Origin of the sequence: Actinomadura monticuli (assembly GCF_041463655.1) — a bacterium.
Lineage (GTDB): Bacteria > Actinomycetota > Actinomycetes > Streptosporangiales > Streptosporangiaceae > Spirillospora > Spirillospora monticuli.
Genome location: NZ_JAXCEI010000012.1, coordinates 1 through 227,982, shown reverse-complemented (window position 1 = coordinate 227,982; position 227,982 = coordinate 1). Strand labels below are relative to the sequence as shown.

217 protein-coding genes, 1 tRNA gene, 1 pseudogene and 1 riboswitch are annotated in these 227,982 nt (G+C 71.6%); of the genes and pseudogenes, 141 read left to right on the top strand and 78 right to left on the bottom strand.

The window, feature by feature from the left end; translation table 11 throughout:
* Positions 1-123: 123 nt before the first annotated feature.
* The 3 genes from SM611_RS26475 to SM611_RS26465 form a co-directional block, all read right to left on the bottom strand.
* Complete coding sequence (locus SM611_RS26475) at positions 124-1,026, bottom strand: coiled-coil domain-containing protein (protein WP_371952714.1); 903 nt, start codon at positions 1,024-1,026, stop codon at positions 124-126.
* A gap of 245 nt (positions 1,027-1,271) precedes the next feature.
* The gene (locus SM611_RS26470; RefSeq protein ID WP_371952713.1) at positions 1,272-2,435 is read right to left on the bottom strand and encodes a S8 family peptidase; all 1,164 of its coding nucleotides are present in this window, start codon (positions 2,433-2,435) and stop codon (positions 1,272-1,274) included.
* Between the two features lie 167 nt (positions 2,436-2,602).
* Positions 2,603-4,468: a serine/threonine protein kinase gene (locus tag SM611_RS26465; protein ID WP_371952712.1), complete on the bottom strand. Its 1,866-nt coding sequence runs from the start codon at positions 4,466-4,468 to the stop codon at positions 2,603-2,605.
* A 139-nt stretch (positions 4,469-4,607) separates the two neighbouring features.
* Between SM611_RS26465 and SM611_RS26460 the strand changes: the two genes are divergently transcribed.
* Complete coding sequence (locus SM611_RS26460; RefSeq protein WP_371952730.1) at positions 4,608-5,048, top strand: sterol carrier family protein; 441 nt, start codon at positions 4,608-4,610, stop codon at positions 5,046-5,048.
* 43 nt (positions 5,049-5,091) lie between these two features.
* On the top strand, positions 5,092-5,718 hold the full coding sequence (locus tag SM611_RS26455; RefSeq protein ID WP_371952711.1) for a LamG domain-containing protein: 627 nt from the start codon (positions 5,092-5,094) through the stop codon (positions 5,716-5,718).
* Here SM611_RS26455 and SM611_RS26450 read toward each other — a convergent pair.
* Positions 5,670-6,119: a hypothetical protein gene (locus SM611_RS26450; protein WP_371952709.1), complete on the bottom strand. Its 450-nt coding sequence runs from the start codon at positions 6,117-6,119 to the stop codon at positions 5,670-5,672. The genes SM611_RS26455 and SM611_RS26450 overlap by 49 nt on opposite strands.
* A 127-nt stretch (positions 6,120-6,246) precedes the next feature.
* Between SM611_RS26450 and purF the strand changes: the two genes are divergently transcribed.
* Together purF and purM are read left to right on the top strand one after the other, a co-directional pair.
* Entirely contained in the window at positions 6,247-7,701 is a 1,455-nt protein-coding gene (gene purF, locus SM611_RS26445; protein WP_371952707.1) for an amidophosphoribosyltransferase, read from the top strand.
* Positions 7,698-8,723, top strand: a complete 1,026-nt coding sequence (gene purM / locus SM611_RS26440; protein ID WP_371952705.1) for a phosphoribosylformylglycinamidine cyclo-ligase — start codon at positions 7,698-7,700, stop codon at positions 8,721-8,723. The genes purF and purM overlap by 4 nt, the downstream gene beginning before the upstream one ends.
* A gap of 236 nt (positions 8,724-8,959) precedes the next feature.
* Here purM and SM611_RS26435 read toward each other — a convergent pair whose 3' ends face one another.
* Positions 8,960-9,166 carry a DUF3073 domain-containing protein gene (locus SM611_RS26435; RefSeq protein ID WP_176404772.1) on the bottom strand — a complete coding sequence of 69 codons (207 nt, stop codon included), beginning with the start codon at positions 9,164-9,166 and terminating at the stop codon, positions 8,960-8,962.
* A 323-nt stretch (positions 9,167-9,489) separates the two neighbouring features.
* The gene (locus SM611_RS26430) at positions 9,490-10,572 is read right to left on the bottom strand and encodes a Leu/Phe/Val dehydrogenase (protein ID WP_371952704.1); all 1,083 of its coding nucleotides are present in this window, start codon (positions 10,570-10,572) and stop codon (positions 9,490-9,492) included.
* A gap of 81 nt (positions 10,573-10,653) precedes the next feature.
* On the opposite strand from SM611_RS26430, the gene SM611_RS26425 reads away from it, so the two are divergent.
* A complete protein-coding gene (locus tag SM611_RS26425; protein ID WP_504230285.1) occupies positions 10,654-11,574 on the top strand; it encodes a DUF8083 family protein in 921 nt (306 codons plus the stop codon).
* Positions 11,575-11,848: 274 nt separating this feature from the next.
* Positions 11,849-12,052, top strand: coding sequence for a developmental transcriptional regulator BldC (bldC, locus tag SM611_RS26420; RefSeq protein WP_012850682.1), 204 nt, complete (start codon positions 11,849-11,851; stop codon positions 12,050-12,052).
* A gap of 248 nt (positions 12,053-12,300) precedes the next feature.
* Here bldC and SM611_RS26415 read toward each other — a convergent pair whose 3' ends face one another.
* The gene (locus tag SM611_RS26415) at positions 12,301-12,990 is read right to left on the bottom strand and encodes a TetR/AcrR family transcriptional regulator (protein ID WP_371952701.1); all 690 of its coding nucleotides are present in this window, start codon (positions 12,988-12,990) and stop codon (positions 12,301-12,303) included.
* Positions 12,991-13,369: 379 nt separating this feature from the next.
* Between SM611_RS26415 and SM611_RS26410 the strand changes: the two genes are divergently transcribed.
* From SM611_RS26410 to SM611_RS26395, 4 genes are all read left to right on the top strand, one after another.
* Positions 13,370-14,371: a LacI family DNA-binding transcriptional regulator gene (locus SM611_RS26410; protein WP_371952699.1), complete on the top strand. Its 1,002-nt coding sequence runs from the start codon at positions 13,370-13,372 to the stop codon at positions 14,369-14,371.
* A 327-nt stretch (positions 14,372-14,698) separates the two neighbouring features.
* Positions 14,699-14,935, top strand: coding sequence for a hypothetical protein (locus SM611_RS26405; RefSeq protein WP_371952697.1), 237 nt, complete (start codon positions 14,699-14,701; stop codon positions 14,933-14,935).
* 101 nt (positions 14,936-15,036) lie between these two features.
* The gene (locus SM611_RS26400; protein ID WP_371952695.1) at positions 15,037-15,861 is read left to right on the top strand and encodes an N-acetylmuramoyl-L-alanine amidase; all 825 of its coding nucleotides are present in this window, start codon (positions 15,037-15,039) and stop codon (positions 15,859-15,861) included.
* 40 nt (positions 15,862-15,901) lie between these two features.
* Positions 15,902-17,350: a DUF7059 domain-containing protein gene (locus SM611_RS26395; RefSeq protein WP_371952694.1), complete on the top strand. Its 1,449-nt coding sequence runs from the start codon at positions 15,902-15,904 to the stop codon at positions 17,348-17,350.
* Here SM611_RS26395 and SM611_RS26390 read toward each other — a convergent pair.
* On the bottom strand, positions 17,347-18,453 hold the full coding sequence (locus SM611_RS26390) for a quinone-dependent dihydroorotate dehydrogenase (protein WP_371952693.1): 1,107 nt from the start codon (positions 18,451-18,453) through the stop codon (positions 17,347-17,349). The two genes, SM611_RS26395 and SM611_RS26390, sit on opposite strands and share 4 nt — an antisense overlap.
* 247 nt (positions 18,454-18,700) lie before the next feature.
* Between SM611_RS26390 and SM611_RS26385 the strand changes: the two genes are divergently transcribed.
* Positions 18,701-18,892, top strand: a complete 192-nt coding sequence (locus SM611_RS26385) for a DUF6243 family protein (RefSeq protein ID WP_371952692.1) — start codon at positions 18,701-18,703, stop codon at positions 18,890-18,892.
* A 42-nt stretch (positions 18,893-18,934) separates the two neighbouring features.
* On the opposite strand, the gene SM611_RS26380 is transcribed toward SM611_RS26385, so the two are convergent.
* Entirely contained in the window at positions 18,935-19,975 is a 1,041-nt protein-coding gene (locus SM611_RS26380; protein WP_371952690.1) for a hypothetical protein, read from the bottom strand.
* Between the two features lie 204 nt (positions 19,976-20,179).
* Between SM611_RS26380 and SM611_RS26375 the strand changes: the two genes are divergently transcribed.
* The 3 genes from SM611_RS26375 (at position 20,180) to SM611_RS26365 (ending at position 22,938) form a co-directional block, all read left to right on the top strand.
* Positions 20,180-21,142 (top strand): hypothetical protein, encoded by a 963-nt coding sequence (locus SM611_RS26375; RefSeq protein WP_371952688.1) that lies wholly within the window; start codon positions 20,180-20,182, stop codon positions 21,140-21,142.
* A 380-nt stretch (positions 21,143-21,522) separates the two neighbouring features.
* Complete coding sequence (locus SM611_RS26370) at positions 21,523-22,152, top strand: nucleotidyl cyclase domain-containing protein (RefSeq protein WP_371952686.1); 630 nt, start codon at positions 21,523-21,525, stop codon at positions 22,150-22,152.
* 93 nt (positions 22,153-22,245) lie between these two features.
* Positions 22,246-22,938, top strand: a complete 693-nt coding sequence (locus tag SM611_RS26365) for a class I SAM-dependent methyltransferase (RefSeq protein ID WP_371952684.1) — start codon at positions 22,246-22,248, stop codon at positions 22,936-22,938.
* Between the two features lie 202 nt (positions 22,939-23,140).
* Here the strand turns inward: SM611_RS26365 and SM611_RS26360 are convergent, their stop codons facing one another.
* Positions 23,141-23,332, bottom strand: coding sequence for a hypothetical protein (locus SM611_RS26360; protein WP_371952682.1), 192 nt, complete (start codon positions 23,330-23,332; stop codon positions 23,141-23,143).
* A gap of 180 nt (positions 23,333-23,512) precedes the next feature.
* Here SM611_RS26360 and SM611_RS26355 point away from each other — a divergent pair, with 180 nt between their 5' ends.
* Complete coding sequence (locus tag SM611_RS26355; protein ID WP_371952680.1) at positions 23,513-24,037, top strand: DinB family protein; 525 nt, start codon at positions 23,513-23,515, stop codon at positions 24,035-24,037.
* 15 nt (positions 24,038-24,052) lie between these two features.
* Here the strand turns inward: SM611_RS26355 and SM611_RS26350 are convergent, their stop codons facing one another.
* Positions 24,053-24,580 carry a GNAT family N-acetyltransferase gene (locus SM611_RS26350; protein WP_371952729.1) on the bottom strand — a complete coding sequence of 176 codons (528 nt, stop codon included), beginning with the start codon at positions 24,578-24,580 and terminating at the stop codon, positions 24,053-24,055.
* A 98-nt stretch (positions 24,581-24,678) separates the two neighbouring features.
* On the opposite strand from SM611_RS26350, the gene SM611_RS26345 reads away from it, so the two are divergent.
* On the top strand, positions 24,679-25,158 hold the full coding sequence (locus SM611_RS26345; protein WP_371952679.1) for an RrF2 family transcriptional regulator: 480 nt from the start codon (positions 24,679-24,681) through the stop codon (positions 25,156-25,158).
* Positions 25,159-25,237: 79 nt separating this feature from the next.
* Entirely contained in the window at positions 25,238-25,681 is a 444-nt protein-coding gene (locus tag SM611_RS26340) for a carboxymuconolactone decarboxylase family protein (protein ID WP_371952677.1), read from the top strand.
* A 4-nt stretch (positions 25,682-25,685) separates the two neighbouring features.
* Here SM611_RS26340 and SM611_RS26335 read toward each other — a convergent pair whose 3' ends face one another.
* Entirely contained in the window at positions 25,686-26,198 is a 513-nt protein-coding gene (locus SM611_RS26335; RefSeq protein ID WP_371952675.1) for a nuclear transport factor 2 family protein, read from the bottom strand.
* A gap of 101 nt (positions 26,199-26,299) precedes the next feature.
* Between SM611_RS26335 and SM611_RS26330 the strand changes: the two genes are divergently transcribed.
* Both SM611_RS26330 and SM611_RS26325 read left to right on the top strand, forming a co-directional pair.
* Positions 26,300-27,283 (top strand): alpha/beta fold hydrolase, encoded by a 984-nt coding sequence (locus SM611_RS26330; RefSeq protein ID WP_371952673.1) that lies wholly within the window; start codon positions 26,300-26,302, stop codon positions 27,281-27,283.
* A gap of 87 nt (positions 27,284-27,370) precedes the next feature.
* Positions 27,371-27,571 carry a hypothetical protein gene (locus tag SM611_RS26325; protein WP_371952672.1) on the top strand — a complete coding sequence of 67 codons (201 nt, stop codon included), beginning with the start codon at positions 27,371-27,373 and terminating at the stop codon, positions 27,569-27,571.
* A 34-nt stretch (positions 27,572-27,605) separates the two neighbouring features.
* Here the strand turns inward: SM611_RS26325 and SM611_RS26320 are convergent, their stop codons facing one another.
* Together SM611_RS26320 and SM611_RS26315 are read right to left on the bottom strand one after the other, a co-directional pair.
* Positions 27,606-28,148 (bottom strand): TetR/AcrR family transcriptional regulator, encoded by a 543-nt coding sequence (locus tag SM611_RS26320; protein WP_371952670.1) that lies wholly within the window; start codon positions 28,146-28,148, stop codon positions 27,606-27,608.
* A gap of 27 nt (positions 28,149-28,175) precedes the next feature.
* The gene (locus SM611_RS26315) at positions 28,176-29,342 is read right to left on the bottom strand and encodes an acyl-CoA dehydrogenase family protein (protein WP_371952668.1); all 1,167 of its coding nucleotides are present in this window, start codon (positions 29,340-29,342) and stop codon (positions 28,176-28,178) included.
* A 77-nt stretch (positions 29,343-29,419) separates the two neighbouring features.
* On the opposite strand from SM611_RS26315, the gene SM611_RS26310 reads away from it, so the two are divergent.
* On the top strand, positions 29,420-30,004 hold the full coding sequence (locus SM611_RS26310; RefSeq protein WP_371952666.1) for a TIGR03086 family metal-binding protein: 585 nt from the start codon (positions 29,420-29,422) through the stop codon (positions 30,002-30,004).
* Positions 30,005-30,008: 4 nt separating this feature from the next.
* Here the strand turns inward: SM611_RS26310 and SM611_RS26305 are convergent, their stop codons facing one another.
* The gene (locus SM611_RS26305; protein ID WP_371952664.1) at positions 30,009-30,386 is read right to left on the bottom strand and encodes a VOC family protein; all 378 of its coding nucleotides are present in this window, start codon (positions 30,384-30,386) and stop codon (positions 30,009-30,011) included.
* Positions 30,379-31,131 carry an arsenate reductase/protein-tyrosine-phosphatase family protein gene (locus SM611_RS26300; RefSeq protein ID WP_371952662.1) on the bottom strand — a complete coding sequence of 251 codons (753 nt, stop codon included), beginning with the start codon at positions 31,129-31,131 and terminating at the stop codon, positions 30,379-30,381. The genes SM611_RS26305 and SM611_RS26300 overlap by 8 nt, the downstream gene beginning before the upstream one ends.
* A 189-nt stretch (positions 31,132-31,320) precedes the next feature.
* Between SM611_RS26300 and SM611_RS26295 the strand changes: the two genes are divergently transcribed.
* The 3 genes from SM611_RS26295 to SM611_RS26285 all read left to right on the top strand — a co-directional run bounded on the left by SM611_RS26295 (position 31,321) and on the right by SM611_RS26285 (position 33,562).
* Positions 31,321-31,605: a hypothetical protein gene (locus tag SM611_RS26295; RefSeq protein WP_371952660.1), complete on the top strand. Its 285-nt coding sequence runs from the start codon at positions 31,321-31,323 to the stop codon at positions 31,603-31,605.
* Between the two features lie 232 nt (positions 31,606-31,837).
* The gene (locus SM611_RS26290) at positions 31,838-33,265 is read left to right on the top strand and encodes a hypothetical protein (RefSeq protein WP_371952659.1); all 1,428 of its coding nucleotides are present in this window, start codon (positions 31,838-31,840) and stop codon (positions 33,263-33,265) included.
* A gap of 75 nt (positions 33,266-33,340) precedes the next feature.
* The gene (locus tag SM611_RS26285; RefSeq protein WP_371952657.1) at positions 33,341-33,562 is read left to right on the top strand and encodes a hypothetical protein; all 222 of its coding nucleotides are present in this window, start codon (positions 33,341-33,343) and stop codon (positions 33,560-33,562) included.
* Between the two features lie 172 nt (positions 33,563-33,734).
* Here SM611_RS26285 and fahA read toward each other — a convergent pair whose 3' ends face one another.
* The 4 genes from fahA to SM611_RS26265 form a co-directional block, all read right to left on the bottom strand.
* Positions 33,735-34,901, bottom strand: a complete 1,167-nt coding sequence (gene fahA, locus SM611_RS26280; RefSeq protein WP_371952656.1) for a fumarylacetoacetase — start codon at positions 34,899-34,901, stop codon at positions 33,735-33,737.
* Positions 34,898-35,737: a hypothetical protein gene (locus SM611_RS26275; RefSeq protein ID WP_371952654.1), complete on the bottom strand. Its 840-nt coding sequence runs from the start codon at positions 35,735-35,737 to the stop codon at positions 34,898-34,900. Before SM611_RS26275 ends, fahA begins: the two co-directional genes overlap by 4 nt.
* Positions 35,734-36,942: a homogentisate 1,2-dioxygenase gene (locus SM611_RS26270; protein WP_371952652.1), complete on the bottom strand. Its 1,209-nt coding sequence runs from the start codon at positions 36,940-36,942 to the stop codon at positions 35,734-35,736. The genes SM611_RS26275 and SM611_RS26270 overlap by 4 nt, the downstream gene beginning before the upstream one ends.
* A gap of 78 nt (positions 36,943-37,020) precedes the next feature.
* Entirely contained in the window at positions 37,021-37,581 is a 561-nt protein-coding gene (locus SM611_RS26265) for a MarR family winged helix-turn-helix transcriptional regulator (protein ID WP_371952650.1), read from the bottom strand.
* Positions 37,582-37,695: 114 nt separating this feature from the next.
* On the opposite strand from SM611_RS26265, the pseudogene SM611_RS26260 reads away from it, so the two are divergent.
* Together SM611_RS26260 and SM611_RS26255 are read left to right on the top strand one after the other, a co-directional pair.
* Positions 37,696-37,974, top strand: a pseudogene (locus SM611_RS26260) (thiamine pyrophosphate-binding protein); the annotation flags it as partial.
* Between the two features lie 319 nt (positions 37,975-38,293).
* Positions 38,294-39,418, top strand: coding sequence for a thiamine pyrophosphate-dependent enzyme (locus SM611_RS26255; protein ID WP_371952649.1), 1,125 nt, complete (start codon positions 38,294-38,296; stop codon positions 39,416-39,418).
* 12 nt (positions 39,419-39,430) lie between these two features.
* Here SM611_RS26255 and SM611_RS26250 read toward each other — a convergent pair whose 3' ends face one another.
* Positions 39,431-40,102, bottom strand: coding sequence for a TetR/AcrR family transcriptional regulator (locus tag SM611_RS26250; protein WP_371952647.1), 672 nt, complete (start codon positions 40,100-40,102; stop codon positions 39,431-39,433).
* A gap of 151 nt (positions 40,103-40,253) precedes the next feature.
* On the opposite strand from SM611_RS26250, the gene SM611_RS26245 reads away from it, so the two are divergent.
* Positions 40,254-41,813, top strand: coding sequence for an MDR family MFS transporter (locus SM611_RS26245; protein WP_371952645.1), 1,560 nt, complete (start codon positions 40,254-40,256; stop codon positions 41,811-41,813).
* Between the two features lie 94 nt (positions 41,814-41,907).
* Complete coding sequence (locus SM611_RS26240; protein WP_371952644.1) at positions 41,908-43,509, top strand: AMP-binding protein; 1,602 nt, start codon at positions 41,908-41,910, stop codon at positions 43,507-43,509.
* Positions 43,510-43,543: 34 nt separating this feature from the next.
* Here the strand turns inward: SM611_RS26240 and SM611_RS26235 are convergent, their stop codons facing one another.
* Positions 43,544-43,945: an ATP-binding protein gene (locus tag SM611_RS26235; RefSeq protein ID WP_371952642.1), complete on the bottom strand. Its 402-nt coding sequence runs from the start codon at positions 43,943-43,945 to the stop codon at positions 43,544-43,546.
* A 260-nt stretch (positions 43,946-44,205) separates the two neighbouring features.
* Here SM611_RS26235 and SM611_RS26230 point away from each other — a divergent pair, with 260 nt between their 5' ends.
* Together SM611_RS26230 and SM611_RS26225 are read left to right on the top strand one after the other, a co-directional pair.
* Entirely contained in the window at positions 44,206-45,345 is a 1,140-nt protein-coding gene (locus SM611_RS26230) for a hypothetical protein (RefSeq protein WP_371952641.1), read from the top strand.
* 58 nt (positions 45,346-45,403) lie between these two features.
* Complete coding sequence (locus tag SM611_RS26225) at positions 45,404-46,285, top strand: SCO6745 family protein (protein WP_371952639.1); 882 nt, start codon at positions 45,404-45,406, stop codon at positions 46,283-46,285.
* Between the two features lies 1 nt (position 46,286).
* On the opposite strand, the gene SM611_RS26220 is transcribed toward SM611_RS26225, so the two are convergent.
* From SM611_RS26220 to SM611_RS26210, 3 genes are all read right to left on the bottom strand, one after another.
* Positions 46,287-46,877 carry a DUF4232 domain-containing protein gene (locus SM611_RS26220; RefSeq protein ID WP_371952638.1) on the bottom strand — a complete coding sequence of 197 codons (591 nt, stop codon included), beginning with the start codon at positions 46,875-46,877 and terminating at the stop codon, positions 46,287-46,289.
* Positions 46,874-48,127: a PucR family transcriptional regulator gene (locus tag SM611_RS26215; RefSeq protein ID WP_371952637.1), complete on the bottom strand. Its 1,254-nt coding sequence runs from the start codon at positions 48,125-48,127 to the stop codon at positions 46,874-46,876. Before SM611_RS26215 ends, SM611_RS26220 begins: the two co-directional genes overlap by 4 nt.
* Positions 48,128-48,537: 410 nt before the next feature.
* Entirely contained in the window at positions 48,538-48,891 is a 354-nt protein-coding gene (locus SM611_RS26210; RefSeq protein WP_371952635.1) for a hypothetical protein, read from the bottom strand.
* A 364-nt stretch (positions 48,892-49,255) separates the two neighbouring features.
* Here SM611_RS26210 and SM611_RS26205 point away from each other — a divergent pair, with 364 nt between their 5' ends.
* A complete protein-coding gene (locus tag SM611_RS26205) occupies positions 49,256-50,962 on the top strand; it encodes an FAD-dependent oxidoreductase (protein ID WP_371952633.1) in 1,707 nt (568 codons plus the stop codon).
* Between the two features lie 18 nt (positions 50,963-50,980).
* Here the strand turns inward: SM611_RS26205 and SM611_RS26200 are convergent, their stop codons facing one another.
* Positions 50,981-51,697, bottom strand: coding sequence for a TetR/AcrR family transcriptional regulator (locus SM611_RS26200; RefSeq protein ID WP_371952631.1), 717 nt, complete (start codon positions 51,695-51,697; stop codon positions 50,981-50,983).
* A gap of 86 nt (positions 51,698-51,783) precedes the next feature.
* Between SM611_RS26200 and SM611_RS26195 the strand changes: the two genes are divergently transcribed.
* Positions 51,784-52,281, top strand: a complete 498-nt coding sequence (locus tag SM611_RS26195) for an SRPBCC family protein (RefSeq protein ID WP_371952630.1) — start codon at positions 51,784-51,786, stop codon at positions 52,279-52,281.
* Between the two features lie 42 nt (positions 52,282-52,323).
* Here the strand turns inward: SM611_RS26195 and SM611_RS26190 are convergent, their stop codons facing one another.
* Positions 52,324-53,565 carry a coiled-coil domain-containing protein gene (locus SM611_RS26190; RefSeq protein ID WP_371952628.1) on the bottom strand — a complete coding sequence of 414 codons (1,242 nt, stop codon included), beginning with the start codon at positions 53,563-53,565 and terminating at the stop codon, positions 52,324-52,326.
* Positions 53,566-54,002: 437 nt separating this feature from the next.
* Between SM611_RS26190 and SM611_RS26185 the strand changes: the two genes are divergently transcribed.
* Both SM611_RS26185 and katG read left to right on the top strand, forming a co-directional pair.
* Positions 54,003-54,395 carry a Fur family transcriptional regulator gene (locus SM611_RS26185; protein WP_371952728.1) on the top strand — a complete coding sequence of 131 codons (393 nt, stop codon included), beginning with the start codon at positions 54,003-54,005 and terminating at the stop codon, positions 54,393-54,395.
* A 30-nt stretch (positions 54,396-54,425) separates the two neighbouring features.
* On the top strand, positions 54,426-56,654 hold the full coding sequence (gene katG / locus SM611_RS26180; protein ID WP_371952627.1) for a catalase/peroxidase HPI: 2,229 nt from the start codon (positions 54,426-54,428) through the stop codon (positions 56,652-56,654).
* A gap of 58 nt (positions 56,655-56,712) precedes the next feature.
* On the opposite strand, the gene SM611_RS26175 is transcribed toward katG, so the two are convergent.
* Complete coding sequence (locus tag SM611_RS26175) at positions 56,713-57,132, bottom strand: Fur family transcriptional regulator (protein WP_371952626.1); 420 nt, start codon at positions 57,130-57,132, stop codon at positions 56,713-56,715.
* Between the two features lie 494 nt (positions 57,133-57,626).
* Positions 57,627-57,998 (bottom strand): MarR family winged helix-turn-helix transcriptional regulator, encoded by a 372-nt coding sequence (locus SM611_RS26170; protein WP_371952624.1) that lies wholly within the window; start codon positions 57,996-57,998, stop codon positions 57,627-57,629.
* A gap of 75 nt (positions 57,999-58,073) precedes the next feature.
* Here SM611_RS26170 and SM611_RS26165 point away from each other — a divergent pair, with 75 nt between their 5' ends.
* Complete coding sequence (locus SM611_RS26165) at positions 58,074-59,585, top strand: MFS transporter (RefSeq protein ID WP_371952623.1); 1,512 nt, start codon at positions 58,074-58,076, stop codon at positions 59,583-59,585.
* 259 nt (positions 59,586-59,844) lie between these two features.
* Here SM611_RS26165 and SM611_RS26160 read toward each other — a convergent pair whose 3' ends face one another.
* Together SM611_RS26160 and SM611_RS26155 are read right to left on the bottom strand one after the other, a co-directional pair.
* A complete protein-coding gene (locus SM611_RS26160) occupies positions 59,845-62,268 on the bottom strand; it encodes a VIT domain-containing protein (RefSeq protein ID WP_371952621.1) in 2,424 nt (807 codons plus the stop codon).
* On the bottom strand, positions 62,265-63,041 hold the full coding sequence (locus SM611_RS26155) for a MerR family transcriptional regulator (RefSeq protein ID WP_371952619.1): 777 nt from the start codon (positions 63,039-63,041) through the stop codon (positions 62,265-62,267). Before SM611_RS26155 ends, SM611_RS26160 begins: the two co-directional genes overlap by 4 nt.
* 449 nt (positions 63,042-63,490) lie before the next feature.
* On the opposite strand from SM611_RS26155, the gene SM611_RS26150 reads away from it, so the two are divergent.
* Positions 63,491-65,251 carry an RNA polymerase sigma factor gene (locus SM611_RS26150; protein WP_371952618.1) on the top strand — a complete coding sequence of 587 codons (1,761 nt, stop codon included), beginning with the start codon at positions 63,491-63,493 and terminating at the stop codon, positions 65,249-65,251.
* 190 nt (positions 65,252-65,441) lie between these two features.
* A complete protein-coding gene (locus SM611_RS26145) occupies positions 65,442-66,665 on the top strand; it encodes an NlpC/P60 family protein (RefSeq protein WP_371952617.1) in 1,224 nt (407 codons plus the stop codon).
* Positions 66,666-66,859: 194 nt separating this feature from the next.
* Here the strand turns inward: SM611_RS26145 and SM611_RS26140 are convergent, their stop codons facing one another.
* Positions 66,860-67,351 (bottom strand): inorganic diphosphatase, encoded by a 492-nt coding sequence (locus SM611_RS26140; RefSeq protein ID WP_371952616.1) that lies wholly within the window; start codon positions 67,349-67,351, stop codon positions 66,860-66,862.
* Between the two features lie 216 nt (positions 67,352-67,567).
* Here SM611_RS26140 and dacB point away from each other — a divergent pair, with 216 nt between their 5' ends.
* From dacB to SM611_RS26085, 11 genes are all read left to right on the top strand, one after another.
* Positions 67,568-68,890, top strand: a complete 1,323-nt coding sequence (gene dacB, locus SM611_RS26135) for a D-alanyl-D-alanine carboxypeptidase/D-alanyl-D-alanine endopeptidase (RefSeq protein WP_371952615.1) — start codon at positions 67,568-67,570, stop codon at positions 68,888-68,890.
* 115 nt (positions 68,891-69,005) lie between these two features.
* Positions 69,006-70,115, top strand: a complete 1,110-nt coding sequence (locus tag SM611_RS26130) for an Rv3626c family coenzyme F420 biosynthesis-associated protein (protein ID WP_371952726.1) — start codon at positions 69,006-69,008, stop codon at positions 70,113-70,115.
* Between the two features lie 65 nt (positions 70,116-70,180).
* Complete coding sequence (tilS, locus tag SM611_RS26125) at positions 70,181-71,176, top strand: tRNA lysidine(34) synthetase TilS (RefSeq protein WP_371952614.1); 996 nt, start codon at positions 70,181-70,183, stop codon at positions 71,174-71,176.
* Between the two features lie 128 nt (positions 71,177-71,304).
* Positions 71,305-71,868 (top strand): hypoxanthine phosphoribosyltransferase, encoded by a 564-nt coding sequence (gene hpt, locus SM611_RS26120; RefSeq protein WP_371952612.1) that lies wholly within the window; start codon positions 71,305-71,307, stop codon positions 71,866-71,868.
* 404 nt (positions 71,869-72,272) lie between these two features.
* Positions 72,273-74,276 carry an ATP-dependent zinc metalloprotease FtsH gene (ftsH, locus tag SM611_RS26115; RefSeq protein WP_371952611.1) on the top strand — a complete coding sequence of 668 codons (2,004 nt, stop codon included), beginning with the start codon at positions 72,273-72,275 and terminating at the stop codon, positions 74,274-74,276.
* 32 nt (positions 74,277-74,308) lie between these two features.
* Positions 74,309-74,914 carry a GTP cyclohydrolase I FolE gene (gene folE, locus SM611_RS26110; protein ID WP_371952610.1) on the top strand — a complete coding sequence of 202 codons (606 nt, stop codon included), beginning with the start codon at positions 74,309-74,311 and terminating at the stop codon, positions 74,912-74,914.
* Between the two features lie 158 nt (positions 74,915-75,072).
* Positions 75,073-75,996, top strand: coding sequence for a dihydropteroate synthase (folP, locus tag SM611_RS26105; RefSeq protein WP_443112142.1), 924 nt, complete (start codon positions 75,073-75,075; stop codon positions 75,994-75,996).
* Entirely contained in the window at positions 75,993-76,430 is a 438-nt protein-coding gene (locus tag SM611_RS26100) for a nuclear transport factor 2 family protein (protein WP_371952609.1), read from the top strand. Before folP ends, SM611_RS26100 begins: the two co-directional genes overlap by 4 nt.
* Entirely contained in the window at positions 76,427-76,792 is a 366-nt protein-coding gene (gene folB / locus SM611_RS26095; RefSeq protein WP_371952607.1) for a dihydroneopterin aldolase, read from the top strand. Before SM611_RS26100 ends, folB begins: the two co-directional genes overlap by 4 nt.
* Positions 76,789-77,376: a 2-amino-4-hydroxy-6-hydroxymethyldihydropteridine diphosphokinase gene (folK, locus tag SM611_RS26090; RefSeq protein WP_371952606.1), complete on the top strand. Its 588-nt coding sequence runs from the start codon at positions 76,789-76,791 to the stop codon at positions 77,374-77,376. The genes folB and folK overlap by 4 nt, the downstream gene beginning before the upstream one ends.
* The gene (locus tag SM611_RS26085) at positions 77,373-77,879 is read left to right on the top strand and encodes a DUF3180 domain-containing protein (protein ID WP_371952604.1); all 507 of its coding nucleotides are present in this window, start codon (positions 77,373-77,375) and stop codon (positions 77,877-77,879) included. The genes folK and SM611_RS26085 overlap by 4 nt, the downstream gene beginning before the upstream one ends.
* A gap of 36 nt (positions 77,880-77,915) precedes the next feature.
* Here SM611_RS26085 and SM611_RS26080 read toward each other — a convergent pair whose 3' ends face one another.
* Complete coding sequence (locus SM611_RS26080) at positions 77,916-79,064, bottom strand: NADH-quinone oxidoreductase subunit D (protein ID WP_371952602.1); 1,149 nt, start codon at positions 79,062-79,064, stop codon at positions 77,916-77,918.
* Between the two features lie 79 nt (positions 79,065-79,143).
* On the opposite strand from SM611_RS26080, the gene SM611_RS26075 reads away from it, so the two are divergent.
* The 3 genes from SM611_RS26075 to SM611_RS26065 all read left to right on the top strand — a co-directional run bounded on the left by SM611_RS26075 (position 79,144) and on the right by SM611_RS26065 (position 82,976).
* Positions 79,144-79,809, top strand: a complete 666-nt coding sequence (locus SM611_RS26075) for a PH domain-containing protein (RefSeq protein WP_371952600.1) — start codon at positions 79,144-79,146, stop codon at positions 79,807-79,809.
* 326 nt (positions 79,810-80,135) lie between these two features.
* Positions 80,136-81,368 carry a PH domain-containing protein gene (locus SM611_RS26070; RefSeq protein WP_371952599.1) on the top strand — a complete coding sequence of 411 codons (1,233 nt, stop codon included), beginning with the start codon at positions 80,136-80,138 and terminating at the stop codon, positions 81,366-81,368.
* Between the two features lie 399 nt (positions 81,369-81,767).
* On the top strand, positions 81,768-82,976 hold the full coding sequence (locus SM611_RS26065) for a cytochrome P450 (protein WP_371952597.1): 1,209 nt from the start codon (positions 81,768-81,770) through the stop codon (positions 82,974-82,976).
* A 25-nt stretch (positions 82,977-83,001) separates the two neighbouring features.
* On the opposite strand, the gene SM611_RS26060 is transcribed toward SM611_RS26065, so the two are convergent.
* Positions 83,002-84,015, bottom strand: coding sequence for an SAM-dependent methyltransferase (locus SM611_RS26060; protein ID WP_371952595.1), 1,014 nt, complete (start codon positions 84,013-84,015; stop codon positions 83,002-83,004).
* 171 nt (positions 84,016-84,186) lie between these two features.
* Here SM611_RS26060 and SM611_RS26055 point away from each other — a divergent pair, with 171 nt between their 5' ends.
* From SM611_RS26055 to lysX, 12 genes are all read left to right on the top strand, one after another.
* Entirely contained in the window at positions 84,187-85,356 is a 1,170-nt protein-coding gene (locus SM611_RS26055) for a sensor histidine kinase (RefSeq protein ID WP_371952594.1), read from the top strand.
* Between the two features lie 107 nt (positions 85,357-85,463).
* A complete protein-coding gene (locus tag SM611_RS26050; RefSeq protein ID WP_371952722.1) occupies positions 85,464-86,081 on the top strand; it encodes a response regulator in 618 nt (205 codons plus the stop codon).
* Positions 86,082-86,240: 159 nt separating this feature from the next.
* A complete protein-coding gene (locus SM611_RS26045) occupies positions 86,241-86,558 on the top strand; it encodes a hypothetical protein (protein WP_371952593.1) in 318 nt (105 codons plus the stop codon).
* A 295-nt stretch (positions 86,559-86,853) separates the two neighbouring features.
* Positions 86,854-87,627, top strand: coding sequence for an ABC transporter ATP-binding protein (locus SM611_RS26040; RefSeq protein ID WP_371952591.1), 774 nt, complete (start codon positions 86,854-86,856; stop codon positions 87,625-87,627).
* Positions 87,627-90,122 (top strand): ABC transporter permease, encoded by a 2,496-nt coding sequence (locus SM611_RS26035; protein ID WP_371952590.1) that lies wholly within the window; start codon positions 87,627-87,629, stop codon positions 90,120-90,122. Before SM611_RS26040 ends, SM611_RS26035 begins: the two co-directional genes overlap by 1 nt.
* Before the next feature lie 111 nt (positions 90,123-90,233).
* Positions 90,234-91,145 (top strand): Rossmann-like and DUF2520 domain-containing protein, encoded by a 912-nt coding sequence (locus SM611_RS26030; protein WP_371952589.1) that lies wholly within the window; start codon positions 90,234-90,236, stop codon positions 91,143-91,145.
* A gap of 373 nt (positions 91,146-91,518) precedes the next feature.
* Positions 91,519-92,373 (top strand): pantoate--beta-alanine ligase, encoded by an 855-nt coding sequence (gene panC / locus SM611_RS26025; protein WP_371952588.1) that lies wholly within the window; start codon positions 91,519-91,521, stop codon positions 92,371-92,373.
* Positions 92,373-92,789 (top strand): aspartate 1-decarboxylase, encoded by a 417-nt coding sequence (panD, locus tag SM611_RS26020; protein WP_371952586.1) that lies wholly within the window; start codon positions 92,373-92,375, stop codon positions 92,787-92,789. The genes panC and panD overlap by 1 nt, the downstream gene beginning before the upstream one ends.
* Positions 92,790-92,902: 113 nt before the next feature.
* Entirely contained in the window at positions 92,903-94,765 is a 1,863-nt protein-coding gene (locus tag SM611_RS26015; protein WP_443112141.1) for an L-aspartate oxidase, read from the top strand.
* Positions 94,762-95,619: a carboxylating nicotinate-nucleotide diphosphorylase gene (nadC, locus tag SM611_RS26010; RefSeq protein ID WP_371952583.1), complete on the top strand. Its 858-nt coding sequence runs from the start codon at positions 94,762-94,764 to the stop codon at positions 95,617-95,619. The genes SM611_RS26015 and nadC overlap by 4 nt, the downstream gene beginning before the upstream one ends.
* A 14-nt stretch (positions 95,620-95,633) precedes the next feature.
* Positions 95,634-96,416 (top strand): type III pantothenate kinase, encoded by a 783-nt coding sequence (locus SM611_RS26005; RefSeq protein WP_371952582.1) that lies wholly within the window; start codon positions 95,634-95,636, stop codon positions 96,414-96,416.
* A gap of 114 nt (positions 96,417-96,530) precedes the next feature.
* Positions 96,531-97,985 (top strand): bifunctional lysylphosphatidylglycerol synthetase/lysine--tRNA ligase LysX, encoded by a 1,455-nt coding sequence (lysX, locus tag SM611_RS26000; RefSeq protein ID WP_371952720.1) that lies wholly within the window; start codon positions 96,531-96,533, stop codon positions 97,983-97,985.
* Here lysX and SM611_RS25995 read toward each other — a convergent pair.
* A complete protein-coding gene (locus tag SM611_RS25995) occupies positions 97,972-99,207 on the bottom strand; it encodes a cytochrome P450 (RefSeq protein WP_371952581.1) in 1,236 nt (411 codons plus the stop codon). The genes lysX and SM611_RS25995 overlap by 14 nt on opposite strands.
* A gap of 75 nt (positions 99,208-99,282) precedes the next feature.
* Positions 99,283-100,377, bottom strand: a complete 1,095-nt coding sequence (locus SM611_RS25990; RefSeq protein WP_371952579.1) for a LacI family DNA-binding transcriptional regulator — start codon at positions 100,375-100,377, stop codon at positions 99,283-99,285.
* A 419-nt stretch (positions 100,378-100,796) separates the two neighbouring features.
* Here SM611_RS25990 and SM611_RS25985 point away from each other — a divergent pair, with 419 nt between their 5' ends.
* The gene (locus SM611_RS25985; protein ID WP_371952577.1) at positions 100,797-101,027 is read left to right on the top strand and encodes a transcriptional regulator; all 231 of its coding nucleotides are present in this window, start codon (positions 100,797-100,799) and stop codon (positions 101,025-101,027) included.
* Between the two features lie 264 nt (positions 101,028-101,291).
* Here SM611_RS25985 and SM611_RS25980 read toward each other — a convergent pair whose 3' ends face one another.
* A complete protein-coding gene (locus SM611_RS25980; RefSeq protein ID WP_371952575.1) occupies positions 101,292-102,233 on the bottom strand; it encodes a C40 family peptidase in 942 nt (313 codons plus the stop codon).
* 57 nt (positions 102,234-102,290) lie between these two features.
* Positions 102,291-102,497, bottom strand: a riboswitch (cyclic di-AMP (ydaO/yuaA leader).
* Between the two features lie 234 nt (positions 102,498-102,731).
* Here SM611_RS25980 and SM611_RS25975 point away from each other — a divergent pair.
* The 5 genes from SM611_RS25975 (at position 102,732) to SM611_RS25955 (ending at position 109,393) form a co-directional block, all read left to right on the top strand.
* Positions 102,732-103,253, top strand: coding sequence for an amino-acid N-acetyltransferase (locus tag SM611_RS25975; RefSeq protein WP_371952573.1), 522 nt, complete (start codon positions 102,732-102,734; stop codon positions 103,251-103,253).
* Between the two features lie 5 nt (positions 103,254-103,258).
* Positions 103,259-104,077: an RDD family protein gene (locus tag SM611_RS25970; RefSeq protein WP_371952571.1), complete on the top strand. Its 819-nt coding sequence runs from the start codon at positions 103,259-103,261 to the stop codon at positions 104,075-104,077.
* Positions 104,078-104,084: 7 nt separating this feature from the next.
* On the top strand, positions 104,085-104,717 hold the full coding sequence (locus SM611_RS25965; protein WP_371952570.1) for an RDD family protein: 633 nt from the start codon (positions 104,085-104,087) through the stop codon (positions 104,715-104,717).
* Between the two features lie 1,170 nt (positions 104,718-105,887).
* Positions 105,888-106,211 carry a histone-like nucleoid-structuring protein Lsr2 gene (locus SM611_RS25960; protein ID WP_371952568.1) on the top strand — a complete coding sequence of 108 codons (324 nt, stop codon included), beginning with the start codon at positions 105,888-105,890 and terminating at the stop codon, positions 106,209-106,211.
* Positions 106,212-106,858: 647 nt separating this feature from the next.
* Positions 106,859-109,393, top strand: coding sequence for an ATP-dependent Clp protease ATP-binding subunit (locus SM611_RS25955; protein ID WP_371952566.1), 2,535 nt, complete (start codon positions 106,859-106,861; stop codon positions 109,391-109,393).
* Positions 109,394-109,946: 553 nt separating this feature from the next.
* Here the strand turns inward: SM611_RS25955 and SM611_RS25950 are convergent.
* A complete protein-coding gene (locus tag SM611_RS25950; protein WP_371952564.1) occupies positions 109,947-110,852 on the bottom strand; it encodes an LLM class F420-dependent oxidoreductase in 906 nt (301 codons plus the stop codon).
* A 73-nt stretch (positions 110,853-110,925) separates the two neighbouring features.
* Here SM611_RS25950 and SM611_RS25945 point away from each other — a divergent pair, with 73 nt between their 5' ends.
* The gene (locus SM611_RS25945; RefSeq protein WP_371952562.1) at positions 110,926-111,447 is read left to right on the top strand and encodes a TetR/AcrR family transcriptional regulator; all 522 of its coding nucleotides are present in this window, start codon (positions 110,926-110,928) and stop codon (positions 111,445-111,447) included.
* On the opposite strand, the gene add is transcribed toward SM611_RS25945, so the two are convergent.
* Both add and SM611_RS25935 read right to left on the bottom strand, forming a co-directional pair.
* On the bottom strand, positions 111,444-112,421 hold the full coding sequence (gene add / locus SM611_RS25940) for an adenosine deaminase (RefSeq protein ID WP_371952561.1): 978 nt from the start codon (positions 112,419-112,421) through the stop codon (positions 111,444-111,446). The two genes, SM611_RS25945 and add, sit on opposite strands and share 4 nt — an antisense overlap.
* Positions 112,422-112,826: 405 nt before the next feature.
* Positions 112,827-113,705 carry an HhH-GPD family protein gene (locus SM611_RS25935; RefSeq protein WP_371952560.1) on the bottom strand — a complete coding sequence of 293 codons (879 nt, stop codon included), beginning with the start codon at positions 113,703-113,705 and terminating at the stop codon, positions 112,827-112,829.
* Positions 113,706-113,774: 69 nt separating this feature from the next.
* Here SM611_RS25935 and SM611_RS25930 point away from each other — a divergent pair, with 69 nt between their 5' ends.
* A complete protein-coding gene (locus SM611_RS25930) occupies positions 113,775-114,389 on the top strand; it encodes a hypothetical protein (protein WP_371952559.1) in 615 nt (204 codons plus the stop codon).
* 97 nt (positions 114,390-114,486) lie between these two features.
* Here the strand turns inward: SM611_RS25930 and disA are convergent, their stop codons facing one another.
* The 4 genes from disA to SM611_RS25910 all read right to left on the bottom strand — a co-directional run bounded on the left by disA (position 114,487) and on the right by SM611_RS25910 (position 118,931).
* Complete coding sequence (gene disA, locus SM611_RS25925) at positions 114,487-115,569, bottom strand: DNA integrity scanning diadenylate cyclase DisA (protein WP_371952557.1); 1,083 nt, start codon at positions 115,567-115,569, stop codon at positions 114,487-114,489.
* Between the two features lie 113 nt (positions 115,570-115,682).
* Entirely contained in the window at positions 115,683-117,107 is a 1,425-nt protein-coding gene (gene radA / locus SM611_RS25920; protein ID WP_371952555.1) for a DNA repair protein RadA, read from the bottom strand.
* Positions 117,108-117,137: 30 nt separating this feature from the next.
* Positions 117,138-118,196, bottom strand: coding sequence for an alpha/beta fold hydrolase (locus SM611_RS25915; protein WP_371952553.1), 1,059 nt, complete (start codon positions 118,194-118,196; stop codon positions 117,138-117,140).
* 36 nt (positions 118,197-118,232) lie between these two features.
* A complete protein-coding gene (locus tag SM611_RS25910; protein WP_371952551.1) occupies positions 118,233-118,931 on the bottom strand; it encodes a class I SAM-dependent methyltransferase in 699 nt (232 codons plus the stop codon).
* Between the two features lie 139 nt (positions 118,932-119,070).
* On the opposite strand from SM611_RS25910, the gene SM611_RS25905 reads away from it, so the two are divergent.
* The 8 genes from SM611_RS25905 to SM611_RS25870 all read left to right on the top strand — a co-directional run bounded on the left by SM611_RS25905 (position 119,071) and on the right by SM611_RS25870 (position 125,836).
* On the top strand, positions 119,071-119,955 hold the full coding sequence (locus SM611_RS25905; protein WP_371952549.1) for a sugar phosphate isomerase/epimerase family protein: 885 nt from the start codon (positions 119,071-119,073) through the stop codon (positions 119,953-119,955).
* Positions 119,952-120,584 carry a TetR/AcrR family transcriptional regulator gene (locus SM611_RS25900; RefSeq protein ID WP_371952547.1) on the top strand — a complete coding sequence of 211 codons (633 nt, stop codon included), beginning with the start codon at positions 119,952-119,954 and terminating at the stop codon, positions 120,582-120,584. The genes SM611_RS25905 and SM611_RS25900 overlap by 4 nt, the downstream gene beginning before the upstream one ends.
* Positions 120,585-120,634: 50 nt before the next feature.
* Complete coding sequence (locus SM611_RS25895; protein ID WP_371952545.1) at positions 120,635-121,384, top strand: ABC transporter ATP-binding protein; 750 nt, start codon at positions 120,635-120,637, stop codon at positions 121,382-121,384.
* A complete protein-coding gene (locus SM611_RS25890) occupies positions 121,381-122,115 on the top strand; it encodes an ABC transporter permease (RefSeq protein WP_371952543.1) in 735 nt (244 codons plus the stop codon). Before SM611_RS25895 ends, SM611_RS25890 begins: the two co-directional genes overlap by 4 nt.
* 121 nt (positions 122,116-122,236) lie before the next feature.
* Positions 122,237-123,442, top strand: coding sequence for an LCP family protein (locus SM611_RS25885; RefSeq protein ID WP_371952542.1), 1,206 nt, complete (start codon positions 122,237-122,239; stop codon positions 123,440-123,442).
* A gap of 62 nt (positions 123,443-123,504) precedes the next feature.
* Positions 123,505-124,425 carry a proline dehydrogenase family protein gene (locus SM611_RS25880; RefSeq protein ID WP_371952540.1) on the top strand — a complete coding sequence of 307 codons (921 nt, stop codon included), beginning with the start codon at positions 123,505-123,507 and terminating at the stop codon, positions 124,423-124,425.
* A 99-nt stretch (positions 124,426-124,524) separates the two neighbouring features.
* Positions 124,525-125,319 (top strand): pyrroline-5-carboxylate reductase, encoded by a 795-nt coding sequence (gene proC, locus SM611_RS25875; RefSeq protein ID WP_371952539.1) that lies wholly within the window; start codon positions 124,525-124,527, stop codon positions 125,317-125,319.
* A 79-nt stretch (positions 125,320-125,398) separates the two neighbouring features.
* Positions 125,399-125,836, top strand: coding sequence for a hypothetical protein (locus tag SM611_RS25870; protein ID WP_371952538.1), 438 nt, complete (start codon positions 125,399-125,401; stop codon positions 125,834-125,836).
* Between the two features lie 26 nt (positions 125,837-125,862).
* Here SM611_RS25870 and SM611_RS25865 read toward each other — a convergent pair whose 3' ends face one another.
* A complete protein-coding gene (locus SM611_RS25865; RefSeq protein WP_371952536.1) occupies positions 125,863-126,843 on the bottom strand; it encodes an alpha/beta hydrolase in 981 nt (326 codons plus the stop codon).
* Positions 126,844-127,008: 165 nt separating this feature from the next.
* On the opposite strand from SM611_RS25865, the gene SM611_RS25860 reads away from it, so the two are divergent.
* The 8 genes from SM611_RS25860 (at position 127,009) to SM611_RS25825 (ending at position 134,069) form a co-directional block, all read left to right on the top strand.
* A complete protein-coding gene (locus tag SM611_RS25860) occupies positions 127,009-128,223 on the top strand; it encodes an acetoin utilization protein AcuC (RefSeq protein WP_371952534.1) in 1,215 nt (404 codons plus the stop codon).
* A gap of 19 nt (positions 128,224-128,242) precedes the next feature.
* Entirely contained in the window at positions 128,243-129,088 is an 846-nt protein-coding gene (locus SM611_RS25855; protein ID WP_371952532.1) for a phosphatase, read from the top strand.
* A gap of 352 nt (positions 129,089-129,440) precedes the next feature.
* Complete coding sequence (locus SM611_RS25850; protein WP_021591693.1) at positions 129,441-129,644, top strand: helix-turn-helix domain-containing protein; 204 nt, start codon at positions 129,441-129,443, stop codon at positions 129,642-129,644.
* Between the two features lie 482 nt (positions 129,645-130,126).
* On the top strand, positions 130,127-130,225 hold the full coding sequence (locus SM611_RS25845; protein WP_018654693.1) for a 30S ribosomal protein bS22: 99 nt from the start codon (positions 130,127-130,129) through the stop codon (positions 130,223-130,225).
* 47 nt (positions 130,226-130,272) lie between these two features.
* Complete coding sequence (locus SM611_RS25840) at positions 130,273-131,268, top strand: NAD-dependent epimerase/dehydratase family protein (RefSeq protein WP_371952531.1); 996 nt, start codon at positions 130,273-130,275, stop codon at positions 131,266-131,268.
* A 32-nt stretch (positions 131,269-131,300) separates the two neighbouring features.
* Positions 131,301-132,248 carry a lysophospholipid acyltransferase family protein gene (locus tag SM611_RS25835; RefSeq protein WP_371952529.1) on the top strand — a complete coding sequence of 316 codons (948 nt, stop codon included), beginning with the start codon at positions 131,301-131,303 and terminating at the stop codon, positions 132,246-132,248.
* Between the two features lie 82 nt (positions 132,249-132,330).
* A complete protein-coding gene (locus SM611_RS25830; RefSeq protein WP_371952528.1) occupies positions 132,331-133,287 on the top strand; it encodes an ATP-binding cassette domain-containing protein in 957 nt (318 codons plus the stop codon).
* Positions 133,284-134,069: an ABC transporter permease gene (locus tag SM611_RS25825; RefSeq protein ID WP_371952526.1), complete on the top strand. Its 786-nt coding sequence runs from the start codon at positions 133,284-133,286 to the stop codon at positions 134,067-134,069. Before SM611_RS25830 ends, SM611_RS25825 begins: the two co-directional genes overlap by 4 nt.
* On the opposite strand, the gene SM611_RS25820 is transcribed toward SM611_RS25825, so the two are convergent.
* From SM611_RS25820 to SM611_RS25810, 3 genes are all read right to left on the bottom strand, one after another.
* Complete coding sequence (locus SM611_RS25820; protein ID WP_371952525.1) at positions 134,029-137,253, bottom strand: ATP-binding protein; 3,225 nt, start codon at positions 137,251-137,253, stop codon at positions 134,029-134,031. The genes SM611_RS25825 and SM611_RS25820 overlap by 41 nt on opposite strands.
* 65 nt (positions 137,254-137,318) lie before the next feature.
* A complete protein-coding gene (locus SM611_RS25815) occupies positions 137,319-138,188 on the bottom strand; it encodes an HAD family hydrolase (protein WP_371952524.1) in 870 nt (289 codons plus the stop codon).
* A 337-nt stretch (positions 138,189-138,525) separates the two neighbouring features.
* Positions 138,526-139,176 (bottom strand): sigma-70 family RNA polymerase sigma factor, encoded by a 651-nt coding sequence (locus tag SM611_RS25810; RefSeq protein ID WP_371952522.1) that lies wholly within the window; start codon positions 139,174-139,176, stop codon positions 138,526-138,528.
* A 143-nt stretch (positions 139,177-139,319) separates the two neighbouring features.
* Here SM611_RS25810 and SM611_RS25805 point away from each other — a divergent pair, with 143 nt between their 5' ends.
* The 8 genes from SM611_RS25805 to SM611_RS25770 all read left to right on the top strand — a co-directional run bounded on the left by SM611_RS25805 (position 139,320) and on the right by SM611_RS25770 (position 147,820).
* A complete protein-coding gene (locus tag SM611_RS25805; RefSeq protein ID WP_371952521.1) occupies positions 139,320-140,627 on the top strand; it encodes a putative quinol monooxygenase in 1,308 nt (435 codons plus the stop codon).
* A 1-nt stretch (position 140,628) separates the two neighbouring features.
* Entirely contained in the window at positions 140,629-140,880 is a 252-nt protein-coding gene (locus SM611_RS25800; protein ID WP_371952520.1) for a glutaredoxin family protein, read from the top strand.
* 284 nt (positions 140,881-141,164) lie between these two features.
* The gene (locus tag SM611_RS25795) at positions 141,165-141,905 is read left to right on the top strand and encodes a redox-sensing transcriptional repressor Rex (RefSeq protein WP_371952518.1); all 741 of its coding nucleotides are present in this window, start codon (positions 141,165-141,167) and stop codon (positions 141,903-141,905) included.
* A 40-nt stretch (positions 141,906-141,945) separates the two neighbouring features.
* The gene (locus SM611_RS25790; protein WP_371952516.1) at positions 141,946-143,448 is read left to right on the top strand and encodes a glutamyl-tRNA reductase; all 1,503 of its coding nucleotides are present in this window, start codon (positions 141,946-141,948) and stop codon (positions 143,446-143,448) included.
* 44 nt (positions 143,449-143,492) lie between these two features.
* Positions 143,493-144,362, top strand: coding sequence for a hydroxymethylbilane synthase (hemC, locus tag SM611_RS25785; protein WP_371952718.1), 870 nt, complete (start codon positions 143,493-143,495; stop codon positions 144,360-144,362).
* 113 nt (positions 144,363-144,475) lie between these two features.
* Positions 144,476-146,005, top strand: coding sequence for a bifunctional uroporphyrinogen-III C-methyltransferase/uroporphyrinogen-III synthase (locus tag SM611_RS25780; RefSeq protein WP_371952716.1), 1,530 nt, complete (start codon positions 144,476-144,478; stop codon positions 146,003-146,005).
* Between the two features lie 20 nt (positions 146,006-146,025).
* Positions 146,026-147,006: a porphobilinogen synthase gene (hemB, locus tag SM611_RS25775; RefSeq protein ID WP_371952514.1), complete on the top strand. Its 981-nt coding sequence runs from the start codon at positions 146,026-146,028 to the stop codon at positions 147,004-147,006.
* A gap of 178 nt (positions 147,007-147,184) precedes the next feature.
* On the top strand, positions 147,185-147,820 hold the full coding sequence (locus SM611_RS25770; protein ID WP_371952512.1) for a bifunctional DNA primase/polymerase: 636 nt from the start codon (positions 147,185-147,187) through the stop codon (positions 147,818-147,820).
* Here the strand turns inward: SM611_RS25770 and SM611_RS25765 are convergent.
* A complete protein-coding gene (locus tag SM611_RS25765; protein ID WP_371952510.1) occupies positions 147,817-149,496 on the bottom strand; it encodes a serine/threonine-protein kinase in 1,680 nt (559 codons plus the stop codon). The genes SM611_RS25770 and SM611_RS25765 overlap by 4 nt on opposite strands.
* Positions 149,497-149,596: 100 nt before the next feature.
* On the opposite strand from SM611_RS25765, the gene hemL reads away from it, so the two are divergent.
* On the top strand, positions 149,597-150,889 hold the full coding sequence (hemL, locus tag SM611_RS25760) for a glutamate-1-semialdehyde 2,1-aminomutase (RefSeq protein WP_371952508.1): 1,293 nt from the start codon (positions 149,597-149,599) through the stop codon (positions 150,887-150,889).
* Between the two features lie 6 nt (positions 150,890-150,895).
* On the opposite strand, the gene SM611_RS25755 is transcribed toward hemL, so the two are convergent.
* Complete coding sequence (locus SM611_RS25755) at positions 150,896-151,780, bottom strand: dihydrodipicolinate synthase family protein (protein ID WP_371952507.1); 885 nt, start codon at positions 151,778-151,780, stop codon at positions 150,896-150,898.
* 1 nt (position 151,781) lies between these two features.
* A complete protein-coding gene (locus tag SM611_RS25750; protein WP_371952505.1) occupies positions 151,782-152,711 on the bottom strand; it encodes an EamA family transporter in 930 nt (309 codons plus the stop codon).
* Between the two features lie 73 nt (positions 152,712-152,784).
* Here SM611_RS25750 and SM611_RS25745 point away from each other — a divergent pair, with 73 nt between their 5' ends.
* The 9 genes from SM611_RS25745 (at position 152,785) to SM611_RS25705 (ending at position 161,860) form a co-directional block, all read left to right on the top strand.
* On the top strand, positions 152,785-153,711 hold the full coding sequence (locus SM611_RS25745; RefSeq protein ID WP_371952503.1) for a LysR family transcriptional regulator: 927 nt from the start codon (positions 152,785-152,787) through the stop codon (positions 153,709-153,711).
* A 132-nt stretch (positions 153,712-153,843) separates the two neighbouring features.
* Positions 153,844-155,631 (top strand): serine/threonine-protein kinase, encoded by a 1,788-nt coding sequence (locus SM611_RS25740; RefSeq protein WP_371952501.1) that lies wholly within the window; start codon positions 153,844-153,846, stop codon positions 155,629-155,631.
* 63 nt (positions 155,632-155,694) lie between these two features.
* Positions 155,695-156,333, top strand: coding sequence for a histidine phosphatase family protein (locus SM611_RS25735; protein WP_371952499.1), 639 nt, complete (start codon positions 155,695-155,697; stop codon positions 156,331-156,333).
* Positions 156,334-156,382: 49 nt separating this feature from the next.
* Positions 156,383-156,973, top strand: coding sequence for a TlpA family protein disulfide reductase (locus SM611_RS25730; RefSeq protein ID WP_371952498.1), 591 nt, complete (start codon positions 156,383-156,385; stop codon positions 156,971-156,973).
* A gap of 30 nt (positions 156,974-157,003) precedes the next feature.
* Complete coding sequence (locus tag SM611_RS25725) at positions 157,004-157,747, top strand: cytochrome c biogenesis CcdA family protein (RefSeq protein WP_371952496.1); 744 nt, start codon at positions 157,004-157,006, stop codon at positions 157,745-157,747.
* A 1-nt stretch (position 157,748) separates the two neighbouring features.
* Positions 157,749-159,395 carry a cytochrome c biogenesis protein ResB gene (gene resB, locus SM611_RS25720; protein WP_371952494.1) on the top strand — a complete coding sequence of 549 codons (1,647 nt, stop codon included), beginning with the start codon at positions 157,749-157,751 and terminating at the stop codon, positions 159,393-159,395.
* 4 nt (positions 159,396-159,399) lie between these two features.
* The gene (gene ccsB / locus SM611_RS25715; RefSeq protein ID WP_371952492.1) at positions 159,400-160,389 is read left to right on the top strand and encodes a c-type cytochrome biogenesis protein CcsB; all 990 of its coding nucleotides are present in this window, start codon (positions 159,400-159,402) and stop codon (positions 160,387-160,389) included.
* Positions 160,390-160,556: 167 nt separating this feature from the next.
* Entirely contained in the window at positions 160,557-161,543 is a 987-nt protein-coding gene (locus tag SM611_RS25710) for a hypothetical protein (RefSeq protein WP_371952490.1), read from the top strand.
* Positions 161,544-161,587: 44 nt separating this feature from the next.
* Positions 161,588-161,860 carry a hypothetical protein gene (locus SM611_RS25705; RefSeq protein ID WP_371952488.1) on the top strand — a complete coding sequence of 91 codons (273 nt, stop codon included), beginning with the start codon at positions 161,588-161,590 and terminating at the stop codon, positions 161,858-161,860.
* Positions 161,861-161,978: 118 nt separating this feature from the next.
* Here SM611_RS25705 and SM611_RS25700 read toward each other — a convergent pair whose 3' ends face one another.
* Positions 161,979-162,182 (bottom strand): BldC family transcriptional regulator, encoded by a 204-nt coding sequence (locus SM611_RS25700; RefSeq protein WP_021593176.1) that lies wholly within the window; start codon positions 162,180-162,182, stop codon positions 161,979-161,981.
* A 247-nt stretch (positions 162,183-162,429) separates the two neighbouring features.
* On the opposite strand from SM611_RS25700, the gene SM611_RS25695 reads away from it, so the two are divergent.
* From SM611_RS25695 to SM611_RS25605, 19 genes are all read left to right on the top strand, one after another.
* A complete protein-coding gene (locus SM611_RS25695) occupies positions 162,430-163,410 on the top strand; it encodes a threonine ammonia-lyase (RefSeq protein ID WP_371952487.1) in 981 nt (326 codons plus the stop codon).
* 45 nt (positions 163,411-163,455) lie between these two features.
* Positions 163,456-163,713 carry a DUF4229 domain-containing protein gene (locus tag SM611_RS25690; RefSeq protein ID WP_371952486.1) on the top strand — a complete coding sequence of 86 codons (258 nt, stop codon included), beginning with the start codon at positions 163,456-163,458 and terminating at the stop codon, positions 163,711-163,713.
* Positions 163,714-163,766: 53 nt separating this feature from the next.
* Positions 163,767-164,468, top strand: coding sequence for a demethylmenaquinone methyltransferase (locus tag SM611_RS25685; protein ID WP_371952485.1), 702 nt, complete (start codon positions 163,767-163,769; stop codon positions 164,466-164,468).
* Positions 164,469-164,604: 136 nt separating this feature from the next.
* A complete protein-coding gene (locus SM611_RS25680) occupies positions 164,605-165,861 on the top strand; it encodes a geranylgeranyl reductase family protein (RefSeq protein WP_371952484.1) in 1,257 nt (418 codons plus the stop codon).
* A gap of 157 nt (positions 165,862-166,018) precedes the next feature.
* Positions 166,019-166,378: an NADH-quinone oxidoreductase subunit A gene (locus SM611_RS25675; protein ID WP_067629213.1), complete on the top strand. Its 360-nt coding sequence runs from the start codon at positions 166,019-166,021 to the stop codon at positions 166,376-166,378.
* 99 nt (positions 166,379-166,477) lie between these two features.
* On the top strand, positions 166,478-167,023 hold the full coding sequence (locus SM611_RS25670) for a NuoB/complex I 20 kDa subunit family protein (protein WP_371952482.1): 546 nt from the start codon (positions 166,478-166,480) through the stop codon (positions 167,021-167,023).
* Entirely contained in the window at positions 167,024-167,803 is a 780-nt protein-coding gene (locus tag SM611_RS25665; RefSeq protein WP_371952481.1) for an NADH-quinone oxidoreductase subunit C, read from the top strand. It begins immediately after the preceding gene.
* Positions 167,800-169,146, top strand: a complete 1,347-nt coding sequence (locus tag SM611_RS25660; RefSeq protein WP_371952479.1) for an NADH-quinone oxidoreductase subunit D — start codon at positions 167,800-167,802, stop codon at positions 169,144-169,146. The genes SM611_RS25665 and SM611_RS25660 overlap by 4 nt, the downstream gene beginning before the upstream one ends.
* The gene (gene nuoE / locus SM611_RS25655; protein ID WP_371952478.1) at positions 169,143-169,922 is read left to right on the top strand and encodes an NADH-quinone oxidoreductase subunit NuoE; all 780 of its coding nucleotides are present in this window, start codon (positions 169,143-169,145) and stop codon (positions 169,920-169,922) included. The genes SM611_RS25660 and nuoE overlap by 4 nt, the downstream gene beginning before the upstream one ends.
* Positions 169,919-171,217: an NADH-quinone oxidoreductase subunit NuoF gene (gene nuoF / locus SM611_RS25650; RefSeq protein WP_371952476.1), complete on the top strand. Its 1,299-nt coding sequence runs from the start codon at positions 169,919-169,921 to the stop codon at positions 171,215-171,217. Before nuoE ends, nuoF begins: the two co-directional genes overlap by 4 nt.
* Positions 171,214-173,676: an NADH-quinone oxidoreductase subunit G gene (locus SM611_RS25645; protein WP_371952475.1), complete on the top strand. Its 2,463-nt coding sequence runs from the start codon at positions 171,214-171,216 to the stop codon at positions 173,674-173,676. The genes nuoF and SM611_RS25645 overlap by 4 nt, the downstream gene beginning before the upstream one ends.
* Positions 173,673-175,010: an NADH-quinone oxidoreductase subunit NuoH gene (gene nuoH, locus SM611_RS25640; RefSeq protein WP_371952474.1), complete on the top strand. Its 1,338-nt coding sequence runs from the start codon at positions 173,673-173,675 to the stop codon at positions 175,008-175,010. The genes SM611_RS25645 and nuoH overlap by 4 nt, the downstream gene beginning before the upstream one ends.
* Positions 174,997-175,530 (top strand): NADH-quinone oxidoreductase subunit NuoI, encoded by a 534-nt coding sequence (gene nuoI / locus SM611_RS25635; RefSeq protein ID WP_443112140.1) that lies wholly within the window; start codon positions 174,997-174,999, stop codon positions 175,528-175,530. The genes nuoH and nuoI overlap by 14 nt, the downstream gene beginning before the upstream one ends.
* Positions 175,527-176,447: an NADH-quinone oxidoreductase subunit J gene (locus tag SM611_RS25630; RefSeq protein ID WP_371952473.1), complete on the top strand. Its 921-nt coding sequence runs from the start codon at positions 175,527-175,529 to the stop codon at positions 176,445-176,447. Before nuoI ends, SM611_RS25630 begins: the two co-directional genes overlap by 4 nt.
* Entirely contained in the window at positions 176,444-176,743 is a 300-nt protein-coding gene (nuoK, locus tag SM611_RS25625) for an NADH-quinone oxidoreductase subunit NuoK (protein ID WP_371952472.1), read from the top strand. The genes SM611_RS25630 and nuoK (SM611_RS25625) overlap by 4 nt, the downstream gene beginning before the upstream one ends.
* Before the next feature lie 10 nt (positions 176,744-176,753).
* Entirely contained in the window at positions 176,754-178,670 is a 1,917-nt protein-coding gene (nuoL, locus tag SM611_RS25620; RefSeq protein WP_371952471.1) for an NADH-quinone oxidoreductase subunit L, read from the top strand.
* Positions 178,667-180,247, top strand: a complete 1,581-nt coding sequence (locus SM611_RS25615) for an NADH-quinone oxidoreductase subunit M (protein ID WP_371952470.1) — start codon at positions 178,667-178,669, stop codon at positions 180,245-180,247. The genes nuoL and SM611_RS25615 overlap by 4 nt, the downstream gene beginning before the upstream one ends.
* On the top strand, positions 180,244-181,833 hold the full coding sequence (gene nuoN / locus SM611_RS25610; protein WP_371952469.1) for an NADH-quinone oxidoreductase subunit NuoN: 1,590 nt from the start codon (positions 180,244-180,246) through the stop codon (positions 181,831-181,833). The genes SM611_RS25615 and nuoN overlap by 4 nt, the downstream gene beginning before the upstream one ends.
* A gap of 10 nt (positions 181,834-181,843) precedes the next feature.
* Entirely contained in the window at positions 181,844-182,884 is a 1,041-nt protein-coding gene (locus tag SM611_RS25605; RefSeq protein ID WP_371952468.1) for a polyprenyl synthetase family protein, read from the top strand.
* 53 nt (positions 182,885-182,937) lie between these two features.
* Here SM611_RS25605 and SM611_RS25600 read toward each other — a convergent pair whose 3' ends face one another.
* From SM611_RS25600 to SM611_RS25560, 9 genes are all read right to left on the bottom strand, one after another.
* Entirely contained in the window at positions 182,938-183,549 is a 612-nt protein-coding gene (locus SM611_RS25600) for a GTP-binding protein (RefSeq protein WP_371952467.1), read from the bottom strand.
* Positions 183,530-183,955, bottom strand: a complete 426-nt coding sequence (locus SM611_RS25595; RefSeq protein WP_371952466.1) for a DUF742 domain-containing protein — start codon at positions 183,953-183,955, stop codon at positions 183,530-183,532. The genes SM611_RS25600 and SM611_RS25595 overlap by 20 nt, the downstream gene beginning before the upstream one ends.
* Positions 183,952-184,377 (bottom strand): roadblock/LC7 domain-containing protein, encoded by a 426-nt coding sequence (locus SM611_RS25590; protein ID WP_371952465.1) that lies wholly within the window; start codon positions 184,375-184,377, stop codon positions 183,952-183,954. The genes SM611_RS25595 and SM611_RS25590 overlap by 4 nt, the downstream gene beginning before the upstream one ends.
* Positions 184,374-186,854, bottom strand: a complete 2,481-nt coding sequence (locus SM611_RS25585; protein WP_371952464.1) for a sensor histidine kinase — start codon at positions 186,852-186,854, stop codon at positions 184,374-184,376. The genes SM611_RS25590 and SM611_RS25585 overlap by 4 nt, the downstream gene beginning before the upstream one ends.
* Positions 186,855-187,127: 273 nt before the next feature.
* Positions 187,128-188,846: a prenyltransferase/squalene oxidase repeat-containing protein gene (locus SM611_RS25580; RefSeq protein ID WP_371952463.1), complete on the bottom strand. Its 1,719-nt coding sequence runs from the start codon at positions 188,844-188,846 to the stop codon at positions 187,128-187,130.
* Positions 188,843-189,796: a terpene synthase family protein gene (locus tag SM611_RS25575; protein WP_371952462.1), complete on the bottom strand. Its 954-nt coding sequence runs from the start codon at positions 189,794-189,796 to the stop codon at positions 188,843-188,845. Before SM611_RS25575 ends, SM611_RS25580 begins: the two co-directional genes overlap by 4 nt.
* On the bottom strand, positions 189,793-191,166 hold the full coding sequence (locus tag SM611_RS25570) for a cytochrome P450 (protein ID WP_371952461.1): 1,374 nt from the start codon (positions 191,164-191,166) through the stop codon (positions 189,793-189,795). Before SM611_RS25570 ends, SM611_RS25575 begins: the two co-directional genes overlap by 4 nt.
* A 372-nt stretch (positions 191,167-191,538) precedes the next feature.
* Positions 191,539-191,886 carry a hypothetical protein gene (locus SM611_RS25565; RefSeq protein ID WP_371952460.1) on the bottom strand — a complete coding sequence of 116 codons (348 nt, stop codon included), beginning with the start codon at positions 191,884-191,886 and terminating at the stop codon, positions 191,539-191,541.
* Positions 191,887-192,024: 138 nt separating this feature from the next.
* Positions 192,025-192,609, bottom strand: a complete 585-nt coding sequence (locus SM611_RS25560; protein WP_371952459.1) for a hypothetical protein — start codon at positions 192,607-192,609, stop codon at positions 192,025-192,027.
* A gap of 371 nt (positions 192,610-192,980) precedes the next feature.
* Here SM611_RS25560 and SM611_RS25555 point away from each other — a divergent pair, with 371 nt between their 5' ends.
* A complete protein-coding gene (locus tag SM611_RS25555) occupies positions 192,981-193,832 on the top strand; it encodes a helix-turn-helix domain-containing protein (protein ID WP_371952458.1) in 852 nt (283 codons plus the stop codon).
* Positions 193,833-193,930: 98 nt separating this feature from the next.
* Entirely contained in the window at positions 193,931-194,212 is a 282-nt protein-coding gene (locus tag SM611_RS25550; RefSeq protein ID WP_371952457.1) for a DUF397 domain-containing protein, read from the top strand.
* A 3-nt stretch (positions 194,213-194,215) separates the two neighbouring features.
* On the opposite strand, the gene SM611_RS25545 is transcribed toward SM611_RS25550, so the two are convergent.
* Positions 194,216-194,791 (bottom strand): nucleotidyl cyclase domain-containing protein, encoded by a 576-nt coding sequence (locus SM611_RS25545; RefSeq protein WP_371952456.1) that lies wholly within the window; start codon positions 194,789-194,791, stop codon positions 194,216-194,218.
* 346 nt (positions 194,792-195,137) lie between these two features.
* Here SM611_RS25545 and SM611_RS25540 point away from each other — a divergent pair, with 346 nt between their 5' ends.
* The gene (locus tag SM611_RS25540; protein WP_371952455.1) at positions 195,138-195,908 is read left to right on the top strand and encodes a methylenetetrahydrofolate reductase; all 771 of its coding nucleotides are present in this window, start codon (positions 195,138-195,140) and stop codon (positions 195,906-195,908) included.
* The gene (locus SM611_RS25535; RefSeq protein ID WP_371952454.1) at positions 195,905-196,279 is read left to right on the top strand and encodes a thioesterase family protein; all 375 of its coding nucleotides are present in this window, start codon (positions 195,905-195,907) and stop codon (positions 196,277-196,279) included. The genes SM611_RS25540 and SM611_RS25535 overlap by 4 nt, the downstream gene beginning before the upstream one ends.
* Positions 196,280-196,539: 260 nt before the next feature.
* Here SM611_RS25535 and SM611_RS25530 read toward each other — a convergent pair whose 3' ends face one another.
* From SM611_RS25530 to SM611_RS25520, 3 genes are all read right to left on the bottom strand, one after another.
* Positions 196,540-197,370, bottom strand: coding sequence for an ABC transporter permease (locus tag SM611_RS25530; protein WP_371952453.1), 831 nt, complete (start codon positions 197,368-197,370; stop codon positions 196,540-196,542).
* A complete protein-coding gene (locus SM611_RS25525; protein ID WP_371952452.1) occupies positions 197,367-199,850 on the bottom strand; it encodes an alpha/beta fold hydrolase in 2,484 nt (827 codons plus the stop codon). The genes SM611_RS25530 and SM611_RS25525 overlap by 4 nt, the downstream gene beginning before the upstream one ends.
* A gap of 67 nt (positions 199,851-199,917) precedes the next feature.
* The gene (locus SM611_RS25520) at positions 199,918-200,571 is read right to left on the bottom strand and encodes a TetR/AcrR family transcriptional regulator (RefSeq protein ID WP_371952451.1); all 654 of its coding nucleotides are present in this window, start codon (positions 200,569-200,571) and stop codon (positions 199,918-199,920) included.
* A gap of 127 nt (positions 200,572-200,698) precedes the next feature.
* On the opposite strand from SM611_RS25520, the gene SM611_RS25515 reads away from it, so the two are divergent.
* Positions 200,699-202,393, top strand: a complete 1,695-nt coding sequence (locus SM611_RS25515) for an MDR family MFS transporter (protein WP_371952450.1) — start codon at positions 200,699-200,701, stop codon at positions 202,391-202,393.
* Positions 202,394-202,415: 22 nt separating this feature from the next.
* Here the strand turns inward: SM611_RS25515 and SM611_RS25510 are convergent, their stop codons facing one another.
* The 5 genes from SM611_RS25510 to SM611_RS25490 all read right to left on the bottom strand — a co-directional run bounded on the left by SM611_RS25510 (position 202,416) and on the right by SM611_RS25490 (position 209,596).
* Positions 202,416-203,414, bottom strand: a complete 999-nt coding sequence (locus tag SM611_RS25510) for a SecDF P1 head subdomain-containing protein (protein ID WP_371952449.1) — start codon at positions 203,412-203,414, stop codon at positions 202,416-202,418.
* Between the two features lie 206 nt (positions 203,415-203,620).
* Positions 203,621-204,721 (bottom strand): 2-oxoacid:ferredoxin oxidoreductase subunit beta, encoded by a 1,101-nt coding sequence (locus SM611_RS25505; protein WP_371952448.1) that lies wholly within the window; start codon positions 204,719-204,721, stop codon positions 203,621-203,623.
* Complete coding sequence (locus SM611_RS25500) at positions 204,714-206,555, bottom strand: 2-oxoacid:acceptor oxidoreductase subunit alpha (protein ID WP_371952447.1); 1,842 nt, start codon at positions 206,553-206,555, stop codon at positions 204,714-204,716. The genes SM611_RS25505 and SM611_RS25500 overlap by 8 nt, the downstream gene beginning before the upstream one ends.
* Positions 206,556-206,881: 326 nt before the next feature.
* A complete protein-coding gene (locus tag SM611_RS25495) occupies positions 206,882-208,255 on the bottom strand; it encodes a hypothetical protein (protein WP_371952446.1) in 1,374 nt (457 codons plus the stop codon).
* Between the two features lie 273 nt (positions 208,256-208,528).
* Positions 208,529-209,596 (bottom strand): hypothetical protein, encoded by a 1,068-nt coding sequence (locus tag SM611_RS25490; protein ID WP_371952445.1) that lies wholly within the window; start codon positions 209,594-209,596, stop codon positions 208,529-208,531.
* Between the two features lie 377 nt (positions 209,597-209,973).
* Here SM611_RS25490 and SM611_RS25485 point away from each other — a divergent pair, with 377 nt between their 5' ends.
* Genes SM611_RS25485 through SM611_RS25470 form a run of 4 tightly spaced genes read left to right on the top strand, consistent with a single transcriptional unit; the run spans position 209,974 to position 213,069 of the window.
* Positions 209,974-210,345, top strand: a complete 372-nt coding sequence (locus tag SM611_RS25485; RefSeq protein ID WP_371952444.1) for an NADH-quinone oxidoreductase subunit A — start codon at positions 209,974-209,976, stop codon at positions 210,343-210,345.
* A 27-nt stretch (positions 210,346-210,372) separates the two neighbouring features.
* Complete coding sequence (locus SM611_RS25480) at positions 210,373-211,503, top strand: NADH-quinone oxidoreductase subunit B (protein WP_371952443.1); 1,131 nt, start codon at positions 210,373-210,375, stop codon at positions 211,501-211,503.
* Positions 211,500-212,123, top strand: a complete 624-nt coding sequence (locus SM611_RS25475) for an NADH-quinone oxidoreductase subunit C (RefSeq protein ID WP_371952442.1) — start codon at positions 211,500-211,502, stop codon at positions 212,121-212,123. Before SM611_RS25480 ends, SM611_RS25475 begins: the two co-directional genes overlap by 4 nt.
* Positions 212,116-213,069, top strand: coding sequence for a complex I subunit 1/NuoH family protein (locus SM611_RS25470; RefSeq protein WP_371952441.1), 954 nt, complete (start codon positions 212,116-212,118; stop codon positions 213,067-213,069). Before SM611_RS25475 ends, SM611_RS25470 begins: the two co-directional genes overlap by 8 nt.
* A gap of 6 nt (positions 213,070-213,075) precedes the next feature.
* Here the strand turns inward: SM611_RS25470 and SM611_RS25465 are convergent, their stop codons facing one another.
* Positions 213,076-213,747 (bottom strand): helix-hairpin-helix domain-containing protein, encoded by a 672-nt coding sequence (locus SM611_RS25465; protein WP_371952440.1) that lies wholly within the window; start codon positions 213,745-213,747, stop codon positions 213,076-213,078.
* 520 nt (positions 213,748-214,267) lie between these two features.
* On the opposite strand from SM611_RS25465, the gene SM611_RS25460 reads away from it, so the two are divergent.
* The 7 genes from SM611_RS25460 to htpX all read left to right on the top strand — a co-directional run bounded on the left by SM611_RS25460 (position 214,268) and on the right by htpX (position 221,587).
* Positions 214,268-214,804, top strand: a complete 537-nt coding sequence (locus SM611_RS25460; RefSeq protein ID WP_371952439.1) for a NuoI/complex I 23 kDa subunit family protein — start codon at positions 214,268-214,270, stop codon at positions 214,802-214,804.
* The gene (locus SM611_RS25455; RefSeq protein WP_371952438.1) at positions 214,801-215,331 is read left to right on the top strand and encodes an NADH-quinone oxidoreductase subunit J family protein; all 531 of its coding nucleotides are present in this window, start codon (positions 214,801-214,803) and stop codon (positions 215,329-215,331) included. Before SM611_RS25460 ends, SM611_RS25455 begins: the two co-directional genes overlap by 4 nt.
* Positions 215,331-215,708, top strand: coding sequence for an NADH-quinone oxidoreductase subunit NuoK (gene nuoK, locus SM611_RS25450; RefSeq protein WP_371952437.1), 378 nt, complete (start codon positions 215,331-215,333; stop codon positions 215,706-215,708). The genes SM611_RS25455 and nuoK (SM611_RS25450) overlap by 1 nt, the downstream gene beginning before the upstream one ends.
* Positions 215,705-217,708 (top strand): NADH-quinone oxidoreductase subunit 5 family protein, encoded by a 2,004-nt coding sequence (locus tag SM611_RS25445; protein ID WP_371952436.1) that lies wholly within the window; start codon positions 215,705-215,707, stop codon positions 217,706-217,708. The genes nuoK (SM611_RS25450) and SM611_RS25445 overlap by 4 nt, the downstream gene beginning before the upstream one ends.
* Positions 217,705-219,204, top strand: a complete 1,500-nt coding sequence (locus tag SM611_RS25440) for a complex I subunit 4 family protein (protein WP_371952435.1) — start codon at positions 217,705-217,707, stop codon at positions 219,202-219,204. The genes SM611_RS25445 and SM611_RS25440 overlap by 4 nt, the downstream gene beginning before the upstream one ends.
* Positions 219,204-220,667, top strand: a complete 1,464-nt coding sequence (locus SM611_RS25435) for an NADH-quinone oxidoreductase subunit N (protein ID WP_371952434.1) — start codon at positions 219,204-219,206, stop codon at positions 220,665-220,667. The genes SM611_RS25440 and SM611_RS25435 overlap by 1 nt, the downstream gene beginning before the upstream one ends.
* 65 nt (positions 220,668-220,732) lie before the next feature.
* Positions 220,733-221,587: a zinc metalloprotease HtpX gene (htpX, locus tag SM611_RS25430; RefSeq protein ID WP_371952433.1), complete on the top strand. Its 855-nt coding sequence runs from the start codon at positions 220,733-220,735 to the stop codon at positions 221,585-221,587.
* A gap of 106 nt (positions 221,588-221,693) precedes the next feature.
* On the opposite strand, the gene SM611_RS25425 is transcribed toward htpX, so the two are convergent.
* Positions 221,694-222,182, bottom strand: coding sequence for a YajQ family cyclic di-GMP-binding protein (locus tag SM611_RS25425; RefSeq protein ID WP_371952432.1), 489 nt, complete (start codon positions 222,180-222,182; stop codon positions 221,694-221,696).
* A gap of 150 nt (positions 222,183-222,332) precedes the next feature.
* On the opposite strand from SM611_RS25425, the gene SM611_RS25420 reads away from it, so the two are divergent.
* Positions 222,333-222,417, top strand: a tRNA-Tyr gene (locus tag SM611_RS25420).
* Positions 222,418-223,007: 590 nt separating this feature from the next.
* Here SM611_RS25420 and SM611_RS25415 read toward each other — a convergent pair.
* The 4 genes from SM611_RS25415 to SM611_RS25400 form a co-directional block, all read right to left on the bottom strand.
* Positions 223,008-223,277 (bottom strand): site-specific integrase, encoded by a 270-nt coding sequence (locus SM611_RS25415; protein WP_371952431.1) that lies wholly within the window; start codon positions 223,275-223,277, stop codon positions 223,008-223,010.
* Between the two features lie 253 nt (positions 223,278-223,530).
* The gene (locus SM611_RS25410) at positions 223,531-223,845 is read right to left on the bottom strand and encodes a hypothetical protein (RefSeq protein WP_371952430.1); all 315 of its coding nucleotides are present in this window, start codon (positions 223,843-223,845) and stop codon (positions 223,531-223,533) included.
* Between the two features lie 248 nt (positions 223,846-224,093).
* Complete coding sequence (locus tag SM611_RS25405) at positions 224,094-224,639, bottom strand: SMI1/KNR4 family protein (RefSeq protein ID WP_371952429.1); 546 nt, start codon at positions 224,637-224,639, stop codon at positions 224,094-224,096.
* A gap of 416 nt (positions 224,640-225,055) precedes the next feature.
* On the bottom strand, positions 225,056-225,337 hold the full coding sequence (locus SM611_RS25400) for a hypothetical protein (protein ID WP_371952428.1): 282 nt from the start codon (positions 225,335-225,337) through the stop codon (positions 225,056-225,058).
* Positions 225,338-225,581: 244 nt separating this feature from the next.
* Here SM611_RS25400 and SM611_RS25395 point away from each other — a divergent pair, with 244 nt between their 5' ends.
* Positions 225,582-226,025 (top strand): hypothetical protein, encoded by a 444-nt coding sequence (locus SM611_RS25395; RefSeq protein WP_371952427.1) that lies wholly within the window; start codon positions 225,582-225,584, stop codon positions 226,023-226,025.
* Positions 226,026-226,814: 789 nt separating this feature from the next.
* Here SM611_RS25395 and SM611_RS25390 read toward each other — a convergent pair.
* Together SM611_RS25390 and SM611_RS25385 are read right to left on the bottom strand one after the other, a co-directional pair.
* Positions 226,815-227,120, bottom strand: coding sequence for a hypothetical protein (locus SM611_RS25390; RefSeq protein WP_371952426.1), 306 nt, complete (start codon positions 227,118-227,120; stop codon positions 226,815-226,817).
* Positions 227,121-227,303: 183 nt separating this feature from the next.
* On the bottom strand, positions 227,304-227,831 hold the full coding sequence (locus tag SM611_RS25385; RefSeq protein ID WP_371952425.1) for a hypothetical protein: 528 nt from the start codon (positions 227,829-227,831) through the stop codon (positions 227,304-227,306).
* Between the last annotated feature and the right edge of the window lie 151 nt (positions 227,832-227,982).

The window sequence follows — 227,982 nt, the reverse complement described above, 5'->3', positions numbered from 1 at the left end:
GTAGACAGCCACCTGCAGCCGCATACGACGAACTCGGCGTACGTCGCCCCTACAAGTGAACGACCAGCTCAAACGCCTTCTTCAAGCGTGCGAATAGCTCATCAGATGCTATTCGTCCCCTTACTAGAAGACCGAGACGTGGACGTGGTCGTAGTGGTTGGCGGTGACGCCGCCGCGGTTCTCCATGGTGCGCCAGCCGGGGCTGCGCATGTCGTAGATGCGCTGGCGCCAGATGACGTACTTGATGCCGAGGGCACTGGCGTGCGAGATGGCGTACTGGGCGGTGCGGTCGCCCAGGGCTTGCGCGCTGCCGCTCGCCATCACGCCGCCGGTCGTGACCATGAAGTCGCAGGCGTGGCCGGTGCCGTGGTCCTGCGGGTCGCCGGTGTGCCGGACGCAGCCGATCGTGGGGAAGGGGCCCGTCTCCAGGTCGAGGGTGTTCTTCACCTTGAGCATGCGGGGCGTGACGCCGCCCATGCCGATGCTGGGCGACTCGGGCTTGTACTTCTTGACGAGCTGCTGGATCTGGGCCTTGCGGCCCTTCAGGTCCGTGATCTCCTTCTTCAGCTCCGCCATCTTCTGCTGGGCCTTCTTGCGGGCCGCGAGCTGGTCGTTGACGAGCTTCTGGATCTGCGCGACCTTCGCGGCCTTGTTCTGCGCGAGGTGGCTGACCAGGGTGGCGTTGCTGAGCAGCTCGCTCGGGTTCGCGTCGGCCATGAACGTGACGGTGGGGTCCTCCCCGCCGGTCATGTACTGGGTCGCGGCGAGCTGCGCGACGAGGTTGCGGGCCTCGACGAGGTCCCTCTGGAGCTCGTTGGACTTGCTCAGCGCCTTCTGCGCGGCGTACTGGGCGTCCCGCAGCTTGGCGAGGTCGCCGCCGTACTCCTTGTCGAGCCTCGCGATCTGGCGGTTCAGCTTGGCGAACTTGGCGCTGTCGCCCGGGTCCATGGGGGCGGAGACGGGTGGCGCCGCGCTGGCGGACGGGGTCGCCGTGCCGATCAGGGGCAGCGCCGCGGCGATGGCCACGAGAGCCGCGGCGGCACGTCGTCCACCTCGCCGGCGCGCGCTAGGCCGACAAGTGGAGGCGGGGGTCTCCACGAGTTCTCCTCTCGTCATGGCCGTAGGTACGGACGTCCGGTGGCCCGTAGGTCAATGGGTGCTAAAGAACCGTCAGCCTCGCCAAGGGTAGACCCATGGATCAGGTGGGACGGCGTGGTACGCGAGAAGCCCGGCTCCCTTGCTGGGAGCCGGGCCATCTTACGTGACAGGTCTCACAGCGTGCCCTTGTAGACGAGCCGGTTGGCCTGCGAGCGCAGCCGCTTGAGGCTGTGCGTGGAGTTGTCGTTCAGCCACTTCTGCACCGTCGGGAAGGTGGCCGTCTTGTGGGTGGACAGGTAGAGCGCCGCGACGCCGCTCACGTACGGGGCGGCCATGGACGTCCCGCTGAGCTTCTGGGCGCCGCCTCCGGGCCAGGTGGACCAGATGCCGTAGCCGGGGGCGTTGATGTCGACGCACTTGCCCCAGTTGGAGAACGTCGCGCGGTTGTCGTACGCGGTGGTCGCGCCGACCGTCATGACCCAGCTCGCGCCGGAGGGCGAGAACTTGCAGGCGTCCTTGTTGTCGTTGCCCGCGGCCACGGAGACGAACACACCGGACTTGGACAGGTTCATCACCGCGGTGTTCACCGCCGAGGACGCCGGCCCGCCGACCGACAGGTTCGCGACGGCCGGCTTGACGGCGTTGGTGCGCAGCCAGTTGGCGGCGTCGACGATGTCCGACATGTAGCCGGAGCCCTCGCAGTCGAGGACGCGGAGCGCCCGCAGGTTCACGGACTTGGCGGCGCCGTAGGTCTTGGAGCCGATGATGCCCGCGACGTGAGTTCCGTGGCCGTTGCAGTCACGGCCGTCGCCGCCGAAGCGGCTCGCCGCCCAGGCGATGGAGGCGCGGCCCCCGAAGTCGTCGTGCGTGACGTCGAGGCCGGTGTCGATGACGTAGGCGTTGACGCCGCTTCCGGACGAGTTGTAGTAGTACGTCTTCGAGAGCTTCGCGGACCGCTGGTCGATCCGGTCCAGGCCCCAGGGGAGCGGGTACTTCTGGGTCGTGGTCGTCTTGACGATCTGGTCCTGCTCGATCGCGGCGACGCGGTCGTCGTGGCGCAGCTTCTCCAGCTGGTCGCCGGTCAGCTTGGCGGCGAAGCCGTTCAGCACCCCGTCGAAGCGCTTGACCCCGGTCGCGCCGGCCTTCCTGGCGGCGGCGTCGGTGGACGCTCCGGTCTTCAGCGTGACGATGTACTGGCCGGGCACGGGGGTGCCCTGCGCCGCCGTCACCCGCACCAGGGACGAGGAGTCGTCGGCGAGCACGGGGAGCGTCGCGGCGGCGCCGAGGCAGGTCGCGACCGCGCCGGCGAGCAGCAGCCTTCGGTGGACAGCCCGCAAGGCCTCTCCTTCTGCCGGGGGGACCGCGCGCGGCGGGCCCCGTCACAAGATCGATGATTTCGATCGAGGGAACCTTAGCGGAACTGTCCTGATTTGAGGTGACAAATTGGACTTGGTGCCACATGTGGCTACCTGGAGGCCGCGTTTCGCGGCGTTTCGGGTGCGGGTCAGGCGCGGTTGAGGCGGCCCCCGTAGCCGAGGCTCGTTCCCGGGCGGGTCCACGTGTACTGCAGCGTCCCGTCCGGCTGGCGCGTGATCTCGACGGTCCCGCTCGTGCACGGCTTGCCAATGGCCAGGTTCATCTTCAGGGCGCTTTCGGTGCCCCTGGTCAACGTCAGGGTGCCGGTGCACTTCTCGCGCGGATATACCGCCTGCGCAGTGGTGCCGCCCGCATCGAACGTGACCTCCGCGGGGAAGGACACATTGCGGTTGGTGTTGACCAGAGTTCCCTTCCACGTCCCCGCAAAGGAGGCCGGGATCGTCGTCACCGGACGGTTGTTGGACGCCTGGGTGCTGTCCGGTGGCGCTCCGTCGTCGCCCTTGAGTTGGGGCCACAGCACCAGCGCGATGATGGCGATGCCGACGCCGACGCCGATGAACAGTGAAAGCGCGACGCCGAGCACGTGGTTGCCGGGGCGCCGCATCCGCGCGATGGACGACCGGGGCGAGGAACCGCGCCCGCCGTCGTCCCGCCCGTGGCCGAGCCCCGGGATGAGGTGGGGTTCGGTCATGTTCGGGTGGTCGTGCAAGCCGACCGCGTCGAACGTGGCCGTCGGGTCGGGGCCGACGGCGTCGAACCTCGCGGTCTGATCCGGTTCGGCGGGCTGTTCCTCGCGGCCGTAGCCGGGCGGGAGGTCCGGGGCGACCGCGTCGAACGTCGCGGTCGCCTCGAAGGCCGCCGGATCCAGGTCGGCAAGCGGCTCCGGCGCGGGCTCGGGGTCGTTCCGGCGGGTCCGGCGGGTCCGCGAGAGCTTCCCGAGGAGGGGGGCGGACGGCGACGCGTCCCCCTGCGGCGGCCCCGGCGGGCCGGACGGCGGCGGAGCGGGCGGCATGGCGGAGACGGGGCCCGGCATCGGCACGTCCCCCATGGGACGCGGCGGGGCCCCCATGGGAGAACGCACCAGGGGCACCGCCGGCGGGACGCCCGGCTGGGCGGCACGGCCCGAAGCCAGCGCGAGCCCCTCCTCCACCATCGACGGCGGCATGCGGCCGGGCAGCGGGCTGCCGGGGCTCAGCAGCCGTTCGAGAACCTGCGGAGCCGTAGGACGCTGCGCGGGCTTCTTGGCCAAAGCGCTCGCGAGCACCTCGCGCAGCGCGTCGGGCACTCCCGAGAGGTCCGCCTCGTCGTAGACGATGCGCTGCATCACCTCGTGCGGCGTTCCCTCGCCGAACGGCCGCCTGCCCGTCGCGGCGAACAGGAGGGTCGACGCCCAGGCGAACACGTCGGCGGCGGGGCCGATGCCCATGCCGCTCAGCTGCTCCGGGGCCTTGTACGACGGATCCTCGGTGATGTGGCCCGTGAAGGCCACGTTCACGGCCTCCAAGGCCCGCGCGATGCCGAAGTCGCTCATCCTGGGCCCGTCCCGGCCCAGCAGGACGTTCCCGGGCTTCAGATTGTGATGAAGCGCACCCGCGCGATGGACGGCCGCGAGGGCGACGGCCATACCGACGGCGAGGCGCTCGACGACGGCGCCGCCGCGCGGGCCCTCCTCGTCCACGAGCCGCTGGAGGGACGGCCCGTCCACCCACTCGCTCACCACGTAGGGACGGTCGCCGTCCACGTCGGCGGCGAGGATCGCGGCCGTCCCGAACCCGGAGACCTTCCGGGCGGCGGCGAACGCGCCGGTGAACCGCGACCTGGCGATGGGCTCGCCGCTGAGCCGCACGTGCAGGACCTTCACGGCGACGCTGCCGCCGGACGGGTCGCGGCCGAGGAAGACGGCGCCCTGCTCACCGACGCCGAGCCGGCCCGTGATCTCGAACGAGCCGAGTCTTCGCGGGTCACCCGGCTGCAGGGGCAGCGCCTCGGGCATCTGACGAACCTCCGTGTCCTCCGGGGACCGCGTCCCCGGCTCCCCGTCCAACTCACTCCCCCATGCCTGGCACCGGGGTCCTTTGTACCGCCTGCGCGGGCAGGCGGTGGACGTGACCGACCGGGTAGCGTCGTCCGCGATGCCGCGAACTCCGCTTTCTCTCGCCGTCCTGAACGAGCAGCGCGCCGTGCTCGGCCTGCCGCCCCACACCGGTGCGGACGAGCCCGCCGCGCTCCGTCGCGCGGCCCTGGACACCGTCCTCGGCGCCTCGGCCGAAGGGGCCGAGCCGTCTCGTCCGGTGGTCAAGGGGGCGGTGCGGTTCCTGCTCGACCGGCTCGCCGAACTGGCTCCCGGTCGTTCGGTGGAGGTCCGGGTCCCTCCGCACGCCGCCGTTCAGTGCATCGACGGCCCGCACCATACCCGTGGAACGCCACCGAATGTGGTCGAGATGGACGCCCCGACCTGGATCGCGCTGGCCACGGGCCGGTTGGCCTGGGCCGACGCGGTCGCCGACGGGCGGGTCCGCGCCAGCGGCGCGCGGGCGGATCTGTCGGCCCATCTTCCCCTGCCCATCGACTGAGACGCCGCCGTGCGGGAGTATCCGCCTTGCTGGAGGTGATCCCGTGCTGATCGCGCATTGGACGTTCGACGTCGACACCGTGGACGGCCGCCGGGTCGCGGACGCGACCGGTGCCGGTCCCGCGGCCGAACTGGACGAGACCGCCGGGATCGTCCCCGGCCGGGACGGGGAGGCGCTGTCGCTCAGCGGGCACGACCGCGCCGTGATACCCGCCGTCCCCCAACTCGTCCTGAGCCAGGTGTTCGGGTTCAGCCTGGCGTTCTTCGTCCAGGTGGCGGAGCCGCCGACGGGCGAGTGGCGCAGCCTCGTCTACAAGCCGGTCGGCGAGAACGACGCGCGCGGCCTCGGGCTATGGCTGTATCCGGACGCGATGAGGCTGCGCGTGCAGTTGTTCACGGTCAAGGGCCCCGACTACGTCGACAGCCGCACCAGACTGGAGTTGGGGGCGTGGGTCCATGTCGCCTTCGTCGTGAACACCCAGGGGATGTCCCTCTACATCGACGGCAAGCGGGATGTGACCGTCCCGCTCGAACACCCCGTCGTCACACCGGCCGGACCCATCTACCTGGGCAGCGAACCCACCAAGCCGGGGTTCGGCGGCCTGATGGACGACTTCCGCGTCTACGCGTCGGCGCTCAACGAGGACGCCGTCAGCGCCCTGGCCGAGTGAACGCCGGCCGCGCTGACCGGCACGAGAGCGGCCGGATGGGTGTTCGCCTGCGCGAAGGGGAACTCGCGCTCGACGCAGCCCCTGCGCGACGCCTCGTCGGGGTACCGCGCCTCGTCCCCGCACCGCGCGGCCTTGCTCAGCAGCCAGAAGAGCAGGCCCGCGCCGATGAGGAGCGCCAGGGCGGAACATGTGACCCCCACCACGGCGGGACGCCGATCGGGGTCGCGGCGAACGAGGGAGACCGCGCCCAGGACGAGGCCCACCAGAGCGGGGACCATGCCCGCAAGGCAGAGCACGAGACCCGCCAGTCCGGCCACTCCGAGCACCTGCGAGGCCCTCGCCAGACCGCTCCGCCGGGGCGGTGCGGGCGGCGCGTAGGTCTGGTATCCCGGCAGTGTCATGCGTCCCCTCCACGTGTCGTCCCCAGATTCCTGCGCACCGCGTGATGCCCGTGGTTCGGGGGAGTAAAGGTCCGTTAAGACATGCCGCCGATCGGAGCAGGTGAACCCGGCATCTAGACTGATTGGCGTGCCTCTCCGTGACGGACGTCTGAGCCACGACATCGATCCCACCGACCGCGCTCCGCAGGACGCCTGCGGGGTCTTCGGCGTCTGGGTCCCAGCCGACCAGGCGTCGCGAGCCGAAGTGAGCAAGCTCACCTACTACGGCCTCTACGCTCTCCAGCACCGCGGCCAGGAGTCGGCGGGCATCGCCGTCAGCGACGGCTCCCGCATCGTCGTGTTCAAGGACATGGGCCTCGTCGCCCAGGTCTTCGACGAGTCGGTCCTGAACACGCTGCGCGGCCACATCGCCGTCGGCCACTGCCGCTACTCCACGACCGGATCGCCTACGTGGGAGAACGCCCAGCCCACGTTCCGGTCGACCGACGCGGGCGGGCTCGCGCTCGTCCACAACGGCAACCTGATCAACACTCCCGAGCTCGCCGCCCTGCTGGACCCCGCCGTGCTGACCGCCACGACCGACACCGAGGTCCTGACGGCGCTGCTCGCCCACCACGGCGAGGGCGGCCCCATGGCCGCGGCACGCGAGATCCTCCCGGTCACGCGCGGCGCGTACTCACTCGTCTTCATGGACGAGGACACCCTGTACGCCGCCCGCGACCCCGAAGGCGTCCGGCCGCTCGTGCTCGGCGCCCTGGAGGCCGGCGGCTGGGTGGTCGCGTCCGAGACGGCCGGGCTCGACATCGTCGGCGCCCGCTTCGTCCGGGAGATCGAGCCCGGCGAGATGGTCGCGATCGACGGCGAGGGCGTCCGGTCCGAGCGGTTCGCCGAGGCGCGCCCCAAGGGCTGCCTGTTCGAGTACGTGTACCTGGCGCGGCCCGACACGACGATCGCCGGGCGCAGCGTCCAGGCCACCCGCGTCGAGGTCGGGCGCCGGCTGGCACGCGAGCACCCCGTCGAGGCCGACATGGTCATCCCGACGCCCGAGTCGGGCACCCCGGCCGCGATCGGCTACGCGGAGGCGTCCGGCATCCCCTACGGCCAGGGCCTGGTGAAGAACTCCTACGTCGGGCGGACGTTCATCCAGCCGACCCAGACGATCCGGCAGCTCGGCATCCGCCTGAAGCTGAACCCCCTGCGCGAGGCGATCGAGGGCAAGCGGCTCGTCGTGGTGGACGACTCCATCGTGCGCGGCAACACCCAGCGCGCGATCGTGGGCATGCTGCGGGACGCGGGCGCCGCCGAGGTGCACGTGCGCATCTCCAGCCCGCCCGTCGCGTGGCCCTGCTTCTACGGCATCGACTTCGCGACCCGCGCCGAGCTGATCGCCGGGAACCTGTCGGTGGAGGAGATCCGCGACTCCATCGGCGCCGACTCGCTCGGCTTCATCTCCCTGGACGAGCTCATCTCCGCCTCGCACATCGCCAAGGACAACCTGTGCCGGGCGTGCTTCGACGGCGTCTACCCCATCCCGGTGGACCAGGACGCCCGCGGCAAGCACCTGCTGGAGGTCGGCCGGTGACGTCCTATGAGGCCGCCGGTGTCGACATCGCGGCGGGCGAGCGCGCCGTGGAGTTGATGAAGTCCCGGGTGGCCCGTTCGCGGCGCCCCGAGGTCGTCGACGACGTCAGCGGGTTCGCGGGCCTTTTCGACGCCTCCGCGTTCCTGAAGTACAGGCGTCCCCTGCTCGCGACGTCCACGGACGGCGTCGGCACCAAGGTCGACCTGGCGCGGCGTCTCGGCGTCTACGACACGGTCGGGCACGACCTGGTCGGCATGGTCATCGACGACCTCGCCGTGTGCGGGGCCGAGCCGCTGTTCATGACCGACTACATCGCCTGCGGGAAGGTCGTCCCGGAGCGGATCGCCGACATCGTCGGCGGCATCGCGGACGCCTGCGCCCTGGCCGGATGCGCCCTCGTCGGCGGCGAGACCGCCGAGCACCCCGGCCTCCTGGAGGCGGACGAGTTCGACCTCGCCGGCGCGGGAACGGGCGTCGTGGAGGCCGACGAGATCCTCGGCCCGGACCGTGTCCGGGCGGGCGACGTCGTCCTCGCCATGGCCTCTTCCGGCATCCACTCGAACGGGTACTCGCTCGTCCGCCACATCCTGGCCACGACGGATCTGACCCTTGAGTCCGCGCCCGCCGAACTCGACCGTCCGCTGGGTGAGGAACTTCTCACTCCGACGCGGATCTACACCAGGGACTGCCTGGCGCTGACCCAGGCCGGCGGGGTGCGCGCCTTCGCGCACATCACCGGCGGCGGGCTCGCGGCGAACCTGGCCCGCTCGCTGCCGCCGACCGCGGACGCGGTGCTGGACCGCTCGTCATGGGAGGTCCCGCCCCTGTTCCGCGTCCTGCAGGCGCACGGCGGCGTGCCGCAGCCCGAGATGGACAAGACGTTCAACCTGGGCGTCGGGATGGCCGCGATCGTGAGCCCGGACGCCGCCGACGCGGCGCTCCGCCTGCTGAGCTCTCGCGGCGTCCCCGCCTGGGCCCTCGGTGAGGTCACCGCGGGCACCGGTCACGCCGCCTTCGCCTAGCCGCGGGGTCCAAACGTCCGGAACCACCACGTGAAGGGCTGAGAGAGCCGTTGAGCGCCGCTCAGCCCCATACGTCACCTGGGAAGCACAAGCCGCCGAAGGCGCCTTAGAGGCTCTCTCGGCGGCTGGCAGAGACCATGACCCACACACCCCCATGAGGGAAGACCGCAGCGAACATGCAGAAGTCACGACAAACGCCACTGCCCGTTGGCGGGCAGTGGCGTGCTGTCAGCCGATCAACCGGAGGTGCCGTCCTTGCGGGGCTCCGTGCCGTAGTCATCGGCGTAGTCGGCGTACTTCTCGGCGAGCTCGTCATACGAGTCGTCGCCGGAGTCCGGGACTCCCAGTTCGTCCTTCAGGCGGTCGAGGTCCGTGTTGCCGGTGTTGTACTTGAGCTGCCGGGCAACCTTCACCTGCTTGGCCTTGGCTCGGCCGCGACCCATTGGCTCGACCCCCTCGATGGTCAGGGCTTTCGTGGGCCCATCAACGCGCGCGTGTACCACACGAACCGGTGCCTGATGAGCCATGCGTCAGTCACGGGTACAACCGTACCCGTTTTGCGTCTGGCTCGGTACATCGACGGTACGTGGCGGCGCCCCTGTTGCTGATAACAACAGTGTATCCGGTGGTCACGAGTACGTGCGAAGGCCGCCGTGGGACGGTCGAGCGGTTCCCCGCGGCGGCCCTTGCAACGGTCTTGCAACGGTCTAAACGGGTCTAGGAAGGGCACCGTCCGGATTGTCCCGTCCTCGACCGGTGGGCCGCGTCAGAGGAGGATTCCCCGCAATCTGCCGATCTCGGTCATCCGGCGCTCCGCGAGGCGGTCGGCGGCGACCGCCGGCGGGACGCCGTCGTCGGCGGCCAGCTGGAAGATCTTCCGGGTGGTGTCGTAGATGCCGGAGGCCCGTGCCTTGGCGCGGTCGAAGTTGAAGCCCTCGATCTCGTCCGCGACCTGGATCACACCGCCGGAGTTGACCACGTAGTCCGGCGCGTACAGGACGCCGCGGTCGGCGAGGCTCTTCTCGACGCCCGTGTGGGCGAGCTGGTTGTTCGCGGCGCCGCAGACGATTTTGGCCTGGAGCACGGGCACGCTGTCGTCGTTGAGGGAGCCGCCGAGGGCGCACGGCGCGTACACGTCGAGGTCCGCGCGGACCATCGCGTCGGCATCCGCGACGACCTCCACCTCCGGGTGCAGTGACCGGACCCGGTCGACCGCGGCCTCGTTCACGTCGCAGACGACGACGTCCGCGCCGTCCTCGCGCAGGTGCTCCACCAGCCGGTGGCCGACCTTCCCGACGCCCTCAACCCCGACCCGCCTGCCGCGCAGGCTGGGCGCGCCCCACATGGTCTCGGCCGCGGCGCGCATGCCCTGGAAGACGCCGAACGCCGTGAGGATGGAGGAGTCGCCGGCGCCGCCGTGCGCGACCGTCCGCCCGGTGACGAAGCGGCACTCGCGCGCCACGACGTCCATGTCCTCGCTGAAGGTCCCGACGTCGCACGCCGTGTAGTAGCGGCCGTTCAGCGACTGGACGAAGCGCCCGTACGCCCTCAGCATCGCCTCGGACTTGTCGATGGCGGGGTCGCCGATGATGACGGCCTTGCCGCCGCCGAGGTCGAGCCCGGCCAGGGCGTTCTTGTAGGCCATGCCCCGGGACAGGTTCAGCACATCGGCGAGCGCCTCCTCCTCGGTGCCGTAGGGGAAGAAGCGGGTGCCTCCGAGGGACGGGCCGAGCGCGGTGGAGTAGATGGCGATGATGGCGCGCAGGCCGCTGGCCTCGTCCTGGCAGAAGACGACCTGCTCGTGTCGGGGTTCGGTGCCCTTGTGGGGCGCCCCGAAGACATTAGGCACGGTAGTGCCCTCCTCTCTGTCTCGAGATCAGACTAGGGCGCGGGATGGACCACGTCCGCCCTGATCTCGTGTCACGATTCGGTGGTGCTTCCGTACGCCGCCTACCTACGGATTTATGAACCGGTGACCGCCTTCCCGGAACCTGCGCGAACCCTGTGGACGGTCTACGCCGACTCCAGGCGCCGCCCGCGGCGGATCCACGCGCTCGGCGTGGAACACCGCGAGGCCGCGCTCAGGCTGACCGGCACGCCGCCCGAGGTCGTCCCGGAGCGTGAGAGCCGGGACGCCTACATCCGCCGCCTCGACGACATGGTCTACGTGTGCCCGTGGGGGACGCGGCTGCGCTCGTGGCTGGCCTTCGAGCGGTTCAGGAACGAGCACGCCGCCGGTGTCGCGGCGGCGTTCGTCCCGCCGCCGGTGGCGGAGCGCGTGATGGGCGACTTCGAGCGGTGGAAGCACGCGGGCCGTCCGCTGCGGCCGCACATCCTGACGAGCACCTGGCACATCCCGCTGGACTGGTTCGTGCCGTTCGCGCGCGGCGAGCGGTGCCTGATGCTGGGCACGCCGGGGACGGGCTACCGCAAGTCCGACGACGCGCCCGAGGAGATCGCGGGCCACGGCCCGGCGACGGCCGCGCCCGCGCGCACCCTCAGCTACGTCACCTCGATGGGCGAGGCGCGCCGCCGGGTGGCGGCGGCGCTCCCGGTGGTGCGCGCGAACCTCGGCGACGGGACGGACGAGGTCTACCTCCTGTCGGCCGGACGGCTGGAGACGCTCGGCCGGTGGCTGGGCGAGTTCCACGCGCGCGCCCTGGTGGAGCTCGACTACGGCGGGCTCGTCCACCTGCTGGACGACCGGGCCCTGCGCGCGGACGAGTCGGTCGCCGAGATGACCGTGGCGCTGACCGGGATGGAGCGCGGCGAGGCCGAACTGACCGTGGCGATGTACAAGCGCCTCCTGGCCCGCTGGCGGCCCGTCCGGGCGCTCGAGGCGGCGAACTAAAACAAATTTCCCGAATCCGCGCGCGATACGACTATACGTATCGCTAGAATCACGCAGCGTGACCCAGTTGCGCATCGCTCAGGTGCGGCACCCCGCGGCCGCGGGGATGTTTGCACGCAACTACCGCCAGGAACTTGCTTGTTGCGCTGAGTGGTGGCAAGGTTACACGTTGTGATGTCATAGTGGCTCTTTCGGGCCATAGGGGACATCAGTGACCACGCGAGGATCAATCGCAGGATCGCTGTCATCGGTCCACGGAGGAGAGGCCGCAAACATGTCAGCACGTACGCCAGAGGCCGAGCCCCTGCTGACGCCGGCGGAGGTGGCGACGATGTTCCGCGTCGACCCCAAGACCGTCACGCGGTGGGCGAAGGCGGGGAAGCTCACGTCCATCCGGACGCTCGGAGGGCACCGTCGCTACCGCGAGGCGGAGGTGCGGGCGCTGCTCGCCGGCATCCCGCAGCAGCGCTCGGAGTAACGCGCACGGCAACGCAAGGGGGGACGGCCGGGAGGCCGCTGGACGACCTCGCGCGCGAGGGCCGGTCCGGAGGTCTCCTGGCGAACGGCCGGGACCACGGTCATCCGAGAACCGTGGGTCCCGAGCCGATCACGGTTCGGCCGGTATCCCGCCCGCCCACCGGCGGGCGGGATCTGGCCTGCACGTAATTTCGGACACCCAACACTCAATCGTCCACAATCGGACACCAGCCCCGGCGGCCCCAGCGGTTACTTGCTCAACTCCTCCTGGGAGAGGCGGTCGAACAGGGCGCCGGTGCCCGGGTCGTGCCGTCCGGCCGTCTGCATGATGACCACCAGCTGGTCGACGAGCAGGCGCTCCAGGTCGGCGCGCGCCACGTCCCGGTTCTCCAGCCAGTCCAGCCCGGCGGTCTCCACGACCGCCATCCAGCAACGCAGCGTGATGCGCAGGATCGGCGGCGGGACCTCGATGTCCAGCGAGTGCAGGATCCGGTCCAGCAGCAGCCGCCGGATGCCGTCGACGATCTCGCCCGCCTCGCCCGACCGGTCGGCCGGGCCGCCGCGCAGCAGGGCCGTGTAGCCCGCCGCGTGCGTCTCCACGAAGTCGAAGTACCGCTGCAGCGAGATGCGCAGGCGCTCCATCGGCTTGCCCTCGGTGGGCGGTTCGAGCAGCACGGACAGCTTCTTCGCCGCGCTGCCGAGCGCCGCGATGTACAACTCGTACTTGCCGCCGAAGTAGTGGTAGACGAGGGCGCGGGAGGCGCCAGCCGCGGCCGCGACGTCGTCGATCGAGATGTCCTCGGGTGAGCGCGTGCTGAACAGCTGCAGCGCCGCATCGATCAGCTCGTCCCGCCGTTCGTCCACGCTGAGCCGGCGACGGCCCCGTCCGCCGCTCTGCCGGCTCCGCGCCTTGCCGCCGGCCATCGCACGATCTCCCACCTGGGCAGCGTATCCGAGCCGGGCGTGCGGCAGTCCCCGCCGACCATGGCCGGGGCGGGCTTTTCACCGGGTCGTGATCGGCCGCGGACACGGTTGTGATCCGGAACACCACAGGCCTGAACCACCATTGGCGTATGCCCGTTACTCCCTGTTGCGACGATATGAGGGGAAGGCGCGGCATCATGGCATCTCCTCCCGAGCGGAGGACGGCGCGCCGGTCCGCGAACGGCGCGTCGTCGCGGCAGGTCCTGCAGGTCCCCCCGGACGGAGTGCCATGTCAGCTGATGAACCGATTCCCCCGCACGACAGGCGGGGAGAGGACGCGGTGCCCCGCCCGCGCAGCGGATCCTCTCCCGCCGCGTCCGAGGAGGGGAGGGCGGTGCCGGCGCCGAAACCGACGATCCGCAACGTCGCCGAGCGCGCCGGCGTCTCCAAGTCGCTCGTCTCGCTGGTGATGCGGGGGTCGCCGCACGTGAGCGAGCGCCGGCGGCAGGCCGTCCTGCAGGCCGCCCGCGAGCTCGGCTACCGGCCGAACGCCGTCGCGCGCAGCCTCGTCGAGGGCCGCACCCGGCTGATCGGCGCGATCGTCGCCGACCTGCACAACCCGTTCTTCGCCGAGTTCCTCGACGGGCTGCAGGAGAGCCTGCACGGCGAGGGACTGCGGATGCTGGTCGGCAGCGGCCGCTGGGACCCGCTGTTCGAGGCCGAGGCGGTCGAGGCGTTCCTGGAGATGCGGGTGGACGGCCTGGTGCTGCTCAGCGTCGTCCCCGAGTCGCTCAAGGAGGCGGCGGCCAGCGTCCCCGTGGTGGTCGTCGGCGAGCGCGACGTGCACGGCGTCGACATCGTGGTGGACGACGACGAACTCGGCGCCAGCCTGGCCGTGGACCACCTCGTCGAGCACGGGCACCGCCGCATCGCGCACATCGAGGGAGCGCGCTCCACCACCGCGCGCTACCGCCGCGCCGGCTACGAGAAGGCGATGCACCGGCACGGGCTCGCCGCCGAGATCGTCGTCGAGCCCGGCGACTTCACCGAGGACGGCGGCTACCGCGCCGCGTGCGCCCTGCTGCGCCGCGCCGACCGTCCCACCGCGATCTTCGCTCCCAACGACCTGGTCGCGACCGGCGCCCTCTCGGCCGCCGACGAGCTCGGCATGCGGGTGCCCGCCGACCTGTCGATCGTCGGGTACGACAACACCCATCTCGCCGCGATCCGGCACATCTCGCTGACCAGTGTGGACCAGCCACGCCGCGACATGGGACGGGTGGCCGCCGAGCTGCTGACCGCGCGCATCGGCGACCCGTCCCGGCACGCCCGGCAGAACCTGGTCGTCCCGCACCTGGTGGTGCGCTCGACCACGGGGCCCGCTCCCGCCCCGTGACCCGCCGCCCTCGGTGACCGGCGGCCTCCGGTGACCGGAAGGCGCGTCCCCCCGCCTAGAGAAGCTCCCGCACGAACGCGTAGCCCCGGCCGGTGAGGCCGCGCCCGTGGCCGGTTATGGCCGGGGTAGGGCGGCGGTCGATCGTTCCAGGAACCGGTGTTCGCCGGGTAAGGGGCTGGCCAAGCCTGCCGCATTAACCCGCCGCCGGCCCGCCGCCGGCGGGTTAATGGGACCCACCGTCCGTCGGGTGGAGCCGGGCGGCCTCGGGAGAGGCCGCCCGGACGAGCCCCGTTGGACCCAGAGAGACTCCACCGGGGGGATGAGCCCGTGCGTGATCCGGAACTGGTGTCGTGCGCGCAGCGCGCGGCGAGCGAATTGGAGCGGGCGTGGTCGGAGTGGCGGCACGCCCGCGGCCTGGCCGAGCAGGTGTCGGAGTCCGTCGCCAGCTACGTGGCCCATTCGATCGACCACCCGTGGGGGCGGCCCCGCGTCGTCCTCGGCCTGGACGCCGAGGAGGCGCGCGCCCTGGCCGCGCTGCTCGGCAAGGAGGACCCGCTCCGCTGATCCGCCGGACTCCCGATTTCCCGGACTCCGTTTGACGAAGCTCCGCGGCCGTGCAGACTGTCAGGGTCCCGGTAACGAAGTCATCACGGAGGAATCGGCCTGTGCGCATCCATCGAGGCGGCCCGGCGGTCGTCGGTCTCGCGCTGTGCCTCGGCGCCCTCGCCGCGTGCGACGACTCCTCCGGCGCGGTCGCGGGTGAGGCCGCGAACCCGCCGACGGCCTCGGCCTCGGAGCGCGCCCGGACTCCGTCGTCCGCGAAGGGGGACAGGTCCTCGCTGGACGGCAAGGTCGTCGTCCTCGACCCGGGGCACAACGGCGGGAACGCCGACCACCCGTCCGAGATCAGCAAGCAGGTCAAGATCGGCAACGGCAGCAAGGAGTGCGACACCACCGGCACCGAGACGAAGGCCGGTTATGCCGAGCACGCCTTCACCTGGGACGTCTCGAACCGGCTCGCGAAGCTGCTGCGCGCCAAGGGCGCCAAGGTCGCGCTGACCCGCCAGGACGACAAGGGCGTCGGCCCCTGCATCACCGAGCGCGCGGCCGTCGGCAACCGGCTCAAGGCCGACGCCGCCGTCTCCATCCATGCCGACGGCGCCGCCGCCTCCGGCCACGGCTTCCACATCATCGAGCCGGTCTCCATCGGCCGGAACGCCGAGATGGTGTCCGGCTCGGCGAGGCTCGGCAAGGCCCTGCGCGACGCCTACCACGAGGGCACCGGGCTCCCGTACTCCAACTACCTGGGCAAGAACGCCATCGACCGCCGCGACGACCTGGGCGGCCTCAACATGTCGGCGGTTCCCAAGGTCTTCATCGAGTGCGGCAACATGCAGAACCAGTCCGACGCGGCGAAACTGTCCAGCGCCGCGTTCCGCCAGCGCATCGCCGAGTCCCTGGCGAAGGGCTTCGAAACCTACCTGGGTTGACCCCCCGTCCCCGGCCGGCCGTCTGCGGGAGGATGGGCGGGTGAGTGGGCTTTCTCGGGTGCGTGAGGTGCTGTTCGGGGCCGGTTACACGGTCGGCGGGGTGCGGGAGCTTCTCGGGGACGTCGCGGGCGGGGCGCTCGCGCGGGACGAGATCGTGCCGGCGATGCGCGCCACGCGGGGCGGGTCGCCGGTCGAGGTGCTGACCCGGTTGTTCTGGTTGCAGGTGCCCGTGCCGGTGGGCGCGGTGCCGGCGTCCGCGATCGAGCCGGACGCACTGGTCGCGTCCGGGCTCGCCGAGGTGTCCGGTGGGGAGTTGCGGGCGCTGCTGCGGGTCGAGCCGGTCGAGGGCGTCGCCGGGGAGGGGCACGTCGGGTATGTCGTGTCCGACCTGAAGCACCGGCCGGGCGCGGGCGTCCCGGCCGACGATCATGTGCTGGGGGCGGGCGGGGCGTCCGGGAACCTGGCGCGCCTGGTTGTCCACAGGGCTGTGGACAACGTGCTCGATCTCGGGACGGGGTGCGGCGTCCAGGCGGTGCATCTGGCCGCCCGGAATCCGTCGGCGCGCGTCACGGCGACGGACGTCAATCCGCGGGCGCTGGAGCTGGCGGCGATGAGCTTCGAGCTGTCGGGCGTGGCGGGCGCCGAGCTTCTCCAGGGGCCCCTGCTGGAACCCGTCCGGGGGCGGCGGTTCGACCTGATCGTGTCGAATCCGCCGTTCGTGGTGGCGCCGGGCGGGCGGCGGTTCACCTACCGGGAGTCCGGGATGGCGGGGGACGACTTCTGCCGGTCGCTCGTCCGGGAGGCGCCGGCGTACCTGAACGACGGCGGATATTGCCAGCTCCTGGCCAATTGGCTCCACATCGACGGGGTTCCGTGGGAGGAGCGCGTCGGCGCCTGGGTGGACGGGTGCGACGCCTGGATCGTCCAGCGGGACGTCCAGGATCCGGCCGAGTACGCCGAACTGTGGCTGCGGGACTCCTGCGAGGCCGGGACGCCCGGGTACCGGTCCCGGTACGAGGAGTGGCTCGACTTCTTCGAGCGGCAGGGCGTCACCGGCATCGGATTCGGGTGGATCACGTTGCGGCGGAGCGAGCGTCCGGCGGTCCGGGTGGAGGAGTTGCGGCACGCCGTCGAGGAGCCCGTCGGCGCTTACGTCGATGACGTGCTGGACGGGTTCCGCAAGGGCGCGGAGTTTTCCACAGGGTGTGGACAAGTGCTGGCGGCGGCGGACGGGCTCGTCCAGGAACAGGTGGGCCCGCCCGGCGCCGAGGACCCGGAGCGCATCGTGCTCCGGCAGACGGGGCGGCTGCGCCGCGCGGCCGGGGTCGGGACGGTCGAGGCCGGCCTCGCCGGGGTGTGCGACGGCACGCTGCCGCCGGAGCCCCTGCTCGACGCCATCGCGCAGCTCACCGGCATGGAACCGGGGCAGGTCCGCGCGCACGCCGACGTCGTCCTGCCGGAGCTGATCGCGGACGGCTTCTTCAGCTAGGCCGACGAGGAGCGCGGGCCCGAGGACGCTCGGCCGCGGCGGGCCTCGTCGAGGGTGCGGAAGGCGCTCGCGCGCAGGCGGCGGGAGAGGCCGCGGTTGACGCGGTGCGCCCAGAGCGGGCCGCCGTAGATCATGCCGGTGTAGCCCTGGACGAGGGTCGCGCCCGCGCGGACGCGTTCCCACACGTCGTCGGCCGACTCGACGCCGCCGACGGAGATGAGCGCGAGCCGTCCGCCGGTGCGGGCGCGGAGCCGGCGCAGGACGTCCAGCGACCGCTCCTTCAGCGGCGCCCCGGACAGCCCGCCGGTCTCCTTGACCAGGGCGGGCGGGCTGAGCAGGGCGTCCCGGGCGATGGTGGTGTTGGTCGCGATGACGCCGTCCAGGCCGAGGTCGAGGGCGAGGTCGGCGACCGCGTCGATGTCGTCGTCCGCCAGGTCCGGCGCGATCTTGACGAGCAGCGGGACGCGCCGGTCCGTCACCCGGTCGGCGGCCTCGCGGACGGCGGTCAGCAGCGGGCGGAGATGCTCGACGGCCTGGAGGTTCCGCAGGCCGGGCGTGTTGGGCGAGCTGACGTTGACGACGAGGTAGTCGGCGTGCGGGGCGAGCCGCTCGGCGCTCGCCACGTAGTCGGCGGCGGCGGACGCCTCCGGGACGACCTTCGTCTTGCCGATGTTGACGCCGACGATCGTGCCGGGGCGGCGCTCGCGCAGCCGCCGCGCGGCGGCCTCGGAGCCCTCGTTGTTGAAGCCCATCCGGTTGATGACCGCCCGGTCGGGTGGAAGCCGGAACAGCCGGGGGCGCGGGTTGCCGGGCTGCGGGCGCCCGGTCACCGTCCCGATCTCGACGTGGCCGAACCCGAACGCGGCGAGCGCCTCGTAGGCGACGGCGTCCTTGTCGAACCCGGCGGCGAGGCCGAGCGGGCTGGGGAAGTCCAGCCCGAGCGCGTGCACGGCGAGCGCCGGGTCGCGGGGCGCGAGCAGGCGGCGCAGCAGCGGGGCCGCCCCGGGCACGGCCTGGATCGCGCGCAGGGCCCGCAGGGTCAGGTGATGGGCGGTCTCCGCCGGGACGCGCGCGATGACCAGTGAGAACAGGAGTCGATACATCACCGCGAGTATCTCAGGCCGCCCCGGCGAAAACCCGTTGAGGGCACCGGGAAGCCGCGCCTAGCCTGGCCGCATGCTCATCAACGGCGACGCCACCGCATGGTGGCCCACTCCGCAGCGCGTGTACCGCGACCGTCCCGCCGGCGGGTCCGGCCGGGACGCGATTCGCGTCTGAGCAGCACGCTCCCGCGCGGTCGGACCTGGGTGCAAGCGAGCACGACCACACCCAGCCGAACGGGAGAAGCACATGTCCAAGGGCCGTGGCCGAAACCGGATGCTCGGGGTCGGCGGCCAGCGCCGGAACCTGTCGCGCGGCGAGTTGCGCGGCGGGCGGGCGCAGGCGTCCGGCGGCGGAACCGATCCGGTCGCCGCGAAGAAGGAGCTCCTGAGGAAGATGCGCGAGCGTGCCGAGCGGCGCGCCGCCGATAACGAGGAATAGAACCGAGAGCCGCGCCGGCCCCTACATGGAGGCCGGCGCGGTTCACTTTCCGCGGAACGTGCGGCGGAGCGTGAGGCGGACGTCGCGCGCCGCCTCGCGCATCGTCCGCCGGACGGAGCGGAGCGGGTCGCGCACCGTGACCCGCCACGTCCCGCGGATGCCGTGCCCCACCGGGCGCAGGACGTTCGCCCTCACCCAGCGCGCCGGCAGGACGACCAGCACCCGGACCGGCGCGACGACGAGCGTCCGCCACAGCCACCGCAGGACCCGGGCGGCGAGCCGCCACGTCCCGGCGGCCCCGGCGACGACCGGCGCCAGGGCGTACCGCCACACGGCTCGCGCGGGCACGACGATCAGTACGCGTCCCAGCCGGGCCAGGCAGCGCCCGGCCAGCCGCCATGACCAGGCGACCGCCGCCGCGAACGCGCGCCAGCCGGACGCGAGCACGGCGCCGATCGCGCCGAGGACGGTGAGCGTGCCGCGCCCCAGCCAGGTGACGCCGGCCCACACGACACGGGCGAGCCAGGCGATCCCGAGCAGCGGCGGACGCAGCACGTACCGCCACAGCAGCACGGCGGGCAGGACCACGAGGAGCCCGAGCAGCCACCCGAGGCCGCGTCCGAGCAGCGCGGCGAACCGGCCGATCGGGGCGATCAGGACGCGGTGGAGCCACCGGGCCAGCCGCCCGGTCCCGCGTCCGAACCAGCGCAGGAAGCCGAGGATCACGACGACGGCGAGCCAGCGCAGCGGCCGCACGAGGACGACGTCGAGCAGCGCGCCGATACCGTGCCCGACGGCGGCCAGCAGCCGTCCGATCGGGGCGAGCACCCACCGGTACAGCGCCAGCCAGGCGCCGCGCAGCATCCGCCCGAGGAACCGGGCGAACCGCCCCGGCGCGCGCATGAGAGCGTTCCATCCCGCCCGGACGCCCCTGGCGGTCAGCACGGCCAGGTCCCAGCAGAGCCGGAGCGGCACGACGACGACCAGCGCGACGATCCGGGCCGGGACGACGATCCACGCGGGCCCGGGACGCGCCGGGGGCCGTCCCTTGGTGAGGTCGACCGAGTCGTTGCCGGTGGTCACGTTCGCCTTCCCTGTCCCGGTACGGCGGTATCCGCCGCATGCATCCGACTCGGCGGGCGGGCATCCGGTTCCGGGGGGTTGAACCCGTTCCGCGGCCTTCACCGTACTGCTCGTCGATCCGGGAGAGCGGTGCGGCAGCTCGTCCTCGATCGACGTAGGGGACCCGGACGGAGCCGGGGCCCTGACGACCTGGAGGACAACCACATGAAATTCCCACGCTGGGTGATCCCCGCCGCGGCCGCCCTCGCCGCCTCGGGACTGGTGCTGAGCGCCTGCGGTCAGGAGCGGGCCGGGGGGAAGCAGAACACCGCCGCGGGCACGCAGGCGCAGGCCGCACCGCCCGCCGCCGCGCCCGCCGTGCCCGCCGCCCCGCCGACCGCGCTGGAGGTCGCCAGCGTCACCAAGCTCGGCAAGGTCGTCACCGACGGCGAGGGCCGGACGCTGTACCGGTTCGACAACGACACCGCCCGTCCGCCCGCGTCCACCTGCGCGGACGCGTGCGCGAAGGCGTGGCCGCCGGCGCTGGCCGGCACGGGTGACACCAAGGTCCAGGGCGTCCAGCAGTCGCTCGTCGGCAAGGTGAAGCGCCCGGACGGAACGTGGCAGGTCACGCTCGACGGCTGGCCGCTGTACCGGTTCGCCAAGGACCAGAGCCCCGGCGACGTGAAGGGGCAGGGCGTCGGCGGCACCTGGTTCGCCGCGGCCCCCACGGGCAAGAAGGCCGCCCCGGTCAAGACCGACAACCGCTGGAAGGGCTGGACGGTCATCAAGGCGAAGAACGACCCGAAGCTCGGCCTCATCCTGACCGACGGCAACGGCCGGACCCTCTACCGCTTCGACAAGGACACCAACAAGCCGCCGACCACCAACTGCTTCGGCTCCTGCAAGAAGGCATGGCCCCCGGCCACCTTCAAGGGGTGGAAGAAACTGAAGCTCGAAGGCGTCAGCAGAAAGGTCGTCAACTTCATCGAGCGCAAGGACGACGGCAAGTGCCAGCTCACCATCAACGGCTGGCCCATGTACTACTACGAGAAGGACCTGCAGCCCGGCGACACGAACGGCCAGGGCGTCGGCGGGGTCTGGTGGGCGACCACCCCCACCGGCAAGAAGGCGGCCGCCACCGGCACCGGTACCGGTGACGACGGCGGCTCGGGCGGCGGCTACTAGCCCGCCCGCGAAGACGAAGGCGCGGAGGGCTCGCGGGTCGGTCGGGGTCCGCGATCCCTCCGCGCCTTCTTCGCGTCCGGGAATAAGAATGTAGCGGATCGGGAAGATCGCCCATATGTGCCGTTCTGCCATGTTGCAGAAAGCCAGAAGACAGGCGGAGAGAAAGCGGCCGACAGGCGTTTCGCCTCTACTTGAACGCGCCTGCTACAGTCTGCTTCGTTGCGATACGGCGGATCGCTGACCGCCACCTGGCATTCTGCTTTCCACGGCCATTTCGACGGCTTCAGTAATGCTTTCCCGGGTGCCATCATGAAGGCAACCCCGGTCAGGCCGGGAAGCCCGTCCAGGGCCGTGCGCGAGATGAGGGCATCATGACGGTCGTGCCGACATCCGTCCCAGAGCCGCAGGCGGCGGAGCGTCCGGTGGACGTCCGGCTGACGTTCCGGCTGCTGCTCGCCGTCGACATCCAGGGCTACAGCCTTCGCACACCGCGGATGCAGGTGACCGCCCAACTCGATCTGCTGGACGCAATGGAGCGGGCGGCGGCGGCCGCCGGACTCGACTGCGGCGCCTGGTCGCAGCAGGTCGCGGGGGACGGTGTCCTGGCGGTGCTGCCGGACGACGCCGACATCGTCACCGTCGTCGGCGTCTTCGCGCCCGCGCTCGAACGCGCGCTCGCGCCCCTGGAGCGGGGCGGCCCGCCCGGACGACGCGTGCGGGTGCGGCTCGCGCTCCACCACGGCGCGCTGATCATCGGATGGCCGGCGGTGCTGGGACCGGCCGGGCACGCGCCGGTCATCGTCAGCCGCCTGCTCGACGCCCGCCCGGTGCGCTGCTACCTGGACGGGCATCCCGAGCGGAACGTGGCGCTCATCGTCTCCGAACTGATCTTCCACGATGTCGTGGCCAGCGGGCTCTGCGCGCTCCCGCCGACGCTCTTCCGGCAGGTCAGGGCGGTCATCAAGGGAGTTCCGTACGCGGGCTGGCTGCATGACCCCTGCCACGCCTGAGGGACCGGACGGCTCGTCCCCTGCTGTTGATCTGACCGGGTGTGGCCGTGTTCCTGACAGGACGAGTTGATCGTTTCTGGCACGATCAACGCCATGTATGAGCGTTTCGCCCACGAGTATGCAGTCCACGCCGAGGACAGCGCCTACAACGCCCTCTACGACCGGCCCGCCGTGCTCGGCCTCGCCGGCGACGTGGCGGGGGCGTCCGTCTTCGACGCCGCTTGCGGGCCTGGCCTGTACGCCGCCGAACTGCTGGACCGGGGGGCGCGCGTGGCCGGTTGCGACGTGAGCCCTACTTTCGTCGAGATGGCCCTGGCGCGTACGGACGGACATGCCGACCTACGCGTCCACGACCTGTCCCAGCCGCTGACCTGGGTTCCGGACGGTTCGTGCGATCTCGTCGTCCTCGCCTTGGCCCTGCACTACATCGACGACCGTGTCGCGCTGCTGTCGGAGTTCCGCCGCATCCTGGACCCCGGCGGCGCCGTCGTCCTGTCCACCGAGCACCCGACGATGAGCTGGATGCGGCTGGGCGGCTCCTACTTCACCCAAGAGCCCGTCGAGGAGTCGCTGAGCCCCGACCGGGACTGGCCCATCCGGGCCTGGCGCCGCTCCCTGACGTCGATCTGCGCCGAATTCCGCGCGGCCGGCTTCGTCATCGAGGAGCTGCTGGAGCCGCGTCCCGTCCCCGAGATGGCCGACCGCTACCCCGAGGACCACGCCAAGCTGGAGGCGCTCCCGGCGTTCATCGCCTTCCGGCTGATCCCCGCCCCGCCGCGCCCCTAGCCGACCTCGTCGTCGCGGAGGTTGTACGGGCGGCAGCCGTGGTGGCCGCCGTCCGGGGCCGGCCCCTCGCGGGTGACCACCGCACCCGCACGTACGGCCTGTCCAGCGGCAGCCAGTACAAGGCGTACCGGCCGAAGAACCTCACCTGAGCGACCCCCCCCGCGGAACGCCCGGCCGGGCTCCCCCGGCCGGGCGTTTCAGGTCAGGGGCCCTCCACGATCCGCCAGCGCCCCACGTCGCGGTGGTCGGAGTCGTAGACGGCCGACTCGTCGCCGGCCGTCAGCGCGTAATGCCGGACGTTCCCCGCCCAGTACCGCAGAATCCGCCCCAGCTCCTTCTCGGCGTCCGCGGCCACGGCGCCTTCACTCATGTCGACCTCAAGCACGAACTTCACGCTCTCACCTCCACCTTGAATCCTGTCATTGAATTCGCAGTAGATGGTTTGCGCACAGCACTCACTGATCAGGCGATTTACAATGCCGTCAACCCTCAAATGCATGGACGCCAGGTGGCCTGGGCGGGCGTACGGAAATCGCGTCGCGGGCACATGGCGGCGCGGTTTATCGTCCGCCGCATGACGGACGAACAATCGGCGGCCGAGCCGCCGCCAACGCTGACCGGCACGCGCGAACTCCTGCTCGGCTACCTCGACTACTACCGCGCCGCCCTGCTGCGGAAGCTCGACGGAATGCCGGACGGCGACCTGCGCACCAGCCGGCTCCCCTCGGGGTGGACGCCGCTGGCCCTTCTCAAGCACCTGGCGTACGTCGAGCGGCGCTGGTTCCGCTGGGGTTTCGCCGCCGAGCAGGTGGACGACGTCTGGGGCGAACAGGCGCCGGCCACGCAGCGCTGGCACGTCCTTCCAGACGAGTCGGCCGACGAGATCAGGCGGCTCTTCCTGGACGAGTGCGAACGATCGCGCACGATCGTCGTCGACGCCGACCTGCGGGATCAGGCGGGTGCCGGCGGCGGGTTCGGTGCGTCCGAGCAGCGTCCGGCGCTGATCTGGATCCTGTTCCACGTGTTGCAGGAGTACGCCCGCCACGTCGGGCAACTCGACATCGTCCGGGAGCTGTCCGACGGCGCGACTGGCGAGTAGGCCCTGTGGGCCGGGTCAGATGAGCGTCTTCACCAGGAGTTCGAATTCCAGGTCGTCGCGCTTGGGGAGACCGAAGCGCTCGTCGCCGTAGGGGAACGGGCTCGTCTCCCCGGTCCGGACGTATCCGCGCCGGACGTACCAGGCGATCATGTCCTCGCGGACGGTGATCACCGTCAGGTGCATCTCCTTCGCGCCCCACTCCTCGTGCGCCAGCCGCTCGGCCTCCGCGAGGACCATGCTGCCGAGGCCGCCGCGCTGGTGGACGGGATCGACCGCGAACATGCCGAAATAGGCGTGCCCGTCCCGGTTCTCCAGCTGGCAGCAGGCGATCGGGCCGTCGTCGTCCTCGGCGACGAGCACCGTGCGCCGGTCGCCGCTCATGGCGTCCGCGACCATGTCCGCGTCGGTGCGCCGGCCGTCGAGGATGTCGGCTTCGGTGGTCCATCCGGCGCGGCTGGAGTCGCCGCGGTAGGACGACTCGACGAGCGTGACGAGCGCGGGGACGTCGGCCGGCGTCGCGGCGCGGAAGCGGGGGTTGACCAGGCTCACGAACGGGACTCTAACCCCAGGTCGCCGGTGCCCCGGACGGCGGCCGGGTTGCGGAGGGCAATCCTGGACGTCTAATATCCAGGATCATGCGGATGAGCGAGGGGGTCGAGTGGGCGATCCACAGCTGCCTCAACCTGACCTGGCTGGAGCCGGGTGAGGCGGTGCCGGCGGCCAGGATGGCGGCGTTCTACGAGCTGCCCCCGGCCTACCTGAACAAGCAGCTCCAGGCGCTCGCCCGCGCCGGGATCCTCACCTCCACCCCCGGGCCGCGCGGTGGGTTCCGGCTCGCGCGCCGTCCCGAGGACATCTCGCTGATGGACGTGGTGGCGGCGATCGAGGGGCCGGACGAGGCATTCCGCTGCGAGGAGATCCTGCGGCAGGGGCCCGGCGAGCACGAGGGGGTCGACTACCGCAGGCGGTGCGTCGTCTCCCAGGCCATGCGGCGGGCGGAGATGGCGTGGCGCGCGGAGCTGGCCGGGCAGACCCTCGCCGACATCCGCGCCACGGTGGAGCGCCGCAATCCGTCCGCGCCCGGCGAGACCCGCGCCTGGTTCGCGAACCTGCGGACCTGATCACCGCCGGCCCGGACGGGCGTCCGGCCATCGACCAATTCTGGATATTGAACATCCAGTTTTCTGGAAGGGAAGCACCATGCAGGCACGAATGAGCGTCATGAAGCCGGCCGCCGCCGGATACAAGGCGATGCTCGCGCTGGAGTCGTACATCAACGGCAGCGGCGTCCCCCAGAGCACCCTGGAGCTGGTCAGGCTCCGTGTCAGCCAGATCAACGGGTGCGCGTTCTGCGTCAGCATGCACGCCGCCGACGCGAAGAAGGCCGGCGAGACCGACGAGCGGCTCTGGTCGGTGGCGGCCTGGCGCGAGGCGCCCTACTACACCGACGAGGAGCGGGCGGCGCTCGCGCTGGCCGAGGCCGCCACCCGCCTCGCCGACAACCCGGCCGGGGTCCCGGACGACGTCTGGAACGACGCCGCCGACCACTACGACGAGGAGTCCCTCGCCGCGCTCGTCATGGTGATCGCGGCGATCAACGCGTGGAACAGGATCAACGTGACCGTGCGCAACCCCGCCGCCTGACCCGCTACGCGTCCCCGTCCGCCTGGTCGACGCGGCAGTCCGCGCCGATCGGGCGGGTGATCGACCAGTAGCGGGTGAAGTGGCATTTCGACATCTTCCAGCGGCCGTCCTCGACGACGTACTCGTCTTCGTACTCGCCGGTGGCGACGGTCTCGGTGCCTTCGAGCAGGTTGACCTGGCGGAACTTCAGCGTCCAGCGGCCGGACGCGCTCGTCTCGCCGTGGATGGCGATGTCCGGGTGCGTCGCGTGGTGCATGTCGAGGATGACGTTCCTGCCGTCGACCTTCTGAAGGGCGATCCGTTCGAAGACCTGGGCGATGCCGTCCGCGTCGGCGAACGTGCCGAGCCGGCCGTAGTCGATCGAGGCGCCGGAGGCGATGAAGCAAGCCCGGAACTCCTTCGGGTCCTTGGCGTCGCAGGCCCGCAGGTAGCGGTGCTTGAGGGCCTTGATGTCCTCGATGGCCTCCAGGCGGGCGATGCGCTCCGCGAGGTGCTCCGCGTTGTCGGGACTCGGCATGGTCACCGACTCTCGTCCGGTGGCGGACGGCGCGTCCAGCGGTGTCCCGGTGAACGGGAGGGGAGCGGAGCGCGGCGGGCGGGACGCCGAGGATCGTCGGTATGAGCCTTGGCGAGGAGAACGTCCGGCACCGGATGCTCGACGTCGGCGGCATCGCGCTGCACGCGGCGGAGCAGGGGGAGGGGGCGCCGGTCGTCCTGTGCCACGGGTTCCCGGGGCTCTGGTACAGCTGGCGGCATCAGCTCCCGGTGCTGGCGGAGGCCGGCTACCGGGCCGTCGCGGTCGACATGCGCGGGTACGGACGCAGTGGCCGTCCCGCGTCGCCGGCGGACTACGGCCGTAGGCACACGGTGGCCGACATGGTGGGCCTCCTGGACGGGCTCGGCATCGAGGAGGCCGTCTTCGTCGGGCACGACTTCGGAGCCGCGCTCGTCTGGGACCTGCCCCAGTGGGCCCCCGGACGAGTCAAGGCGCTGATGCAGTTGAGCGTGCCGCGCATGCCGGTTTCGGCGCGTCCGCCCACCGAGCTTTATGCGCGCATGGCGGAGCAGCACTTCGTCCATGTGCACTACTTCCAGGAGGAGGGGCCCGCAGACGAAGAGTTGGGGGCGGCGCCGGAGCGCTTCCTGGCGAACGTGTTCTGGGCGCTCAGCGGCGGATACCGGTACCTCGACATCTGGCAGCACCCCAGTGAGGGCAACGGATACCTCGATGTCCTGCCGGAGGCGCCGCCCCTGCCCTGGCCGTGGCTGTCGCAGGACGAGTTCGCCCACTACGTCGACGAGTTCAGCCGGACGGGCTTCACCGGTGGACTCAATTGGTACCGGGCCTACGACCACGTCTGGAGAGAGAAGCAGAGCCGTCCGGACGAGCCCGTCACCGTTCCCACGATGTTCCTCGTGGGCGAGCGCGACCCCGTCCTGCAGATGATGGGGTCTGGTGCCCTGAAGCAGATGGAAAGCCTCGTGCCGGGCCTACAGGACGTCCACATCGTCGAAGGCGCGGGCCATTTCGTCCAGATGGAGGCCGCCGACGAGGTCAACGAGGCCATGCTCGCCTTCCTTGCCGGGCTTACCTGGGCGTAAGCACGGGTCGGCGGGGTAGCAAGAGCACCATGGCCGGCGCGCCCGAAGCGCCGGGATCTGAGCATCATCCGGACACGGGGGGCCGAGATGAACCAGCAGCAGACCGGCCAGGACGTCGAAGCGGACATGAAGCGGCGCATCCACCGTGTGGGGACGGGGGCGAGCAATGCCCCCGGCCACCTCGACACGGACGCGGGCCCGAGCACCGCCGACGCCGAGAAGGACATCGAGGGACGCATCCGCCGCCGCGGGACGGGCGCCAGCGACCATCCGGGAAAGGACGACTGACCACCGGCCCCGGGTGCCACTGGGCCTTGGCGGCTCAGCCGCCAGGTGGTGCCAGCAGGATCTCCAGCGTGCGTTCCGACAGGTCAGGGCTGCCCTCGCCGGGCATCAGGTAGCCGCCCACCCACGCGCGCAGCATCAGCAGCGCCCGCAGCTCCGCGTCCGCGCCGCCGAACCCGAGCCCCTCCAGGCACGCGGCGATGTGCCCGAGGAGCGCCTGGTCGGCGTGCCGCACCGCCTTCTCGGCCGCGGGCTCGTGCTGCGCCCACAGCCGCATCGCCCGGTCGACCGGCCCGATCTCGCGGCCGAGCGCCTGGATGCGGCGCAGCCGTTCGCGCGGGTCCGCGGTGCTGCCGAGGGCGAGGGTCAGCATCTCGTCCGTCCGCTCGTGCGCCCACCGGTCGAGCAGCGCGCGCATCAGCTCGGGACGGTCCGTGAAATGCCAGTAGAAGCTGCCCTTGGTGACGCCCAGCCGGGCCGCGAGCGCGTTGATCGTCACGCCGCGCTCGCCGGCCCTGGCCAGTTCCTGGTAGGCGGCCTCGATCCAGTCCCGCCTGGACGTTCTCGTGCGGGGCGCCATCGTCCTCCCGTCAATGCCGTGCGGTGCTCAGACCAGCGTCACCGGACCGGGGTCGATCCCCAGCTCGATCTTGCCGTAGAGCGCGAACGCCGCGTCCGGGTCGAACACCACATGCCCGGAGATGGTGTTCACATCCCGCTGCGCCCGCTGGAACGGGGAGTCGCTGAACTGCGCGCTCGCGCCCGCCGCGGAGCACAGCTCGTTCACGACCCGGCGGGACGTCCCGGCGACGTGCGCGGCCACCAGCCGGGCCCGCGCGCGCTGCGCCATCGTCAGGGTCCCGCCCGCGGCGACGGTCCCGGTCACCTCGCGCAGCGCGTCGTCCAGCAGGAGACGGGCGGCGGTCAGGTCCGCGGACGCGGTGGCGAGCCTGATCTGGCCGCTCATGAGGTCGCGCTGCCGTTCCCCGCTGTAGCTCATCACCCGCTTCCTGGTCCGTTCGGTGAACCGGGCCAGCACCCCCTCGGCCACCCCGAGCACGGGGGCGGCGCCGGTCAGCGCGAAGACGGGCACGAGCGGCGTGCGGTAGAGCGCCCCGGGATGGACGTGCGATCCGGGCGAGCGTCCCTCGGTCAGCTCCAGCAGCGGCACCGAGCGGTGCGCGGGGACGAAGACGCCCGGCACCTCGATGTCGTTGCTGCCCGTGCCGCGCATCCCGCTCGTGTGCCAGACGTCGTGGACGGTCACGTCCGCGCGGGGCAGCAGGAACAGCCTCGGCTCGATCGAGTCGTCCACGGTGACCAGCGCCATGACCATCACGTGGTCGGCGTGCATGACGCCGCTGCCCCACGACCAGCGTCCGGTGACGGTGTGGCCGCCGTCCACGGGCTGGGCGGTGCCGCTGGGCGAGAGCGTGCACGGGATCAGCGCGTACGACCGGTCGGCCCACACCTCGGCCTGGGCCTGCTCCGGGAACAGCCCGACCATCCAGTTGTGGAGGGTGTAGATGACCGACAGCCAGCCGGTCGAGGCGCAGGCCGCGCCCGCCGCCCGGCAGGCCGCCGCCATCGCCTCGAACTCCAGCTCGGCGCCGCCGAACCGCTTCGGCACGAGCATGTCGAGCAGCCCGGCCGCGGCCAGGTCAGCGATCGTCTCGTCGGGCAGCCGCCGCTCCGCCTCGGCCGCCTGGGCGCGCTCCGCCAGCTTGGGCGCGAGCTCTCGCACGCGCTCCACGATCTCGTTTCCGTACTCCATAGTACGGAGACCATACCCTTAAGTATGGTCGACGGCCAGGCCCCGCCCTGTCGGAGGCCCGAAGTAGCGTGGACGTCATGACCTTGGCTCCAGTGGAAGACCTCGCCGCCGTGCTGGCGGTGGCCGGTGACCTGGTCGAGGGCGTCCGCCCCGGCCAGTGGGACGACCCGACGCCCTGCCCGGAGTGGAACGTCCGCCACCTGGTCGGGCACCTGGTCGGCGGCGACCGCCTGTTCACGACGCTGCTGCGCGGCGAGGAGCCGCCGCCGCCGAGCGCCCGCGACCCGAGGAGCACCGACGTGCTGGGCGACGACCCGGCGGCCGCCCAGCGGACCGCGGCCCGCGAGTTGATCGAGGAGCTGTCCCGGCCGGGCGCCCTGGAGAAGATCATCCAGATCCCGGTCGGCCCGGTGCCCGGCGCCGCGGCCGCGCACATGCGCTCCGTCGAGGCCATCGTCCACGGCTGGGACCTGGCCCAGGCCACCGGGCAGGCCGTCCGCTTCCCGGACGACGTCGTCGAGCGCGTCCTGGAGTTCACCCGGGCGAAGCTCGCCGACGTCCCGGCGGGCCGGTCCCCGTTCGGCCCGCCGCGGCCGGCGCCGGCCGACGCCCCGCCCGTGACCCGGCTCGCCGCCCTGCTGGGCCGTCCGGTCCGGGGATGACCGGTCAGGCGGCGGGTTCGAAGATCTCGACGAGGTTGCCGGCCGGGTCGGTGAGCAGGATCTGGCGCCCGCCGGGGCCGGAGACCACCTCGCCGAGGAAATCGACCCCGGCGGCGCGCAGCCGGTCCATCTCGCCGTCGAGATCGTCGACGGCGAGATGGATGCGGTTGCGCCCGGCGGAGGCGGACTCGGGCGTGGCGCGGGCGCCGGAGCTGCCCGGCCCGGACAGGAGCAGCCGCAGCGGCCCGCGCACCACGTCCGCGAAGGCGGGCGCCGGGTTGGTGCGCAGCGTGAAGCCGAGGTGGGCGGTGTAGAACTCGATGGCGGCCCGGACGTCGTCGACGATGTAGCGGACGCTTGCGAACTGGTCGGATTCAGTCATTCTCGGACCTCTCGTGGTTGGCGAGCCGGGGCAGCAGGTAGCGGACGCGGGTGTCGATCTCGTCCGCCGCGCGGACGAAGGCGTCGCCGTCCGTTGCGGCCGGGTCGGGGATGCTCCAGTGGACGCGTCGCGGCCGGTCGCGGAAGTCGGGGCAGACCTCGCGGACCTTGTCGCACAACGTGATCACGTAGTCGAACCGGCGGTCGGCCACGGCGTCCAGATGCCGGGGCCGGCCGGTGAGATCGATGCCGTAGCGCTCGCGCAGCACCTGGACGGCCTCCGGGTGCAGTTGCCGCCGGGGATGGCTGCCGGCGCTGGCCACCTCGACGCGCCCGCCGCCGTGATGCCGCAGCAGGGCCTCGGCGATCGGTGAACGGGCGCTGTTGCCGGTGCAGGTGAACAGCACGGCGGACGGACGGGCCGTCCCGATCGCGGGCGCGACCGGGCCGAGCCGCAGCGCGGGGTGCAGGGCGGCGCCGGTCGCGGCCAGCTCCTGCGCGCAGCGCTCCAGATCGAGGTGGTAGTAGGTCTGCCGGGCGTCGAAACTGCTGCGCCGCGCGGTGACGAGCGCGCCGTCGCGCAGCTGCCGCAGATGGTAGGAGACCAGGTTCTGCGGTTCGCCCACCAGCTCCACCAGCTCGCGGACCTGGTAGTCGCCGGCGGACAGCTCGCTCAGCAGCCGCCACCGCAGCGGATGCGCGGCCAGCCGCACGAAGCTCGGAGCACCGTGATCAGAAGAGCCCACGGCACTCAGTATACATCAAGACGGTTTGATGCACTTTGGACGAGGTGCGGCATCGCGCCGCCCGGCACCGTGTCGAGCAGTCCCCTGACGAAGAGCGGCCGGAAGTGGCCTGATCTGGTCAGCCGAAGATCCACAAGTCGCCGCCCGCTATGATCATCCAGCTTTGCCGCACAAATTCGAAAGGACAGGATGAATATCGACTTCGGCGCGGATGCCGCATTCTCATGGTACGTAGTGTTTCTACTGGTCTCGGGTGTCGCCATGCTTCTCATGGCGGCCATCGGCGGCGGTCAGAGCATCGGTGAAAGGCTGCTCAACCTCGCCTTCGGAGTGGGGTTCCTCGGCTACGCCGTGTACCTGGGGTTCATCTTCGACGGCGGCGAGTACTTCATGTTCTTCTACGCCTTCATTCTGCCGGTGCTCATGCTCTTCAGGTTCTTCAGCGCAGTGTTCGGCAAGCGCCAGAGCGCCTGATCTGAGAGGCCGCGAATCGGCCGCGGGACGGTAGGCCGGTTCCGCGGCCGAGGCCTCTTCCAGTGGCTCGGCTGCACCAAGGCGACTATCCGTGTATCGTCGACTCCATCATGTAGTTACCGAAGAGTGACGGACGGGAGTGCCGGTGGAGGATCTCCGCTTAATGGTCGCCGTCAGAGAAGGTGATTGGGCCGCATTCTACGGACCATTTGGTGCCCGTCTCACGCACCGCATGGAGGATATGGCGACCTTTTCATCCGGCCGGACGGCTCCGGCGGACATGACGGCCCGGTGGCGTGAACTGGACCGGGCCGGGTTCGGCAAGACGGTGGAGGTCACGGTCTCTCCGCAGTCGCCGATCGCCGAACTGACCTCCCTGGCCCTCGAGACCGCTCGCGAGCACGACCTCGCCCGACCCGCCGAAGATCCCGGTCCCGAGTCCGGCGACTACGCCCGGCACTGCTTCAGAAGCGGAGAGATCATCCGTGTGTGGCTTCACGACACGGATGGCGAGAACTACCCCGAGCACACAACGGTGGAGCAGGCTGGGCTGTGCGATGGCGACACCGTCGTCCTGTGCATCGAACACACGCCGACCGCCGCCTACTCCATGGGGCCCGCGCCTGATCCGCAGGCATTGTTCCGCAGTCTGCAACTGGGCTCGCGCTCACCATCGCCCCGGTCACTGCCCCGGCTGTGGGGAATCCTCCTCTACACCGACGCGGATGCCGAACTGGCCACTTACGTCCGCACGCACTTCGATGAGTTGAATGCCCTGTCGGGCCCGATATTCAGGTTGTTCGTCCTTGAACGTCCGGCGAACTGGCCGGCGACGAAGCGCTACTGGCGCGACAACCTCGAACCCGAGCTGTACCGGGTCTTCAACACCCTGCGCTGGCTCAAATGGAAGCCCTACGAGCGCCACCTCGCCTACGACATCGCACGCACCCTCGGCATCGATCCGGAGCGGCTGCCGTGCCTCGTCCTGCTGCGGGCCGACGCGATGGAGAACCGGATCGTGTTCCCCATCGAAAAGGTCTCTGCGAAATACCTGCGCAAGCTGTTCGGCGAGATCCTGCGAGCGCTCGACGCCCCGCCCGACCCGTACCGCCTCTCCAGCGCGCTCTACCCGAGGGAAAGCGACCTTCCCTTGACCGCCGACGGCAACTCGACGGGCATCGACCAGGTGGCGTTCGAGCGCGTCGCCCGCGCGGAAGAGCGCATCCAGCGGTCACTCGCTAAGCCGATCTTCCGCAGGCGCGAGAACACCTACATCCTCAACGGCTGCACGGCCATCGTCGAGAGCGGCGCCACCATGGTTGAGAACTTCAATTTCCACGGCCAGACCACGTTCATCAATCGTCCGGTCGACACGGTCATCCACGATTTCCAGAACACCCATTCGGCGTTGGCCGGGCAGGAGCATCTGGCCGAGCTGCTGCGTCTCGTCCTGTCCAGTGCCGATCTGCCCGACGAGGACAAGGAGGAGGCGGCCAACGTCATCCAGGGCGTGGCCGTCGACCTGGACCGGGCCGAACCCGACGAGGCGGCCGCGAAGACGAAACTGGAGATGCTCCGCACGGGCCTCACCCAGGCCGCTGACATAGCCGGCCCGGCCTCCGCGATCGTGGCGTCCATCCTCGGCGTCCTGGGCACCTGACGACCATCAGACGATCCGCCGCCGAGATGCGGATCGGGGCTTGGCCGTCCCTCGCCGGGCACTGGGTTGGCGGGCGTGGAGTTCGAGTTCGACGGGCGGCGGATCCCCCTTGCCGCGAGGAGGCCGGCGTCCGATGAGTTCCGGAATCTGGTGGACGGTGTTCCGATCCCGGCCGGGATGCAATACGTTCCCGCCGATACGTCCGGCACCCTCAACTGCTCCACCCAGGCGTTGGCCGGTCCGGTCGGCTGCGTCCACCTCCCCGCACCTTCGATGATCTTCATGGCGGTTCGTTGACCTGCGGCGTGTCGTTGTTATAGAAGCCGCCATAACAACAACATGCCGCAGGTCAACGGAGGAGGAGGCGCCGAGCGGCGTCCTGAGGAGGGCGACGGCGAGATGAGCAGCCCCGCCTCCCGACGGGGACGGCGAGACCGTAGCCGGCGCACTTTGGTCCGCCGGCTCTTGGTCAGGGGGCGGGGAGGACGCGGCCCGTGACTTCGCCGAAGCCCAGGCGAGTGTTGGACGGGCCCGGGGCGGTCGCGGTGATGGTCACCTCGTCGCCGTCCTCTAGGAAGGTGCGGGGTTCGCCACCCACTGCGATGGGTTCCTTGCCGCCCCAGGTCAGTTCTATGAAGGCGCCTCGCTGGTCCTTGGCGGGGCCGGAGACCGTGCCGGACGCGTACAGGTCGCCGGTGCGGGACGAGGCGCCGTTCACCGTCATGTGCGCGAGCATCTGGGCCGGGGACCAGTACATCTCGCGGTAGGGCGGGCGGGAGACGACGTGGCCGTTCCACCGGATTTCCAGGGTCAGGTCCAGGCCCCACGGGTTCTTCTCGTGGAGGTAGGGGAGCGGTTCCGGGTCTTGGGGCGGGGTGGCTACGCGGGCGGCTTCCAAGGCGAGGAGGGGGACGACCCAATGGGAGATGGACGTCGCGAAGCTCTTCCCTAGGAACGGCCCGAGGGGGACGTACTCCCATGCCTGGATGTCGCGGGCCGACCAGTCGTTGACCAGGACGACGCCGAAGACCCGTTCCGAGAAGTCTTCTGTGGAGACGGGTGTCCCGAGGGGTGAGCCTGTGCCCACTACAAAGCCGACTTCCGCCTCGATGTCCAGGCGGCGGCTCTCGCCGAAGGTGGGGGCCTCTTCGCCCTTGCGCTGGCCGGACGGGCGGACGATGTCCGTTCCGGACGGGATGACCGTGCCGGCGCGGCCGTGGTAGCCGACCGGGAGGTGTTTCCAGTTCGGCATCAACGGTTCGGAGCCGGGACGGAACAGGCGGCCCAGGTTCGACGCGTGGTGTTCGGACGCGTAGAAGTCGACGTAATCGGCCACCTCGAACGGCATGTGCAGGGTGACGGCGTCGAGCGGGTGGACGGCCTCGTCCGGGATTTCGTCCGAGACCAGGTCGAGGATCTGTTCGCGGACCTCCACCCAGCGTGCGTGGCCCTGTGCCATGAAGGGGTTCAGGGACGGGGCGGCGAACACGTCGTCGCCGAGGCCCAGGGCCAGGTCCACGACGGAGTCGGCCACGCGGACGCCCACGCGGGGTTCCTGACCGGGGAGGGAGAAAACGCCGTACGGGAGGTTGGCGAGCCCGAACAGGGAGCCTTCGGGGATCGCGATGCGGGTCATCGGGTGGTCTCCTGGAGCGCGGACGCGAGCAGGCCGAGGTCCGCGAGTTCGTTCAGGGGGTCGGTGATGCTGCACGTCCCGAAGGACAGGAAGCGGCCGCGGGCGGCGATCGCGCGGGCCTCGCCGAGGGCGCGCACGCGGGTCGCGACGGACGGGGCGTCGCGGTCGGCGAGGATCGCGGCCAGGTCCGCGGCGGTCCGGCCGCGCAGGGCCGCGTCGGTCGCGAGCAGCAGGTTCAGGAAGCCGTGCTGGTGGAAGCCGGTCTCCGGGTCGGTGTTGCGGACGGGATGGTGCAGCCCCGCCGTCGCCTTGAACGGCAGCCGGGCGTTCACGACCGAGACGATCGCGGCGGCCAGTTCGTCCGGGCTCGGGTACAGATGGGCCTTCACGCCGCCGGTGCGGAACTTCGCGCGGTGCCGGCGGGCGGCGACCGCGGCGATCATCGCGGCGCGGCGGTCGTCGCGCGGGATCTCGACGTAGACGGGCACGTCGGTGCCGCCGAGGAGGCGGAAGAACTCGTCCGGCCGCATGCCGGGCGGGACGGCGACCTCCAGGCCGCGCACGCGGACGGGCATGTCGGCGGCCGTGGCCAGGGCCTTCGCGGCCTGGCACGGGCCGCCCGGCGCGGTGATCGACAGGTCGAGCGGCGCGCCGTCGCGCAGCAGCGGGTACGCGTCCTCCAGCGCCGTCGCCGGCAGGACGAGGGTGCCGACGAGGCCGGCGTACGGGGCCGCGCGGTGCGCGCGGTGGGTCGGGACGGCCTCGGCGAGCGGCGCGAGGCCGGGCGGGAAGACGGCGGCGTCGTCGCACAGGCCGAGGGCGAACGCGGGGATCATCGCTCGCCGCCCGCCCACGTCCAGGCGTAGCCGGGGTCTTCGCAGGCCAGGCCGCCTTCGCCGAGTTCAAGGGGGTGGAAGGTGTCGACCATGACGGCGAGCTCGTCGAAGAACTCGACGCCGATGCTGCGCTCGTAGGCGCCGGGCTGCGGCCCGTGCGCCAGGCCGCCCGGGTGGACGGAGACGGACCCCTGCCCGATGCCGGAGCCCTTGCGCGCCTCGTAGTCGCCGCCGCAGTAGAACATGATCTCGTCGGAGTCGACGTTGGAGTGGTAGTAGGGCACCGGGATGGACAGCGGGTGGTAGTCCACCTTGCGCGGCACGAAGTTGCAGACGACGAAGTTGTGGCCCTCGAACACCTGGTGGACGGGCGGCGGCTGGTGGACGCGGCCCGTGATCGGCTCGAAGTCGTGGACGCTGAACGTGAACGGGTACAGGCAGCCGTCCCAGCCGACGACGTCGAACGGGTGCCGCGCGTAGGTCATGCGGGTACCGACGATGCCGCGCGAGGTGCGGTGCTTGACCAGGACCTCGACGTCGGTGGCGGCGGAGAGGAGCGGCTCGGACGGGCCGTGCAGGTCGCGTTCGCAGTACGGGGCGTTCTCCAGGAACTGGCCGTAGCGGGAGAGGTAGCGCTTGGGCGGCGCGATGTGGCCGGTCGCCTCGATGGCGTAGGCGCGCAGCGGCTGGTCGCCGGTCGGCAGCCAGCGGTGCGTGGTGGACGTCGGGATGACGACGTAGTCGCCCTGCTCGGCGTCCAAGGAACCGAAGATCGTCTCGACGGTGGCGGTGCCCGACTCGATGTAGACGATCTCGTCGCCGGTCGCGTTGCGGTACAGGGGCGAGTCGGCCGCCGACACGACGTAGGAGAGGCGCACGTCGTTGTTGGCGAGGATGACCCGGCGCCCGGTGACGGCGTCGGTGTCGGCCCAGATCTCCTTGGGGAACAGCTCGTGCAGCTTCAGGTGGCGCGGCTTGAGCGGATGGTTGGGGGTGGTCGCCATGTCCGGGACGTCCCAGGGCCGGGAGTCGACGATCGCCGACGGGATCTCCCGGTGGTACAGCAGGGACGAGTCGGACGAGAACCCCTCCTCGCCCATCAGTTCCTCGAAGTGGAGCCGCTCCTCGCCGTCCCCGTGGCCGACGTGACGGTGCTGGGTATGGCGTTTCGGCGGCACGTGGCCGACCCGGCGGTAGTGGGCCATGTCCCTCGCCTCCGATGATGGTTAATGCATGAACTACTTTGCCCCGACACTACGACTCTTCTCCCGTCCAGGGAAGGGCTAACTGCGCTCGCGCACGTCGAAGCGGGTCCGGCCCGCGATGAGCTTGTCCAGCAGCATGATCAGCATCTGCTGCTCGGTCTCGGTCAGCGCGGCCGCCCACTGCCGCTCGCGCTCGTGCTGGCCCGCGAAGATCTCCAGCATCGCGCCGCGGCCCCGCTCGGTCAGCGACAGGATCACCGACCGGCCGTCCCGCTCGCCCGGCTTGCGGGCCATCATCCGGTCCGCGACCAGCGTCTTCGCGAGGTTGGACACGGCGGCCCGGCTCATCCCGGCGAGGGTGGCGGCGCGGCCCGGCTCCAGCGGCCCGGCGAGCCAGGTCACGAACAGCAGCCGGAACCCCGCCCACGAGTGCCCGCGCGGCCGGTGCACCGTGGACTCCAGGTCGTAGGTGACGATCGCGGAGGCCCGGTTGAGGGTCAGCAGCAGCCTGGTCGCGAGCCGGTCCGGGAAGCCGAACTCCTCCGACAGGCGCCGCCCGGCGAGATCGACGAACGTCCAGAAGTCGGGATCGTCACGCCCGCTGTCCCGTCCGTCGTCCGGTTCACCGTCCGTGTCCATCGCCTCGCACCCCACATCTGATTCATGGATTGACTATTTAACCCGGCGGGCGGCCGGGGTGTCAGGGGGAGATCATCGGGCATCTCCTACGGGGCCGGGAGATCAGGGGGGACGATGGCGACCGTCGCCGACCAGTTCATCGAGGTGCTGCGGCAGGCGGGCGTGCGGCGCGTGTACGGCGTGGTCGGCGACAGCCTCAACCCGGTCGTGGACGCCATCCGCCGGACGGACGGCATCGACTGGGTGCACGTCCGCAACGAGGAGGCGGGCGCGTTCGCGGCGGCGGCCGAGGCCCAGACCACGGGACGCCTGGCCGTGTGCGCGGGCAGTTGCGGCCCCGGGAACACGCACCTGATCCAGGGCCTCTACGACGCGCACCGCTCGGGGGCGCCGGTGCTGGCGCTGGCGTCGCAGATCCCGAACGTGCAGATCGGCACCGGCTACTTCCAGGAGACCCACCCGGAGCGGCTGTTCGTCGAGTGCAGCCACTACTGCGAGATGATCAACACGCCGGAGCAGATGCCGCGCGTCCTGCGGATCGCGATCCAGCACGCGATCGGGCACGGCGGCGTCGCCGTGCTGACGATGTCCGGCGACACCGCGGGCAAGGACGCCGCCGCGCCGGCCGGCGAGCACGACTTCCTCGTCCAGCAGGGCACCGTCCGGCCAGGTCGAGCAGCTCGCGAACGCGCTGAACCGGGCGCGCAGGGTGATGCTGTTCTGCGGCTCCGGCGTCAAGGACGCGCATACCGAGGTGATGGAGCTGGCGCACAGGCTGCTCTCGCCGGTCGGGCACGCCCTGCGCGGCAAGGAGTGGATCCAGTACGAGAACCCGTTCTACGTGGGGATGAGCGGGCTGCTGGGCTATGGCGCCTGCTACGAGGCGATGCAGGCCGCCGACCTCGTCCTCCTGCTGGGGACCGATTTTCCGTACGACCCGTTCCTGCCAGGCAGGAACACCATTCAGGTGGACGACGACCCAGCGAAACTGGGCCGTCGCACACCACTCGACCTGGCGATCCATGGCGACGTCGGCGAGACCCTGAGGCTCGTCATGGACAAGGTCGAGCAGAAGCACGACCAGTCGTATCTGGACGACATGCTGCACCGCCACGCGCGCGCTTTGGAGAACGTCGTCTCGGCCTATACGCGCGACATCGAGAAGCACACCCCGATCCACCCCGAGTACGTCGCGAGCGTCCTGGACGACCTCGCCGCAGACGACGCGATATTCACCGTGGACACCGGCATGTGCAACGTGTGGGCCGCCCGCTACCTGACTCCGAACGGGCGCCGCCGCGTGATGGGCTCGTTCGTCCACGGCTCCATGGCGAACGCGCTGCCGCACGCCATCGGCGCCCAGTACGGCGCGCCGGGACGCCAGGTCGTCGCGCTGGCCGGCGACGGCGGGCTCGGCATGCTGCTCGGCGAGCTCCTCACCGTGCGGCTCCACCGCATCCCGGTGAAGATCATCGTGTTCGACAACGCGTCGCTCGGCATGGTGCGGCTGGAGATGATGGTGGACGGCTTCCCGGCCTTCGAGACCGACCACGAGGCCGTCGACTACGCGGCCATCGCCGCGGCGATCGGGATCGAGTCGGCGCGCGTGGAGCGTCCGTCCGACGTCCGCACCGTGATGGAGCGGGCCCTCGCCGCGCCCGGCCCGTACCTGCTGGACGTCGTCACCGACCCGAACGCCCTCTCCATCCCGCCGCACATCACGCCCCAGCAGGTGAAGAGCTTCGCGCTCTCCGCGGGCAGGACCGTCCTGACGGGCGGCGTCGGCAGGATGCTCGACCTGGCCCGCAGCAACCTCCGCAACCTCCCCCGGCCCTGACCGCCGCGAGCCTCAGCCGAACTCGCGGGCCATCTCGGTGAGGGTCTCCTCGGCGACCTCGGGCATCGAGCGGTGCGGGCGCTCCTCGATCCAGATCTGCGAGGCGATGCGGAGCGCGGCCATGAACGCGGCGGCCATGATGCGCGGGCGGAGGCTCCCGGCCGGGAGGCCGTCCCGCGCGGCGATCAGCCCGGTCAGGGAGCGCTCCAGCTCGGCGTAGTGGGCGAGCTGCCGGGCCAGGACGGACGGGTGGTTGCGGGCGAGCCGCAGCTGCGCCGCCCACTGCGGGTCGAGTTCGCCGTACTGCTCATGGACGGAGCCGACCGAAGCGCGCAGCGCCGTCCAGGACGACTCGTCCGGCGGACGGGACTCGAAAATCTCCACCAGGGAGGCCATGCGCTGCTCGCCGCCGTAGAGGAGCGCCTCCTCCTTGCCGCCGAAGTAGTTGGAGAAGGTGCGGCGGGACACGCCGGCGGCGTCGGCGATGGCCTCGACGGTGACCTCGTCCAGGCCGTGCTCGACGGCGAGTCGCATCGCGGCCTCGTGCAGGGCGCGGCGCGTCGCCTCCTTCTTGCGCTCGCGCAGCCCGCCCTTGCGGTGCACCTGGCCTCCGCGTTCGTGCACTTCGCTCGCGCGCTCGTGCACCTCGCCGCCGTGCTCGCGCAGTCCGCCGGTCGTCTTCATGGTCGGTCCAGCCTACCCATCGTCAAATACTTCCCTGTGAGAAAACTTGCCCAGCGGGAATAAGATTCCCGTGGCGCGCGGTTGAGTCCTCGTTCCCCACTTCTCGCGGAGGCGTTCCTTGACCGTCCAGGCCCCGTCCAGACCTGCGCCGATGTCGCACCGGCAGGTCCTCGAAGCTCTCAGCGGCCTGTTGCTGGTGCTGTTCGTGGCGATGCTGAGCAGCACCGTCGTGTCCACCGCGCTGCCGCAGATCATCGGCGCCCTCAAGGGCAGCCAGTCGCAGTACACGTGGGTCGTCACCGCGACCCTGCTGGTGTCGACGGCGAGCACCCCGATCTGGGGCAAGCTGGCGGACCTCTACGACAAGAAGAGGCTGCTCCAGGCGGGCGTCGCGATCTTCATCGTGGCGTCGGCGGCGTCCGGGTTCGCGCAGAACACCGAGCAGCTCATCGCGTTCCGGGCCGTGCAGGGCCTCGGCGTCGGCGCGCTGCAGATCCTCGTCCAGATCATCATGGCCGCGATGATCAGCCCCCGCGACCGCGGCCGCTACTACGGCTACCTCGGCGGCGTGATGGCCGTCGCCACGGTCGGCGGGCCGCTGCTCGGCGGCCTGATCGTCGACTCCTGGCTCGGCTGGCGCTGGTGCTTCTTCATCGGCGTGCCGTTCGCCGTCGTCGCGTTCGCGCTGCTGCAGAAGACCCTGAGGCTGCCGGTCATCCGGCGCCCGGACGTGAAGATCGACTACGCGGGGGCGACGCTGATCGCCGCCGGCGTGAGCGTCCTGCTCATCTGGGTCACGTTCGTCGGCGAGCACTTCCCGTGGCTGTCCTGGGAGACGGCCGCGATGGCGGGCGGCGGCGTCCTGCTGCTGGCGGCGGCCGTGTGGGTCGAGTCGCGGGCGGCGGAGCCGATCGTCCCGCTGGACATCGTCGCGCGCCGCAACACCGCGCTCGCGATCATCGCGAGCCTCGCGGTCGGCATGGCCATGTTCGGCGGCGCCGTGTTCCTCGGCCAGTACTTCCAGATCGGACGCGGCTACAGCCCGACCAAGGCGGGCCTGCTGACGTTCCCGATGATGCTCGGCGTGTTCGGCGCGTCCACGATCGCCGGACGGCTCGCCACCAAGACCGGCAAGGTCAAGCCGTACATCCTGTTCGGGACGGTCGTGCTGACCGCCGGGTTCGGGATGCTGGCCACCATCGACCACACGACCTCGCTGGTCTTCCTCGGCGTCGGGATGTTCCTGATCGGCGTCGGGGTCGGGACGACGATGCAGAACCTGGTCCTCGTCGTGCAGAACTCCGTCCACCTGCACGAGATCGGCGCCGCGAGCGGGACCGTCACGTTCTTCCGCTCCCTCGGCGGGACGGTCGGGGTCTCCGTCCTCGGCGCGGTCCTCGCCAACCAGGTCGCCGGCAAGATCGCCGACGGGCTGCGGCGGCTCGGCGTCGACCCGACGGCGGGCGGCGGCGACGCCGGCAACCTCGACATCGCGGCGCTGCCCGCGCCCGTGCGGGAGGTCGTCCGGGCCGCGTACGGGGACGCGACCGGGCACATCTTCCTGGTGTCCGCGGGTATCGCGGTCGTCGGCATCATCGCGGCGGCGATGCTCAAGCCGGTCAGGCTGCGCGACAGCCTCGACCTGGTGGAACCCGCCAAGGCGGGCGGTCCCGCACCGGCCGTGAAGGACGGTTCGTTGTCAGGTTCTTGATAACGGCCCGGCCGAAGAGCTGGGTTGGGACAGAAGAGCAGGGAAGCCGCGTTGCGTACGGTCGGTATCGGGACACTCGCGACGGAGGCGGTAGATGAGCGGACGATCGGAGTTCGGGCAGCGCGCGGCGGCGGCCGTGCGGGCGGGCGGCATGTTCGCGCGGAGCGGGCTGTGGCGCCCCGGACCGCCGCTGAAGGTCGTCCGCCAGCTCGCCGCCCTGCGCCGCTGGGGCACCCTGCTCGGCGGGACGGTCGTGTCCGCCGCCGCCCGCGACCCCGGCGTCGTCGCGATCATCGACGACGCCGGGGAGCTGACCTACGGCGAACTCGACGCCCGCACCGACCGGCTCGCCGCCGCGCTCGGCCGGTTCAACGACGCGCCCCGCGTCGCGGTGCTGTGCCGCAACCACCGGGGCATGGTCGAGGCGCTCGTCGCGTGCAGCAAGCGCGGCTCCGACCTCGTCCTGCTCAACACGGGGATGAGCACCGAGCAGCTGCTCACCGTCCTGCGGCGGCAGGAGATCGAGGTCGTGATCGCCGACGCGGAGTTCGCCGGGTTCCTCGCGGGCGTGCCGAAGACCGTGCACGTCATCACGGCCGGGGGGACCGGGTCGGAGCTGGAGAAGGCCATCGCCGCCGCGCCCGCCGGGCCGATCGACCCGCCGGCGAAGGCGGGCCGGACGATCGTCCTCAGCTCGGGCACGACCGGCCTGCCCAAGGGCGCCGACCGGCACTCGCGCCCGGGGCTGTCGCCGCTCGTCTCGATCCTGTCCCGCATCCCGTACCGGGTGCACGAGCGGATGTTCATCGAGGCGCCGCTGTTCCACACCTGGGGCTACGCGATGCTCCAGGCCGCGATCTCGCTGCGCGCCACGATCGTCCTGCGGACCCGCTTCGACCCCGAGCAGACCCTCCGCACCCTCGACGCCACCCGCGCGACGGCGCTCGTCGCCGTGCCCGTCATGCTGCAGCGCATCCTGGACGTCCCGGAGTCCGTGCGGCGCAAGTACGACACGTCCTCGATGCGGATCGCCGCGCTGAGCGGCTCGGCCCTTCCCGCCACGCTCGCCACCGCGTTCATGGACGAGTTCGGCGACGTCCTCTACAACCTGTACGGGTCGACGGAGGCGTCCTGGGTGACCATCGCCACGCCCGCCGACCTGCGCGCCCGCCCCGACACCGCCGGGACGCCGCCGCCTGGGACGAGGGTCGCGATCCTGGACGAGGAGGGACGCCCCGTCCCGCCCGGCGTCACCGGCCGTATCTTCGCCGCCAACGACCTCCTGTTCGCCGGGTACACGGGCGGCGACACGAAGGAGATGCGGGACGGCCTGATGAGTCTCGGCGACGTCGGCCACCTCGACGCGGACGGCCGGCTGTTCGTCCAGGGCCGCGACGACGACATGATCGTCTCGGGCGGGGAGAACGTGTTCCCGGCCGCGATCGAGGAGGTCCTGGAGAAGCTGCCGCAGATCCGCGAGGTGGCCGTCGTCGGCGTCCCGGACGAGGACTTCGGGCAGCGCGCCGCCGCCTACGTCGTCCTGCGCGAGGGGGAGGCGCTGGACGCCGACGCCGTCCGCGCCCACGTCCGCGAGCATCTGGCGCGCTTCGCCGTCCCGCGCGACGTCCACTTCCTGGACGCGCTGCCCCGCAACGCCACCGGCAAGATCCTCCGCCGCTCCCTGACCTCGTCATAGCGCGACCGCCGTCATAGCGCGCCCGTCGCGCCCGTCAGGGCGTCACGGTGAACCAGAGGCGGGTGCGGCCGGGGGCCTGGTCCAGGCCCCACTCGCCGGCGAGCGCGTCGATGACGGTCAGCCCGCGTCCGTGGTCGAGGCGGCGGCGGCCGTGCGGGTCGGCGCCGGCCGGGCCGTCGCCGGCGGGCCCGTCGTCGACGACCTCGACGCGCAGGACGCGGCCGTCGGTCGCGACCGTCACGGTGACGGACCCGGAGCCGTGCAGGACGGCGTTGGCGACCGCCTCCGCCGTCATCAGCTCGACGTCGTCGAGGAGCTCCTCGTCCGCGATGACCTTCGCGGCGCGCTCGCGGACGATCCGGCGGGCGCGGCGGCCGCCGTCACCGCCGCCGTCGAAGCCGAACGCTTCGCCGAGCCGTTCCATCCCCGGGGCCAATGCATCACCACATCTGAAATCGATTGAGACAGCGCACCGCAATCATTCACCTGCGGTGCGTGATCGGCAATGCGACCTGTGTACTGATCTTGGCCTTTCCGGGACAGCGCGGCCGAAGAATACTCACCGAGGCCCACAAACCGGGTGTTTTCTCCGTCCCTTGGCGAGAATCAGCGCAGGCCCTCCTTGTGTCACCATCCGTTTCGGCAGCGTTTTTCGCCGGGTGGGGCGAAGGACAGCGTCTGTCCCGGAGGTGCGCCATGCACGCGGTCGTTCTCGCCTGCGCCGCGCAGGCCGTTTACATCGTCGCCTACGTCCTGTTCAAAACGGCGACCGGGCGGATGAGCCCGATCGGGGGCCGGCACCCGCTGCACGCCGCCGGACGGCTGGTGCGCAGCCCGCGCTGGTTCGCCGCGGTCGCGGTGCTGCTCGCGGGCTTCGCCCTCTCCGCCTTCGCGCTCGTCACGCTGCCGGTGGTCGCGACCCTGCCCGCCTACGGCCTCGGCCTCGTCCCGCTGCTGGTCGTCGGGATGAGCGGATTCGGCGAGCGGCCCACGGCGCGGGAGTGGCTCGCCGTCCTCATCACGGTGGCCGCGATGACCACCGCGGCGCTGTCGGTGCTGCCCGGCCCCGGCGAGTCCTTGTCCGACGCGCTGCACCGGACGGGCGGCGCCGAGACGGCCGGCGCGCTCCCGCTGGGGAAGGCGGCGCTCGTGTTCGTGCCGTCGCTGGTCCTGCCGCTCTGGATGCTCTGCGTGCGCGACCGCATGGTGAGCGGGCGGCACGCGCGTCCGCTGACCGGCATCGCCTACGGGATCGGCGCGGGCGTCCTGCTCGGCGCCACCGAGGTCTTCGGGCAGGGCATGGCGATGATGCTCGCCGACGGCCGGGGGACGGACGTGCTGGCCTCGCCGCACCCGTACCTGTTCCTCCTCGCGGGCGTCCTCGGCCTCGGTCAGCTGTCGATCGGCCTGCAGCGCTGCCGGCTGATGATCACCGTCACCGTCGTCACGGTCACCGCGAAGACGCATCTGCTGCTGTCGGCCACGCTGCTGTACGGGGAGCCGTGGCCGCGCGAGTCGGCGCCGCTCATGCTGCGCGTCGCGGGCGTCGGCCTGGCCGTCCTGGCGCTGTCGGCCTTCCCCCGCCACGAGCGCCGGGCACGGCCGGCGCGTCCCGCCGCCGCCCGCACCGCCGGCCAGCGGCCGGAGCGGCCTCGGCCCTTCCCCGCGTATCCCTTCACGCCGCCGGGCCTCCAACCTGCGGCGGAACGCGCCCGGCCGCAGGCGCTCGCGGTGCCGCCGCCGCGGATCAGTGCTCGGCCCGGCGGGTGGCCGGTGCCGCTCGGGGCGGACGGGCGCTGGGAGGGGTCGGGCGCGTACCCGTCGCAGCTCGGCTGATGCAATCTTGTCATTGTCAAGATAGGGTGGGGGTGTTCCCGACGGTAAGGAGCCGGCGATGACGGATGACCCGGGCCTGGCACGGCGGATGTGGCACCAGCTCGAACCCGTGCACGCCCTGTTCTGGTACTCGCCCGACGTGTTCGCCGAGGCGGCGGCGCTCGGATACGCGGTCGACCCCCGCTGGCCCAGCTACTTCGCCTGGCGCGCCGCGCCGCTCGGCGCCGCCGGTCCCGAGCGGGTGGCGTCCGCCTTCTACAGCTTCAGCCCGCGGATGGTCGCCGAGCACGTCCCCGCCGCCTGGACGATCGCGCCGCCCGAGCGCGTCCTCGAGGCCCGGACGCGCGCCGTCGACCGCATGTACCGCGCGCTCCTCGGCGACGGCATCGGCTCGCCGGACCTCGCCGAAGCCGCCGCGCTCGCCCGCGCCGCCGCCGAGGAGGCCGGCACCGCCGGGCGCCCGATCGCCGCCGCGAACGCCGACCTGCCCTGGCCGGACGAGCCGCACCTCGTCCTGTGGCACGCGATCGGCATCCTGCGCGAGCAGCGCGGGGACGGCCACGTCGCCGCGCTTCTCGCACACGGGCTCGACCCGGCCGAGGCGCTGGTCTCGTTCGCCGCGATCGGCGCCGCGCCGGTGGAGACGTTCGCGAGCCGGGGCTGGACGGACGGCGAGTGGGCCGCCGCCCGCGACCGCCTCGCGTCCCGCGGCCTCGTCGACGCCGACGGCGCCGCGACCGGCAGGGGACGCGAGCTGCGCGAGTCCGTCGAGCGGATGACCGACGACCTCGCCTACGCGCCGTGGCGGACGCTCGGCCCCGACAAGGCCGACCGGCTCGCGGGGCTCACCATGCCGATCCTGGTCAAGGTGCTGGAGACCGGGCTGATGCCCGCGAGCAACACGCTCGGCATCGGCAAGGTCCCGGCGCCGCCCCGCTGAGTCAGCCGCGCGGCGGGCCCCAGGCGGTCTCCTCCAGGCGGCCGGTGTTGCCGAGGTCGATGGGCCCGTCGGCCTCGACGATGACGACCGGCCGTCCCGGCGCCGGGCGCACCTCCAGGTACCTGCCGGCGACGGCCGTGGTGGTCGGGTCGGTGACCAGGTTGCGCCAGACGATCCCGAACACGGCCGTCCGGCCGGGACGGACCGTGAGCGGCTTCGGCCCGGCGTCCTTGATCTGCGTGGTGCCGCGCACGATCCTCACGTCGAACGGCTGCCGGTCCTCGCCGAGGACGCGCAGGGCCGGGTAGCCGTCCAGCGTGTAGGGGCGGTCGCCGCAGTTGCGCAGCGTGATCGTCGCGGCGCGCAGGCCCATCGCGGCGTCGGGCGTGCCCATCCCGATGCTGATGCCCTCGGGCGTGCAGACGGGCGGGGCCGGCGTCCGCCGTAGCTCCGGCGGCGCCTGGCTGGTCGGCAGCACCGGGTAGGGCGCGGACGGGATCGCGGACGGCGCCGTCTCGGTGCCGCAGCCGGCCGCGCCGAGCAGTGCCGCCGCGACGAGGAGCGGGGTCAGGGTCCGCCGGGTCGGTGTCACCTGGGGATCATTACAGACGAATGTGGACGTCTCGTGTCGGGGAGGGCAGGCCCGCCGCCGGCGCGGTCCCGCAGGTGCCTCGCGCGGAGGACGACCTCGATGCCGAACCGCGCCTCCGGGTCGGCCAGCTCCGCGCCGAAGATCCGCTCGATCTTGCGCATCCGGTACCGGACGGTCTGCGGGTGGATGTGCAGCAGGGCGGCGATCTCGGCGGCGGTGCCGCGGGTGACGAGCCAGGTCCGCAGCGTCTCGGTCAGCCGGTCCCGCTGGCCGGGCGTCATGCCGTCCAGGACGGCGAGGCGCCGCTGGGCCAGCTCCTCGACCAGCGCCGGGTCGGCCAGCAGCCACAGCGTCACGAGGTGGTCCTCGCACAGCGCCACCGGGCCGTCGAGGACGCCGTCGAGAAGGAGGCCGAGCGCCCGCCGGGCCCAGCGGAGCGAGTCGGCCGCCTGGCCGGCCGGCATGGTGAGGCCGACCGCGGCGCGCCGGGCCGGCAGCGCCCTGTCCAGCATGGCGCGGCGCTCCGGCGTGAACGGGCCCGGGATGAGAAGGTGCGGGGCGGCGCATTCCACGTCGGCGAGGACGTCCTCGTCGAGGGACGTCCACTCGCAGCGGGCGTCGGGCTCGACGGCGACGAGCGTGACCCCGGCGGGGACGGGCCACCCGGCCGCCTCGGCGACCTCGGCGACCTCGGCCTCCGGACCGTCCAGGAGCACCCGCAGCAGGCGGCGGCGCCGCTCGTCCAGCGCGGGGATCGGGCGCGCCCTGGCCTGCCGGTACCCGTCGAGCGACAGCGCGGCCAGCTCGTCCAGGTAGGCGAAGAGGGCGTCGGCGAGCCGCGACATGACGGCCGCGGAGATGTCGTGCCGGGGCGCGACGCGCATGACGCGGCGCCACGCGACCTGGCCGCCGATGCGGTAGGCCGCCTGGAGCGCGTCCATGCCGCGGCCCTCGTGCGCCTCGTACTGGCCGAGCATCCGGGCCGTCCCGGCGCAGTCGTCGCTCATCTCGGCCGGGCCGGGCGCCGCGACCCGGTCGACGAACGCCGCGAGGTTGCGCTCCACGCTGCGCCGCAGCACGTGTCCGTAGGGGCCGTCGAGCGGGCGGGCGTACTCGGGGACGGCGCGCCGGATCTCGGCGACGATCTCCTCGGAGAGGCTGGGCATTTCCAGCCGCATCAGCCGGACGAGCAGCGGCGGAAGCGGGGCCGGGCGGTCGGCGAGATCCGCGCGGTCGAGGGCTCTGCTCATCGGACACCTCCGTCACCGCGTGCGCGACCGGGACGCGGCCGAGCGGGGCGGTGCGGCCCGCCCGGCCCGGCCGGTGCCCGGCTGCGGTAGAGCGAGGCCGCGGGGGTGGCGCGCGACGGTCGGCGGAGCCTCGTGCGCCGGTCCTTCCGCGGTCCGGGACACTTCGACGGTACGCAGAGCCACCGGGAGCATTCTGTAGCCCCAGGGAACAAAACAAGAAACGCGTTACTCGCCGATTTATAACTTTGGCATCCGTACGGCCGTCCGGGTCTCCGGGCGGGCGTCGAAACAGCGCGCCGCCCCGATTGTCCGCTGCCCGGGAACGGAAAACCGTCGGCGAATAATAGAGAAAGATTCACGTTCGGCGCCGGTGGACGCCGCTGCCGCGAGCGCCGCGCGACCCGGTGGGCTCACCCGGCTCCGCTGGACTTCATGCAGGTCAAGAGGGCCTTCTGGGTGCGGCCGTCCTGCGGGTCGGGACGCCAGGTGCTCGTGTCGTTCGGCATCTTGACGCCCTGCTTGCGCATGCAGGCGACGAACGCGTTGACGACCTTGGGCGGAGCGGAGGACGGCGCCGCGCCGGGCGCCTTCACCGCGCCGCCCTGGGCGGAGTCCCCGGCGCCGGCCCCGGCCGGCGCGGACGCCTCGCCGCCCGTGGTGGCCTGCCGGGACGTGGACGGCTTGGCCTCGTCGCCGCCACCGCAGGCGGCGGTCATCGCCAGTGCCGGGACGAGCAGCAGAGCCGCCAGATGACGTCGGTTCACTGGGGGTCCTTCCAGCGGGATGGGGCCTTGACGATATCCGGTGGCCGGCCGCCGCGTCCGCCCGGTCCGGTCCGTCGCGGCGCACGGCAATTCCGGCGGCGGGCGGAGAACATGTCATCCGCGAATGGAGGAGTCCGCGTCCGGCTTCTGTGGCGCGCGGTTCGTCGCGGGAAGAATTCATTGGCGCCGGCCCTGCACGCGCAGCCCGGCAAGCGCGGCGCCGGTCTGCCGGCCGTCCGCCGCCCGGCGTTTATCACTTAGGTGACAAATGTGTATCCGAATCGTTGCTCCGTGTACATGGCGGACGATGCAGCGGAGGGCCACACTCGGGGCCTTCGTGATCTCCACCGGGAGGCGGTGCGCAATGTCCGGTGACGGCTTCGACTTCGACGTGATCGTGGTGGGCTCCGGGTTCGGCGGCAGCGTGTCGGCGCTGCGGCTGGCCGAGAAGGGGTACCGGGTCGCCGTGATCGAGGCGGGGCGCCGGTTCGACGAGGACACGCTCCCCAAGACGTCCTGGCGGCTGCGCAAGTACGTGTGGGCCCCGCGCCTCGGGATGCGGGGCATCCAGCGCGTCCACCTGGTCGGCGGCGAGGCCGGCGTCCTGGTGCTGGCCGGCGCGGGTGTGGGCGGCGGGTCCCTCGTCTACGCGAACACCCTGTACGTCCCGCCGGAGCCGTTCTTCAAGGACCGCCAGTGGGGCCACATCACCGACTGGCAGGACGAGCTGAAGCCGTTCTACGACCAGGCCCGCCGCATGCTCGGCGTCACCACGAACCCCCTCGTCACCCCGGCCGACGAGGCGATGAAGCGCGTCGCGGACCGCATGGGCGCCGGCGACACCTACCACCCGACGCCCGTCGGCGTGTTCTTCGGCGAGAAGCCGGGCGAGGACGCCGACGACCCGTACTTCGGCGGCGCCGGCCCGCGCCGGACCACCTGCACCGGCTGCGGCTCCTGCATGATCGGCTGCAAGGTCGGCGCGAAGAACATGCTGACGAAGAACTACCTGTACCTGGCGGAGAAGGCGGGCGTCCAGGTCATCCCGGACACGACCGTCACGTCCCTGAAGCCCGCCGCGTCCGGCGGGTACGAGGTCGGCCTGGAGAGGACCACGCCGCTGCGCAAGCGCCGCCGGACGCTGACCGCCGAGCACGTCGTCCTCGCCGCCGGGACGTACGGGACGCAGCGGCTCCTGCACCGGATGCGCGCGGCCGGCCGGCTCCCGAACCTGTCGCCCCGCCTCGGCGAACTCACCCGCACCAACTCCGAGGCGCTCCTCGGCGTCGAGCGCATGACGGTGTGGCACCGCAAGAAGGACGTCGACCACAGCACCGGGCTCGCCATCACCTCGTCCTTCCACCCCGACGAGAAGACCCACATCGAGCCCACCCGGTACGGGGCGGGCAACAACGCGATGGGCGTCATCCGGACGCTGCTGGTCGACGGCGGCGGCGCGCCCCGCTGGCTGAAGTTCCTCGGCCAGGCCGCCCGGCACCCGACGATCATCCTGCGCGGCCTCTCCCTCAGGGACTGGGCCAAGCGGACCGTCATCGCCCTCGTCATGCAGACCGCCGACAACTCGATCACCATCGGGGAGAAGCGGGGCCGCCTCGGCCGCCGCAGGCTCGTCGCGCGGCAGGGCGACGGCGAGCCCAACCCGACCTGGATCCCCGTCGCCCACGACGCCGTCCGGATGCTCGCCGAGGAACTCGACGCCACCCCCGGCGGCACCTGGTTCGACCTGTTCAACATCCCGACGACCGCGCACTTCATCGGCGGCTGCGTCATCGGCGAGACCGCCGAGGACGGTGTGATCGACCCGTACCACCGCGTCCACGGGCACCCCGGCCTGCACATCGTGGACGGCTCAGCCGTCACCGCGAACCTCGGGGTCAACCCGTCCCTCACCATCACCGCCCAGGCCGAACGCGCCATGGCGTACTGGCCGAACCGCGGCGAGAAGGACCCGCGCCCCGCCCCCGGCACCGCCTACCGCCGGATCGACCGGGTCATGCCGGAGACCCCGGCCGTCCCGCCGACCGCCCCCGCCGCCCTCCGGCTGCCCTGACCGGCGGCCCGCCTCCGGTCAGGCGCGCGGGCGGCGGCCCGGCCGGACCTTCGGCCGGGGCGCCGGCGCCGGCGCTTCGGCGGCGGACGCGAGCGAGCGCAGCGACCCCTCGGCCGCCTCGGGCCGGTCGCCGAGCCCGACCAGCAGGTTGACCGCGGCCGGTGCGAGGACCGTGGGCACCCCGTCGCGCCCGAACACCCCGATGGTCTCCAGCAGCACGTAGCCGTGCAGCATGCTCCAGATCTGCGCGGCGACGGGGACGGGGTCGTCGCGGCGGATCCGCCCGGCCGCCATGACGCGGCGCACGGTCTCCACGTTCTGCTCGAAGACCGCGTTCACCTCCGGCAGGGTGGTCGGCGTGCCCTCCCCGATCAGGTCGTGCCCGATCGGCGGGTGCGCCCCCGGCCCGGTGAGACCGATCATGAACCGGTAGCGCTGCGGGTTGGCGAGCACGAAGTCCCGGTAGGCGAGGCCCAGCGCCAGCAGGTCGGCGACCGGGTCGTCCGTCCGGGGGACCGCGTGCAGGTGGCGCCCGAAACGGACGAACTCCTCCTTCATGATCGCCTCGTGCAGGCCCGCCATGCCGCCGAAGTGGGTGTAGACGGCCATGGTGGACGCGCCGATCTCCGCGGCCAGCCGGCGGGCGTTGAGCGCCTCGGGGCCGTCCCGTTCCAGCAGCCGGATCCCCGCGTCGACGAGCCGCCGCCGCGCATCCTCCCCTGGACGTCCCGCCATGACAATGTTATACCTTCTCATAACAATGTTATAAGGCAGCCGGGCGCCCGCACCCGGGCTCCCGTCCACGCTCCCTGGAGGGCACCATGGACAGGCTCTTCGCACGCGGAACGGTGACGATCGACGCCCCGGCCGACGAGGTGTTCGCGGTGGTCGCCGACCCGGTCGCCATGGCGGGCCTCGCCGCCGAACTCCAGTCCGTCCGCTGGCTGGACGGGGCCGCCGAGGCCGCCCTCGGCGCCCGGTTCGAGGGCCTCAACCGGCACGGCAGGCGCAGCTGGCGCACGGTCTGCGAGGTCGTCGAGCTGCGTCCCGGGCGGAGCTTCGGCTACGACGTCGCCACCGGCTTCGGCGTCCCGATCTCCCGCTGGCGGTACGACGTCGAGCCCGCCGGCGACGGAACCTGCGTGGTGACCGAGACCAACTGGGCCCGCATCCCGGTGTGGTTCGTCCCGCTCGCCCTGGCGGTCACCGGCACGATCAACCGCCCGGCCCTGAACCGCGCGAACATAGCGACGACCCTGGACCGCCTCAAAGCCCGCATGGAGAACCGGCCTTCAGAAGAGGCCCGGCCGGCGTCATGACCCGACCGGCTCGGCGGGGCACCACTCCTCGCCGGGGGCGGGTCAGTCCTCGGGCGGGGTGTCCTCGAAGGGCTCGGCGGGGTCTTCCAGGGCGGGGCGGTGGGTGGCCTGGTGGACGCGGACGGCCAGGATCGCGCGGGCGAACCGTCCGGCCAACTCGCCGTCCATCACCTCCGGGACCTGGTCGACGCCGACGAGCCCGCCCAGCCGGGCGGTGACCGCGCCCGACTCGCCCACGCGCACGCCGCGGCCGTCCTCCAGGTCCTCCACGGACGGCAGGTCCAGCGCCGCCCGCAGGGTGTCCTGCAGCGCGCGGACGGTCGCCGCGTCCCGGTCGATGCGGACCTCGGCGGCGTCGGCGCGCTCCTCCGCGGCGTCCGCGCGCTGCTCGGCCCGGTCGGCGCGCGTCATCGCGGCGAGGATGCGCTCCTCCGCGGAGTCGGCGAGCCCCTCGGCGCGCTTCGCGCGGGTGGCCTGCTCCTCCGCCCGGCTCGCGGCGGCGTTCCGCTCCACGGTCAGCCCCGCGACCTCGCCTTGGACGACGCTCAGCTCCGCCCGCAGCCGCCGCTCCGCATCGGCGGCGGCCTCCAGCTTGGACCGGGCCTCCGCCAGCTCCGCCCGGACGTCCGCGAGATCGGAGCGGGCCGCGGCCAGCGCGCTCTGCTCGGCCGACAACCGCGCGGCCAGCTCGTCGCGCTCGCGCTCGGCGTCGTTGCGCGCCTGGTGCTCGGTGCTCCAGGCCGCCTCGGCGCGCTTGCGCAGCCCCTCGGCGTTCGCGGCCTCGTTCGCGGACGTGGCGCGGGCCTGCTGGTGAGCCCCGGCCTCCTTCCACGCGTTGGCCTCGCTCTCCTGCGCCGCGGTGACGCTCGCCTTCGCGGCGGCCAGCCCCTTCTCGAACTCCTCGCGCGCCTTCGCGGCCTCCGCGGCCGCGGCCGCGGCACGGGCCTCGGCCTCCTCGGCGCGCTTGTCCGCGTCCGCCGACTCCTGCCGCGCGCCGCGCGCCTCGTCCAGGGCCCGCTCGGCACTGTCCAGGGCACCGCGGACCTCGCCGTCCAGCCGGTCGCCCAGCGTGGAGGCGAGCACGGCGAGCTGCGCCACGCTCGCCGCGAGCCGCTCGACGTCCTGGCCGAACGCCCGGACCGGGGCGGGATCGACCTCGGGAATCGCGTTCGCGTCGCGCTGCACGGCCACCTCCGCGTGCTCGTCCTCGCCGGGACCTTCGCCCGCGGGCAGGAGCGGCGCGGTCAGTACGCCGTCGTCCGGGACCTCTTGATCTTCGCGCACGCGAGCATCCTAGTGAAACGCCCCGATTTGCACCCCCTACCTGTGGAAGCTGTTCCTTTGGCCGAACTGCCCCGGGGCGGGGTTCCGGAGTCGATCGAAGCCGGGGGCGGCGGCGCCGTGGGAGGCATTGCCGGTGTCCGTGTATGCCCAAATGGGGGCAAAATGTGTTCGCCGTGCCGCTGCTGAAAGCGCCCCCGCGTGCGGTGTCAGGGCGGGGTCGAGCCGACTCGCCGGCGGGTCCGCCGCCAGGAGTCGAGTTGGCCTGCATAGCCTTTGACCTGCGGAATCGTGCCGTCCAGGCGGCGCCGGCCTGCTGGTGGCCGGTGCACGGGACGGCCCCGGCGACCCGTCCCAAACTTGGACGGCTCCTAATCTTGACTGACTCCAGATAGTGAGCCAGTCTGTCTGCCGTGGCGACCGCCTTGGAGTTCCAGGAGATGCTGCGCGGGGCCGCCCTGAGGGTGACCCGGCCGCGGGTCGCGGTGCTGCGCGCGGTGCACGCGCATCCGCATGCCGACACCGACTCGATCATCGGGACCGTGCGCACGGACCTCCCCAAGGTGTCCCACCAGACCGTGTACGACTCGCTGCGCGTCCTGACGGCGGCGGGGCTGGTGCGGCGCATCCAGCCCTCCGGCTCCGTGGCGCGCTACGAGTCGCGGACCGGCGACAACCACCACCACGTGGTGTGCCGGTCCTGCGGCGCCATCGCCGACGTCGACTGCGCCGTCGGGGATGCCCCCTGCCTGACCGCCTCCGACGACCGCGGCTACCTGATCGACGAGGCCGAGGTCGTCTACTGGGGCATCTGCTCCGACTGTCCCACCTGAACCAGCCAGCTCGTCCTGGAAGGAAAACCGATGGCTGAGAACAACGAAGCCAGCGTCTACGAGACGAACGACGAGAACGCCGGCGGTTGCCCGGTCGTGCACGGTTCGCGCGCCCCGCACCCCACCCAGGGCGGCGGCAACCGCGGCTGGTGGCCGAACCAGCTCAACCTGCGGGTCCTCGCGTCGCAGCCGGCCGAGACCAACCCCTACGGCGAGGACTTCGACTACGCCGAGGCGTTCAACAGCCTCGATCTGCCCGCCGTGAAGGCCGACATCGCCGCGCTGCTCACCGACTCGCAGGACTGGTGGCCGGCCGACTTCGGCAACTACGGCCCGCTCATGATCCGGATGGCGTGGCACAGCGCCGGCACCTACCGCATCCACGACGGACGCGGCGGGGGCGGCAGCGGCCAGCAGCGCTTCGCGCCCCTCAACAGCTGGCCGGACAACGTCAACCTCGACCGGGCCCGCCGGCTCCTCTGGCCCGTCAAGAAGAAGTACGGCAAGAACCTCTCCTGGGCCGACCTCTACATCCTCGCCGGCAACGTCGCCCTCGAATCCATGGGCTTCACGACGTTCGGGTTCGGCGGCGGACGCGAGGACGTCTACGTCCCCGACGAGAACGTCTACTGGGGCCCCGAGCAGGAATGGCTCGCCGACGAGCGCTACACCGGCGAGCGCGACCTGGAGAACCCGCTCGCCGCGGTGCAGATGGGCCTCATCTACGTCAACCCGGAGGGCCCGAACGGCAACCCGGACCCGATCGCCGCCGCCCGCGACATCCGCGAGACGTTCCACCGGATGGCGATGAACGACGAGGAGACCGTCGCGCTGATCGCCGGCGGCCACACCTTCGGCAAGGCGCACGGCGCCGACCCGCACGCCAACGTCGGCCCGGAGCCCGAGGCCGCGCCGCTGGAGCAGATGGGCATCGGCTGGAAGGGCACCTACGGCACCGGCAAGGGCGCCGACTCGATGGGCAGCGGCCTCGAGGTCACCTGGACGAACACGCCCACCACCTGGGACAACAGCTTCTTCGAGATCCTCTTCGGCTACGAGTGGGAGCTGTTCAAGAGCCCCGCGGGCGCCTGGCAGTGGCGGCCGAAGGACGGCGCCGGCGAAGGCACCATCCCGCTCGCCCACTCCGAGGGCTTCACCCACCCGACGATGCTGACCACGGACCTGTCGCTGCGCTTCGACCCCATCTACGGGCCGATCTCGCAGCGGTTCAAGGACAACCCGGACGAGTTCGCGGACGCCTTCGCCCGCGCCTGGTACAAGCTGACCCACCGCGACATGGGCCCGGTCGTCCGCTACCTCGGCCCGGAGGTCCCGTCCGAGGAGCTCATCTGGCAGGACCCCGTCCCGCCCGTCGACCACGAGCTCGTCGACGCCCAGGACATCGCCGACCTCAAGCAGCGGATCCTCGCCACCGGCCTGTCGGTGCGGCAGCTCGTCACCACCGCGTGGGCGTCGGCCGCGTCCTTCCGCGGCAGCGACAAGCGCGGCGGCGCCAACGGCGCCCGCATCCGGCTCGCGCCGCAGAACGCCTGGGACGTCAACGAGCCCGACGAGCTCGCGCAGGTGCTGCGCGCGCTGGAAGGCGTCCAGGAGTCCTTCAACTCCGCCGCCATCGGCGGCAAGAAGGTCTCCCTCGCCGACGTGATCGTGCTCGGCGGCTGCGCGGCCGTCGAGAAGGCCGCCAAGGACGCGGGCCACGACATCGAGGTGCCGTTCACGCCGGGCCGCACCGACGCCTCGCAGGAGCAGACCGACGTCGCGTCTTTCGAGGAGATGGAGCCGACGTACGACGGGTTCCGCAACTACCTCGGCAAGGGCAACCGGCTCCCCGCCGAGGCCCTGCTCATCGACCGGGCGCAGCTGCTGAACCTCACCGCCCCCGAGATGACGGTGCTCGTCGGCGGCCTGCGCGTCCTCGGCGTGAACTACAAGCAGACCAAGCTGGGCGTGCTCACCGACACCCCCGGCGCGCTGACGAACGACTTCTTCGTGAACCTGCTCGACATGGGCACCACGTGGTCGCCGACGTCCGAGGACGCCGAGACCTTCGAGGGCCGGGACGCGTCCGGGCAGGTCCGCTGGAGCGGCAGCCGCGTCGACCTGCTGTTCGGCTCGAACTCCGAGCTGCGCGCGGTCGCCGAGGTCTACGGCGCCGACGACGCCAAGGAGAAGTTCGTGGCGGACTTCGTCGCGGCCTGGGACAAGGTGATGAACCTGGACCGCTTCGAACTCGCCTGACGGTTCCGCCGTCCAGGCCGGCCCGCCCGCTCCGGCGGGCCGGCCTGGACCGCCGCCGTCACGGGCGGCAGTCGGGGCAGAGCCCCCAGAACGTCACATCGGCCTCGTCGACCAGGTACCCGGCGTCGTTCACCGGGTCCATGCACGGCGGATGGCCCACGGCGCAGTCGACGTCCTCGACCGCGCCGCACTCGCGGCACACCAGATGATGATGGTTGTCGCCGACGCGCCCCTCGAACCGCGCCGGGCTCCCCGCCGGCTCGATGCGCCGCACCAGCCCCACGGCCGTCAGCGCATGCAGCGCCTCGTAGACGGCCTGGAGCGAGATGTGCCCCACACGGTCGCGCACCCCGTTGGCGATCGCCTCGACGCCGAGGTGGTCCCCGTCCCGGACGGTCTCCAGCAGCGCGACGCGGGCGGCCGTCACCCGCAGCCCGACACCGCGCAACTCCTCGGCGGTGCTCTGCGATGCGGTCATGCCCCACCTCTAAGCGCGAACGATTTGCGACAACGAATGACAAAAGTGTAGTCGAGCCCCGCTATCTCCCCGAAAACCCCGGTCGACCGCCACCCACTGAACCACCAAACCAATCCAAGCCACGCCGAGAACCCGACCCCGCCCGAGATGCCGCCCACCACTCGGCCAGGCGCGGCCCACAACGGCGGCTAAAACCAAATCCAAACCTCTACTTGCGACCCACTGTGACCAGAGCAACAAGCATTGGTGGTGCGAGGGGCGGTCGCGGCGCAGGCTCAGTCCGAGCACCGCCTGCGCCCCGGTCCCGAGGTGAAGTGCTGGTGCGCGGGACGGAACAGGCGTGCGGCGTGCGGCGTGCGGCGTGCGGCGTGTGGCGGGCCCGGGCTCGGGCTCGGGCCTGCGGCTGGGATGCGGTGGCCCGATGTGCCGTGCTGGGCGCGGGACGGGTGGTCGCGGGCCAGGGTGGAGGCTTCGGACGGGCGGCAGGGGCGGGGTCAGGTCAGGTTCTCGGCGAGGACCTTCAGGTGGGTCTCGCGGGCCTCGGTGTGGACGGCTCGGCCGGCTTCGGTGATCTGGACGAAGACGCCGCGGCGGTCGGCCTCGCACAGGTCGCGTTCGACGTAGCCGTCCTTCTCCAGGCGGGCGACCGTGCGGGACAGGGCGCTCTGGCTGAGGTACATCGCCGCGGCGATCTCCTGCATGCGGCGCTTCTCACAGTCGAGATCGACCAGGCGGTCGAGCGTCTCGTACTCGCTCATGGTGAGGCCGTGGGCGTCCTGCAGGGCGCGGTCCAGGGCGCACGCGACCGTGTTGTAGCAGGTCGCCAGCTCGCGCCAGCGGCCGACCAGAGCAGCCTTCGCCTCCATGCGGCGGATCGTACCATGCGGGCGCATCAGATGCATCAGCATTAAATTCTGCAGAAATTAGTGCGTAGACATTTGATGCATGTGCATGTACTGTCCTCCGACGTGGCTATCACCGACACCTCACCTGCCTCCACCGTCCGTCCGCCGGCCGGCGCCGTGCGCGCCCCGGCCGAACAGACCTGGACTCCCCGGCTGTGGGGAGTCCTCGCCGTCCTGTGCGCTGTGCTCTTCCTCGACGCGCTCGATGTCTCGATGGTGGGCGTCGCACTGCCGTCGATCGGTGCCGAACTCGGCCTCTCCACCACGTCCCTGCAGTGGATCGTGAACGGGTACGTCCTCGGCTACGGCGGGCTGCTCCTGCTCGGCGGACGCACCGCCGACCTGCTCGGACGTCGCCGCGTCTTCCTGACCGCGCTCGCCGTCTTCGCCGTCGCGTCCCTGGTGGGCGGGCTGGTGAACGACGGCACACTGCTGATCGTCACCCGTTTCGTCAAGGGCCTCGCCGCCGCCTTCACGGCGCCCACCGCCCTGTCCATTCTGACCACCACGTTCCATGAAGGTCCGGCGCGGAATCGGGCGCTTTCGGTGTTCTCCGTCTTCGGCGCCAGCGGCTATTCGTCCGGTTTGATCCTGGGCGGGCTGCTGACCAGCTTCGGCTGGCGCTGGACGTTCCTGGTCCCCGTCCCGCTCGCGGCGATCGCCCTGGTCGCGGGTATCGCGCTGATACCGCGGGACAAGCCCGCGGCCGATGGCGGCCACGACCTCGTCGGCGCGGTCACGCTCACCGGCGGCATGCTGCTGGCGGTCTACACCGTGGTCTCAGCGCCCGACCGCGGCTGGCTCGACCCGGTCACTCTCGGATCCGTGGTTCTCGCCGCCGCCCTGCTGGCCGGATTCCTCGTCACCGAGAACAGGGTGCGGCACCCGCTGATCCGGCTCGGCATCCTGCGGATCGGGCCCATCGTCCGTGCCAATCTCAGCATGATCGCGCTGTTCGGCTCGTACCTCAGCTTCCAGTTCATGATGACGCTCTACCTGCAGGACGTCCTGCACTGGTCGCCGCTGAAGATGGCCATGGGCCTGCTGCCGGCCGGCCTCCTCGTCGCCTTCGCCTCACCTTTCGTCGGACGCCTGATCGACCGGTACGGGACCTCCCGCCTGATCATCAGCTCCATGACGTCGCTGAGCCTCGGCTACGGCTGGTTCCTGGCCACGGCCGGGAACGCCCCGCACTACGCGTTCACGATCCTGCCGACGATGCTCTTCCTGGGCGGCGGGTTCGCGTTCGGGTTCAGTTCGATCATGGCGCAGGCCACGGACGGCATCGACGATTCCGAGCAGGGCCTGGCCTCCGGTCTCGTCCAGACCTCGGGCCAGGTCGGCGCCGCCCTCGTGCTCGCCGTCGTCACCGCCCTGGTCGCCGGCGGCACGGTTGCGGGCGGCGACGGCTTCGCCGAGTTCCACGCGGGCGTCAATCTGGTGAGCGCCGTCGCCGTCGTCGGCCTGGCCCTGAACCTGATCCCCCTCCTGCGCCGTAACCCGAGCCCGGCCCCGGCCCCGGCCACGCCTGACCTCGATCACGCCTGACCTCGACCACGCCTGATCCACCGGCGGGGCGGCCTTTCTCCAAGGCCGCCCCGCCTCCGTACTCACCAACCCACCCTGTCGTCCGCAGGAGTTGCTGGGCGGCCTTGGGCGGTCCATCTGCGCCTTGGGCGGTCCGTCTGCGCCTTGGGACGTTCGTCTGGAGCTTGGTCGCGCCGACGGCCTCGGTGTGCCCGGGGCACATCAGAGCCTCCATCCGGCCCGGGCGCTTCGGCGGGGCTCGGAATCGGTGACCGGGCGGCTACTTGGGTCGTTTCCAGAAGGGGCGGCGGGGTGGGGACTCTCCTGTGAAGTCGGCCAGTGCCTGGAGCGCGCGGGTCCACTGGTCGTTGACGGTGGCCTGGTCTGCTGCGGGCTGGAGGCGGCGAAGGTCGTCACGTAGGGCTGCCAGGGAACCGGCGTCCAGAGACAGGGCCTCCATGCGCTGGACGATCGACTCCAGGATGGGCAAGAGATCGGTCAGCAGATGGTGGGCGCGCTGGTCGTCGGGCACCTGGCGGAGCCGGTCCAGGACGTTGGCCAGTTCCCGCTGGAAGTCGGCCAAAGTGTGAACGCGGGGGGCGCGGCGCCGGGGCGCGCGCGGTGCCGCCGAGCTGCCGATGGGCCGGCCCGTGGGGCTGGGCGGCGGGCCGCCGTAAGCCGCCGGGGCAACGTTCGGCGGCGCCGGAGGAGCGCCAGGTGGCGCCGGGGCTCCGGCCTGTGCGGGCGCAAGGGAGTCCAATGTGGCCGAGAACGCCGCGGGCGCTGCCGCGGGGCCCGCCCACCCTTGGGGGGACTCCACCGGCTGAACGACCTGGTGCCGAGCATCGCCTTCGGTCACCACCCTGCTGTCCACGGCCACGAAAGCGGTGAAGCGGCACAGGACGCCGAAGCGGAGCGAGGTCTCGACGATGCGTTGTTCCAGGTCGTCCGGGCCGCCGACCGTATAGCGGTCTTCGAGGTCGCGCAGGTGGGCGCGGGCCCAGATGGTCCTGGCGGCACGCGCCGTGGAGACGATGCCGGTGGCGCGCTGCTCCCAGGGCGTCCCATCGGAGGCGGTGCCGCGGACGGTGAGCGTGCCGGAGGGAGAGCCGCGGAACCGGCCCGCGATCACCAGCGGCACGCCGGGGAACAGCGCGCCCAGCCTGGCCGGGGCCACGGTGTCCTCGATGATCTCGAAGTCGTCGGCGTGGAGGGTGAGGCCGGTCGCGAGCGGGGCGGCGATCCGGTGATGGATGTGCTCCATCGCCTCGTCGAGGCGGTCCTCGGATTCGACGAGTTCGCAGCGCCCACGTCCGATGGAGGCGAGGCGGTTCAGGAACCCGGCGTTGACGGCGCGGTCGATGCCCACGGTGTGGACGCGGACGCCCTTGAGCCGCGGCTCCAGATGGGCGAGGAGCTGGTCCTCGTTTCCGACCTGCCCGTCGGTGATGAGGACGAGCACCCGGTCGCGCGTGGAGCCGGTGAGCAGGCGGCAGCCCTCGTCGAGCGGGGTGAGCATCTCCGTGCCGCCTCGGGCGTTCAGCGTCGCCAGATGCTCCACGGCGCGGAACCGGTTGCGGTCGGTGCCGTCGACGAGCCCTGTGCCGAGGTCGCGGGGCCGCTCGATGACACTGTCGAAGGAAAGGACGGCGAACCGGTCCTCACTGCGGAACGTGTCGACGATACGGGCGGCCGCGCGGCGGGCGGCGACCATCTTCCAGCCCTGCATGCTGCCCGAACGGTCGAGGACGAGGACCACGTCGCGTGGGCTCGGCCTCGCGTCCCCGGAGGGGAGCACGGTGAGCGCGAACGTCCCCTCACCGGCCGCCTTCTCGGACGCCTTCTCGGCCGGCTCCCCGGCCACGGAGATCGTGTGCGTCGCATCCGGGTGCAGGGAGAGGGCCGCGGCCTCGTGCGGGGCGAAGTCGAGGCGCAGGATGAAGTCGCGGTCAAGGCGCTCGCCCGGTTGCAGGCGCACGGTGGTGCGCTCGCCGTCGCCCTCCTCGCTCACCACGTGCAGCGCGGACCGGATCTGGGTCAGCGGCAGCCCGGCCGGGTCGATGTCGGCGCTGACGCTCAGACGCACCGGGTTGGGGAAGCCGGGCAGGAGGACGGGCGGGCTGATCCGGGACGCGTCTGGCACGGCGTCGGTATCGTCCTCCACCCCGGGACCGGCGCGCTCACCGTCCAAGGGGATGCCCGGGATGTAGCGGGGTGCCACCACGAGCGGGAACCGGAACGTCGCGCTGGAGGCCGACTCGTGCGGCAGCGGCTGGTCGAGCTTCAGCCTGATGGTCACCCGTTCGCCGGGCAGGATGTTGCCGACCCGCATGGTGAACACGTCCGGGCGGTCTTCCTCGGCGATCGCGGCGCGCCGGCCCGCGGCGATGGCCTGGTCGTAGTCCTGCCGCGCCTGGCCGCGCTCCTTCAGCGTCCCCTCGATGACCCGGTCCGCGGCCTCCATGCGCAGCGCGGTCACGGCGGCGCGATCGGGCAGGGGGAAGATGTAGGTGGCTTCGAGTGGAACGTCGAACGGGTTGCGGAAGCCCTGGACCACCTCGATGCCCGCGGCGAGCCCGGTGATCGAGGCGTGGACGCCGACGGAGTCGAGCGGCAGGTTGCCCTTGTCGGTGCTGAGCGCGCCGAGCCCGCGGTCGGACGCCGGGGGTTCGGTCTCGGGTAGTGGCAGGATGCGCACGGTCACGGGGACCTCCGGGAGTGAGCTTCGGGCGGGAGAGCGGGGCTGTCGGCGGTGGTGAGAAGGCCGCGCCGCCGCAACTCGTCGAGCAGCGGCCGCGCGGCGGCGTCGAGGGCGGCGAGGTCGCCGCCGCTCAGGGTGGGGCCGTCCAGGAGGAGGGTGACGCCGGGCGCCAGGCGCACCCCTTGGACGACCGGAGGAAGAGGCCTGCCGTAATCGACGGAAACGTTCGCCCGGTCATACGACACATCCGGCCTGGCGCTCCAGAAGTCCTTCCGTCGGCCGGCCCCTCCGACGGCCGGCCCCGCCGGCGCGCCCGAGGGAGCGTCCGAGGGTGGGGCCCCTCCTCCCGCCACATCCGCGGACGTGCCACGCCGCGCCGGGGCGGGGGTGTTGGTTGCCTGGTCGGTCGAGGGGGCGCTGCCGGGGGACGTCGGGGCTGGGGACGGCTGCGGGGAGGGGGCGGCCGGGAGGGCGGCTATGCGGGCGAGGGTCTCGTCGGGGGCGGCGGCGAGTTCGAGTTGGATCTCCGCGATCGAGCGGCCCTCGGCCTGGCGTCGCTTCACCGCGACGAGCTGCAGGAGGTGGCGGTGGCCGTAGAGGGCGGTGCGGCCGCGGCGGCCGAGCGGCGGGTCGACAAGGCCGATCGTGGTGTACCAGCGGATCAGCCGCGTGTTGGGAAGGTCGCGCACCCGGCCGCTGACCTGCGCGGCCCCGTCCGCCGTGAGGGCGTCGGCGGCGCGTTCCGCCAGTTCGCCGATCGTCCAGGTGCTGTCCATGGGGACCATGATGACACTGTCATCATGACAGTGTCAACCTCGACTCGCTGATCAACTCCGGGACCGTACTTGCCGGAGCCGCCGGGCTGCCGCACGCCGTTGCCTCAGGTGCGGCTCGGGGCGGACGAAAAGGGGGCCTTGCGGTGCGCGGCAGCGGTGTCGGCGTATCGCGCGCCGGAGCCTCGGCCATGTGATGGAAATACTCACTCTGCAATGATTGGCCAATTTCCAACCCTTTACGCTGCGTCGTGTCTACATCACTTATAGGGATGAAGTGCTGGTCATCCTAAGCGTGCGATACTTGCAGTATGCCGGTCAAAACGCCTAAAGGGCGCAAATGCGACTCTCTGTCGGAGTTGCCCAGATAGCGCAAGAATGGTGTTCGGTATGGATGTTGGATCTTCTGAAATGGCCAGTAAGGACCGTCGGGAACCTTTACATTTTCCGGTATGAACGACCATCTCCTGGTCGAGGCGCTACGCGAGCGCGACCACGGCGCCATGGCCGCGGTGTACGACGCCCATGCCCACCGGCTGTATGCGTACTGCTGGTTCCAGTTGCGGTGCCGTGACACCGCGCAGGTGGCTCTGCGCGACACGTTCATCGTGGCCGAGGCGCACATCGACGAGCTGCGCGATCCCGACCGGTTCAGAGCGTGGCTCTATGCGATCGCCAGGCTGGAGTGCGCGCGGCGCATGCCGCCGAAGGACCGGGTTCCGGACGTCCGGGTGGCCAGCCACGACCAGGAGGACGTCGACCAGCGCGTCACGGCGTGGCAGGCGGTACTGGCGATGCGTCCCGCCTCAAGGGAGCTCCTGGAACTGGCGGTCAGGCATCGGTTGCCGCTTCCCGACCTGGCCGCCGTGCTCGGTCTGTCGTTGAGGGACGCGCAAGAGGCATCGGACCTCGCGCAAGACGACCTGGAGGTGGCGCTGGCCGCGCAGATACTCGTGCAACAAGGGCCTTACGGCTGCGCCGAGCGTGCGCAACTGCTGCGCGAGCGGTGTGGTGAGCTTGTCCACGACTTGAGCGAGCGGCTGGTGGAGCACGCGCGGGCTTGTCCCGTCTGTGGAGCGTTCCGTCCTCGAACGGTGTCGGCCAAGAAGGTCTACAGCCTCCTGCCGGACGCGCGCCCGCGGGCGGACCTGCGTCTGCGGGTGATGAGCTGCTTCCTCGACCCCGAGCTGGTGGGCTACAGGCTCTTCGTGGCCACCCGGGTCACGGACTTCGCCTCTGACGGCTTTCCCCTCCAGGACGGACGGTCGCGACGGCAGGCTCGTCCACGCGGCGGAGGGTTCTGGTTAGGCCGCCATCGCAAGAGGCCGTCCGAGACTCAGGACGCCGGTCCCGGCGCACAGGTCGTCCGGGCGGCCGTGGTGCTGACAGTGGTGGCGCTCCTGTCCGCCGGCGGGGTCGCGTCGATGTACGGACTCGTGGGCACCGCCAAGGGCCCTGCGGGGACGGCGTCCGGCCGGCAACCCACGGCGATGCCGGGCCTTTCGCAGACACCCGAGGCCGAGCGGTCGCCTGGGACGCGTCCAGAAGGGCCGGAGACCTTCGATCCCGCCCCTGTGTCGGCCACCTTCCCGCTTGGCGCGCGCGCATCGGCCGCGCCGCCGGTCGCCATGCCCGCCCCGCCTCCCGTCCCGGTCTCGGGGACCGAGTCGACCGTGGCCAGAGGTTCTCTCACCGTTTCGCCGCTCTTCCTGGACCTGGCGGGTGGTTCGGACAGCTCCATAGAGCTGCGCGCAGAAGGCGGACCGGTGCCCTGGCAGGCGAAGGCTCAAGGGGCCATTCGAGTGCAGCCGTCCTCCGGGCTTCTTCAGGCCGGGCAGACCATGGCCGTGCACGTCCACGTCTCCCGGCGGCCGGACGCGCGCGGGGAGGGCACCGTCACCTTCGCTCCAAGCAGCACCAAGGTGCACGTCACCTGGCGGCAGGATGCGCCGCCCACCACAGGGCCATCCCCTATGCCGACAGGTTCCGGCTCCGCGAGCCCCTCGATGCCGCCCGAGACGCATCGTCCTGGTGGTCCCGGTCCCACACCGTCCGAGCCCCAAGGCCCGGGGGACACCCGGCCGACGCCCTCACCGTCGCCGACCCCCGCGCCCACACCGCCCTCTGGCGACCCCCCAGAGTCGACACCGCCTCCGACAGGACGATCGTCAGGGAGCACCTCACAGGACGTGAGTCCGACCTCCAGCGCATGACCGCGACCTGCCGGTGGTGCAACGTCGGCAGAAGCGGCGGACGTACCCGCCATTGGGGGAGTCAACTACTCTTCGTAGGTGATCGTTTGCGCTAAGCAGCACATCCTTAGGGGAGGACGTGCTCATGGCACCTGGCGCACGAGACACCCGCCGCCGTCGCGCGATACCGTCCCCCGCGCGGAGCACGACGTTGCGGCTGGTCGCCCTCACCTCCGGTCTTGTGATCGGAATGAGCCTGCTGGTGCCGACCGCGTACGCGAGTCCGTCCGCTGACCCCGGCCCCAGCGCGCGGGACGTCGAACGCAGCGAACGCCAGGTGAGGGAACGGGCGGCCGAAGTCGGCCGGACGAAGGCCAGGCTCGTACTGGCGGACGGTGAACTCGACAAGCTCGCCGTCGCCGCGGAGGCCGCCATAGAGCGTTACAACGGCGAGCAGGTGAAACTGCAGCGCTCGCGGCAGCAGTACCGGGACACCCAGGCTCGCCTCGGCGAGGCGTACCGGAGGTTGGAGGAGACCAGGGCGGAACTGGCGACGTTCGCCGCGCAGGTCTACCGGGACAACACCGGCTACGACCAGATCTCGTCGGCGCTCGTCGGTGACGGCGGGCCGCAGGCTTTCATGGACCGGGCCGGCATGGTCGAGATGCTCGCCAAGCGGCGGACGGCCATGGTCGGCCGTGTCGAGGCGTCCAAGACCGTCGCGAACGTGTTCCGGCGCCAGGCGAAGACCGCCCTGGACGAGCAGGGGGCGGCGACCCGGCGCGCCGATGAGGCCAGGCGGCTGGCGCAGGAGGCGGTCGCCAGGCAACAGGAGTCCGTCCAACGCATCGAGGCTGAGAAGCGACGCCTGGAGCGTCGGCTGGGCAGGGCCCAGGCCCACGCAGCGCGAGTCAAGCGCGCGCGGGAAAAGGCTGAGGAGAGGGCGAGGGAGAAGGCCGAAGCGCACAAGGTCCGTTCCGCCTTCGCGGACACGAAGGCGCCGGCCACAGGGCTGACCTCATCCGCCGCGCGTGGTGCCGTCGCCGCACGGGCGGCGCTCAAATGGCTCGGCACCCCCTACTCGTGGGGTGGAGGCAATGTGTTCGGCCCCAGCCAGGGGGTCGCCCAAGGTGCGGGCACCGTCGGCTTCGACTGCTCGGGGCTGGCCATGTACGCATGGGACAAGGCCGGTGTACGCCTCGACCACTGGACCGGCACGCAATGGACGTCCGGCCCCCACATCCCACTCGGCGCGCTGCGTTCGGGCGACCTCGTCTTCTTCGCCAAGGACCCGTCAGATCCCGGCACCATCCACCACGTCGGCATCTACATCGGCGCCGGCCGCATGGTGGAGGCGCCCTATACGGGGGCGAGGGTTCGCATAGCGAGCATCCACCGAAGTGACCTGATCGGCGCTACCCGGCCTTCGGGGTGAGGTCGTGCACCGCTGGACGGCCCGTACTTCCCCGCGGACGGCGAGAACCCTTCCGCGCGGCGTTCCGCACGGAAGGGTTCCTCGTCTGTCTTGTCGCGGGGGCGGCGGGAGCGGATCAGCGCCGTCCGCGACTCCCTGCCCCGGCCCGGCCCGGCCGGTCGGCCTGCCTGCCGGTCAGCGGGTCCGGACGGCGCTCAGTGGCCGCCCTGGTCCACGGCGCGCTTGCGGGAACGCTCGATCTCGAGTTCGGCCTCGACACGTCCGACCCAGCTGGCGCCCTCCACGGACTTGCCGGGCTCGAGGTCCTTGTAGACCTCGAAGAAGTGCTGGATCTCCAGGCGGTCGAACTCGGCGACGTGGTGGATGTCGCGGAGGTGCTCCATACGGGGATCGGTGGCGGGGACGCACAGGACCTTGTCGTCACCACCGGCCTCGTCGGTCATCCGGAACATGCCGACCGCGCGGCAGCGGATGAGGCAGCCGGGGAAGGTCGGCTCCTGCAAAAGGACGAGCGCGTCCAGGGGGTCGCCGTCCTCCCCTAGGGTGTTTTCGATGAACCCGTAGTCGGCCGGGTACTGCGTCGAGGTGAACAGCATGCGGTCGAGCCGGATGCGCCCGGTCTCGTGGTCCACCTCGTACTTGTTCCGCTGGCCCTTCGGGATCTCAATGGTGACGTCGAAATCCAAGATGTCCTCCGCTCCCTGCGCGCTCGCAGTGAATAGTCTTCGGGGAGCCCGTGGGTGAGGCCGGCCCCACGGGACGAGTGTTCCCTCGTATAAGGATGTCGCACGTTGGTGAGTGCTGAGTGGGAGAGGGGCGGTCACGTGCCTGGACGGGGCCGGGCCCTCGTGATCCTGTCGCTGTCCCTCCTTAACGTTTTCACTGTCGCCGCGGGGCTGGCAGTGGCAAAACTCACACCTGAGCGGCATCTGTCCCCGCAGCCGCCGAGCGTGGCGGCGCGCGACGTGGTGCGCGTCCAGGCGTCCTCGGCCGCGGTCGCCGCCGCCGACCCCGGAGCGGGCCGTCCGCCGAACCCGTCCGTCCTGGCGGGACGGCTGTCGGCGCTGATCGGCGGCCCGAAGGCGAAGATCAACGCGGTGGTGATCGACGCGGGGACGCGGCGGCCCCTGTACGAGTTGCGCGCCGACCTGCCCGCCACCCCCGCCTCGACGACGAAACTGGCGACGTCGGTGGCGGCGCTGGCCTCGGTGGGGCCCGCGCACCGGATCACCACTCAGGTCGTGCGCGGCACCGGGGGCGGAATCGTACTGGTCGGAGGCGGGGATCCTACCCTGACGGCTCTGCCTCCGCGGCGGGGGGCCGGGCATCCGTCCTACGCGTCGCTTCTGGATCTCGCCCGTCAGACGGCAACGGCGCTGAAGGCGTCCGGTGTGACCCAGGTGCGAGTGGACTACGACGTCTCCGCGTATCAGGGGCCTCGCACGGCCGCTGGATGGAAGCCCAATTATCTGCCGGACGGTGAGGTCGCCCCCGTCTCCGCACTGACCGTCGACGAGGGACGGGTCTCCCCGCTGGACCCGACCAAGAAGGCCCGGGTCGCCGATCCGCCTTCCTCCGCGGCGAATCAGTTCGCGCGGCTGCTGTCCAAGGAGGGCATCAAGGCGAAGGCGGGGCGGAGGACGGTGGCGCAGAAGGGCGCACCGAGCCTCGGTTCCGTCCAGTCACCGCCGATGTCCGCTCTGGTTGAGCACCTGCTGACCGACAGCGACAACGACGTCGCGGAGGCGGTGGCCCGCCAGGTCGCCATCAAGCTGGGCCGCCCGGCGACGTTCGCGGACGCGGCTCAGGGCGTCCGGCAGGTTCTCGCAAGGATGGGTGTGGCGGAGGGCGTTGCGGTCAACGACGGGAGCGGGCTGTCGCCGCGCAACCGGATCTCGCCGATCGCGCTGGCCCGCATCGTCTCGCTGGCTGCGGGCGAGAAGCGCCCGGAGCTGCGGCCGGTCATCACGGGGCTGCCCATCGCGGGGTTCTCGGGCACGCTGAGCCCGCCGCGCTACACCGTCGCGGCCAGCCGGGCGGGGGCGGGGACGGTCCGCGCCAAGACCGGCACCTTGGCGGGGGTCAGCACGCTGGCCGGGCTCGCGTACGACGCGGACGGGCGGCTGCTCGCGTTCGCCTTCATGGCGGGGGACGGGAAGGGGCCGGTCGATCCCGGCAAACTCGACCAGCTCGCCGCGGCGGTCGCCGGCTGCGGGTGCGGCTGAGCGCGTGTGGGCCGGGCCGTACGGGAGATAACCAGAACGGTTGTTCGTTGAACGACCTAGCAGGGGCGCCTCGGCGCCGTCTCCGATACCTACGGTGGAGCACATGAGCGCCTCAATGATCGACTGGAACCTGGCCGTCCAGGCCGGAACCCGGCTCGTCAGGCCAGGACCGCAGGTCAGCTATGACGAGGCACGTGACGTCGTGCAGGAGTTGCGCGACCTGTCGAAGCTCGCCCACGGGCATGTGCGCGACTTCACCGGCATGGCGTCCGAGCTCGATCCGGACCCGGCGACGGTCGTCGACAGGCCCGGCTGGATCCGCGCGAACGTGGACGGCTTCCGGGTGGTGCTCGAACCGCTCATCGAGCAGATGTCCGAGCGGCGTGGCCCCGGCCCTCTCGGCGGTGCGGGGAACGCGGTCGTCCAAGCGGTCGGCTCCCGTGTGACCGGCATGCAGGTGGGCGCGATCCTGGCCTACATGGCGAGCCGTGTTCTGGGGCAGTACGAGCTGTTCCTGCCACCGGACCCGACAGGACGCGCCGCGACAGGACGGCTGACTCTGGTCGCGCCCAACATCGTCCACGTCGAGCAGGAACTGGGTGTGCACTCGCGTGACTTCCGCCTCTGGGTGTGCCTCCACGAGGAGACGCACCGCGCCCAGTTCACCGGTGTCCCGTGGCTGCGCGAGTACGTCCAGGACCAGATGACCAAGTTCCTGCTCGCGTCGGACCTCGACCCCGGCGCGATGCTGGACCGCATCCGGGACGCGGCGGAGGCCGTGGCGGACGCGGTGCGCGGCGGCGACGCCAACCTCATCGACGCGATCCAGAGCCCGGAGCAGCGCGAGATCCTCGACCGGCTGACCGCGGTGATGACCCTCGTCGAAGGGCACGGCGACTACGTGATGGACGCGGTCGGCCCGGAGGTCGTGCCGTCCGTCCAGCAGATCAGGTCCCGCTTCCAGGGGCGGCGTGAGGGCGGCACCAAGCTCGACAAGACGATCCGGCGCCTCCTCGGCATCGACCTCAAGATGAAGCAGTACGCGGAAGGATCGCGGTTCGTCCGGCGGGTCGTCGCCGAAGTGGGCATGAGCGGCTTCAACCAGGTCTGGCGGTCGGCGGAGACGCTTCCCACGCACGACGAGATCAAGGAGCCCGCGCTGTGGATCGCCCGGGTGGTCGGCCCCAAGGCCATCGACACGCCGCCTACGGCCAACGAAGCCTGAGCGTCCGGGAGAACTGACGGAGGCCGGGCACCTGTACGGGGTCCCGTGGTGGTAGACGTTTCTCCATGGGGCCTGATCCGGCAGTGGCGGCGGTACGTCTCGCGGTGCGCGGGGTGCTCGCCGATCTGCCGCCAGGTGCAACGGTGGTGGCCGCATGCAGCGGAGGTGCCGATTCTCTGGCGCTCGCCGCCGCGCTCGCCTTCGAGGCGCCCAGGGCGGGACGCTCCGCAGGCGGCGTCACGGTCGACCACGGGCTGCAGGACGGTTCGGGCGAGCGTGCCGACGCCGTAGTCCGAACCATGGCCGACCTTGGGCTGGACCCGGCGGGCTCTATCGCGGTCACCGTCGACGGCCCGGGAGGCCCTGAGAACGCCGCCCGTGATGCTCGCTACAAGGCCCTCAACCGAGCGGCGGAGCGGCTGGAGGCCGCAGCCGTCCTCCTGGGGCACACGCAGGACGACCAGGCCGAGACCGTGCTGCTGGGGCTGGCGCGCGGGTCGGGTGCCCGATCCCTGGCCGGCATGCCGTCCGAGTTCCGCCGGCAGGATGTCCGCTATCTGCGCCCTCTGCTGGGGCTCAACCGCGCCACCACGCGCAAAGCCTGCACGGCGATGGGGCTGGAGCCCTGGGACGACCCGCACAACGTCGATCCCTCATACGCGCGCGTGCGCGTCCGGCACGAAGCCCTCCCCGCCCTGGAGAGGACCCTCGGCCCGGGAGTGGCCGAGGCCCTGGCACGGACGGCCAGGATGCTGCGCGACGACGCCGACGCCCTGGACGCCCTGGCCGCTCGCGCCTACACCGACCTGGAAGCGCCTGAGGACGGCTACAGCGCGGCCGTCCGCCTGGAAGGGCTCGGGGACCTGCCGAGAGCCGTGCGTACGCGCGTCTTGCGGATGGCCGCGGTGAAGGCCGGCAGCCCACCGGGTACGCTCGCGGCGGTTCATGTCGATGCGGTGGACCGGCTGGTCACGGCCTGGCACGGCCAGCGGCACGTGGATCTGCCCGGAGGGCTGTGCGCCGTCCGGCGTCACGGGAAGCTGCTGTTCGGCCCGGTCTGACCTCGCGGCGTGTGCGAATCGTCACACGGCGCGTCCGCCGCGCGCACCGCGTACACGGCGCGTGCGGCGGTGTCCGTCCTGCGTCCGTCCCACCGGACGGGCGGGAACTGAGCGATGAGGGTGGGACTGTGGACGAGAAGGACCTGGGCGCCGACCTGGCGAAGGTACTGATCCCCGAGAGCGACCTGCAGGCCAAGGTGCGGGAGCTCGCCGAGCAGATCGACGCCGACTACGCGGGCAAGGACCTGCTGCTCGTCGGGGTCCTCAAGGGCGCTGTCATGATCATGGCGGATCTGGCGCGGGCCCTGCGCTCGCCCGCCTCGATGGACTGGATGGCGGTGTCGTCCTACGGCTCCGGCACCAAGTCCTCGGGCGTCGTGCGCATCCTCAAGGACCTCGACACCGACATCATCGACCGGCACGTCCTGATCGTGGAGGACATCGTCGACTCCGGGCTGACCCTGTCGTGGCTGGTGAGCAACCTGCGTTCGCGTGGGCCCGCCTCGCTGGAGATCTGCGCGCTGCTGCGCAAGCCGGAAGCGGTCAAGACCGACATCGATGTGAAGTACACCGGTTTCGACATCCCTAACGAGTTCGTCATCGGGTACGGGCTCGACTATGCGGAGAAGTACCGGAACTTGCCGTTCGTCGGCACGCTCGCCCCGCACGTCTATGGCGGCGACGGCTCCTGAGCGTCCTGAGAGGGCCCGGCGGCGTCCGGACGGAGGTCGGCGTCCCAGATGGGGACGTCCAGGCCACAGGCGCGTGTACGGGGCCATCGGGCGGCCCAGGAGACGGCCCAGGGAACAAGGAACCGTGACGAATCGTTGCAAGGATCGTTGACGGGTATGTGGAAGGGATGCGGGAGAACGGCGTCGGCTGCGTCTCCTGCGCCTGCGGTGTACCGTCGGTGTCCCGGACCCTGGGTTCGGGGGGCCATATGAGGGAAGCCGCCACGGTGGGCCCGACACCTCGTGCGACGGGCCTTTCGTTGGACGCATTGTTGGTCGCAGTGGCGTTCGTCCCCCCGGGACGGGCGAGGATCGCACACAGACGTTGGTCAGGAGGGACGGGCCCCGTAGGGGTAACCGGATAAATGGACGTGAAGCGCTATTTTCGCGGGCCGCTGCTGTGGATCCTGCTGTTCGGCATCTTGGTCGCCCTCGTCATGTGGGGCGTCAACCCCGGCCGTTCGTTCGAGAAGGTGGACACCTCGAAGGTGGTCCAGGAGATCAACGCCGGCCAGGTGAAGTCGGCCAAGATCGTTGACAAGGACCAGCGGATCGAGCTGACCCTCCAGAACGACAAGCGCCAGCAGGCGTCCTGGGTCGACGGCCAGGGGCTCCAGTTGCAGCAGCAGCTGCAGAAGCAGGCCGACGCCGGCAAGCTGCCCGGCGGCTACAACGTTGATGTCCCCAAGCAGAGCTTCTTCCTGAACCTGCTGTTCAGCCTGCTGCCCATCGTGGTCATCGTGCTGATCTTCCTGTTCATCATGAACCAGATGCAGGGCGGCGGCTCGCGGGTGATGAACTTCGGCAAGTCCAAGGCCAAGCTCATCACCAAGGACACCCCGAAGACCACCTTCGCCGACGTGGCCGGGGCCGACGAGGCACTGGAAGAGCTGGAAGAGATCAAGGACTTCCTGCAGAACCCGGCGAAGTTCCAGTCCATCGGCGCCAAGATCCCCAAGGGCGTGCTGCTGTACGGCCCGCCCGGCACCGGTAAGACCCTGCTGGCGCGCGCGGTCGCGGGTGAGGCCGGCGTGCCGTTCTACTCGATCTCCGGCTCGGACTTCGTGGAGATGTTCGTCGGTGTGGGCGCCTCCCGCGTCCGCGACCTGTTCGAGCAGGCCAAGACCAACGCTCCCTCGATCATCTTCATCGACGAGATCGACGCCGTCGGCCGGCACCGCGGCGCGGGGCTCGGCGGCGGGCACGACGAGCGCGAGCAGACCCTCAACCAGCTGCTGGTCGAGATGGACGGCTTCGACGTCAAGGGCGGCGTGATCCTGATCGCCGCGACGAACCGTCCCGACATCCTGGACCCGGCGCTCCTGCGTCCCGGCCGGTTCGACCGCCAGGTCACCGTGGACCGTCCCGACCTGGAGGGCCGCAAGGGCATCCTGCGGGTGCACGGCCGCGGCAAGCCGTTCGCGCAGGACGTCGACCTCGACATCATCGCGCGCCGTACCCCGGGCTTCACCGGCGCCGACCTGGCCAACGTCATCAACGAGGCGGCGCTGCTCACGGCCCGCTTCGACCGCAAGCTGATCGACATGGACACCCTGGAGGAGTCCATCGACCGCGTCATGGCCGGGCCGGAGCGCAAGACCCGGGTGATGTCGGAGAAGGAAAAGAAGATCATCGCCTACCACGAGGGCGGGCACGCCCTGGTGGCGCACGCGCTGCCGAACTCCGACCCCGTGCACAAGGTGACGATCCTTCCGCGTGGACGGGCCCTGGGCTACACCATGACCCTCCCGATGGAGGACAAGTTCCTCACCACGCGCTCCGAGATGAACGATCAGCTCGCGATGCTCCTGGGCGGGCGCACCGCCGAGGAACTGGTGTTCCACGAGCCGACCACGGGCGCGGCCAACGACATCGAGAAGGCCAGCTCCATCGCCCGCAACATGGTGACCGAGTACGGCATGAGCGAGCGCCTGGGTGCGCGCAAGTTCGGCTCGGGCCAGGGTGAGGTCTTCCTGGGCCGCGACATGGGTCACGAGCGTGACTACTCCGAGGACATCGCGTCCGCGATCGACGACGAGGTCCGCCGCTACATCGAGGCCGCGCACGACACCGCCTGGGAGATCCTGGTCGAGTACCGGGACGTCCTGGACGAGCTGGTGGTCAACCTGATGGAGAAGGAGACCCTGTCGAAGGACATGGTGCTGGAGATCTTCGCGCCGATCCAGAAGCGGCCGCACCAGAACTCCTACACCGGCTACGGCAAGCGCCTCCCGTCCGACCGTCCGCCGGTGCTGACGCCCAAGGAGCTGGCCCTGCTCGGCCCGCAGGACGTCACCGACCTGACCAAGAACAACGGGCAGGGCGGCGTCACCTCCGAGGCGGTCGACCCCGCCCAGGGTGAGAGCTGACCGTCTTGGCGATTCCGTACGACGAAGCGCCGATGCAGGGTGACCCCCCGGGCGAGACCCTGCACGGCGGGCATTTCGATCACGCGCGTATCGAGAAGGCCGTGCGCGAGATCCTGATCGGCATCGGGGAGGACCCCGACCGTGACGGGCTGCGCGACACCCCCGCGAGGGTGGCGCGGGCGTACGCCGAACAGTTCGCGGGCCTCAGGCAGACGCCTGAGGACGCACTCACCACGGTGTTCGACGCCGACCATGAAGAGATGGTCCTGGTGAAGGACATCGAGGTCTACTCGGTCTGCGAGCACCACCTGGTGCCCTTCCACGGGGTGGCCCACGTGGGGTACACGCCCAACAAGAAGGGCCAGATCACCGGTCTGTCGAAGCTCGCCCGGCTGGTGGACGTGTACGCCCGCCGGCCGCAGGTGCAGGAGCGGCTGACGAGCCAGGTCGCGGACGCGATGATGAGCGTGCTGGAGCCGCGCGGCGCGATCGTGGTGATCGAGGCCGAGCATCTGTGCATGACGATGCGCGGTGTGCGGAAGCCGGGCGCGAAGACGGTGACGTCGGCGGTCCGCGGCGACTTCCGCGATCATGCCGAGACGCGGTCCGAGGCCATGAGTCTCATCCTGGGCCGCTAGCGGCGGCCGAGCCGCACCCCGGACCCTGAGCCGGCCTGAACGGGCCTCAGCGTCGAGCTGAGGCCCGTTCTGCTGGTTCGGGAGGGGCAGGGCGGGCGCGACCGGCGGGCGGTGGCGGCGCGCCGGGCCCTTGGCTTCAAGGCATAGGGTTGGGTGACATGACCTATGCCGTAGTTCCGGGGCTGCCCGAGCCAGGGCGCTGCCTCGTTATGGGCGTGGTCAACGTGACCCCCGACTCCTTTTCGGACGGCGGGGCCTGGTTCGATCCCGAGAAGGCCATCCGCCATGGGCTGGACCTCGCCGCGGAGGGCGCCGACATCGTCGACGTCGGAGGCGAGTCCACGCGACCGGGTGCGCAGCGTGTGTCGCATGACGAGGAACTGCGTCGGGTGATACCGGTCATAGAGGCGTTGAGCGCCGAGAACGTCCCGGTCAGCGTCGACACCATGCGCGCGGAGGTCGCCGAGGCCGCCGTGGGCGTCGGGGCCCGGCTCGTGAACGACGTCAGTGGCGGGCTGGCCGATCCGGACATGCCGCGGGTGGTCGCCGCCGCGGGCGTCCCCTACGTGGTCATGCATTGGCGCGGGCACAGCCACGACATGCAGACCCGCGCCGTGTACGCGGACGTCGTCGGCGAAGTCCGCGACGAGCTTCTGCGGAGGGTCGACGACGTCCTGCGGGAGGGCGTCGACCCCTCGATGATCGTGCTAGACCCCGGGCTGGGCTTCGCCAAGAGCCCGAAGGCGGGGCACAACTGGGCGCTCCTGGCCCGGCTCGACGCGCTGACCGCGACCGGCTATCCGGTGCTGGTCGGTGCCTCGCGCAAGAGCTTCCTCACGAAGTTGCTGGCCGCTCCGGACGGAACGCCCCGCGCGTTCGCCGAATGCGATGACGCCACTGTGGCCACCACGTCCTTGGCCGCTGTGGCCGGAGCATGGTGCGTGCGGGTCCACCGCGTCCGTCCCAACGCGGACGCGGTGCGCGTGGCGGCCGCCATCAGCGCGGCCCGCCCGTCCGATGGCGAAACCTCAGAACCGGCCGCGGCGGACGGTCGCGCCCAGCAAGGGAGACACCGCCTATGAGCCGTGCCGTGAACCGCGCCGACGTGGACGAGGTCCACGCCGAGTTCTACGCCGCGTTCGAGGCCGGCGACTTCGACCGGATGTCGGCGGTGTGGGCGGACGGCCCTTACGCCTCCGGTGTCTCGTGCGTGCATCCCGGCTGGACGATGCTCCGCGGACGTGAGGAGGTGCTGCGTTCCTGGGCGCTCATCATGGCCAACACGACCTACATCCAGTTCGTGCTGACCGACGTCGAGACGGACGTGTACGGCGATCACGCCGTGGTGACGTGCAAGGAGAACGTCCTCACCGCCGATGAGGACACCGAGGCGGGGTTCCTCGCAGGAGGAAGCATCGTCGCGACGAACGTGTTCGTACGGACGGACGGCGAGTGGCGGCTCCTGCTCCACCATGGTTCACCCGTCCTCAACGTCGTGGATGCGGAGGAAGAATGAGTCTCGACCGCATCGAACTGCGCGGCCTCCGGGCCCGGGGGCGGCACGGATGCCTGCCCGCCGAACGCGAGCTCGGGCAGGAGTTCGTGGTGGACGCGGTCCTCGGACTCGACACACGCCCCGCCGCCGCCGGGGACGACCTCTCGCGTACCGTCGATTATGGGACGCTCGCCGGGCGGCTGGTCGCCGTGGTCGAGGGCGACCCCGTCAATCTCATCGAAACGCTTGCCGACCGGCTGGCGACTATATGTCTGGAAGATAGGGCGGTGTCCGAGGTGGAGATCACCGTCCACAAGCCGAGCGCCCCCGTGCCGCACCCCTTCACGGACGTCGCCGTGAAGATCAGGAGGAGTCGCCCATGACAGCGTCCGACCGCATGCCCGACCGCACCGCCACCGGCGGGCACATGCTGGTCCAGCACCGTGTCGTGTTCTCGATCGGCAGCAACCTCGGGGACCGGATGGACAACATCCAGGAAGCGGTCGACACGCTGTTCGACGCGCCGGGGCTGAACTTCGTGGCGTTCTCCCCGGTCTACGAGACCCCGCCCTTCGCGCCGCCGGGGGAGACCATCCCCGAACAGGGCGACTTCCTCAACGTGGTGCTGGTGGCCGACACCCGCCTGCCACCGGAGAATCTGCTCGAACGCGTCCTCAACATCGAGAACTCCATGCGGCGGGAACGCGAAGTCCGCTGGGGGCCGCGCACCCTGGACATCGACATCGTCGTGTTCGGAGACGTCTCGTCCGACGACCCGGACCTGACGCTCCCGCACCCGCGTGCGCACGAGCGCGCGTTCGTGCTCGTCCCGTGGGCCGACATCGAGCCGGACGTACTGCTCCCCGGCCATGGCCGTGTCGGTGACCTGGCCCAGGCCAGGCAGTCCGAGGCCGGCCCGTCGGCCGTTCGCCGTCGGGACGACCTGTCCCTGCAGCAGCCTGCATGAAACCGTCCCGCCCGCTGTTCCTCACCGCCCTGGTGGTCGTCGTCGCGTTGGTCACCTGGGCGGTGCTGCGCTCTGCCTATATCGCGTTGCCGCCCCTGCCGTGGACGGCGGTGCCGACACTGCTGCTCCTCGCCCTCGGCGAGGGCTTCAGCGGCTGGAACGTGTTGCGTCGCATCCGCCGCAAGCCGGAGAAGACCCGCAGGCCGGAGGCCGGCCGCAAGTCGCCGAAACCGATAGAGCCCATGGCGGTGGCACGGCTCGCCGCCCTGGGCAAGGCGAGCGCGCACACCGCCGCCCTCATCGCGGGCGTCTTCGGCGGGTTCGCGGTGAACCTGGCGTCCCAGCTCGACAAGCCGACCCCGCGCCACGACTTCTTCGTCAGCGGCGCCACGTTCCTCGCGGCCGTGGTGCTGGTGGCGGCGGCGTTCTTCCTGGAGTACGCGTGCCGTGTGCCCAAGGACCCCGACGAAGAGGAACGCGACCGCCGGGCCTCCCGCGCCTGAGGCTCGCCTCCGGTTCACGGGGTCATGGGCAGAGGGTCATTTGTCGATGTCGCCCACGACGAAGAACATCGAGCCGAGGATGGCGATCATGTCGGCGACCAGGTTGCCCGGGAGCAGCTCCGTGAGGACCTGGATGTTGTTGAAGGACGCGGACCTCAGCTTCATCCGCCATGGGGTCTTCTCCCCGCGCGACACCAGGTAGTAGCCGTTGATGCCCAGGGGGTTCTCCGTCCAGGCGTAGGTGTGGCCCTCCGGGACCTTGAGAACCTTCGGCAGGCGCTGGTTGATCGGGCCGGGCGGCAGTTCGGCGAGACGCTCCAGGCAGGCTTCGGCGAGATCCAGGGACGCGTGCACCTGGTCGAGGAGGCATTCGAAGCGGGCCAGGCAGTCGCCCTCTGTGCGAGTGACCACACGGACGTCGAGGTCGCCGTAGGCGAGGTACGGCTCGTCCCGGCGGAGGTCGAAGTCCATACCGGAAGCTCGTGCGATGGGCCCCGACACGCCGTACTGGAGGATCTGCTCGCGGGTGAGGACGCCCACGCCTCTCGTGCGCGCGCGGAAGATCTCGTTGCCCATGATGATGTCGTCGATGTCGCCCATACGGGAACGGACATCGGAGACGGCCTTCCGCGCGCGCGCCGTCCAGCCGGCGGGGAGCTCGTCCTTCAACCCTCCGACCCGGTTGAACATGTAGTGCATGCGCCCGCCGGAGATCTCCTCCATCACCCGCTGCAACGCCTCCCGCTCGCGGAACGCGTAGAAGATCGGGGTGATGGCGCCGACCTCCAGCGGATAGGAACCGAGGAACATCAGATGGTTCAGCACCCGGTTCAGCTCGGCCAGGAGGGTTCTCCCCCAAACGGCGCGTACGGGCACCTCCATGCCGAGCATGCGTTCCACGGCGAGGACGACGCCCAGCTCACTGGAGAACGCGGACAGCCAGTCGTGCCGGTTCGCGAGCACGATGATCTGCCGGAAGTCGCGCACCTCGAACAGTTTCTCCGCGCCGCGGTGCATGTAGCCGACGATGGGCTCCGCGGCGGAGATGCGTTCGCCGTCCAGCGTCAGCTTCAGCCGGAGCACCCCGTGCGTGGACGGGTGCTGGGGGCCGATGTTGAGGGTCATGTCCTCGGTGGCGAGCTCCTTGGCGCCCGCACCGATCCCGACGATCCGTTCGGTGGTCATGGTCGCGCCTCCGCCGCTCCGATCACCGCTTCATGGTCCCATGGCGAGCGGTACTCGTTTTCCGGTTGACTAGGGGTCAATGAACGCGAGCCATGGCGAACCGCCGTACGAGCCCGCCGCGCAGCCCGGACCTCAGGGCGCGGCGCACCCGCCCGCGCCTTCCGGCCCGGGCCCTGGCGGTCAACCGCCAGGTCAGGTACCGGCACACTACCCGCCGCAGCAGACGCCCCAGCAAGCACCGCCCGTCTACCGGGCCGACCAGGCGTTCGCGCCCGGCGCCGGCCTCCAGTGGGCGCCCATTTCCGCGCGTCATGCCTGGCACAGGCTGCTGACCGCCGTTCTCTGGGCGATTCCCATCGGCGGTGTGGGCGCGTTCATCGTGTGGAGGAACGGCGGCGTGGTCGCCGCCGTCATGTGGGTCGCCGCCGTCGTCCTCGGGGTGGCCGTGACGTGGCTGGTCGCCGAACTGGACCGCAGGGCGTACGGGTACGCCGAGCGTGCGGACGACCTCATCGTCACGCACGGCGTGTTCGTCAAGCGCCTCATCGTCGTCCCCTACGGGCGGATGCAGTTCGTGGACGTCACGGCAGGGCTCCTCGAACGGTGGATGGGGATCGCCACCGTCCGGATGCACACCGCCGCCGCCGCTACGGACGCGACCCTTCCGGGCCTGCCCACCGCCGAGGCCGCCCAACTGCGCGACCGCCTCGCCCAGAAGGGCGAGGAACGGAGCATGGGGCTATGAGCGGCCCCTACGGCCCGTACGGTCCGCCGCCAGGGCAACCCGGCCCTGGACCCTATGGCCCGCCCGGACGCCCCGTCCCCGGGCCCGGACCCTACGGGCCCCAAGGCCGTCCGGGCCCGCCCTACGGCCCGCCGCAGCCGCCGTACGGGCCTCCCGGCCCGCCTCGACCGCCCGGCCCGCCGGGGTACGGTCCGCCGCGCCCGCCGTACGGTTACGGCCCGCAGCCAGGGCGCCGCCCACCGATCCGGTTCTCCGAGGGCACGCACAGGCTGCACTGGGCGACGACACCACTGCGTGCCTTCATCTTCCTCATCATCTACTTCGTCTTGCTCGGCTTCCCTCTGCTGCTGACCCAGACGGACAACGGCATCACCCTGGCGCTCACCCCCGAGGTGATTCTCCGGTTCATCGTCGTGACCATCCCCATGGGGTTGATCGCGGTGGGGACGGGCCTGTGGACGTGGCTCGCACTCCGTTTCCGCATCGACAACGACGATCTGGTCGTCGAGACCGGGCTCCTCCGCAAGAACAAGCGCCGCATCCCGCTCTCGCGCATTCAGGCCATCGACCTCGTCCGTCCCTTGGTGACGAGGGTGTTCGCACTGGCGGAAGTCCGGGTGGAACTGGCCGGCGGTGAGCAGAGCGAGATCGCCCTCCGCTACCTGGGACGGCACTCCGCCCAGCAGTTGCGCGCCGAACTCCTCGCGCGCGCCGCCGGACTTCCGGGCCAGACGCCCGAGGCGCCCGAACGGCACGTGTGGCGCGTACCGTTCGGCGCGCTGTTCGGGTCGCTCCTCGTGCGGCTGCCCGTCCTGGGAACCGCCCTGCTCTTCCTGGCATCGCTCATCTTCCTGGTGATGTACGCGGAGGGCGGCATGCTGGCCGTCACCATTCCGGTCCTGCTCGGGCTCATCCGGGCGGTGATCGCACCCCTGGTGATGTACGCCAACTTCACCGTCGCCATGTCACCGGACGGGATCCGCCTGCGCTACGGGCTCCTGGAGACTCGCATGCAGACGCTGCCGCCGGGACGCGTCCAGGCCGTCAGCATCGTCGAGCCGCTGATCTGGCGGAGCCTCGGCTGGGCCCGTGTCGAGATCACCGTCGCCGGTTACGCGGGCGAGCGCCAGGCGCTGTCCTCGACCCTGCTCCCCGTCGCGCCCCGCCACGTCGCGATGCACCTCGTCTCGCAGGTCTTCCCCGGGACGCACGTGGACGCCGTCGCCCTCGTCCCCGCATCCTCCAAGGGCGTGACGATCGACCGCGCGGACGGGGCGGGCACGGACGACGTCGTCTTCGTGACCCGGCACGGCTGGCCGTGCCGCCGTACCGACGTGATCGCCCACGCGCGCGCGCAAAGCGTCCGGCTCACCGTGAACCCGGTTCAGCGGCTCCTCGGTCTGGCCACCGTCCACGTCGACGCGCCGCCAGGCCCCGTGCAGGTCGCCGCCGCCGACCGCGATCTGGGGGAGGCCCGCGCGATCGTCGAGAGCACCGCCCGCCGGGCCCTCGCCGCCCGCCGCGCCGGCGGCGGGGACCCGACCCGCTGGGCCCGCTGACCCGGCTTTTCCACAGAATTTCGTTCTACTGCCCGACCTTCGCGCGTTCCCGCACCATGGGAGTCGCCTCCGACGGCCCGTCGTCATAGGTGAGCGCGACGTATCCGTGAGGGCGGCGGCGCTTGCCAGAGACGGCTGCCTGGCCGGCCCCCGTCATAGCGACGACCGCCGCGTCGTCGGTGGCCACGCCGCAGACGACGTCCCCAATCGACGCGGACGCCCCGACGAGTGCGGAACTCTGATCATTTTCTCTCCCAACGAAACGGGGACCAGAGCAGGGGGCGTGCCACACCCGCGCTAGTCCCTCCGCGTTCGCCGGCATGGCGGCATGCCCTCCGGCAGGTGGGAGATCAGCCGGTCGCATGTCGCGGAGGGGCGGGGTGCGCTTATCTTCAGAACATGAGCGATGTGGCGTATGACCCCTGGTCGCCCCAGTTCGTGGCGGATCCGTACCCGGCGTTCGCGTGGCTCCGGCGGGAGCGGCCGGTGTTCTTTCACGAGGCCACCGGCCAGTGGGTGATCAGCCGGTACGAGGACGTCGACGCGTTGCTGCGGGACCGGCGGCTCGGACGGTCGTATCTCCATATCGCGAGCCACGAGGAGTTCGGGCAGGAGCCGGAGGCCGACTTCCTCAGGCCGTTCTGGGATCTCGTCCGCGCCGGGATGCTGGACGTGGAGCCCCCCGCGCACACGCGGCTGCGGCGCCTCGTGTCCAAGGCGTTCACCGCGCGGATGGTGGAGGGCCTGCGCCCGACGATCCAGCGGCTCGCCGGTGAGCTGGCCGCGGCGTTCGCCGCGAAGGGCGGCGGCGATCTGCTCGCCGAGGTCGCCGAGCCGCTGCCGGTGAACGTGATCGCCGAGATGCTCGGCGTCCCCGTCGAGGACCGGCCCCTGCTCCGCCCGTGGTCGGCCGACATCTGCGGCATGTACGAACTGAACCCGCCGGAGGACGTCCAGCGCACCGCGGTCCGCGCCGCCGTCGAGTTCTCCGACTACCTGCGCGGTCTCGCGCGCACCCGGCGGGACGAGCCGCGCGACGACCTCATCACCGCGCTCGCCCAGGTCGCGGACGAGGACGACCGGCTCACCGAGGACGAGCTGATCGGCACCTGCGTCCTGCTGCTCAACGCCGGGCACGAGGCCACGGTCAACGCGACCGGCAACGGCTGGTGGTCGCTGTTCCGCAACCCCGGCGAGCTGGAGCGCCTCCGCGCTGACGCGTCGCTCATCCCCACGGCCGTCGAGGAACTGCTGCGCTACGACACCCCGGCTCCCATGTTCGAACGCTGGGTGCTGGAGGACATCACGGTCGGCGGGGTCGACATCCCCCGGGGCGCGGAAGTGGCTCTGCAGTTCGCGTCCGCCAACCGGGACCCGGACGTGTTCGCCGATCCGAACCGGTTCGACCTGTCCCGCGACCCGAACCCGCACATCACGTTCGGACTCGGCGTCCACTACTGCCTGGGCGCTCCGCTCGCCCGCATCGAACTGGCCGAGTCGTTCGGCGCGGTGCTGCGTGCGGCGCCGGACCTTCGCCTTTCCGAAGAGCCCAAGTGGAAGCCCGGATTCGTCCTGCGCGGCCTGCAAGCCCTCTACGTGGAAGTCTGACGCCGCGCAGCCGGTGCTGGGGCCGTCAGCGGGAGAGGGTGGAGGGGATCGGTATGCCGACGGTCTGGGCGAGCCACCCGAAACCGCCCAGCCCGGACGGGTCGGTCAGCTCGGCGTCCTCACCCGCGCGGCACAGGGCCGCGACGTAGGCGTGGGGGTCGCGGTAGGCCAGGTCCAGCGGCGGTCGCGTGCCGGACAGGCCGAGGGCGCGCAGCGCGTCGCGCTGGGTGGTCAGCACGGTGGACGTCGCGCCGGCGCGTTCACCGGCGGTGCTGCAGGCGTCCAGCGCGACGTGCGCGGTGACGTCGCATGATCCGTCCGGGACGGCGGGGACGGTCGCGCCGTCGCGGTAGCCGGTCAGCGTCCCGTACACGGGGCGGGCCTCGCGCGTGTGCGAGTAGTCGACGGCGAGCGCGAGCCCCCGGGTCAGCCGTCCGACCACCGAGGCCCAGGCGTTGCAGCGCGGGTGGCCGATCTCGGCGCGGTCGCCGGGTTCGCGGAGCGGCCACCAGCGCTCCAGCCAGTCGCCGTCCTCGGCGGACGGCGCCGGCCCGGGACGCTCGCTGCCGGTGGACGGGTCGACGAGCACGGTCCGGACGCCGTCCGGGGTGCGTTCGACCACGTCCAGCGGCACGTTGTCGAGCCATTCGTTGGCGACGGCGAGGCCGGTGATGCGGGCGGGCAGGTCGGGGCGCCAGACGATCTGCGACGGCACCTCGGCGGGACGCGGCGCGATCTCCACCGCCGTCGGCGCGAGCCGGGACGCCAGGTCGGCGGGCGCGCAGGCCAGGATGTTGCCCAGCAGCCGCCCGGACCCGGCCCCGATGTCGACGACGTCCAGCCGGTCGGGTCGGCCCAGCAGGGCGTCGACCTCCGTGAGCAGGCGGACGATGGCGGCGGCGAACCGGGGCGAAGCGTGCACCGAGGTACGGAAGTGCTCGGCCGGCCGCTCCCCGCGCCGGTAGAAGCCGTCCTCCCCGTACAGCGCCCGGTCCATCGCCGCGCGCCATGTCAGCCATTCGGAAACCAACGCCGCCACGCCTGTGACGTTACCGCGACCACCCCCGCCCGTAACCCCACCGCCGCGCCACGCGCCGTGCCGTCGGCGAGGTCGTCCTCGCGGGATGCCGTGCCCGGCCATCCTTGGGGTGGACGTGGGTCCGACCTGCGGCTGATCCCGTGCTGACCTGCCGGTACGTACGCTGTCGGCATGGTGGCGAGCGGGTGGGAGTGGCTGCGGGGTAAGAAGCCGCTGGTCGACGCGTTCTTCGCGCTGCCGATCCTGCTGATCGCCGTCCCTTCGGTGCTGGGCGGCTCGTACGGGATAACGGCGCAGCGGTACGTGTTGCTGACCGTTCTGCTCACCGGTCCGCTCGTCCTGCGGAGGACGTACCCACGCACCGTGCTCGCCGTGGTCGCGCTGGTCTCGTTCGTCCAGTGCCTGGCGGGGGTGCCGCCGGTCCAGGCGAACATAGCCGTCCTCATGGGGATCTACACGGTCGCGGCCGGCCCCTCGTTCCGCTGGGGGCTCTCGGCCGCGCTGGTCGGCGTGGTCGGCGCGGGCCTGGCGACCTGGCGGTACCCGACCGAGCCCGACGGCCGCAAGGGCACGTTCATCATGCTGACGGTGCTGGCGGCGGGCGTGTACGTGCTCGGCCTGCACATGCGCACGCGCCGCGCCTACCTGCGTTCGGTGGAGGAGCGGGCCGAGCGGCTGGAGCGCGAACGCGACAACGAGGTCAAGGTGGCCATGGCCGCGGAGCGGGCCCGCATCGCCCGGGAGCTGCACGATGTCGTGGCCCACAACGTCAGCGTGATCGTGGTGCAGGCCGACGGCGCGTCCTACGCGATCGACACCGACGTGAACCGGGCCAGGCAGGCGCTCGACACGATCTCCTCGACGGGACGGATGGCGCTGGCGGAGATGCGGCGGCTCCTCGGCGTCCTGCGCGAGGACGACGACGCGGGGACGTACGCGCCGCAGCCGGGGGTGGCGGAGATCGACGACCTGGTGGAGCAGGTCCGCGCGTCCGGGCTGGCGGTGGCGTACGAGGTGCACGGGACGCCGGCGGCCATGTCGGAGGGGCGGCAGCTCACCGTCTTCCGGATCGTCCAGGAGGCGCTGACCAATACGCTCAAGCACGGGGGCCCGCGGGTGCGGGTGTCGGTCCGGCTGCGTTACGCGGGCGACGCGCTGGAGATCCGGGTGGAGGACGACGGGCGCGGCGCGGCCGCGTTCGACGACGGCCGGGGCCACGGTCTCGCCGGGATGCGGGAGCGCGTCACGGTGTACGGGGGCGACGTCCGCGCGGCTCCGCGCCCCGGCGGGGGGTTCGAGGTGGTCGCGCGGATCCCGGTCCGCGAGGAGGTCGCGGCGTGACGGAGGCGGAGGACGTGGCGGTGTTTCAGGACGTGCCGCAGGACGCGGCAGGGCCCATCCGGGTCGTGCTCGTGGACGACCAGGAGCTGGTGCGGGCCGGCTTCAGGATGGTGCTGGACGCGCAGCCCGACATCGAGGTCGTGGGCGAGGCGGGCGACGGCGTGCAGGCGCTCGAACTGCTGCGGAGCACGCGCGCCGACGTGGTGCTCATGGACGTGCGCATGCCGCGGATGGACGGCATCGAGGCGACCCGGCTGGTGGTGGCGCGGTCGGGACCGAAGGTCGTCATCCTGACGACGTTCGACCTGGACGAGTACGCGTTCGCGGCGATCAAGGCGGGGGCCGGCGGCTTCATGCTGAAGGACGCCGGGCCGGCGCAGCTCATCGAGGCGATCAAGGCCGTCCACTCGGGGGACGCGGTGGTCGCGCCGAGCACGACGAAGCGCCTGCTGGACAGGTTCGCCGTGCACCTGCCGGACGCGGACGAGAAGGCGGGCGGCGCGCTGGAGAGCCTGACCGAGCGGGAGGGCGAGGTGCTGCGGCTCGTCGCGCGCGGCATGTCGAACGCCGAGATCGCGGGCCGGCTCTACGTCTCGGAGGCCACGGTCAAGACGCATATGGGACGGATCCTCATGAAGCTCGGCCTGCGCGACCGGGTGCAGGCGGTCGTGTTCGCTTATGAGACGGGGCTGGTGAAAAGCGGTCAAAGTGGCCACTCTGCGTAACGACTTGATTGCTCGCTGGTGACTTTTTGTCTTCGGCATGACGCGCAGCATTGTCCTACCTGAAAGTAGCTGGGTAACTACCGTACGCGACGCCGTCTTCGCGGGCGACGTCGGCATTGTCAGAACGGGCCTGCTAAGCCCACGTACGGGAGGACTCACGTGTTCAAGAAGCTTGCCGCCACCGGCATCCTCGGCTTCGCCGTCGCCGGCTCCGCCCTGGCCGCGACGCCCGCCTACGCCTCCGCCTACGGCGGCGGTTGGGACCACCACGGCAAGGGGCACGGTCACCACCACCACCATCACGGCGGGGGCGCCGGCAACGGCAACTCGACCAGTGGCAACTTCGGCGTGCTGAACGGCACCCAGGTGGTCGCCCCGATCTCCGCCGCCGTCGACGTCTGCGGCAACGCCGTCGCCGTGCTCGGCATCGCCGGCTCGGGCGGCTGCAAGGGCGGCGCGCACGCCAGCAACGGCTGATCCACCCGACGGGCACCCCACGCCCGTCGCCGGAGCGCCGGAGACCTGTTTTCGGGTCTCCGGCGCTTTCGCGTCCGACCACGCCCGCCCGCGTCGGGCGGCGCCACAGGCCCCGGCCGGACGGGTGTCGGTGGACGGGGTGACGGATCCGTACGACTCAGGTCGTACACGGGCGGGGCGGATAGCCGTGAGAGTGAGGCAGAGCGTGGACGCCGGGCCGATGGCAGCGGCGGCGCGGATTCCTAGCGTGGTCCCCGATCGTCCAAGGCCCCGCAGGAACCGCGAAGGAGTCACCGTGACCAGCACGTTCGCCGAACCGCCCAGGGGAGCCCCCGTGGCCGCGGCGCCGCCGGCCGTCACCGCCGAGGGCGTGTCGAAGGTGTACGGGTCCGGTGCCGCGGCCGTGCACGCGCTGCGGGGGGTCGGCGTCGGGTTCGCCCGGGGCGCGTTCACCGCGATCATGGGGCCGTCCGGGTCCGGGAAGTCGACGCTCATGCACTGCCTGGCGGGCCTCGACACCGTCACGGGCGGACGCATCATGCTCGGCGACGCGGAGATCACCCGGATGGGCGACCGCCAGCTGACGCTGATGCGCCGCGACCGGGTCGGGTTCGTGTTCCAGGCGTTCAACCTCCTACCGACGCTCACCGCCGAGCAGAACATCCTGCTGCCGATGGAACTGGCCGGATGCAAGCCGGACCGCGCCTGGTTCCAGCAGGTCGTGGACGTTCTGGGGCTGCGCGACCGCCTCGCGCACCGTCCGTCCGAACTGTCCGGCGGGCAGCAGCAGCGGGTGGCGTGCGCGCGCGCCATCGTCGCCCGTCCCGAGGTCGTCTTCGCGGACGAGCCGACCGGCAACCTGGACTCGCGTGCAGGCGCGGAGGTCCTCGGGTTCCTGCGCTCGTCCGTCCGGGAGATGGGGCAGACGGTCGTGATGGTCACCCATGACCCGGTGGCCGCGTCGTACGCCGACCGGGTGGTGTTCCTAAGGGACGGCGAGATCGTCTCCGAGATCTTCCAGCCGTCCCCAGAGGCCGTCCTGGACCGGCTCAAGGCGCTGGGGGCGTGATGCTGAAAACGACCCTGGCGGGTCTGCGCGCCCACAGACTGCGTCTCCTGCTGACCGCGGTGGCCATCACTCTTGGCGTCGGCTTCATTTCCGGCACGTTCGTCCTGACGGACACGATGGACAAGGGCGTCGCCGAGACGTTCGCGAGATCCGCCGACAAGGTGGATTTCGCGGTCCTGCCCAAGGACGACGACCCGGATGAGGGACTCCGCACAGATCTGCTGCAGAAGGTCAGGGCGCTGCCCGGCGTGACCGACGTGCACGGGCTGGTGAAGGGCGACGCCGCCCTCGTCGGCAAGGACGGCAAGGCGGTCGGTGATTTCCCGACCGTCGGCATGTCCGTGCCGTCCGGACGGCTGCTGCGCTACGACGTCGACAAGGGGCGGCCTCCGTCCGGTGGAGGCGAGACCGTCCTCGACACCGAGGTCGCCAAGCGGGAGGGCTACGCCGTCGGCGACACGGTGTCCGTCCTGGACGGGAAGAACCGCCCGCACCGGTTCAAAGTCGTCGGACTGGTCGACTTCGGCATCGACCAGGAGGCGAGTTTCCGTGGCGCGGTGGGCTTCGACCCGGCGACCGCGATGCTGATGACCGGCGAGAAGACCTACGTTGAACTCGACATCGCGGGAGGGACCGAGGCCGCCGTCCAGGCCGCCGCCGGCGCCGGCCGCCACGTGTACACGGGCGATGAGCTCGGCGCGCGGCTGGCGAAGGCCGCCGGCGCCGACACCGAGATCATCCGGACCGGGCTGCTGATCTTCGGGCTGGTCGCGATGCTGGTGTCCGCCCTGGTCATCTACAACACGTTCTCGATCCTGATCGCGCAGCGGATGCGGGAGATGGCGCTGCTGCGCTGCGTCGGCGCGACCCGCCGGCAGGTGTTCGGCGGCGTCCTCGCCGAGTCCGCCGTCGTCGGGCTGGCCGGCTCGCTGCTCGGGCTCGGCGCGGGCGTCGGCCTCGGCGAGGGCGCGCTGGTCGCGGTCACCAGGCTCAACGGCGCCGTGGCCGTCGCCGCGCCGTCCCTCGCGGTGCGGACGATCGTGCTCGGGCTGGCGGTCGGCATCGTCGTGACCGTCCTGTCCGCGCTGCTCCCCGCCCGGTCGGCGACCCGGGTCGCGCCGATCGCCGCGCTGCGCGCGGACCTGGAGCCGGGCGGCGGACGGTTCCGGCTCGGCCGGGTGCGCACGGCGATCGCCGTCCTGCTCGGCGCGGCGGGACTCGCCCTCGGCGTGCTCGGCTCGGTCGTCATGGCGAAGGGCGAGAGCGCGATGTACGTCGTCGCGTTCGCCGGCGGTGTGTTCTTCCTCGCCGTGATCGCGGCGATGCCGGCGCTCGTCCGCCCGCTGGGCCGGCTCGCGGGCGCGGTCCCGGCGCGGCTCGGCGGCGTCCCGGGACGGCTGGCGGTCGCGAACGCGCAGCGCGCGCCCCGCCGCACCGCCACCACGACGATCGCGCTGACCGTCGGCGTCGGGCTGATGAGCCTGTTCGCGGTCGTCGCCGCCAGCGGCAAGGCGACCGCCTCGCACAAGCTGGCGGAGCAGTTCCCCGTCCAGTTCCAGATCCGGACGCAGGACGTCGACGGGACCGTCCCGCACGCGCTCGCCGAGGCGCTGCGCGAGCGCCCCGAGGTGTCGGACGTCGTCGAGGCGCGCCGCACGGACACCGAGGTCGGCGGCGGCGACGGCCAGATCGCGACGATCACCACCTCGGCGCTCGGCACGATCCTCGAACCGGACATCAAGCAGGGCACGCTGGCCGCCGCCCTCCAGCCGGGGACGGCGATGGTGGACGAGGAGACCGCCACGATGCCGGGCCACGGACTCGGGCAGGCCGTCCAGGTGCGGACGTCCCGCGGCACCGTGCCCGTGAAGATCGCCGCCGTGTACGGGGCCGGGGCGACCCTCGACGGGATCATCGTCCCGGAATCCGACTTCAGCCGGTACTTCGGCGCCCGGGACCCGGTCGGCGTCTACGTCAAGACCCGCGACGGCGTCCCGGCGTCCCAGGCGCGCAGGGCCGTGGACGAGGCGGCGCGGCCCTACCCGGCCGCGAAGGTGGCCTCGTCCGCCGAGTTCGAGGAGACGATGACCAAGGCGATCGACATGGTGCTGATGATCTTCGGCGGGCTGCTCGGGCTGGCGATCGTCATCGCGCTGTTCGGCATCGCGAACACGCTCACCCTGTCGGTCGTGGAGCGCACCCGCGAGTCGGCGCTGCTGCGCGCCCTCGGCCTCACCAAGCGCCAGCTCCGCCGGATGCTGTCGGTCGAGGCCCTGGTCATGGCCGTGATCGGCGCGTTCACCGGGGTCGTCCTCGGGGTCGGGTTCGGCTGGGCCGCGACGAACGCGATGGCGTCCGACTCGATCTTCGCGCTGCCCTACCCGCAGGTCATCGGCTTCGTCGTCCTCGCCGGCGCGGCCGGGACGATCGCCGCCGTGCTGCCGGCGCGGCGCGCCGCGAGGACGTCCATCGTCGAGTCCCTCGCGCATGACTGAATGGGAGGCCGGGGTGGCGCTCGTCACCCACCGGACCACGTGACCGGGTCCCATGGGTACTCTGGTTCGCGCCCGTCCGGTACCTACATGTGAGGACTGGAACGAAAACCGATGGACCCTTCTGACCCCGGCGTGCCCGGAAACGGCCCGGAAGAGCGGCCCGCGCGGCTCGCGGTCGGCGTCGTCGGCGCCGGCCGCGTCGGCACGGCGCTCGGCGCCGCGCTGTCCCGCGCGGGCCACCGCGTCGTCGCCGCGACCGCCGTGTCCGACCGGTCGCGGGCGCGCGTCGAGGAACGCCTCCCCGGCGCGGCCGTCGCGACGCCGCAGGACGTGGTCGCCGCCGCCGACCTGGTACTGCTGACCGTCCCGGACGACGAACTGCCCGAACTCGCCTCCGGCCTCGTCGCCGCGGGCGTCCCCGTCGCCGGCAAACTGATCATGCACACCAGCGGACGCTACGGAAGCGCCGTCCTGGACCCGCTCACCCGCGCGGGCGCCCTGCCGCTGGCCCTGCACCCGGTGATGACCTTCACCGGACGGCCGGACGACGTGAACCGGCTCACCGGCATCTCGTTCGGCGTCACCTCGCCCGAGCCGCTCCGCCCGGTCGCGGAGGCGCTCGTCCTCGAAATGGGCGGCGAGCCGGTCTGGATCACCGAGGCGGCCCGCCCGCTCTACCACGCCGCCCTCGCCGGCGGCGCGAACCACCTGGTCACCCTCGTCGTCGAGTCGATGGACCTGCTGTCCCGCGCGGGCGTGGCCGAACCCGGCCGGATGCTCGGCCCCCTCCTCGGCGCCGCCCTGGACAACGGCCTCCGCCTCGGCATCGACGGTCTCACCGGCCCCGTCGCCCGCGGCGACGCCGGCACGGTCTCCGACCACATCGCGGAACTGGCCAAGGTCTCCCCGGAGAGCCGCCGCGCCTACATCGCCCTGGCCCGCCTCACCGCCGACCGCGCCCTCGGCGCCGGGCTTCTCAAGCCCGAGGCCGCCGAACGCCTCCTGGAAGCCCTGGCCGATTGACCCCCGCCCCCGACACCTCGCAGAGCGCCCGCAGACCAGGCCGGCGCTCCCTCCACCGACCGCCGGCACCCCGCACCCGCGAAGGACGCCCGCTCCGGTCGCGACCCGCGGGCCCGCTCGTCCGGCCGCCGCGCGGCGATCGGGTGCTGCGCCGAGAGCCGGACGCGCCGGTGCCCGCGACGGGCGGGGTCGCCCGGTCTGCGTACGAGGTGCGACGGCCGCCTTCCGGAGGGGTGTGGGGCGGGCCGGTGCCGTGCCGGAGCGCATCTGCCCTCGCCCGCGGGCGGGCGGTTCGGGGTGATCGGGAAGTCGTTGCTCCGAGGTTCGTGTTCAAGGAGCGACCGGCCGGGACTCAGATGATGTGGGAGGGCGATTGAAACCCGTCATTGTGCGGACGCGGGAGGAACTCGCGGCGGCGCGGGCCCGTGTCGAGGGGACGCTGGCGTTCGTGCCGACCATGGGTGCCCTGCATGAGGGCCACCTGTCCCTGATGCGGCAGGCGCGCCGCAATGCCGACGCCGTCGCCGTCAGCATCTTCGTCAACCCGCTGCAGTTCGGGCCCGGCGAGGACTTCGACCGCTACCCGCGGACGTTCGACGCCGACGCCGAGGCGTGCGCCCGCGAGGGCGTCGGCCTGATCTTCGCGCCGTCCCGCGAGGTCATGTATCCGGACGAGCCGCAGGTGACGCTCAAGTCGGGCCCGATGGGCGAGGTCGTCGAGGGCGCGGCGCGGCCCGGGCACTTCGACGGGATGCTCACCGTCGTGCTGAAGCTGCTGAACCTCGTCCGGCCCGATGTGGCGATCTTCGGGGAGAAGGACGCGCAGCAGCTCGCGATGATCCGCCGGATGGTCGCCGACCTGAACGTGCCCGTGCGCGTGCTGGGCGGCCGGACCGTCCGGGAGCCGGACGGCCTGGCCCTCTCCAGCCGCAACCGCTACCTGTCGCAGGCCGAGCGGGGGACGGCCCTCGCCCTGTCGCGCGCCCTCCAGGCCGGGGCGGACGCCGCCGCGGAAGGGCCGGGCGCGGTGCTCGGCGCGGCGAGCGCCGTCCTCGACAAGGCCGCGTCCGCGGACCCCCCGCTCGTGCTCGACTACCTCGTCCTCGTCGACCCGGCGACGTTCACCCCGGTCGTGTCCGGCGGCGAGGCCGTCCTCGCCGTCGCGGGCCGCGTCGGCTCCACCCACCTCATCGACAACGTTCACCTCCAGCTCGGCAAGGAGCACTGATGTTCCGGACGATGTTCAAGTCCAAGATCCACCGCGCCACGGTGACGCAGGCGGACCTGCACTACGTCGGCTCGCTCACCATCGACCAGGACCTGATGGACGCCGCCGACCTGCTGCCCGGCGAGCAGGTCTCGGTCGTGGACATCGACAACGGCGCCCGGCTGGAGACCTACCTGATCGCGGGTGAGCGCGGTTCGGGCGTCATCGGCATCAACGGGGCCGCGGCCCGCCTCGTCCAGCCGGGCGACCTGGTGATCATCATCAGCTACGCCCAGCTCGCCGACGCGGAGGCCCGCGAGTTCGTCCCGTCCGTCGTGCACGTCGACCGGGACAACAAGATCATCTCGCTGGGCACCGACCCGGCCGAGCCCGTGCCCGGCACCCGGACCACTCGCGGCGATCTGGTCCGCGACTGACGATCGGCCACCGGCCCCTGGTGGCCGGTGCCGGTCACCGGCGGGCCCCGCGCCGACCGCCGGGGCGGGGAATGCGGGGGCGGGCGTCCGGGTTCTCCGGGGTTAGAGTCATAATGACGAGAACCGATCCCGGAGGAGGGCTCGTGATCCCTTCCGTTCTCCACGCCCCCGCGCCCGGCTGGACCGCCGAGGCCGACGTCGTCGTCATCGGGTCCGGCATCGCCGGGCTCGTCGCCGCGCTGCGCTGCCGTTCGCGCGGGCGGGTGCTGCTCGTCACCAAGGCCCTCCTGGACGCGGGCTCGACCCGCTGGGCGCAGGGCGGGATCGCCGCCGCGCTCGCCCCGGACGACACCCCTGCGGAGCACCTCGCCGACACCCTGGTCGCGGGGGTCGGGCTGTGCGACGAGGCCGCCGTCCGGGCGCTCGTCACCGAGGGGCCGGAGGCCGTCCGCGGGCTCATCGAGCTCGGCACCGCGTTCGACCTCGCCGGCGACGGCGGCATCGCGCTGACCCGCGAGGGCGGCCACCACCGGCGCCGCATCGCGCACGCCGGCGGGGACGCCACCGGCGCGGAGATCAGCCGCGCCCTCCGCGCCGAGCTCAAGGACTCCGGCGTGGAGGTGATCGAGCACGCGCTGGTCCTCGACCTGCTGAAGGACGCCGCCGGACGCGCGGCCGGGATCACCCTCCATGTCATGGGCGAAGGGCAGCCGGGCGGCGTCGGCGCCGTCCGGGCCCGGGCCGTCGTGCTCGCCACCGGCGGGCTCGGCCAGGTGTTCTCCGCGACGACCAACCCCGAGGTCTCGACCGGCGACGGCGTGGCGCTCGCGCTGCGGGCCGGGGCCGAGGCCACCGACCTGGAGTTCGTCCAGTTCCACCCGACCGTGCTGTGGCTCGGCGACGGCGTGACCGGGCAGCAGCCGCTGATCTCCGAGGCCGTCCGCGGAGAGGGCGCCCACCTGGTCGACCACGACGGGGTCCGCTTCATGGTCGGACGGCACGTGCTCGCCGAGCTCGCCCCGCGCGACATCGTCGCCAAGGGGATCATGAACCGGATGCGCGAGACCGGCGCGTCCTGCATGCTGCTGGACGGCCGCCATCTCGGCGCGGCGATGTGGGAGAAGCGGTTCCCCAACATCATGGCGGCGTGCCGCCATCACGGCATCGACCCGGTGACCGAGCCCATCCCCGTCGTCCCGGCCGCGCACTACGCCAGCGGCGGCGTCCGTACGGACCTGTACGGCCGCACGTCCGTCCCCGGCCTGTACGCCTGCGGTGAGGTCGCCTGCACCGGGGTCCACGGCGCGAACCGCCTGGCCTCCAACTCCCTCCTGGAGGGCCTCGTCTTCGCCGCCCGGATATCCGCCGCGCTGGAACACGACCTCCCGGGGCTCGCCACCATCTCCGCTGACGGCCCCACGGGGGGAGCGAACGCGGCGGACGTCGCCGCAAGCGACGGATTCGAAGTGGACGAGGCAGATGAGGCGCAGGACAGCGTGCACCGCATGACGGCCGGCAGCGCGAACGCCTCGGCCACCGGAACCGGTGGTGCGGAGCCGGCGCCGGTGGGCGGTGAACGCGCCGATGGTGACGGCATGGCGGTGGCCTCCGGGGAGGGACGCGGCGGGTTGCTGGAGCCGGGCATGCGGGCGGAGATCCAGCGGGTCATGTCCTCCCATGTGGGCGTGCTTCGGGGCGCGGACGGCCTGGAACGCGCGGTGCGGGAGCTGGCAGGGCTCGGGGCCGGCGGCGGTCGGGCGGAGCCGGGGGTGGAGGCTTGGGAGGTCACCAACCTGTACACCGTCGCGTCCGCGATCGCGGCGGCGGCGCGGCGGCGCGAGGAGACGCGCGGGAGCCACTGGCGGGAGGACTTCCCCGAGCGGGCGGACGGCGCGTGGCGCGGGCATCTGGTGACGCGGCTCGCGGGGAACACCCTGACGACCACGTACGAACCTCTGGAGGGAAAGCGCTCATGACACCGGAACTCTCGCAGCGCCTGAGCGCCGCCGGGCTCGATCCGCGAACTGTGGAAAACCTCGTCCGGACGGCGCTGGCCGAGGACGGGGAGGTCGACGTCACCAGCATGCCGATCTTCGCGCCGGAGGACACCGCGGCGGGCGACCTCAGGGCGCGCGACGAGGGCGTCGTCGCCGGCGTCCCGGTGGCGTGCGTCGTGTTCGAACTGCTCGACGTCGCCTGCGAGACGAAGGTCGCGGACGGCGACCGCGTCGTCCCGGGGCAGGTCCTCATCTCGGTCAGCGGGCAGACCCGGGCCGTGCTGAAGGCCGAGCGGACGGCCTTGAACCTGCTCACCCACCTGTCCGGAATCGCGACGGCGACGCGGCGGTGGGCGGACGCCATGGAGGGGACCAAGGCTAAGGTCCGCGACACCCGCAAGACCCTCCCCGGGCTGCGCGCCCTCCAGAAGTACGCCGTCCACTGCGGCGGCGGGGTCAACCACAGGATGGGCCTGCACGACGCCGCCCTCATCAAGGACAACCACATCGCGGCGGCCGGAAGCGTCACCAAGGCTTACGAGGCGATCCGCGCCGTCTACCCGTCCCTCCACATCCAGGTGGAGTGCGACACCCTCGCACAGGTGGAAGAGGCGCTCGCGGTGGGCGCGACGAGCATCCTGCTCGATAACATGACCGACGCCGAGACGGCCGAGGCGGTACGCCTTGTGGCGGGGCGGGCGGAGATCGAGGCCAGCGGTGGCCTTACCCTGGATCGGGCCCGAGACGTCGCCGTGACCGGGGTGGACTACCTTGCCGTCGGCGCGCTGACGCATTCGGCGCACGTGTTCGACATCGGCCTTGACTTCACCTGACCAGCGGGGACCTGATGCTGCTCACCATCGACGTCGGTAACACCCAGACCGTCCTCGGCCTGTTCGAGGGCGACGAGGTGATCGAGCACTGGAGGATCAACACCGATCCGCGGCGCACCGCCGACGAGATCGCGGTCGTCCTGCAGGGCCTCGTCCAGCAGAGCCCGCTGCTGGCGGAGACCGACATCAGCGGCATCGCGCTGTGCTCCACGGTCCCGTCCGTCCTGCACGAGATGCGGGAGATGTGCCGCCGCTACTACGGCGACGTGTCCGCGGTGATCGTGGAGCCGGGCGTGAAGACGGGCGTCCCGGTCCGCATGGACAACCCCAAGGAGGTCGGCGCCGACCGCATCGTGAACGCGCTCGCCGCCGTCCACACCCATGGCGGGCCCGCGATCGTGGTCGACTTCGGCACCGCGACCACGTTCGACGCGGTGTCCGCGAAGGGGGAGTACGTCGGGGGCGCGATCGCCCCGGGCATCGAGATCTCGATAGACGCGCTGTCGTCGCGCGGCGCGCAGCTCCACAAGATCGAGCTGGTCCGGCCGCGCAACGTGATCGCGAAGAACACCGTCGAGGCGCTGCAGTCGGGGATCATCTTCGGCTTCGCCGGGCAGGTGGACGGCATCGTCGAGCGCATGTCGGACGAGCTCGCCGAGGAGCCGGAGGAGGTCACGGTCATCGCCACCGGCGGCCTCGCCCCGCTCGTCCTGGAGGAGTCCCGCAGCATCGACGTGTTCGAGCCGTGGCTGACCCTCATCGGCCTCCGCCTCATCTACGAGCGCAACACCCCGTAGCGACTTCGCCCCGGGGCGACACCCGGCGGCCGCGAAAGTGGTGCGCGGGGCACCGGACGGGATCGATAGCCTTGAGCGGTGAGTGACGAGACCTTCGACGAGCTCCCGGAGCAGATGCGCGTGCGCCGGGAGAAGCTCGACCGGCTCCGCGAGAGCGGAATCGACCCCTACCCGGTGACCTTCCCGCGCACGGCGACGATCGCCGAGATCCGCGAGAAACACCCGGACCTGCAGCCGGGCACCGAGACGGGCGAGAAGGTCGGCGTCACCGGTCGCGTCATGCTCATCCGCAACACCGGGAAGCTGTGCTTCGCCACCATCCGGGACGGCGGCGGCGACCTCCAGGTCATGCTGTCGCTCGCCAAGGTGGGGCAGGAGCAGCTCGACTTCTGGAAGCGCGAGGTCGACCTCGGCGACCACGTCGGCGTCGAGGGCGAGGTCATCACGTCCCGCCGCGGCGAGCTGTCCATCATGGCGGACCGGTTCGCGATCACCTCCAAGTGCCTGCGGCCCCTGCCGGAGAAGCACGCGGGCCTGACCGACCCGGAGGCCCGGGTCCGACAGCGGTACGTCGACCTCATCGTCAACGACGAGGCGCGCAAGATGGCGCGGATCCGTAGCGCGACCGTGCGGGCGGTGCGTGATTTCTGGCATGAGGAGGGCTATCTCGAAGTCGAGACCCCCATGCTGCAGCCGATCCACGGCGGGGCGGCGGCGCGCCCGTTCAAGACGCACATCAACGCCTACGACATGGACCTCTACCTGCGCATCGCGATCGAGCTGTACCTGAAGCGGCTCGTCGTCGGCGGCATAGAGAAGGTCTTCGAGATCAACCGGAACTTCCGGAACGAGGGCGCCGACTCCACGCACAACCCCGAGTTCACGATGCTGGAGGCCTACGGGACGTACCTCGACTACAACGACATGGCCGACCTGACCCAGCGGATGTACCAGAAGGCCGTGGTCGCCGCCCTGGACACCACCGTGGTCGTCCATGACGGGGTGGAGATCGACCTCGGGGCGGCCCAGTGGCCGCGCGTCACGCTGTACGGCTCGGTGTCGGAGGCCCTCGGCGAAGAGGTCACGCCGCACACGCCGATCGAGCACGTCCGCAAGCTCGCCGACGCCCGCGGCATCTCGTGGAACCCCAAGTGGGGTCAGGGCAAGCTCGTCCAGGAGGTCTTCGAGGAGCTGATCGAGCACACCCTCGTCCAGCCCACGTTCGTCATGGACTACCCGGTCGAGACGTCCCCGCTGACCCGCCAGCACCGCGAGGAGCCCCTCCTCACCGAGAAGTGGGACCTCATCGGCTTCGGGACGGAACTGGGCACCGCCTACTCCGAGCTGGTCGACCCCGTCGAGCAGCGCCGCCGGCTCACCGAGCAGTCGCTGCTCGCCGCGGGCGGCGACCCGGAGGCCATGCAGCTGGACGAGGACTTCCTGCGCGCCCTGGAGTACGCGATGCCGCCCACGGGCGGGATGGGCGCCGGCATCGACCGGATGATCATGGCGTTCACCGGCAAGGGCATCCGGGAGACGATCCTGTTCCCGCTGGTCAAGCCCGAATAGTGACCGGCAGGTCACGAAGGCCGCGCAGGACGAGGTTGTCCCGGTAGACGAGGTCGCGGTCGCCGTCTGCGGCGAGGGCCACGTCGCGCTCGAAGAGCTTCTTGAGCGCGACCTGGCCCTCCAGCCGGGCCAGTGGCGCGCCCAGGCAGAAGTGGATGCCGTGCCCGAACGAAAGGTGCCGTGGCGTGTCACGTCCGTCGGAGTAGCGCGTGAGGTCGAGCCGGTCGGGATCGTCGAAAACGGCCGGGTCGCGGTTCGCGGCGCCGGTCAGCAGTAGGACGAGCTTTCCGCGTTCGACGAGTGTCCCCTCCAGGTCGACGTCTTCTAGGGCGGCCCTCAGGGTGAGCTGGACGGGCGGGTCGTAGCGGAGAAGTTCCTCCACCGCCGCTTGGACGTTCCCAGGACGCTCGCGGAACAGCTCCAATTGCGCGGGATCGCGGAGCAGCGCCAGCGCGCCGTTCCCGATGAGGTTCACCGTCGTCTCGTGGCCCGCCACGAGCAGCAGGACGCATGTCGCTAGGAGCTCCTCCTCCGAAAGGACGTCGCCGCCGTCTGAGACGCCTACGAGGGCGCTCAGAAGGTCGTCCTGGGGCCGGAGGCGTCGCTGGGTTGCCAAATCCCGAAAATAAGCCGCGAACTCGGCACGGGCCGTCTCACGCTGTGCGATCTCGGCCTCCGGCAGGAGGAAGTCGGGGTCGAGGCCGCGCGCGAGACTGTCGGACCAGCCCTTGAACAGGTCGCGGTCCCGCGCGGGGACGCCGAGCATCTCGCTGATCACGATGACGGGGAGCGGGTAGGCCAGCGTCGCGATGAGGTCGACGTCGCCGGTCAGCCCGCCCAGCAGCTCATCGACCAGCGACTCCACCCGCGGCCGCAGCCGCTCGACGAGTCGCGGGGTGAACGCCTTGCTCACCAGCCGCCGGAGCCGGGTGTGGTCGGGAGGGTCCAAGGTGAGGAACGACCGGTTCCGGACCCGCGTCTCGCGCCACAGCCCGCCGCCCTCGGGACGGTGCCCGAACCGGGGATCACGCAGCACCTGCTCGCACAGGCCGTAGGACGTGGTCACGCGGAGGCCGACGTCCGTCCGGTGCGGGCGGCGACCGCCGGCCGCGAGCCGGCGGTAGTGCGCGTAAGGGTCGGCCCGGAAGGCCGGATCTCCCGGGTCGAATCCGAGGATCGCCGCGGCCTCGACCTCCGCGACCTGACCCGTCCTGTCCTCCATGCTCCACAGTCACCCGGAGATAAGACGAAATGTCAACAGCGCTCCGCCGTCCCGCCGGGTCCGGTCCGGCTCGGGTCAGGCGCTTTCGCGGATGACCAGTTCGGGGCGCTGGACGACCTGGCGGTGCTGGTGGGACCTCCCCTCGCCCAGCTCGGCCAGCGCCAGTTCGGCCGCCTCCCAGCCCAGCTCGCGGCGCGGCTGCCGGACCGTTGTCAGCGGGACGGCGGCGCTCGCGGCCAGCTCGATGTCGTCGTACCCGATGACGGCGATGTCGTCCGGGACGCGGACGCCGAGCCGGGTCAGCTCGTTGATCAGGCCGATGGCCAGCAGGTCGTTGGCGCAGAACACGCCGTCGGGGCGCGGTGAGATGGCGAGGACCCGGTGGGCGGCGGCCCGGCCCTCGGTGGGGCTCAGGGCGTCCTGGACCAGCGTCCGGGGCTTGGTGAAACCCGCCTCGACGATCGTCCGGGCGGCGCCGTCGCGGCGCTCCACGCACGGCTGCGGTTCCGGGACGCCGGTCACGAACACGATCCGCCGGCAGCCGACGCCGAGCAGGCGCGCGGCGGCGATCTCCCCGCCCGCGACATGGTCGACCCGCGCCGTGCAGGCGTCGGACGAGTCGCGGTCGATCAGCACGACGCTCATGCCGGCGGCGCGGAGCCGGGAGATGTCGTTCGGCTCCGCCCCGACGGGGATGATCAGGACGCCCGCGGCGCGCTGCTCCTCCAGGAGTTCCAGCGAGCGGCGCTCCTTCGCGGACGACTGGTCGCTGGAGAGCCACAGGGCGTCGTGGCCCGCCGCGTTGAGCGCCGCCTCGGCGCCGCGCGCGACATCGGACGCGTACGGGCTGGCGAGGTCCTCGACGACGATGCCGAAGGCCCGGCGCGGCTCGTCGCCGAACTCGCCGGCGGTGCGATCGGGGCCCCGGCGGAGCCGGCGCGCGGACTCGTTCCGGACGAATCCGAGCTCCTCGATCGCGGCGCGCACACGGTCACGGGTAGCTTCGGCCACGAGATCTGGCCGGTTTAGGACATTCGAAACGGTCCCAACTGAGACTCCAGCACGCCTCGCGACCTCACGAATACTGGTCTGTGGCAACTCGCTCCTCGTCCCGCCCCGGGAGTGTTTCCCCAGGTAGTGGAGTTTTGCGCGGCATGCCGCCGATGGCATGACTACACACCGTCGCCGAACGGTCGCACACCGCGTTTGGACGGCGCTTGACGGGCCGGATCCGGCCGCCTAGCGTTCCGAGCCGAAGCGTAGCTTGAAACGATTCACGATCTTGGTCCGCAGCACGATCCGGTGAGTCCGACGGCGAAGGGACGGGGGCGGATGGCTGGCGATCTCATCCCGTCTCCCCTCGGACGACCAACGAGTGAATCGTCACCCGGAGTTCCCCCGAACGACCCCGCAATCGGCCAGGCGGCCACCTCCGGCCAAGCACGCGAGACGGAAAAGGAACCCGATGATCTAAGTCCGGAAGGCTCCGGACCCGGCAACCCAACGCGCGTACAGATCGAGGCCAACCCGTGCCTGTGCAGCGGACGGCTGCATCCCCGCGGTCATCACCATGGACGAGGGAGGACGGAGTGGAAACAGCCACACTCGCACGTCGTGGCACCGACGATTTCGGGCTGAGCGAGGAGGAGGTCCGGCTGCTCGCCCAGATCGCGAGCGGTGTCACCGCCGATGTGGCGGCTCGGAAGCTGGAGTTGAGCGCACGGACCCTGCGGCGCCGGTTGCGGACGATCTGCGACCGGCTGGAGGTCAACACCCCTATCGAGGCCGTGGTGTGGGCGGCCCGGAGGCAGCTCATCTAGCCGGCTTCACCCCCCGACGCCCGCCAGGGGACGGGCGGGCGTCATCGAGAGATCCAGGCGGCGAACACATCCGAATTCCGTCCGACCCCGCAGCGGCGGCGCCGGCGCACTGACAGGTAGGTCCCTGCAGGAGGCGTCGCCGCGGACGGCGTTCGAGACCCACGCCGATGGATCTCTGACCTGTGCGCGCACAGGCCGGCTCGACGGCGCCTGGAGACGCGGCGCCTGGAGGACCGGGCCACTCGGGAACCGGACGGGACGGGGTCAGGCGACCCGGACGCCACCGGCGAAGGGACGGCCGGCCATGGGGGCGATCTTCACGACGTCGCCGGTGTGCGGCGCGTGCAACATCTTGCCGTCTCCGACGTACATCCCCATGTGGTGGAGGTCGGAGTAGAAGAACACCAGGTCGCCCGGCTGGAGCTGGCTGCGCGACACGTGCGTGCCCGCGTTCCACTGGCTGCCGGTGTAGTGCGGCAGGTTGATGCCGACCTGCCCGTAGGCCCACATCGTCAGACCGGAGCAGTCGAAGGCGCTCGGCCCGGCGGCGCCCCAGACGTAGGGGCGTCCGATCTTGCCCATGGCGATGCGCAGCGCCTGCGCGGCCTTGCCGGTGCCGATGACGGGGAGCTTGGCGAGCTGCGTGGGGTCCCTCTTGACGATCTTGCTGCGGACCTTCTCGTAGGTGTCGGTCACCTTCTTGCGCTGCGCGTCGAGCTGCGTCCGCAGGTCCCTGACCTGCTTGGCGCGCGCCTCGGCGGACTTGCGCGCGCGCTGGGCGGCCTGCATGGCCTGCATGAGCCCGAGGACCCTGGTGCTGTCCTGCTTGGCGAAGTAGTTGAGGGTCGCGGCCTGGTCGAGGACGGCCTGCGGGTCCTGGGAGGCGACGAACGACACCGTCGGGTCGGAGCCGCCCTGCATGTAGCTCGTCGCGGCGAGGGCGCCGACCTTCTGGCGGATCGCCTGGAGCGACTTCTCCTGCCGCTCGGCGTTCTCCGTGGCGACCTTGGCGGCGCGCTTGGACTGCGCGAGCTTCACCTTCATGCCGTTGTACTGCTCGGTGAGCTGCTCGAGCTGGTCGGCGAGCTTGAAGGCCTGGGACCGGAGCTCCTTGGTGGACGGCTCCGGGTCGGCGTGCGCGACGGCGATCGTGTGCGGGGCGATGGCGTACGGGGCCGCGGTCAGCGCGATGAGCGCACCGGCCACGGTGACCACACGGCCGCGGAGTCGTGAAAGGGAAGCAGGCCGCGATGGCTCCACGAATTCTCCTCTCCTGGTCCGCCTACCGGGTTAGCTGTCGGGTTCGGGCCGGAGCAGCCCGTCCGCGAGCGCGCGCGGGCCTGGCCGCGACACTGCGGATTCACCCCTCACGGTCTCGGCCCGGGGGGACGATCCCCCGAACCCTCCGAAAGTGGGTCCCCGGCTCCCCGGGGCGCTGGTTGCGGCCCGCGGACTCGGCGGTTCGGCCTCGTTCTGCGGGTGGCCGACGTCAGCGATGGACACTAACGGAACCGGCAATGGATGCCAACTAGAACGAGTGAAATCGCAGGTCGCGAGGGCGGGGCGCGCGGAGGGGCCGGCTCCGGACCCTGAACGGAGAGTGTGCTTCGGGTCACTTTCCGAGCGCCCGACGAGGCGCGCTCACCACTCGTACGCGGACGCGAACGTTTGGTAAGACCCGGTGTTCGATAATCTCGCCTGTTTGTGGAGGTCGTGATCCGGCGTGCCCGCACCGCCGATGTCCAGGAGATCCGTAGGCTGGTCGATCTGTACGCCGGGTCGGGGCGGCGCCTGCTCAAGAAGTCGACGGTGAAGCTGTACGAGGACGTCCAGGAGTTCTGGGTCGCCGAGGACGTCCAGCGCGGGACGCCGGGGCCCGTCATCGCCTGCGGCGCCCTGCACGTGATGTGGGAGGACCTCGCCGAGGTGCGTTCCGTCGCCGTGGACAAGGGGTACGGCGGACGCGGCATCGGGCACCGCATCGTCACCCGCCTTCTGGAGACCGCACGGGAACTCGGCGTGCGAAGGGTGTTCTGCCTTACCTTCGAGGTGGAGTTCTTCGCCCGCCACGGCTTCCAGCCCATCCTCGGGACTCCGGTGGCGCCAGAGGTGTACGAGGAGCTTCTCCGCTCTTACGACGAAGGCGTGGCAGAGTTCTTGGACCTCGACCGGGTCAAGCCGAATACGTTGGGCAACACCCGGATGTTGCTTCGCTTGGAGGACTGACCCAAATGAGCAATTCCCCCAACCGCGGGCGGCGTCATCAACCGCCGCAGGGCCAGGGTTCCTACGGCCCGCCACCCCCGTACCAAGGTGGCCAGTGGCAGCAACCCCAGCAGCAGCAACCGTCGCAACAGCAATGGCAGCAGCAGCCCCAGCAGCAGTGGCAGCAGCCCCAGCAGGACTGGGGGCAGACCTACGAGGCGTCCTACGACCAGTACGGCGGCTCCTACGGTGACTCCCACAGCGGTGAGATGGAGCTTGCTCCGATCCACCGGCGCGCGGTCGCCCGGCTCATCGACAACGGGCTCGTCGCGGTCTTCGGTTTCGCGCTCGTCCTGCCGGTGACGGTCGCCGCGTTCGGACTCGGCGACACGGGCAGCAACGACGAGGACGAGGGCGGCATCTGGAACTGGCCCATCATCTTCACCCTGTTCTGTGTCATGTCGGTACTGCCGTTCCTTTACGAGTCCGTCCAGCTGTCCATGTGGGGGCGGACGCTCGGCAAGCGCGTCATGGGACTGGGCATCGTGCAGGCGCGTCCCGCGGGGCAGCCGATGACCACGACACAAGCTGCCTGGCGCGCTGGGATCGTCCACGTGGGCTACCAGGTCGGCGTCTTCTTCTTCCTCATCCTGGCGGTGATGGTGTGGGAGTACGCCGCGTATGGGATGGCGCTCGTCTGGGTGGGCGCCCTGATGGCGTACCTGTGGGCGATCTGGGACCAGCCCCTGCACCAGGCCCTGCACGACCGCTTCGCCGGCACGCTCGTCATCGATGAGCGGGTCGGATACGACGAGCACACCGAGTACACCGAGTACGCGGAGTAGGGCCGCGATGGCGGTCTCCCTCGCCGAACCGGGCCAGCGCCTTCTCGCGCGCGTCGTCGACACCCTCGTCGTCGGTGTGCCCGTCATCGTCGTCGTCCGGGAACTCGTGTCGGGGCACACGGTGGACGTCGTCGCCCCGCCTGCCGTGGCCGGGTGCATGTTGCTGTACGAGGCGATCCAACTCGCCCTCTGGGGGCGAACCCTCGGCAAGCGCTTCGCGGGCATCGAGGTCGTTGCCGCCCTGCCGGATGCACAGTCCGGTGGGGCGAGCCCAGAGGCGACTGAGGACGCCTCTATGGGCGCGGCCGGGGTCATGCCGGTGTCCGTGCCCGGATTCGTTCCCGTGTCGATGCCCGAAGGGGCAGGAGCCGCCCCGAAGGACGCCGCCCCTGCGGAAGCCGGCCCTGAGGCGACCGTGCCTGGACCTGTCGAGGCCGGCGCCCGTCCGGGGGTTCTGCAGTCCGTTCTCCGCGCGACGGTTTATTCGCTGCCGATCGCGGCGCGCCCGATTCCCGTCCTCGGCCTCCTGGCGAGCGTCTTCTGGGTGGGGAACGCCGGGATGATGTTCGAGGGGACGTCCCGCCAAGCCGTCCATGACAGGCTCGCCGGGACGCTCGTGGTAAAACGCGCACGCCCCTGATTCCCGGGCCTTCTACGGCCCTCTCAGCCGCGTTCCGGTACCTCTGCGGCGGCTCGGTCCCCCCGGCCCTCGTCTCGCGATCCATCGCGGGACGAGGGTATTCGTTGTCTTCTGCATGCTTTTGCTGGAGATGACGGGGTCTGTTTCGGACGCGGACGTTCGCGGGCGAATCCCAGCTCGCTCCGGTTACGGCCCTGAATCAGACCGGGATGTGTCTCGTCCCGGACGCCGCCTCCGGATTGCAAGGTGCTTCCCCGGGACGTTGCCGTACCGCCTGCGCACGCGTGGATGCCGCTTGAAGGTGTCGCTTCAAAGCGGTGGCGGACTTACTCCGGATGGGACGCGGTCTCACCCCGAACGGACTTTCCCGCGCCCATGCGCGCGGCCACGGTTGGAGGACCACGTTCGCGTCGGCGAGCCCGGAGGGGAGGTTGAAGAAGTGGAGGATCGGGGGTCGGATTGTGCCTCAATCTCCTGATTCCACCGCCGAAGCGCGGGCGGCGGGCTTCGGCGAGATCTCGGAAGGCGAGTTGGCGGGCCCGCGGACCTGAAACAGATTTTCGCCACGGACTCCGCTTTTGTCATCCCTTCACATCGGCAGGTCAGGAGCGATGATCTCTGCTTTCCGTTCGTCGGTGCCGCCCCCGCGTGCGGCCGCTCGCGCGTGCCGGCGCGCCGCCCCGCGTCCCGGCAGGTCGCCGCCCTGCGCGGCCGCGCGGCTCCTGCGGATTCGCGGCCGGTGGCCGGTTAGCACCGTTACGTCAGAGTTAATCGATGGCCGCGGTGCCGGTGTGCACCGCCTGTTAAGGTCCGGACCGGGACTTTTTCGTCCGGTCGGCCGCTCCGTCCGAAAGTCGCGGCGCCCGCAAACCCGGCCCCAATGCGCCGGCACCGGCCCAGGTCAGCGCGCTCCGCCGTGACACCGGTCACGCCGAAAACCCCGGCGATGGCCCGCCGACCGCGAATTCCGGACGCCGGGCCGCCCGCAGGGCCCCGCGCGCCCCTCGATGCGCCGGAAACCGATGAGGCCGATTACGCCCGGTCACCGCCGGGAAGGCGACTTCGTCCGCAGTGCCGGTTCAACGCGAGTGCTGGAATTGTCATCCGCGGAGTTCTCGGTATATCTTTGTCAACCGATTGAAGTTTGCTCCAGCTGAAAGGTCTGTCCCCATGGCACAGAAGGTTCAGGTGCTTCTCGTCGACGACCTCGACGGTGGCGAGGCGGACGAGACCGTAGCGTTCTCGATCGACGGCGCCTCCTACGAGATCGACCTGAGTGGCGCCAACGCAACGAAGCTGCGGGATTCGCTGCAGCCGTTCGTGGAGAAGTCCCGCAAGGCGGGCACGGTCTCGCGCCGCCGCCGGCAGCGTGGCGCGTCCAGCCGTGAACGCAGTGCCGAGATCCGTGCCTGGGCCAAGAACAATGGCATCAAGGTCAATGAGCGCGGACGCATCCCGGCCCACGTGATCGAGCAGTACGAAGCGGCCAACTGAGCCACTCGTCCACCGGCGGCCCGTCTCCGTTAACGAGACGGGCCGTTCGTCGTTCTCGGGAGAACGGCGGTCGTGTCGGAAACGCCGTCTCCCAAGGGGAACGCGCGTCCTCCGCAGAGACACGTCCGAGAGGACATGCACGGGAGAACTCGCTCAGCGACACGCGCACGGAACACGCGCTAGGGAACACGCGCGAGGGAAGAGCGTCAGGGAACATGCGCCCGCAGAAGCGTCTCGCAGAAGCGCCCGGGAGAAGCGTCCAAGGAGAAGCGGACGGGGCCCGGCGACGGGCGCGCGGCACCGGAGAGACGCGCCAAAGGCGGGATCGGCCGTTCGCTTGTGGCGTAGCGGCATTGGGGTTCGGTCCGGCCGGGGCGAGGTACAGAGGCCGCGCGGGCGGAACTCGGGCCCCATTGACCACTCTCTGCCCGCGCCCCGATCGACCTGCGGAAAGCCCCCCGTTCGCTTGAGGCGTAGCGGGAACATGACGCACCGATGCGGTAGTTGGATGAGACTGAACAGCGCTTAGCTGGGGAACGTCTTCTGGTGGGAGTGCACCGGGCGGCCTCCTCGGGGCGGGCTAGCATGCGGAAGGACAGTTCCGGACGTTCCGGACTCTGCCCAACCGCTCTGTGAGGAGCGACGAGATGTTCGAGAGGTTCACCGACCGCGCGCGGCGCGTTGTCGTCCTGGCTCAGGAGGAGGCCAGGATGCTCAACCACAACTACATCGGCACCGAGCACATCCTCCTGGGCCTGATCCACGAGGGCGAAGGTGTCGCTGCCAAGGCTCTGGAGAGCCTCGGGATCAGCCTTGAAGCGGTCCGCCAGCAGGTCGAAGAGATCATCGGCCAGGGTCAGCAGGCGCCGTCGGGCCACATCCCGTTCACTCCGCGTGCCAAGAAGGTCCTTGAGCTGTCACTGCGCGAGGCGCTGCAGCTCGGCCACAACTACATCGGTACCGAGCACATCCTGCTCGGGCTGATCCGTGAGGGCGAGGGCGTCGCCGCCCAGGTGCTGGTGAAGCTCGGCGCCGACCTCAACCGGGTCCGCCAGCAGGTCATCCAGTTGCTGCACGGCTACCAGGGCAAGGAGCCGGCCGCCTCCGGCGGCCCCTCGGAGTCGGCTCCGTCCACCTCCCTCGTGCTCGACCAGTTCGGCCGCAACCTGACGCAGGCCGCGCGCGAGAGCAAGCTCGACCCGGTCATCGGCCGGGACAAGGAGATCGAGCGGGTCATGCAGGTGCTGTCCCGCCGTACCAAGAACAACCCCGTCCTCGTGGGCGAGCCCGGCGTCGGTAAGACGGCCGTCGTCGAGGGGCTCGCGCAGAAGATCGTCAAGGGCGAGGTCCCCGAGACGCTCAAGGACAAGCAGCTCTACACCCTCGACCTGGGCGCGCTGGTCGCCGGCTCCCGGTACCGCGGTGACTTCGAGGAGCGCCTGAAGAAGGTGCTCAAGGAGATCCGCACCCGCGGCGACATCATCCTGTTCATCGACGAGCTCCACACGCTCGTCGGCGCGGGCGCCGCCGAGGGCGCGATCGACGCCGCGTCCATCCTCAAGCCGATGCTGGCGCGGGGTGAGCTGCAGACGATCGGCGCCACCACGCTGGACGAGTACCGCAAGCACCTGGAGAAGGACGCCGCGCTCGAGCGCCGCTTCCAGCCGATCCAGGTCGCCGAGCCGTCGCTCAGCCACACGATCGAGATCCTCAAGGGCCTGCGGGACCGCTACGAGGCGCACCACCGCGTGTCGATCACCGACAGCGCGCTGGTCGCCGCCGCACAGCTCGCCGACCGCTACATCAGCGACCGGTTCCTGCCCGACAAGGCGATCGACCTGATCGACGAGGCCGGTTCGCGGATGCGCATCCGCCGGATGACCGCGCCGCCGGACCTGCGCGAGTACGACGAGAAGATCGCCGACGTCCGGCGCGACAAGGAGTCCGCGATCGACGCGCAGGACTTCGAGAAGGCCGCGGCGCTGCGCGACTCCGAGAAGCAGCTGCTCGGCCAGAAGGCGCAGCGGGAGAAGGAGTGGAAGGCCGGCGACATGGACGTCGTCGCCGAGGTCACCGACGAGCTCATCGCCGAGGTCCTCGCCACCGCCACCGGCATCCCGGTCTTCAAGCTGACCGAGGAGGAGTCGACCCGGCTGCTGCGCATGGAGGACGAGCTCCACAAGCGCGTCATCGGCCAGGAGGACGCCATCAAGGCGCTCTCCCAGTCGATCCGGCGTACCCGCGCCGGCCTGAAGGACCCGAAGCGTCCCGGCGGCTCGTTCATCTTCGCCGGCCCGTCCGGCGTCGGTAAGACCGAGCTGTCCAAGACGCTCGCCGAGTTCCTGTTCGGGGACGAGGACGCGCTGATCCAGCTCGACATGTCCGAGTTCATGGAGAAGCACACCGTCTCGCGGCTGTTCGGCTCCCCGCCCGGCTACGTCGGGTACGAGGAGGGCGGCCAGCTCACCGAGAAGGTGCGCCGCAAGCCGTTCTCGGTCGTCCTGTTCGACGAGATCGAGAAGGCCCACCAGGACATCTTCAACTCGCTGCTGCAGATCCTGGAGGACGGCCGCCTCACCGACGCGCAGGGCCGCGTCGTGGACTTCAAGAACACCGTCATCATCATGACGACGAACCTGGGGTCCAAGGACATCTCCAAGGGCGTCTCCATGGGCTTCGCCCGTGCGAACGACGAGCAGGGCTCGTACGAGCGGATGAAGGCGAAGGTGTCGGAGGAGCTGAAGCAGCACTTCCGCCCCGAGTTCCTCAACCGCGTCGACGACACGGTGGTCTTCCACCAGCTCACCCCGAAGGAGATCATCCAGATCGTCGACCTGATGATCGCCAAGGTGGACGAGCGGCTCCGCGACCGCGACATGGGCATCGAGCTGCGGCAGGAGGCCAAGGACCTGCTCGCCATCCGGGGCTACGACCCGGTGCTGGGCGCCCGGCCGCTGCGCCGCACGATCCAGCGGGAGATCGAGGACAACCTGTCCGAGAAGATCCTGTACAACGAGCTCAAGCCCGGCCAGATCGTGATCGTGGGCACCGAGGGCTTCGACCCCGAGAACAAGGACTCGGCGGAGAACGCCAAGTTCACGTTCAAGGGCGTGCCGAAGCCGTCCACGGTCCCCGACAGCCCGCCGCCCATCGAGGGCGCGGTCAACTTCAACAAGGACTGACGTCCTGTGCCGAAGGGCCCGCAGCCGGATCATCCGGCCGCGGGCCCTTCCGCATACCCGGCCCAGTGCGGCCGCCGCCCGTCCGTCGCTCTGGTGCCCTGGGCGGTGCGGGCGGCAGGCACGCGGAAGCCACCGGTGCCGTCCTGGCAGGGTTCCAGCCCGAGGACGACGTCCGGGTCTACCCGGGCCCTGCGGGGGCACCCGTTCTGCCTCTTCCTCCCCGAACCCGAGGCTCCCGTCGACGGCCGCTGACCCCGGAGTTATCCACAATTCGCAGTCCCGCTGCCCGGCGCCTCCGACGTCCTGGACCCTGAACTCGGCAAGGGAGACCGGAGCGCGACAGGCGAGTCATGTACCTCCCCACCGGACGTGACCGTGCCCGGAACGGGGGACGGAGGCGGCTGGGCGGGTCGTCCGAACCGCGCGCCGGCAGGCGCCCTGTGGATGTCGGAGGCAGGAGGTTCCTGCGATGCGATCCGTGCCACCCGCGGATGGCGGCAATGGACGGGCTGTAGGAAGCGGGCACCTCCCGAGGGCTCGGCGAGCATCGCCGTCACCGCAGGGACGCGGCGAGCTCCAGGATGCGCGCGATGTCACCGCGCGGGCTGATCAGCAGGTCGGTGGCGCCGGCGTCGGCGAAGCGCCGCAGCTCACGGGCCACCGCCTCCTCGTCCCCGGCGATGACCGTCTCGTGGACGCCGGACAGCCCTTGGCGGTCGAGGATCGCCCGGTAAGCCGGGAAGTCCGATGCGGGGCCGAACTGTTCGGCCAGGTCGCGGCGGACGCCGTCCGGGTCGGTGGTGAGAGCCACCACTGCGCCCGCCAGCACGCGCGGCGCGGGCCGCCCCGCGGCCTCGGCGGCCTTGGTGATCGAGGGCACGATGTGGTCGGCGACCGCGTCGGCGCGCGTCCAGGTCGTCACGGTGCCGTCGGCGAGCTCGCCCGCGATCCTCAGCATGACCGGGCCCAGCGCGGACAACAGCACCGGCGGTGCGGTGACGCCGGGGGCGTCCACCGCCCCCACGGCCGTCAGCGTCTCGCCGTGGTGGTCGACGTCCTCGCCGCGCAGCAGCGGACGCAGCGCGGCCAGGTATTCGCGGACGTGCCGCGCGGGCCGCCCGTAGGAGAGCCCGTGCGCACCCTCGATGACCTGCGGATGGCTCGGCCCGATGCCGAGGGTGAAGCGTCCGCCCGCCATCGCCTGCGCCGTGAGCGCCTGGCCGGCCAGGGCGAGGGGGTGGCGTGGAAAGGTCGGGACGACGGCGGTGCCCACTTCGATGCCGGGCACCTCGCGCCCGGCGAGCGCCGCGGTCATGAGGGCGTCCCAGGAGGTGGCGTGTCCGAAGAAGACGCTGTCGAGTCCGGCGTCCCGGGCACGGCGGACCTCGTCGATGAGATCGTCCAACCGGGCCATTCCGGCGATGGCGAACAGGCCGATGCGCATGGGCGACTCCAACATGAATCGGATCTTCCGCTTCTTGTTGTCCAGGGTAACCTGAATCGGCCGTTCCGGTTACCTCGGGAGGAGGATCATGCGAGCCGACGCGCGGCGCAATCGCGAGCGGATCGTCACCAGCGCTCTGGAGTTGTTCGCCGAGCGAGGGCCCGGCGTGAGCATGGAGGAGATCGCGCGGGAGGCGGGCCTCGGCGTGGGAACCCTCTACCGGCACTTCCCGGACCGGCGAGCGCTCGTCGAGGAGATCGCGACCAGCGCGCTCCTGGGCCTGGAGGCGGAGATCCGGCTGCTGACGGCGAAGGACGTCTCCCGCTGGGACGTGCTGACCCAAGTCGTGGCCTACTGCACGGCGCAGCCGCTCGCCCTCGTCAAGTCGATCGCGGAAGGCGACGCGGTCCCGCCCGAGCGGCACGCCTTGCAGAGCAAGGTCGACGGCCTCCTGCGGGGCCTCGTCCAGGAGGTCCAGGACGAGGGAAGCATGCGCCGCGACATCAGCCCGGCCGAGATCGTCGAGATCCTCAACACCGCCGTGTGCCGCCCGGGAGCACGCGCCGGCGACGCCGTCACCCGCGTGATGCTGGACGGCCTCAGTTCCTAGCCGGCCGGGGCGAGCCAGGCGGCGATCGCCTGGTGGAGGCGAGCCTTGGTCTCGGGTGGGGCGAAGGACGCCGTCACGGTGTTGCCGGCCAGTTCGGCGAGGATGCGGTCGTCGTATCCGAACGCGTCACGGACATTGGCGTATTCGGTCGTCAGCGATGTGTTGATCAGTGCGGGGATGTCGGTGTTGAGGGTGACGAGCAGGCCCGCGTCGCGGAGGCGGGGCAGGGGGTGGGCATCGAAGGAGGCAGCGAAACCCAGGGCGACATTGGAGGACGGGCACACTTCGAGCGGAATTCCGCGCTCCCGGACCTCCTCGACAAGGCCGGGATCGTCCAGGATCCGGATGCCGTGGCCCAGCCGTTCGGTGCGGCCCGGGCCGATGGCCTGCCGGATGCTGGCGGGCCCCTCGCCTTCACCCGCGTGGTGGACGACGTGCAGCCCGGCGTCACGGGCGGCGACGAACACCTCGGTGAACGGGTCTGCGGGGTGGGCCTCGTCTCCCGCGAGGCCGACGGCGACCACGCGATCGTGGCGGCGGGCGAGATCGAGCGTCCGCCAGGCGCGCTCCACGGACCGGCGTCGGGAGTGGTCGAGGATGAGGCGGCACTCGATCCCGAACGCGTCCTGTCCGGCCTCCAGGCCCTCCAGGACGGCCTGGAGGGGCATGGCGAGATCGCCGAGGCGCTCGCCGTGCCCGGCGGCGGTGAACGAGACCTCGGCGTACCGAACACCTTGCGCGGATTCGTCCGCGCAGAACTCGTAGGCGATGCGACGGAAGTCGGCGGGGCGGCGCAGGCAGGCCCGGACGAGGTCGTTCTGCGCGAAGAAGGAGGCGAAGTCACCGAACGTGCCCGCACCGGCGGGTACCTCCACGCCGTTGGCCGCGCCGATCTCGCGCAGCGTGGCCCACCGGACGGTGCTCTCGAGGTGGACGTGCAGATGGGCTTTGGGCAGGCTCAACAGATCACGCACGCCCGTACGCTACGGCCGCGGCGGAGCCGCCGCCCAACCATTATTCGGGCCGACGGACCGAGCAGGGGTACGCGCCGACGGCTCGTAGGGGCGCTCAGCGGCGCCACCGGACGTCCGGTCCGGACGTCACAAGGACCCGCTCACGGTTCTGGGGCCCGGTGCCGCGGCGGCGCGCTCCAGGTGCTCCGCCGCCGCGTCCGGGCGGCCGAGCCGGTGGGCGAGCTTTGCCAGGACGGCGTGGGTGGAGCCGGCGCAGGCCAGCGCCGAGCCGACGAAGGCCGGCTACGACCCGGCCGGGATGTTCCGGTTCGGCCACTCCATCGGCGTCCCGGGCTCCGCCGGGTAACGGCGGTTCTTCGGGGGCCCGGGCGGCCGCGCGGGCGGGACGCCGGCGCGGCCGCCCGGTCAGGCGGGGAGGGCGTAGCGGCCGTCGTCCAGGGGGTCGACGAGGCCGTCGGCGATGAGGGCGTCGAGGGCGCGTTCGCGCTGGACGGCGTCCGACCAGACGACGTCGAGGGCCGGTTTGGCGACCGGTCCTTCGGCGTCCCGCAGGACGGCGAGGATGCGGCCGCGGCACTGGCGGTCGGTGCCCGCGTACGTCTGCCCCCGGCGCGGCGGTCCGTCGTAGGCGGGACGTCCGGCCCGCTGCCAGGAGCACCTGTCGATCACCGGGCAGTCGACGCAGCGCGGTGTGCGGGCGGTGCAGACCAGCGCGCCCAGTTCCATGACGGCGACGGCCCAGCGCGCGGCGGTCGGCGGGTCGGCCGGCAGGAGGCTCTCCGCGAGCGCCACCTCCGCCTTGGTCTGCGACTTCGGCGGGTACTCGACGCCGGACATCAGCCGGGCCAGGACGCGCCGGACGTTGGTGTCGAGGACGGCGTGCCGCTGCCGGAACGCGAAGCTGGCGACGGCCGCGGCCGTGTAGGCGCCGATTCCGGGCAGGGCCAGCAGGTCCTCGTGGGACGAGGGCACGTCGCCGCCGTGCCGTTCGGTGATCGCGCGGGCGCTCTCGTGCAGGCGCAGCGCCCGGCGCGGGTAGCCGAGCCGGCCCCATGCCCGGACGGCCTCGCCGGACGGTTCGGCGGCCAGCGCGGCGGGCGTCGGCCAGCGCGCCGTCCAGGCATGCCATACGGGGAGGACGCGGGAGACCGGCGTCTGCTGGAGCATGATCTCGCTGACGAGGACGCCCCACGGGGTCGCGCCCGGCGCCCGCCACGGCAGATCCCGGGCGTTCGTCTCGTACCAGTCGAGGATCGGGTCGGTGTAAACGGAGTTCAGGTTCATGGCGCGCCGCCATTGTGGCACGCGGCGGGTCGTCCCCTCTTTCCCGTTCGGTGAATGCATACTGACCGTATGTGGCCGAACACTGGGCGTGACTCGGACGCTTCTGGGCTGGACCAGTACTGGCGACGCCGCGCGCTGGCCCTGGCGGGCGTGCTCGGCGTCGTCGGCGTGCTGGCCTGGGCGTGCGCCGGGGCCGGGGAGGGCGAGCCGGTCCAGAACGCGGGCGCGGCCGAGAGCGCGAGCCCGCCGCCCCCGCCCACCGCGATGCCGACCGTCACGGTCACCACGACGACCACTCCCAAGCCGGCCCCGGCGGCCGACGGCGGCCCCTGCGACGACGAGGACCTCGTCGTCAACATGTCGGCCGCCGACGACACCTACACGGGCTCCGAACGTCCGGAATTCCGGATCACGGTCGTCAACACGGGCAAGGGCTCCTGCAAGTTCGACACGGGCTCCCTGAACGTCCGCATCACGTCCGGTGCGGACCGCATCTGGTCGTCCGCCGAATGCCGGGACGAGGACGCCCCGAAGGCGACCCTGCGCCGCGGCATCCCTTATGTCGACACCATCACCTGGGACCGCACCCGAGGCTGCAAGAGCAGCACCCAGGCCCGCCCCGGCACCTACGTAGCCGACCTCAAGGGCGAAAAGGTCAAGAAGCAGATCTTCCGCCTCCGCTGACCCTCCCTGCCTCTGCGGGCCTGCCTGACCTGCGCCGATCGCCGCTTTGCCCGTGGCAGGAAGGCGCTCCAGCGCCTGACGCCGAGGGCGAGGCAAACTACACGTAGCGTTCCAGGATTGAGGATTCGGCTAGGCGGGAGAGGCCCTCGCGGACGCTGCGGGCGCGGGATTCGCCTACGCCGCCTACGGCCTGGAGGTCGTCGATGCTGGCGGCGAGGAGTTTCTGGAGGCCGCCGAAGTGTTCGACCAGGCGTTCGACGACCATGCCGGGGAGGCGCGGGACCTTGGCGAGCAGGCGGAAGCCCTTGGGGCTGACGGGGAGGTCCAGGGCGTCCGGGCCGGAGAAGCCCATCACTTCGGCGACCGTCGACAGGTCGAGCAGTTCGTTGGCGGAGAGGACGTCGAGGGAGGAGAGGATGGCGGCGACGCCGCGGGCGCGGGTGTCGTCGGACGGGTAGTCGCGGACGATCAGTTCGCGGTCGGCGTCGACGCCGGAGACCAGTTCGTCGAGCTGGAGGGACAGGAGGCGGCCGTCGGTGCCGAGTTCGACGACGTAGCCTTCGATCTCGTCGGCGATGCGGCGCACCATCTCGAGGCGCTGGACGACGGCGCTGACGTCGCGGACGGTGACGAGGTCCTCGATCTCGAGGGCGGAGAGCGTGCCGGAGACCTCGTCCAGCCGCAGTTTGTAGCGTTCGAGCGTCGCCAGGGCCTGGTTGGCCTTGGAGAGGATGGCCGCGGAGTCTTCGAGGACGTAGCGGATGCCGTCGAGGTACAGCGCGATGATGTGCATCGACTGGCTGACCGAGATGACCGGGTAGACGGTCTGGCGGGCGACGCGCTCCGCGGTGCGGTGGCGGGTGCCGGACTCCTCGGTCGGGATGGTCGAGTCGGGCACGAGGTGGACGGCGGCGCGGACGATGCGGCTGTGGCTGCCGTCGAGGACGATGGCGCCGTCCATCTTGGCGAGTTCGCGCAGCCGGGTCGCGGAGAACTCGACGTCGAGTTCGAAGCCGCCCGAGCACAGTTCCTCGACGGTCTTGTCGTAGCCGAGGACGATCAGGCCGCCGGTGTGGCCCCGCAGGATCCGCTCGAGTCCGTCGCGGATCTGGGTGCCCGGGGCCACCGCGGCCAACGTGGCGCGGCGTCGTTCGTCATGACCCTTGTCGTGTGATGGCACCTGACCCCCGGAGGTCGCTGGACGGCGTCAGTTTACCGAGGCGGGCCGCGCCCTGGTTCCTCCCCAGGTCGCAAGCCCGGGTTGTGTGCAGTAATACTCTGGCGTGACTTCCGTCAGGGCGCCGTAAACGCGACCTGGAGGGCCTGCTGCAGGCTGTCGACCTCCATCACCTTCATGCCCTCGTAGCTGCTGAGCTGCGGGTCCGCGCGTTTGAGGGGTGATCCGTCGGCGAGTTCGAGGGAGCCGCGCGGGACGACGGCGTGCTTGAACCCGAGCCGGGCGGCTTCGGCGAGGCGCCGCTGGACGCCGGGCACGACGCGGACCTCCCCGGCGAGGCCGACCTCGCCGAGGGCGATCAGGCTGGTGGAGAGCGCCTGCTCGACCGTGGAGCCCGCGACGGCCAGGGCGAGGGCCAGGTCGACGGACGTCTCGGCCAGCCGGACCCCGCCGACCGTGGAGACGTAGACGTCCTGCTCGTGCATGGAGATCTTGCAGCGCTGGGCGAGGACGGCGAGGACCATCGCGACGCGGGACGTGTCGAGCCCGGACGTGGCCCGGCGCGGCGCGGGGAGATGGGATTTGGCGACGAGCGACTGCACCTCGGCGACCAGGGGCCGCCGCCCTTCCAGGGTGACGGTGACGCAGGTGCCGGGGACGGGTTCGTCGCGGCGGGTCAGGAACAGGCCGCTCGGGTCGGGCAGCCCGACGATCCCGACTTCGGACAGGTCGAAGCAGCCCAGTTCGTCGGTCGGTCCGTAGCGGTTCTTCACCGCGCGGATCATGCGGAGCCGCGAGTGCCGGTCGCCCTCGAAGTACAGGACGACGTCGACCAGATGCTCCAGGAGCCGCGGCCCGGCGATCGCGCCCTCCTTGGTGACGTGGCCGACGAGCACGACGGTGATGCCGCGTTCCTTCGCGACCCTGATCAGGTTGGCGGCGACCTCGCGGATCTGGGTGACGCCGCCGGGCGCGCCGTCCACCTCGGACGTCCCGATCGTCTGGATGGAGTCGACGACCAGCAGCGACGGCTCCACGGAGTCGATGTGCCCGAGAAGCGCCGACAGTTCGGTCTCGGCCGCGAGGTACAGGTGGTCGGTGATCGCCCCGACCCGGTCGGCGCGCAGCCGCACCTGCTCGGCCGACTCCTCACCCGTCACGTAGAGGACGTTCTTCCCGCCGCCGCCTTCGGGCCCGGTCGAGGCGAGCGCGGCGACCTCCAGCAGCAGCGTCGACTTGCCGATGCCCGGTTCGCCCGCCAGCAGCAGGACGGCTCCGGGCACGATGCCGCCGCCGAGGACGCGGTCGAGTTCGTCCAGGCCGGTCGGCCTCGTCTTCGCCGACCGGACGTCCACCTGCCCGATCGGACGCGCCGGCGCGCTGACGGGCCCGGCGGACACGACCCGCGCCGGTGTGGCGGACGCCGCCTCGATGACCGTCCCCCACGTCTGGCACTCGCCGCAGCGCCCCACCCACTTCGACGTCTGCCAGCCGCACTCCGAGCACCGGTAGGCCGCCTTGGCCGTCTTAGCCTTCGCCATGCGCGGAAGCGTAGAGCCCGCCACCGACACTCAGATCAGTTTGCGCGCTCGTTCGATCAGGTCGCCGAGATGGTCGGAGACGACGCTGGGGCGTTCGAGCATGGCCATGTGGCCGGCGGAGGAGACGACCTCCAGGCGGGCGGACGGGACGCAGGAGGCGATCTTGAGGCTGTGCCCGACCGGGGTGAGCATGTCGTTCTCGCCGCCGAGGACGAGGGTGTCGGCGCCGGCGAGGGAGGCGCAGTCGCTGATGACGTCGGTCGTGATCATCGAGCGGAAGTAGTCGACGAAGGCGTCCATGCGGGTCTCGGTCATCATCTGCTCGGAGAAGGCGACCGCGGCGGGGCTGGCCTCGGGGCCGAAGGCGATGAGGTCCTCGACGAGGACGGCGGCGTCGCGGCCGAGGTGGCGGACCTTCTCGATGGCGCCGGAGCCGGCGCCGAGCGCGCCGAGGGCGCGGGGCAGGACGCGGTGGGTGGTGCGCGCGACCAGGGCCGGCATGCCGAGGGTGACCTCGCCGAGGGCGCCGGACGAGGTGCACAGCAGGCCGGTCGCGAGGATCTTGCGGCCGACCAGGCCGGGGTTCTCGTCCGCGTACCGCATGATCGTCATGCCGCCCATGGAGTGGCCGACGAGGACGACGGGCGTGTCGGCGGGGACGGTGGCGTCGATGACGGCGCCGAGGTCGGCGGCCAGCCGGGGGATGGAGTAGCCGTCGCGGGCGCCGCCGTCGGAGCGGCCGTGGCCGCGGTGGTCCCAGAAGACGAGGCGGCCGAGGCCGCGCAGGGCCTTGCGCTGGAAGTGCCAGGAGTCCTGGGTGAGGGTCCAGCCGTGCGAGAACACGACGGCGAGGTCGGTGCGGTCGTCGCCGTCGACCTCGGCGTACAGGCGGGTGCCGTCGTCGGCGCGGACGGGGACGGGGCGGCCGCGCAGGGAGCCGAACGGCTCGCCGGCGAACGGGTCGGGGCGCAACTGGAGGCGGCGCATGGCGCGCCGCTGGGCGACCAGCCCGGCGCCGGCGCCGGCCGCGCCGACGGCGGTGGCGGCGGCCAGGCCGCCGAGCGCTCTTCCAGCGGTGACTCGGCCCATGGTCCGTTCCTCCCGTATGACCGACCAGTCAGTAACCTAGGGGCAACGCCACCACAAATTAACGGCATAGTCCACCTCGAGGCCGGGGTGTTCGCGGAGGCAGGCGTCGGCGAGGTCGGGCGGGAACTCGATGCGGAGGACGGCGGCGAGGTCGTCCCGGCTCTGGAACGACCACCGGATCATGAGGGGTTCGCGGGAGAAGCCGCGGCGCGTCCAGAACCGCTCGACGGCGCCGGGGTCGTATTTCGGCAGGCTGCGCCGGAACCAGCCGCCGAACGTGGAGCGGGTGGCGTCGTTGTCGATGATGAAGATCGCCCCGCCGCGCCGGACGACGCGGTCCAGTTCGCGCAGGCCCGGTTCGCAGCCCGGCCCGAAGAAGTACGCCCACCGGACGTGGACGACGTCGACGGAGGCGTCCGGCAGCGGCAGCGCCTGGGCGGCGCCGACACGAACGGTGACGTTGGGAAGGTCGCGGGTGCGGCGCGCGGCGGCCGAGGCGAGCCCCGCGTGCGGCTCGACGCCCACCACCCGATGCGCGTCCTCGGCGAAGAGCGGCAGGTGGAAGCCGGTGCCGCAGCCGAGGTCGAGGACGTCGGCGCCCGTCCACGGGCGGATGGCGCGCATCGCGCCGGCGAGGACCCCGTCTGGGTCGACGGCGCGGTTCTCCAGCTCGTAGACCTGGGGGGAGTTCCAGATGTTGGGGCTCGGCACGGCGCCCGGCGCGATCTCGGCCACGCGAACAGAGCGTAGCCTCGTCCTGAGGCGGAGCAATCAGGATCACTCCGGGCGGTTGTTTCATCGCGGCCGCCGCCGCATAGGCTTACCGTGCGAACCTGATGACCATCGTCGAGCGATCATTCCTGGCGAGGAAGCCGTGAGCCCGCAGCACAACGGCGTCAGTACACCGGCTCTGCGTGTACCCGACGCGCCGATCACGCTCTCCACCGCGTCGGTCTACCCGGAGAAGGTACCGAGCGCGTTCGAGATCGCCGCGCTGCTGGGCTACGACGGCGTCGAGGTGATGGTCTCCACGGACGCCTCCTCGCAGGACCTGAACGTCCTGCGCCGGCTGTCCGACTACCACCAGGTCCCGATCAAGTCGATCCACGCGCCCTGCCTGCTGCTCACCCAGCGGGTGTGGGGGCGCGAGCCGTGGGGCAAGCTCGTCCGCTCCAAGGAGGTCGCCGAGGAACTGGGCGCGGACGTCATCGTCGTGCATCCGCCGTTCCGCTGGCAGCGCGACTACGCGAAGGAGTTCGTCGAGGGCCTCGCCCGCATGCAGGACGAGACCGACGTCCTGTTCGCCGTCGAGAACATGTTCCCGCTCAAGGCGCGCGGTGCCGAGGCGGGCATGTACCTGCCCGACTGGAACCCCGTCGACCAGGACTACCCGTACGTCACCCTCGACCTGTCCCACACCGCCGTCTCGGGGTCGGACGCCGTCGCCATGGCGGGGAGCCTGGGCGACCGCCTGCGCCACATCCATCTCGCCGACGGCGTGGGCATCACGAACAAGGACGAGCATCTCGTCCCCGGCCGGGGCAACCAGCCGTGCGGCGAGATGCTGGAGAGCCTCGCCGAGGGCGGCTTCCGGGGGCACATCGTCCTGGAGGTGAACACGCGGCGCGCGTCCAGCCGGGTCGAGCGCATGGAGGACCTCGCCGAGGCCCTGGCGTTCGCCCGCCTGCACCTCGCCGCCGCCGAGCACACCTGGGAGGTCACGCCGGCCGGGGAGATCACCCGCCGGGGCGTGCGGTGACCGGCGGCGCCGCCCCGCGAGACCCGGCCCAGCGAGATCCGGCTCGGCGAGACCCGGCCGCGCCGCGCGGCCGCCGTCCCGGGCCGACCGAGACGCGGGAGAAGATCCTGGCCGAGGCGCGCGACCTGTTCGCCGAGAAGGGCTACGACGGGGCCTCGCTGCGCGCCATCGCCCGCGCCGCCGGCGTCGACCCCGCGCTCGTCCACCACTTCTTCGGCAACAAGGAGGGCGTGTTCATCGAGGCGATGCGCTTCCCGGTGGACCCGTCCGTCGTGCTGCCGCGCATCATGTCCGCCCCCCGGGACCGGCTCGGCGAGACGATGGTCCGCACGTTCCTGGACGTGTGGGGGGACGAGGACCGCCGCGCCCCGATGCTCGCGATGCTCCGCTCGGCGATGACGAACGAGCGGGCGGCGGCGCTGCTGCGCGAGTTCGTCACGGTCGCCCTGTTCGGCCGCGCCAGGCAGGTCACCGAGGCGCCGCCGCTCGGCATCCAGGCGGCGGCCGGGCAGATGATCGGCCTGATGATGCTGCGCTACGTGCTGCGCGTCGAGCCGATGGCGTCCGTGCCGGAGGACGAGCTGATCGAGCTGGTCGCGCCGACCATCCAGCGCTATCTGACGTCCTGAGAATGTGGAAGACCCTTGACCGGGCCCTCATGTGCGCTTAAATTCAACACATGATGAGTTCTAGCCCGGCGAGCGGCGCCGAGCCGGCCGTGAGCGTCCGCGACCTGCGCGTCGTGCGCGGCGGCCGGGAGGTGCTGCACGGGCTCACCTTCGACGTCCCGCGCGGCTCGATCGTGGGGCTGCTCGGCCCGAGCGGCTGCGGGAAGACCACGCTGATCAGGGCGCTCGTCGGCGTCCAGATCGTGAAGGGCGGCACGGTGACGGTGCTCGGCGCGCCCGCCGGGTCGGCCGGCCTGCGGCGCCGCGTCGGCTACGCGACGCAGTCCCCGGCCGTGTACGCCGACCTGACCGTCACCGAGAACCTGCGCTACTTCGCGTCCGTCCTGAGCGCGCCCCGCACGGACGTCGAACGCGTCATCGACGAGGTCGGGCTCGGCGGCAGCCGCCACCAGACCGCGGTGACGCTGTCCGGCGGGCAGCTCAGCCGCGTCAACCTCGCCGTCGCGCTGCTCGGCGCGCCCGAGCTGATCGTCCTGGACGAGCCGACCGTCGGCCTCGACCCCGTCCTGCGGCAGGAGCTGTGGGAGCTGTTCCGGGAGCTGGCCGAGCGGGGCGCCACCCTCGTCGTGTCCAGCCACGTCATGGACGAGGCGGGCCGCACCGACCGGCTGCTGCTGATGCGCGAGGGCGACATCCTCGCCGACGGCACCCCGGACGGGCTGCGGTCCCGCACCGGCGCGGCGGACCTCGAAGAGGCGTTCCTCCACCTGATCACCGAGAAGTCCGGGAGCCCGACATGAGCGCCGCCGTCACGCTCGCCACGATGCGCCGGATCCTCGCGCAGCTCAGGCACGACCACCGGACGCTCGCGCTGCTGATCGTCGTGCCGACGCTGCTGATGGTCCTGCTGCGCTACGTGTTCGACCAGCCCATGGCCTTCGACCGGATCGGCCCGATGCTGCTCGGCCTGTTCCCGTTCACCGTCATGTTCGTCGTGGCCAGCGTCGCCACCCTCCGGGAGCGGACGAGCGGCACCCTCGAACGGCTGATGACCATGCCGCTCGGCAAGCTCGACCTGCTGCTCGGCTACGCGCTCGCGTTCGGGCTGGTCGCGCTGGTGCAGGTCGGCGTCGTGCTGGTGATCTCGCTGACCTGGCTCGGCCTGGACCTGAGCGGCTCGCTGGGGTCGCTGGTCCTCGTCTCCCTGCTGGACGCGCTGCTCGGCATGTCGCTCGGCCTGTTCGCGAGCGCGTTCGCGCGGACCGAGTTCCAGGCCGTCCAGTTCATGCCCGCGTTCGTCCTGCCGCAGACGCTGCTGTGCGGGCTGGTCATCCCGCGCGACGACATGGCGTCCTGGCTGAACGCCGTCTCGGACGTCCTGCCCCTGTCGTACGCGGTGGAGGGCATGCAGGAGATCAGCACCCGCCCGGACTTCACCGCCACCCTGACCCTGGACGTGGCCGTCATCGCCGCCTTCACGGTCGTCTCCCTGGTCCTCGGCGCGGTGACCCTTCGCCGCCGCACTGTGTAGATCCAGGGGGCGACCCCTGGGAAGGGGGGTGGGTTTACCTGCGGGGGTGTGATGCGCCTTAATCGGACAGGTGGGGTGAAGCGGGCCATCCTCGGTCGATCCGGCTGGTAGCTTCGGCGCCATGACCGCGCCAGATGATCCCGGACCGCGGCCGCCGCAGCGGGCCGACCAGGGCCCGCAGGCACCGGCGGCGCCGGCGGCCCAGGCCACCGAGGCTCCCCGGGAGCCGGACGCTCCGAGGGGCGGCGACGGCGACCCGAAGGGCGACGCCGGCGACGTGTTCTGGGCGGGCGCGGACGGTGCGGAGCGCCAGCGCAAGCGCAGGTGGCCGCGCGTCCTGATCGCCATCGGGGTGTTCGTGGCGCTGCTCGTGGCCGGTCTCGGCGGGCTGCTGTGGCAGCGCCAGTCGTCCTACAACGGCAACATCGACCGGATCAAGGGCGTGATGCCGGGCGAGGGCGTGAACCGGCCGGGCCCGAACGTGGAGGGCACCGAGAACTGGCTGCTCGTCGGGTCGGACTCGCGGGCCGACTCCGCCACGACCGGCGAGGGCAACAAGGTCTGGAAGCCGGGCGAGCAGCGCACGGACACGATCATGCTGCTGCACCTGCCCGCCGACCGGAAGAAGGCGTACATCATCTCGTTCCCGCGCGACTCGTGGGTGCAGATCCCCGGCTACGGCAACCAGAAGATCAACGCCGCGTTCTCGTTCGGCGGGCCGAAGCTGCTGATCGAGACGATGGAGAACCTCACCGGGATCCGCGTCGACCACTACGGCGCGATCGACTTCGAGGGCTTCAAGTCGATGACGGACGCGCTCGGCGGCGTCACCGTCAACATCAAGCAGAGCGTGTACGACCCGGCCCGCAAGAAGCAGTGGGCGGCGGGCAGGCAGAAGCTGAACGGCGAGGAGGCGCTGCTGTTCGTCCGGCAGCGCTACAACCTGCCGAACGGCGACTTCGACCGGATCAAGCGGCAGCAGGCGTTCCTCGGCGCCCTCGCCAAGCAGGCAGCCGACCGCGGCACGCTCACCAACCCGCTCAAGCTGGACCGGTTCCTGTCGGCGCTGAGCAAGTCGATCAGCGTGGACGAGGGCGTGTCGGCGGGCGACCTGCGCTCGCTGGCGCTGAGCATGCGCAGCGTCCGGGCCTCGGACGTGAGGTTCATGACGCTCCCGTTCAAGGGCACCGGCACGCGCGGCAAGCAGAGCGTGGTGCTCCTGGACGGGACGAAGGCCAGGCAGCTGTTCAACGCCGTCAAGTCCGCCCAGATGGCCGAGTACATGCGCCGGCACGGCGGCGGCAACAGCCTCGGCACCGTGTCGTGATCGCCCAGGCCGGACGGGCTTAACCTGGGAGGGCAGGGCCAGGAGACACCGAGGGGTGCGCAGTGCTTCGTCAGGCGTTGCTCGTCGCGTCGCGCAGTGGCGGCGCGCGCCGGGTCGTGGAGACGGCGCCGTTCACCGGCGACGTCGTCCGGCGCTTCATCGCGGGGGAGACGATCGAGGACGCCGCGGACGTCACCGGCAGGCTGACCGGGGAGGGGCTGCTCGTCACCCTGGACGTCTTGGGCGAGGACACGCACGACAAGGGCCGTGCCGAGGCGAACGTCGCGCACTACGTCGAGCTGCTGGAGCGGCTCGGCGCCGCCGGGCTCGGCACGCGCGCCGAGGTGTCGCTGAAGCTCTCGGCCGTCGGCCAGACGCTCGACGAAGACCTCGCCCTGGAGAACGCCGGGCGCGTCTGCGAGGCCGCCCGTTCGAGCGGCACGACGGTGACGCTCGACATGGAAGAGCCCACGACCGTGGACGCGAACCTCCGCGCCGTCCACGAACTCAGGCGCGACTTCCCCGACGTGGGCGCGGTCATCCAGTCGTACTTGCGGCGGGCAGAGGAACACTGCGCGGAACTGGCGTACGAGGGGTCACGCGTAAGGCTGTGCAAGGGCGCGTACGCGGCTCCGGCGGCGGTGGCGTTCACCGACAAGGAAGAGATCGACAGGTCGTACGTCCGCTGTATGAAGATCCTGATGGCGGGCAAGGGCTACCCGATGCTCGCGACGCACGACCCTCGCCTCATCGAGATCGCCGGCGCCCTGTCGGTCCTGCACGAGCGCGACGCCGACACGTTCGAGTACCAGATGCTCTACGGGATCCGGTCGCAGGAGCAGCGCCGTCTCGCCGCCGAGGGCGCGCAGGTCCGGGTCTACGTCGCGTACGGGCGCGACTGGTACCGGTACTTCATGCGCCGTCTTGCGGAACGTCCCGCCAACCTGCGCTTCTTCGTGCGCTCCCTCGCCGGGCGGTCGTGAACGATCGTTCTTCCGGGGTGGCGGGGGTCGTGCCCCCATGGGGGAAACGCCCGGCGCTAGGCTGGACCGGTCGTTGAATCCCCACGTCAAGGTATGCCGATGATCGCGATTCTGGGTGCCGGGAAGATGGGCGAGGCGCTGCTGTCCGGGGTGCTCCGGGCCGGCCGCCGCCCGTCCGAGCTGATGGCGACCGCGCGCCGGGAGGAGCGCGCGGCGCTGCTGCGCGAGCGCTACGGCGTCGAGATCGTGCCGAACGCGGAGGCGGCGGTCAAGGCCGAGACGCTGATCCTCGCGGTGAAACCGCAGGACATGGGCGCCCTGCTGGACGAGATCGGCGAGCACGTCCCGTCCGGGCGGCTGGTGATCTCGATGGCGGCGGGGATCACGACCGGGTTCATCGAGGCGCGGCTCCCGGCGGGCGTCCCGGTCGTCCGCGTCATGTCGAACACGCCCGTCCACGTGGACGAGGCGATGAGCGTGATCTCGCCCGGCTCGCACGCGGCGGAGGAACATCTGAAGCTCGCCGAGGAGCTGCTGTCCCCGGTCGGGAAGGTGCTGCGCATCCCCGAGTCGCTGCAGGACGGCGCGACGGCCCTGTCCGGCAGCGGCCCCGCCTACTTCTACTACCTGGTCGAGGCGATGGTGGACGCCGGCATCCTGCTCGGCATGCCGCGCGCCGCCGCGCTGGAGATGGTGATCCAGTCGGCGGTGGGCGCGGCGGTCATGCTCCGCGACTCCGGTGAGCACCCGGTGCTGCTGCGCGAGGCGGTCACCTCGCCGGGCGGGACGACGATCTCGGCGATCCGGGAGCTGGAGCGGCACGGCGTCCGCGCCGCCGTCCTGGAGGCCATCGAGGCGGCCCGCAACCGGGGCCGCGAGCTGGCGGGCGGCTGATCCCGCGGCGCGGCGCCTCCCATGAGAAGTTCATCTTTGAACATTGAGCCGCTCAGGGTGGTTCGCTCGTGTTAGGAGTATGGGACTCATACTCCGCCTGATCGTCGCCGCCGGGCTGGCGGCCGACGCCATCGTGCACTGGATGTTCGCGCCCGACATGGCCTACGTCGAGGGCGGGTCCATCGGCGGCGACATGCTCTTCCGGATCCAGGCGGCGGTCGCCGGCGTGGTGGCCGTCATCGTCCTGACCTACGGGAGCCGCTGGGCGCACGCGCTCGCGTTCCTGGTCGCGGCGAGCGCGGCCGGCGCGGTCGTCCTCTACTACTACGTCGACGTCGGGGCGCTCGGCCCGCTGCCCGACATGCACGAGCCCGTCTGGTACCTCGACAAGACGATCAGCCTGGTGGGCGAGGGCGGCGCCGCGCTGGCCGCGCTCGTCGGGTTCTTCGCCGCGGGGCGCGGGCGCCGCCGCGAGGAGGACGAGCTGTTCGACCCGGAGCCCGCCGGCCGCCTCTGACCGGGCCGGCGCCCGGCGGAGCGCCGCTAGGCGGCTTCGATGCGCCCGGGGGAGGCGTGGTGCGTGACCGCGCAGATGAAGCGGGCCGCGTCGCGCATCGCCTCGCCGGCCTCGGGCAGGACGCGGTTCAGGATCTGGAAGACGTGCATCTGCCCCTTCCAGACCTGCAGCTCGCAGGCCGCGCCGGCGCGCTTCAGGGCGTCCGCGAACGCCTCGCACTCGGTGCGCAGGACCTCGGCGCCGCCGACCTGGATGAGGACGGGCGGGGAGTCGGTCCAGGCGCAGGTGAGCAGGGCCAGCCGCGGATCGTCGAATCCGGCCGGCCCCACCACGAGGCGGGCGACCCGGCGCGCCGAGGCGGCGCTGATGTAGGGGTCGCGGGCGCGGTCCTGCGCCTGGATGGAGAGTTCGCAGGTCAGATCGACCCAGGGGGAGAACAGCGCGAGACCGGCGGGGGACGGCAGGTCCAGCCGGCAGAGCTCCCCGGCGAGGACGGCGGCGAGGTGCCCGCCCGCCGAGTCGCCCGCGACGACGATGCCGGACGCGGGGACGCCCCGCGCGAGCAGCCACCGGTACGCGGCGACGGCGTCCTCAAGCGGCGCAGGGAACGGGTGCTCGGGCGCCAGCCGGTACCGGGCCGCGAGGACGGGCAGGCCGGTGTCGTGCGCGAGCCGCGAGGTGATCGGCCGGTGGGTGCGCGGCGAGCAGGCCACGTAGCCGCCGCCGTGCAGGTACAGCACGGCGCCGTCGGGCGGCCCCTCGGGGGCGTCGCGGGGTGCGACCCACTCGCCCTTGACCGGGTGGTCACCGCCTTTTTCGTCCAGCCGCTCGTTGAGCCCCTCGATCCGCACGCCGGAGCAGGGCCGCATCAGTAAGGAGGCCGCGTCCACGGTGGAGCGCGCCGTGCGGATGCCGGTGGTGTGGCCGGGGAGGTAGTTCAGGAGAGGCCGGACACCCAGCCGCAGAGCGCTGCTGATGGCACGGCTGCGAACGCTCGGGCTGTCCATGGACCCCCCTTTGATGTTTTGGCGTCGTGTGATCTATATGCCCGTTTTGGTGAGTAATTCACGTCACATGTTCGCGGCGAATCGGGCGGCCGGGCCCCGGGCCGGCGGCGGACGGCGGCCGGACGTGTGAGCCAGGCCACGTGACCGGCGCGATACCGTGAGGTCATGAGCGGTCCCGGTTCGTCCCCATCCTCCGATCCTGCGAACTGCGGGCTCGCGGTCTTCTGGGACGAACGGCTCATCTCCTACGACTTCGGTCCCGGGCACCCCATGAACCCCGTGCGCGTCGAGCTGACGATGGCGCTCGCGCGGTCGCTCGGCGTCCTGGACCGCCCCAACGTGCGGGTCTCCGGGTTCGAGGCGGCCGGCGACAAGCTGCTCCGGCTCGTCCACGAGGAGTCCTACATCGCGGCGGTCAAGCACGCCGGCGCGACCGGGCTGCCCCAGATCCGGCACGGGCTCGGCACCGCCGACAACCCGATCTTCCTCGGCATGCACGAGGCGTCCGCCCTGGTCGCGGGCGCGTCGGTCGCCGCCGCCGAGGCCGTGTGGACGGGGGAGGCCGAGCACGCCGCGAACGTCTCCGGCGGCCTGCACCACGCGCTGAGCGGCGCCGCCAGCGGGTTCTGCGTCTACAACGACCCGGCGATCGCCATCGCGTGGCTGCTGGAGAACGGCGCCGAGCGCGTCGCGTACGTCGACATCGACGTCCACCACGGCGACGGCGTCCAGGCGGCGTTCTACGACGACCCGCGCGTGATGACGATCAGCATCCACGAGACGCCGCGCACGCTGTTCCCCGGCACGGGCTTCCCGAACGAGACGGGCGCCGAGGGCACGTCCGTCAACATCTCGCTGCCGCCCGGCACCGGCGACCGGCCGTGGCTGCGCGCGTTCGACGCGATCGTCCCGCCGCTGCTCCGCCGGTTCCGCCCCGACGTGCTCGTCACCCAGCAGGGCGCCGACGGCCACGCGCTCGACCCGCTCGCGCACCTGATCCTCAGCGTGGACGGGCAGCGGACGGCGTACTCGATGCTGCACCGGCTGGCGCACGAGACCGCGGGCGGACGCTGGGTGCTCACCGGCGGCGGCGGCTACGAGCTGGTCCAGGTCGTGCCGCGCGCCTGGACGCACCTGCTCGCCGAGGCGGCGGGCGGGCCGGTCCCGCCCGGCACGGACACCCCGCAGGAGTGGCGCGACTTCGTCCGGACGCGGACCGAGGAGATCGCCCCGCGCCGCATGACGGACGGGACGGACGTGGTGGAGGTCAGCAGGTGGGGGGACGGCTACGACCCGGCGAGCCCGATCGACCAGGCGATCCTGGCGACCCGGCGGGCGGTGTTCCCCGAGCACGGCCTCGACCCGATGACCGACGAGTGAGGCCCACCCCGTGAATCCCGTGAAGCCCGCACCGGGCCGCGACGAGCTGCGCGCGCACCTGGTCCGGACGATGATCGCCGGCGATGTGGCGACGCCGCGGCAGAACAACCTGCTGCACTACCGGCGGATGGCCAACGGCAACCCGTACTACCAGTTCGGCCTGGAGCTGAAGCCGTCGTGGACGGAGCGGACCGTCCTGGAGATGATGGTCGAGCGCTGCGGCGTCGACCCCGACCCGAGGTACCTGTACGGGGACGACACCATCGACCCCGACATCACGATCGACATGCTCGAGGCGATGGGCGACCGCATCGGCCTGGCGGCCCGCCGCGGGGAGAACGTGGTCGTGGCGACCGGCCATCCGGCCACGCTGACCCCGCTGTACCAGGCGGTCGCGCGGGCGCTGGCGGAGGCGGGCTGCCGGGTCCTGACGCCGGCGGCCGGCTGGACGTACGAGATCGAGACCGGCTACGGCGGCTCGGACCTGCGCCGCATCGTCTACGCCGGGCCCGGCGTCGCGATGCTGGAGGGCGACGACCACCGGACTCACCACACGCACGACCCGCATCCGATGGAGGCCATGCTCCGGGAGCTCGCCGATAGCGGCTCTGAGGGATCTCCGGAGGCTAAACCTGATATTTGGCCGGATCTGGCCATCGCGGATCACGGCTGGGCCGGAGCCGCCGGCCAGGCGGGCATCGACACCGTCGGGTTCGCGGACTGTAACGATCCAGCGCTGTTCGCCGGGGCCGCCGAGGGCAAGATCGACGTGGTCGTGCCGCTCGACGACGGCGTCTCCCCGCACCACTACGCGCCGCTGACCGCCTACATCCTCGATCGCGCGGGCCTGGCCCCGTCCGGCTGACTCCCCTTACCCCGGCGACGGGGCCTGCTGGCGCCGGACCCGCACGTCACAGCGTGTGACAGGGCTGCGGTAACGGGGCGCATGGGCTTGCGCTGCGCCACCGGGAACTGCGGAACCGCAGGTCAACGCGGGGTCCTGGTTGACAACCGTTCGTCGTGACACGCGTAGTGCCGTCGCGTCCACGCTGTGTGCGGCATCAGCACTGTCACCCGCGAGTCAGATCGGGATACGGAAATGTGCGGAACTCCCCTCTTGCGACTGCCGATACGCGATTTACGCTGGAGGAAGTACACGTGCGTGATCAAAGTCACCCGAAGGGCCGGTGCGCGGCACGTGTGGAAGAGGGCGTCCGATGACCTCAGGCGAGCGACCTCTGAGTGAGGTCAGGTTCCTGACCGTGGCCGAAGTGGCGGCGGTGATGCGGGTGTCCAAGATGACCGTCTACCGCCTCGTCCACTCAGGCGAGCTACCCGCGATCCGCGTGGGCCGCTCGTTCCGGGTTCCCGAGCAGGCCGTTCACGACTACCTGCGCGACGCGTACATCGAAGCCGGATAACGGGTAAGGGCGGGGGATGAGCCACCTCCCCGCCGCATACTCAGAACCCGGCCGTGCAGGGGGCATCGGGGCGATCCCCAGGGACCGTCCCGAAGCTGGGGATGCAGGACGAGGACCGGCCGGCGGCCTCGCGGCCGCCGGAGCCGGCGCACGGGGAGCGGGGGCACCGCCGCCGCCGTCCCCGGGCCGGCGAGTCGGTCCGGACACCGAACGGGACGGGCCGCCGACCGCAGGGTCGGCGACGACGCCCGCCCCGCCGGGACGGTGCCCGGCGCCGTGCGACGCGCGGTGCCGGACGCCGCACCATCCGCGCGAGGGCCGTGCCCCGCGCGGTCGCCGCACGGCGTGCGCAGCGGGCCGCGGCGTGATCTCCGTCCGTTCGGCGGTAGTCTTGGGCGGACCGTGCGCGCTTCTCGTCGAGCTCTGCTCGCTTGCGGCACGTTCGTCTCCTGCACATCACCCGATACGCCGAGCGAGGTCCCGTGGGCTCTGTCATCAAGAAGCGTCGCAAGCGGATGGCCAAGAAGAAGCACCGCAAGCTGCTGAAGAAGACGCGTATTCAGCGCCGCAACAAGAAGTGATCACACCGGCGAGACAGCCGTAAGGGGTGGGGCGCACAGTGTCCTCCATGCCCACCGCCGCGGCCCGTGTCGTCCTCGTCACGGGCGTCTCCCGTTTCCTGGGGGCGCGGGTCGCGAACGCGCTGCAGGCGGATCCGGGCATCGAACGGGTCATCGGGGTGGACACGGTTCCGCCCGCGGAGTCCCTCGGCCGCACCGAGTTCGTCCGCGTCGACATCCGCACGCCCGGCATCGCGAAGATCATCGCGTCGGCGGGCGTGGACACGGTGGTCCACCTCAACCTGGTGACCTCCTCGTCCGCCCCGCGGGCGAAGGTCAAAGAGCTCAACGTCATCGGCACGATGCAGCTGCTCGCCGCCTGCCAGCGCTCGCCCGACATGCGCAAGCTCGTCGTGCGGTCCTCGGCCGCCGTGTACGGCTCCTCGCCGATGGACCCGGCCGTCTTCACCGAGCGGGACGAGCCCGTCGAGGCGCCCAAGTCCGGCTACGCGAAGGACGCCGTCGAGGTCGAGGGCTACGTCCGCGGGCTGATGCGGCGCCGCTCCGACCTGACCGTGTCGGTGCTGCGGTTCGCGAACTTCCTCGGCCCCGGCGTCGACTCGCCGCTCACCCGGTACCTGCACCTGCCGGTCGTCCCGACCGTGCTCGGCTTCGACCCGCGGCTCCAGTTCGTCCACGAGGACGACGGCATCGAGGTGCTGCGCCGCATGACCGTCGAGGACCACCCCGGCTGCTTCAACGTCGCCGGGGACGGAGTGCTGCTGCTCTCCCAGGCGCTGCGGCGCGCCGGACGGCCGTACCTGCCCGTCCCGTCGCCGTCCATCTCGGTGCTCGGCGACATGGGGCGGCGGTTCGCGGGCCTGACCGGATTCTCGCCCGAGCTGCTGCGCTGGCTGACGTACGGGCGGGTCATCGACACCGGCGCGCTGGAGCGGGAGCTGTCGTGGCATCCCAAGTACAGCTCCGAGGCCGCCTTCGCCGACTTCGCCGCGGCGCAGGGCCTCGGCCACAGCCGCCTGACGCATCTGCTCGGCCGCGCCTGAGACCCGAGCCCGAGTGTGAAAGGGGAGCCCGGATGATGAACGCCCGCCACCTGGATGACGACGACGAGGGCGCGCAGGTCATCCGGCTCGCCACGGCCCACCAGGAAGAGTCCGCCGGGTCCGGCGGATCCGGCGGCTCCCGCGAGCAGAGCCCGCTGGAGCGCGGCCTCGCGACCGGGCTCGCGTTCCTGCGCCGCCGGCTGGCGGGCGAGTACGAGGTGGACGAGTTCGGCTTCGACCCCGAGTTCAACTCGACCCTCCTGATGCCGGCCGCCCGCGCCCTGTACGAGCACTGGTTCCGCGTCGAGCTGTCCGGGCTGGAGAACGTCCCCGAGGGCGGCGCGCTGCTCGTCGCCAACCACTCGGGCACCATCCCGCTCGACGCGCTGATGCTGTCGGTCGCGCTGCACGACAACGCCGACCGATGCCTCCGCCTGCTCGGCGCCGACCTCGTCTACCAGGTCCCGGTGTTCGGCCACCTGGCCCGCAAGGCCGGCCACACCCTCGCCTGCAAGGAGGACGCCGCGCGCCTGCTCGCCAAGGGCGAGCTCGTCGGCGTGTTCCCGGAGGGCTTCAAGGGGGTCGGCAAACCGTTCGCCGACCGGTACAGGCTCCAGCGTTTCGGGCGCGGCGGCTTCGTCGGCACCGCGCTGCACGCCGGCGTCCCGATCATCCCGTGCGCGATCGTCGGGGCCGAGGAGATCTACCCCAAGATCGCCGACCTGCGGCCGCTGGCCCGGCTGCTCGGCCTCCCCTACTTCCCGATCACGCCGACGTTCCCGCTGCTCGGGCTCGGCGGGCTCGTCCCGCTGCCGTCCAAGTGGGTGATCCAGTTCGGGGCGCCGATGACGTTGGACGACTACGGCGCCGACGCCGCCGACGACCCCATGACGGTCTTCGAGCTCACCGACCACGTCCGCGAGAACATCCAGCACATGCTCTACGAGGCGCTGCTGCGGCGCGGCCCCGCGTTCCTGTAGCGCGCGAGCGTTTCGATCCGACCGCCGCTCGTGAAACCGGGCTGAAAGCGGAGTGAAGGCGGCGGGCCGCACAGTGCGCCGCATGAAGACAGAGGCGACGCAGACGGCCATTTCAGCGGTCGGGCTGCGCAAGGCGTTCGGGGAGAAGGCCGTCCTCGACGGGATCGACCTCGAGGTGTCGCGCGGGACGGTGTTCTCGCTGCTCGGGCCGAACGGCGCCGGGAAGACGACGGTGGTGCGGATCCTGTCCACGCTGATCCGGGCGGACGGGGGCGAGGCGCGGGTCGCCGGGTGCGATCTGGCGACGGAGCCCGACGGTGTCCGGCGGGCGATCGGCGTCACCGGGCAGTACTCGGCGGTGGACGGCCTGCTGACCGGAAGGGAGAACCTCATCCTGATGGCGGACCTGCACCATCGGGGAAAGAGGGCGGGGCGGCGCGCCGCCGACGAGCTGCTGGAGCGGTTCGACCTGGTGGAGGCGGCCAACAGGACGGTCGCCACCTACTCGGGCGGGATGCGGCGCAGGCTCGACATCGCGATGACGCTGATCGGCGGTCCGCGGATCATCTTCCTGGACGAGCCGACGACCGGGCTCGACCCGCGGAGCAGGCGGGCCACCTGGGAGATCATCCGCGAGCAGGTCAGGGGCGGTGTGACGATCTTCCTGACGACGCAGTACCTGGACGAGGCCGACCGGCTCGCCGACCGGATCGCGGTGCTGGACGGCGGCCGCATCGTCGCCGAGGGGACCTCGGAGGAGCTGAAGCGGCTGGTCCCGGGCGGGCACGTCCGGCTGCGGTTCGGCGCGCCGGCGGAACTCGACGCGGCGGCGCGCGTCCTCGGGACGGCGGCCCGCGACGACGACGCGCTCACTTTGCAGGTGCCGAGCGACGGCGGCGTCCGGTCGCTGCGGACGCTGCTCGGGCGGCTGGAGGACGCGTCGGTCGAGGTCGCCGGGCTGTCGGTGCACACGCCCGACCTGGACGACGTCTTCCTCGCCATCACCGACCGGAGCGGGAAGGAGGCGGTCTCCCGATGAGCGCGCTCCAGCTCGCGGTGACCGACTCCGCGACGATGCTGCGCCGCAACCTGCGGCACGCGCTGCGCTACCCGTCCCTGACGGTCGCCGGGATCATGATGCCGGTCCTGATCATGCTGCTGTTCGTGGGCGTGTTCGGCAACGCGCTCGGGAACGGCGTCGGCGGGTCCGCCAAGGGCGACTACATCAACTACGTGGCGCCCGGGATCATCCTGATGGCGGTCGCGTCCGGATGCCTGGGGACGTCGGTCTCCGTCTGCGTCGACATGACCGAGGGGATCGTCGACCGGTTCCGGACGCTGGGGATCGGGCGCGCGTCCCTGCTCACCGGCCATGTGGCCGGCAGCATGATCCAGACGATGGCCAGCACGGCCGCGGTCGTCGGGGTGGCCGTCGCGATGGGGTTCCGGACGAGCGGCACGGTGCTGGACTGGCTCGCCGTGACCGGCCTGCTGGTGGCGCTCACGTTCGCGCTGACCTGGGTGGGCGTGATGTTCGGCCTGCTGGCGAAGAATCCCGAGGGCGCGAGCAACACGCCGATGATCGTGCAGTTCCTGCCGTTCGTCGGCAGCGCGATCGTCCCGCCGGAGTCGATGCCGGGCGGGGTGCGGTGGTTCGCGCAGTACCAGCCGTTCACGCCGATCACCGAGACGGTGCGCGGCCTGCTGCTGGCCGCGCCGGACGGCCGGGACGCGGCGGTCTCTCTGGCCTGGTGCGCCGCGCTCGCCGCCGGCGGCTACGTCACCTCGAAGGTCCTGTTCGACCGGAAGGCACCTCGCTGAAGCTGAACGCCAGGTCCCTGGCGGCGGCCCGCAGCTTCGCGCGGCCAAGGCCGGCGTACTCCGCCACCGCGGCGGTGTATGCCGGCCCGTCGGCGTCCTCGGCTGCGCGCCGTACGAGCGGGGTCGACATGGTCGGCTGGAACGTCCTGATGTGGTGCAGGCGCTGCGCGAGCGCGATCGTCCGCGCGGCCCGCGCCCCGGCGTCCGGGTCCGGGGACGCGCCGGGACGGGCGAGGTCGGCCATGGCCAGCGCCAGCAGCAGCCCGCCGGTGACCGGAAGGTCCATGAAGAAGGCCGGCATCGGGGGCTGCGGCTCGGCGAGCAGGGCGGACAGCTTGGCGGGCAGCCCGGCGGCGACGTCCGCGACGAGGTCGAGGCGGCCGTGCCGCGCGTGGGCGACCACGACGGTGCAGTGGACGTCGAGCGTGTAGGGGTCGAGGCCGGGCGCGATCGCCGGGCCCTCCTGGTCCGCGAGTTGCTCCACCGCCCGCCGCCACAGCGTCAGACCGGCCTCGGCGTCGCCGCGGCCGAGCGCGATCTCCGCGCGTGCGCCGAGGTTGAACGCGGCGGCGCCGGCCGGCTCGTCCGGTCCCTGCGCGAGGGACTTGTCGAGCCACCGCTCGGCCTCGTCGTACCGCCCGAGCGACTGGTGGGCGGATGCGAGCGCCCACAGCAGCCCGAACGTGTCGGGCCAGCGGTGCCGTTCCAGCAGGTCCAGCGAGATCCGCAGCTGGTGCAGCGCCCGTTCGCCCTGGTCGAGCTGGGCCAGCAGTTCGCTGAGGCGCGAGTGGGCGACCAGCCGGAGCCACGGCGAGCACGACGCGCCGGAGGGCTCGGTCATCGCCTCCGTCGAGGCGAGCGCTCCCTCGACGTCGCCGTGCCATTCGCGGACGTACCCGGCGACGCAGTTCGCGACGGCCGCGAGGCCGGGGTCGCCGCTCGCGCACATCTCGTCCAGGACGGGTGAGTCCGGCCGGAGGATCTCCGGCAGCGCGGCCACGAGCACCGCCATGGCCCGGAGCATGCCGCCGGGGGGCGCGGACGGAGCGGGCGGCAGGCGGCGGAGCGCGACGAGCGCCCGGGTCGGCCGTGTCCCCTTCAGCAGGCCGGTGGTCATCACGCTCAGCGCGAGGGCGGACCGGGTGATCTCGACGTCCGCCGGGCCCGGACGGAACCGGCTGAGCAGGCCCGCGGCCTCCTCCACCAGCACGACCAGCCGCGTATAGGCGGATTCGAGCATCCACAGCCCGCCGAGGACGGCGGTGACCGCGGCGACGGCCGGCCCGTCCCGCCGCGCGAGCCCGTGGCGGAGCGCTTGCAGGAGGTTGTCCTGCTCGGCGCGGACGAGGTCGATGTGGCCGAACGGGTCCGCCCCGAAGATCGGTTCGCGGTGCGCCGCGCCGAACTCCCGCGCCCAGGCGAGGAGCCCGTCGACCGCGCGATCGGTCTCGCCCTCGGCCTCCCGGTGGGACGCGCTGAACTCGCGGACGCTCTCCAGCATCCGGAACCGCGTCCCGGACCCGTCCTCGGCCACTTCCAGGAGCGACTGGCCGGCGAGGTCCGCCAGGATGTCGAGCACGTCGTCGCCGTTCAAGAAAGCGCCGTCGGGGAGGTCGCCGTCCAGGAGATGCCGGGCGGCCTCCGCGGTGAAGCCGGCGGAGAACACCGACAGCGACCGCATGGCCGCCCGCCCGGCGGGGGACAGCAGGTTCCAGCTCCAGTCCACGACGGCGTGCATGGCCCGGTGCCGCGACGGCGCGTCGCGGACGTTGCCGCGCAGCAGCGCGAACCGGTCGTCGAGGCCGCGCGCGATCTCGGGCACCGACATGACCCGCACGCGCGCCGCGGCCAGCTCGATGGCGAGCGGCAGCCCGTCCAGGTGGCGGCACAGCTCGCCGACCTCGGCGGCGGGCAGGCCGACCCCGGGACGCGCCGCCCGCGCCCGCTGCCGGAACAGCTCCGCGGCCGTGTCCGGGTCGAGCGCGGGCAGCGGGTACACCGATTCCGACGACAGGCCGAGCGGCGCGCGGCTCGTGGTGAGCACGCGCAGGTCCGGTGTCAGGGACACCAGGGCGCCGGCCAGGTCCGCCGCCCCGTCGACGACGTGCTCGCAGTTGTCCAGGACGAGCAGGGCGGGGCCGGGCCCGAGCGCCTCCGCGATCCCGGAGACCAGGTCGGCGGACGCGCCGGGGCGGCCGCGCGCCCGCGCGGACTCGCCGACGCCGAGGACGGACGCGACCTCGCCCGCCACGTCCTCGCTCCGCGCGACGCCCGCGAGCGCGACGACGTGCACGGCGCGCTGCGGCGCGTCCCGGGCGACGGTGTTCGCGAGCCGGGTCTTGCCGAGCCCGCCCGCCCCGACGATCGAGGTGACGCGGGACGTGCGCAGCAGGCCGAGCACGGCGGCGAGGTCGCCGTCGCGGCCGAGCAGCGGGTTCGGCTCGTGCGCGACCCCGCTGCGGACGGGCGGCGCGCCGTCCTGGAGAAGCCGCCGCTGGACGTCCTGGAGCGCGGCGGACGGATCGGTGCCGAGCGAGTCCCGCAGCGAGCGCCGGTAGGACTCGTAGCGGGCGAGCGCGGCGGACGGTCCCGCCGTCGCGGCCTCGCAGCGCAGCAGCTCGGCGAGGACCTCCTCGTCCCGCGGGTGCTCGCGGGCGACGGCCGTCAGCGCGCCGAACCCCTCGGCGTGCCGGCCGAGCCGCGCGAGGGCCAGCGCGCGGGCCCGCGTCAGCGTCCGGTACGTCGAGGACCGCCGCGCGCGGAGCGCGGACACCGGGTCGTCCGCGTCACCGGGTTCCGGCGGCGCGTCCCAGAGCGCGAGGCCCGCCTCGGCGTGGCCGAGCGCGCCCGCATGGTCGCCGTCCCGGGAGCATCGGGCGCTCGCGGACGCGGCGAGCAGCACGGCGGACGCGTCCACCTCGGCTTCGTCGAGGCCGAGCCGGTAGCCGGCGGGCGTGCTGGCGACGACGTCGGCGCCCAGCCGCGACCGGGCCCGGGACACGACGACCTGGAGCGCCTTGGCCGGGTTCTCCGGCCGGTCGTCCGGCCAGAGCCCCTCGACCAGCCGGTTCACGGACACGCCCGCCCGCGGCTCGTCCGCGAGCAGCGCGAGCAGGTCGCGCAGGCGCGCACCGGTCACGTCCCGTCCCCGGCAGGCGACCCGCGACAGCAGCGTCAGCTTCACGGGGACAGCGTAGGACGCATCCCGGAAAACGCGATAGATCTCGTTTGCGGCGGAATCGCCGGAGATCAGCTCGGCCGGTAGTGGCGGCGGAGGGCGATGCCCGCGGCCACGCCGCCGGCCAGGGCGCCCGCGCCGGCGGCGGCCGGGAGGGCGACCATGGTGACCTTGCGGCCGGTGCGGAAGTCGTGGATGGGCCAGCCGTGGTCGCGGGCGTGGGCGCGCAGTTCGGCGTCGGGGTTGACGGCGTGCGGATGGCCGACGGCCGTCAGCATCGGCAGGTCGTTGACCGAGTCGCTGTAGGCGGAGCAGCGCGCGAGGTCGAGGCCCTCCCGGTGCGCGAGGGCGCGGACGGCCTCGGCCTTCGCGGGGCCGTGCAGCAGGTTCCCGACGAGCCGTCCGGTGTAGAGGCCCTCGCGGGTCTCGGCGACGGTGCCGAGCGCACCGGTGAGGCCGAGGCGGTGCGCGATCGTCCGGGCGACCTCGACGGGCGTGGCGGTGACGAGCCACACCTGCTGGCCGGAGTCGAGGTGCTGGAGGGCGAGGGTGCGGGTGCCGTGCCAGATGCGGTCGGCCATCACCTCGTCGTAGATCTCCTCGCTGAGCTTGACGATCTGGTCGACCCGCTGCCCGGCGACGAACGCGAGCGCGGCCTCCTTGGCGCTGCCGATGTGCTCGGAGTTCTCCGTGCCGCGCATCCGGAACACGGCCTGCCCCCACGCGAACATCGCGAGGTCGCGCATGGTGAACAGCTTGCGCGCGGCGAGGCCGCGCGCGAAGTAGTAGATGGACGCGCCGCGCATCATCGTGTTGTCGACGTCGAAGAACGCCGCCGCGGTGGGGTCGGGCACGGGCAGCGGACCCGGCGGGGCCGCGGCCGCGGCGGCGGCCTCCCCGGCGCTCTTGTGGTCCACGTCGCGCTGCCAGAATCGCCGCATGAGGCGAAGCCTAGTCAACCGCCTCCCCGCGGCCGCCGTCCCGGCGATGATTGCGACACTCTTCACTTCTGTCGTTCGCGGCCGCCATCAGCCGTTCACGCAGCACTTCGCGGAAGCGGGGATCGGGTCCCGCCCGGCTCGCCCCCAGCCGGGCGAGCGCCTCCCCCCGCTCGGCGGTCCTTTCTCGTCCGGCCTTCACAGCCCGGTGCTCATCTGCCGCTCCCTTGCGGATCCGGGCGCCAGAGCGCCTCTGCCCGCAAAACGAGCGGGCGGCGCGGCGGGTTACGGCCCGGCGATTAATTGATAAACAGTCCAATAACCCCGTATTGACGGTAAGTCAATGACGCAGGTCGGCAGGGAGCATACGGCCCAGCGACCGGACCGCGCGATACTGCAGCGCCTTGATCGCACCCGGCTTCTTGCCCATCACCAGCGCCGTCTCGGCGACCGACAGCCCGTGCAGGAACCGCAGGACGACGCATTCCTGCTGCTCGGAGCCGAGCCCCCGGACGGCGAGCAGCAGCGTCCGGTTGGTCAGCGCGTCCAGGACGGCCCGCTCCGGCCCCTCCTGGTGGTGGGCCGAGTCGCGGCGGTCGGGCTCGATCAGCTCGGCGGTGCAGATCTCCAGCCGGTAGCGGCCGGACTTGAAGTGGTCGGCGACCAGGTTGCGGGCGATCGTCACCAGCCAGGCGCCGAAGTCCTTGCCCTGCCAGTGGAAGTCGCAGATCCGGCGGAGGGCGCGCAGGAACGTCTCGCTCGTCAGGTCCTCGCTGAGCGAGTGCGTCCCGACCCGGTAGTAGATGTACCGGTAGACCAGCTCGACGTAGTGGTCGTAGAGGGAGCCGAAGGCGTCGGCGTCGCCGGCCCGCGCGCGCAGGACCAGCGCCTTCAGGACCTCCGCCCGGTCCGCACCGGGCTCGGCGGGACGGACGGTGCGGGAACGCCGAGGAAGCGGGATGACCCCGGCATCGAGGGTCAAGCTGCTCATGCAGTTCTCCTCGGGGCGTACGCGACCTCCGGCGGGAAGTGCCACTCTAGATACCGGAAGGTACGGGAGGCAATGGCCTGTTCCACGGCTCTCCCACGGTGCGGTTACCCGTCCGCTCCCGGCATCGGGCACCATTAGGCACGATGGTCGATGCTCTTCTCGCGCTCCTGGCGACCCTTGGTGCCTTAGTGGCCACCGGGTTGCTGGTCCAGCGCGCCTACAAGGACCGGCTGCTCTACCTCATCGCCTGGTCGTTCACCCAGGTCGGGCTGACGCTCGCCCTGCTGTGCATGGCGTTCGGGTTCATGATGGGGTTCAACGGCCCGCTGTTCCGCGTCCTGGAACTCGGCGCCGCGCTGATCGGGCCGGTCTGGCTCGCGCTCGGCATGATCGAGCTGATCGCGCGGTACGTGCAGGTGCGGTTCGCCGCCTGGCTGTTCGCGATCTCCTACACGGTCGTCGCGATCGTCATCCTCATCCTGGACCCGCTCAAGGGCTCGCTCTCCAAGAGCCTGCCCAAGCCGAGCGCCACCTACGACGCGCTGCCGCTGCTGCTGATCGACGGGGCGCACGTCGTCGCGGTGATCTCGCTCGCGGCGTGCACCGGCGTCACCGCGTGGCTGGCCAGCAAGCAGGACCAGGAGGCCGCCGAGCTGCTCATCCCGATCGCGCTGGTCGCCCTCGCGGGCGTCCTCGTGGTCAGCGGCACCCGCGGCTTCCTGCCCGCGCCGCTCGCGGTGATCGCGCTCGGCGCCGCGGCGGGCCTGGTCTGGTACGGCGCGATGCGCACGATCCCCGTGTACGACGAAGAGGGGTACGACGGCTACGACCGGGGCGACTTCGCGGGCGAGCCCGCGACCGGCTACGAGGAGCAGGCGTACGCGATGAAGCCCGAGCCCGTCCCGGCGCCGACCCCGTCCCCCGAGCCGAGGACGCCCGAGCCGCGCCGCGGCGAGCTGCGGTTCCCCGAGCCGGCCGCCGAGGAGCTGCGCTTCGCGGCCGACAACCCGGCCGGGCCCACCGCCGTCGACGGCCTGGGCGGTCGCGGCGGCCTCCCGGCCGGGGCGCCCGCGGGCCTGCCCGCCCCGGGCGGCATCCCGCCGATGGGCGGCGAGCTGGCGAACGCGTGCGGCCAGATCACCGTCTACACGCTGCTGGACGGACGCGAGGAGGCCTTCGACCGGCTCGCCGCCGACCTGGTGAAGGCGGCGCTGGCGGCCGAGCCCGACACGGTGGTCTTCGCCTGCCACGAGGTGGTCGGCGGCCCCACGCAGCGGATCTTCTACCAGCTGTTCCGGGACGAGGCGGCGTTCGCCGCGCACCGCGGGCAGGCGCACCTGCGGCGGTTCCTGGCCGAGTCGCGCACCCACGTGCTGGCCACCAACGTGATCGAGCTGAAGCTGGGCCCGGCGAAGGTGCCGCTGCCCGCGCCGGAGTTCCCCGGGAGGTGACGTGCCGGACGCGATCGTGATCACGCTGCTCGGCAAGCCCGGCTGCCACCTGTGCGACGACGCCCGCGCGGTGATCGAGCGGGTCGCCGGCGACCTCGGCGTGGCGTGGGAGGAGCGCGACATCACGCGGTCGGAGGCCGACCACGAGAAGTACTGGGAGCAGATCCCGGTCACGCTGATCAACGGCGTCCAGCACGACTTCTGGCGCGTCGACGAGGGCCGCCTCCGCGCCGCCGTCGCGAAACTTCGCTGATCCCGGCGCCGGGACCGCGCGGCGGTGTCGGGTAAGTCACATCCGAACGACATTCGGGTTTGTTCGGCGTACCCTGCAAGTCCCTGATGGACGGGCTTTCCGCGGCACCGTCCGGCCCATCCGACCGGGGGGTGACTTTGTGCGCGTGTTCACAAAGGCTTAACCTGGTGGCCAGCCCTGGGGGCGGTCGGGCCGCGGTCGTCAGGCCGTTACCGAGCCGCGCGCACCGGGGCGAGGGGCTCACCGAGCGCCCCGTCCCCAGCGTCGAGCCCGAAGAGCAGGCCGTGACACCTCGACAGAACCGGCACCGCGACCGTGCGGGCCGCGGCATCCCCGAAGCCACCGTGGCGCGGCTCCCGGTGTACCTGCGCGCCCTCACCGGGCTGCAGGAGCGCGGCGTCGCGACCGTCTCCTCCGAGGAGCTGGCGGCCGCCGCCGGCGTCAACTCCGCCAAGCTCCGCAAGGACCTGTCCCACCTCGGCTCCTACGGGACCCGCGGCGTCGGCTACGAGGTCGAGTACCTCGTCTACCAGATCTCCCGCGAGCTGGGCCTCACCCAGGACTGGGTCGTCGCCATCATCGGGGTCGGTAACCTGGGCCGTGCGCTGGCCGGCTACGGCGGTTTCGCGTCCCGCGGCTTCCGCGTGGCGGGCCTGCTCGACGCGGACGACTCCATCGTCGGCCAGGAGATCTCCGGCATGACGGTGCAGCACATCGACCTGCTGGAGGACATCATCACGGGCCACGGCGTGTCCATCGCCGTGATCGCGACGCCCGCGGGCGCGGCCCAGGGGGTCTGCGATCGCGTGGTCGCCGCGGGCGTGACCAGCGTGCTGAACTTCGCCCCCGTGGTGCTGTCGGTGCCCGACGGCGTCGACGTGCGCAAGGTCGACCTGTCCATCGAACTCCAGATCCTCGCGTTCCACGAGCAGCGCAAGGCCGGCGGACCGGACGGCTTCGCCCCGCTGGCCGCCGGGGACGCGCCCCCCGGCACCGCGCAGTACGTAGAGACGGTGGAAGCATGAGCGCAGGCACGATTCAGATGATCATGAGCGAGGGTGCGGCATGAGCATTCTGGTGGTGGGGCTCAGTCACCGCAGCGCGCCGGTGGCGGTGCTGGAACGGGCGGCCGTGGCCGGGGACGACCTGGTCAAGCTGCTGCACGCGGTGCACGACTCCGCGAACGTCGCCGAGTCCGCGATCGTCTCGACGTGCAACCGGGTCGAGATCTACGCGGTCGTCGACAAGTTCCACGGCGGCGTCTCGGCGATCTCCGAGCTGCTCGCGCTGCACTCCGGCGTCCCGATGGACGACCTGTCGCGGCACCTGTACGTCCACTACGAGGAGCGGGCCGTCCAGCACGCCTTCGCCGTCGCGTGCGGGCTGGAGTCGATGGTCGTCGGCGAGGGCCAGATCCTCGGCCAGATCCGGCAGGCGTTCAAGCTCGCGAAGGACGAGGGCACGCTCGGCCGCGACCTGCACGACGTCCTGCAGCAGTCGCTGCGGGTGGGCAAGCGCGCGCACCACGAGACCGGCATCGACAAGGCCGGCGCGTCGCTGGTCAGCGTGGGCCTGGAGGTCGCCGCCCGGCATCTCGGGCCGCTGGACGGCGTCCGGGCGCTGGTGGTCGGCGCCGGCTCGATGAGCTCGCTGGCCGCGGCCACGCTGAGCCGCGCGGGCGCCCGCGAGGTCGTGGTCGCCAACCGCACCCACGCGAAGGCCGTCCGCCTCGCCGGGTCGCTGGACGTTCCGGCCCGCGCCGTCGAGCTGTCCGCGCTGGACGCCGAGATCGCCGGCGCCGACCTGGTGGTGTCGTGCACCGGCGCCGGCGGCCTCGTGCTGACGGCCGCGCAGCTGCGGGCGCGCGGCGTCGGGGACGACGGCGGGCGCCGGTTCTTCCTCGACCTGGCCCTGCCGCACGACATCGACCGGTCCGTCCGCGACCTCGACGGCGTCGAGCTCGCCGGGCTGGACGACCTGCGGACCGCGCAGGAGGCCGCGAAGGCGATCGGCCCGGCGGCCGTCGAGGCGGTCCGCCGGATCGTCTGCGATGAGGTCGAGGCGTTCCTCAGCGCGGCCCGCGCCGCCGCCGTCGCGCCGACCGTCGTCGCGCTGCGCAGCATGGCCGCCGGGGTCGTGGAGGCGGAGCTGGCCCGGCTGTCCGGCCGGGTCCCCGAGATGGACGACCGGGACCGCAGGGAGATCGAGCAGACCGTGCGGCGCGTGGTGGACAAGCTGCTCCACGCCCCGACCGTCCGGGTCAAGGAGCTGGCGGCGGCGCCGGGCGGCGACTCCTACGCCGACGCGCTGCGCGAGCTGTTCGGCCTCGACCCGAAGGCCCCCGAGGCGGTGGCCCGCGCCGACTTGCGCGAGGACGAGCCGGCCGTGGTGGACGCCGCGGAGGCCGGCTGCGTCAGCCCGACGCCCGTGCACGGGCTGTGGACGGCCGCGCCGGGGAGCGCCGCGCCGGACGATGTGAACGTGGAGACGGTGAACGCCCAGGCCGCGAGCGTCCGGGCGGTCAGTGCCCGGGACGCGGTCCCGGCGCGCGAAGGAGACGAGACGTGACTACCGACAGGGGCCCGCTGCGGCTCGGCACCCGCAAGAGCCTGATGGCGACGACGCAGTCGCAGGGCGTCGCGGACGCGTTGACGCGGCTGACGGGGCATGCCGTCGAGCTGGTCGGGGTAACGACGCAGGGTGATGTCTCCAAGGCCCTGCTCGCCCAGATCGGCGGAACGGGCGTGTTCGTCAACGCGCTCCGCGACAAGGTCCTCTCCGGCGAGGTGGACTTCGCGGTGCACTCGCTGAAGGACCTGCCGACGTCCGAGACGCCGGGGATCGCACTCGCCGCCACCCCGCCGCGCGACGACCCGCGGGACGCCCTGTGCGGGCCGTGCAAGCTCGCCGACCTGCCGCGCGGCGCCCGCGTGGGCACCGGCTCGCCGCGCCGGGTCGCGCAGCTGCGCGCCCTCCGCCCGGACCTGGAGATCATCCCGATCCGCGGCAACGCCGACACCCGGCTCCGCAAGATCACCGACGGTGAGCTGGACGCCGTGGTGCTGGCGCACGCCGGCCTGAAGCGGATCGGCCGGCTGGCGGAGGTCGGCGAGGTCTTCGACCCCGACCAGATGCTGCCCGCGCCCGGCCAGGGGTCGCTCGCGCTCGAATGCCGCTCCGACCGGGGCGACCTGCTGGAGCTGCTTGGAACGGTCGACGACGCCGCGACGCGGCGGGCCGTCACCGCCGAGCGGACGGTGCTGGCCGTGCTGGAGGCGGGCTGCTCCGCGCCCGTGGGAACATACGCCGCCGAAGTAGATGAGAAGCTGCATCTGACGGCGACCGTCGCCGCGTACGACGGGAGCCGGCAGATCAGGCTGTCCGCAAGCGGCCACCCGGACGACGCCGAGCAGATCGGCCGCGACCTCGCGGCCCGGCTGCTCGCGCAGGGGGCCGACCAGTTGATGGGGGAGCGCGATTGAGCCCCGCAGCGAAGAGCACCGCCGCCGCGAGCACGACCGCCGAGAGCACGACCGCCGAGGGCAGGCCCGGTGCCGCGGCACCGAGCCGGACCGCCGACCCGGGGACGGTCGCGATCGTCGGCATGGGCCCGGGCGACCCCGGCCTGCTGACGCTGCGCGCCGCCGCCGAGCTGGAACGCGCCGACACCGTCATCGTGAGCCGCGCGCACTGCCCCGCCGACATCCTCGCGCACTGCCGCGCGGACGCGGAGATCCTCGACACCGCCGAGGGCGACCCGGTCAAGCTCGCCGTCCGCGCCGCCAAGGCCGGCCGGCGCGTCGTCCGCATGTTCGCCGGCGACCCGGGCGTCGCCTGCGGCCTCGCCGCCGAGGGCGCCGCGCTGCGCAAGGCGGGCGTGCCGTTCGAGGTCGTCCCCGGCGTGTCCGCCGTGACCGGCGTGCCCGGCTACGCGGGCATCCCGCTCACCGACTCCGAGCACCGCGAGTTCCGGTTCGTGGACGCCTCCGCCGGCGGCGTCGACTGGGAGGAGTTCGCGAGCTCCGCCGCCACGCTGGTCATCGCCGGCGCGGAGAGCGCGGTCGCCGAGGTCGCCAAGGGCCTGGTCGCGGCCGGGCGCGCCGACTCCACCCCCGCCGCGATGACGAGCCTCGGCTCCACCACCGAGCAGGAGACGGTCGTGTCGACGCTGAGCAGGCTCGCGCCCGACACCAAGGGCATGGAGTCGCCCGCCCTGATCATCGTCGGGGACGTCGTGAGGTGGCGCGACAAGCTGTCCTGGTTCGAGACCAAACCGCTGTTCGGCTGGCGGGTGCTGGTGCCGCGCACCAAGGAGCAGGCCGCGACGCTGTCGGACCAGCTGCGCGGGTACGGGGCCGTCCCCGACGAGGTCCCGACCATCTCCGTCGAGCCGCCGCGCACCCCGCAGCAGATGGACCGGGCCGTCAAGGGCCTCGTCACCGGACGCTACGAGTGGGTGGTGTTCACCTCCACCAACGCGGTGAAGGCCGTCCGGGAGAAGTTCACCGACTACGGCCTCGACGCCCGCGCGTTCGCCGGGCTGAAGGTCGCGGCCGTCGGCGAGCAGACCTCGGCCGCGCTGGTCGAGTTCGGCGTGCAGCCCGACCTCGTCCCGTCCGGGGAGCAGTCCGGGGAGGGCCTCGCGGCCGAGTGGCCGCCCTACGACGAGGACCTCGACCCCATCAACCGGGTGCTGCTGCCGCGCGCCGACATCGCCACCGACGTGCTCATCGCCAGGCTGACCGAGCTGGGCTGGGAGTGCGAGGACGTGACCGCCTACCGGACGGTCCGGGCCGCGCCGCCGCCCGCCCCGATCCGCGAGGCGATCAAGGGCGGCGGGTTCGACGCCGTGCTGTTCACCTCGTCCTCCACGGTGAAGAACCTGATCGGGATCGCCGGCAAGCCGCACAACGTGACGGTGATCGCCGTGATCGGCCCGCAGACCGCGAAGACCGCCCAGGAATACGGGCTCCGCGTCGACGTCATGGCGGAAAAGCCGTCCGTATCGGCCCTCGCCGAGGCGCTCGCGGAGTACGGTGCGAACCGGCGGGCGGCCCAGATCGAGGCGGGGGACCCGCTCCGCAAGCCCAGCCAGATGCGCCGGGGGGCCCGGCGCCGGAAGTAGCAGCCACCCAGAGGGAAGCCATGTCCGCACAGTTCCCCGTCGCGCGCCCGCGGCGGTTGCGCCGCACGCCCGCGCTGCGCCGGATGGTCGCCGAGACGCGGCTCGCCCCGGCCGACCTCATCCTGCCGATGTTCGTCAAGGAGGGCATCGCCGAGGCGCAGCCCGTCGCGTCCATGCCGGGCGTGTACCAGCACACCCGCGACAGCCTGCGCAAGGCGGCGCACGAGGCGGCCGAGGCGGGCGTCGGCGGGATCATCCTGTTCGGCGTCCCCGCGGTGAAGGACGGCACCGGCTCCGCCGCCGACGACCCGGACGGCATCGTCCAGCTCGCGCTGCGCGACCTCGCGTCCGACCTCGGCGACACGACCGTGATCATGACGGACCTGTGCCTGGACGAGTACACCGACCACGGCCACTGCGGCATCGTCACCGGCTCCGGCGAGATCGACAACGACGCCACGCTGGAGCGGTACGCCTCCATCGCCGTCGCGCAGGCCGACGCGGGCGCCGCGGTCGTCGGCCCGTCCGGCATGATGGACGGCCAGGTGGGCGTGATCCGGCAGGCCCTCGACCAGGCCGGCCACACCGACACCGCGATCCTGGCCTACTCGGTGAAGTACGCCTCCGCGTACTACGGCCCGTTCCGCGAAGCCGCCGAATGCGCGCCGCGGTTCGGTGACCGTGCGTCGCACCAGCAGGACCCGGCCAACGCCGACGAGTCCATCCGCGAGGTCCTCCTCGACCTGGAGGAGGGCGCCGACATGGTCATGGTGAAGCCCGCCGGCGCCTACCTCGACATCGTCCACCGCGTCCGCGACACCGTGGACGTCCCCGTGGCCGCCTACCAGGTGAGCGGCGAATACGCGATGATCGAGGCCGCCGCCGCCCAGGGCTGGATCGACCGCGAGCGCACCATCATGGAGTCCCTCACCTCCATCCGCCGGGCCGGCGCCGACCTGATCCTGACGTACTGGGCCACCGAGGCCGCCAGGAGGTGCTAGCCCAGGGCGGTGAGCGCCCCCGCCGGCGATGCCGGCGGGGGCTTTGCTGGTTTTGGGGCGGGAGATCACTAGTCACTTAGGGTCGTTTTCCGGGGGTTGCCGTGCCCGGCGGTGAGCGCGCCGGGCATCATCGGTGACGAGGAACCCATGCGCGACCTTGGGCTATGTGGGGGGCGAGATGCTGGCGGTCACGGGGCACAGGCGGCAGAAGGCGGGGCGGAACCGGATGGCCGCGGCGGCGTGCGAGTACGCCGGGTTCGGCTGGCCGAGCTTTCCGGGCGCGCACGTCGGCGGTGACAGGGCGTGTTCGTGCGACCGAATCGGCTGTCCCGATCCCGGTGCGCATCCGGTATCGGCGGCCTGGGCGCATCAGGCCTCCGTCGATCCCGGTGTGATCGAGGGCTGGTGGTCGAAACGGCCGCAGGCCAACGTGATCCTGCCGACGGGCCGGGTCTTCGACGTGTTCGACGTCCCGGCCGCCGCCGGAGCGATCGCCCTCGACCGGATCGAGCGGGAGGACATTCCCGTCGGTCCGGTCGCTTCGTTCGGGGACGAGCGGCACCTGTTCTTCGTCGCGACCCGCGGCGCGCCCGCCGACGAGGACGAGTGGTGGTCGTGCCACCTCGACACCCTGCCGGAGGACGTCGCCGAGACGCCCGGGATGCGGTGGCACTGCCGCGACAGCTACGTCGTCGCGCCGCCGTCCGTGCTGCCGCACGGGCGCGAGGTCGGCTGGCTGCGGCCGCCCGGCGGCGCGCTGCCCGACCCGCTGCGGCTGCTGGGCGTCCTCGCGGACGCCTGCGAGGACGCCTAGCGCGGCGCCTTGACGGCGGGCTTCGCGCCCCACTGGGAGTAGGAGCCGCGCTGGATCTGGTTGCGGCCCTTCTCCGGCCCGGCGCGGACCCAGAACTTGACCGGGCGGTTCGCCGCGTCGAACTTGATCGCGAAGGCGATCTGCTGGGCGCCGGTCGCCTGCGCCATCCGCGCGTACATGGGGCCGAGGCCGGGCGCCTGCGCGAGTTTCGCGGCCGGAGCCTCGCCCTCGTAGATCCCGTCCGCCTGCGTGAGCTTCGTCGCCGATCGCAGCAGCGTGGTCAGGTTCGCGACGGAGGCGCCCTGGCGGACCTGGTCGGCCGCCGCCGGGTAGCCGCGCCCGCCGAGCGCCGACGACTTCCACTTCTTGCCCACGCGCACGTACAGCCGGTTCTGGACGATGACGGCGGGCAGCGCCTTGCGGGCCGAGCCCGTCCCGGCGAGCGTCATCGTGAAGGACGCCTGGTCGCCCTGGAGCCCGAACGTGCCGCGGCTGCTGACGGGGTAGCCGCAGCAGCCTGACTGCTGGTAGCTGAACGCGGCGCCGGGCGCGGCGGCGACGGCCTGGTCGATCTGGGTGATGAGCGGCGCCGGGTCGACGCCGCCGGCGGGCAGCGCCGCCTGCGGGGTGCTGCTCTGCGCCGGGGTCGGGTCGGGCGGCGGGTTCTTGCCGTCCTTCTTCAGCAGCGTCAGCGCGCCCGCGGCGCCCCCGGCGAGGACGAGCACGGCGACGGCGGCGACCACCCACGGCGTCCGCGACCGGCCGCCGGGCTGCTTGCCCGCGACGACCGGGTTCCGGCCGCTGCTGCGGGACGGCTTGGGCTTCGGCGGCTCCGGCCGCAGCGCGGCCTGCGCGGCGAGCTCGGTGAGCCGGCCGCGGCCCTGCGCCTCCCAGGACGGCCCGTACGCGGAGACGGCCGCGTCCTCCAGCGCGCCGAGGAGGTCGGCGGCCGACTTCGGGCGCTTCCCCGGGTCCTTCGCGAGGCCCTGGTGGACGAGGTCGCGCAGCGGCCCCGGCACCTCCTCGGCGGGGATCGGCGCCTCGCGGTGCAGCCGCGCCATGTTCCGGCCCGCGTACGGGGGGCGCCCGGTGAGGCACTCGTAGAAGATCGCGGTGGCGGCGTACAGGTCGGTGGCGACGGTGGCGGGCTCGCCGTCCCACAGCTCGGGCGCCGCGTACTGGGCGCCGAAGCGCACCTCGGTGCCCGCGGGCGCGGTCGCGAAGTCGGTGACCTGGGCGTTGCCCTCGGCGTCCACCAGGATGTTGGCGGGGCGCAGTGCGCCGTGCACGACGCCGTGCTGGTGCCCGGCGGCGAGGCCGAGGAGCGTGCCGCCCAGCATCGACAGGGCCGCGAGCGGGCCGGTGGGGCCCTGCGCGGCCAGCACCCGGCGCAGGCTGACGCCCTCGACCCACTGCATCACGATCGCCGCGCCGTCCGCGGACTCCACGAAGTCGTAGAAGTCCACGACGTTGGGGTCCTCGAGCTGCGAGAGGGGACGCGCCGCCGCGCGGAACCGCGTCAGAAAAGCCTCGTCGGCCGCGAGCGCGCCGTCGAGGTATTTGATCGCGACCTTCGTGCCCGTCGGGTCGTCGACCGCTAGCAGCACCCGGCCCGAGGCTCCGCCGCCGAGCTCCCGCTCGTGAGTGAATCCCGGGACCGTCCAGCCGTCAACCACGTTGAAAGCCCATCCCTCCGATGTCGTACTTGGTGGAATATCGGCCCGTACACCGCGAGGTCAAGGCAAGTCGCCGAACTGCAACTGAGAGACTGAAAACGTGACTGGTATCGATCGCTCCCAGCAGTTGTTCGACCGCGCCTCCGGGGTGGTCCCCGGAGGGGTCAACTCCCCGGTGCGGGCCTTCGGCGCCGTCGGCGGGACGCCCCGTTTCATGGCGTCCGCGCGCGGCCCCTACCTGACGGACGCCGACGGGAACACCTACGTCGACCTGGTGTGCTCCTGGGGTCCGATGATCCTCGGGCACGCGCACCCGGCCGTGGTCGAGGCGGTGCGGGACGCGGCGGGGCGCGGCACGTCCTACGGCGCCCCGACGCAGGGCGAGGTGGAGCTCGCCGAGGAGATCGTGTCGCGGACGCCCGCGGCCAAGGTCCGGCTCGTCAACTCGGGGACCGAGGCGACGATGTCGGCGATCCGGCTGGCGCGCGGCTTCACTGGACGCACCAAGATCGTGAAGTTCGCGGGCTGCTACCACGGGCACGTCGACTCGCTGCTCGCCGCGGCCGGTTCGGGCGTCGCGACGTTCGGGCTGCCCGACACGCCGGGCGTGACCGGCGCGACCACCGCGGACACGCTGATCCTCCCCTACAACGACGTCGCGGCCGTGGAGTCGGCGTTCGACGAGCACGGCACCGGCATCGCCTGCGTCATCACCGAGGCCGTCCCGTGCAACATGGGCGTGGTGCCGCCGCTGGCCGGGTTCAACGCGCTGCTGAAGCGGCTGTGCGAGCGGTACGGGGCGCTGCTCGTCGTCGACGAGGTGCTCACCGGGTTCCGCGCGTCCCGGTCCGGCTGGTTCGGGATCGAGGGCGTGCCGGGCGACCTGATGACGTTCGGGAAGGTGATGGGCGGCGGGCTGCCCGCCGCCGCGTTCGGCGGGCGCGCCGACGTCATGGACCACCTCGCCCCGGCCGGCCCCGTCTACCAGGCGGGCACGCTGTCGGGGAACCCGCTCGCCACCGCCGCCGGGCTGGCCACGCTGCGGAACGCCACCGGCGAGGTGTACGCCGCGATCGACCGGTCGGCGGAGATCGTCTCGACGGCCGCGTCGGAGGCGCTGGAGCGCGAGGGCGTCCCGCACTCGCTGCAGCACGCCGGCAACCTGTTCTCGATCTTCTTCAGCGAGACGCCGGTCGGCGACTTCGCCGCCGCCCAGCGCCAGGACTCCAAGGCGTACGCGGCGTTCTTCCACGCCGCCCTGGAGCGCGGCGTGTACCTGCCGCCGTCGGCGTACGAGGTGTGGTTCCTGTCGTCCGCGCACGACGAGGAGGCGCTGGGCCGCGTGCTGGAGGCCCTCCCGCACGCCGCCCGCGCCGCCGCCCAAGCGTCCTAGCGACCTTCAGAGGGCGGTGAAGGCCGCCATCGCGGCGGCGACCGACTCGGGACGCGGTGCGCGCAGCGGAGCGCGCACCGCCGGGTCGTCGATCACGCCGAGTTCGGCGAGGCACGCCTTGAGGACGGCCGGCGCCGGTTCGCCGAACAACGCGTCGACCATGGGGAGCAGCGCGTTGTGCAGGGCCAGCGCGTCCGCCGCCGGGCCGTGCCGGGTCGCGTCGAGCATCGCCGCGTAGGCGGACGGCGCGAGGCACGCGCTCGCGGTGACGCCGCCGGCCGCGCCGAGCCGGAGCATCGGGTACAGGTACGCGTCGTCCCCGCCGAGCACCTGCTTGCCGGGGCGGGACGCCAGCATCGTGAGCGTGCCGGCGTCGATGCCGCCCGCGCAGTGCTTCATCCCGGCGACGCAGTCGAGCGCGAGGATCGCGAGGAGCGTCTCGGCGGAGAGGTGCTTCCCCGTCCGGTACGGGATGTTGTACGGGACGAGCGGGACGTCCACGGCCGCGCCGACGGCGGCGAAGTGGTCGAGGACGGCCTCGTCCGACGGCCGCAGGTAGTACGGGACGACGACGAGCAGCGCGTCGGCGAACGCGGCCCGCTCGCGGGCCTCCCGGATCGAGTCGGCGGTGCCCGCCGTCCCGGCGCCGGCGATCAGCGGGGCGCCGTGCGCGTCGCAGGCGGCGCGGCACACCTCCAGGACCGTCCGCTGCTCGGCGGGGCTCAGCAGCGGCGCCTCGCCGGTCGTGCCGAGCGCGACGAGGCCGTCCGCGCCGTTCTCCAGGCAGTGGACGGCGAGCCGGTCGAGCGACTTGGCGTCGACCCCGCCCGAGGGGGTGAACGGCGTGACGAGCGAAGCGTGGATTCCGTGCATGTTCTGCATGTCGTGCATGTCAGGTCACCTCGTGGGTCCGGGCCGTGCCGGCGCGCGCGAGGGCGACGCGCAGGCGCGGCGGCAGGCGGACGCTCCCGGCGGCGACGCCCGCGATGATCAGCGCGGCGCCGGCCAGCCGCGTCGCGTTCACGTGCTCGCCGAGCAGGAGGGCCGCCGACACCAGCCCGAACGGCGGGACGAGCAGCGAGTACATGGCGACCGTGCCCGCCTCGTACCGGCGGATCAGCCATCCCCACGCGCCGAAGCCGAACAGGGTGGCCACGTAGGCGATGAACGCGAGCGACGCGACCCCGGCGACCGACAGGTGCCGCGCGGAGTCCGGCAGCGCGCCCGGCCCCTCGAAGATCAGCGACAGTGCGAGCAGCGGGAGCGGCGGCACCAGCGACATCCACACCATGAACCCGAACGCGTCGACCGGTTCCTCGGTGACCTGGTTCATCCGCCGCATCCCGACGTTCGCGAGCCCCCAGCCGGCGGCCCCGCCGAGGCAGACCAGGAACGCCGCCGCCGGGGAGCCGCCCTCGGCCTGCGCGACGCCGAGCAGCGCGACGCCGCCGAACGCGACGACCATGCCCGCGACCTGCCGGGCGCCGAGCCGCTCGCCGAGCAGCAGCCCCGCGAACAGCGCCGTGAAGATCGCCTGGACCTGGAGCACGACCGACGCGAGCCCCGCCGGCATGCCCATGCTCATGCCGATGAACAGCAGCCCGAACTGGCCGACGCCGAGCGGGAGGCCGATCAGCACGAACCAGCGCGCGGCGACCGGCGGCCGGCGGACGAGGAACACCGCCGGCACCGCCGCGGCCGTGAACCGCAGGGCGGCCATCAGCAGCGGCGGGAAGTCGTCCAGGGCCACCTTGATCGGCACGAAGTTGAAGCCCCACAGTGCCGCGATCAAGGTGGCCAGCAAAACGTGGCGGGATCTCATCCCACGATCGTGTCCGCCGAACTTTATTTAGGACAAGCGAGAAATACTTGACACCTCGTTTTAGTATTGCTTCATGCTTGATCTGGAACGGCTGCGCGCCCTCAACGCGGTCGCGACCTACGGCTCGGTCAGCGCCGCCGCCGACGTCCTGCACGTCACGACCTCGGCCGTCTCCCAGCAGCTCGCGAAGCTGGAGCGCGAGACGGGGCAGAAGCTCCTCGAACGCAACGGCCGCGGCGTCCGGCTCACCGACGCCGCCGAACTCCTCGTCGCGCACGCCGAGCGCATCCTGTCGCTCGTCGAGCAGGCGCAGGCCGATCTGGAGGCCCACCGCGGGTCCGTCGTCGGCCGGCTCACCCTCGCCGCCTTCCCGACCGCCGTCCGCGGGCTGATGCCCACGGCACTGCGCGCCCTCCGCGCCGACCACCCCGACCTCCGCGTCCGGCTCCGCGAGGAGGACCCGCTGCGCAGCATGCCGCTCGTCTCGCGCGGCGACCTCGACATGGCCGTCGTCCAGGACTGGAACAACGAGCCGCTGCCCTTCCACGACGGCCTGCACAAGGGCGTCATCTGCGACGACGTCGCGGACGTGGCGATGCCCGCCGAGCATCCGCTCGCCGGGCGCGACACGATCGACCTGGAGGAGCTGTCCGGCGACCCCTGGATCAGCTCCGTGCCGGACAGCATCTGCTGCGACTGGCTGCTGCGCACGCTCCGCGCCGTCGACAGCGAGCCCCGCATCGACCACATGGCCTACGAGTTCGCGACGCAGCTGTCCCTGGTCGCGGCCGGGCTCGGCAACGCGATCCTGCCGCGCCTCGGGCGCTGCGACGTCCCGCCCGGCGTGGCGATCGTCCCGCTGTCGGCGCCGCTGTCGCGCCGGGTGTACGCGGTGTGGCGGGAGGAGGCGGCCCGCCGCCCGGCGATCCGCGCCGCCGTCACCGCGCTGCGCGCCGCCGTCCCGGCCGACGTGCCGGCGGTCGCGCCCGTGCTGAGCTGACCCGTGCTGAGCTGACCCGAGCCGACCGTGCTGGGTTGGCCCGTGCTGGGTTGACCTGCTTTGGGTGGTTCGCCGTGAAGATCGTCTTTCGGTAGGTTCTCCCCCGATCGTGGCGGTCGGCGGGGAGGGCACGTGGACGGCGACTGGCGGGTCGAGGGGTACACCGAGGTACGCGAGCTCGGCGCGGGCGCCCAGGGTCGGGTGGTGCTCGCCCGGCACGACGCGTCCGGGACCCCGGTGGCGATCAAGTACCTGGCCACCCGGGCGGACGAGGCGGACCGCGAGCGGCTCCGGCACGAGGCCCTGATGCTCGGCCGGGCCGAGAGCCCGCACGTGGCGCGGCTCTTCCGGCTCGTCGAGGGGCCGGAGACCACCGCCATCGTCATGGAGGCCGTCGACGGCGTCTCCCTCAAGGAACTCCTGAACCGGCACGGCGCGCTCGGCCCGGAGGCGTCCCTGGCCGTCCTCAAGGGGTCGCTGCTGGGGCTCGCCGCCGCGCACGCGGTCGGCGTCGTCCACCGCGACTACAAGCCCGCGAACGTCGTCGTCCCGGCGGACGGGCGGAGCCGCCTCGTCGACTTCGGTATCGCCGCCGCGGCCGGCGCGGAGGCGGGCGGCGCCGGCACCCCGTACTACATGGCGCCCGAGCAGTGGAGCCGGCACGTCGCCACCCCCGCGTCCGACGTGTACGCGGCGACCTGCGTGTTCGTCGAGTGCGTGACGGGACGGCGGCCCTACACGGGCGGGCGCGCCGAGCTGATGCGGGCCCATCTCACCGGCGAGATCCCGGTCGACGCGGTGCCGGAGGCGCTGCGCCCGCTGGTCCGCCGGGGCATGGCCAAGGCGCCGGAGGACCGTCCGGGCGGCGCCGCCCTCTTCGTGGACGACCTGGAGCGCACCGCCGGCGAGACCTACGGCCGGGACTGGGAGGCCCGGGGCGTGCGGGCCCTGTCGGCGGGCGCGGTCGCGCTCGCCGCGCTGTTCCCGCTCGCCGCGTGGCTGATGCCGGGCGCCGCGGGCGCGGCCACCGCGGCCACCGCGGCCGGGACCGCGACCGGGACCGCGGCCGGAGCGGCGGCCGGGACGGGGGCCGGGGCCGGCGCGGCGTCCACCGCCGGGAAGGTCGCCGGAGCCTCCGCGATCAAGGCGTTCCTGGGCAGCGGCGCCGGGATGACGGCCGCCGCCGTCGGGACGGCCGCGGTGATCGGGGCGGGCGCCGTCGCCGTCCAGCAGGTCACGAAGGACGATCCGGCGCCGCGGCCGTCCGCGACGGCCAGGGTCGCGGACGTGCGGCCGTGCGTCACCCAGGCGCCGGGCGCCGTCATCACGCCGTCGGGGGGCCCCGCGAAGGTGACGCTCCCGGCCCAGGTGACGCTGCCGAAGAACGCCGCCGTTTACCGGTCCGGGCAGGGCCTGCTGATCGGTCCGGCCGGCGACGAGTGCGAGGGGTCGATCGGCGCCAACGGCGGCTCCAGCACGGTCGGCGACTTCGGGACGGCGGAGGTCACCCAGGTCTGGCAGGGGTCGATCGGCGGCATCCGGAGCCAGCTCTGCCAGTACTTCCCCGAGTCCGCGCAGGCGGACCGGGAACGGGCGCAGGGCAACGAGTGCACGAGCGCCCTGGGCAACTGGGAGCCGCTGGAGACGGGCGTCCCCGGCGTCCAGGCCGTGCTCACCCGCGGGCTGGGCACCGACGACCTTCCGCCGTCGCCCGCCGTGAAGGCGGAGGTGGCCGTCCTGACACGGGACGGCGCGGTCTCGCCGATCTCCTGCGTCGCCCCCGCGGCGAACGCCGACATCTGCAAGTCGGCGCTGGTGCTGTGGTTCGTCCAGCACCTGGGGGACGCGAAACCGGCGGAGGCCGTCCTCGACGAGGCCGCCAAGCGCATCGCCGGGTACGTCGACGCCACCCGCATCTGACCGGTCCCTCCCCGGTGGGGCCGGGGGACGGGTCAGGAACGTCGCGCAGGTAATCTGACCGCGATGACTGACACGACGATCGTTCACCTGCTGCGGCACGGTGAGGTGCACAACCCCGAGGGAATCCTCTACGGGCGGCTGCCCGGCTACCGCCTGAGCGAGGACGGCATCCTCATGGCGAAGGCCGCCGCGAAATGGTTCGCCGACCGGGACGTCACCGCCCTCTTCTCGTCGCCCATGCAGCGGGCGCTGGAGACGGCCGCGCCGCTCGCGGACTCGCTGGACCTCCCGGTGACCGTGGACGATCGTCTGATCGAGGCCGACAACCACTTCGAGGGGCTGACGTTCGGGGCCGGGGCCGGCTCGCTGCGCCGTCCCGAGCACTGGCGCCACCTCGTCAACCCCCTGAAGCCGTCCTGGGGCGAGCCGTACAAGCAGCTCGCCGCGCGGATGCGGGCCGCCGTGATCCGGGCGCGGGAGGCGGCGCGCGGCCACGAGGCCGTGTGCGTCAGCCACCAGCTGCCGATCTGGATCCTGCGGCTGCACGCCGAGCGCCGCCGGCTGTGGCACCACCCGAGCAGGCGCGAGTGCGGCCTGGCCAGCCTGACGAGCCTGACGTTCGAGGGCGGCCGGCTCGTCGAGGTCGCCTATTGTGAGCCCGCCGCCGGGATCGCGAAGGGCCCCAGTGTCGCGGGCGCCTGACCGCACCCGCTAAGTTGTGTACTACGTCCTGTAGTAGTAGGAGGGTCCGTTGAGCCCCCGAATCTCCCCGCCGCGCGCCGCCACCGCTGCCGTCGCGCTCTGCGGGCTGCTCGCCGGGTGCGCCGGGACGAGCGCCTCCGGCAGCGGGCCCGACGGCGGCGACCAGCGGTTCATCTCCGGTGACGGGAACGTGACCCGGTACGAGCCGGCCGGGCGCAAGAGCGTCCAGGACGTCACCGGGGAGCGCCTCGACGGCACGTCGTTCAAGCTGTCCGAGCTCAAGGGCAAGGTCGTCGTCGTCAACTTCTGGGCGTCGTGGTGCGCGCCGTGCCGCGGCGAGGCGCCGTCCCTGGAGCAGGTCCACACCGAGAGCAAGGGCCAGGGCGTCGAGTTCGTCGGCGTCAACTTCAAGGACTCCAAGGCCAACGCGCAGGCGTTCGAGCGCAAGTTCAAGATCACGTACCCGAGCCTGTTCGACGCGGACGGCCAGGTCACGCTGGCGTTCCGGGAGGTGCCGCCGAGCGCGATCCCGAGCACGCTCGTCCTCGACCGGCAGGGCCGGATCGCCGCCCGCATCATCGGCGCGACGACCTACTCCAAGCTGAACCCGCTGGTCGCCAAGACCGTCCAGGAGAAGTGAGCGCGGCGGAGAAGTGAGCGCGGTCGAGACGTGAGCACGGTCAACGAGACGGTCGTCAGCGGGTCGCTGGTGGCGGCGGCGCCGCTGGCGGCCCTCGCCGGGCTCGTCTCGTTCGCGTCGCCGTGCGTGCTGCCGCTGGTCCCCGGCTACCTGTCGTACGTGACCGGGATGACCGGCGTCGACCTCGCCGAGCAGCGGCGGGGCCGGCTCCTCGCCGGGGCGCTGCTGTTCATCGCGGGCTTCAGCGTCGTGTTCGTCAGCTACGGCGTCGTCTTCGGCGGCCTCGGACGGTGGCTGCTGGAGTACCAGGACACGATCACCCGCGTCCTCGGCGTCGTCACGATCGTGTTCGGCCTCGCGTTCATGGGGTTCGTCCCCGGGTTGCAGCGGACGGTGAAGTCGGGGCGGCTGCCGGCGGCGGGGCTCGCCGGCGCGCCGCTCCTCGGCGTCCTGTTCGGGCTCGGCTGGACGCCGTGCATCGGGCCGACGCTCGGCGCCGTGCAGGGCCTCGCGATCACCGAGGCCAGCGCCGGGCGGGGCGCGCTGCTGTCGCTGGCGTACTGCCTCGGCCTCGGCCTGCCCTTCGTGGCGACCGCGCTCGCCTACCGCAGGGCGCTCGGCGCGTTCGGCGCCGTGAAGCGCCACTACCCCCTCGTCATGCGGATCGGCGGGGGGATGCTCGTCCTCATCGGGGTGCTGCTCGTGAGCGGCCTGTGGGGGAACCTGACGATCGAGCTGAGGTCGTGGATCAGCGGCTTCGAACCGGTGATTTGAGATGACTGAGACAACGGAATCGGGCACCGAGGCGCCCGCCGCGCGGCAGGCTCCCGAGGAGGTGCCGCGCCCCAGCGGCATCGGCCCGTTCGGTTGGCTGCGCTGGGCCTGGCGGCAGCTCACCACGATGCGGACCGCGCTGATCCTGCTGTTCCTGGTCGCGCTGGGCGCGGTGCCCGGGTCGGTCCTGCCGCAGCGGGGCCAGGCGCCGGAGAAGGTCGCGGCCTACCTCGACGAGCACCGGACGCTCGGCCCGTGGCTCGACAGGTTCTCGATGTTCGACGTGTTCGCCGCGCCCTGGTTCGCGGCGATCTACATCCTGCTGTTCGTGTCGCTGGCGGGCTGCGTCCTGCCGCGCGCCGTCAAGCACTACAGGTCGATGCGGGCCCGCCCGCCGGCGGCGCCCCGCAACCTGGGCCGGCTGCCGCAGTCCGCGACGTACGAGACGGACGCGTCCCCCGAGGACGTCCTCGCCGAGGCCCGCACGGTGCTGCGCGGGCGCCGGTTCCGGGTGGACGTCTCCGGCGGCGCCGCGTCCGCCGAGAAGGGCTACCTGGGGGAGAGCGGCAACCTGCTGTTCCACCTGGCGCTGCTCGCGCTGCTGTTCGCGCTCGGCCTCGGCAACCTGCTCGGCTACCGGGGGAACGTCCTGCTGACGGAGGGCAAGACGTTCGCGAACTCGCTGAGCCTGTACGACCAGTTCCAGCCGGGACGCGCGTTCCACGGCGGCGAGCTGGCCCCCTTCACGGTCACGCTGGACGACTTCCGGGCGCAGTACGAGACCGAGGGCGCCAAGCGCGGCCAGGCCACCGCGTTCAACGCGAAGGTCCGCTACCGGGAGAGCCCGGACGGCAGGTCCAAGCCGTGGGACCTGCGGATCAACCATCCGCTGAAGGTCGGCGGCGCGAAGGTGTACCTGCTCGGCCACGGGTACGCGCCCGTGTTCACCGTCCGGGACGCCAAGGGCAATGTCGCCTTCCAGGACTCGGTGCCGTTCCTGGAGATGGAGCCGCGCAACCTGACGTCCGAGGGCGTCATCAAGGTCCCCGACGCGGAGCCCGACCAGCTCGCCTTCTACGCGATCCTGTGGCCGACCGCCACGGCCAGCCGGGACGGCAAGCAGATCGTGTCGGCGTTCCCCGCGCCGGTCCGCCCGGTCATCACCATCACCGCGTTCAAGGGCGACATCGGCCTGGACTCCGGCACCCCCCAGTCGGTCTACAAGCTGGAGGGCATCGGCACGACGCTCCAGCCCGTCAAGGGCGGCCAGAAGCTGCTGGAGCCCGGCGAGACCTTCACGCTGCCCGGGAACGCCGGCTCGATCACGTTCGACGGGCTCAAGGAGTGGACGAGCCTGTCGGTCAACCACGACCCCGGCCGCATCCCGGCGCTGGTCGCGGCGATCCTCGCGGTGCTCGGCGTGGCGACCTCGTTCATGGTCCGGCGCCGCAGGGTGTGGGTCCGTGCGAGCGCCGGAGAGGGCGGGCGTACGGTTGTGGAGGTCGGCGGTCTCACGCTGGGCAACCCGACCCCGGAGTTCGACGACATCGTGACCGCGCTGCGCGGTCCGGAATCCGGTTCCGCGCCCGCCGAGGGCGACCCCGACGCCGATCAGGAACCCGGGTCGGCCCCCGAATCGAAGGAGTGACGAGGTGAGCACTGCCGACCTGGCGAACCTGAGCGACAAGCTCATGCTGACCACGGTGCTGGTGTACATCGTCGCGTTGGTCGCCTACGCCGCCGACCTGGGCTTCGGCCGGCGCCGCGCGGCGGTCGCGGCGGAGCGGGCCGAGGCGAAGGTCCTGGTCGGCGCCGCCGGCGCGGAGGCGGAGGCGGCGGACGGCGCGTCCACCGCGGCGCCCGCGTCCGCCGAGGAGGAGGACGAGAGCGAGCGCCCCCGGATCGACTGGGCCAACCTCGCCGTCCTGCTGAACGTGCTCGGCTGGGGGGCGCACCTCGGCGTCCTGGTCACCCGCGGGCTGGCCGCGAACCGGTGGCCGTGGGGGAACATGTACGAGTTCCTCACCGCCATCGCCTTCGCCGCCGTCACCGCGTTCCTCGTCGTGATGTTCCGGTACCGGGCGCGGTTCCTCGGCGCGTTCGTGATGGCCGCCGCCGTCGTCGCCCTCGGCGTCGCCAACATCTGGCTGTACGACTCGGTGGGCCCGGTCAGCCCGGCGCTGAACTCCTACTGGATCGCCATCCACGTGACCGCGGCGATCATCGCGACCGGCGCGTTCACGGTCGCGGGCGCCGCCACGGTCCTCTACCTGGTGAAGGACCGCGCGGAGTCGCGCGGCGGCGTCGCGGCGGGCGGCGTGCTGTCCCGGCTGCCGTCGACCGACACCCTCGACCGGCTGTCGATGCGCGTCACGATGTTCGCGTTCCCGATCTGGACGGCCGCGATCATCATGGGCGCGATCTGGGCCGACCAGGCGTGGGGCCGCTACTGGGGCTGGGACCCGAAGGAGATCTGGTCCTTCATCACCTGGGTCATCTACGCCGCCTACCTGCACGCCCGCGCGACCGCCGGCTGGAAGGGCCGCAAGGCCGCGATCCTGTCGCTGATCGCGTTCGCGGCGCTGCTGTTCAACTTCTTCGGGGTCAACTACATGTTCTCCGGGCTGCACTCCTACGCATGAGCCGGGGGGCGCGGGGGGTCGTCCCCTCGGGACGAAGATGCCTAAGTGGAGCGCGCGTTACTCGGGGGGATGACGGAGTGTCGGGTCGCGGCTTACCCTTCCTGCGGGGGCCCGGTCCGGCGGCGCGTCGCTCGACAGTCCACGGGGCCCGCTGACAGAGGAGCCCGATGCGCTTCAAAGGCGTCCACCGCAAGTCCCGGGAGCCGCGTTCCCGGGAGGCGCCGCGCGGCGGCCGGCTGCGTGCCGACGCGGGCCGTGACCAGGTCGCCTACGCGCCGTCCCCGCCCGACTCGGGGCAGGTGCGGCCGCGCAGCAACCAGCCGCGGGACCGGTTCGGCCGGTTCCGCAAGGCGGGCCGCGACGACGACTTCGCGGTGGACGGCCCGGACGCTCCCCCCGGCATGGACACCGCCGGCGGCCCGCGCGGGCTGACCGGCAGGTTCGCCCGCCGCGGGCACGGCCGGCCGCGTGCCGGCGACTACTCCTGGAGCGACTTCGAGCTGGAGGACGAGCGGCCCCGCGTCGAGCCCTACCCGCCGGGCATGCCGCACGTCGCCGACGGCCGCCGCAACTGCGGCGTGCTGGAGGACGTCCTGCACCGGCAGTGGGACGTCCGGGACGGGCCGCCGACACCCGAGGTGATCGGCGCCGTCGACAGCCTGGCGTCGCTGCCGGAGCCGCTGAAGGAGAAGCTCGCGGCCGGGCTGGACGGCATCTACGTGGGGCCGGGCGGCGTCCCGCAGCTCGACGACATGGGCCATCTGCGCGACCGGCCGCTGCCGTCCGGGCGGGCCACCTGGGACATCTGCGCCGGCGCGTACGGCGACCGCAAGATCGTCGTGGGGGACCGGCCGTCCCCGACGCCGGACGTGATGCTGCACGAGGTTGGGCACGCCCTCGACGACATCGACGGCGATGACGGCGAGTGGACGTCCGACAGCCCCGCCTTCGTCAAGCTGTACGAGGAGTGCCGCCCGCACCTCGCGAGCGCGTTCCACCGGCAGCCGGACGCGCTCGGCCGCCGCGAGTTCTTCGCCGACGCGTTCGCCGCGATCTCGTCCCGGCAGCGTCCCGCGCTCGTGGATATGCTCGCCGGCAACATCAGGACGGCGCTTGAGGTCATGCTCTTCTTCAACCGCAAATACGGGATCTAGGGCAGCATGATGAAGGTGACGGCAGACGGCGAGGATGATCGACGATGTACGTGATCCGGCTCCCCGACGGCACGCTCCGGGTTCCGCACAGCGTCGTGGCCGACGCCGAGGGGGCCGAGGCCGGGCCGGCGGCGGGCGAGGGACGGATCATCGCCGACGCCTACGTCGAGATAGGACCGGGCGACCCCGACTACGACCGGCTCCTGCGAGAGTCGCTCACCGAGGAGGAACTGGAGGACAGGCGGCGCCGCTGGCGGGAGGAGGACGCGGACCTGCTCCGCCGGTTCGAGGAGTGGAAGGGGGACGCGGAGGACTGAGTGCCGGGACGCGCTCGCGGGCCCGGGTGCGGCACGTTCGGCGGGCGCGATGCGATGCCCCGGCCGCCCGGCTGGAGGACCGATCCGTGGCGCGGCGGTCCGGGCGGCCAGAGCCTCGTCAGCGGGCCGAATGCTCGGCGACGGGCTCCTCGCCGCGCAGCAGCGCGTGCACCTCGGACTCGCGGAAGCGCCGGTGGCCTCCCGGAGTGCGGATGCTGCTGATCCGGCCCGCGGCGGCCCACCGGGTGACCGTCTTCGGGTCGACCCGGAAGAGGGCGGCGACCTCTCCTGGGGTCAGCAGGCGCTCGCTCGTGCTCTCCACGTTTTCTCTCCCCCTTTGTCCCGCTCTCGGCGCGGGTGGACTGTTTAACAGTGTGGCGGGTCAAGACCGATTTCTCCCTTGTTTTCGGAAAAGATCACCGACCGTAGTTTCCCGAGCAGGAGCGATCGCGCTCAGTATTCGGCCCCCGTGCCACAAGGATCCCGCTGACCCCGTTTGACCTGCCAAGTCACGGCGGAAACGGCGTCGCGGGCACCTCGCGCGCGGTACCCGAAGTAGTCTCGCGACCATGTCGGATCTCGTTTCGCTGCCGGAGATCGAGGAGGCCGCCGAGCGCATCGCGGGCGTCGCCGTCCGGACTCCGCTCGTCCCCTTTCCCCGCGATCCGGCGCCCGCCGGCGCGGCGGAGCCCGAGCTGCTGGTGAAGGCCGAGTCGCTGCAGCCGATCGGCGCGTTCAAGGTGCGCGGCGCCTACGCGGCCATCGCGTCCCTCACCCCGGACGAGCGCGCCGCCGGCGTGGTCACGCACTCCAGCGGCAACCACGCGCAGGCCGTCGCGTACGCCGCCCGCGCCCTCGGCATCAAGGCCGTGCTGGTCATGCCGCACACGACCCCCGGCGTGAAGGTCGACCGGTGCATCGCGCTCGGCGCCGAGGTCGTCTACGTCGAGCCGACCGCGCAGGCCCGCGGCGAGACCGCGGGCAAGCTCGCCGCGGCGCACGGCCTCACCCTGATCCCGCCCTACGACGACGCGCGGGTGATCGCCGGGCAGGGCACCGCCGGGCTGGAGATCGTCCAGGACCGCCCAGACGTCGACGTCGTGCTCGTCCCGATCAGCGGCGGCGGCCTGATCGCCGGCGTCTCCGCCGCGGTGAAGGCGCTGCGCCCGGAGGCGCGGATCGTCGGCGTCGAACCGGAGCTGGCCGCCGACGCCCGCGACTCGATGGCCGCCGGGCGCCCCGTCTCGTGGGACGCGGAGAAGACGGGCCGCACCTTCGCCGACGCGCTCCGCGTCCAGCGGGTCGGCGACCTCCCCTTCGCGCACATGCGGGAGCACGTCGACCGCGTCGTCACCGTGACCGAGGACGAGATCCGCCGGACGATGCGGCGGCTGGCCCGCGAGGCCCGCCTGATCGCCGAGCCGGGCGGCGCCGTCGCCACCGCCGCCTACCTGTACCACCGCGCCGAACTCCCGGAGGGCCGCACCTACGTGTCGGTCCTGTCCGGCGGCAACGTCGACCCGGCGCTCTTCCTCGACGTCCTCAGGTGACCCCGGGGAGAGAGCACGGGGAGCCGGGGTTAACCTCGAAGGGTCATGCGCTCCGTCATCCTCTACACCCTCGCGCGGCTCGCGATCTTCGCGGCGACCGCGGGCGTGCTGGCGCTCTTCGGCGCCCGCGGCTTCCTGCTCCTGCTGATGTCCCTCGCGGTCAGCGGCGTCGTCAGCTACGTACTGCTGTCCGCGCAGCGCGACCGGATGTCCGCCGTCGTGACCCGCGGCATGCGTGCGCAGCGCCGGAGATTCGAGAAATCCCTCACCAAGGAGGACGGGGTGCGCCCCGGCGCGGAGTAGCCGCGCGCGGCCCGGTGCGCACGGCCGCTCCGCCGTGCTTCTAGGGTGGGGGCATGACCCGCGCCTCTCTCGACAAGCAGCCCGCCGACGTCGCGGCGATGTTCGACGGCACCGCCGAGCGGTACGACCTGCTGAACACGCTGATGACCGGCGGGCAGGACCGGCGGTGGCGACGGGAGGTCGTGCGGGCGCTGGCGGCGCGGCCCGGCGAGCGCGTCCTCGACCTCGCGGCCGGGACGGGCACGTCCTCGGTGCCGTTCACTGTGGCCGGCGCCGAGACGGTGGCGTGCGACTTCTCGCTCGGCATGCTGCGCGTGGGCGTGCGGCGCCAGACGGGGGTGCGGGGGCTGAGTTTCGTGGCGGGGGACGCGCTGCGGCTGCCGTTCGCGGACGGCTCCTTCGACGCGGTCACGATCTCGTTCGGGCTGCGGAACGTCGCCGACACCGGCCGGGCGCTGCGCGAGCTGCGCAGGGTCGCGAAGCCGGGCGGCCGGCTGCTGGTGTGCGAGGTGAGCCATCCGCCGAACGCGCTGCTGGCGCTCGGCCACAAGGCGCACCTGCGGTACGGGCTGCCGCTGCTGGCGCGGGTCAGCTCCAATCCGGACTCCTACCGCTACCTCGCCGAGTCGACGCTCGCCTGGCCCGACCAGGCGGCGCTGGCGCGGCTCATCCAGGACGCGGGGTGGGGCGGTGTGCGCTGGCGTGATCTCACGTTCGGGGTCGCCGCGCTGCACCACGCCGTCAACCCCGGCTGATCACCCGCGACGGGTGGGCCGGACCGGTCCAAAGCCAGACCGACCCAGAAGTACCCACCAGTCGTGATAAAGGAATAGACTCCCCGTCGGATCCTTGTGAAGTGCTTCACAAGCGAACGAGCTGAAGAGGAACGCCGTGACCGACTCCACCCGACACGCGGACGTGATCGTCGTCGGGGCAGGCCCCGCCGGATCGTCGACCGCCTACTGGCTCGCGCAGGCGGGCCTGGACGTGTTCCTGCTGGAGAAGGCCACCTTCCCGCGGGACAAGATCTGCGGCGACGGGCTCACCCCGCGCGCCGTCCGCGCGCTCATCGGCATGGGCGTCGACGTCAACGACCCGGGCTGGGGCCGCAACCGGGGCCTGCGCATCTACGGCGGCGGGGTCAAGGTCGAACTGCCCTGGCCGGAGCTGGCGTCGTTCCCCGACTACGGTCTCGTCCGCAAGCGGACCGACTTCGACCAGCTCCTCGCCGAGCACGCCGCGAAGGCGGGCGCGCGGCTGCTGCAGGGCTGCAACGTGACCGGTCCCATCCTGGACGAGCGCACCGACCGCATCATCGGCGTCACCGCGCAGCTCGACGGCGAGGAGGCCGAGTTCCGCGCGCCGCTCGTCGTCGCCGCCGACGGCAACTCGACCCGCCTGTCCCTCGCCATGGGGCTGCGGCGCCGCGAGGACCGCCCGATGGGCGTCGCGGTCCGCCGCTACTTCCAGACCCCGCGCCACGACGACGACTTCATGGAGGCGTGGCTCGAACTCTGGGACGGCGAGCGCCTGCTGCCCGGCTACGGCTGGGTGTTCGGCGTCGGCGACGGGACGTCCAACGTCGGGTGCGGCCTCCTCAACACCAGCAAGGCGTTCCAGAACGTCGACTACCGCGGCATGCTGAAGCGCTGGTGCGCGCAGATGCCGGAGGACTGGCAGTTCGACGAGGAGCACGCCACCTCCAAGATCCGCGGCGCGGCGCTGCCGATGGGCTTCAACCGGCAGCCGCACTACACCCGCGGCATGCTGCTCGTCGGCGACGCCGGCGGCATGATCAACCCGTTCAACGGCGAGGGCATCGACTACGCGCTGGAGTCCGGCCGGCTGGCCGCCGACATCATGGTGCAGGCGCTCGCCCGCCGCACCCCGGCGCAGCGCGAGCGGACCCTGTACGAGTACCCGCGCATCCTGAAGGACGAGCACGGCGGCTACTTCACGCTGGCCCGCGTGTTCGTCCAGGCGATCGGCGACCCGCGCATCATGAAGTTCCTCACATCGCACGGCCTGCCGCACCCGACGCTGATGCGCTTCACGCTCAAGCTGCTCGCCAATCTGACCGACCCCAAGGGCGGTGACGCGATGGACCGCGTCATCAACGCGATGCAGAAGGTGGCGCCGACGGCATGAGCGCGCCCGCCGAATTGAAGCTTCCGCAGGTGAGCGGACTACAGTGCATTACCCGACCCCCTGAGGGGAGCGCTATTGATCACCTTGGTTAGGGTGGCGGGTCGCGGCCGGCCCGTCCCGTACAACGTCGTACGTCCCGAGGAGAGGTCGTAGAGACATGGATCTCTATATTCCGATCATCGTGCTTGGGGTCCTCGCCTTCGCCTTCGCCGGCGGCTCGGTGCTGATGGCCGCGTTCACCGGCCCGAAGCGCTGGAACCGCGCCCGGCTGGACGCCTACGAGTGCGGCATCGAGCCCACTCCCCAGCCCGTCGGCGGCGGACGTTTCCCGATCAAGTACTACCTGACGGCGATGCTCTTCATCGTCTTCGACATTGAGATCATCTTCCTTTATCCCTGGGCGGTCGCTTTCGACCGGATGGGGCTGTTCGGCCTTGTCGAGATGGTTCTTTTCATCGTCACCGTCCTCGTGGCGTACGCCTACATCTGGCGGCGCGGCGGTCTGGAGTGGGACTAATGAGCGACGCGGAGGCGCGCGGTGCGCGCTGGACTGAGGAGCCTGCGACGAGGGAAGCGCGCACCATGAGGCGCGCCGGAGCGGAGCAGGGGTAGAGCCATGGGCCTAGAGGAGAAGCTTCCCAGCGGATTCCTGCTGACCACGGTCGAGCAGGTCGCGGGATGGGCGCGCAAGAGTTCGGTGTGGCCGGCCACGTTCGGTCTCGCCTGCTGCGCGATCGAGATGATGGCCGCCGGCGACCCCCGGCACGACTTCTCCCGGTGGGGGATGGAGCGTGCCTCGGCGACGCCGCGGCAGGCCGACCTGATGATCGTCGCGGGCCGGGTGAGCCAGAAGATGGCGCCGGTGCTGCGGCAGATCTACGACCAGATGACCGAGCCGAAGTGGGTCATCGCGATGGGCGTGTGCGCCTCCTCCGGCGGCATGTTCAACAACTACGCGATCGTGCAGGGCGTGGACCACATCGTCCCGGTGGACATCTACCTGCCCGGCTGCCCGCCGCGGCCGGAGATGCTGCTGGACGCGATCCTGAAGCTGCACGACAAGATCCAGAACACCAAGCTCGGCCCGCAGCGCGAGAAGCAGATCGCGGAGCTGGAAGAGGCGAAGCGCCGCCGGCTGCCGCTCCTGGGTCAGGGGGCCTAGATGAGTTCTGAGCACCCCGAGCAGAGGGCGGAGCAGGCCGCCGACCAGCTGCCCGCGCAGGCCGAGGAGGAGCGCCGGGAGCAGCCGATCGCCCGCAAGGGCATGTTCGGCGCGAAGACCACCGGCGACACCTCCGGCTACGGCGGGCTGGTCGTCCGGCAGAGCCCGAAGGTGTCGGCGCCGCGCCCCTACGGCGGGCCCGGCGGCGCGTCCGAGCGCGGCGAGTTCGACGAGATCGCCGACGAACTGGAGCGTGCCCTCCGGGGTCCGGGGTCGTCCACGGAGAAGACAGGGCCCGACTTCGGGGACGCGATCGAGCGCGTCGTCGTGCACCGCGGAGAGCTGACCTTCCACGTCAAGCGCGAGCACCTGCGCGAGGTCGCGCAGACCATGCGGGACGAGCCGTCGCTGCGCTTCGAGCTGTGCTCGGGCGTGTCCGGCGTGCACTACCCGAAGGACGAGGGCGCGGAGCTGCACTCCGTCGTCCACCTGCTGTCGATCACCCACAACCGGCGGATCCGGCTGGAGGTGAGCTGCCCCGACGCCGACCCGCACGTCCCGTCGCTCGTCCCGGTGTACCCGACGGCCGACTGGCACGAGCGCGAGACGTACGACTTCTTCGGGATCGTCTACGACGGCCACCCCGCGCTCACGCGCATCGAGATGCCCGACGACTGGGTCGGGCACCCGCAGCGCAAGGACTACCCGCTCGGCGGCATCCCCGTCGAGTACCGAGGAGCGGAGATTCCGCCGCCGGACGAGAGGCGGTCGTACGTATGAGTTCGACGAAGTACACCGAGTACGACGCCTACGCCGCCGAAGAGGCGGCCGAGGGCAAGGTCTTCGACGTCGGCGGCCAGGACTGGGACAAGGTCGTCAACGCCGCCGAGGACCTCGGCGACGAGCGCCTCGTCGTCAACATGGGGCCGCAGCACCCGTCCACGCACGGCGTGCTCCGGCTGATCCTCACGCTCGACGGTGAGACGGTGAACGAGGCCCGGGTGGGCATCGGCTACCTGCACACCGGCATCGAGAAGAACATGGAGTTCCGCACCTGGACGCAGGGCACCACGTTCTGCACCCGGATGGACTACCTGGCCCCGCTGTTCAACGAGGCCGCGTACTGCCTGAGCGTGGAGCGGCTCCTCGGCATCGAGGACCAGGTGCCCGAGCGGGCCCAGATCATCCGCGTGATGATGATGGAGCTCAACCGGATCTCCTCGCACCTCGTCGCGATCGCCACGTTCGGGCTGGAGCTCGGCGCGACGACCGTCATGCTGAACGGGTTCATCGAGCGCGAGTACACTCTCGACCTGTTCGAGGAGATCACCGGCCTGCGCATGAACCACGCCTACATCCGGCCGGGCGGGGTCGCGCAGGACCTGCCGAGCGGCGCCGCCAGCAAGCTCCGCGACTACCTCGACCGGATGCCGAAGCGAATCCAGGCGCTGCGCAAGCTGAACGACGAGAACCCGGTCTTCAAGGCCCGCACGCAGAACGTCGCGTACCTGGACCTGACCGGCTGCATGGCGCTCGGCGTCACCGGCCCCGTGCTGCGCTCGACCGGCCTGCCGTGGGACCTGCGCAAGTCGCAGCCCTACTGCGGCTACGAGACCTACGACTTCGACGTCCCGACGCAGGACACCTGCGACGTGTACGGCCGCTACCTCGTCCGGATGGACGAGATGGAGCAGTCGCTGCGGATCGTCGAGCAGTGCGTCGAGCGGCTGCAGACGGTCAAGGGCCCCGTCATGATCGAGGACAAGAAGATCGGCTGGCCGGCGCAGCTGGCGATCGGCGCGGACGGCATGGGCAACTCGCCGCGGCACATCGCGCACATCATGGGCACCTCGATGGAGGCGCTGATCCACCACTTCAAGCTGGTCACGGAGGGTTTCCGGGTGCCGGCGGGGCAGGCGTACGTGCCGATCGAGTCGCCGCGCGGCGAGCTCGGCGCCCACGTGGTCAGCGACGGCGGCACCCGCCCGTACCGGGTGCACTTCCGCGAGCCGTCCTTCGTCAACCTGCAGGCCGCCCCGGCGATGAGCGAGGGCGGCATGGTCGCCGACGTCATCGCCGCCGTGGCCAGCATCGATCCGGTCATGGGGGGAGTGGACCGATGACATACGAACCCGACGTACGCGAGCGGCTGGAGCGGGACGCCAAGGAGATCATCGTCCGGTACCCGCGGCCGCGGTCGGCGCTCCTGCCGATGCTGCACCTGGTGCAGTCGGAGGAGGGCTACGTCACCCAGGCGGGCGTGGAGTTCTGCGCCGAGATGCTCGGCATCACGCCCGCGCAGGTGATGGGCGTCGTCACCTTCTACACGCAGTACAAGCGGCAGCCGGTCGGCGAGTACCACGTCGGCGTCTGCACGAACACGCTGTGCGCGATCATGGGCGGCGACCAGATCTGGGACGAGCTGAGCGAGCACGCCGGCGTCGGCCACGACGAGGCCACCCCGGACGGCAAGATCAGCCTGGAGCGGGTCGAGTGCAACGCGGCCTGCGACTTCGCCCCCGTGGTGATGGTCAACTGGGAGTTCTTCGACAACATGACTCCCGCCAAGGCCAAGCAGCTCGTCGACGACCTGCGCCTCGGCAAGGACGTGGTCCCCTCCCGCGGGCCGAACCGCCTCGCGACCTGGAAGGAGGCGTCCCGCGTGCTCGCCGGCTTCCCGGACGGGCTCGCCGGCGAGGGCGTCCAGGCCGGGCCCGAGTCGCTGGTCGGCCTGAAGATCGCGCACGAGCGCGGCTGGACGGCTCCCCCCACCGATGTCGACCGTGAGCGGCCGGACGAGCCGGTCCGGCCGGAGCAGATCGCCGCGCCGCCGCACGAGCCGGGCAAGGCGATCCCCGGCGAGGCCAAGCCCGGCAGCCAGGAAGGACGGAACAAGTGACCACGCTGACCCCCGTCCTCACCAAGTTCTGGGACAAGGCCGACTCGTTCACCCGCGCGGGCTACGAGCGCGAGGGCGGCTACAAGGCCCTGCGCACGGCGCTGCGGATGGAGCCGGACGAGATCGTCCAAGCGGTCAAGGACTCCGGCCTCCGCGGGCGCGGCGGCGCCGGGTTCCCCACCGGGATGAAGTGGGGCTTCCTGCCGCCGACCAGCCCGAACCCGCGCTACCTCGTCGTCAACGCCGACGAGTCCGAGCCGGGGACGTGCAAGGACATCCCGCTGATGATGGCGAACCCGCACGTCCTCGTCGAGGGCGTCATCATCAGCTCGTACGCGATCAGGTCGAACACGGCGTTCATCTACGTGCGCGGCGAGGTCCTGCACGTGATCCGCCGCCTCCAGCAGGCGGTGGCGGAGGCGTACGAGGCCGGCTACATCGGCAAGGACATCCTCGGGTCCGGCTACGACCTGGACGTCGTCGTCCACAGCGGCGCCGGCGCCTACATCTGCGGCGAGGAGACGGCGCTGCTGGACTCCCTGGAGGGGTTCCGCGGTCAGCCCAGGCTGAAGCCCCCCTTCCCGGCCGTCGCGGGCCTCTACGGCGGGCCCACCGTCATCAACAACGTCGAGTCGATCTCCTCGGTTCCCTCGATCATCGAGAACGGGCCGGAGTGGTTCGCCTCGATGGGCACCGAGAAGTCGCAGGGCTTCGGCATCTTCTCGCTGTCCGGGCACGTCACCCGGCCCGGGCAGTACGAGGCGCCGCTCGGCATCACGCTGCGCGAACTGCTCGACATGGCGGGCGGCATCCGCGAGGGCCACCGGCTGAAGTTCTGGACGCCCGGCGGGTCGTCCACGCCGATCTTCACCGACGAGCACCTGGACGTCCCGCTGGACTTCGAGTCCGTGGGCGCCGCCGGGTCCATGCTCGGCACCCGGGCGCTGCAGATCTTCGACGAGACGACCTGCGTCGTCCGGGCCGTCCAGCGCTGGTCGGAGTTCTACGCGCACGAGTCGTGCGGGAAGTGCACGCCGTGCCGCGAGGGCACCTACTGGTACAAGCACATGTTCAAGCGGCTGGAGGCCGGCGAGGGCACCGAGGAGGACCTGGAGACCCTCCTGGACATCTCCGACAACATCCTCGGCCGCGCGTTCTGCGCCCTCGGCGACGGCGCCACCAGCCCCGTCGTGTCGTCCATCAAGCTGTTCCGGGACGAGTACCTCCAGCACTTCGAGCAGGGCGGCTGCCCGTTCGACCCGGCCAAGTCCACCCTTTGGGGAGGTGCCAAGTGACCGTCACCGACGACAAGTCGGCGGTGGAGAAGGTCGAGATGGTCTCCTGCACCATCGACGGCTTCGAGATCGAGGTGCCGAAGGGCACGCTGATCATCCGGGCCGCCGAGCTGCTCGGCATCCAGATCCCCCGGTTCTGCGAGCACCCGCTGCTCGACCCGATCGGCGCCTGCCGGCAGTGCCTGGTGGAGATCCCGGACGCCGGCAACGGCCGCGGGATGCCGAAGCCGCAGGCGTCCTGCACGACCGCGGTGATGCCGGGCATGGTCGTCAAGACCCAGCTCACCTCGCCGGTGGCCGACAAGGCCCAGCACGGCATCATGGAGTTCCTGCTCATCAACCACCCGCTGGACTGCCCGGTCTGCGACAAGGGCGGCGAGTGCCCGCTGCAGAACCAGGCGATGTCCAACGGGCGCGGCGAGACCAGGTTCCAGGAGAGCAAGCGGACGTGGCCGAAGCCGAAGCCGCTGTCCAGCCAGGTGCTGCTCGACCGGGAGCGGTGCATCCAGTGCACCCGCTGCACCCGGTTCTCCGAGCAGATCGCCGGCGACCCGTTCATCGACCTGTTCGAGCGGGGCGCGAAGGAGGAGGTGTCGACGGCCGACGAGCAGCCGTTCCACTCCTACTTCTCCGGGAACACCGTGCAGATCTGCCCGGTGGGAGCGCTCACCGGCACCGCCTACCGGTTCCGGTCCCGGCCGTTCGACCTCGTGTCGACGCCGAGCGTCTGCGAGCACTGCGCGTCCGGCTGCGCGATCCGCACCGACCACCGGCGCGGGAAGGTCACCCGCCGGCTGGCCGGGGACGACCCGCAGGTCAACGAGGAGTGGAACTGCGACAAGGGCCGCTGGGCGTTCACCTACGGGACGCAGCCCGAGCGGTTCACGCACCCGCTCGTCCGGAACGAGGACGGCGAGCTGGAGCCGGCGTCGTGGCCGGAGGCGCTCACGATCGCGGCGCGCGGCCTCGCGGCGGCGCGCGGCTCGGCGGGCGTGCTGACCGGCGGCCGCGTCACCCTTGAGGACGCCTACGCCTACGCCAAGTTCGCCCGGATCGCGCTCGGCACCAACGACGTCGACTTCCGCGCCCGCCCCCTGTCGGACGAGGAGTCGCGGTTCCTCGCCTCGTCCGTCGCGGGGCGCTCGATCGAGGTGTCCTACTCCGACCTGGAGAAGGCGCCGGTCGTCGTCCTCGCCGGCTTCGAGCCGGAGGAGGAGTCGCCGATCGTCTTCCTGCGGATCCGCAAGGCGTTCCGCAAGCACCGGCTGCCGGTGTACGCGGTGGCGCCGTTCGCGACCCGCGGGCTGGCCAAGGTCGGCGGCACGCTGCTGCCGACGCCGCCCGGCGCGGAGGCCGAGACGCTCGGCTCCCTCATCGGGGACGAGGCCCGCGCCGACGTCCGGGCGCTGCTGGAGACGCCCGGCGCCGTCGTCCTCGTCGGCGAGCGGCTCGCCACCAGTCCCGGCGCGCTGACCGCGGCGGTCCGGCTGGCGCAGGTCACCGGCGCCCGGCTGGCGTGGGTGCCGCGCCGGGCCGGGGAGCGCGGCGCGATCGAGGCCGGGGCGCTGCCCGGGCTGCTGCCGATCGGCCGGCCGGTCACCGACCCCGCCGCGCGCGCCGAGGTCGCCCGCGCCTGGGGCGTCGCGGAGCTGCCCGCCGGGCCCGGCGAGGACACCGCCGGCATCATCTCGGCGGCGGCGCAGGGCCGGCGCGGTGCGCTGCTCGTTGGTGGCGTCGACCCCTACGACCTGCCCGACCCGGCCGCGATGCTGGCGGCGCTGGACGCCGCCCCGTTCGTGGTGAGCCTGGAGCAGCGCCCGAGCGCGGTCACCGACCGCGCGGACGTCGTGTTCCCCGTCGCGGCCGTCGCGGAGAAGTCCGGGACGTTCGTCGACTGGGAGGGCCGCGGCCGCCCGTTCGACGTCGTGCTGAAGTCGGCCGGGCGGATGTCCGACCTGCGGGTGCTGGACGCGCTGGCCGACGAGATGGACGTCCACCTGGGCCTGCCCGGCCCGGAGGCGGCGCGCCGCGAGCTGACCGCGCTGGGCGGCCACCGGGGCGAGCGGCCGGACGCCCCGGACACGGCGCAGGAGCTGCCGCCGCACCCCGAGCAGGGCGAGGCGCTGCTCGCGACGTGGCGGCTGCTGCTCGACCGGGGCCGGCTGCAGGACGGCGAGCCGTTCCTGGCCGGCACCGCGAAGCCCGCCGCCGCCCGGCTGTCGCCCGCGACCGCCGCGGAGATCGGCGCGACCGACGCGGTCACCGTGTCGGCGGCGCGCGGTGAGGTGACGCTCCCGCTGGAGATCACCCCGGACCTGCCCGACCGGGTGGTGTGGCTGCCGACGAACTCGGCGGGCTGCGCCCTGTACCGGGATCTGGGCGCGGCCGCCGGCGGCGTCGTCAAGATCGCGAGCGGGGTGCTCGCGACCGCCGCGCAGAACGCTGGAGGTGGCAAATGATCCCGCTCGCCGCGGCCCCGGCCGATCCCACGCTGAAGGACTTCGGCTCCGACCCGTGGTGGCTGATCGGCGGCAAGGTCCTCGTCATCTTCGCGTTCCTCGTCGTGACCGTGCTGATGACGATGTGGATCGAGCGGCGCATCATCGGCCGCATGCAGCTGCGCGTCGGCCCGAACCGGGCCGGGCCGCAGGGCCTGCTCCAGGGCCTCGCGGACGGCGTGAAGCTGGCGCTGAAGGAGGACATCGTCCCCCGCCAGGTGGACAAGGTCGTCTTCGTCCTCGCGCCGGTGATGGCGGCGGTGCCGGCGTTCATCTCGTTCATCATCATCCCGTTCGGCCCGACCGTGTCGATCTTCGGTCACCAGACGGCGCTGCAGGGCACCGACCTCCCGGTCGCGGTCCTGCTGGTGCTGGCGATGTCGTCGATGGCGATCTACGGCATCGTGCTGGCCGGCTGGTCGTCGATGTCGCCGTACTCGCTGCTCGGCGGGCTCCGCTCGTCCGCGCAGATGATCTCCTACGAGATCGCGATGGGCCTGTCGTTCGTCGCGGTGTTCATGTTCGCCGGCTCGATGTCCACCTCGGAGATCGTCGCGGCGCAGCACGACAAGTGGTTCGTGGTGCTGCTGCTGCCGTCCTTCGTGGTCTACGTGATCACGATGATGGGCGAGTCGAACCGCATCCCGTTCGACCTGCCCGAGGGCGAGGGCGAGCTGGTCGGCGGCTTCCACACCGAGTACTCGTCGCTGAAGTTCGCGATGTTCTTCCTCGCGGAGTACATCAACCTCGCGACGCTGTCGGCGCTCGCCACCACGATGTTCCTCGGCGGCTGGCGCGCCCCCGCGCCGATCTCCACGGTGTGGGCCGGGGCCAACTCCGGCTGGTGGCCGGTGCTGTGGTTCCTGATCAAGATCTTCTTGTTCATCTTCTTCTTCATCTGGCTGCGCGGCACGCTGCCGCGCGTCCGCTACGACCAGCTGATGAAGCTCGGCTGGAAGGTGCTGATGCCCTTCTCGCTCGGCTGGATCCTGCTGGTCGCGACCATCCGCGCGCTGCGCAACGACGGCTACGACATGCGGCAGATCGTGATCGTCGCCGCCGTGGCCGCCGCGGTCGTGCTGGTGGCCACGGTGATCTGGGAGATGCTCCGGGGCGGCGAGGACGAGAAGGAGATCGTCCCGGGCGCGGCGGGGGGCGAGCGTACGGATCCGGCCGCGGGCGGGTTCCCGGTGCCGCCGCTGGACGCGCCCCACTACCACGGCCGCGCCCGCGAGCCGGTCCGGCCCGCCACGATCGAAACGCCCTCCGAGGAGGTCACCAGTGGGACTCACTGATTTCCTGAACCCGGTCAAGGGTTTCGGGGTCTCGTTCCACCAGATGTTCATGAAGAGCGAGACCGTCCAGTACCCGGAGGTGAAGAAGCCGACCGCGCCGCGCTTCCACGGGCGGCACCAGCTCAACCGGTGGCCGGACGGCCTGGAGAAGTGCATCGGCTGCGAGCTGTGCGCCTGGGCCTGCCCGGCGGACGCCATCTTCGTCGAGGGCGCCGACAACACCCCGGACGAGCGGTACTCGCCCGGCGAGCGGTACGGCCGCACCTACCAGATCAACTACCTGCGCTGCATCCTCTGCGGGCTCTGCATCGAGGCGTGCCCCACCCGGGCGCTCACGATGACGAACGAGTACGAGCTCGCCGACGACAGCCGGGAAAGCCTGATCTACACCAAGGAGATGCTGCTGGCGCCGCTGCGCGAGGGCATGGAGACGCCGCCGCACGAGATGCGGCTCGGCGACACCGAGGAGGACTACTACCGCCTCGGCCTCCAGCCCGACGAGGGCGGTGAGGGCAAGTGAGCACCGCATCCGTTCTCGCGGCGCCGCTCGCCGCCGAGGTCGCGGACAAGCAGTCCGGCGAGCCGTTCTTCTTCTGGCTGCTGGCGGTCGTGTCGGTGCTCGCCGCACTCGGCATGATCTTCATGCGGAAGGCGGTGCACTCGGCGCTGCTGCTGGCGACGGTGATGCTCAGCCTCGCCGCGCTGTACGCGATCCAGAACGCGCCGTTCCTGGCGTTCGTCCAGGTGATCGTCTACACCGGCGCCGTGCTGATGCTGTTCCTGTTCGTGATGATGGTCGTCGGGGTCAGTTCCACCGACTCGCTGGTGGAGACGATCCGGGGGCAGCGCTTCTGGGGCGTGATCGCCGCGATCGGGTTCATCGCCCTGCTCGGGGCGGGGCTCGGGAACGCGGCGCTCGGCGACTCGGCGGGCCTGAACCAGGCCAACGCCGAGGGCAACATCGTCGGCCTGGCCCGGCTGCTGTTCTCCAAGTACGTGTTCGCGTTCGAGGCGACCAGCGCCCTGCTGATCACCGCGGCGCTGGGCGCGATGGTGCTGGCGCACCGGGAGCGCACCGAGCCGAAGAAGACGCAGAAGGACCTGTCCAAGGGCCGGTTCCTCAGCGGCGACCACCCGGGCCCGCTGCCGGGCCCCGGCACCTACGCCCGCCACAACGCCGTCGACATGCCGGCGCTGCTGCCGGACGGGACGCCGTCGGAGCTGTCGGTCAACCCGGTCATCGCGGCCCGCACCGACACCGCCGAGCGGCACGCCGACCTGTTCGGCGGCACCGAGGAGGAGGCGCTCGAACGGGACGTGGCCGCGGTGAAGGCGGTCACGGCAGAGGCCGCGGAGGCCGACGCCGAGTCGCGCTCGGTGAAGTCGGGGACGCCGGCCGCGGGCGGCGGCGCGAGTGAAGGCGAGGCTGGTCAATGAGTCCGGGGCACTACCTGGCGCTCTCGGCGATCCTGTTCACCATCGGAGCGCTCGGCGTCCTCGTGCGCCGCAACGCGATCGTGGTGTTCATGTGCATCGAGCTCATGCTGAACGCGGCGAACCTGTCGTTCATCTCGTTCTCCCGCATGCACGGCAACCTCGACGGTCAGATCATCGCGTTCTTCGTGATGGTCGTGGCCGCCGCGGAGGTCGTGGTGGGCCTCGCCATCATCATGACCATCTTCCGGACCCGCAGGTCCTCGTCGGTCGACGACGCGAACCTGCTGAAGTACTGAGAGGTCGGGAATGCAAGCGGAAGGCATCCAGGCCGCGTCCTGGCTTCTCATCGCGCTCCCGCTCGCGGGCGCCGCGATCCTCCTGCTCGGGGGGAGGCGCACCGACAAGTGGGGCCACCTGCTCGGCGTCACGATGTCGGTCGCGTCGTTCGCGGTGGGCGTCGCGATGCTCGTCCAGATGCTCGGGTACGACGCCGAGGCGCGGCGCCGCACCCTGCACCTGTGGGACTTCATCGACGTCGGCTCGTTCAAGATCGGCATGGACCTGCTGGTGGACCCGTTGTCCATCAGCTTCGTCCTGCTGATCACCGGGGTGGGCTCGCTCATCCACGTCTACTCCGTCGGCTACATGGCCGAGGACCCCGAGCGGCGCAAGTTCTTCGCCTACCTGAACCTGTTCGTGGCGGCGATGCTGCTGCTGGTCCTCGGCAGCAACTACCTCGTCATGTTCCTCGGCTGGGAGGGCGTGGGTCTCGCGTCCTACCTGCTGATCGGGTTCTGGCAGCACAAGCCGACCGCGGCGACCGCGGCGAAGAAGGCGTTCGTCGTCAACCGCGTCGGCGACATGGGGCTGATCATCGCGATCGCGCTGATGTTCGCCACGTTCGGCACCGTCGACTACGGGCCGATCCTCGGCGCCGGCGCCGGGCACGCGGACCTCGCGTCCAAGCTCGGCTCCGGGACGGCCACCGCGATCGGGCTGCTCCTGCTGCTCGGCGCGTGCGGCAAGTCGGCGCAGCTGCCGCTGCAGTCCTGGCTGCTGGACGCGATGGAGGGCCCGACCCCCGTGTCGGCGCTCATCCACGCGGCGACGATGGTGACCGCCGGCGTGTACCTGATCGTCCGGTCCGGGCCGATCTTCGAGATGTCGGAGACCGCGCAGCTCGTCGTGACCATCGTCGGAGCGGCCACGCTGCTCTTCGGTGCGATCATCGGGTGCGCGAAGGACGACATCAAGAAGGCCCTCGCCGGATCGACGATGTCGCAGATCGGCTACATGACGCTGGCCGCCGGGCTCGGCAAGGCCGGCTACGTCTTCGCCATCGCGCACCTCATCGCGCACGGCTTCTTCAAGGCGGGCCTGTTCCTCGGCGCCGGCTCCGTCATGCACGGCATGAAGGACGACGTGAACATGCGCCACTACGGCGCGCTCCGCGCGGTCATGATGACCACCGCGGTGACGTTCGGGCTCGGGTACCTCGCGATCATCGGGTTCCCGTTCCTGTCCGGCTGGTTCACCAAGGACGCCATCATCGAGGCCGCGTTCGACAAGGGCGGCACGTCCGGGGCGATCCTCGGCACCTGCGCGGTGATCGGCGCCGCCATCACCGCGTACTACATGTCGCGCGTCATGTTCATGACGTTCTTCGGTGAGAAGCGCTGGGCGGACGACGTCCACCCGCACGAGTCGCCGAAGGTCATGACGATCCCGCTGATGCTGCTCGCCGTCGGCTCCGTCGCCGCCGGCGGGTTCCTGATCCTCGGCGGGTTCGCCGACTTCCTGGAGCCGGTCGTCGGGGCGCCCGAGCACGAGCACGAGTTCGCGTTCATCACCGGTCCGGGCGTCGCCGTCTTCGTCCTGATGATCATCGGTGCGGCGATCGCGTGGCGCCAGTACGGCAGCCGCAAGGTGCCGCGCGAGGCGCCCAAGGGCTCGTTCGTCACCGTCGCGGCCCGCAAGGACCTGTACGGCGACGCGCTCAACGAGTCGCTGCTCATGCGTCCCGGCCAGTGGCTGACCCGGCTCGCGGTCTGGTTCGACGGGCGCGGGGTCGACGGCCTCGTGAACGGCACGGCCGCCGGGGTCGGCGGAAGCTCCGGGCGGCTCCGCCGGGTCCAGACCGGCTTCGCCCGCTCCTACGCACTCTCGATGCTGGGCGGCGCGGCCCTCGTGGTCGCGGCGCTCCTGGTGGTGAACGTTTCATGAGCGACTTTCCCTGGCTGAGCGTCCTCATCGGACTGCCACTGGTGGGCGCGCTGCTGCTCACCGTCATCCCGCGCGAGCGGGAGGCGCTGGTCAAGCAATTCGCGCTCGGCGTCTCCCTCGTCGTCGCGGTGCTCACCGGCGTCATGGCGGCGGGCTTCGACGCCGGCGGGCCGCGCTTCCAGTTCGACGAGAAGTACTGGTGGATCAAGGAGTTCGGGGTCCACTGGGCGCTCGGCGTCGACGGCGTCGCGCTCACGCTGATCCTGCTATCGGTCATCCTCGTCCCGCTGGTCATCCTGGCCTCCTGGAACGAGGCCGACCGGTCGGGCGGCTCCGACGTCCCGCCGAAGCGGTCCGCGAAGACGTACTTCGCGCTGCTGCTGTCGCTGGAAGCGGCCATGATCGGCGTCTTCGCGGCGACCGACGTGTTCCTGTTCTACGTCTTCTTCGAGGCGATGCTCATCCCGGTGTACTTCATCATCGGGTCCTACGGCGGCGCGCAGCGCTCCTACGCCGCGGTGAAGTTCCTGCTGTACTCGCTGTTCGGCGGGCTGCTGATGCTCGTCGCCGTCATCTGGCTGTACCCGCTGTCGGCCAAGTCGGTCGACGACGGCGGCCTCGGGCACGGCACGTTCATGTTCGACGAGCTGGCGAAGATGAACATCGACCCGACGACGGCGAAGTGGCTGTTCCTCGGCTTCTTCATCGCGTTCGCGATCAAGGCGCCGATGTTCCCGGTGCACACCTGGCTGCCGGACGCCGCGCAGCAGTCCCCGGCCGGCGCGCTGGTGCTCATCGTCGGCGTCCTGGACAAGGTCGGCACGTACGGGATGCTCCGGTTCTGCCTGGAGCTGTTCCCCGGCGCGTCCAAGTGGGCGACGCCCGCCGTGCTCGCGTTCGCGGTCGTCAGCATCATCTACGGCGCGATCCTCGCGATCGGGCAGGTCGACATGAAGCGGCTGATCGCCTACACGTCGATCTCCCACTTCGGGTTCATCGTGCTCGGCGTCTTCGCGATGACGTCGCAGGCCCAGTCGGGCGCGGCGCTGTACATGGTGAACCACGGGTTCTCCACCGGCGCGCTGTTCCTGATCGTCGGGTTCCTGATCGTCCGGCGCCGGTCGGCGCGGATCTCCGACTTCGGCGGCGTGCAGAAGGTGGCGCCGGTGCTCGCCGGGACGTTCCTCGTCGCCGGCCTGTCCGGGCTGTCGCTGCCGGGCCTGTCGCCGTTCGTGTCGGAGTTCCTCGTCGTCGTCGGCACGTTCAGCCGCTACGAGTGGGCCGCCGTCGCCTCCATCATCGCCGTCGTGCTCGCCGCCATCTACATCCTGTGGATGTACCAGCGGACCATGGGCGGCCCGCCGGTGCCCGCGGTCGAGGGCATGAAGGACCTGTCCGCCCGGGAGAAGTGGGTCATCGCCCCGATCATCGCGATCATCGTGGCGATGGGCTTCTTCCCGCAGCCGGTGCTGCACGTGATCAACCCGTCGGTGGACCACACGCTGGCCCGGGTCGACCAGCACGACCCGGCGCCGGACATCACCGGTAACGTCGCCGAGAACGGAGCCCGTCCATGAGCACCACCAGCCAGGTGAGCGCGGTCCTCGCGCAGGGGGGTGACATCCCCGCGCCGCACATCGAGTACGGGCAGATCGCCCCGCTGCTCCTGGTCCTCGGCGCCGCCGTCGCGGGCGTGCTCGTCGAGGCGTTCGTGGGCCGCAACGCGCGCTACTACGTGCAGGTGCCGCTCGCGTTCCTCGGCCTCGCCGGCGGGTTCGCGTGGACGGTCGCGCTGGCGTGGCGCGACAACCCGCACCATGTCGCCGCCGAGGGCGCGCTCGGCGTGGACGGGCCGACGCTGTTCATCCAGGGCACCATCCTGATCCTGGCGCTCGTCAGCCTGCTGCTGATCGCCGAGCGCGGCGGCGGCCGCGTCACCGGCGGGCACTTCGCCGCGCAGGCGTCCGCGCTGCCGGGCAGCGAGGCCGAGCAGCGCACCAGCGAGGCCGGGTTCCTGCAGACCGAGGTCTTCCCGCTGATGATGTTCGCCGCCGGGGGCATGATCATGTTCCCGGCCGCGAACGACCTGCTCACGATGTTCGTGGCGCTGGAGGTCATGTCGCTGCCGCTGTACCTGCTGTGCGGGCTCGCCCGCCGGCGGCGCCTGCTCTCGCAGGAGGCGGCGGTCAAGTACTTCCTGCTCGGCTCTTTCTCGTCGGCGTTCTTCCTGTACGGGGCGGCGCTGCTGTACGGGTACGCCGGGTCCGTCCGGCTGTCGGACATCTCCGCGCAGATCGGCAAGGACGCCGGCAGCGAGACCCTGCTCCTCGCGGGCGTCGCGCTGCTGTCGGTCGGGCTGCTGTTCAAGCTCGGCGGCGTCCCGTTCCACATGTGGAAGCCGGACGTCTACCAGGGCGCCCCCACCCCGATCACGGCGCTGATGGCGTCCGGCACGGTCGTCGCCGCGTTCGGCGGGATCCTGCGCGTCTACTACGTGGCGTTCGAGACGCTTCGCTGGGACTGGCGGCCCTTCATGTGGGGTGTGGCCATTCTCACCATGGTCGCCGGGTCGATCATCGCGATCACGCAGACCGACATCAAGCGGATGCTGGCCTACTCCTCGATCGCGCACGCGGGCTTCCTGCTCATGGGCGTGATCGCCAGTTCCCGGAACGGCCTGTCGAGCACCCTGTTCTACCTGCTCGCCTACGGCTTCACCTCGGTCGGCGCGTTCGCCGTCGTCACGATGGTGCGGGACGCGGGCGGCGAGGCCGGGCACCTGTCCCGGTGGGCCGGGCTCGGCAAGCGGTCCCCGGTCGTCGCCGGGGTGTTCGCCTTCTTCCTGCTGGCGTTCGCGGGCATCCCGCTGACCAGCGGGTTCACCGGCAAGTTCGCGGTGTTCAAGGCGGCCGTCGAGGAGGGCGCGACGCCGCTGGTCATCGTCGCGGTCATCTCGTCCGCGGTGGCGGCGTTCTTCTACGTCCGCGTGATCGTCGTCATGTTCTTCAGCGAGCCGGACGCGGACGGGCCGGTCGTGGTGGCCGGGCCGGCGACCGCGGTCGCCGTGGCCCTCGGCGTGACGGCTACTGTGGTACTCGGCGTGATCCCGCAGCCGGTCCTGGACCTCGCGGGCCAGGCCACGACCCACATGTTCGTCCGTTAGGGAGACTTGGGTGAGCAACCCATCCGCGGAGAAGTCCGGCGGGCCGGAAGGCACGGTGTCCGGCCCGTTCGGGCTTCCCATCGACGCCGCGCTCGCGTCCAGCGCCAACGCGCGGCTGGCCGAGGTCGAGACCATGCTCCTCGACTGCGTGCGCGGCGAGGACCCGCTGCTCACCGAGGCCTCCGAGCACCTCGTCGAGGCGGGCGGCAAGCGGTTCCGGCCCATGCTGGTGCTGCTCGCCTCCCACTTCGGCGACCCCCTCGCCTCCGGCGTGGTCCCCGCCGCCGTGGTCGTCGAGCTGACCCACCTCGGCACCCTCTACCACGACGACGTGATGGACGAGGCGACCGTCCGCCGCGGCCAGGAGTCCGCCAACTCCCGCTGGACGAACACCGTCGCGATCCTCACCGGCGACTACCTGTTCGCCCGCGCGTCCGACCTGCTCGCCGACCTCGGTCCTGAGGCCGTCCGCATCCAGGCCCGCGCGTTCGCGCGGCTCGTCCGCGGCCAGATCCAGGAGACCGTCGGCCCCGGCGCGGACGCCGACCCCCTCAAGCACTACCTGCAGGTCGTCGCCGACAAGACCGCGTCCCTCATCGCGGTGTCCGGCCAGTTCGGCGCGCTCCTGTCCGGCGCCCCGCAGCACGTCGTCGACACGATCACCTCCGCCTGCGAGAAGATCGGCATCGCGTTCCAGCTGTCGGACGACATCCTCGACATCGACTCCGAGACCGAGGAGTCCGGCAAGACCCCGGGCACCGACCTCCGCGAAGGCATCCGCACCCTCCCGATGCACCTCGTCCTCGCCGGCGCCTCGTCGGGTTCCGAGGACGCCCGCCTCCGCGACCTCCTCACGCAGGACCTCACCGACGACGCCCTGCACGCCGAAGCCCTCGCCCTCCTGCGCGCCCACCCCGCGATGGACCGCGCCCGCGCCGACCTCCGCCGGTGGGCGGAGGACGCCCGCGCCGAACTCCTCACCCTCCCCGACATCCCCGCCCGCGCGGCCTTCACCAACCTCTGCGACTACGTCGTCTCCCGCACGGGCTGACCCCACGCAAGAAAGCGGTGCCGCGGGCGCAGCCCGCGGCACCGCTTCTGTTCTCAGACGTTCTGGGGTTCGGGTTCCTCGGTGAGGCCGCGGACCTTCATGGCGTGCAGGACGAGGTCGATGAGGACCTCCTTGCACGAGCTGAGGCTGCGGGCGTCGCAGAGCATCACGGGGACCTTGGGACCCAGGTTGAGGGCCATCTGGATCTCCGCGAGGTCGTAGCGCTTGGCGCCCTCGAAGCAGTTGACGGCGACGATGAACGGGGTGCCGCGGCGCTCGAAGTAGTCGACCGACGGGAAGCAGTCGGACAGGCGGCGGGTGTCGGCGAGGACGACGGCGCCGAGCGCGCCGAGGGCGACCTCGTCCCACATGAACCAGAAGCGCTCCTGGCCGGGGGTGCCGAACAGGTACAGGACGTACTCGTTCTGCATCGTGATGCGGCCGAAGTCCATCGCGACCGTGGTGGTGCTCTTGCGCTCCACTCCGGAGATGTCGTCGATGCCGACGCCCTGGTCGGTGAGCAGTTCCTCGGTCCGCAGCGGCGCGGTCTCGGAGACCGTGCCGACCATGGTGGTCTTCCCGACCCCGAAGCCGCCCGCGATCACGATCTTGACCGCGGTGGGGAGCCGGCGGGCGCGCACGCCCCTAGAGGGCCCGGAGACCATCGATCACCGCCTTGTAGAGCCTGATGTCGTGCATGTCCGCCTCCGGTTCGGGTTCCTGCATGGAGACGAACCCCTTGTCGAGCAGGTCGCCGAGCATCACCCGCACGGTCGCGACCGGCAGGTCGAGGTGCCCGGTGAGTTCGGCGACCGACATGACGTTCTGGCAGAGCCGGATGATGGCGAGGTGCTCGGGCCCGAGGCCGATCGCGCCCTCGGGTTCGGGTCCGACCGCCACCACCAGGGTGATCAGGTCGAACCTGCCGCGGGTCGGCTCGATGCGGCCGCTGGTCATCACGTACGGCCGCACCATCGGGCCGGCCTGGTCGTCCAGCAGCCGGTCGGCGGCCGGCCGCGGCGCCGGATCGTCCGCCCAGGGTTCCGGTACGGGTTCCTCGGGGGGCATCATGCCGGCCGTCCCTCCCCAGCGGACTCGGAGCGCGACGGGGAGGTGAGGTGGTGGCCCATTGCCGTCACCAGCATCGCCATCTCGTAGGCGATGAGGCCGACGTCGGCGTCCTCATCGGCCAGCACCGCCAGGCAGGCCCCCTTGCCCGCCACCGTGACCAGCAGGAACGCCGTGGCCATCTCGATGATCGTCTGCCGGACGGGGCCGCCGCCGAAGCGGGTGCCGGCCCCCTTGGCGAGGCTCTGGATGCCGGCGGCGACGGCGGCCAGGTGCTCCCCGTCGTCCTGCGACATGCCCTCCGAGGACGCCATGAGCAGGCCGTCCGCGGACAGGACCACCGCCGTTCGGGTATGCGGCAGCCGGTGCACCAGGTCGTCCAGCAACCAGCCCAGATCGGAGGGGGAACCGGTCTTCTGTGTCACTGATCTTCCTCGCCTTCCGCTGCTTTGTCGGCGTCTTCGGTACGGGCGGCGTCCGAGCGGCCCTGCCGGGTGCCGCGCTGGTATGAGCCCATGATCCGCTGGATCTCAGCGGGGGAGCGGGCCGGGAGTTCCTGTTCTTCTTCCTGCTCGTCCTCGGCGGTCTCGTCGCTGCGCAGGGGCTCGGCGAGGTTGGCCTGCGGTACCCGGACGGGCAGGCCGGACGGGGTGATGGAGATGTCGGGCACGGGTGGCTGGTCCTCCGGCTGGGGGGTGTCGGGGCGTTCCCCGCCCGCCGGCGCGTCGTGCCGCCCGGCGGTCGGTTCCGGCCTCGGGGCCTCGGGGTCTGCCTGGGGTGCGGCGCCGTTCGCACCGTTCGCGCCGTTCCCGCCGATCGCCGGTGCGGACGCCTCGGACGGGGCCGGCTCGGACGCGGGCGGCGGCACCGCCACCAGCGCGGGGCCGGCCTGCTGCGGGCCGGTGCTCGCCGGGGACAGCGTCGCGGTGGCGCCGGGCGCCGCGTGCTCGCCGGTGGTCGAGGTCGCGGCGCCGACGGTGGCCGGGCGCCGCACCTCCAGCCCGTTCCGGGTGGTGGTGCCCGCGGCGACGGGGGCGGGGCCCTGCTCGACGATCAGCTCGCGGGGGATGACGATGACGGCGGTGGTGCCGCCGTACGCGGACCGCTTCAGCGACACCTGAAGGTTGTACCGCTCGGCGAGCTTGCTGACCACGAACAGGCCGAGCTGGACCGAGCTCTGCAGGTTGAAGTCGGGCGGGTTCGCGATCCGCTCGTTGATCTCGGCGAGCCGTTCGTCGGTCATGCCGAGCCCGCGGTCCTCGATGTCGATGGCGAAGCCGCTGGCGACGAGGTGCCCGCCGATCTGCACGACGGTGTCGGGCGGGGAGAACGACACCGCGTTCTCGATCAGCTCGGCGAGCAGGTGGGTGACGTCGCCGACGGCGCGTCCGGCCAGCTCGACCGGGCCGAACGGCAGGACGGTGACGCGGGTGTAGTCCTCGACCTCGCCGACCGCGGCGCGGATGACGTCCACCATGGGCACCGCGTTGCGCCAGCCGCGGGCGGGCAGCGCGCCGGACAGCACGATCAGGTTCTCGGCGTTGCGCCGCATGCGGGTCGCGAGGTGGTCGAGCCGGAACAGCTCCTCCAGCTCCTTGACCTCGATGTCGCGGCGGCGCTCCATGGCGTCCAGCATGGTGAGCTGCCGGTGTACGAGCGTCTGGGTGCGGCGGGCCAGGCTCAGCAGGACGTCCCGGATGCCGCGGCGCAGTTCCGCCTGCTCGACGGCGGTGCGGATCGCGGTCTCCTGGACGGCGTTGAACGCGCGTCCCACCTGCCCGATCTCGTCGCTGCCGAACCGCAGCGGCGGCGCCTCGACGGCGACGTCCACCTTCTCGCCGTGCCCGAGCCGCTCGACGACGCTGGGCAGCCGCTGCTCGGCCAGCTCCCAGGCCGCGTTGCGCAGCCGTTCGAGCTGCCGGACGAGGGCGCGGGCGGTGGTGATGGACACGACGATGGACGCGATGACCGCGATGAGCCCGAGGCCGCCGGCCAGCAGCAGCCGGATGATCACGCCGGCGGCGATCGGCGTGGCGCGGTCGACCAGCCGGTCACCGGACGACTGGATCTGGTGGCGCATGTCGCCGAGCGCGGGCTCGGCCGCGGCGTTCCACTGCTCGGCGGTCAGCGGCACCCGCGGGGCGCCGCGGGACTGCTGCGGCGAGAAGGCCCGCCGGTTCTGCATGATCTCGTCTTCGAGGCCCTGGATCTTGCTGAGCCGCGCGTTCTTCGTCAGCCCCGCGTACAGGGCGCGGTCGGAGTCCTGGACCGTGACGAGCGCCTGCGCGGTGTTGCGCCGCCGGGTGCCCACCGTCTGGGTGAACGCGATGAGCTCGGACTGGGTGATGCGGCCGGCCGCGAGAGAGCCCGCCATCAGCGCGTCCTCCTGGGAAAGGAGTTCCCACATGCGGTTGAGCTCGAGCAGCGTCCGGGTGTCGCGGGCGAAATCCTTGTCGTCCAGCGTGGCCAGCGAATCGTAGACCCGGAAAATGGACTCGACGACTTCGGAATATCCGGCGGCGATGCGGGCGCGGTCGGCGGTCCCGGCGTCGACCGCGGTCCGGGTGGCGTCGACGGCCTTCAGCCGGTCCAGCATCTGGTCGACGCGCCGTTCGAGGACGTCGCCGCCGAACCGCCCGACGTTGCCGCCGCGGGCGAGCCGGACGGCCTCCGCCCGCGTCTTGTCGGTCTGGACGCGCTGCGCGTTCAGCGCGGCCCGCGCGGTGGGGCCGGGCCTCGCGAGCTGCACCATCGACAGCCTGCGCTCCCGCTGGAGGTCGGCGAGCAGCGGGTCGGTCGGCTGTGCGAGGGCGCTGTCCAGCGTGCTGACGCCGAGCAGGTTCACGCCTTCGCGCAGGGTCACCCACGCCGCGAAAACCCAGAGCGCGACGAGGGAGAGCAACAGGGCCGTGATCTTGGTTCTCAGGCGCGAGTTGCGGAAGCGCATTAGTATCGCCCCAACAATGTATGAAATGGCTCGCAACCCGCTTCTACCTTGTTAAGAAGGAGCGGGTCACGGGGTGTGGTGGGTTGCAAGGGCGACGGCAGGCCGCCGTTACATACGGCTTAGAAGACTAGCAACACGGCCATAGCCACTCAAGGTGAATCGTCAACGCCGAGCGTTTTCCCGCATTCGGTGAGCGTGTCCGCATAGCAAGATGTGGTTAATTTCACCTCAACCGAACATTGCCTCGGCGGCGGGTGCCGCCCCCGCCAGATGCAGCGCCGCCAGCACCCCCGCCCGGACGATCGCCGCGGGCCGGTAGAGGTCCTTGTCATGCCAGAGCGCGGGCTCGTCCGCGCCGCCGCCGTCCGCGCTGGTCAGCGAGTGGAGAAGCGTCGGGAGGGCCCTTTCGACGGCGTCCTTGGCGGCCGCGTCGAGGGGCCGGCCGGTCAGCAGCAGGAGTTGGACCGCGTAGGACGTCTCCTCCGGCGTCCCGCCCCAGCCGCCCCACGAGCCGTCCGGGTGCTGCGACGCGAGGACCCACGCCCTGGCGGCGTCGACCGCGGCGTCCGACGCGGGTCCGCCGAAGCCCGCCAGCGCCACGGCGGCGCACGCCGTCGCGTAGTGCGGGGAGGCGTGCCAGCGGTCGGCCCAGCTGCCGTCGGGCCGCTGCTGCCCGCGGAGCCACCCCGCGACCTTGACGACGGTCGCGGCGTAGCGGGCGGTGTCCGTGCCGGAGGCTCCTCCGCCGCGGTCGCCGGCCGCGCGGTCGCTCGCGGCGAGGTACTGCCCGAACGCCTCCAGGACGTGCGCGTTCGTCGTGACCGACGCGCCCTCCTCGCCCTGCCAGGTGCAGAAGTGGGTGTCCGTCTCGTACGCGTAGAGGGGGTCCGGCCGGTGGTGCGCGCCGAGCAGCGCCAGCGCGTACAGGGCGCCGGCGGTGGTGTCGGCGTCCGCCGGCAGGCCGTCCGCCGCAGGTGTGCCCGCCGGGCCGAGCGGCGCGGTCAGGCTCAGCACGAGCTCGGGGGGGACGGTGACCGGGATGCCCGCGCGGATCAGCCAGGCCAGCACCCAGCCGCGCTCGAACACCGTCAGCGGGAACCCGCACGGCACGGGCCCGCCGTGCTGCGCCACCACGGTCTCCAGGTACCAGCGGGCGGGGCTGCTCGGGTCGTCCGGCGCCCGCGCGCTCAGCCAGGCCGCGGTCGCCGCGGGCGACGCGCCGATCGTGCCGGTCGGCTCGGGCCGCAGCCGCGGCGGCCCGGCCGGCTCGCCGTCGGCGATCTCCAGGGCGTGCAGCAGCTTGCGGGGCACGTCGGTGCCGGAGCGGAGCAGCGCCCGGACGAACTCCAGTTTCGTCCCGCCCAGCCCCGCCGGGGGGCCGAGCTCGCGGCCCGCCCATGCGGCCAGCCCGTGCACCGGACGGTCGGCGAGCCGCGCCAGCGACGCGTTGATCCGCCCGGTCAGGGCGGGCGCGATCAGCTCGATGGCGGGCAGGTCGGGCAGCTCCATGGACGCCGCGGCGGACCCGCACATCCGCGCCTCGATCGCCCGCAGCCCGGCGGCGGCCGACCGCACCAGCCAGCCGCGGTGCACGGCGGCCACGCCGTCGCGCGCCGGCCGGTGCTCACCGGTCAGCTCGGTGAGCAGGGCCTCGACCGCGCTCAGCGTCGGGACGAGGGCGTACCCGTCGGCCGGCGCTCCCCAGACGCCGTCGGGCCGCTGCGTTTCGAGGAGGTAGGAGAGCCGCCGGTCGTGGCCGCTCAGCCAGGGCGCGAACGTCACCACCCGTCCGGTCTCGTACACCGACGGCGAGACCTGTCCCCACGGGCGGGCGACGAGCCCGTCGATCAGCGCGCGCGCCTCGCCCGCCGTGTCGACGGCGCGCGCGGACGGAAGCCGCTGGGACGGGACGGCGGTCCGCGGCACCGGGCGGTCGTCGACGCTCACAGGGCGCCCCAGAAGTCGGTCACTCCGTAGAAGCCCGCGCAGAAGTCCATCTGCCGTTCCATGTACCGCGCCAGTTCCGGTGCGCTTCGCGCGGCGTCGCGGAGCAGCGTCCGGGCCTCGCCGGTCAGCTCCGCGATCCGTTCCTCGACCTCGGCCCGCGTCCGGTCGAGCAGCAGGCCGTTGAGGTCGCCCCACTGGACGTCGCGCTCATAGGTGCCGAGGTCGTTCAGCAGCCGGATCACCCGCTGGACGGCCCGGCTCGCCTCGCGGACCACCGGAACGGTCCCACCGCCGCCCGACGCGATCCAGTGCGACGCGAGCACGAACGAGAATCCGAGGTTGTCGGCGTTCGCGAGGTACTCCTCGAACGACGGCCCGCGCTCGCCCCGGCCCCGCGCGGCCTTCCAGTCCCATTCGAGCGCCATGGCGTCGAGCACCCGCTGGAATTCGTCCCGCCAGACGTCCCGGAGCTCCGGATAGGCGGGCTCGGCCTCCAGTTCGGTGCGGACCTCGGCGAGGAACCGCGCCAGCTCGTCCGCCGGGGAGTCGCCGCCGGGGGCCGGCGCCCCGTCGGCGACGCGCGCGCACAGCTGGACGAGGTCCGCGACCTCCGCGCTGGACGACGCGGAGTAGTCGATCAGCCAGTCGAGGCCGAAGCACCACAGGCAGACCCGGTTGGCCATGCGCAGCCGGTCGGCGCCGAGTCCGGGGCCGCTGAACGCCGCCGCGAGCGCGAGCGTGCTGAACAGCGCCGGGTCGAACGCCTTCGCGTCGTACAGGGCGGGGTGCTCGGCCGCCCAGCCGCGCATCTGCCGCTGCGCCTGGCCCGCGACGGCGCAGATCGTCCCGGCCTCCAGCGCCGGAGTGACCGGGGCGGGGGGCGCCGCCGCGGTCCTGCGCAGGTCCGGATGGGGAGGGTCGGTGAGCTCGTCGGACGCGGTCTCCGTCATCGCGCCCGCTCCGTGGGCTCCAGCTTCAGGAAGAGCGGCTGGTCGGGCCGCAGGGTCGCGCCGATCCGCGCCTCCACCGGGCTCTCCGTCGGCACCAGCGACGGGCGGTACCGGCTCAGGATGGCGGTGAGGATGAGCTCGGCCTCCATGTTGAACACGTGCCGCCCGATGCACTGGTGCGGTCCGCCCCCGAAGGGGTAATAGGCGTAGCGGTGGCGGGTGCGGTTCGCCTCGGCGGTGAAGCGCTCGGGGTCGAATTCGAGCGGGCGGTCCCACACCGATTCGAGCCGGTGCGTGAGGAACGGGCTCACCAGGACGGTCTGCCCGGCCTTGATCGGGACGCCGCCGATGTTCGTGTCGGCGAGCGCGATGCGGGGGAAGATCCAGCCGACCGGGTACAGCCGCAGCAGTTCCTGGACGACCTGCTTCACGTACGGCAGCCGGTGCAGATGCTCGGGCCGGACGTCCTGGTCCCCGACGACCCCGGCGATCTCGGCGCGGAGCCGGTCGGTCACCTCGGGATGCCGGTCGAGCATCGGCCACAGCCAGGTCAGGGCCACGGTCGTCGTCTCGGTGCTGGTGGCCCACATGGCGAGCAGGTTGTCGCGCACCCACTGGTCGTCCAGCCCGCTGCCCTCGGTCATCCGGGCCTTGCACAGCGCCGTGAAGATGTCGTAGCCCTCGCCGGCGTCGTAGCGGAACCGCTCGACGAGCTCGTTGAGCGTCTCGTCCATCACGGTGAGCCCCTCGGCGAACGCGCGGTCGCCGGGCAGCGGGATCGACTTCGGGACGAACGGCAGCAGGAAGCGGAACGCGATCGAGGTGGCCAGCCGCTCCATGGCGGGGATCATCCGGTCGGCCTCCGCCTGCCGGATCTTGTCGCCGAACAGCACCTTGATCACGGTGTCGTGGACGATGCGCCCCATCTCCGGCAGCACCTCGATGGGCCTGCCGTCGCGCGCCGGCCCGTCCAGCTGCCGGACGGCCTCGTTGATCGCGCGGGCCATGTGGTCGCTGAGCGCCCTGATGGTGCGGGTCGAGAACACCGGCTGCAGGATCCGCTTGCTCAGCTCCCACTCGGCGTACTCGGACATGATGCTGTCCCCGAACAGGCCGTGCAGGGGGCGCCAGAACGTGCCGTCCCGGACGAAGTTCTGCGAGTCCCCCCGCAGTACCTGCTGGACGTGGTCGGGATGGGTCACCAGGTAGGGGTGGGAGGCGCCGAGGTCGAGCCGGGCTATCTCGCCCCCCGCGGCGGTGCTGATGCGGAGGATCTCCCGAAGCGGATCGCGGACGAGCTTGGAGACCGTGCGGTAGAGCGGAAAGTTCCTCGCTCTGCGGACCGGAACGGCGTCAACGTCGACGGACACTTCCGACTGCCCCCTCATGGGTGAGGTTGAAAGCAATCACCCCTCTGCCGTGACCGCCGCGCACGGGTGTGCGGGCGGAGCAGAGGGGAGCGATTCGAGTTTTCTGTAGACGTCTGGGCTGCTTGGGCGATTTGTAGATATCTGTGGGAGTATCACATGATCAATTGACGCGATCAAGGGTAGGTAGGTAGGAAATATCAGTCCGGTGAGAGTGGCGTTCGTCACTTGCTGGACGGGTTGTCTCGCTTGTTGGGACAGATTGACTGCGTCCGCCCAGGTGGCACCCCAGAGAGCGCTTCACGTCAGACGTCGAATACGCGGAGTGACAATGGTCACCCCGCGTAAATTATCCCGCTTTATCCGAATTGCCGGTCAGTGGTGGGACGGCAGCAGATCCGGCCACGCCAGCCGTCCCGCGACCCGCACCTCGCCGGTCAGTTTCCGCGACCCGCAGTGCGCCACGACCGCGTAGGTGCTCGGCGTCGCGTCCGGCTTCACGGTCGCCGTGCCGTCCACGGCCCGTCCGGCGAACACCTCGGACGCCACCCGCGCCCCCGCGCACCCCGGCACCGAGACCCGGACCCGCTCGCCCGGCCGCACCGTGCCCGGCTCGACCGCGATGCCACCGTGCCCCGTGGACGTCGCCTGGCCCGTCGCCGGGGCGAGCATCCCGGCCGCGATCAGCGTCGTTCCCAGCAGGCTGACGGTGACAATACGCAACGGGACTCCTCGAATCCGGCATATGACGTCCGGCACTTTAGCCCGTTCACGCGGTTCCGGGGGCGCCAGGTACTGGAGCATCCCGATGGCGGTCATGGTCGGGTCACCGGCGTCGCCGTCGCGCTCGGATCGGCCCGATCAGGTCTCCTCCGGCGGCAGGTAGGGGCGGAAGTGGTCGGCCACCAGGCCGGCGATCGCCTCGGCGTCGCGGGTCCCGTCGATCTCGATGACCCGGATGCCCAGGCGGTCGGCGGACCGGACGGCGTCCTCGGCGACGAGGCGGTCTCGTTCCAGGCGGTTCCGCTGGGCCCGGGCGGGGTCGCTGACGCCGCTTCCGACGGCGGCGGCGCGGGCGAGTTCGCGCGTCTGCCGGTCGCGGAAGGCGTCGGTGGGCACCATGACGACCATCCGGCGGGGCGAGTCGATGACCGGTGCCACCAGTTCGGGGCGGAGCCCCCAGCCTTCGGCGATGACGGGACGTCCGGAGACGAGGGCGCGCAGATCGTCCATGGCCCATTCGAAGCGGGTCGGGAAGCCGGCCAGCGTTTCGGCGGCCATCTCCGGCGGGGTCGTGTCGACCCAGGCGGCGTCGGGATCGGGGCCCGCGGGCGGCCGGCCGAGCTTGACGCGCAGGGCGATCCGGCGATCGTTGTGGCCGCGCGCGTCGTGGTAGTCGTACTGGTAGGCGGTCAGTCCGTAGCGGACGGCCAGCAGCCGGGCCACGGTGGACTTCCCGGCCCATTGCCCTCCGCCGATCCACAATGCCCGCCGAAGCGTGCCGAACGGATCCCGGACTTGGCCATTCGAGTCGATCCCGGTCATAGCTCTCTTCCGGTCGCGGCGGGTGGGACGCGCTGCCGAGGTCGACGTTACGACGGGCGCCTGACAGCCGTACGCGCACGCCCGCGCCCCGGCGTGAGGGGTGGTTTGTGTGGTGATTGAGCGGCGTCTGTCGTGCTTTGGCGGTCAGACTTCGGCAAATGCTCGCGGGGAAGTCGGACACATGCGGCTTCGGTTGCACTAGTCTTTGCGCCCTAGGCACTTTGAAAGGTTGCACTCTGCCCTCTGGCATACAAAAGGGGAAGGTGTTGGGCATGTCGGACAGTCCCACTGTTCACCAGCGACGCCTTCGGATCGAGTTGCGGAGAGCGCGAGAAGCCGCCGGGCTGACCCAGGAGCAGGCGGCGAAAGCCCTGGAATGGTCGCTTTCGAAGATCATCCGTATTGAGGGCGGAACCGTCCGGGTCGCCGTGAGCGACGTCCGCGTCATGCTCCAGCAGTACGAGGTGCCGGAGGAGCGGTTCGACGAGTTCCTGGGGCTGGCCCGGGCGGCCCGCGAAACGGCCTGGTGGGGCGCCTATCGCCGGGTGCTCAGCCCGCAGCTGGCGGAGCTGATCGGCTTCGAGTCCGCCGCCGGGGTGTCCCGGGAGTTCCAGCCCCTCCTCATCCCCGGGCTGCTCCAGACCAGCGCGTACGCGCGGGAGATCCTGTCGAGCCTGCGCAGCGCGGACGCGGCCGAGCGGATCGACGAGCTGGTCGAGGTGCGCATGCGCAGGCAGGAGATCTTCGAGGGCGAGGCCCCGCCCCGGTTCTTCTTCGTCATCGACGAGGCGGCGATCCGCCGGCTCGTCGGCGGCGCCGCGGTGATGCGGGCCCAGCTCGCGCATCTGCTCGAGATGGCGAAGCGCCCCAACGTGACGATCGAGATCGTCCCGCTCGACCGGGGCGCCCACCCGGGGCTGAGCGGCCCGTTCAAGCTGATCGAGTTCGCGGAGCCCGAAGACGACGACGTGCTCTATCTCGAAGGCGCGCAGGGAGAACTCATCGGCCGCGACTATCGCGAGGAAGTCGTCCGATACCGCGAGAATTTCGAGGCGCTGCGCGGGATTTCGCTCGGTCCGGAAGGGTCGGCCGTCCTGCTCAACACGATCGCGGAATCCCTCTGAACGGCGCCGTTGACGCGGCGTGCGCGATTCGTCTATGGCCTGATCTTCGGCGACCACCTACACTCTCACCTTGACAGTGTGCGACACGGCAATTCGGTGTGCCTGGATTCAAGGTTGTGACTCCACATTCCGACAGCCGCATCGGGGGGCCGGGGCCGCTGGAGGGAGAAGGTGTGGACAGGGCGGAGCGACCGCGGGTGACCTGGAGGAAGAGCCGTCGAAGTGCTGGAGGGGACTGCGTCGAAATCGCTTTCGACGGTGCCTCCGTCCTGATGCGGGACTCCAAAGACCCCCTCGGCACCGTCTTGACGATTCCGGTTGCGCAGTGGCGGATTCTGCGGTGCTCGATCGCCGGCGGGTACGGCGATCACCCGGAATGACGATCATCCGGCGGCGGGCAGGGAGAAGGGCCGCCGTTTCGGCGGGACGCTCTCGGCGTGGTGGATGTGACCGCTGTACGGCCTCCCTTTGATCACCACTTCGAGCCTGATGAAGTCCGCCGGGTCCAGGGCGCAGAAGCCGCTCCCCACGACGTCCTGGTAGAGGGTGTCGGACACCACCAGGACGAGGTCGCGGTCCCGGTGCTCGGTGAGATGGTCGCGCAGCGGCGCCGCGTCCAGCAGCCGGGAGACCACGACGGGGGCGTCCCCGGCCGGGCCGAGCGGCCCCTCGATCAGGGTGCCGTGGTGGAGGGCGAGCCGCATCCGCAGGCGGGTGGGGCGGTGCCGGTTGAGGTCGGCGAGGGCGCATTCGAGGTCGCACGCGAAGACGCCCACGACATGGGGGACGTCGACGTCGACCGGCATGACCACGAGTTCACCGTCGCCGCCGGGCTGGCGGTACCAGTCGCTCGTCCGGAGCCCGGTCCGCCTCGCGCAGGCGTCGAGCAGCCTGCGGAGGTCGGTCTGGGCGGCGAGCTGCTGCTGCGCGTCAAGCTGGCTGTACCTCTCCAGGTCCACCGCGAGGAGCAGGCGGTATACGAGTCGCGCTCCGCCGGCGAACCGAGGCCATCGAAGTGTCATCTGCCGTCCTCGAAGCCGCTGTCATGTCGATTCTGCCTTATGCAGCCTGCTCTGGGCAGAAAAACATGGGGCGGTTAGCAACATGGCACTTCGCCGGTAGCTATTCGTCAGATCTGCTGAACCGCGCTCCACGTAGGTGACCTGCGAGAATCTCCCTGGAGATGACAGGACGTGATATGGCTGGTGGCTTCAAGTAACCTTGCTAACAGCCATGTGGCAGTCGATCTGACGGAGCGGCACCCGACCGGAGGACCGGACGCCGGCCGCTCGATAGGCTCACGGCATGGGTTTCGAGGTTGTCTGCGAGGTCGAGCCGCCCACCCGTCCGGACCTGACGAAGGTCCGGCACCAGATCGGGGTTCTGAGCCTGGTGGCGGACTCATTCCTCATCCCCGACAACCACATTGGACGGGCCACCGTGTCCAGTGTGGCCGTTGCTCATGAAGTGCAGGCCATGGGCGCGCGGGGCATCGCCTGCTTGAACTCGCGGGACCGGAATCTGCTCGGATTCCGCAGGGATCTGCTCACGGCGGCCGCCTACGGGGTCGAGCGTTTCCTGTTCGTCTACGGCGACAAGCCGCGGGCGGGCGGACGGACGAGCGAGCTGACCGTCCGGGCGATGATGGAGGAGGCCCGCGCGGCCGGCGAGGACGAGGTGTTCGCCGGGTCGGGCCCGTTCCAGGTCGGCGTGACGTCCGGGCTGCGCCGGGTGCCCGAGTGGAAGCGGGCCGCGGACTTCACCTTCGTCCAGGTCAGCTACTCGCTGGACAACCTGCTGCGGTGGCGGGAGGGCGCCGGGATCGAGGGCCCCGTCTACGCGGGCGTCATGGTCCTGGCGAGTGCCGGGATGGCGCGGAACCTGGCGGCGGCCATTCCCGACATCGACATCCCCGCGCAGCTCGTCGAGGCCGTCGAGCGGGACCGGGCGGCCGGGGTCGCGGCGGCCTGCGAGCAGGTGCTCGCCCTCCGCGACTCGGGCGCGTTCGACGGGGTCCACCTCGTGCCGGTCAGCCGGTACCGGGAGGTTGCGGCGCGGCTGGAGCGGGAGCTGTGAGGCCGGGGCTGCGGGGTCAGGTCTCCGCGGTCGTCGGGGACGCGGACACGGCGGCCGCGCTGGGGAGCGGGGACGTGCCCGTCCTCGGGACGCCCCGGCTGCTGGCGCTCGCGGAGGCGGCGGCCGTCGTGGCGCTCGCGGGCCGCCTCGGCGACGGGCGGACGTCCGTGGGGACCCGCGTCGAACTGGACCACCGTGCGCCCAGCCCGGTCGGGGCGCGGGTGACCGTGGAGGCCGAACTCGAAGAGGTCGACGGGAATCGGCTCGTGTTCGGGTTCCAGGCCGTCGACGAGCGCGGTTCGGCGGTGGGAGGCGGACACGTCGAGCGCGTGGTGGTCGACCGGGAACGGTTCGCGGCGCGGCTTCAGTAGGGGAGTAGGCGGCCCGAGGGGGTCCTCAGGTCGGGCTGGCTCGGTTGACGTGGGGGCTTGGGGCGCTTGATGAGCTGCTGCCGTGCCATGGTGATCATCTCCCCCCAACGGGCCCGACTTAATCGTCGTGGCCGCGTCCGACGCGGCCGGCTTCCGCGCGGTTCGCTGAGCTTATGCGACGAACACTGTCGGTTCGACCGATTTTCGGGAAGACGTCATCGACGGAGCGCGCCAGGGCGGTCGCTCATTGTGCCCGGAATTCAGGAAACGATGTCGCGGGACCGGAAGCGCCGGAAGGCCAAAGCGAACAGGATCAGGGAGTAGGAAAGCGACAGCGCGGCCCCTTTCGTCATGCCCGTCCACTGGATCTGGGGTTGCAGGGCGTCCATCCAGGAGTACATCCAGTGGGTCGGGAGGAAGTCGCGCCAGGAGCCGAGTGCGGTGACGGCGTCCAGGATGTTGCTGACGATGACGAGCCCGACGGCGCCGCCGACCGCGCCCAGCGGCGAGTCCGTGGTGACGGAGAGCAGGAACGCCAGGGCGGCGACGACGAGCTGGGCGACCAGCGAGTAGCCGACGATGATCGCCATCCGGCCGAGCGCGGTGCTCACCGGGACGGTGCCGCCGGTGGGGAGCTCGACGTCGCCCCAGCCGAAGCCGGCCGTGCCGGCCACCAGGGACATCAGCGGGAGGCTGACGACGGCGACGACCGCGTAGGAGAGGGCGACGATCAGCTTCTGGCGGAGCAGGCGGGCGCGCGGCACGGGGGCGGCCAGCAGGTACCGCAGCGACGACCAGCCGGCCTCGCTCGCGACCGTGTCGCCGCAGAACAGGGCCACGGCGACGACGAGCAGGAAGCCGGTCGAGACGAACAGGGCGAAGAGGGCGAAGTTCAGCGCGCTGGACGTGGCGACGTCGACCAGGCTGGGGACGCCGTCCGGGCCGGGGTCGCCGCCGAGCTTGAACGCCAGCACCAGCACCCACGGGAGGACGAGCAGGATCCCGAACGCGACGAGCGTCCGCCGGCGCCGGAACTGGCGGACGGCCTCGACCCGCAGGGGCAGGGTCCGCCGGACGTCGTAGGTGGTCATGGCGCCTCTCCGATGATCTCCAGGAACGCGTCCTCCAGCCGGCGGCCGGAGCCGGTGATCTCGCTGACCGGCCCGGCGGCGACGCGCCGCCCGCCGGCCATGACGACCGCGTGCGTGCAGGTCTGCTCGACCTCGGCGAGCAGGTGGCTGGAGACGATCACGGTCCGTCCGGCCGCGGCGTACCGGACGAGCACCTCCCGCATCTCGCGGATCTGCGGCGGGTCGAGGCCGTTGGTGGGCTCGTCCAGGACGAGGAGGTCCGGTAGGCCGAGCATGGCCTGGGCTATGGCGAGCCGCTGCCGCATCCCCTGCGAGTAGGTGCGCACGGCCCGGTCCAGGGCCGACCCCAGGTCGGCTATCTGCAGTGCCTCGTCCAGGTGGGCCTCGTCCAGGGGGCGGCCGGTGGCGCGCCAGTACAGGTCCAGGTTGTCGCGGCCAGAGAGGTGGGGGAGGAACCCGGGCCCCTCGACGAAGGAACCAAGGCGGGACAGGACGGGTGCCCCGGGAGTGACACGGTGACCGAAGATGCGGATCTCGCCCGAGTCGGGGTGGATGAGCCCCATGAGCATGCGCAGGGTTGTCGTCTTCCCGGCGCCGTTCGGGCCCAGCAGCCCTAGCACCTGCCCCTTTTCCACGCGGAACGACAGGTCGGCCACGGCCAGATGGCCGTTCTTGTACGCCTTGGTCAGGCCCGTGATCTCCAGCGGGACATCGCTGTCACTGGACGATCCGCGCCTCTGGCGTCCAGGCAAGAGGATCGCGGCGACCAAGCTGAGAGCGGCCAACGGGAGGACCCACACCCAGGCGGGCAGCGGCGGGGATTCCGTCGTCAATGCCGGGACCGTGGGAACGCTCAGCGGCGAGACCGCCCGCACCTTGTAGGAGGAGGGCTCGGCGGGGGTCGCGAAGCCCATGTCGGTCGTCGCGATGACGAGGCGCAGGCGGTGACCCCGGTCGAACCGGTAGTCCATCGCCGGGAGCGTCACCGTGACCTCCGTGCCGTCCGAGTTGTCCGCGCCGTCCTCGACTCGGAACGGCGCCGCCAGCCGCCGTGCCGGGGCGGCGCTCCCGCCGGGCGGGACGTCGTAGAGCTTCGCGAACAGCGGGCCGTCCCCGCGGACCCTGAGGCGTACCGTGGCCGCCCCGGTGAGCCGCACAGGACGGTCCAGCGGACGCGTGTCGAACGTGGCGGTCTGTCCCGGCATGTCCGCCGGGAGCGACCCGCCGAGCGCGCCCAGCGAGCCGAGGGAGCCGAGCGCGCCCAGCCCGGGCACGGCCGAGATCGACGCCGGCGATCCGCCCGCCGGGTTGAAGATCGTCTGCTCGCCGCCGGAGAGCGGCATCGCGACCGGCTCGCCCGACAGCCCCGGATACCGGGACGCCGCCGCCTCCTCCACGACGACCCGCTGCGTGGACGAGTCGAGCCCGCCCGCCCGCGTCACCGTGAACCCGTCCAGGGCGGGCGCGGCGCCGCGGAGCCGGGCGTCGAAGAAGTCGCGCACGAGCCCCTCGACCCGCCCGGTCTCGGGGTCGCCGCCGTCGTGCCCGCCCTGGAACCACACCACCTTCACCGGCGCGCCGTGCCGGGCGATGGCGCGCGCGTTCGCGTCGGCCTGGTCCAGCGGGAACAGCGAGTCGGCCTGCCCCTGGATCAGCAGCGTCGGCACCCTGATCCGGTCGGCGACCGCCGCCGGGCTCGACCGCCGCAGCGTCTCGATCGCCGACGAGGTCGGACGGCCCTTCGTCGCGACCTCCTGGTACATGTCGCAGAGCGACGGCAGGAAGCGCCCGCATGCGGAACGGTCGGCGCCGCTCGTGAAGAAGACCCCCGCCCACAGCTTCTTGAACACGCCGTCCGGAGCCCCCGCGCCGGTCGCGGACGGGAACAGCGCGTCGGCGAGGTCGTTCCAGGTGATCTGCGGCGCGATGGCGTCCACGCGCCGGTCGTAGGCGGCGGTCAGCAGCGCGATCGCGCCGCCGTACGACTGCCCCGCCATGCCGACGCGCGGGTCGCCGGGTCCGTCGAGGACGACCTCGGGACGCCGCGCGAGCCAGTCGATCAGCTGCCGGGTGTCCTTGACCTCGTAGTCGGGCGAGTTGAGCGCGATCTCCCCGGTCGACCGGCCGAACCCGCGCGCCGACCACGCCAGTACCGCGAACCCGGCGCGAGCCAGGTCGCGCGCCTCGCCGGCCACCTCCCGCTTCGAGCCGCCGAAGCCGTGCGCCAGCAGGACGGCCGGGCCCTTCGCCCGGCCGACCGGCCGGTAGAACGTCGTGTCGAGCGTGACGCGCTGATCGTTCTTGGGGCCGTCCACGACGGCGATGCGCTGCTCGGACGTCCGCACGCGAGGCGCGTCGCCGGCCGTGAGGCCCCAGGACGCGCCGCCGCCCGCCAGCACGACCGCCGTGCCCGCCGCCGTCCAGCGTGCGGCCCGTCCCGTCCTGCCCCACCGCGCCCGGAGAGCGCCCCCCAGCCTCATGGTCAGCAACCCTATGCGCGGCGCGGCGCGCGGGGCTCCGACCGGGAGACGATCTCGGCCGCGGCTGCTACGCCTCCGGGCGTACGGGCGGGGCGAGCGCGGCGGTGAACATGGCGGTGAGCCGGTCGGTGACCTCGGCCGGGTCGGCGGCGCGCAGGTCGTCCAGGCCGAACAGCCGCCGGACGGGCCCGCCGCCCATGATGATCGTGGACGCGAGCAGCGCGCGGGCGCGGGCGTCCGGCCCCTCCAGCTGGGCGATGATCGGCTGGACGATCACGTCCTCCAGGTACCGGAGCAGGATCTTCTTGACCTCCGGCTGGCCCGCCGACCGGTCGAGCATCCGGGACATGGCGGTGGCGGAGCGCTGGTCGATCTGCCGGACGAAGTGCTCGGCGAGCCGGCGCGGCAACCCCGCGGGGTCGCCGGCGATGACGCCGCGGATCACCGACTCGCCCGTCAGTACCTCGCCGAACAGCGCCGCCTTGGACCCGAAGTAGCGGTTGACCAGGGCGACGTTCGCCTCCGCCCGCGCCGCGATCTCGCGGACCGTGACGCCGTCGTAGCCGTGCTCGCCGAACAGGTCGCGGGCGGCGTCCAGGATGCGGCGCTCGGTCGCCTCCCGGTCCCGCTTCGGCCGGCCGGCCCGTTCCGGCCGTTCCGGCCGCCGCTCACCGCTCGCTTCGGCCGGCACCGTGCGCTTGTCCTCGACCCGCATCCCCATCCCCGGACTGTCGGTAACGGTCAGTGTTCAGTATCCAACGAGTTGCAGGTAAACAGAGTTGCAAGTAAACAAGCGTCTACCTAAGATACATGCACGGCACAGATAAATCCGTACGCATGGGGGCAGGGTGGCTCAAACCAGCGTGGCGTCGCACGGCCCAGCGGCGTCCGAGCCGAGACCGCAGTACACGCACCGGCAGATCCTGGAGATCCTCGCCGGCCTGATGATGGCCATGGCGACCTCGATGATCTCGATGTCGGTCATCTCCACGGCGCTGCCGACGATCGTCGGCGACCTCGGCGGGCAGGACAAGCTGGCCTGGGTGGCCAGCGCGTCGCTGCTGACGATGACGGCCTCCACCCCGCTGTGGGGCAAGATGTCGGACATCGCCGGGCGCAAGCTGATGTTCCAGACCGCCCTGCTGATCTTCGTCGTCGCCTCGGTCGGAGCCGGGCTGTCGCAGAACATCGGCCATCTCATCGCCGCCCGCGCGTTCCAGGGCCTCGGCGCGGGCGGCCTGTCCGCACTCGCCCAGGTGATCCTCGGCGACGTCGTCGAGCCCCGGCAGCGCGGCCGCTACGCCGGCTACATGGGCGCGGTGTTCGGCGTCGCGACCGTCGCCGGGCCGCTGCTCGGCGGGTTCATCGTGGACGCCGACGGCCTCGGCTGGCGCTGGTGCTTCTACGTGTGCGTGCCGCTCGCGCTGGTCGCGTTCCTGGTGATCCAGAAGGTGCTGACGCTGCCGAAGGTCAAGCGGGAGACCCACCTGGACGTGTTCGGCGCGATCACCATCACCGGCAGCGCCGGCTTCCTGATGCTGGTGCTCTCCATGGGCGGCATCGAGTTCGCGTGGAACTCCCCATGGACCTACATCCTCCTCGGGTGCGTCGTCGTCCTGCTCGCACTCGCGGTCGTCGCCGAGCGCATCGCCCGCGACCCGATCCTGCCGCCCCGGCTGTTCCGCAACCGGACGTTCCTGCTGACGTCGTTCGTCTCGATCTGCGTCGGCGTCGCGATGTTCGGCGTGATGATCTACATGCCGCAGTATCTGCAGATCGTCAAGGGGCTGAGCCCGACGGCGTCCGGCCTGATGACGCTGCCGCTCGTCGTCGGCATGCTCGTCACCTCCACCGGCTCCGGCCAGATCGTGACCCGGACCGGCCGCTACAAGATCTTCCCGGTGCTCGGCCTGCTGTGCGTCGCGGGCGGGATGTTCCTGCTCTCGCGGCTGCACACCGACTCGCCGAAGCTGGTCGTCGGCGCCGACCTCGCCCTGCTCGGCGTCGGGATGGGCCTGACGCTGCAGATCCTGATCCTCGCCGCGCAGAACGCCGCCGCGCGCACCGACCTGGCCGCGACCACGTCCGGCGTCTCCTTCTTCCGCAACCTCGGCGGCGCCGTCGGCGTGGCCGCGTTCGGCGCGATCCTCACCAACCGGGTGGCGGACGAGATCGCGGCGGGCTTCCGCGCGGCCGGCCTCCCGATGCCGTCCGGCACCTCCGGCAGCCTCGGCTCCCCGGCGGAGATCCAGCGGCTGGCCGATCCGGTGCACGGGATCATCGTGGAGGCGTTCACCACGGCGATGCAGGCCGTCTTCGTGGTCGGCATCCCGGTCGCGGTGATCGGCTTCCTCGCCGTCCTCGCGCTGAAGGAGATCCCGCTGCGCGGCTCGGCCGACCGCGGCAAGGCCGCCACGACGCCGCCAGAGGGCGCGGTCCCGGGCGAGGACGGCGTCGTCCGGCCGCCGTCCCTCGCGGCGCGGACGGGCGCCGCCGGCGCGGTCGGCGCCGGACGGCACGCGCGCGAGAACGGCACGGGCTGACCGCCGCCGGGCCCGACCCGGGTCAGCGCCCCTTGAGGTCGCGGACGAGCCGCTTCGCCGTCGCCTTGTCCGGCGAGCCGGTCACGACGACCTTCCCGTCCGTGATCGCCATGTCGACGCGCGGCAGGGTGACGAGCCGGTCGCGGACGACGAACGCCAGGTCGCGCCCGACGGTCGCCCGGGTCAGCTGGGCGAACGCGTTCCGGTCGACCGGCCGCAGCGTCACCGCCACGTCGTACCCGCCCGGCCGCACCCGCGACTTCTGGACGCGCAGGTCGGCGACCTTGTGGATCGCGATGCCCTGGGTGAGGTGGTAGCACGTCGGGCCGGTGCCCGCCTGCCCGGTGATCCCCTGCGTCCCGGCGGGGCACGGTCCGGCGGTCGCCTGGGCGACGGGGTAGATGTGCAGCGGCGCGGCCAGCGCCACCGGCCGGGTCCGCATCGAGGACGCGATCAACCCGCCGGTCACCGCCACGGCCGCGATCAGCAGCCCCAGGGTCAGCACCATGACCAGCAGCGCGGCCCGGTGCTGGTCGGCGGCCTCCGCCGGCTTCACGGGCGCCCGCTGCGGCCGGGGCCGGCGCCGTCCGGCGCGGCTCCGCTTGACCTCCGCGGCCTGCCGCCGCCGCTCCGCCGCCCGCGCCCGCCGCCGCGCCGCCTCGCCGTCGGGGGCCGGCAGGACGGCCGTGGCCGCCTCCGGCTTCGCCCCGCCGCGGAGGCTCTCCTGCCCCAGCGCCTCGGCCGGGTCGCCGGCGCGTCCCGCGGGGAGTGGCCGCGTGCCGCCGCCCGAACCGGCATCGGCGATCGGCTCGGGCGGCGGCTCCGCGTCCGAGCCGGACGCGATCTCGTCCGCCGCGCCCTTGGCCGCGGCGGGCGGTGCGGACTCGGCGGGCGGCGCGGGCTCTGCGGACTCCGCGGGCGGTGCGGACTCGTCCGGCGGTGCGGTGTCCGCGGTCGGCGGCGCCGCCGCGGGAGGCTCATCGCGCGGACGATCCTTGCTGCGGCGCGGAATGACCCGCATCGTCACCTCCCCGGCTCCATGATCCCCATCAGTCTTTCAGGATGAGACGTCTCCCCGCACCGCGTCTCGCCCGAAGGCCGCCGCGAATCGTCTCTTTGTCATCATGTCCAACAGTGCCCCGTTCGCGGGCCTTCAATACGCAAGAAAAAGCCCGGCCCCGGACAATCCGGGGCCGGGCCTGCGCAAAACCCGATTAACGGATGCGACTAATCGATGCGCCAGGTGTCGCCGGAACCGAGCAGCGCGGCGAGGTCGCCCTCGCCCTGCTTCTCGACCGCCTCGTCGAGCTGGGCCCGCATCAGCTCGTCGTAGGACGGGCGGTCCACGTCCCGGAAGATGCCGATCGGGGTGTGCTCGAACGCCGGCTGGTCCAGCCGCGACAGCGCGAACGCCTGCGACGGGTCCGGGTTGTGGGCGTCGTGGACGGCGATCTCGGACGCGGAGACGTCCGCGACGTTCACCACCTCGAACGACCCGGACGGCGTCCGGCGCAGCGCCTTGGACCGGTCCGCCCCGAAGACGATCGGCTCACCGTGCTCCAGCCGGACGGTGATGTCGTCCCGCACCGACGCGTCCTTCAGCGGCTCGAACGCGTTGTCGTTGAAGATGTTGCAGTTCTGGTAGATCTCCACCAGCGCGGTGCCGCGGTGCTGCGCCGCCGCCCGCAGCACCGACTGGAGGTGCTTGCGGTCGGAGTCGATCGTGCGGGCGACGAACGTGCCCTCCGCGCCGATCGCGAGCGACAGCGGGTTGAAGGGCGCGTCCAGCGAGCCCATCGGCGTCGACTTGGTGATCTTGCCGAGCTCGGACGTCGGCGAGTACTGGCCCTTCGTCAGCCCGTAGATCCGGTTGTTGAACAGCAGGATCTTCAGGTTGACGTTGCGGCGCAGCGCGTGGATCAGGTGGTTGCCGCCGATCGACAGCGAGTCGCCGTCGCCGGTCACCACCCACACCGACAGGTCCGGGCGGGACGTGGCGAGCCCCGTCGCGATCGCGGGCGCGCGGCCGTGGATCGAGTGGAACCCGTAGGTGTTCATGTAGTACGGGAACCGCGACGAGCAGCCGATGCCCGAGATGAACGTGATGTTCTCCCGGCGCAGCCCGAGCTCCGGCAGGAAGGACTGGACGGCCGCGAGGATTGCGTAGTCACCGCACCCGGGGCACCAGCGCACCTCCTGGTCGGTCTTGAAGTCCTTCAGCGTCTGCTTCCCGTCCGCCTTCGGGACGAGGGAGAGCAGCGACTTCCCGTTGCCGGCGCCGTTTCCGTTCCCGGCGCCGTTCCCGTTCGAGGAGCCGTTCTCACTCACTGTCGATCACATCCTGGATGACGCCCTGCAGCTCTTCCGCCTTGAAGGGCAGGCCGCGGACCTGGTTGTAGCCGATCACGTCGATGAGGAACCGGCCGCGCAGCAGCATCGCGAGCTGGCCGAGGTTGATCTCCGGGACGATAACCTTGTCGTAGGAGCGCAGCACCTCGGGCAGGTTCGCGGGGAACGGGTTGAGGTGCCGCACGTGGGCCTGCGCGATGTTCCGGCCGGTCGCGCGGACCCGCCGGACGCCCGCGGAGATCGCCCCGTACGTTCCGCCCCAGCCCAGCACGAGGACGCGGGCCGCGCCGGACGGGTCGTCCACCGCGAGCGGCTCGATGTCGTTCGCGATACCGTCCACCTTGGCCTGGCGCAGCCGGGTCATGGTGTCGTGGTTGGACGGGTCGTAGGAGATGTTGCCGGACCCGTCGGCCTTCTCCAGGCCGCCGATCCGGTGCTCCAGCCCGGCCGTCCCCGGGATCGCCCACGGCCGGGCGAGGGTCTCGGGGTCGCGCTTGAACGGCTGGAAGTCCTCCTGCGAGGGCGCGGCGAAGTTCGGCTCGATCGTCGGCAGCGACGCGACGTCCGGCAGCTTCCACGGCTCGGAGCCGTTCGCGAGGTAGCCGTCCGACAGCAGGATCACCGGCGTGCGGTACTTCACCGCGATCCGGGCCGCCTCGATCGTCGCGTAGAAGCAGTCCGACGGGGACTGCGGCGCGATCACCGGGACGGGCGCCTCGCCGTTGCGGCCGTACATGACCTGCAGCAGGTCGGCCTGCTCGGTCTTGGTCGGCAGCCCGGTCGACGGCCCGGCCCGCTGCACGTCGATGACCAGCAGCGGAAGCTCGGTCGCGACGCCGAGGCCGATCGTCTCGCTCTTCAGCGCGATGCCCGGCCCGGACGTCGTGGTGACGCCGAGCGACCCGCCGAACGAGGCGCCGAGCGCCGCGCCGACCGCGGCGATCTCGTCCTCGGCCTGGAAGGTCCGCACGCCGAACTTCTTGTGCTTGCTGACCTCGTGCAGGATGTCGGACGCCGGGGTGATCGGGTACGAGCCGAGGAAGATCGGCAGCCCGCTCTGCACGCCCGCGGCGACCAGCCCGTACGCGAGCGCGAGGTTCCCGGTGATATTGCGGTACAGGCCGGGCTCGTGCTCGGCCGGCTTGATCTCGTACTGCACCGAGAACGCCTCGGTGGTCTCGCCGTAGGACCAGCCCGCCTGGAAGGCCGCGATGTTGGCCTTCATGATCTCGGGCTTGGTGGCGAACTTGCGCTCCAGGAAGCCGAGCGTCCCCTCGGTGGGACGGTGATACAGCCAGGACAGCAGCCCGAGCGCGAACATGTTCTTCGCGCGCTCCGCGTCCTTCTTGGAGATGTCGAAGTTCTCAAGGGCCTTCACCGTCATCGAGGTCAGCGGCAGCGCGTGCACGCGGAACTCGGCGAGCGAGCCGTCCTCGACCGGGCTGGCCTCGTAGCCGACCTTGGTGAGGTTGCGCTTGGTGAACTCGTCGGTGTTGACGATGAGGTCGGCGCCGCGCGGCAGGTCCGCGAGGTTGGCCTTGAGGGCGGCCGGGTTCATCGCGACCAGCACGTTGGGCGCGTCCCCGGGCGTGAGGATGTCGTGGTCGGCGAAGTGGAGCTGGAAGCTCGACACGCCGGGCAGCGTCCCGGCGGGGGCGCGGATCTCGGCAGGGAAGTTCGGCAGCGTCGACAAGTCGTTGCCGAACGCCGCCGTCTCCTGGGTGAAGCGGTCACCGGTCAGCTGCATGCCGTCGCCGGAGTCTCCGGCGAAGCGGATGATGACGCGGTCGAGTTGCTGGACCTGTTTGGTCACAGAGGAAGACCTCCTCGACGGGCAGCACCCTTCCCGGGGGAGGCACCCGGGATCGTGATGCTACTTAGGCTTACCTTCATGGTATGTCCGGGATCGGATGGTGGTATCGGGACGACCGCTCACCGGGAGATACGACCTGGGGCGGCGTCCTAGTTCATCCCGAACACAGGCTGCTGCGCTGCCGGCACAGGTCGACGTGCAGCCGCCTGACCAGGCGTCGCGCAGGGCGCGTCGAGGAGCCGCGGCTCCCCAGGGGCGTGGAGTTCACGATGCGAAGTGTAGACAGCGCCGGACCCGGGCGGCGGCACCGCCCCTGGACCGGTGCCTCAGGGCCGCCCTGGTGACCGTGACGTGGCGACCTCCGGACCGTCCGAGCGCTCGGCCGCGGGCGCGCCCGGCGCGGACGTGGCCGGATTCGGCGTGGCCGGATCCGGCTTCAGCACCGCGGTGCGCTCGCGGTCGACCTGGGCGAGCAGCTCCGGGACGTCCGCCGCGTCCAGCGCCTCGCCGACGACGCGGGCGGACGCCTCGTACGGGTACGAGCCGGGGTTGTCGAGCGCCTTCTTCATCCAGTCCCGCCACAGCCTGCTGGTGACGGTGCAGCGCAGCACGACCGAGCGGTCGCCCTGCACGTCCCCGGACGTCCGGCAGGAGCCGAGGGGCCTGCCCCTGGACGTGATCGACGCCAGCAGCGCGGCGCGCGCGCCGTCCGGCACCGCCGTCTCGGGGGCGGTCAGCGTGGCGGGCAGGCTGACCGTGCAGCCGTTCGTGTTCTGCTCGCAGTTGCTGAACGTCAGCGTCCCCGGCCGGAAGCGCAGGTTCGGGTCGCCCGCGCCGCCCAGCGCGGCCACCCTCGGGCGCAGCTCGGCGAACAGCGTCGCGGGCGCCGCCACCGGCGCGGCGGTGAACCGCGGCGCGCTCTGCGCGGCGGCGCGCACCGACAGCAGCCGGTACGGGGCGGCCGCCATGACCAGGTACTCGGCGGCGGCGGTCTTGACCCGGTACGCCCGCACGCCGTTCACGACCTCCGTCGGCGGGTTCCCCGACGTCTTGGCCAGCGCCTTCGCGATGGCCTTCGGCCCGAGGACCTGCGGCACGTCGAAGCCCGGCGCGGACGCGGGCGCCTTCGACCAGCGGCCGGCGTAGTGGTCGGGGTGCGTGATCTCCCCGGCGTAGTCGCGCCAGAACGCGAGGCCCGCCTTGACGTAGGTGACGCCGTCCACTGCGACGATGTCCGCCGTGAGCGTGCCCGCGACGAGCCGTCCGGTCGTCGAACCCGACGGCGTCACCCGCAGATGCGCCTGGACGGGCCGGCCCTTCAGCGTCATGGTGCCGTCGTAGCGCACGCCCGTCCCGGACGTGAGCCCGCGGCCCGCCGCGACCGTCCACGCCGGCGGCGGCGCGGACACGGTGGGCGTGGCCTTCCTCTTCGGCGGCTCGCCGTCCCCGCCGAACGCGAGCGCGGCCACGGCGCCGCCGGCGACCACGACGACGGCCGCCGCCCCCGCGACGGCGATGATCCGCGCGCCCCGCCCGCGCCGCTGCCGCCCGCTCTTCCCCGGCATGACCCCGCCGGGCGGGACGGGCCCGTCCATGGCGGAACCGCCGCCCGGCCGAGGGGACGTCTCGTGCTGCGATGGCGGCTCGTACTGGGGTGGCGGCTCGTGCTGAGGTGACGGATCGTCCTGTTCAGCGTTCACTCGCGGCTCACTCTGCTCTCACTTCCGGGGCCGGTCCGGCCCGACCGTCAGGCACAAAGCAAGGGAACTGAAGGCGTCCTCCGGAGGGCGTCGGCGAGGCTCGGGACCGTCTACGGGGGGTGGAGGGCGGCCGCCGGGGCCCGGGAGGGGCGTCTCCACAGAGCATAAGGGTGCCCGGCGGCGCTTCCCCCCCCGGGCGGGGAGGAGCGCCACCGGGCACCCGGTGGCCGGGGTCAGCGCGCGGTGCCGGGCACCCCGCGCCTCACCTGCGGCTCATTCGCTGTCGAGGCCGTTCTGCAGCGACTGCACCTCGGCGGACGTGGCGCCGATCACCTTGTACTGGGCGTGCTTGTAGAACGTGCCGCCGGTGGACTTGGCCCAGCTCCGCCAGGCGCTGGAGCTGACCCGGCAGCTCGCCCATTCGGGGCTGGTGCCGCTGATGGTGATGCGGGTCGTGCAGTCGCCGAGGTCGCGGCCGGTCAGCGTCCCGGCCGTGAGCCGGAACCGCACGTCGATCGTGACGGGCTTCTCCACGTTGTACGGCGGGCGGATGCTGGCCTGGACCGTGCAGCCGGAGCTGCCGTTGCAGCCGCCCTTCTTCCACTCGCTGACCGAGGGACGGCCGGCGGTGCTGAAGGCGTCCTTGAGCTCGCCCATGCTCGACCGCATGTCCGAGATGAGGGACGAGGCGTCGCCCGAGTCCTTCGGGGTGACGTCCACCGCGACGCGCGGCGAGGTGGCCTCGTAGCGCATCAGCTCGGCGTCGTCGTCATCGGTGATGTAGATGGTGGACGAGAAGGTGCTGAACTTGAGGGCCTTCTTGCCCTGCCACGTGGTCTCCAGGGGCTTGACCCTCGACGTCCGGGCGGAGCGCAGCTTGGACGCCAGCGCCGCCGGCGTCAGCTCCGTCTTGAAGTCGAGGTCGAGCTCGTCGTCGCTCAGCCGTCCCCACTGCTCGCCGGACTGCAGGAAGAACGGGTCGTCGGACGAGGAGATCTCCCGGTTCCAGTACGACTTGTCGGCCTTCACGAACAGCTTCCCGTCGGCGGACAGGACGGTGACGCTGTCGCCGCCCCAGGTGACGGGGCCCATCGCGCGGCCGCCCTTGGTCACGTTCAGCTCGCCGCGCAGGGTCTCGGCGCCGCCGAAGGTGCCCTTCAGCCCGACGGCGCGGGCGGTGTCCATGTTGGCGGCGGCGGCGGTCAGCTTCTCTTCCGGCGACTTCCCGCCACTCACCGTCACCGCGTACACGACGACCGCGATGATGATGAGGAAGACGAGGCCGCCGCCGATCAGCCCGATGACGAGCCCGCCGCCTCCGCCGCGCTTCGGCGGCGGCATGGCGGGGCCCATCGGGGCGCCGGGGGGCGGGGGGAAGAAGGGGGGCGGCGTGCCAGCGCCGCCGAAGCCGCCGGGCGGGGGAGGCCCGCCCGGACCGCCCGGACCACCAGGGCTTCCGGGTCCGACCGGACCGGGACCGCCGGGGCCCGCCGGTGGCGGCGGAGGCGGCCACGAGGCACCGCCCGGGGATTCCCAGCCCGGGGGAGGCGGGGGGTTGCTCATCCGGTCACGTCCTTCCAGGTCAACCTGACCCAATGCAAAACTAGTGTGCAGCAAAACCATGACATTGTGATCCTCCGGGGTGGAGGTACGACGCCACACTCCCCTGGCCCTGCTCCAGAGGGGATACTCGATGAGACGCACGCGAGGAGAACCCGGTGCATAACTATTTCGACACATATGTCGTCGTGGTCGTGCTGCTCCTCGCCGGCGCGGGGATCGTCGCCGGCGCGCTCGCCGCCAACCGGATGCTGCGCCCGCACCGTCCGACGGCGGAGAAGCTGACCACCTACGAGTGCGGCGTCGACCCGGTCGGCGAGGGCTGGGCCCACTCGTACGTGCGCTACTACGTCTTCGCCTACCTCTACGTGGTGTTCGCCGTGGACGCCGTGTTCCTGTTCCCCTGGGCGACGGTCTTCTCCGCGCCCGGCTACGGGGCGACGACGCTCGGTGAGATGTTCGTCTTCCTGGCCTTCCTCGCCACCGGGCTCGCCTACGCGGGCAAGAAGGGCGTCCTCTCCTGGGTCTGAGGTGCCGGGCGCTGTAACAATGGCGCTGTGGGCACCATCGATCTACCGCCGCCGAGCGTGGGACCGCTGTCGCGGGTCGCGCCGAAGCCGATCAAGTTCGTGCTCAACTGGGGCCGCCGCTACTCGCTCTGGGTCTTCAACTTCGGCCTGGCCTGCTGCGCCATCGAGTTCATCGCCACGTCGATGAGCAGGCACGACTTCATCCGGCTCGGTGTCATCCCGTTCGCGCCCGGGCCCCGCCAGGCCGACCTGATGGTCGTCTCCGGCACCGTCAGCGACAAGATGGCCCCGGCGGTGCGGCGCCTGTACGAGCAGATGCCCGAGCCCAAGTACGTCATCTCGTTCGGCGCCTGCTCCAACTGCGGCGGCCCCTACTGGGACTCCTACTGCGTCACCAAGGGCGTCGACCAGATCATTCCGGTGGACGTGTACGTGCCCGGCTGCCCGCCGCGTCCGGAGGCGCTGCTGCAGGGCATCGTCCACCTGCAGGAGAAGATCGCGGCGGAGTCGCTCGGCGACCGGTACGCGAACGGCGACGCCCGCACCCCGCCGCCCCCGCCGCGCCCGCTGTCGGCCACGGTGCTGCGCCGCCCCCTCCTGCCGCCCCCGCCGCCGGACGAGGAGGAGACGTTCGAGCACTGGAACGTCATGGGCGAGGAGGCGCGCCGGGAGAGCGCGGCGGCCGACGACGAGACGGTCCCCGTCGAGCACCTCGGGGACGCCGACGTCACCGAGACCGCCCGGGACACCGGGCCGACTCAGGACACCGAGACCACTCAGGACATCGGGACCACTCAGGACACCGAGGCCGTGCGGGACACCGGCGACCGGGCGCCCGCCGCCCACCCGGCCGAGGCGGAGACCCAGCCCGTGCCCGTGCTGGAGGACGACGTGGCGGGCGACGACCAGACCACGGCACCCGTCCCGGCGCTGGAGGACGACCAGGCCACCGCGCCCGTCCCGACGCTGGGGGACGACCCGCACGCCGCCGAGCACCCCGCGGCGGAGGAGAAGCCCGCCGCGGCGGAGGGACGGGGCCGGCGCGGCGGGAGGCGCCGCCGGGCGTCCGACCACGATCCGTCGATCATCCCCGGGCTGGTCGGCGACGACCACGACGACCACGACGACCACGACGACCAGATCGGGCGCGACCGGTGAGCGCCGAGCTGGCGGACGCCTGGACGGCCCGCTTCGGCGACGAGGTCAGCATGGAGGAGACGTTCGGCGGCCTCGCCGTCGGGGTCCCGCCGGAGCACTGGCTCGACGCGCTGACCTTCGCGCGCGACGACCTGGCCTGCGGCTTCTTCGACTGGCTGACCGGCGTGGACGAGCTGGAGGACGGCTTCGCCGTCGTCGTCCACGTCTACTCGCTGGAGCGCCGCCACCATCTGCTGGTCCGGACCCGCGTCCCGAAGCGGGCCCCGGTGCTGGCGACGGCGACGGGCGTCTACCGGGGCGCCGCGTGGCACGAGCGCGAAACGGCGGAGATGTTCGGGATCCTGTTCGAGGGCCACCCGAACCTCGTCCCGCTGCTGCTCCCGGACGGTTTCGAGGGCCATCCGCTGCGCAAGGACTTCGTGCTCGCCGCCCGTGTCGCGAAGCCGTGGCCGGGCGCGAAGGAACCGGGCGAGTCGGGCCACGGCGCCCCGAGCCGCCGCCGCGTCCGCCCGCCGGGCGTGCCCGAAGAGGGGCCGTGGGCGGCCGCGGCGGAGCGCCCGCGGGCCGAGGGCCGCGCGAAGTCCGCCCGGCCTCCGGAAGGGCAGGGCCCCGATGCTTGAGATCGTCGTCAAGCTGGTCCTGGTCGCCGCCGCGTTCGCGCTGCTGCCGCTGCTGGTGGGGCAGGCCGAGCACAAGGTGATGGCGCACATGCAGGGCCGCCTCGGCCCCATGTACGCGGGCGGTTTCCACGGCTGGGCGCAGCTCGTCGCCGACGGCGTCAAGTTCGCGCAGAAGGAGGACGTGGTCCCGCGCGACGCCGACCGGTGGGTGTTCAAGCTGGCGCCGGGCGTGGCGCTCGTCCCCTACCTGCTGGTCCTGCTGGTGATCCCGGTCGGGCCCGGCGGGCAGGTCGCGCTCGACCTCGGGCCGGGGATCTTCTTCGCGCTCGCCGTGATGGGCGTCGGCGTGATCGGCGCGATCATGGCGGGCTGGGCGTCGGCGAACAAGTACTCGCTGCTCGGCGGGATGCGGGTCGCCGCGCAGCTGATGTCGTACGAGCTGCCGATGGTGTTCGCGGCGTCGTCGGTGGCGATGGCCGCGGGCACGCTGTCGCTGCAGGGCATCGTGGACGAGTGGCGCTGGTGGTGGCTGCCGTGGCAGGCGGTCGGCGGCGTGGTGTTCTTCGTCGCGGGCCTCGCCGAGCTGCGGCGCCCGCCGTTCGACATGCCGGTCGCCGACTCGGAGATCATCTTCGGCCCGTACACCGAGTACGGCGGGCTGCGGTTCGCGCTGTTCCTGCTCGCCGAGTACGCCGGGATCGTGGTGCTCTGCTCGCTGACGGCCGTCCTGTTCCTGGGCGGCTGGAAGGGCCCGTTCCTGAACACCGAGCTGGGCTGGCTCTGGACGCTGCTCAAGATCGCCGTGCTGGCGTTCTGCGTCATCTGGCTGCGGGTCAGCTACCCGCGCATGCGCGAGGACCAGCTGCAGAAGCTCGCCTGGGCGTGGCTCGTCCCGCTGTCGCTCGCGCAGCTCGCGCTGACGGGCGTCCTCAGCGTCGCGCTCTGAGGGCGGTCACCGCAGGAAGATCGTGAAGTCGGCCATCTCGGGCAGCGCGTCGGGCGGGATGTCGGCGTCCACCGCCATCTCCTCCGCGGACAGGAAGCCGCCCTGCTCCTCGCGCCGGTGGAGGACGCGGTCGACCATCTCCGGCGTCATGCCGGGCAGCGCCTCCAGGATTTCGCGCGGCGCGTGGTTGACGTCCACGAGCCCGCCGTCGTCGTACGTCCGGGGCACGTCGGGGCGGCCGATCCGCAGCTCGCGGGCGAGCGCCGGGTCCTCGGCGGCGAGCGCCCGGGCCTGCTCCCGCAGCGTCCGGCGGTATTTGGCGACCTCGATGGCGCGCTCGTTCTGCTGGCTGCGGGGCGCCCCCCCGGGGAAGACGGACGTCCGGACCGCGAACGCGTGCCCGGTCCCGGCCAGCCACAGCAGGATCGCCAGGAACGACCCCAAGACGGTCAGGAACTGGTTGCCGGTCTGCACCATGGCGAGGACGGTGGCGGTGCCGACGCCGTACCCCGCGGCGGTGGCGCCGAGCTGCCACGACCCGCGGCGCAGCGCGGCGTAGAGGAACGAGAACGGCGTCCCGTAGCCGAGTGTGATGAACGGCACGAAGGCCCACAGCATCCCGCTGGTCGCCTCCGAAGGCAGCGGCAGCATCGGCGGTGGCGGCGGAGGAGGGGGCATGGGCGGTCCGGGATATGGCGGCCGGGCCGCGAACGGCCGCGGCGCCGGAGGATGCCCGGACTGCGGGTGACCGTGCGCCGCCCGCCCCGGCTGGGTGTGGCCCGGTGCGGCGGGGCGGGAGCGTCGGCCCGGGTCGGGATCGCGGGGGTGGTCTGCGTGATGACTCACCCAGTCCTCCGAAGGGTGCCCCGGCCCGCAGGCCGGCGGGGAATGCGGACTCTGTCAGCAGGGGCCCGGCGGAGCGGGGACCGCCCAGTGTCGAAGTTCCCCGGCGCGCGGTCCGCAATCTTCGTACAGCCGCACTTACTTTCTGTAACGGGCAGATCATGCGGATCGTGGCTGGTCGGGCCGTTGCCGGAGCAGGCTCCGGCGATGTCCGGGGAGCTGATGTCAGACGGCAAGGGCCCCTCCTTCGCCCTCTCTGCCCGGTCCCGCGCGTACCACACGGACTACTCCAGATAGGACGAACGCTGGGGCCTTCGCGTTCCCCCCGCGCCCATCGTGCGCAATCATGGGGCGCGTGGGACGGCTACCAGGAGGCGGGCTGGCCAGAGGGCTGGCGGTCACGCTGCGGACGATGACGCGGCGGTCCATAACGCGTCAGTACCCCGAAGTGCAGCCCGATCTGCCGCCGCGCAGCCGCGGCGTCATCGCGCTCTTCGAGGAGAACTGCACCGTCTGCATGCTGTGCGCCCGCGAATGCCCCGACTGGTGCATCTACATCGACTCCCACAAGGAGACCCTCCCGGCCGAGGGCGGCGGACGCCCCCGGACCCGCAACGTCCTCGACCGGTTCGCCATCGACTTCGCGCTTTGCATGTACTGCGGGATCTGCATCGAGGTGTGCCCGTTCGACGCGCTGTTCTGGTCGCCGGAGTTCGAGTACGCCGAGTACGACATCGCCGAGCTGACGCACGAGAAGGAGCGGCTGCGCGAGTGGATGTGGACCGTCCCGCCGCCGCAGGCCCACGACCCGGCGGCGGAACCGCCGAAGGAGGTCGGCGCGGCGGAGAAGGCGGCGGCGCGGGCCGCGCGCCGTCCGGGCGCGGCCGGATGAGCGGGCAGGAGATCGTGTTCACGCTGCTGGGCGTGGTCGCGGTCGGGTCCGGGATCCTGGTGGTGACGACGCGGCAGCTCGTCCACGCGGCGCTGTGGCTGGTGGTGTCGTTCGGCGCGCTCGCCGGCGGCTACCTGGTGCTGACGGCCGAGTTCGTCGCCTGGGTGCAGGTCCTGATCTACGTCGGCGCGATCGTCGTCCTGCTGCTGTTCGGGATCATGCTGACGCGGGCGCCGATCGGGGAGTCCGCCGACCTCGACTCCGGCAACCGGTGGGCGGCGCTGGCGGTCGCGGTCGCCACCGCCGCCGTCCTGGTCACGCTGATGGCCGTCGGCTTCCGGGACGAGCGGATGGAACTGGACGCGGGCGGCGGGTCGGCCGAGACGCTCGGCGCCGCCGTGTTCCGGACGTGGGTGCTCCCGTTCGAGGTGCTGTCGGTGCTGCTGCTGGCCTCGCTGGTCGGCGCGATCGTCCTGTCGCGGTCCGACATCGGTCCCGGCGGGCCCGGCCCTGGGGAGGACGGCTGATGCATCTCGCCTACCCGACGGTCGTCGCCGCGCTGCTGTTCTCCGTCGGCGTGTACGGGGTGCTGGCGCGCCGCAACGCGATCCTCGTCCTGATGTCGGTCGAGCTGATGCTGAACGCGGTCAACCTGAACCTCGTCACGTTCGACGTCTGGTACCGGGACAAGCTGCACGGCGGGCAGGTCCTCACGCTGTTCACGATCGTGGTCGCGGCGGCGGAGATCGGGCTGGGGCTGTCGATCGTCCTGCTGGTGTACCGGAACCGGCAGATGGTGGACGTCGACCGGCTGCGCACCCTGGCCGAGGAGCCGGACGCCCCGCCGCGCCCGCAACCCCCGGCTGAGCCGGATTCCAAGCCCGAGGCGGTCGACGCCCCATGATCTGGCTCGCCTCCCTGACGGCCCTGCTGCCGTTCCTCGCCGCGTTCGCCGGGATGCTGTTCGGCCCGTCCCTGACCCGTGCCGTGCGGGGCGTGCCGGGCGGCGGCCCGGGCGTGCTCGCGTGCGCGCCGGTCGCGGTGTCGCTGGTGCTGTCGGCGATCGTCGCGTTCGCCGTGTGGCGCGACCCCGGCGTGCGGACGGGCATGCTCGCGCTGGTCGACACGGGGTCGGTGCCGATCCGGGTCGGGCTGCAGGTGGACGGCCTGTCCGCCGTGGTCGCGCTGATGGTCTGCTGCGTGGCGCTGGCCGTCCAGGTGTACTCGGTCGCCTACATGAAGGACGACCGGCGGTACTCGTCCTACGCGGCGTTCATCTCGCTGTTCACGTCCGCGATGCTGCTGGTCGTGTACGCGGGCGACCTCCTCGTCCTGTACGCCGGATGGGAGGTCATGGGCATCTGCTCGTACTTCCTGATCGGCCACCACTGGGAGGACCGGGCGAACTCGCGGGCGGCGGTGAAGGCGTTCCTCGTCACGCGGCTCGGCGACGTCGGGTTCCTCATCGGCGTGATCGTCCTCGGCGTCGGCGCCGGGACGTTCGAGATCTCCGGGGTCCTCGCGCGGGCGGGCGAGCTGCCCGGCTCGACGGTCACCGCCGCGGCGCTGCTGCTGCTCGCCGGGGTCGCGGGCAAGAGCGCGCAGTTCCCGCTGCACACCTGGCTGCCGGACGCGATGGCCGGCCCCACGCCGATCAGCGCGCTGATCCACGCGGCCACGATGGTCGCGGCCGGGATCTACGTCGTCGCGCGACTCTACGGCGTGTTCCTGCTGACCCCCGGCGCCCGCACCGTGCTGGCCCTCGCCGCGGTGATCTCCATGGTCGGCGCGGCGTGCGCCGCCCTCGCGCAGGACGACCTGAAACGCGTCCTGGCGTACTCGACGATCAGCCAGCTCGCCGTGATGGCCGCCGGGCTCGCGGTCGGCGCGAAGTCCGCGGCGATCTTCCATCTGCTGACGCACGGCGCGTTCAAGGCCCTGCTGTTCCTCGCCGCCGGATGCGTGATCGTGACGGCCGGGTCGAACATGCTGGCGCGCTACGGCGGGCTCCGGCGCGGCATGCCCATCACGTTCTGGTCGATGACGGTGGGTTTGGCCGCGCTCGCGGGCGTCCCGCCGTTCAGCGGCTGGTTCTCCAAGGATTCCGTCATCGAGGCCGCACAACACTCCGCCACCAACGGCGGTGTCTGGTCGGAGGCTTCCACACGGGCGGGCTGGTCCGCATACCCGCCGCTTTCCGACGTTCCAGGGCCGCCCAAGTGTCCCGATGCCTCGACGATCTGCGATGGCCTTGTGGCGAGGGTGGACATGCAGCGGCTGGTGATCGTCGGGCCTGGCCAAGTGACTCTGCCGGGCGGGGTGGCGTGGCTGGTGTATCTGGGGCTGCTCATCACGGTCGTGCTGACGGCGGCCTACGCGATGCGCACATGGTTGATGACGTTCTTCGGTGAGCCGCGCGGTTCGTACGAGATCCGGGAGCCGTCGAAGTTCATGTCGTGGACGGTCGCGGCGCTGGCCGTCCCCGCCGCGATCCTCGGATTCTTCGGGCTGGGGGCTCCGGAACTGCGTCCCCACCTCGGGGCGTCGTTGCTCAGCGTTCTGCTGTTGCTGCTGGGGGCGGGTGCCGCCTTCCTGGTGTGGAACCGTGACCCTGCACTGGATCCTGCGCGCGCGCTCGGCCCGGTTCGTCCCGCGTTCGCGCGGGCCTTCTTCGTGGACGAGTTGTACGCGGCCGCCATCGTCCGTCCCGTCCAGGCACTGGCGCGGTTCGTCGTCACGTTCGACCGCGCCGGAGTGGACGCCGCCGTCGTCGGGACCGCGGGTGGCGCGCGGCGCCTCGCCGGGCTCCTCCGCGTCCCGCAGAACGGCAACCCGCAGACCTACCTCACCGGCCTGCTCGCCGGCGTCGTCGTCATCGTGGCCGGGGTGGTGATCTTCCTGTGATCTTCGTGCTGATGATGGCGATCCCCCTCTTCGGGGCCCTCGCCATGCTCGTCCCGGCGAACCGGTTCCTGCGCACCGGCTTCGCCGTCCGCGCGTTCGGGACGGCCGTGTCCGGCGCGACACTGCTCGTCGCGATCTCCGCCATGACGGCGTTCGACTTCGGCGCCACGTCCCGCATGCAACTGGAGGTCGACCGCGCCTGGGCGCCCGCGATCGGGCTCCGCTTCCACCTCGGCGTGGACGGGATCTCGCTGCCGCTGGTCGTCCTGACCGCGCTGCTGACGTTCCTGTGCTTCCTCTACACGCTGCGGCACCCGCCCGCCGGCGACCGGATCCGGCTGCTCACCGCGCTCCTGCTCGTCCTGGAGATCGGGATGCTCGGCACGTTCGTCGCCCTCGACCTCGTGCTGTTCTTCGTCTTCTTCGAGACCGTCCTCGTCCCCATGTACGTGGTGATCATGCTGTGGGGCGGGACGGGGCGCCGCGCCGCCGCCTACAAGTTCATCCTCTACACCCTCCTCGGCTCCGGCCTCCTCCTCGCCGGGATGCTCCTCGTCGGCGCGAAGTCGGGCACGCTGGACATGACCGTGCTCGCGGAACGGCACGGGTCCGGGCTCTCGCGCGGCATCCAGATCACGGCGTTCGCGCTGATGGGCATCGGTTTCGCGGTCAAGGCGCCGATGTGGCCGCTGCACACCTGGCTGCCGGACGCGCACACCGAGGCGCCGACCGTCGGGTCCGTCCTCCTGGCCGGCGTCCTGCTGAAGATGGGCACGTACGGGCTGGTCCGCGTCGCGCTGCCGCTCGCCCCGGACGGCGCCGAGTTCTGGGCGCCGTGGCTCGGCCTGCTCGCCGTCATCGGGATCATCTACGGCGCGCTCGCCTGCCTCGCCCAGCGCGACCTCAAACGGATGATCGCCTACTCGTCCGTCGGGCACATGGGCTTCGTCCTGCTCGGCATCGCGACCCTCACCCCCGTCGGGATCAACGCCGCGCTGTTCGGCAACATCGCGCACGGGCTGATCACCGGCCTGCTGTTCTTCCTCGCCGGCTCGGTCAAGGACCGTTGGGGCACCACCGACATGGCCGCGATCGGCGGCGGCATGCTCGGCACGTCACCGCGGCTGGCGTCCATCCTGACGTTCGCGTCCGTCGCCTCGCTCGGGCTGCCGGGCCTCGCCGGGTTCTGGGGCGAGGTCCTCGCCCTGATCGGCGCGTACCGCCCGCACGCCGGGCTGCCCCGCGAGACGTTCGTGACGTTCATGGCCGTCGCCGCGCTCGGCGCCGCCCTCACCGCCGCCTACTTCCTGCGGATGCTCGCCAAGCTGACCCACGGCCCCTCGCCCGAGCGCCCGGCGCCGGTCGCGGCCGTCTCCGTCCAGGAGTACGCGGCCTGGACGCCGCTGATCGCGCTCACGCTCCTCGTCGGCCTCTGGCCGAAGACCCTGCTGGACGTGACCACCGGCCCCGTCCGCGCGCTGTTCGGAGGCGGCTGATGATCCAGGGCATCGACTACGCGGCGATCGCGCCGCCGCTGATCCTCGCCCTCGCCGCGCTCGGGCTGCTGCTCGCCGACGCGTTCGACCTGCCGCGGCGCGCGCTGTCCCTGCTGTCGGCCGGGTCGCTGCTCGCCGCGCTGATCGCCGTGATCGTGCTCGCGGCCGGCGAGCGGCGCGCCACGTTCTGCCTGCCGGACGGCCTGCGTTCCGGCGGGCCGCCCTCCTGCTCCTACGTCGCGGACGACTTCACGCTGCTGTTCCAGGGGATCGTCCTCGGCGCCGCCGTGATCATCGTCCTGCTGTCCCTGCGGGAGATCACCGACTCGAAGCTGCCGGTGGGCGAGTACCACTTCCTGCTGCTCGCCGCCGTCATCGGCGCGCTGGCCCTGGTCGCGGCCCGCGACCTCGTCCTGCTGCTCGTCGCGCTGGAGACCCTGTCGCTGCCGGTGTTCGCGCTGACCGCGCTCCGCCGCTACGACGGGACGGCGTCCGAGGCCGCGCTGAAACTGTTCCTCGTCTCCGTCGTCTCCACCGCGGTCATGCTGTTCGGAATCAGCCTCGTGTACGGGGCGACCGGCGCCATGCACATGGACCGCATCGCCCCCGCCCTCTCGCGCCTGGACGCCGGCCTCGACCCGATCGCCGCGGTCGGCTCCGTCCTCGTCCTCGCCGGGTTCGCGTTCAAGGTCGCCGCCGTCCCGTTCCACTTCTGGGCACCGGACGTCTACCAGGGCGCCCCGCTGCCCGTCGCCGCGTTCCTGTCCGTGGTGTCGAAGGCCGCAGGCTTCGCCGGGCTCGCGATCGTCCTCGCCCTCGGCCTGCCCGCGTACGCGCACGTATGGGCGCCGGTCATCGCCGTCCTGGCCGCCCTCACCATGACCGTCGGCAACCTGATGGCGCTGCGGCAGCGGACCGCCATCCGGCTGCTCGCCTGGTCGTCGGTCGCCCAGTCCGGCTACATGCTCGCGCCCCTCGCCGCCGGCGAGCACCGCCTCGCCGAGGCCGTCGCCGCCACCGTCGCCTACGTCGCCCTGTACGCCGTCATGAACCTCGGCGCGTTCGCCGTCGTCATCGGCTTCCACCACCGCCGCACCCTGGACGACTACCGCGGCCTCGCCCGCCGCAGCCCCGCCGCCGCGACCGCCCTCGCCTTCTTCCTGATCTGCCTCGCCGGCCTCCCGCCCGGCGTGATGGGCCTGTTCGCCAAGGTCGTCGTCTTCCGCGCCACCGTCGCGGGCGACGCCACCTGGCTGGCCGTCATACTGGCGATCAACACGGTGATCGGGCTGTACTACTACCTGGCCTGGACCGTCCGCCTGTTCACGCCGTCCCCAGCGGACGAGCCGCACACGGGCCCCGGCCTGCCGGTCCGCGTCGCGATCGCCGCCACCGCCGCCGCCGCGGTCGTGCTGTCGGTCGCGCCGCAGATCGTCCTGCAGACCGTGGCGCGGGCCATCTAGCCGGGAACGTTGACCCAGGTCAAACCGTTGATGTTCATGCCGGAGTCGACGGGGAGGCAACGGAAGTGCACAGCAACGGCGTCAAGACGGCAGCACTGATCGGCGCGCTGTCCGCCCTGATGCTCGTCGCCGGATGGACGTTCGGCGGCACCGCAGGGCTGACGATCGCGCTGGTCATCGCCATCGGCACCAACGGCGTCGCCTACTTCTTCAGCGACCGCATCGCGCTGCGCTCCATGCGCGCCCACCCGGTCGGCGAGGTCGAGGCGCCGATGCTGTACCGGCTCGTCCGGGAGCTGTCCACCTCGGCCCGGCAGCCGATGCCGCGCCTCTACATCTCCGAGACGCGCCAGCCCAACGCCTTCGCCACCGGCCGCAACCCGCGCAACGCCGCCGTCTGCTGCACCCGCGGCATCCTCCACATCCTGGACGAACGGGAACTGCGCGCCGTCCTCGGGCACGAACTCTCCCACGTCTACAACCGCGACATCCTGATCTCGTCGGTCGCCGCCGCCATCGCCACCGTGATCACCTACCTGTCCCACCTGGCGATCTTCCTGCCGATCGGCCGCGCCGACGACGACGACGGCCCCGGCATCCTCGGCGCCCTCCTCATGCTCGTCCTCGGGCCGATCGCCGCCGCCGTCGTCCAGATGGCGATCTCCCGCACCCGCGAGTACTCCGCCGACGCCGCCGGCGCCCGCCTCACCGGCGACCCGCTCGCCCTCGCCGCCGCCCTCCGCAAGATCGACGCCGGCACCCGCGCGATGCCGCTGCCGCAGGACCCCGAACTCGCCACCACCAGCTCCCTGATGATCGCCAACCCCTTCTCGGGCGCCGGCATCGGCAAGCTCTTCTCCACCCACCCGCCCACCGCCGACCGCATCGCGCGTCTCGAACGCATGGCGGGCCGCCGCTAGAACCACCGAATCCATCCGAACCACCGCGGCCCCGACCGCGTCATAGAACACGAGAGCACGCCGGCCCCTTCTGCGGGGGATGGGGCCGGCGCGCTCTCAGAGTCGACTAGCGGTAGTTGACGAACTGCAGGGCCACATCGAGATTCTTGCCCTTGAGCAGCGCGATGACGTCCTGCAGATCGTCCTTCTTCTTCGAGCTGACCCGCAGCTCGTCCCCCTGGATCTGGGCCTTGATCCCCTTCGGCCCCTCGTCCCGGATGATCTTCCCGATCTTCTTGGCGTCCTCCTGAGCGATGCCCTCCTTGAGCCCCACGCTCAGCTTGTACACCTTCCCGGACAGCTTCGCCTCACCCGCGTCGATCGCCTTCAGCGAGATCCCCCGCTTCACGAGCTTGTCCTTCAGCACGTCCAGCACCGCACCGGCCCGCTCCTCGGTGTTCGCCTGGATCTCGATCGACTCCCCGGACCACTTGATCCCCGCGTCCACGTTCCGGAAGTCGAACCGGTTCGCCACCTCCTTGACGGCCTGGTTCAGCGCGTTGTCGACCTCCTGCCGGTCGAGCTTGCTGACGATGTCAAAAGAGCTGTCGGCCATCGCACACACATCCCCTCAGCAGCACCTTCGCGATCCGAAGAGCGTATCGACTCCCCGCGATCAAGCCCACGCCCCGCACGTCCGCCTCGATGTCACACCCACTCCCGACGTCCGCTATTCTTTCCAGTGCCGTCGCAGAGACGACACCACGGCGGGTTGCCCGAGTGGCCAATGGGAGCGGACTGTAAATCCGTCGGCTTAGCCTACGCAGGTTCGAACCCTGCACCCGCCACCACCACACAGAACAGCCCCTGACCAGGCGTAACCCGGTCAGGGGCTGTTCTCGTCGTGTCCGGCTGTCTCTGATCGTTAACGGCCTTCTACGGGTGGCTGTGCCGAATACGTGCCGAAGTTCTAAGGGCTCTTTGGCCTGGTCGCCTCACTGATTCGGCGCTTGGCGTCCTCCTCCTGACCGGCCACGCACTTGGCGTAGACGCGCAGCAGGACGGCGACGCTATGCCCCGCCCACTCGGCGACCTGAGCCGGAGGCACAACCGGCCCCGAGCCACGTCGACACGGCAGCGTGCCGAAGGTCGTACGGCGTCTTAGCCAACGGCACCTCACGCTCGCTCAGCGCCGCCGCCCTTGCCCTATGCCAGGCCCCGAGGTACGTCCGGTCAGTCATGATCCCGCCGCGCGGCCCGACGAACAGCCGGCCACCCGCCGGAATGCTGAACTCCTTGATGTGGTGGCGCAGCAGCGTGACGAGTTCCGGGTGAATCGGCACAGGTCGGGTCTCGCCGGGTGCCCGGTGCTTGAGGGGTTGCCGGTCCCGTGGCTTGCCGCTGTCGGTCCACCGGGAGCCGCTACGCGGTTCGGCGTGCGTCAGCCGCATCTCGCCCCAGCCGTCGTCAGCAGGCTCACGAGGGCATCCCGCCGCAGGTCCACCGCCTCCTCTGGCCGCAGCGCGGCGTAGTACATGACGAAGAAGGCCACCATGCGCTCACCGCGCTTGCCCTGGCACCGGACGGCGTCGAGGAGCCGCCGCGCCTGGTCGGGATTGGCGACGACCCGAAGGTCAAGCGTCTGCGCCACTCGCGGCCGAGTCCACTTCACGAGAGTCAGCGGGTTGACCGGCAGGATGCGGCCGCTCACAGGCGTGCTCCATGGCGTTGTTGAAGGTCTCCCGCTTGCTCGTCGCCGTACTGCCCGCCGCCGGAGACCCGTCCTGACGACGGCTCAGCCTGTCGAGGACTTGGCGTGCGAGTTGCGGCCTCTGTCGGTCGGGCGCGAGGTCGCTCATGTCGACCGTGTTCCGCTCCAGCCAGCGGACGGTCGAGGCCAGATGCTCGGGCGGTTCGGTCTCGCCATTCTGCAGACGGCGCTGTACGCCCAGGTGCGGAGAGCCTCACGCAGCAGGGCCGCCCGCCGGAGCGCCCTTGCCCGTGGTCAACAGAGCCTCGGTGGCGTCCGTGAGCGCCTCAGCGATGCCCCGCCGGTGGTTGGGGGAGGCGTACGGCCACTTGGCCGCGCAGTAGTCGAGGGAGAACGCGAACCAGGTGACCGCGTTCTCCTCCCGATCCCAGGAGGCGGGACGACCGGTCTTCACGGCGAATGCCTCACCCTTACGGGCCGCCGTGAGGAGGGATGAGCGGAAGCCATCGGCCTGTGCCGCGTTGCGGAACGGCTCTTTCCAGGTCTTCCGAGCGACCTTCCAGCGCACGGTGTAGGTCGTGACCTTCTTTCCCTTGTAGAGGCGCTTCAGAGGTGACAGCAGTCGAAGGGCGACGCCAGCAGACGTCGCCGCGCTTGCGTCCGGCTGTCTCTGATCGTTAGCGGGCCCTTCTGTGGCCGTTCGTGCCGAAATTCTGGTGGTCCTCTGGCCTTGTCGCGCTGGCGATCCAGCGCTTGGTGGGAAGCTCACGGGACGGCGGCGAGGGCAGGAACCTGGTCTGTTCGTCTTCACGCTGATCAATCAACGAGTCGCCGACGGCCGCGAGGGGTTCCGGCGAGAGCGCCGAGGCGCTTTAGCCAGTTCGTGTACCAGTCGGCGAAGTCGAGGCCGGGGCTGAGCGAGCCGCCCGGGCGGCGGACGTCGTCACGCCAGACCTGCCCGCTGGTCGGCCCGGTCACGACCATTCGGAAGTACGATCCATGCCCGATCTCAGCGATGATCATGGAGCCGGTCAACAGGTCGTCGTAGTGTCCGCCCTCGTCCAGGTCATCGAAGTACTCACCGGGTACCCGAGCGGTGAACGGGAACGGTGTGGCCAGATATCGGGGCGCGTAGACTCCGCGGTCCGCCCAGCGGATGGATCGGCGAAGCGGCCACAGACCTTGGCCCGGACCGGCTCCGCCGTCACCGACTTGCAGGACGAAGTTGCGATACGACGAAGGAAGACGGACATCGAGTCGTCGTTCCACGTCCACAACGTGGTCTAGGGGGCACGGCGGCCCCAACTCACCTTTGTCTCCCAATGAGGCGAGAGCGGCCAGGATCACGTGACGGTTCCACATCTAGTCCACGACGTGTCCATCCCCTCCGTAGCGAAGCCGAGCGGCTCACCCAGAAGCATAGACAGACTCAGGCCGTGCATCCATATGAGATTTCGAGCTTCATCGCTCAAACTCTGACCTTGTCGTGGCGCGCTCGGTCTCCACGGATGGGCCGGCAGGGAGTTGCCGCGCTGGTCGGGGATCGTGACGCCACAATGTGACCATGGACGCAGGACTCGACAAAAGAGCGCCGGCTCTACCAGGCGGTGAAGGACTTCCGTGTGCAAGCCCGCGGCATCCTAGGCAACGCTGAGTAACGACGTAGGCGGTCGTTGGGGCATCGGTCGCCGGTCGGCTGCGCCGTTCCCTGGGGGTTGTCTCCGGTCCACTGGCCCCGAGTGCTTCGCGGTGGGTCACACTGCTGCGGTGCCGCTGCCTTACACGGCGGACAGAACCAGCTTTCCCTCGCTCGGTTCCTCGACGCGTACATCGACCGTGGCATCCTCGTCATCGTCGAACCGCAGGGTGCAATAGGGCGACAGCGCCATGAGGAACATCCAGCCTTCCCGGTCTTCGCCGTTCAGCGGAGGAACGAAGGTCGCCGAGACGCGCCATCCCGAGTCGTCGCTGACAATGGCGATGGCGACGCTAACGGAGCACAAGCACGTGTCACGGTTCGCCCACCACTCCAGACGGGCCGCACCTTCGTATGTGTCCATGGTGTGAGTATGGCGAGGAGCGCAGCCTCATAGGGACGGTCCTCGCCGGACGGATACCTGCAACGGGTCGCGGCGGGCGTTACCTGGTCAGCGTCTGCCCGCCCGTTTCCGCTCGCTCCGATCGCTGACGTCACTTATAGCGGTCATGCTGAAGCTCTGTGCGTCTCTGGCTCGGTCGCCCCGCCGATAAGGCGTCTTCGATGGATAGGCTTGACACCCACCCAGGCGCAAGGGCGGACCTTTTATGCGAGTCGAGGATGCACGGTTGCAGCTGCTTATGTGTCTGCAAGCCGCAGGCGAAGAGGTGCGCGAGCTCGAACCCCGACCGGCTTGGAAGGCATTCGGCGAATTCATGCGTCATCCGGTTGAAGTCGAGGAAGACGCCCTGCTGTATGAGTACGGCACCTACTCCTTGGAGGGGCCGCGCCGCTTCGTCCTCAGCTTCTGCCGTCAGTTCGACGTCGATGAGGACTTCGCTCAGGCTCTCATCCAAGTGCGCTGTGATATGGAATACGAGCCCACGCCTGCGCTCGAAGCCCTAGGCACGTACAGCCGATGGTGGTCAGGCGGAGCGGGTGAGCCGTCGCTTGCCACGGTGCTGGACGAGATCGAGTGTCGATCGGAATGGGAGATCATCGGCGTACACCGGCCGGTCGCAAGCTCTGTCTACCAAGAGCGTCCGTGCTGATCCCCGCTCCTTCGCGAGCTTGGTCGTGGTCCGGTTCGGGTCGCCTCGGGCGGGGCGTCTCGGTGCTGTGAAGGAGAGGCGCGCCGACCGCCTGGAAGGGTGCGGCTCCTTGCGACCCCGAGTTGTCGAGGATGGCGGCGGCCGGAACCCGCAAAGGCGCCCTTTGGGCGTCACTGCGTGGTGGCTTCGCCACCCTTGACAGAACGCGTCTGCCGCTAAATGCAGGTCTCATGCGAGCCGGGGGAGGAAGGTGCAGGAAGGACAGCGACCGGCACTGCGGCACTGTCGTCACCTGACAGTGTGCGTACTCGCTCGATCGTCCAGCCTCCGGGAAGCGAGGAGGCCATTCCCACGGCATCGCAGGCGATGCGGCGTCACGGTCGTAGCGGAGGGACGTCGGGGGAGCGTGCACCGGGGCGGTTCAAGATCCGGAGAATACGCGGAATGGCGGGTGACCTCGCGGGACTTGGAGCGTTACTGCTGGTCAGGCGACATGAGGCGCGTGAATCGAGACGCTGACGGCCGCACCCGGAGGTCACCGTCCCCAGGATGTACGGGGAAGGAGTTCGTGAGTGTTTCCGCAAATCGGAGGAGGGCCCTCGAACGCACCGAGCGCCCGGGGAGTAGATCGGGTCAGTTATCAAAGGGCCGTGGCGCTCAGGTCGCTGCGTGGCCACAAGCCGGGGCCTGGGCCGGTCACCGGACGGCCGCATCAGGCCGCGCATCGCGAAGATTCCGCCGGCCGCGCCTCAATCGGCCGCCACGGGACGCGCCGCCGCCGGCTCGGTATCAGCGCGCAAGGGCGACGATCTCATCAACGGTTGTGAGAGGAATCATCAGCGCCGCATCCCATGTCTCGTCATCCTGGCCGATCAGCATCGTTGCCCGCTCGTCCCCGGACACCGACCAGAAGACCGGCGAGCCTGCGCAGACGCCCACCATCAAGGATCGCCGCTCGTCCCAGCGTGCTTCACGGATCCCGTCCAGCCGAGCCAAGTCCGCGAGAGGCGCCCAGATATGCACCTCCCACGTCTCGGTCTGCACCATCAGCAAGGGCACCGGATCGGCGTCCACGTCCAACGTCACCTCAACCATCCCGGGATGCTCGCATACGGCCGAGTCCTCCGACAGGTCGAAAAGGGCGCCTTCTGCGGCCACCCCCGGATCAAGGCACCACGGGGCTGTTCAATGAGACGGGATTCAGAATGTTTCCGCAGGTCATCAACTCTACGTGCAGAATCGGGAATCTGGACGAAGCAGGGCTTCGCCGCCGAGTGGTCAGGTGAACTTGGCTCGTAGCCATTTGACGCCCGTGTTGAGGACGGGCGGGACGGTGATGAGCACGACCGCCGCATCGCCGAGGTTGTTTCGTGCCGCTTCTGCGGTGATCCAGGCGAGGAGTGCGATCAGGGGCGGCCAGGTGCGCAGGTTGGAGCGCAGGATCCAGCAGAGCGCGGCGGTCCACGTCGCGTCGCGCAGGATCAGTGCCAGGTAAGGCGCGCTCACCAGTACTCGCCAGGCGAAGCGGAGGCGGTCCTTCCCGGTCGGCAGGACGTCGAGTTCGCCGAGCCATTCGTCCAGGTATCGGGACCTGACGTCACGGGGGAGGAGAACGGCGGCCCAAGATAACGGCCGGGTACTCATCCTGGCGGGTGCGGGGTCATGGAGCCGTGCTCGGGCCAGTGTCTCCAGTTCGCCGGCGACGTTGTCCAGTCCCAGGCGAAGAGCCAGGGGCGCCATGACCGACAGGGTCTCGCGGGACTTCGCGATCTGCTTCCGCCTGTCCAGATACTGGAGCGTCTGCATGTTGTGCAGGCGATCGAGAAGCTTGAGGGATGCTCCTATGGATGTCAAGCGGCTAGATCGTGATCGTTTGGTGTGGTGATGAGCTGGTAGAGCTCGCGGGCGATGTAGCGTTTGAGGCAGCGGATGATCTCTTTCTTGGAGAGTCCGTCTT

Coding starts and splice junctions, on each gene's coding strand:
- SM611_RS25540 (WP_371952455.1), top strand. CDS start 195,138: ATGGGTTTCGAGGTTGTCTGCGAGGTCGAGCCGCCCACCCGTCCGGAC.
- SM611_RS26035 (WP_371952590.1), top strand. CDS start 87,627: ATGCTGAAAACGACCCTGGCGGGTCTGCGCGCCCACAGACTGCGTCTC.
- SM611_RS26340 (WP_371952677.1), top strand. CDS start 25,238: ATGCAGGCACGAATGAGCGTCATGAAGCCGGCCGCCGCCGGATACAAG.
- SM611_RS26325 (WP_371952672.1), top strand. CDS start 27,371: ATGAACCAGCAGCAGACCGGCCAGGACGTCGAAGCGGACATGAAGCGG.
- SM611_RS25735 (WP_371952499.1), top strand. CDS start 155,695: ATGACTGACACGACGATCGTTCACCTGCTGCGGCACGGTGAGGTGCAC.
- SM611_RS26050 (WP_371952722.1), top strand. CDS start 85,464: ATGGTGCTGGACGCGCAGCCCGACATCGAGGTCGTGGGCGAGGCGGGC.
- SM611_RS26305 (WP_371952664.1), bottom strand. CDS start 30,386: ATGACTGAATCCGACCAGTTCGCAAGCGTCCGCTACATCGTCGACGAC.
- SM611_RS25600 (WP_371952467.1), bottom strand. CDS start 183,549: ATGGTCTCCGGGCCCTCTAGGGGCGTGCGCGCCCGCCGGCTCCCCACC.
- fahA (WP_371952656.1), bottom strand. CDS start 34,901: ATGACCCGCATCGCGATCCCCGAAGGCTCCCTGTTCGGGCTCGCCAAC.
- SM611_RS25995 (WP_371952581.1), bottom strand. CDS start 99,207: ATGGAGGACAGGACGGGTCAGGTCGCGGAGGTCGAGGCCGCGGCGATC.
- SM611_RS25665 (WP_371952481.1), top strand. CDS start 167,024: ATGAGTTCTGAGCACCCCGAGCAGAGGGCGGAGCAGGCCGCCGACCAG.
- radA (WP_371952555.1), bottom strand. CDS start 117,107: ATGGCGAAGGCTAAGACGGCCAAGGCGGCCTACCGGTGCTCGGAGTGC.
- SM611_RS25950 (WP_371952564.1), bottom strand. CDS start 110,852: ATGTTGGAGTCGCCCATGCGCATCGGCCTGTTCGCCATCGCCGGAATG.
- lysX (WP_371952720.1), top strand. CDS start 96,531: ATGCGCGTGCGCCGGGAGAAGCTCGACCGGCTCCGCGAGAGCGGAATC.
- nuoH (WP_371952474.1), top strand. CDS start 173,673: ATGATCCCGCTCGCCGCGGCCCCGGCCGATCCCACGCTGAAGGACTTC.
- SM611_RS26295 (WP_371952660.1), top strand. CDS start 31,321: ATGAATATCGACTTCGGCGCGGATGCCGCATTCTCATGGTACGTAGTG.
- SM611_RS26460 (WP_371952730.1), top strand. CDS start 4,608: ATGCCGCGAACTCCGCTTTCTCTCGCCGTCCTGAACGAGCAGCGCGCC.
- folE (WP_371952610.1), top strand. CDS start 74,309: ATGCAGGGTGACCCCCCGGGCGAGACCCTGCACGGCGGGCATTTCGAT.
- nuoN (WP_371952469.1), top strand. CDS start 180,244: ATGAGCACCACCAGCCAGGTGAGCGCGGTCCTCGCGCAGGGGGGTGAC.
- SM611_RS25660 (WP_371952479.1), top strand. CDS start 167,800: ATGAGTTCGACGAAGTACACCGAGTACGACGCCTACGCCGCCGAAGAG.
- proC (WP_371952539.1), top strand. CDS start 124,525: ATGATCGCGATTCTGGGTGCCGGGAAGATGGGCGAGGCGCTGCTGTCC.
- SM611_RS26215 (WP_371952637.1), bottom strand. CDS start 48,127: ATGAGCAGAGCCCTCGACCGCGCGGATCTCGCCGACCGCCCGGCCCCG.
- SM611_RS25840 (WP_371952531.1), top strand. CDS start 130,273: ATGCCCACCGCCGCGGCCCGTGTCGTCCTCGTCACGGGCGTCTCCCGT.
- SM611_RS26225 (WP_371952639.1), top strand. CDS start 45,404: ATGACGGATGACCCGGGCCTGGCACGGCGGATGTGGCACCAGCTCGAA.
- SM611_RS26335 (WP_371952675.1), bottom strand. CDS start 26,198: ATGCCGAGTCCCGACAACGCGGAGCACCTCGCGGAGCGCATCGCCCGC.
- SM611_RS26075 (WP_371952600.1), top strand. CDS start 79,144: ATGAACGCGAGCCATGGCGAACCGCCGTACGAGCCCGCCGCGCAGCCC.
- resB (WP_371952494.1), top strand. CDS start 157,749: ATGACTGAGACAACGGAATCGGGCACCGAGGCGCCCGCCGCGCGGCAG.
- SM611_RS25455 (WP_371952438.1), top strand. CDS start 214,801: ATGAGCGGGCAGGAGATCGTGTTCACGCTGCTGGGCGTGGTCGCGGTC.
- SM611_RS25990 (WP_371952579.1), bottom strand. CDS start 100,377: ATGCCATCGGCGGCATGCCGCGCAAAACTCCACTACCTGGGGAAACAC.
- SM611_RS25490 (WP_371952445.1), bottom strand. CDS start 209,596: ATGCCGCCGCCGAAGCGCGGCGGAGGCGGCGGGCTCGTCATCGGGCTG.
- SM611_RS25825 (WP_371952526.1), top strand. CDS start 133,284: ATGAGCGCGCTCCAGCTCGCGGTGACCGACTCCGCGACGATGCTGCGC.
- SM611_RS26355 (WP_371952680.1), top strand. CDS start 23,513: ATGACGGACGAACAATCGGCGGCCGAGCCGCCGCCAACGCTGACCGGC.
- SM611_RS26195 (WP_371952630.1), top strand. CDS start 51,784: ATGGACAGGCTCTTCGCACGCGGAACGGTGACGATCGACGCCCCGGCC.
- SM611_RS25750 (WP_371952505.1), bottom strand. CDS start 152,711: ATGAGATCCCGCCACGTTTTGCTGGCCACCTTGATCGCGGCACTGTGG.
- SM611_RS25395 (WP_371952427.1), top strand. CDS start 225,582: ATGCGAGTCGAGGATGCACGGTTGCAGCTGCTTATGTGTCTGCAAGCC.
- SM611_RS25835 (WP_371952529.1), top strand. CDS start 131,301: ATGATGAACGCCCGCCACCTGGATGACGACGACGAGGGCGCGCAGGTC.
- SM611_RS26055 (WP_371952594.1), top strand. CDS start 84,187: ATGGTGGCGAGCGGGTGGGAGTGGCTGCGGGGTAAGAAGCCGCTGGTC.
- SM611_RS26240 (WP_371952644.1), top strand. CDS start 41,908: ATGAGCGGACGATCGGAGTTCGGGCAGCGCGCGGCGGCGGCCGTGCGG.
- SM611_RS26170 (WP_371952624.1), bottom strand. CDS start 57,998: ATGGAGGCGAAGGCTGCTCTGGTCGGCCGCTGGCGCGAGCTGGCGACC.
- SM611_RS26390 (WP_371952693.1), bottom strand. CDS start 18,453: ATGTATCGACTCCTGTTCTCACTGGTCATCGCGCGCGTCCCGGCGGAG.
- SM611_RS25860 (WP_371952534.1), top strand. CDS start 127,009: ATGAGCGGTCCCGGTTCGTCCCCATCCTCCGATCCTGCGAACTGCGGG.
- SM611_RS25815 (WP_371952524.1), bottom strand. CDS start 138,188: ATGCGGCGATTCTGGCAGCGCGACGTGGACCACAAGAGCGCCGGGGAG.
- SM611_RS25390 (WP_371952426.1), bottom strand. CDS start 227,120: ATGGTTGAGGTGACGTTGGACGTGGACGCCGATCCGGTGCCCTTGCTG.
- SM611_RS26320 (WP_371952670.1), bottom strand. CDS start 28,148: ATGGCGCCCCGCACGAGAACGTCCAGGCGGGACTGGATCGAGGCCGCC.
- folP (WP_443112142.1), top strand. CDS start 75,073: ATGACCTATGCCGTAGTTCCGGGGCTGCCCGAGCCAGGGCGCTGCCTC.
- SM611_RS25690 (WP_371952486.1), top strand. CDS start 163,456: ATGCGCTCCGTCATCCTCTACACCCTCGCGCGGCTCGCGATCTTCGCG.
- SM611_RS25710 (WP_371952490.1), top strand. CDS start 160,557: ATGCGCTTCAAAGGCGTCCACCGCAAGTCCCGGGAGCCGCGTTCCCGG.
- SM611_RS26165 (WP_371952623.1), top strand. CDS start 58,074: ATGCATGTGCATGTACTGTCCTCCGACGTGGCTATCACCGACACCTCA.
- SM611_RS25850 (WP_021591693.1), top strand. CDS start 129,441: ATGACCTCAGGCGAGCGACCTCTGAGTGAGGTCAGGTTCCTGACCGTG.
- panD (WP_371952586.1), top strand. CDS start 92,373: ATGTTCCGGACGATGTTCAAGTCCAAGATCCACCGCGCCACGGTGACG.
- SM611_RS26465 (WP_371952712.1), bottom strand. CDS start 4,468: ATGCCCGAGGCGCTGCCCCTGCAGCCGGGTGACCCGCGAAGACTCGGC.
- SM611_RS25385 (WP_371952425.1), bottom strand. CDS start 227,831: ATGCAGACGCTCCAGTATCTGGACAGGCGGAAGCAGATCGCGAAGTCC.
- katG (WP_371952627.1), top strand. CDS start 54,426: ATGGCTGAGAACAACGAAGCCAGCGTCTACGAGACGAACGACGAGAAC.
- SM611_RS25445 (WP_371952436.1), top strand. CDS start 215,705: ATGATCTGGCTCGCCTCCCTGACGGCCCTGCTGCCGTTCCTCGCCGCG.
- SM611_RS26130 (WP_371952726.1), top strand. CDS start 69,006: ATGATCGACTGGAACCTGGCCGTCCAGGCCGGAACCCGGCTCGTCAGG.
- SM611_RS26100 (WP_371952609.1), top strand. CDS start 75,993: ATGAGCCGTGCCGTGAACCGCGCCGACGTGGACGAGGTCCACGCCGAG.
- SM611_RS26315 (WP_371952668.1), bottom strand. CDS start 29,342: ATGGAGTACGGAAACGAGATCGTGGAGCGCGTGCGAGAGCTCGCGCCC.
- SM611_RS25435 (WP_371952434.1), top strand. CDS start 219,204: ATGATCCAGGGCATCGACTACGCGGCGATCGCGCCGCCGCTGATCCTC.
- SM611_RS25510 (WP_371952449.1), bottom strand. CDS start 203,414: ATGCGGGTCATTCCGCGCCGCAGCAAGGATCGTCCGCGCGATGAGCCT.
- folB (WP_371952607.1), top strand. CDS start 76,427: ATGAGTCTCGACCGCATCGAACTGCGCGGCCTCCGGGCCCGGGGGCGG.
- SM611_RS25970 (WP_371952571.1), top strand. CDS start 103,259: ATGAGCAATTCCCCCAACCGCGGGCGGCGTCATCAACCGCCGCAGGGC.
- SM611_RS26435 (WP_176404772.1), bottom strand. CDS start 9,166: ATGGGTCGCGGCCGAGCCAAGGCCAAGCAGGTGAAGGTTGCCCGGCAG.
- SM611_RS25805 (WP_371952521.1), top strand. CDS start 139,320: ATGGTCGATGCTCTTCTCGCGCTCCTGGCGACCCTTGGTGCCTTAGTG.
- nadC (WP_371952583.1), top strand. CDS start 94,762: ATGACACCGGAACTCTCGCAGCGCCTGAGCGCCGCCGGGCTCGATCCG.
- SM611_RS26205 (WP_371952633.1), top strand. CDS start 49,256: ATGTCCGGTGACGGCTTCGACTTCGACGTGATCGTGGTGGGCTCCGGG.
- SM611_RS25745 (WP_371952503.1), top strand. CDS start 152,785: ATGCTTGATCTGGAACGGCTGCGCGCCCTCAACGCGGTCGCGACCTAC.
- SM611_RS25955 (WP_371952566.1), top strand. CDS start 106,859: ATGTTCGAGAGGTTCACCGACCGCGCGCGGCGCGTTGTCGTCCTGGCT.
- SM611_RS25965 (WP_371952570.1), top strand. CDS start 104,085: ATGGCGGTCTCCCTCGCCGAACCGGGCCAGCGCCTTCTCGCGCGCGTC.
- SM611_RS26375 (WP_371952688.1), top strand. CDS start 20,180: ATGAAATTCCCACGCTGGGTGATCCCCGCCGCGGCCGCCCTCGCCGCC.
- bldC (WP_012850682.1), top strand. CDS start 11,849: ATGTCAGCACGTACGCCAGAGGCCGAGCCCCTGCTGACGCCGGCGGAG.
- SM611_RS26450 (WP_371952709.1), bottom strand. CDS start 6,119: ATGACACTGCCGGGATACCAGACCTACGCGCCGCCCGCACCGCCCCGG.
- SM611_RS25595 (WP_371952466.1), bottom strand. CDS start 183,955: ATGATGCCCCCCGAGGAACCCGTACCGGAACCCTGGGCGGACGATCCG.
- SM611_RS26310 (WP_371952666.1), top strand. CDS start 29,420: ATGACCTTGGCTCCAGTGGAAGACCTCGCCGCCGTGCTGGCGGTGGCC.
- SM611_RS25770 (WP_371952512.1), top strand. CDS start 147,185: ATGCTGGCGGTCACGGGGCACAGGCGGCAGAAGGCGGGGCGGAACCGG.
- SM611_RS26085 (WP_371952604.1), top strand. CDS start 77,373: ATGAAACCGTCCCGCCCGCTGTTCCTCACCGCCCTGGTGGTCGTCGTC.
- SM611_RS26290 (WP_371952659.1), top strand. CDS start 31,838: ATGGAGGATATGGCGACCTTTTCATCCGGCCGGACGGCTCCGGCGGAC.
- SM611_RS25685 (WP_371952485.1), top strand. CDS start 163,767: ATGACCCGCGCCTCTCTCGACAAGCAGCCCGCCGACGTCGCGGCGATG.
- SM611_RS26185 (WP_371952728.1), top strand. CDS start 54,003: ATGCTGCGCGGGGCCGCCCTGAGGGTGACCCGGCCGCGGGTCGCGGTG.
- SM611_RS25755 (WP_371952507.1), bottom strand. CDS start 151,780: ATGCACGACATGCAGAACATGCACGGAATCCACGCTTCGCTCGTCACG.
- SM611_RS25810 (WP_371952522.1), bottom strand. CDS start 139,176: ATGAGCAGCTTGACCCTCGATGCCGGGGTCATCCCGCTTCCTCGGCGT.
- SM611_RS26015 (WP_443112141.1), top strand. CDS start 92,903: ATGACGAGAACCGATCCCGGAGGAGGGCTCGTGATCCCTTCCGTTCTC.
- SM611_RS25670 (WP_371952482.1), top strand. CDS start 166,478: ATGGGCCTAGAGGAGAAGCTTCCCAGCGGATTCCTGCTGACCACGGTC.
- SM611_RS25520 (WP_371952451.1), bottom strand. CDS start 200,571: ATGGGGATGCGGGTCGAGGACAAGCGCACGGTGCCGGCCGAAGCGAGC.
- SM611_RS25425 (WP_371952432.1), bottom strand. CDS start 222,182: ATGGCCGACAGCTCTTTTGACATCGTCAGCAAGCTCGACCGGCAGGAG.
- SM611_RS25830 (WP_371952528.1), top strand. CDS start 132,331: ATGAAGACAGAGGCGACGCAGACGGCCATTTCAGCGGTCGGGCTGCGC.
- SM611_RS25960 (WP_371952568.1), top strand. CDS start 105,888: ATGGCACAGAAGGTTCAGGTGCTTCTCGTCGACGACCTCGACGGTGGC.
- SM611_RS26255 (WP_371952649.1), top strand. CDS start 38,294: ATGCTGTTCTGCGGCTCCGGCGTCAAGGACGCGCATACCGAGGTGATG.
- SM611_RS25865 (WP_371952536.1), bottom strand. CDS start 126,843: ATGGACAGCCCGAGCGTTCGCAGCCGTGCCATCAGCAGCGCTCTGCGG.
- SM611_RS26005 (WP_371952582.1), top strand. CDS start 95,634: ATGCTGCTCACCATCGACGTCGGTAACACCCAGACCGTCCTCGGCCTG.
- SM611_RS25915 (WP_371952553.1), bottom strand. CDS start 118,196: ATGGGCCGAGTCACCGCTGGAAGAGCGCTCGGCGGCCTGGCCGCCGCC.
- SM611_RS25555 (WP_371952458.1), top strand. CDS start 192,981: ATGTCGGACAGTCCCACTGTTCACCAGCGACGCCTTCGGATCGAGTTG.
- SM611_RS26345 (WP_371952679.1), top strand. CDS start 24,679: ATGAGCGAGGGGGTCGAGTGGGCGATCCACAGCTGCCTCAACCTGACC.
- SM611_RS25895 (WP_371952545.1), top strand. CDS start 120,635: ATGATGAGTTCTAGCCCGGCGAGCGGCGCCGAGCCGGCCGTGAGCGTC.
- SM611_RS25705 (WP_371952488.1), top strand. CDS start 161,588: ATGTACGTGATCCGGCTCCCCGACGGCACGCTCCGGGTTCCGCACAGC.
- SM611_RS26080 (WP_371952602.1), bottom strand. CDS start 79,064: ATGACCACCGAACGGATCGTCGGGATCGGTGCGGGCGCCAAGGAGCTC.
- ftsH (WP_371952611.1), top strand. CDS start 72,273: ATGGACGTGAAGCGCTATTTTCGCGGGCCGCTGCTGTGGATCCTGCTG.
- SM611_RS25930 (WP_371952559.1), top strand. CDS start 113,775: ATGTGGCCGAACACTGGGCGTGACTCGGACGCTTCTGGGCTGGACCAG.
- hemB (WP_371952514.1), top strand. CDS start 146,026: ATGTCCGCACAGTTCCCCGTCGCGCGCCCGCGGCGGTTGCGCCGCACG.
- SM611_RS25465 (WP_371952440.1), bottom strand. CDS start 213,747: ATGCCCCCTCCTCCGCCGCCACCGCCGATGCTGCCGCTGCCTTCGGAG.
- SM611_RS25790 (WP_371952516.1), top strand. CDS start 141,946: ATGAGCATTCTGGTGGTGGGGCTCAGTCACCGCAGCGCGCCGGTGGCG.
- SM611_RS26065 (WP_371952597.1), top strand. CDS start 81,768: ATGAGCGATGTGGCGTATGACCCCTGGTCGCCCCAGTTCGTGGCGGAT.
- SM611_RS26270 (WP_371952652.1), bottom strand. CDS start 36,942: ATGGCCCACTACCGCCGGGTCGGCCACGTGCCGCCGAAACGCCATACC.
- SM611_RS26265 (WP_371952650.1), bottom strand. CDS start 37,581: ATGGACACGGACGGTGAACCGGACGACGGACGGGACAGCGGGCGTGAC.
- SM611_RS25675 (WP_067629213.1), top strand. CDS start 166,019: ATGGATCTCTATATTCCGATCATCGTGCTTGGGGTCCTCGCCTTCGCC.
- SM611_RS26330 (WP_371952673.1), top strand. CDS start 26,300: ATGAGCCTTGGCGAGGAGAACGTCCGGCACCGGATGCTCGACGTCGGC.
- SM611_RS25885 (WP_371952542.1), top strand. CDS start 122,237: ATGACCGCGCCAGATGATCCCGGACCGCGGCCGCCGCAGCGGGCCGAC.
- SM611_RS25890 (WP_371952543.1), top strand. CDS start 121,381: ATGAGCGCCGCCGTCACGCTCGCCACGATGCGCCGGATCCTCGCGCAG.
- folK (WP_371952606.1), top strand. CDS start 76,789: ATGACAGCGTCCGACCGCATGCCCGACCGCACCGCCACCGGCGGGCAC.
- SM611_RS25525 (WP_371952452.1), bottom strand. CDS start 199,850: ATGAGGCTGGGGGGCGCTCTCCGGGCGCGGTGGGGCAGGACGGGACGG.
- nuoK (WP_371952437.1), top strand. CDS start 215,331: ATGCATCTCGCCTACCCGACGGTCGTCGCCGCGCTGCTGTTCTCCGTC.
- SM611_RS26275 (WP_371952654.1), bottom strand. CDS start 35,737: ATGATCCCCGCGTTCGCCCTCGGCCTGTGCGACGACGCCGCCGTCTTC.
- SM611_RS25530 (WP_371952453.1), bottom strand. CDS start 197,370: ATGACCACCTACGACGTCCGGCGGACCCTGCCCCTGCGGGTCGAGGCC.
- SM611_RS25405 (WP_371952429.1), bottom strand. CDS start 224,639: ATGTGGAACCGTCACGTGATCCTGGCCGCTCTCGCCTCATTGGGAGAC.
- SM611_RS25945 (WP_371952562.1), top strand. CDS start 110,926: ATGCGAGCCGACGCGCGGCGCAATCGCGAGCGGATCGTCACCAGCGCT.
- hemC (WP_371952718.1), top strand. CDS start 143,493: ATGGCGACGACGCAGTCGCAGGGCGTCGCGGACGCGTTGACGCGGCTG.
- nuoE (WP_371952478.1), top strand. CDS start 169,143: ATGACATACGAACCCGACGTACGCGAGCGGCTGGAGCGGGACGCCAAG.
- SM611_RS25870 (WP_371952538.1), top strand. CDS start 125,399: ATGGGACTCATACTCCGCCTGATCGTCGCCGCCGGGCTGGCGGCCGAC.
- SM611_RS26365 (WP_371952684.1), top strand. CDS start 22,246: ATGTATGAGCGTTTCGCCCACGAGTATGCAGTCCACGCCGAGGACAGC.
- SM611_RS25935 (WP_371952560.1), bottom strand. CDS start 113,705: ATGAACCTGAACTCCGTTTACACCGACCCGATCCTCGACTGGTACGAG.
- SM611_RS25400 (WP_371952428.1), bottom strand. CDS start 225,337: ATGGACACATACGAAGGTGCGGCCCGTCTGGAGTGGTGGGCGAACCGT.
- SM611_RS26245 (WP_371952645.1), top strand. CDS start 40,254: ATGTCGCACCGGCAGGTCCTCGAAGCTCTCAGCGGCCTGTTGCTGGTG.
- SM611_RS26230 (WP_371952641.1), top strand. CDS start 44,206: ATGCACGCGGTCGTTCTCGCCTGCGCCGCGCAGGCCGTTTACATCGTC.
- SM611_RS26155 (WP_371952619.1), bottom strand. CDS start 63,041: ATGGACAGCACCTGGACGATCGGCGAACTGGCGGAACGCGCCGCCGAC.
- SM611_RS26150 (WP_371952618.1), top strand. CDS start 63,491: ATGAACGACCATCTCCTGGTCGAGGCGCTACGCGAGCGCGACCACGGC.
- SM611_RS25615 (WP_371952470.1), top strand. CDS start 178,667: ATGAGCGACTTTCCCTGGCTGAGCGTCCTCATCGGACTGCCACTGGTG.
- SM611_RS26200 (WP_371952631.1), bottom strand. CDS start 51,697: ATGGCGGGACGTCCAGGGGAGGATGCGCGGCGGCGGCTCGTCGACGCG.
- SM611_RS26250 (WP_371952647.1), bottom strand. CDS start 40,102: ATGAAGACGACCGGCGGACTGCGCGAGCACGGCGGCGAGGTGCACGAG.
- SM611_RS25695 (WP_371952487.1), top strand. CDS start 162,430: ATGTCGGATCTCGTTTCGCTGCCGGAGATCGAGGAGGCCGCCGAGCGC.
- SM611_RS26175 (WP_371952626.1), bottom strand. CDS start 57,132: ATGACCGCATCGCAGAGCACCGCCGAGGAGTTGCGCGGTGTCGGGCTG.
- nuoL (WP_371952471.1), top strand. CDS start 176,754: ATGCAAGCGGAAGGCATCCAGGCCGCGTCCTGGCTTCTCATCGCGCTC.
- SM611_RS26385 (WP_371952692.1), top strand. CDS start 18,701: ATGTCCAAGGGCCGTGGCCGAAACCGGATGCTCGGGGTCGGCGGCCAG.
- SM611_RS25575 (WP_371952462.1), bottom strand. CDS start 189,796: ATGACGGAGACCGCGTCCGACGAGCTCACCGACCCTCCCCATCCGGAC.
- tilS (WP_371952614.1), top strand. CDS start 70,181: ATGGGGCCTGATCCGGCAGTGGCGGCGGTACGTCTCGCGGTGCGCGGG.
- nuoK (WP_371952472.1), top strand. CDS start 176,444: ATGAGTCCGGGGCACTACCTGGCGCTCTCGGCGATCCTGTTCACCATC.
- SM611_RS26030 (WP_371952589.1), top strand. CDS start 90,234: ATGGACCCTTCTGACCCCGGCGTGCCCGGAAACGGCCCGGAAGAGCGG.
- SM611_RS25470 (WP_371952441.1), top strand. CDS start 212,116: ATGCTTGAGATCGTCGTCAAGCTGGTCCTGGTCGCCGCCGCGTTCGCG.